This window comes from Vibrio sp. YT-17 (assembly GCF_033337375.1).
Classification (GTDB): Bacteria; Pseudomonadota; Gammaproteobacteria; order Enterobacterales; family Vibrionaceae; genus Vibrio; species Vibrio alginolyticus.
In genome coordinates, this window is record NZ_JAWOQP010000007.1 from 1 (window position 1) to 210,359 (window position 210,359).

At 43.9% G+C, this 210,359-nt stretch carries 176 protein-coding genes, 2 tRNA genes and 5 pseudogenes; 64 read left to right on the plus strand and 119 right to left on the minus strand.

Going from position 1 to position 210,359, the window contains the following annotated elements:
- The 3 genes from R7F67_RS08580 to R7F67_RS08590 form a co-directional block, all read right to left on the minus strand.
- A tRNA-Cys gene (locus R7F67_RS08580) sits at positions 1-74 on the minus strand.
- Between the two features lie 203 nt (positions 75-277).
- Positions 278-1,732: an ATPase RavA stimulator ViaA gene (viaA, locus tag R7F67_RS08585; RefSeq protein WP_054576740.1), complete on the minus strand. Its 1,455-nt coding sequence runs from the start codon at positions 1,730-1,732 to the stop codon at positions 278-280.
- Between the two features lie 9 nt (positions 1,733-1,741).
- Complete coding sequence (locus R7F67_RS08590) at positions 1,742-3,403, minus strand: ATPase RavA domain-containing protein (protein WP_054576741.1); 1,662 nt, start codon at positions 3,401-3,403, stop codon at positions 1,742-1,744.
- 269 nt (positions 3,404-3,672) lie between these two features.
- Between R7F67_RS08590 and R7F67_RS08595 the strand changes: the two genes are divergently transcribed.
- The 5 genes from R7F67_RS08595 to R7F67_RS08615 all read left to right on the plus strand — a co-directional run bounded on the left by R7F67_RS08595 (position 3,673) and on the right by R7F67_RS08615 (position 8,465).
- Positions 3,673-4,188, plus strand: coding sequence for an NUDIX hydrolase (locus R7F67_RS08595; protein ID WP_239945556.1), 516 nt, complete (start codon positions 3,673-3,675; stop codon positions 4,186-4,188).
- A gap of 22 nt (positions 4,189-4,210) precedes the next feature.
- Positions 4,211-5,215, plus strand: coding sequence for a low-specificity L-threonine aldolase (ltaE, locus tag R7F67_RS08600; RefSeq protein WP_005375978.1), 1,005 nt, complete (start codon positions 4,211-4,213; stop codon positions 5,213-5,215).
- Between the two features lie 78 nt (positions 5,216-5,293).
- On the plus strand, positions 5,294-5,614 hold the full coding sequence (locus R7F67_RS08605) for a c-type cytochrome (RefSeq protein WP_239945555.1): 321 nt from the start codon (positions 5,294-5,296) through the stop codon (positions 5,612-5,614).
- Positions 5,615-5,826: 212 nt separating this feature from the next.
- Positions 5,827-7,359, plus strand: a complete 1,533-nt coding sequence (gene yfcC, locus R7F67_RS08610; protein WP_005387492.1) for a putative basic amino acid antiporter YfcC — start codon at positions 5,827-5,829, stop codon at positions 7,357-7,359.
- 110 nt (positions 7,360-7,469) lie between these two features.
- The gene (locus R7F67_RS08615) at positions 7,470-8,465 is read left to right on the plus strand and encodes a succinylglutamate desuccinylase/aspartoacylase family protein (protein WP_053303674.1); all 996 of its coding nucleotides are present in this window, start codon (positions 7,470-7,472) and stop codon (positions 8,463-8,465) included.
- A gap of 204 nt (positions 8,466-8,669) precedes the next feature.
- Here the strand turns inward: R7F67_RS08615 and R7F67_RS08620 are convergent, their stop codons facing one another.
- Complete coding sequence (locus tag R7F67_RS08620) at positions 8,670-9,203, minus strand: lipocalin family protein (protein ID WP_054576742.1); 534 nt, start codon at positions 9,201-9,203, stop codon at positions 8,670-8,672.
- 304 nt (positions 9,204-9,507) lie between these two features.
- Between R7F67_RS08620 and R7F67_RS08625 the strand changes: the two genes are divergently transcribed.
- On the plus strand, positions 9,508-9,888 hold the full coding sequence (locus R7F67_RS08625; protein WP_054576743.1) for a cystatin family protein: 381 nt from the start codon (positions 9,508-9,510) through the stop codon (positions 9,886-9,888).
- Positions 9,889-9,946: 58 nt separating this feature from the next.
- Here the strand turns inward: R7F67_RS08625 and R7F67_RS08630 are convergent, their stop codons facing one another.
- The 22 genes from R7F67_RS08630 to tagH all read right to left on the minus strand — a co-directional run bounded on the left by R7F67_RS08630 (position 9,947) and on the right by tagH (position 38,895).
- Positions 9,947-13,003 (minus strand): AAA family ATPase, encoded by a 3,057-nt coding sequence (locus tag R7F67_RS08630; protein WP_054576744.1) that lies wholly within the window; start codon positions 13,001-13,003, stop codon positions 9,947-9,949.
- A 9-nt stretch (positions 13,004-13,012) separates the two neighbouring features.
- Complete coding sequence (locus R7F67_RS08635) at positions 13,013-14,146, minus strand: exonuclease SbcCD subunit D (protein WP_005375971.1); 1,134 nt, start codon at positions 14,144-14,146, stop codon at positions 13,013-13,015.
- A 358-nt stretch (positions 14,147-14,504) separates the two neighbouring features.
- Complete coding sequence (locus tag R7F67_RS08640) at positions 14,505-15,344, minus strand: hypothetical protein (protein ID WP_017633638.1); 840 nt, start codon at positions 15,342-15,344, stop codon at positions 14,505-14,507.
- Positions 15,345-15,635, minus strand: a complete 291-nt coding sequence (locus R7F67_RS08645; RefSeq protein ID WP_005375969.1) for a PAAR domain-containing protein — start codon at positions 15,633-15,635, stop codon at positions 15,345-15,347.
- Positions 15,636-15,646: 11 nt separating this feature from the next.
- Positions 15,647-17,482 (minus strand): type VI secretion system tip protein TssI/VgrG, encoded by a 1,836-nt coding sequence (gene tssI, locus R7F67_RS08650; RefSeq protein WP_258475817.1) that lies wholly within the window; start codon positions 17,480-17,482, stop codon positions 15,647-15,649.
- Positions 17,483-17,531: 49 nt separating this feature from the next.
- The gene (locus tag R7F67_RS08655; RefSeq protein ID WP_005375967.1) at positions 17,532-18,011 is read right to left on the minus strand and encodes an Hcp family type VI secretion system effector; all 480 of its coding nucleotides are present in this window, start codon (positions 18,009-18,011) and stop codon (positions 17,532-17,534) included.
- A gap of 208 nt (positions 18,012-18,219) precedes the next feature.
- Positions 18,220-20,787, minus strand: a complete 2,568-nt coding sequence (gene tssH / locus R7F67_RS08660) for a type VI secretion system ATPase TssH (RefSeq protein ID WP_054576745.1) — start codon at positions 20,785-20,787, stop codon at positions 18,220-18,222.
- Positions 20,788-20,797: 10 nt separating this feature from the next.
- A complete protein-coding gene (gene tssG / locus R7F67_RS08665) occupies positions 20,798-21,763 on the minus strand; it encodes a type VI secretion system baseplate subunit TssG (protein WP_005375963.1) in 966 nt (321 codons plus the stop codon).
- Positions 21,760-23,583, minus strand: coding sequence for a type VI secretion system baseplate subunit TssF (gene tssF / locus R7F67_RS08670; protein WP_053303679.1), 1,824 nt, complete (start codon positions 23,581-23,583; stop codon positions 21,760-21,762). The genes tssG and tssF overlap by 4 nt, the downstream gene beginning before the upstream one ends.
- Complete coding sequence (tssE, locus tag R7F67_RS08675) at positions 23,580-24,044, minus strand: type VI secretion system baseplate subunit TssE (RefSeq protein ID WP_017635621.1); 465 nt, start codon at positions 24,042-24,044, stop codon at positions 23,580-23,582. Before tssE ends, tssF begins: the two co-directional genes overlap by 4 nt.
- Positions 24,045-24,051: 7 nt before the next feature.
- A complete protein-coding gene (locus tag R7F67_RS08680) occupies positions 24,052-24,846 on the minus strand; it encodes a type VI secretion system accessory protein TagJ (protein WP_017635622.1) in 795 nt (264 codons plus the stop codon).
- 10 nt (positions 24,847-24,856) lie between these two features.
- Positions 24,857-26,368: a type VI secretion system contractile sheath large subunit gene (gene tssC / locus R7F67_RS08685; protein WP_025767712.1), complete on the minus strand. Its 1,512-nt coding sequence runs from the start codon at positions 26,366-26,368 to the stop codon at positions 24,857-24,859.
- A gap of 52 nt (positions 26,369-26,420) precedes the next feature.
- On the minus strand, positions 26,421-27,914 hold the full coding sequence (gene tssC / locus R7F67_RS08690; RefSeq protein ID WP_005375950.1) for a type VI secretion system contractile sheath large subunit: 1,494 nt from the start codon (positions 27,912-27,914) through the stop codon (positions 26,421-26,423).
- Positions 27,914-28,444, minus strand: coding sequence for a type VI secretion system contractile sheath small subunit (gene tssB / locus R7F67_RS08695; protein ID WP_005387524.1), 531 nt, complete (start codon positions 28,442-28,444; stop codon positions 27,914-27,916). The genes tssC (R7F67_RS08690) and tssB overlap by 1 nt, the downstream gene beginning before the upstream one ends.
- Positions 28,445-28,459: 15 nt before the next feature.
- On the minus strand, positions 28,460-29,575 hold the full coding sequence (tssA, locus tag R7F67_RS08700) for a type VI secretion system protein TssA (protein ID WP_017635624.1): 1,116 nt from the start codon (positions 29,573-29,575) through the stop codon (positions 28,460-28,462).
- Entirely contained in the window at positions 29,568-30,362 is a 795-nt protein-coding gene (locus R7F67_RS08705; RefSeq protein WP_054576746.1) for a PP2C family protein-serine/threonine phosphatase, read from the minus strand. The genes tssA and R7F67_RS08705 overlap by 8 nt, the downstream gene beginning before the upstream one ends.
- Before the next feature lie 9 nt (positions 30,363-30,371).
- The gene (tagF, locus tag R7F67_RS08710; RefSeq protein ID WP_033907013.1) at positions 30,372-31,067 is read right to left on the minus strand and encodes a type VI secretion system-associated protein TagF; all 696 of its coding nucleotides are present in this window, start codon (positions 31,065-31,067) and stop codon (positions 30,372-30,374) included.
- On the minus strand, positions 31,049-34,567 hold the full coding sequence (tssM, locus tag R7F67_RS08715) for a type VI secretion system membrane subunit TssM (RefSeq protein WP_054576748.1): 3,519 nt from the start codon (positions 34,565-34,567) through the stop codon (positions 31,049-31,051). Before tssM ends, tagF begins: the two co-directional genes overlap by 19 nt.
- Before the next feature lie 16 nt (positions 34,568-34,583).
- A complete protein-coding gene (gene tssL / locus R7F67_RS08720; protein WP_033907010.1) occupies positions 34,584-35,876 on the minus strand; it encodes a type VI secretion system protein TssL, long form in 1,293 nt (430 codons plus the stop codon).
- A gap of 11 nt (positions 35,877-35,887) precedes the next feature.
- Entirely contained in the window at positions 35,888-37,213 is a 1,326-nt protein-coding gene (gene tssK, locus R7F67_RS08725) for a type VI secretion system baseplate subunit TssK (protein ID WP_158155211.1), read from the minus strand.
- 21 nt (positions 37,214-37,234) lie between these two features.
- Positions 37,235-37,690, minus strand: coding sequence for a type VI secretion system lipoprotein TssJ (gene tssJ / locus R7F67_RS08730; RefSeq protein ID WP_005375933.1), 456 nt, complete (start codon positions 37,688-37,690; stop codon positions 37,235-37,237).
- A gap of 11 nt (positions 37,691-37,701) precedes the next feature.
- The gene (gene tagH, locus R7F67_RS08735; protein ID WP_054576751.1) at positions 37,702-38,895 is read right to left on the minus strand and encodes a type VI secretion system-associated FHA domain protein TagH; all 1,194 of its coding nucleotides are present in this window, start codon (positions 38,893-38,895) and stop codon (positions 37,702-37,704) included.
- 312 nt (positions 38,896-39,207) lie between these two features.
- On the opposite strand from tagH, the gene R7F67_RS08740 reads away from it, so the two are divergent.
- The 3 genes from R7F67_RS08740 to R7F67_RS08750 all read left to right on the plus strand — a co-directional run bounded on the left by R7F67_RS08740 (position 39,208) and on the right by R7F67_RS08750 (position 42,366).
- Positions 39,208-41,358 (plus strand): serine/threonine-protein kinase, encoded by a 2,151-nt coding sequence (locus R7F67_RS08740; protein ID WP_054576752.1) that lies wholly within the window; start codon positions 39,208-39,210, stop codon positions 41,356-41,358.
- A gap of 446 nt (positions 41,359-41,804) precedes the next feature.
- The gene (locus tag R7F67_RS08745) at positions 41,805-42,140 is read left to right on the plus strand and encodes an Hpt domain-containing protein (protein WP_054576753.1); all 336 of its coding nucleotides are present in this window, start codon (positions 41,805-41,807) and stop codon (positions 42,138-42,140) included.
- Between the two features lie 34 nt (positions 42,141-42,174).
- Positions 42,175-42,366: a hypothetical protein gene (locus R7F67_RS08750; RefSeq protein ID WP_025767706.1), complete on the plus strand. Its 192-nt coding sequence runs from the start codon at positions 42,175-42,177 to the stop codon at positions 42,364-42,366.
- A gap of 70 nt (positions 42,367-42,436) precedes the next feature.
- Here the strand turns inward: R7F67_RS08750 and R7F67_RS08755 are convergent, their stop codons facing one another.
- The 4 genes from R7F67_RS08755 to R7F67_RS08770 form a co-directional block, all read right to left on the minus strand.
- Positions 42,437-42,898, minus strand: coding sequence for an ATP-binding protein (locus R7F67_RS08755; RefSeq protein WP_025998580.1), 462 nt, complete (start codon positions 42,896-42,898; stop codon positions 42,437-42,439).
- Positions 42,879-44,108: a PP2C family protein-serine/threonine phosphatase gene (locus tag R7F67_RS08760; protein ID WP_054574313.1), complete on the minus strand. Its 1,230-nt coding sequence runs from the start codon at positions 44,106-44,108 to the stop codon at positions 42,879-42,881. Before R7F67_RS08760 ends, R7F67_RS08755 begins: the two co-directional genes overlap by 20 nt.
- A 29-nt stretch (positions 44,109-44,137) precedes the next feature.
- The gene (locus R7F67_RS08765; protein WP_017820228.1) at positions 44,138-44,398 is read right to left on the minus strand and encodes a hypothetical protein; all 261 of its coding nucleotides are present in this window, start codon (positions 44,396-44,398) and stop codon (positions 44,138-44,140) included.
- Between the two features lie 252 nt (positions 44,399-44,650).
- Positions 44,651-45,265, minus strand: coding sequence for a glutathione S-transferase family protein (locus R7F67_RS08770; RefSeq protein WP_054574314.1), 615 nt, complete (start codon positions 45,263-45,265; stop codon positions 44,651-44,653).
- A 284-nt stretch (positions 45,266-45,549) separates the two neighbouring features.
- Here R7F67_RS08770 and R7F67_RS08775 point away from each other — a divergent pair, with 284 nt between their 5' ends.
- Both R7F67_RS08775 and R7F67_RS08780 read left to right on the plus strand, forming a co-directional pair.
- Entirely contained in the window at positions 45,550-46,125 is a 576-nt protein-coding gene (locus R7F67_RS08775; RefSeq protein ID WP_005375904.1) for a TetR/AcrR family transcriptional regulator, read from the plus strand.
- Between the two features lies 1 nt (position 46,126).
- Positions 46,127-46,531, plus strand: coding sequence for a PPC domain-containing DNA-binding protein (locus R7F67_RS08780; protein ID WP_054574315.1), 405 nt, complete (start codon positions 46,127-46,129; stop codon positions 46,529-46,531).
- 98 nt (positions 46,532-46,629) lie between these two features.
- Here R7F67_RS08780 and nirD read toward each other — a convergent pair whose 3' ends face one another.
- The 11 genes from nirD to R7F67_RS08835 form a co-directional block, all read right to left on the minus strand.
- Entirely contained in the window at positions 46,630-46,965 is a 336-nt protein-coding gene (gene nirD / locus R7F67_RS08785) for a nitrite reductase small subunit NirD (protein ID WP_054576754.1), read from the minus strand.
- Entirely contained in the window at positions 46,966-49,485 is a 2,520-nt protein-coding gene (nirB, locus tag R7F67_RS08790) for a nitrite reductase large subunit NirB (protein WP_318057151.1), read from the minus strand.
- Positions 49,486-49,495: 10 nt separating this feature from the next.
- A complete protein-coding gene (locus R7F67_RS08795; RefSeq protein WP_005450080.1) occupies positions 49,496-50,332 on the minus strand; it encodes an ABC transporter ATP-binding protein in 837 nt (278 codons plus the stop codon).
- An 11-nt stretch (positions 50,333-50,343) separates the two neighbouring features.
- Entirely contained in the window at positions 50,344-51,309 is a 966-nt protein-coding gene (locus R7F67_RS08800; RefSeq protein WP_318057152.1) for an ABC transporter permease, read from the minus strand.
- A gap of 72 nt (positions 51,310-51,381) precedes the next feature.
- The gene (locus R7F67_RS08805; RefSeq protein WP_054576755.1) at positions 51,382-52,746 is read right to left on the minus strand and encodes a CmpA/NrtA family ABC transporter substrate-binding protein; all 1,365 of its coding nucleotides are present in this window, start codon (positions 52,744-52,746) and stop codon (positions 51,382-51,384) included.
- A gap of 265 nt (positions 52,747-53,011) precedes the next feature.
- Positions 53,012-53,593, minus strand: a complete 582-nt coding sequence (locus tag R7F67_RS08810; RefSeq protein WP_054576756.1) for an ANTAR domain-containing response regulator — start codon at positions 53,591-53,593, stop codon at positions 53,012-53,014.
- A 73-nt stretch (positions 53,594-53,666) separates the two neighbouring features.
- Positions 53,667-54,584: a dienelactone hydrolase family protein gene (locus R7F67_RS08815; RefSeq protein ID WP_048625125.1), complete on the minus strand. Its 918-nt coding sequence runs from the start codon at positions 54,582-54,584 to the stop codon at positions 53,667-53,669.
- Positions 54,585-54,754: 170 nt separating this feature from the next.
- A complete protein-coding gene (locus tag R7F67_RS08820; protein WP_258475810.1) occupies positions 54,755-55,708 on the minus strand; it encodes a glycosyl transferase family protein in 954 nt (317 codons plus the stop codon).
- Positions 55,705-56,610, minus strand: coding sequence for a uroporphyrinogen-III C-methyltransferase (cobA, locus tag R7F67_RS08825; protein WP_054576758.1), 906 nt, complete (start codon positions 56,608-56,610; stop codon positions 55,705-55,707). The genes R7F67_RS08820 and cobA overlap by 4 nt, the downstream gene beginning before the upstream one ends.
- Positions 56,611-56,630: 20 nt before the next feature.
- Positions 56,631-59,294 (minus strand): nitrate reductase, encoded by a 2,664-nt coding sequence (locus R7F67_RS08830; RefSeq protein WP_054576759.1) that lies wholly within the window; start codon positions 59,292-59,294, stop codon positions 56,631-56,633.
- Positions 59,295-59,586: 292 nt separating this feature from the next.
- Positions 59,587-60,021 (minus strand): GNAT family N-acetyltransferase, encoded by a 435-nt coding sequence (locus R7F67_RS08835; RefSeq protein WP_017634213.1) that lies wholly within the window; start codon positions 60,019-60,021, stop codon positions 59,587-59,589.
- A 379-nt stretch (positions 60,022-60,400) separates the two neighbouring features.
- On the opposite strand from R7F67_RS08835, the gene R7F67_RS08840 reads away from it, so the two are divergent.
- The 5 genes from R7F67_RS08840 (at position 60,401) to R7F67_RS08860 (ending at position 67,028) form a co-directional block, all read left to right on the plus strand.
- Positions 60,401-61,657, plus strand: coding sequence for an aromatic amino acid transport family protein (locus R7F67_RS08840; protein WP_017820237.1), 1,257 nt, complete (start codon positions 60,401-60,403; stop codon positions 61,655-61,657).
- Positions 61,658-62,267: 610 nt separating this feature from the next.
- The gene (locus R7F67_RS08845; protein WP_318057153.1) at positions 62,268-64,181 is read left to right on the plus strand and encodes a tetratricopeptide repeat-containing diguanylate cyclase; all 1,914 of its coding nucleotides are present in this window, start codon (positions 62,268-62,270) and stop codon (positions 64,179-64,181) included.
- Between the two features lie 10 nt (positions 64,182-64,191).
- Positions 64,192-64,533 (plus strand): hypothetical protein, encoded by a 342-nt coding sequence (locus R7F67_RS08850; protein ID WP_054576760.1) that lies wholly within the window; start codon positions 64,192-64,194, stop codon positions 64,531-64,533.
- A 248-nt stretch (positions 64,534-64,781) separates the two neighbouring features.
- Positions 64,782-66,560 carry a S8 family peptidase gene (locus tag R7F67_RS08855; protein WP_017820240.1) on the plus strand — a complete coding sequence of 593 codons (1,779 nt, stop codon included), beginning with the start codon at positions 64,782-64,784 and terminating at the stop codon, positions 66,558-66,560.
- 12 nt (positions 66,561-66,572) lie between these two features.
- Positions 66,573-67,028, plus strand: a complete 456-nt coding sequence (locus R7F67_RS08860; protein WP_005375850.1) for a hypothetical protein — start codon at positions 66,573-66,575, stop codon at positions 67,026-67,028.
- A 146-nt stretch (positions 67,029-67,174) separates the two neighbouring features.
- Here R7F67_RS08860 and R7F67_RS08865 read toward each other — a convergent pair whose 3' ends face one another.
- The 3 genes from R7F67_RS08865 to R7F67_RS08875 form a co-directional block, all read right to left on the minus strand.
- Entirely contained in the window at positions 67,175-68,104 is a 930-nt protein-coding gene (locus R7F67_RS08865) for an SRPBCC family protein (RefSeq protein ID WP_017820241.1), read from the minus strand.
- A 137-nt stretch (positions 68,105-68,241) separates the two neighbouring features.
- Positions 68,242-69,483 (minus strand): HAMP domain-containing sensor histidine kinase, encoded by a 1,242-nt coding sequence (locus tag R7F67_RS08870; protein ID WP_318057154.1) that lies wholly within the window; start codon positions 69,481-69,483, stop codon positions 68,242-68,244.
- On the minus strand, positions 69,455-70,123 hold the full coding sequence (locus tag R7F67_RS08875) for a response regulator transcription factor (RefSeq protein ID WP_053303698.1): 669 nt from the start codon (positions 70,121-70,123) through the stop codon (positions 69,455-69,457). The genes R7F67_RS08870 and R7F67_RS08875 overlap by 29 nt, the downstream gene beginning before the upstream one ends.
- Positions 70,124-70,212: 89 nt before the next feature.
- Between R7F67_RS08875 and R7F67_RS08880 the strand changes: the two genes are divergently transcribed.
- Positions 70,213-71,412, plus strand: a complete 1,200-nt coding sequence (locus R7F67_RS08880; RefSeq protein ID WP_054576762.1) for a DUF5666 domain-containing protein — start codon at positions 70,213-70,215, stop codon at positions 71,410-71,412.
- 149 nt (positions 71,413-71,561) lie between these two features.
- A complete protein-coding gene (locus R7F67_RS08885; protein ID WP_053307751.1) occupies positions 71,562-71,858 on the plus strand; it encodes a hypothetical protein in 297 nt (98 codons plus the stop codon).
- Positions 71,859-71,953: 95 nt separating this feature from the next.
- On the opposite strand, the gene R7F67_RS08890 is transcribed toward R7F67_RS08885, so the two are convergent.
- Complete coding sequence (locus R7F67_RS08890; RefSeq protein ID WP_054576763.1) at positions 71,954-73,003, minus strand: hypothetical protein; 1,050 nt, start codon at positions 73,001-73,003, stop codon at positions 71,954-71,956.
- Between the two features lie 439 nt (positions 73,004-73,442).
- Between R7F67_RS08890 and R7F67_RS08895 the strand changes: the two genes are divergently transcribed.
- The 4 genes from R7F67_RS08895 (at position 73,443) to R7F67_RS08910 (ending at position 77,147) form a co-directional block, all read left to right on the plus strand.
- Positions 73,443-73,904: a hypothetical protein gene (locus tag R7F67_RS08895; protein WP_005388493.1), complete on the plus strand. Its 462-nt coding sequence runs from the start codon at positions 73,443-73,445 to the stop codon at positions 73,902-73,904.
- A 93-nt stretch (positions 73,905-73,997) separates the two neighbouring features.
- Positions 73,998-74,471 (plus strand): copper chaperone PCu(A)C, encoded by a 474-nt coding sequence (locus tag R7F67_RS08900; protein WP_046875325.1) that lies wholly within the window; start codon positions 73,998-74,000, stop codon positions 74,469-74,471.
- 608 nt (positions 74,472-75,079) lie between these two features.
- On the plus strand, positions 75,080-75,835 hold the full coding sequence (locus tag R7F67_RS08905; RefSeq protein ID WP_017821229.1) for an SDR family NAD(P)-dependent oxidoreductase: 756 nt from the start codon (positions 75,080-75,082) through the stop codon (positions 75,833-75,835).
- A 415-nt stretch (positions 75,836-76,250) separates the two neighbouring features.
- A complete protein-coding gene (locus R7F67_RS08910; protein ID WP_372051950.1) occupies positions 76,251-77,147 on the plus strand; it encodes an NAD(P)-dependent oxidoreductase in 897 nt (298 codons plus the stop codon).
- Between the two features lie 490 nt (positions 77,148-77,637).
- Here R7F67_RS08910 and R7F67_RS08915 read toward each other — a convergent pair whose 3' ends face one another.
- The 4 genes from R7F67_RS08915 to R7F67_RS08930 all read right to left on the minus strand — a co-directional run bounded on the left by R7F67_RS08915 (position 77,638) and on the right by R7F67_RS08930 (position 81,851).
- Complete coding sequence (locus tag R7F67_RS08915; protein ID WP_137282567.1) at positions 77,638-79,395, minus strand: sodium:solute symporter family protein; 1,758 nt, start codon at positions 79,393-79,395, stop codon at positions 77,638-77,640.
- A gap of 451 nt (positions 79,396-79,846) precedes the next feature.
- Positions 79,847-80,470 (minus strand): bifunctional 4-hydroxy-2-oxoglutarate aldolase/2-dehydro-3-deoxy-phosphogluconate aldolase, encoded by a 624-nt coding sequence (locus R7F67_RS08920; protein ID WP_005388506.1) that lies wholly within the window; start codon positions 80,468-80,470, stop codon positions 79,847-79,849.
- Positions 80,471-80,548: 78 nt separating this feature from the next.
- Positions 80,549-81,481, minus strand: coding sequence for a sugar kinase (locus tag R7F67_RS08925; protein ID WP_005437155.1), 933 nt, complete (start codon positions 81,479-81,481; stop codon positions 80,549-80,551).
- A gap of 34 nt (positions 81,482-81,515) precedes the next feature.
- Positions 81,516-81,851 (minus strand): cupin domain-containing protein, encoded by a 336-nt coding sequence (locus R7F67_RS08930; RefSeq protein ID WP_005450851.1) that lies wholly within the window; start codon positions 81,849-81,851, stop codon positions 81,516-81,518.
- 420 nt (positions 81,852-82,271) lie between these two features.
- Here R7F67_RS08930 and R7F67_RS08935 point away from each other — a divergent pair, with 420 nt between their 5' ends.
- From R7F67_RS08935 to R7F67_RS08945, 3 genes are all read left to right on the plus strand, one after another.
- Complete coding sequence (locus R7F67_RS08935) at positions 82,272-84,437, plus strand: heparinase II/III family protein (protein WP_258475801.1); 2,166 nt, start codon at positions 82,272-82,274, stop codon at positions 84,435-84,437.
- 2 nt (positions 84,438-84,439) lie between these two features.
- On the plus strand, positions 84,440-86,620 hold the full coding sequence (locus tag R7F67_RS08940; protein WP_318057155.1) for a heparinase II/III family protein: 2,181 nt from the start codon (positions 84,440-84,442) through the stop codon (positions 86,618-86,620).
- Between the two features lie 322 nt (positions 86,621-86,942).
- Positions 86,943-88,694: a polysaccharide lyase family 7 protein gene (locus R7F67_RS08945; RefSeq protein ID WP_258475799.1), complete on the plus strand. Its 1,752-nt coding sequence runs from the start codon at positions 86,943-86,945 to the stop codon at positions 88,692-88,694.
- 472 nt (positions 88,695-89,166) lie between these two features.
- On the opposite strand, the gene R7F67_RS08950 is transcribed toward R7F67_RS08945, so the two are convergent.
- Positions 89,167-90,732: a polysaccharide lyase family 7 protein gene (locus R7F67_RS08950; protein WP_017821221.1), complete on the minus strand. Its 1,566-nt coding sequence runs from the start codon at positions 90,730-90,732 to the stop codon at positions 89,167-89,169.
- Positions 90,733-90,808: 76 nt separating this feature from the next.
- Positions 90,809-91,582, minus strand: coding sequence for an oligogalacturonate-specific porin KdgM family protein (locus tag R7F67_RS08955; protein WP_017634227.1), 774 nt, complete (start codon positions 91,580-91,582; stop codon positions 90,809-90,811).
- A gap of 571 nt (positions 91,583-92,153) precedes the next feature.
- Here R7F67_RS08955 and R7F67_RS08960 point away from each other — a divergent pair.
- The gene (locus R7F67_RS08960; protein ID WP_033906977.1) at positions 92,154-93,899 is read left to right on the plus strand and encodes a hypothetical protein; all 1,746 of its coding nucleotides are present in this window, start codon (positions 92,154-92,156) and stop codon (positions 93,897-93,899) included.
- Positions 93,900-94,127: 228 nt separating this feature from the next.
- On the opposite strand, the gene R7F67_RS08965 is transcribed toward R7F67_RS08960, so the two are convergent.
- The 3 genes from R7F67_RS08965 to R7F67_RS08975 form a co-directional block, all read right to left on the minus strand.
- Positions 94,128-95,171, minus strand: coding sequence for a polysaccharide lyase family 7 protein (locus tag R7F67_RS08965; protein ID WP_258454209.1), 1,044 nt, complete (start codon positions 95,169-95,171; stop codon positions 94,128-94,130).
- 197 nt (positions 95,172-95,368) lie between these two features.
- Positions 95,369-96,658, minus strand: a complete 1,290-nt coding sequence (locus R7F67_RS08970; RefSeq protein ID WP_238970981.1) for an MATE family efflux transporter — start codon at positions 96,656-96,658, stop codon at positions 95,369-95,371.
- Between the two features lie 189 nt (positions 96,659-96,847).
- The gene (locus R7F67_RS08975; protein WP_213966281.1) at positions 96,848-97,564 is read right to left on the minus strand and encodes a FadR/GntR family transcriptional regulator; all 717 of its coding nucleotides are present in this window, start codon (positions 97,562-97,564) and stop codon (positions 96,848-96,850) included.
- A gap of 560 nt (positions 97,565-98,124) precedes the next feature.
- Here R7F67_RS08975 and R7F67_RS08980 point away from each other — a divergent pair.
- From R7F67_RS08980 to R7F67_RS08995, 4 genes are all read left to right on the plus strand, one after another.
- The gene (locus R7F67_RS08980; protein WP_258454206.1) at positions 98,125-98,844 is read left to right on the plus strand and encodes a FadR/GntR family transcriptional regulator; all 720 of its coding nucleotides are present in this window, start codon (positions 98,125-98,127) and stop codon (positions 98,842-98,844) included.
- A gap of 141 nt (positions 98,845-98,985) precedes the next feature.
- Entirely contained in the window at positions 98,986-100,848 is a 1,863-nt protein-coding gene (locus R7F67_RS08985; protein WP_017634232.1) for a putative nucleotidyltransferase substrate binding domain-containing protein, read from the plus strand.
- Positions 100,848-101,564, plus strand: a complete 717-nt coding sequence (locus R7F67_RS08990) for a 3'-5' exonuclease (RefSeq protein WP_258454204.1) — start codon at positions 100,848-100,850, stop codon at positions 101,562-101,564. Before R7F67_RS08985 ends, R7F67_RS08990 begins: the two co-directional genes overlap by 1 nt.
- 686 nt (positions 101,565-102,250) lie before the next feature.
- Positions 102,251-104,032, plus strand: a complete 1,782-nt coding sequence (locus R7F67_RS08995) for a sodium:solute symporter family transporter (RefSeq protein WP_031781211.1) — start codon at positions 102,251-102,253, stop codon at positions 104,030-104,032.
- A 350-nt stretch (positions 104,033-104,382) separates the two neighbouring features.
- Here R7F67_RS08995 and R7F67_RS09000 read toward each other — a convergent pair whose 3' ends face one another.
- From R7F67_RS09000 to R7F67_RS09010, 3 genes are all read right to left on the minus strand, one after another.
- The gene (locus tag R7F67_RS09000) at positions 104,383-105,009 is read right to left on the minus strand and encodes a hypothetical protein (protein WP_053307764.1); all 627 of its coding nucleotides are present in this window, start codon (positions 105,007-105,009) and stop codon (positions 104,383-104,385) included.
- A 326-nt stretch (positions 105,010-105,335) separates the two neighbouring features.
- Positions 105,336-105,656 (minus strand): DOPA 4,5-dioxygenase family protein, encoded by a 321-nt coding sequence (locus R7F67_RS09005; RefSeq protein WP_053307765.1) that lies wholly within the window; start codon positions 105,654-105,656, stop codon positions 105,336-105,338.
- Between the two features lie 396 nt (positions 105,657-106,052).
- Positions 106,053-106,247, minus strand: a complete 195-nt coding sequence (locus tag R7F67_RS09010; protein ID WP_127891143.1) for a hypothetical protein — start codon at positions 106,245-106,247, stop codon at positions 106,053-106,055.
- A 65-nt stretch (positions 106,248-106,312) separates the two neighbouring features.
- On the opposite strand from R7F67_RS09010, the gene pdhA reads away from it, so the two are divergent.
- The 3 genes from pdhA to R7F67_RS09025 are packed head-to-tail and all read left to right on the plus strand — an operon-like array spanning position 106,313 to position 109,528.
- The gene (gene pdhA, locus R7F67_RS09015; protein WP_025998586.1) at positions 106,313-107,407 is read left to right on the plus strand and encodes a pyruvate dehydrogenase (acetyl-transferring) E1 component subunit alpha; all 1,095 of its coding nucleotides are present in this window, start codon (positions 106,313-106,315) and stop codon (positions 107,405-107,407) included.
- The gene (locus R7F67_RS09020) at positions 107,400-108,383 is read left to right on the plus strand and encodes an alpha-ketoacid dehydrogenase subunit beta (RefSeq protein WP_017634235.1); all 984 of its coding nucleotides are present in this window, start codon (positions 107,400-107,402) and stop codon (positions 108,381-108,383) included. The genes pdhA and R7F67_RS09020 overlap by 8 nt, the downstream gene beginning before the upstream one ends.
- Positions 108,380-109,528, plus strand: a complete 1,149-nt coding sequence (locus tag R7F67_RS09025; protein WP_318057156.1) for a dihydrolipoamide acetyltransferase family protein — start codon at positions 108,380-108,382, stop codon at positions 109,526-109,528. The genes R7F67_RS09020 and R7F67_RS09025 overlap by 4 nt, the downstream gene beginning before the upstream one ends.
- Before the next feature lie 67 nt (positions 109,529-109,595).
- On the opposite strand, the gene R7F67_RS09030 is transcribed toward R7F67_RS09025, so the two are convergent.
- Complete coding sequence (locus R7F67_RS09030; RefSeq protein WP_005375829.1) at positions 109,596-110,561, minus strand: electron transfer flavoprotein subunit alpha/FixB family protein; 966 nt, start codon at positions 110,559-110,561, stop codon at positions 109,596-109,598.
- Between the two features lie 137 nt (positions 110,562-110,698).
- Between R7F67_RS09030 and R7F67_RS09035 the strand changes: the two genes are divergently transcribed.
- The gene (locus R7F67_RS09035) at positions 110,699-112,360 is read left to right on the plus strand and encodes an electron transfer flavoprotein-ubiquinone oxidoreductase (protein WP_206949041.1); all 1,662 of its coding nucleotides are present in this window, start codon (positions 110,699-110,701) and stop codon (positions 112,358-112,360) included.
- A 59-nt stretch (positions 112,361-112,419) separates the two neighbouring features.
- On the opposite strand, the gene R7F67_RS09040 is transcribed toward R7F67_RS09035, so the two are convergent.
- A complete protein-coding gene (locus R7F67_RS09040) occupies positions 112,420-113,304 on the minus strand; it encodes a LysR family transcriptional regulator (protein WP_005388553.1) in 885 nt (294 codons plus the stop codon).
- A gap of 117 nt (positions 113,305-113,421) precedes the next feature.
- On the opposite strand from R7F67_RS09040, the gene R7F67_RS09045 reads away from it, so the two are divergent.
- Complete coding sequence (locus R7F67_RS09045) at positions 113,422-114,093, plus strand: type 1 glutamine amidotransferase domain-containing protein (protein ID WP_005388562.1); 672 nt, start codon at positions 113,422-113,424, stop codon at positions 114,091-114,093.
- Positions 114,094-114,177: 84 nt separating this feature from the next.
- Here the strand turns inward: R7F67_RS09045 and R7F67_RS09050 are convergent, their stop codons facing one another.
- Positions 114,178-114,825 carry a glutathione S-transferase family protein gene (locus R7F67_RS09050; protein WP_042521061.1) on the minus strand — a complete coding sequence of 216 codons (648 nt, stop codon included), beginning with the start codon at positions 114,823-114,825 and terminating at the stop codon, positions 114,178-114,180.
- 118 nt (positions 114,826-114,943) lie between these two features.
- On the opposite strand from R7F67_RS09050, the gene R7F67_RS09055 reads away from it, so the two are divergent.
- Positions 114,944-115,774, plus strand: coding sequence for a LysR family transcriptional regulator (locus R7F67_RS09055; RefSeq protein ID WP_042521063.1), 831 nt, complete (start codon positions 114,944-114,946; stop codon positions 115,772-115,774).
- A 9-nt stretch (positions 115,775-115,783) separates the two neighbouring features.
- Here the strand turns inward: R7F67_RS09055 and R7F67_RS09060 are convergent, their stop codons facing one another.
- The 5 genes from R7F67_RS09060 to artP form a co-directional block, all read right to left on the minus strand.
- Positions 115,784-116,356 (minus strand): protocatechuate 3,4-dioxygenase, encoded by a 573-nt coding sequence (locus R7F67_RS09060; RefSeq protein ID WP_042521065.1) that lies wholly within the window; start codon positions 116,354-116,356, stop codon positions 115,784-115,786.
- Positions 116,357-116,494: 138 nt separating this feature from the next.
- Positions 116,495-117,163: an arginine ABC transporter permease ArtM gene (artM, locus tag R7F67_RS09065; RefSeq protein ID WP_005388569.1), complete on the minus strand. Its 669-nt coding sequence runs from the start codon at positions 117,161-117,163 to the stop codon at positions 116,495-116,497.
- Complete coding sequence (gene artQ / locus R7F67_RS09070) at positions 117,160-117,849, minus strand: arginine ABC transporter permease ArtQ (protein WP_042521067.1); 690 nt, start codon at positions 117,847-117,849, stop codon at positions 117,160-117,162. The genes artM and artQ overlap by 4 nt, the downstream gene beginning before the upstream one ends.
- Before the next feature lies 1 nt (position 117,850).
- Complete coding sequence (locus R7F67_RS09075) at positions 117,851-118,594, minus strand: arginine ABC transporter substrate-binding protein (protein ID WP_047100941.1); 744 nt, start codon at positions 118,592-118,594, stop codon at positions 117,851-117,853.
- Positions 118,595-118,682: 88 nt separating this feature from the next.
- Positions 118,683-119,411 carry an arginine ABC transporter ATP-binding protein ArtP gene (gene artP / locus R7F67_RS09080; protein WP_017634245.1) on the minus strand — a complete coding sequence of 243 codons (729 nt, stop codon included), beginning with the start codon at positions 119,409-119,411 and terminating at the stop codon, positions 118,683-118,685.
- A gap of 425 nt (positions 119,412-119,836) precedes the next feature.
- Here artP and R7F67_RS09085 point away from each other — a divergent pair, with 425 nt between their 5' ends.
- Together R7F67_RS09085 and R7F67_RS09090 are read left to right on the plus strand one after the other, a co-directional pair.
- Positions 119,837-122,071 carry a hypothetical protein gene (locus tag R7F67_RS09085; protein WP_318057157.1) on the plus strand — a complete coding sequence of 745 codons (2,235 nt, stop codon included), beginning with the start codon at positions 119,837-119,839 and terminating at the stop codon, positions 122,069-122,071.
- A 141-nt stretch (positions 122,072-122,212) separates the two neighbouring features.
- Complete coding sequence (locus R7F67_RS09090) at positions 122,213-123,208, plus strand: ABC transporter substrate-binding protein (RefSeq protein ID WP_005375798.1); 996 nt, start codon at positions 122,213-122,215, stop codon at positions 123,206-123,208.
- Positions 123,209-123,290: 82 nt separating this feature from the next.
- On the opposite strand, the gene R7F67_RS09095 is transcribed toward R7F67_RS09090, so the two are convergent.
- From R7F67_RS09095 to R7F67_RS09125, 7 genes are all read right to left on the minus strand, one after another.
- On the minus strand, positions 123,291-123,668 hold the full coding sequence (locus R7F67_RS09095) for a nuclear transport factor 2 family protein (protein WP_025767673.1): 378 nt from the start codon (positions 123,666-123,668) through the stop codon (positions 123,291-123,293).
- A 142-nt stretch (positions 123,669-123,810) separates the two neighbouring features.
- Positions 123,811-124,542, minus strand: a complete 732-nt coding sequence (locus R7F67_RS09100) for a DUF3726 domain-containing protein (RefSeq protein WP_025767672.1) — start codon at positions 124,540-124,542, stop codon at positions 123,811-123,813.
- Positions 124,539-126,275: a hypothetical protein gene (locus R7F67_RS09105; RefSeq protein ID WP_213904517.1), complete on the minus strand. Its 1,737-nt coding sequence runs from the start codon at positions 126,273-126,275 to the stop codon at positions 124,539-124,541. The genes R7F67_RS09100 and R7F67_RS09105 overlap by 4 nt, the downstream gene beginning before the upstream one ends.
- A gap of 101 nt (positions 126,276-126,376) precedes the next feature.
- Positions 126,377-127,978: a BCCT family transporter gene (locus R7F67_RS09110; RefSeq protein WP_005388593.1), complete on the minus strand. Its 1,602-nt coding sequence runs from the start codon at positions 127,976-127,978 to the stop codon at positions 126,377-126,379.
- 109 nt (positions 127,979-128,087) lie between these two features.
- Positions 128,088-129,077, minus strand: coding sequence for a membrane dipeptidase (locus R7F67_RS09115; protein WP_017634252.1), 990 nt, complete (start codon positions 129,075-129,077; stop codon positions 128,088-128,090).
- A gap of 69 nt (positions 129,078-129,146) precedes the next feature.
- On the minus strand, positions 129,147-130,607 hold the full coding sequence (locus tag R7F67_RS09120) for an aldehyde dehydrogenase family protein (protein WP_005375790.1): 1,461 nt from the start codon (positions 130,605-130,607) through the stop codon (positions 129,147-129,149).
- A gap of 73 nt (positions 130,608-130,680) precedes the next feature.
- Entirely contained in the window at positions 130,681-131,079 is a 399-nt protein-coding gene (locus R7F67_RS09125) for a RidA family protein (RefSeq protein ID WP_005375789.1), read from the minus strand.
- A 155-nt stretch (positions 131,080-131,234) separates the two neighbouring features.
- Here R7F67_RS09125 and R7F67_RS09130 point away from each other — a divergent pair, with 155 nt between their 5' ends.
- Positions 131,235-132,125, plus strand: a complete 891-nt coding sequence (locus R7F67_RS09130; protein WP_005375788.1) for a LysR family transcriptional regulator — start codon at positions 131,235-131,237, stop codon at positions 132,123-132,125.
- An 80-nt stretch (positions 132,126-132,205) separates the two neighbouring features.
- Here R7F67_RS09130 and R7F67_RS09135 read toward each other — a convergent pair whose 3' ends face one another.
- From R7F67_RS09135 to R7F67_RS09195, 13 genes are all read right to left on the minus strand, one after another.
- Positions 132,206-133,312 carry an NADH:flavin oxidoreductase gene (locus R7F67_RS09135; RefSeq protein ID WP_258475779.1) on the minus strand — a complete coding sequence of 369 codons (1,107 nt, stop codon included), beginning with the start codon at positions 133,310-133,312 and terminating at the stop codon, positions 132,206-132,208.
- A 672-nt stretch (positions 133,313-133,984) separates the two neighbouring features.
- Positions 133,985-134,899: a heme o synthase gene (cyoE, locus tag R7F67_RS09140; protein ID WP_165401665.1), complete on the minus strand. Its 915-nt coding sequence runs from the start codon at positions 134,897-134,899 to the stop codon at positions 133,985-133,987.
- Positions 134,860-135,171, minus strand: a complete 312-nt coding sequence (gene cyoD / locus R7F67_RS09145; RefSeq protein WP_005375783.1) for a cytochrome o ubiquinol oxidase subunit IV — start codon at positions 135,169-135,171, stop codon at positions 134,860-134,862. The genes cyoE and cyoD overlap by 40 nt, the downstream gene beginning before the upstream one ends.
- Entirely contained in the window at positions 135,171-135,773 is a 603-nt protein-coding gene (cyoC, locus tag R7F67_RS09150; protein ID WP_005375782.1) for a cytochrome o ubiquinol oxidase subunit III, read from the minus strand. Before cyoC ends, cyoD begins: the two co-directional genes overlap by 1 nt.
- Entirely contained in the window at positions 135,763-137,799 is a 2,037-nt protein-coding gene (gene cyoB / locus R7F67_RS09155; RefSeq protein WP_005375781.1) for a cytochrome o ubiquinol oxidase subunit I, read from the minus strand. Before cyoB ends, cyoC begins: the two co-directional genes overlap by 11 nt.
- A 5-nt stretch (positions 137,800-137,804) precedes the next feature.
- Positions 137,805-138,686 (minus strand): ubiquinol oxidase subunit II, encoded by an 882-nt coding sequence (cyoA, locus tag R7F67_RS09160; protein WP_258494893.1) that lies wholly within the window; start codon positions 138,684-138,686, stop codon positions 137,805-137,807.
- 798 nt (positions 138,687-139,484) lie between these two features.
- Complete coding sequence (locus R7F67_RS09165; RefSeq protein ID WP_005375778.1) at positions 139,485-140,243, minus strand: SDR family oxidoreductase; 759 nt, start codon at positions 140,241-140,243, stop codon at positions 139,485-139,487.
- Between the two features lie 110 nt (positions 140,244-140,353).
- Positions 140,354-141,259 carry a 3-hydroxyisobutyrate dehydrogenase gene (gene mmsB, locus R7F67_RS09170; RefSeq protein WP_005375775.1) on the minus strand — a complete coding sequence of 302 codons (906 nt, stop codon included), beginning with the start codon at positions 141,257-141,259 and terminating at the stop codon, positions 140,354-140,356.
- Positions 141,260-141,270: 11 nt separating this feature from the next.
- A complete protein-coding gene (locus tag R7F67_RS09175; RefSeq protein ID WP_064354636.1) occupies positions 141,271-142,410 on the minus strand; it encodes an enoyl-CoA hydratase/isomerase family protein in 1,140 nt (379 codons plus the stop codon).
- An 8-nt stretch (positions 142,411-142,418) separates the two neighbouring features.
- Positions 142,419-143,204 (minus strand): enoyl-CoA hydratase, encoded by a 786-nt coding sequence (locus tag R7F67_RS09180; protein WP_258494892.1) that lies wholly within the window; start codon positions 143,202-143,204, stop codon positions 142,419-142,421.
- A gap of 38 nt (positions 143,205-143,242) precedes the next feature.
- On the minus strand, positions 143,243-144,397 hold the full coding sequence (locus R7F67_RS09185; RefSeq protein WP_318057158.1) for an acyl-CoA dehydrogenase family protein: 1,155 nt from the start codon (positions 144,395-144,397) through the stop codon (positions 143,243-143,245).
- 19 nt (positions 144,398-144,416) lie between these two features.
- A complete protein-coding gene (locus R7F67_RS09190; protein ID WP_258494889.1) occupies positions 144,417-145,910 on the minus strand; it encodes a CoA-acylating methylmalonate-semialdehyde dehydrogenase in 1,494 nt (497 codons plus the stop codon).
- A gap of 23 nt (positions 145,911-145,933) precedes the next feature.
- Positions 145,934-147,145: an acetyl-CoA C-acyltransferase gene (locus R7F67_RS09195; RefSeq protein ID WP_238972450.1), complete on the minus strand. Its 1,212-nt coding sequence runs from the start codon at positions 147,143-147,145 to the stop codon at positions 145,934-145,936.
- A 275-nt stretch (positions 147,146-147,420) separates the two neighbouring features.
- Here R7F67_RS09195 and R7F67_RS09200 point away from each other — a divergent pair, with 275 nt between their 5' ends.
- The 5 genes from R7F67_RS09200 to R7F67_RS09220 all read left to right on the plus strand — a co-directional run bounded on the left by R7F67_RS09200 (position 147,421) and on the right by R7F67_RS09220 (position 152,438).
- A complete protein-coding gene (locus tag R7F67_RS09200; RefSeq protein WP_017821195.1) occupies positions 147,421-147,795 on the plus strand; it encodes a MerR family transcriptional regulator in 375 nt (124 codons plus the stop codon).
- Between the two features lie 66 nt (positions 147,796-147,861).
- Positions 147,862-149,031: an isovaleryl-CoA dehydrogenase gene (locus tag R7F67_RS09205; protein WP_005375766.1), complete on the plus strand. Its 1,170-nt coding sequence runs from the start codon at positions 147,862-147,864 to the stop codon at positions 149,029-149,031.
- Positions 149,032-149,056: 25 nt separating this feature from the next.
- Complete coding sequence (locus R7F67_RS09210) at positions 149,057-150,661, plus strand: carboxyl transferase domain-containing protein (RefSeq protein ID WP_258494888.1); 1,605 nt, start codon at positions 149,057-149,059, stop codon at positions 150,659-150,661.
- A gap of 29 nt (positions 150,662-150,690) precedes the next feature.
- On the plus strand, positions 150,691-151,530 hold the full coding sequence (locus R7F67_RS09215) for an enoyl-CoA hydratase-related protein (protein WP_206969244.1): 840 nt from the start codon (positions 150,691-150,693) through the stop codon (positions 151,528-151,530).
- Complete coding sequence (locus R7F67_RS09220; RefSeq protein WP_258494886.1) at positions 151,530-152,438, plus strand: hydroxymethylglutaryl-CoA lyase; 909 nt, start codon at positions 151,530-151,532, stop codon at positions 152,436-152,438. Before R7F67_RS09215 ends, R7F67_RS09220 begins: the two co-directional genes overlap by 1 nt.
- A gap of 46 nt (positions 152,439-152,484) precedes the next feature.
- Here the strand turns inward: R7F67_RS09220 and R7F67_RS09225 are convergent, their stop codons facing one another.
- The 4 genes and pseudogenes from R7F67_RS09225 to R7F67_RS09235 form a co-directional block, all read right to left on the minus strand.
- Positions 152,485-153,363, minus strand: a complete 879-nt coding sequence (locus R7F67_RS09225; RefSeq protein ID WP_005375761.1) for a DMT family transporter — start codon at positions 153,361-153,363, stop codon at positions 152,485-152,487.
- A 391-nt stretch (positions 153,364-153,754) separates the two neighbouring features.
- Positions 153,755-154,291 carry a methyl-accepting chemotaxis protein gene (locus tag R7F67_RS25150; RefSeq protein WP_372036153.1) on the minus strand — a complete coding sequence of 179 codons (537 nt, stop codon included), beginning with the start codon at positions 154,289-154,291 and terminating at the stop codon, positions 153,755-153,757.
- Positions 154,289-155,068: pseudogene (locus R7F67_RS25155) on the minus strand (PAS domain-containing protein); the annotation flags it as partial. The gene R7F67_RS25150 and the pseudogene R7F67_RS25155, both read right to left, overlap by 3 nt.
- A 417-nt stretch (positions 155,069-155,485) precedes the next feature.
- Positions 155,486-155,656 (minus strand): hypothetical protein, encoded by a 171-nt coding sequence (locus R7F67_RS09235; RefSeq protein WP_258671987.1) that lies wholly within the window; start codon positions 155,654-155,656, stop codon positions 155,486-155,488.
- A gap of 174 nt (positions 155,657-155,830) precedes the next feature.
- Here R7F67_RS09235 and R7F67_RS09240 point away from each other — a divergent pair, with 174 nt between their 5' ends.
- Complete coding sequence (locus R7F67_RS09240; protein ID WP_005375731.1) at positions 155,831-156,271, plus strand: phosphate-starvation-inducible PsiE family protein; 441 nt, start codon at positions 155,831-155,833, stop codon at positions 156,269-156,271.
- 421 nt (positions 156,272-156,692) lie between these two features.
- Here R7F67_RS09240 and R7F67_RS09245 read toward each other — a convergent pair whose 3' ends face one another.
- Both R7F67_RS09245 and R7F67_RS09250 read right to left on the minus strand, forming a co-directional pair.
- Positions 156,693-157,301: a MarC family protein gene (locus R7F67_RS09245; protein ID WP_017635732.1), complete on the minus strand. Its 609-nt coding sequence runs from the start codon at positions 157,299-157,301 to the stop codon at positions 156,693-156,695.
- A 279-nt stretch (positions 157,302-157,580) separates the two neighbouring features.
- Positions 157,581-158,006: a TraR/DksA C4-type zinc finger protein gene (locus R7F67_RS09250; protein ID WP_053303728.1), complete on the minus strand. Its 426-nt coding sequence runs from the start codon at positions 158,004-158,006 to the stop codon at positions 157,581-157,583.
- Between the two features lie 190 nt (positions 158,007-158,196).
- On the opposite strand from R7F67_RS09250, the gene zigA reads away from it, so the two are divergent.
- A complete protein-coding gene (gene zigA / locus R7F67_RS09255) occupies positions 158,197-159,396 on the plus strand; it encodes a zinc metallochaperone GTPase ZigA (RefSeq protein ID WP_005375723.1) in 1,200 nt (399 codons plus the stop codon).
- 147 nt (positions 159,397-159,543) lie between these two features.
- Here zigA and R7F67_RS09260 read toward each other — a convergent pair whose 3' ends face one another.
- Together R7F67_RS09260 and R7F67_RS09265 are read right to left on the minus strand one after the other, a co-directional pair.
- Entirely contained in the window at positions 159,544-160,758 is a 1,215-nt protein-coding gene (locus R7F67_RS09260) for a CobW family GTP-binding protein (RefSeq protein ID WP_085569270.1), read from the minus strand.
- A gap of 523 nt (positions 160,759-161,281) precedes the next feature.
- Positions 161,282-162,541, minus strand: a complete 1,260-nt coding sequence (locus tag R7F67_RS09265) for a peptidoglycan DD-metalloendopeptidase family protein (RefSeq protein ID WP_318057159.1) — start codon at positions 162,539-162,541, stop codon at positions 161,282-161,284.
- A gap of 147 nt (positions 162,542-162,688) precedes the next feature.
- Here R7F67_RS09265 and R7F67_RS09270 point away from each other — a divergent pair, with 147 nt between their 5' ends.
- Positions 162,689-163,561 carry an aspartoacylase gene (locus tag R7F67_RS09270; RefSeq protein ID WP_042521104.1) on the plus strand — a complete coding sequence of 291 codons (873 nt, stop codon included), beginning with the start codon at positions 162,689-162,691 and terminating at the stop codon, positions 163,559-163,561.
- Positions 163,562-163,768: 207 nt separating this feature from the next.
- Here R7F67_RS09270 and R7F67_RS09275 read toward each other — a convergent pair whose 3' ends face one another.
- The 6 genes from R7F67_RS09275 to R7F67_RS09300 form a co-directional block, all read right to left on the minus strand.
- Complete coding sequence (locus R7F67_RS09275; protein WP_258494885.1) at positions 163,769-164,782, minus strand: CobW family GTP-binding protein; 1,014 nt, start codon at positions 164,780-164,782, stop codon at positions 163,769-163,771.
- Complete coding sequence (locus R7F67_RS09280; protein WP_318057160.1) at positions 164,772-165,332, minus strand: carbonate dehydratase; 561 nt, start codon at positions 165,330-165,332, stop codon at positions 164,772-164,774. The genes R7F67_RS09275 and R7F67_RS09280 overlap by 11 nt, the downstream gene beginning before the upstream one ends.
- A 43-nt stretch (positions 165,333-165,375) precedes the next feature.
- Positions 165,376-166,710: a dihydroorotase gene (locus tag R7F67_RS09285; protein WP_258494884.1), complete on the minus strand. Its 1,335-nt coding sequence runs from the start codon at positions 166,708-166,710 to the stop codon at positions 165,376-165,378.
- 82 nt (positions 166,711-166,792) lie between these two features.
- Positions 166,793-167,263, minus strand: coding sequence for a Fur family transcriptional regulator (locus R7F67_RS09290; RefSeq protein ID WP_017821073.1), 471 nt, complete (start codon positions 167,261-167,263; stop codon positions 166,793-166,795).
- 4 nt (positions 167,264-167,267) lie between these two features.
- Complete coding sequence (locus tag R7F67_RS09295; RefSeq protein ID WP_025767648.1) at positions 167,268-167,936, minus strand: DUF1826 domain-containing protein; 669 nt, start codon at positions 167,934-167,936, stop codon at positions 167,268-167,270.
- A 339-nt stretch (positions 167,937-168,275) separates the two neighbouring features.
- Positions 168,276-169,070 (minus strand): AraC family transcriptional regulator, encoded by a 795-nt coding sequence (locus R7F67_RS09300; protein WP_213899591.1) that lies wholly within the window; start codon positions 169,068-169,070, stop codon positions 168,276-168,278.
- Positions 169,071-169,192: 122 nt separating this feature from the next.
- Between R7F67_RS09300 and R7F67_RS09305 the strand changes: the two genes are divergently transcribed.
- Entirely contained in the window at positions 169,193-169,999 is an 807-nt protein-coding gene (locus R7F67_RS09305) for a sulfite exporter TauE/SafE family protein (protein ID WP_033907508.1), read from the plus strand.
- 123 nt (positions 170,000-170,122) lie between these two features.
- Here the strand turns inward: R7F67_RS09305 and R7F67_RS09310 are convergent, their stop codons facing one another.
- The 4 genes from R7F67_RS09310 to R7F67_RS09325 form a co-directional block, all read right to left on the minus strand.
- The gene (locus R7F67_RS09310) at positions 170,123-171,142 is read right to left on the minus strand and encodes a hypothetical protein (protein WP_318057161.1); all 1,020 of its coding nucleotides are present in this window, start codon (positions 171,140-171,142) and stop codon (positions 170,123-170,125) included.
- 398 nt (positions 171,143-171,540) lie between these two features.
- Positions 171,541-171,843: a hypothetical protein gene (locus tag R7F67_RS09315; RefSeq protein WP_005375707.1), complete on the minus strand. Its 303-nt coding sequence runs from the start codon at positions 171,841-171,843 to the stop codon at positions 171,541-171,543.
- 205 nt (positions 171,844-172,048) lie between these two features.
- A complete protein-coding gene (locus R7F67_RS09320) occupies positions 172,049-172,987 on the minus strand; it encodes an alpha/beta hydrolase (protein WP_005375705.1) in 939 nt (312 codons plus the stop codon).
- A gap of 72 nt (positions 172,988-173,059) precedes the next feature.
- Complete coding sequence (locus R7F67_RS09325; RefSeq protein WP_017821078.1) at positions 173,060-173,974, minus strand: alpha/beta hydrolase; 915 nt, start codon at positions 173,972-173,974, stop codon at positions 173,060-173,062.
- Positions 173,975-174,102: 128 nt separating this feature from the next.
- Between R7F67_RS09325 and R7F67_RS09330 the strand changes: the two genes are divergently transcribed.
- A complete protein-coding gene (locus R7F67_RS09330; protein ID WP_053303734.1) occupies positions 174,103-175,032 on the plus strand; it encodes a LysR family transcriptional regulator in 930 nt (309 codons plus the stop codon).
- Between the two features lie 69 nt (positions 175,033-175,101).
- Here the strand turns inward: R7F67_RS09330 and R7F67_RS09335 are convergent, their stop codons facing one another.
- Positions 175,102-176,295: an acetate/propionate family kinase gene (locus R7F67_RS09335; protein WP_053303735.1), complete on the minus strand. Its 1,194-nt coding sequence runs from the start codon at positions 176,293-176,295 to the stop codon at positions 175,102-175,104.
- Positions 176,296-176,658: 363 nt separating this feature from the next.
- On the opposite strand from R7F67_RS09335, the pseudogene R7F67_RS25160 reads away from it, so the two are divergent.
- Together R7F67_RS25160 and R7F67_RS25165 are read left to right on the plus strand one after the other, a co-directional pair.
- Positions 176,659-176,943 (plus strand): annotated as a pseudogene (locus tag R7F67_RS25160) (GGDEF domain-containing protein); the annotation flags it as partial.
- 122 nt (positions 176,944-177,065) lie between these two features.
- A pseudogene (locus R7F67_RS25165) lies at positions 177,066-177,304 on the plus strand (EAL domain-containing protein); the annotation flags it as partial.
- A 72-nt stretch (positions 177,305-177,376) separates the two neighbouring features.
- Here the strand turns inward: R7F67_RS25165 and R7F67_RS09345 are convergent.
- Positions 177,377-179,308 (minus strand): DEAD/DEAH box helicase, encoded by a 1,932-nt coding sequence (locus R7F67_RS09345; RefSeq protein ID WP_005375680.1) that lies wholly within the window; start codon positions 179,306-179,308, stop codon positions 177,377-177,379.
- A 413-nt stretch (positions 179,309-179,721) separates the two neighbouring features.
- Between R7F67_RS09345 and rnb the strand changes: the two genes are divergently transcribed.
- Positions 179,722-181,725, plus strand: a complete 2,004-nt coding sequence (gene rnb / locus R7F67_RS09350) for an exoribonuclease II (RefSeq protein ID WP_005375678.1) — start codon at positions 179,722-179,724, stop codon at positions 181,723-181,725.
- A 71-nt stretch (positions 181,726-181,796) separates the two neighbouring features.
- On the plus strand, positions 181,797-182,606 hold the full coding sequence (locus R7F67_RS09355) for a helix-turn-helix transcriptional regulator (RefSeq protein WP_053307810.1): 810 nt from the start codon (positions 181,797-181,799) through the stop codon (positions 182,604-182,606).
- 33 nt (positions 182,607-182,639) lie between these two features.
- Here R7F67_RS09355 and R7F67_RS09360 read toward each other — a convergent pair whose 3' ends face one another.
- Positions 182,640-182,993 (minus strand): DUF3024 domain-containing protein, encoded by a 354-nt coding sequence (locus R7F67_RS09360; RefSeq protein WP_017635751.1) that lies wholly within the window; start codon positions 182,991-182,993, stop codon positions 182,640-182,642.
- Between the two features lie 266 nt (positions 182,994-183,259).
- Here R7F67_RS09360 and R7F67_RS09365 point away from each other — a divergent pair, with 266 nt between their 5' ends.
- Positions 183,260-184,084: a phosphate ABC transporter substrate-binding protein gene (locus R7F67_RS09365; protein ID WP_064354614.1), complete on the plus strand. Its 825-nt coding sequence runs from the start codon at positions 183,260-183,262 to the stop codon at positions 184,082-184,084.
- A 63-nt stretch (positions 184,085-184,147) separates the two neighbouring features.
- Here R7F67_RS09365 and R7F67_RS09370 read toward each other — a convergent pair whose 3' ends face one another.
- Complete coding sequence (locus tag R7F67_RS09370) at positions 184,148-184,828, minus strand: MaoC family dehydratase (RefSeq protein ID WP_005375670.1); 681 nt, start codon at positions 184,826-184,828, stop codon at positions 184,148-184,150.
- A gap of 329 nt (positions 184,829-185,157) precedes the next feature.
- Here R7F67_RS09370 and R7F67_RS09375 point away from each other — a divergent pair.
- A tRNA-Ser gene (locus R7F67_RS09375) sits at positions 185,158-185,248 on the plus strand.
- A gap of 161 nt (positions 185,249-185,409) precedes the next feature.
- Here the strand turns inward: R7F67_RS09375 and R7F67_RS09380 are convergent.
- Positions 185,410-186,960 (minus strand): PAS domain-containing methyl-accepting chemotaxis protein, encoded by a 1,551-nt coding sequence (locus tag R7F67_RS09380; RefSeq protein WP_025768974.1) that lies wholly within the window; start codon positions 186,958-186,960, stop codon positions 185,410-185,412.
- Positions 186,961-187,245: 285 nt separating this feature from the next.
- Between R7F67_RS09380 and modF the strand changes: the two genes are divergently transcribed.
- Positions 187,246-188,700: a molybdate ABC transporter ATP-binding protein ModF gene (gene modF, locus R7F67_RS09385; protein ID WP_258479284.1), complete on the plus strand. Its 1,455-nt coding sequence runs from the start codon at positions 187,246-187,248 to the stop codon at positions 188,698-188,700.
- On the opposite strand, the gene R7F67_RS09390 is transcribed toward modF, so the two are convergent.
- Positions 188,688-190,160 (minus strand): EAL domain-containing protein, encoded by a 1,473-nt coding sequence (locus R7F67_RS09390; RefSeq protein ID WP_053303738.1) that lies wholly within the window; start codon positions 190,158-190,160, stop codon positions 188,688-188,690. The two genes, modF and R7F67_RS09390, sit on opposite strands and share 13 nt — an antisense overlap.
- 348 nt (positions 190,161-190,508) lie before the next feature.
- On the opposite strand from R7F67_RS09390, the gene R7F67_RS09395 reads away from it, so the two are divergent.
- The 3 genes from R7F67_RS09395 (at position 190,509) to R7F67_RS09405 (ending at position 195,422) form a co-directional block, all read left to right on the plus strand.
- Positions 190,509-191,243, plus strand: coding sequence for an IclR family transcriptional regulator (locus R7F67_RS09395; RefSeq protein WP_005386192.1), 735 nt, complete (start codon positions 190,509-190,511; stop codon positions 191,241-191,243).
- Between the two features lie 6 nt (positions 191,244-191,249).
- The gene (locus R7F67_RS09400; protein ID WP_258479285.1) at positions 191,250-192,089 is read left to right on the plus strand and encodes an arginase family protein; all 840 of its coding nucleotides are present in this window, start codon (positions 191,250-191,252) and stop codon (positions 192,087-192,089) included.
- A 306-nt stretch (positions 192,090-192,395) separates the two neighbouring features.
- Positions 192,396-195,422, plus strand: a complete 3,027-nt coding sequence (locus R7F67_RS09405) for a DUF6701 domain-containing protein (protein ID WP_258479286.1) — start codon at positions 192,396-192,398, stop codon at positions 195,420-195,422.
- Between the two features lie 66 nt (positions 195,423-195,488).
- Here the strand turns inward: R7F67_RS09405 and R7F67_RS09410 are convergent, their stop codons facing one another.
- The 4 genes from R7F67_RS09410 to pcp form a co-directional block, all read right to left on the minus strand.
- Positions 195,489-196,781: a DEAD/DEAH box helicase gene (locus tag R7F67_RS09410; RefSeq protein ID WP_005375652.1), complete on the minus strand. Its 1,293-nt coding sequence runs from the start codon at positions 196,779-196,781 to the stop codon at positions 195,489-195,491.
- Between the two features lie 170 nt (positions 196,782-196,951).
- Positions 196,952-197,938, minus strand: a complete 987-nt coding sequence (locus R7F67_RS09415; RefSeq protein ID WP_017821090.1) for a CobW family GTP-binding protein — start codon at positions 197,936-197,938, stop codon at positions 196,952-196,954.
- A gap of 63 nt (positions 197,939-198,001) precedes the next feature.
- Positions 198,002-198,265 carry a hypothetical protein gene (locus tag R7F67_RS09420; RefSeq protein ID WP_005375648.1) on the minus strand — a complete coding sequence of 88 codons (264 nt, stop codon included), beginning with the start codon at positions 198,263-198,265 and terminating at the stop codon, positions 198,002-198,004.
- A 198-nt stretch (positions 198,266-198,463) separates the two neighbouring features.
- Positions 198,464-199,102 carry a pyroglutamyl-peptidase I gene (gene pcp, locus R7F67_RS09425; RefSeq protein ID WP_017821091.1) on the minus strand — a complete coding sequence of 213 codons (639 nt, stop codon included), beginning with the start codon at positions 199,100-199,102 and terminating at the stop codon, positions 198,464-198,466.
- A 289-nt stretch (positions 199,103-199,391) separates the two neighbouring features.
- Here pcp and R7F67_RS09430 point away from each other — a divergent pair, with 289 nt between their 5' ends.
- From R7F67_RS09430 to trpB, 4 genes and pseudogenes are all read left to right on the plus strand, one after another.
- Entirely contained in the window at positions 199,392-199,640 is a 249-nt protein-coding gene (locus tag R7F67_RS09430; RefSeq protein ID WP_005375646.1) for a hypothetical protein, read from the plus strand.
- A 306-nt stretch (positions 199,641-199,946) separates the two neighbouring features.
- Positions 199,947-200,159, plus strand: coding sequence for a cold-shock protein (locus R7F67_RS09435; RefSeq protein WP_005375644.1), 213 nt, complete (start codon positions 199,947-199,949; stop codon positions 200,157-200,159).
- A gap of 359 nt (positions 200,160-200,518) precedes the next feature.
- Positions 200,519-200,771, plus strand: a pseudogene (locus R7F67_RS09440) (S1 RNA-binding domain-containing protein); the annotation flags it as partial.
- A gap of 454 nt (positions 200,772-201,225) precedes the next feature.
- Positions 201,226-202,449: a tryptophan synthase subunit beta gene (gene trpB, locus R7F67_RS09445; protein ID WP_005375643.1), complete on the plus strand. Its 1,224-nt coding sequence runs from the start codon at positions 201,226-201,228 to the stop codon at positions 202,447-202,449.
- A 131-nt stretch (positions 202,450-202,580) separates the two neighbouring features.
- On the opposite strand, the gene R7F67_RS09450 is transcribed toward trpB, so the two are convergent.
- Positions 202,581-204,038, minus strand: coding sequence for a DUF3360 domain-containing protein (locus R7F67_RS09450; protein ID WP_005375642.1), 1,458 nt, complete (start codon positions 204,036-204,038; stop codon positions 202,581-202,583).
- Between the two features lie 418 nt (positions 204,039-204,456).
- On the opposite strand from R7F67_RS09450, the gene R7F67_RS09455 reads away from it, so the two are divergent.
- The gene (locus tag R7F67_RS09455) at positions 204,457-204,873 is read left to right on the plus strand and encodes a VF530 family DNA-binding protein (RefSeq protein WP_005375544.1); all 417 of its coding nucleotides are present in this window, start codon (positions 204,457-204,459) and stop codon (positions 204,871-204,873) included.
- A 151-nt stretch (positions 204,874-205,024) separates the two neighbouring features.
- On the opposite strand, the gene R7F67_RS09460 is transcribed toward R7F67_RS09455, so the two are convergent.
- From R7F67_RS09460 to R7F67_RS09480, 5 genes and pseudogenes are all read right to left on the minus strand, one after another.
- Entirely contained in the window at positions 205,025-206,275 is a 1,251-nt protein-coding gene (locus R7F67_RS09460) for a DEAD/DEAH box helicase (protein ID WP_005375545.1), read from the minus strand.
- Positions 206,276-206,820: 545 nt separating this feature from the next.
- Positions 206,821-207,465 carry a lysophospholipid acyltransferase family protein gene (locus R7F67_RS09465; protein ID WP_017635764.1) on the minus strand — a complete coding sequence of 215 codons (645 nt, stop codon included), beginning with the start codon at positions 207,463-207,465 and terminating at the stop codon, positions 206,821-206,823.
- 9 nt (positions 207,466-207,474) lie between these two features.
- Positions 207,475-208,407 carry a phosphatidate cytidylyltransferase gene (locus tag R7F67_RS09470; RefSeq protein WP_017635765.1) on the minus strand — a complete coding sequence of 311 codons (933 nt, stop codon included), beginning with the start codon at positions 208,405-208,407 and terminating at the stop codon, positions 207,475-207,477.
- The gene (locus R7F67_RS09475; RefSeq protein WP_080996661.1) at positions 208,400-209,167 is read right to left on the minus strand and encodes a CDP-alcohol phosphatidyltransferase family protein; all 768 of its coding nucleotides are present in this window, start codon (positions 209,165-209,167) and stop codon (positions 208,400-208,402) included. Before R7F67_RS09475 ends, R7F67_RS09470 begins: the two co-directional genes overlap by 8 nt.
- 4 nt (positions 209,168-209,171) lie before the next feature.
- A pseudogene (locus tag R7F67_RS09480) lies at positions 209,172-210,022 on the minus strand (hypothetical protein).
- Positions 210,023-210,359: the final 337 nt, after the last annotated feature.

Genomic DNA, 210,359 nt, shown 5'->3' on the forward strand with positions numbered 1-210,359 from the left:
TGGAGGCGCCTCCCGGAGTCGAACCGAGGTCCACGGATTTGCAATCCGCTGCATAGCCACTCTGCCAAGGCGCCTTTTATTACGCTTCAGGGCTCTACCCCGTTGCGTTGGTGGCTACTTTACGGATTGAGAGAAGATAGTCAAACAAAAATATTTCATTTTCTGTTCGTTTGATTTCTTTTAAGTCAATTCGACCAAATTTCGATCTTATTGGCTTAAAACGAAGCAATATAAATCTCGCTTTCAGTTCGTTTTGTCCCATGAAACATTAAGGCGTTTAATAGTTGCTGACCCTTTTTAGCAATCTTCCCACAACATTAGGGTGATAAGACCAAGTGTGATCAAACATCGACATTAATGCAGGATTTCCGTATTTCGATAAGCTAATCGCGTGAAAACGGTTTTTCTTCGCTTTGAGCGCATCCACTTTGGCCAGTAACTCGTCTTGTTGTTTTGGCGCGATAAAGTCGGAAATGACTACCATGTCTGCGTTTTTATATTTATCACCGCTCATCAAGTCGATAGATTTAATCAAAGTTGGCTCTAAGTCTGTACCACCATGGAAGCTATAAGTTAGAAAGTCCGCCGCCTCGCGCAGACCATCTTGTTTGGTTAGTTCGTAGGTAATGTGTTCCGTAGAAAAAATAATGACATAGCAATCACGTTGCTCCGCTAGTGCGATTTGCATCAGAGCATAAGCCATGGCTTTGGCGCATTGCTCAGGAAAGCCACTCATGGAACCGGACGCGTCCACACAAACAATGAAGGGGCCTTTTTCGATATCTACCGCTTTATGGTCAGGTCGGTGAGCTTTAACTTTACGTAACGTGCGCGATTTGCCTTGTGTACGATAGTTCATGAGCCGTTTATCAACTAAGTGTTTATAGAACACAACTTCAAGTTCAGGATACGCCAAAAACATCGTTTCGTTGGGAAGTAGCTTATTTAGATCATCGCTTTCGTGAATACCGACAATATCATCCGTCGCCTCATCACTTTTCTCTTCGACCAATTGAAGTTCTTCAGTGGGCGCACGATTTAGTTCAGGATCATTTACTTGCCCCGCCATACGACCGAGTTGCTCCGCAATTTCTTGCAAGCCTTGGTGCTTCTTCAGAAACTCAGCATGGCGTTTCATCACCGTTAAGTCTGTTTTACTCAACTTGGCAGATGCCATATCCCACAGGCGCCCTACACTTTCAGCGTCACCCGACTCCGTGACTTTATCCATATTACGCATGGTTTCCATACGTTGATACAGGTCATTCAGCACCTTTTCTTTATTGGCTTCAAGCTCGCTTACTTGCGCTTGTTTTATAGCATCGGTGAGGCTTTGGTACCATTGATCACAAAAGTAATGAGGGAACATAGGGTTATTCATCCCTTTGTTCTTTTCCATCATTCGGCGAGCTTGCATGTAAAACGCAGAGTGCCATTCTAGCTTTTTAATCACATCTTCGATGTTTTCAAAAAACGCCTCTTCATCCCAATGAATAACCTCTTGATATAAAGACAGCTCTTGTTGGAAACGCTCTGTCTCACATACCTTGGTGATCCGTTTTTTGACGCTGCCTCGCCACTTTAACAAGTGACCTTTGACCGAAGATTTAACACATCGGTTTTCTGCCATCATCATGACTTGTGAACGCGCCATCAAATCATTAACTGCGCTATCGATGATGCCGGAGTCGGCCACCATCAGCGCGAGGTTAAGTCCGTCTGCACCTAGCATGTCGTCTCCTTATGAGAAAAACTGATTTAAGTTTTTAAAGCGTTGGATAACTTTTTCACTTTCTGCTTGGATTGATTCAAGTCTCTGACTTACCTGTTGCAGACTCGACTCCATTAGGCGGGGTAGTTCAGGATCAACAAAGCTATGCGGAAGCGCATCATGAAAGTTCGCTTTCACCTTGCGCATATGGTGTTCTGCCTCACTAAGCTGATTTACGGCTTTTTCGCTCTGCGTTAACCACTTTTGGTAAAGCTCTACATCCAAGCCCTCTTGAGTCACTAGGCTAACCAAAATGCCTCGGTTCGCGATATCACGGATAACTAGGTTATTCGCCGCGTCAACATCAAATCGTAAACGGCACATGTTGGTGTTTTGATTGACGTAACCATACACATCACCGCTTCCCTCTTTAATGACTCGATCTAACTCATCTTTGGGTACATAAACCCAGCGGCTATCACCTTTTTCTGATTCTGAAACCGACATGTTGCTTTGCAAGACAACCAATTTAACTAAGTTAACGGCTGCGCCAACTTTGTACATCTTGGCTTTAGAGGTATCAAAGCGCATGGTTTCTTTACGCAAAATACCCGTTGCCGCTTCAGACGTTAACGTCATGCGGTAGGCATCTTCAAGTTCATGTTGAACATCAACCAAAGACTCACGGCAGTACTCAATTTCCTGCTCCGCGTCTTGTTGATCAAATGCATGTTTTAAGGCGAACTCTTGAACCACTTCACGTACCACATCTCGCGATTCAGGACTGTTCCATAAACAATCTTGCAGCAGTAGAAGGTCAAGCGGATTGATTTCATCGCGACCATTAAAAAACGCGCTCGCTTTTAACAACTTCACGGCTTTCTTCCAGCGGCGGTCAGAGACATACATGTCGGTATTGGCCACATCACCAAACTGAGCTTCAACTTTGCTTTCTAACATCGTTTTAAGCTGGAAAAGCTTTTCGAATGCATTGTCGGTTAACGTCAATTTGTCGAGCTGTTGTTGCCATTGATGATATTCTTCATCAGTTATCGCTAGGCCTTCTGGTACTTGTGCCTCTTGCGATGTGCCAACAGTCAACATCGACTTAAAGTTTTGTTTATTCTGAATTCGATTCACAAACACACGCACCAACATGCGGTCGTAGAGGGCATCCAATCCACTATCTTCATCGGGTAATTCATTGGAAGCCGATACCAACAAGCGCATTGGTACACGCTCGATATCGCTGCCATTTTTGAATGTTTTCTCATTAACCACTGTCAGCAATGTATTAAGAATTGCAGGGCCCGCCTTCCAGATTTCATCCAAAAATACGACTTGTGCAGTTGGCAAATACCCTTTAGTTAAGCGAACATAACGGCCGTTGTCTTTTAGCTCTTGGATACTCAGTGGCCCAAACACCTCTTCAGGGGTTGAGAAGCGCGTCATCAGGTATTCGAAGTAACTGCTGTTATCGAACGCTTGGATGAGTCGTTTGGCAATTAAGCTTTTTGCAATACCAGGGGGACCTAAAAGAAAAACACTTTCACCAGCAAGTGCAGCAAGAAGGCAGAGCTTGATCGTATGTTCACGCTCATAAACGCCATCCGTTAACGCTTTCGCCAATTTATTGATGCGTTCTGAGAGAAGCGCTTTTTCGGCATTTGAGGCAAATAAGGTTTGTGTCATACGTTCTCCGGCTGCTGAAGTGGTATTGCGTTAACATTTTTATACGCTTGTTATAACTTTGTTACAAATGTATTTTGTCGAATTCCCCTTATAGCAGATGCTTTTCCCCTTCTTGACGAAGCAATCAAAGTTTCCATTTATGAGACATTGCTCACTTAAAGTGCAAACGCTTTCGTCGTGTTGCTGTATTTTTTGCTTTTGTTTCCCACCATTTGTGGTTAATGTCGAAAAACGTCAAAAATGCGGTAACAGCTAGGGTTCATAACTGCATGAGCAAGATAATTTATAAATGGAAGCAAATTTCTCTGATTGAAGAAGACGTTATGCTTCCTACAGGACAGGCAATTACGCACACCACAATCCATCATCCGGGTGCTGCGGTGATTCTCCCTATTACAGCGGAGGGTCACATTGTCCTTGTCCACCAATTTCGGCCTTCACTTAATAAATGGCTATTGGAACTGCCTGCTGGTACCAGAGAAGGCAACGAAGAGCCACTCTGCTGCGCCAAAAGAGAGTTAGAGGAAGAAACTGGGTTTAGTGCAGAGAAATTCACGTCTCTCGGCCAAGTCACCCCTCTTGCCGGATTTTGTGATGAGATACAGTATCTATTTGTTGCCGAAAAGCTCAACAAAACAAACCGTTACGAGTGCGATGAAGACGAAGTGATTGAGGTCGTCACCTTGTCAATCAAGCAACTCGAAGAAAAGATTGTCGATGGCACGATCACCGATGCCAAAACGATCGCCTGCTTAAGCAAAGCGCGCCTTTGCGGATATATTTAGGACTTTGACCAAGGAGACATTCATGGATTTTCGATCAGATACCGTTACACAGCCCACCCAAGCCATGCGAGAAGCCATGTTTAAGGCCCCCGTTGGGGATGATGTTTATGGTGATGACCCTACGGTCAATGAGCTTGAAAAATTTGCTGCGCAGCTTGCTGGTTTCGAAGCAGCTTTGTTTACCACTTCAGGCACTCAAGCCAATCTGCTCGGTTTAATGGCGCATTGCGAGCGGGGAGATGAATATCTATGTGGGCAACAAGCACATAACTACAAATACGAAGCTGGTGGCGCGGCGGTTTTGGGATCAATTCAACCTCAACCAGTCGAAAATAACCCAGATGGCACGCTACCATTTGATAAACTGGCTGCTGCGATTAAACCAGATGATTGTCACTTTGCTCGCACTAAGCTTCTCAGCTTAGAAAACACAATTAATGGTAAAGTACTACCTCTGTCTTACTTAGCAGAAGCACGTGACTTCGTGAATAAACATAACTTGCAGATGCATCTAGATGGCGCTCGCGTTTTTAATGCAGCCGTTGCACTTGATGTTCCGGTAAAAGAGATCGGTCAGTACTTTGATTCAATGACGATCTGTCTGTCGAAAGGTCTGGCTGCCCCTGTTGGCTCGCTACTGCTTGGTAGCAAAGACTACATCGCAAAAGCACGTCGCTTAAGAAAGATGGTCGGCGGTGGTATGCGTCAAGCGGGTATTCTTGCCGCAGCAGGCAAACTTGCCCTTACCGAACAAGTGGAACAGCTAAAACAAGATCACATCAACGCAAAAACCTTAGCGGAAGGTTTAGCAGAACTGCCTGGTTTTTCAGTCAACCCTGAATTTGTTCAAACGAACATTGTGTTCGCGAAGCTTGATCCTCAAGTGGACATAGTAAGTATCGCTGCGAAACTAAAGGAACAAAACATCACGATAACCCCTGGAAATCCAATTCGTTTTGTAACTCATAAAGATATTTCAGCGAAAGACATCGACACTTTCTTATCAAGTATAAAATCTCTACTTTAATTTGATTTTGATCATTGAGCTTCCCCTAAGGGGAAGCTTTATTGTATCGGCATGATTTTTAGCGAATAGATAGCCTCCATGCTCAGATTTGTACTTCTAATCTCTTTTATTTTCTCTTCCGCTATCCATGCCGAGCCGTTTGGTGATGCTGATAAAGGTAAAATCAAATCACCTAGCTGTGTCTATTGTCACGGTGTTACAGGCATCGCAACGAACAACACCTATCCAAGCCTTGCTGGTCAAAATGCTCAGTACCTTTACAATGCAATGAAGTCTTATCAAGCCGGTGAGCGTAAAGGGCCACTTGCAGAAATGATGGCAGCACAGTTAAAAATGTTAAATGATGAAGACCTTCGTGATGTCGCTGCTTTTTATGCAGAACAGTCGGAAATCAAGTGATTAGATCACTTGTAGATGCACTATGAAAGCTCATGAATCATCCAAACTCAACCCATATTGAAACATTAACCCAACATTTGACCACAAAGCAATCAAATTAACTTCACTTCAAATATTTGATGAATTCATAGTTCAACATAATCATTAATATTGACTTTTTATTCTATTTTATCGATATTTCATGCTTTATTGAATTTAACGTGAAGTAAGTTATGTCTCACACACATGCGCAACCAGCAGACTCGGTTGCTACCCCTAAGTCGTGGCAGATGCCAGATACCCTCATTTTGATCTTCATTGTTGGTATTCTTGCTGCGATTCTTACCTACTTAATTCCTGCTGGTCATTTTGATAGCCAACAGGTGACCTACATGGTCGACGGTGCAGAAAAAACTCGCACAGTTATCGATCCTTCTTCTTTCTCTTATGCAACCGACGAAAACGGTGAATTGGTTTACAACAAGGTTGGCCTGTTTGCTTCTGGTGGTGGCATTGGTTTGATGAACTTCCCTTTCGAAGGGCTAGTTTCTGGCTCTAAATGGGGCAGCGCGATCGGCGTGATTATGTTCATGTTGGTTATCGGCGGTGCTTTCGGCGTTGTAATGCGCACAGGCACAATCGATAACGGTATCCTGCGCCTTATCGATAAGACCAAAGGTAACGAAGCGCTATTCATTCCAGTGCTATTTTTGCTGTTTTCGCTAGGCGGTGCGGTATTTGGTATGGGTGAAGAAGCCGTAGCATTTGCGATTATTATCGCGCCGCTTATGGTTCGCCTTGGTTATGATGGTATCACTACGGTGATGGTCACCTATGTTGCGACTCAAATTGGCTTCGCTACTTCTTGGATGAACCCTTTTTCCGTCGCTATTGCGCAAGGCATTGCGGGTGTACCTGTTTTATCCGGCATGACAGTGCGCATGGGGTTATGGGCTGGCTTTACGTTAATCGGTATCGCTTTCACAATGATCTACGCCGCTCGTGTGAAGTCAAATCCTAAACTTTCTTACAGCCATCGCACAGACCAGTATTTCCGTCAGCAAGAGCTTGGCAATCAAGATTCTCGTTGGAACCTAGGTGACACACTCGTTATCCTTACGGTTATTGCGACCACGGTGTGGGTCGTTTGGGGCGTAGTCGCTAACGCATGGTACATCCCAGAAATCGCTTCTCAATTTTTCACTATGGGCTTTGTTGTCGCGATCATCGGTACGATTTTCCGCCTAAACGGTATGACGCTAAACTGCGCAGCTGATGCATTTAAAGAAGGTGCAGCTATTATGCTTGCACCTGCCCTATTAGTGGGTTGTGCAAAAGGGGTATTGTTGATCCTTGGTGGTGGTACAACTGATGAAGCGAGTGTACTGAACTCAATTCTAAACAGTGCTGGCGGCGTGATCAGTGGGCTTCCTGACGTAGCTGCAGCATGGTTAATGTATGTATTCCAATCTATCTTCAACTTCTTTGTCACTTCAGGCTCAGGACAAGCGGCACTAACGATGCCTCTACTGGCCCCTCTGGCAGACATTGCAGGAGTTACGCGCCAAGTGGCAGTTTTGTCATTCCAACTTGGCGATGGCTTTACTAACGTTATCGTCCCTACTTCGGCATCTCTCATGGCAACGCTTGGTGTCTGCCGTATCGACTGGGGTGACTGGGCAAAATTCTGCTGGCGATTTATTCTATTACTCTTTACCCTATCAAGTATCGTCGTTATCGCAGCTCATATTATGGGTTTTGCGTAAAACGAAACCAATTGGTAATTAAGGCGAGACATGTTCTCGCCTTATTAATATTCATGGTATGACGACGCTAAGGTTTTAGATTAGCTTATGGTTTTGGAGTGGTAACTTTAATGGCAACACAATTTCTCGATGACATGATTCAGGGTCATCAAGTGATTCAATCTCTCAATGTAGCAGACCTAAATTCGGGCGAGCATAAGTTTTGGTTTCGCATCGCAACGAATGCTCTCTCTCAGTGGCAACACCTACCTGTGCTAGTGTTCAAAGGTGAAAAACCTGGCAAGAAGATCATGATTACCGCAGGGGTTCATGGTGATGAGTACAATGGTGTGTTAGCAGCGCAGAAAACTGCTCGAGAGCTCATCGGCACTGAAGTCGCTGGTACTGTCACTATTGTTCCAACCATTAACATGCCAGGTATGCTAAACCACAGCCGCGATTTCTATTCCGCAGACCCTGACGCGTCTCCTGCAAACTTAAACCGCTTTTTTCCTGGTGACCAAAACGGCAATGAGGCCCAACGTTACTTATATGCATTGTGGAATGATTTGCTCAAGCCAAATGCTGATTTAGCCATTGACCTTCACACTCAAACCAGTGGTGCGGCCTATCCACTTTACGTGTTTGCAGATTTCCGAATCGAGCAATCATTAGAAATGGCTCGTCTCATTAATCCTGATGCGATTTTAAATGATCCTGGAGATGCTGGCGTCCTTGAAACGGTTTGGAATAACCATGGTGTCCCAAGCATTACAGTTGAAGTAGGTATGGGGCGATACACCGAGCAAGAACTTATCAGTCGAACTGTAACAGGCATTTTTAATGTGCTGAAAAAGCATAACATTGTTGAAGGTGATATGGACCCTATTACGTCATGCTTGGAAGGAAACGAAATCGTCAGTGTAAAAGCGACACACGGCGGCTTTGTACTGCCTCATGTCAGTTTGATGAATTTTGTCGAGCAAGGCCAACTTCTTGCGATTCAATACGACAGCTTTGGCGCTGAGATTAAACGCTACACCGCCCCAACAAGCGGCACAGTACTTAGCCACAATGTTGAATCTATTCGAGCACCAGGTTCCCTGATCGTTCGTTTGATTAAGTAAACCATAACCGTTTGTTGATAGATCAACCTTTCGACGCTCACTCAAATTTATATAAGCCCCATCACGAGTAATCACAAATGATGGGGCTATATCCATTTTGACCACATTAAGTTACGCGGTAACATACTGTTAAGCGAAATGACAAACTGAGCTCTTAATTAGGAAGCTGCCCCTCTGTCCGCTTTTTCAGCCACGCTGATGAACTTAAAGCTGTCTTTGTTTCTCTTGTTCAACAAAAATGAGCTCGTCGATAGCGAAACCTTTCTCTTTAGCTACGTACTTAAAGCGCTCCACTACTCTCTCATCAACGTTAGGCGTTCTAGACAATAGCCACAAATAGTCGTGGTTGTAACCGGAAACAAACGCATAGTCATAGTTTTCACCTAGCTCAAAAACAATGTAAGAAGAGTATATTGGCCCAAAAAAGGAAACCTTTAAGTGTCCAACCGTTTTATCTTCAACAAAATAAGCTTTGCCTTCAGCTTCTGACCACTGTCGCTCTTCTTCGGAATATCCACGGTTTATCACCTTAACCCCACCATCCTCGCGAACCTGATACTCAGCGGTAACGTTGGATAAGCCTCGCTCAAATGAATGGTCTAGGCGTGCAATTTCGTACCACTTACCTAGATATGGCTCTAAATCGAAATTATTGACGGGTTCCACCCCATCCGGCTTCGAGGTACAACCAAATAAAGTTGCAAGTGACAAAAGTAAAAATATTTTTATCGATTTCATACAACACCTAAATTTTAATTAGTGATTGATTTTACTCTAGAAGATAACAAATCGATCACTAAGCCGCACCATCACCTTCATAGGTACACATCACAATTCTTCATCAATAGCGCACTGAACACCGAAACCTCGTCATCTCAGCAAATCGTTAACAAGATTGCTCTATTTTTGACTTACAAGCTGACCATGCTTGTACATTTTGTCAGCATTTAACCCTATGCATATAGAAACTTTGCACAACATAGACATTCGTAGGCATATCACCCTCCTATAATACGTTGCGTTATAGACAGAGGTTATTGTTATGAAATTAAAAACAGTGTCAGTTTGTGCACTTTTGGTGTTACTTGCAGGTTGTCAGCAGGAAAAGCCGAGCGAAACGACACAATTAACGACCTCAGCAGATGTATGTAATGCACAAGGAAACATGCCAGGTGGGTGGAATGAGTTTAACGCGACCCCTGATGCACAAAAGGCAATGGCCTTTGTTTTAGAGAAAATGGACACAATAGCGTCGTTTAAACAAATACTGAATGTTCACGCGCAAATCGTTAGCGGCGTCAACTATGCTATTGAGTTTGAATTGGATGATGGCTCTGTTTGGAACACGATTGTTTATCGCAACCTCGATGGCGAATATGCGATTACCCAATCGCCAAAAGAAGGCCACTTTTGCGAACAGTAGCGACTTAGTCAGAAAGCCCCAACATTAGGGGCTTTTTGATCTAACAGTAGTCACTGAATTAGACAGCGAAGCGACATTGAGATTTAATCGACACCGTTGAACCAAGTCTTGATGGTTCTACATCAATCCTCTGCGCCATTTGTTCTTTCAACTCAGAAACGTGAGAAATAACACCGATCATGCGCCCAGTCTGTTGCAGGTCCACTAGCGTTTGAATAGCAAGATCTAAAGACTCTGGGTCTAAACTACCGAAGCCCTCATCAATAAATAAAGTGTCTAAACGAATACCGCCACTATAGGATTGCACAACATCCGACAAACCAAGTGCCAGAGCAAGCGCTGCCATAAATGATTCACCGCCGGAAAGTGTCGCAACATCACGCGTTTTTCCTGTGTAGCCATCTTCAACCATTAAATCTAAGCCGCGACCCGCAGCACCTTTGAAGCCCTCTGTTTTTCGAGCAAGAATATAGCGCCCTTTACTCATAAGGCTTAAACGTTGAGAGGCCTGAATCAGCACATCATCCAACAGTACACCAAGAACAAAGCGATGTAGGCTAACCCTGCTGCCTGTTTTACCACTAGCAACGTCGTACAACGTACCAAAGACTTTGTATTCTTCTTCTAACTTACTATTTTTCTCATGCAACACGGCAATATCTTTACGAACCTTTTCAAGACGTTCAAATATTGAGCGTGTGGTATCAAGTTGATTCCTTACTTCAATATATTGCGCCTGCAGAGTGGTTAACCTGTCGTTAAACGACTCTAAATTAGGCCTTTCAAGATCTTTCAATGCATGATTTAAATCATGTAGTGTTTGCTCAAGCTTGGTTTGTGCCTGTTTGAAGCTGTCTATTTCTTGCTGCCAGGCTTGAAGTTCATCATCTCCCACTCGACTACTTAGATAATGGCTTTCATCTTCAAATTTACTCGCCTGTAGTGCCTCATTCCACGCTAATTCTGCTTGGCTAAGTTTTTGCTCTGACTCAGATAACCACTGCTTGTTCGTCGCTAAGTGACTTTCCGCATTTGATTTCTCCAATATCGCTTGCTGCAAAGCGTTTTGCGCCTTTTCTAAGCCTGTGTTCAAACTCAGAATTTGCTCTTTTGTCAGCAAAATTTCACGTTCAAGCAAGTCAGCGGAACTGTATTTTGGGTCAATAAAAGCTTGTAATTGAGCCAATTGTTCTTGGTTCGCTTTAACGGTTGATTCATTTGCCGCCATTTGATTCTGCAGCTCATGAATTTTATTTTCACCCACGACGCAGCGTTGATTAAGCTGTTCAACGTTCCTTTCTAGTTTTTCAATATCAATAGCTTGTAGACGTAGGAGTTGAGCATTAAGCGCTTGCAAATCATTTTGAACCGTCGAGATCTCAGATGTAGCATACTCACCCAACTCCTCTTTCAACTGGTTACACTGATTCTGATACTGACTAATGACAACGTTATGTTGTTCTAGCTGATTGCTTAGTTGGTTCAACAAGGTTTGAGCTTCTCGCTCTTTAGCTCTAGCCGCCTGAACTTGCTCTTTTGTAACGGCTTCTTCAACAAACGTTGCGGGGTTAGGATGCGTTTCGCTACCACACACCGGGCATGCTTCACCTGCTTTTAGTCGCTGCGCTAATACTGCCGCTTGAGCGTTGTGCCACTTAAGCTCTATCGTATCAGCGGCTTGTTGACGCTGCATATAGCGCTGACTGGCTTCGTGTAGTGACTGCTGCTTGCCTACAGTTAGCGCATTGAGTTTAGAGAGCTCTAAAGTAAGATCATGCAGCTTTTGTAGATCCTGTAACAGCCGTTGTTTTTGTTTTATTTCCGCATCGATGCTGCCAATAAGCGCAACATCAACTCGTGCTTTCTCTAGCTCCTTCTGTCCCTGCTGGGCCTGTAACGTTAACTTATCTTTTAGTTCTATGTACTGTTTTAACGTTGCTTCAAATTGTTGTTTTTGTTGATAACCCGCCGTTATTTTACTTTCCAAATTGTCTTTCTCGACCAACTTGTTTTTCATACTTTCAAGTTGATACTGCAGTTGCGTTAACTGCGGGACCTTTGCCGCTGCCTCTTTTGCACTTTGCTGCAAGTTTTCTTGTTCTCTCGCAACGACATTAGCTTTTTCGAGACTCTCTTCCAAAGCTACGATTTTTTGCCTAAGCTCTTGCGTTTGAGCTTTTGCATTTTGTAATGAGATGTAGGGCAACTCTATCTTATTGGCATTTTTAGCGTTTTCTAATTGCTGTTGACGAGCTTTTATCGAATCTGAGTGTTCTAGATGCAGCTTGAGTGCGCTTTCTGCTTGCTCTCGTTTCGAAAACTCTCCATTCAAGGTTTCCGCTTTTTGCAATTCAGATTTAGCAGTATTGAGCTTATCTAACGCTGCTTGCTCATTCTTTTTATCAGACTCTAATTGCTTAGTTACTTGTTCCAGTTGTTGTAATAGTTCTTGTTCAGAACTCGCTTCTGCAACTTGTAAAGCACCTCGAATTTGATTATCAAATTCGCCTTTCGCTTTACTAATTGCACTCGCTTTATCTTTGAGCGCGTACTCAATTTTTTTATATATGTCAGTTTGAAAGAGCTGGCCAAAAATTTCTTCACGCTCTTTAGAGCTAGCAAGCAACAGTTCTCGGAATTTTCCTTGAGGCAACACCATAACTTGACGAAATTGAGTTTCATTCAAGCCAATAATATTGCTAACTTCAGTTTTAACCTGAGTCGTCTTGCTGGTGATAAGCGTTTCAGTCTCACCGAGTTCATAAAGAGCCGCAGTGTGCTTTTTAATCGTCATCCCTTCACCACGGGCCTTGGGCGCTTCCTGCTCAGGGGATCGAACAACTCGGTATTGTTTGCCGTGTAACGAAAATTCGAGAACTACTTCGGTTGGTAAGTCTTGCGCGGATAAGTCACACCGCATCTGAATACCTTGTCGCTCATTACCTGTGGTTTCACCATAAAGGGCGAAGCAAATGGCATCTAAGATCGACGTTTTACCGGAACCTGTAGGACCATTAATCAAAAATAGAGGGTTACTGCCAAGCTTCTCAAAATGAATGATTTCAGTTTTTGCAAACGGACCAAAGGCTTGCATGGTTAGTTTAATTGGTTTCATCTTTGGTCCCTATTGCTGTGATAATTGCTTAATAATGTCAGTAACAGCTTGCTCTTGCTCTTTAGACAACTGGCTATCTTGCGCCTCAATAAAAAAATCTCGGAACATATCAATTTCGCTTCGCGCCAACTTTGCTTGCGCCATTTCCTGCTCTACCCCAATTAACATGCCAGGTTTCTCAAGGTGTAAAACGTTTGGATACACTGAACGAAGTTTTTCCATTGGGTTTAAAATCGCATGTTTATCCATCAAACGAACTAACAAATAATCTTCATTCTTGGGGTCTGTTTTCCCTTGCTCAATAACTTTATCCAGCTCGCCCTCTACAATACGCATTTCATGAGGAGCCGTAAGATCAATATGCTTTGCAGAAACGAATCCTTTCTTGTCCAGTTCAACTAACGTGAAACCTTTTCTCTGGTTCTGTTCACCAAAGCTATACTTCATGAGAGAGCCAGAGTAACGGATATGCTCTGCGCCTTTCTTTTGAGGCTGATGCAAATGACCAAGTGCGACGTAGTCAAAATCTAAGAAGTGTTCATGACTCACGCGATCAGAACCACCAATAGATAATGGTCGTTCAGAGTCTGACTCGATAGCCCCATCAACAAAACAGTGACTCACGAGCACGCGCTTTTGCTTAGAGATAAAGCGCTCTTTAATTTGCTCAACAAGCAATTGATGAGCCTCATCATGAGTGGATACCGAGGCTTTGTAGGCAAACCTGACCTGTTCAGGGTCGTTATAAGGCATACCATAAAACGCGACCTCGTCCGCAGAGTCCGTTTTTATGATGATGGGAGTGAGCATCTCTTCAAAGTTGCTAACAATATGGAGACCTGCATTTTTCATTTGCTCTGAGCCGAAACCTAACCTTTCTGCACCATCATGGTTGCCAGATATCAATATCATTGGTGTTTCTAACTCGGTACAAATGCGTTTCACGACTCGATTTAACAGTTCTATTGCAACCGTTGGTGGCACCGAACGGTCATAGATATCTCCCGCCACTACAACTGCATCGACGGGGTTGCGTTCAATATAGTTAATCAGTTGTTCGAGTACTGCTTGTTGATCTTCGAGTAGTGATACGTTGTGGAATTGTCGACCAAGATGCCAATCTGAGGTGTGGATAAACTTCATTCGAATTCACTTTCCGCCAATTCTATGAGTAGGCTTGCTTCTGTCAGAGTCCATGTACCGTTTATAAAAAGGAATGCGTCACGGGTGGGATCTCGAACAAACCAAAACTCAAGTTATTTTATATCGGTAAGGATATCTTGAGTCGAACAGCTTTTCATGTGGTTTGTGTTCTATGGCTGGCTATTTAATCAGAAAGCGAGAAGAACACTGTAAAAACGCGGTGAGCAAAGCTATTTTGAAAAGCAAGCTGCGCCTAGTCATTGTCCAAACATCATTAAAGGGCCAGTTTCGAGTCAATCCCCCATAACATTTGCATCACTAAAACCTCAGCTACTAGAAGGAAAAGCAATAGCCAGACCTATTCACTACGCCAATTGTATATTACTCCTACCGCATAGCCATCTGACTCGATGTCGGCTTGCAACACGTGAAAGTCTGGGCAGGGGCTGCTTCTTTGAAGCTCATCAATCACTAACGCTTTTAAAACGCCGCCACATGCACCCAATCCGCCAAGTTTGATATCAACAAATTGATACTGAGTTTGATCGGTCACCCACGGAGACAAGAATTGCATTGAGTTTAACCATTGCGGTTCTTCCTCATTAACGGATAAATACAATTGACTGAGTGGATGTTCACAACTTACTCCTAATTGCTTAAACACTTTGTCCACGGCGATGCGTTGTTGTTTGGCATCTAAATCAATTCGAACAACATCAGGCACAAGACCTGAATGTCGAAAAAAACACTTGGTTAAAATGATAGAGCTTTGAGGTTTGACATGCCCTTCTACATCACTCGTAACCTCTATAGCCAGTATCCAAGTCGCTTGCGTTTCATTAACTTCACGATTTATCCGATTTAGTGCCATCAAAAATGCAGCTTGGCCATAAGGATAAAAGTAAATTTCAGTATTGACAGTTTGGTCAACGAAAATAGAAAGCTCGCTTATCAATGCTTTAAGCAAACTTTTGTCCACCGAAGATGGTAAAAGAACACAGAGATTCTCCTTGATATCAGCTTGCTCAAGACTCTCGCGCTCAGAGCGCACGAGGCTTAATATATGCTCATCTATTGATTGAGCAAAGTCAGGGGGTCGGATTTCCTCGGACAATCTAAAAGAATCATCAGCTATCTCGCGAACGGTGTGTGAACGGCCATTAAAGGATAGAAGATGCGTTTGAAATGCGAGTGGCATCTAGCCTCCGATTAAAACCGTAGGCATACCAGATAGAATTTTGCCACCATGAGACGTTGAATCGCCGACTCTCGCGGCTGGTTTACCGTTGATTGTTACGCTAGAAGAACCTGCTGAGATACTATCCGGAGGACCGATACAAATAAGCTTGTCGCCTTGTCTTGCCGCAGGTATCCCGCCAATCGTTACGTTTGGTGAACCAACAACGACGGGACCACCGACATGCGGTATCTTTCCTGTTTTTTTAGGGCAAAGATGAAAGCTGCCCAAAATTGCGGCTGGTTTACCCACTTTAAATCACCTTAGTTCAATGAAATTTGCCCAGCTTTAAGAGCAATAGCTGAGCCGTTAATGGATATTTTATTACCTTTGATATTGATTTCTCCAGAGCTAGACATCTGAATAGAAGCACCACCTACTTTGATCTCGACGTTCTTTCCTGCATTAAAAGACAGTACTTCACCCGTTTCATTCGAAAAGTTTTTACCTACTTTCAAGCTCGCGTTCTGACCAACCTCTTGATTAACATCATTGGTCACTTTTTCGGTTTTACTGTTTTCAACGGCGATATCAACACAGTCTTCAACTAGCATTTGGAACAGTTTTTCAGCATGAAGATAAATGTGCTCTTCACCAGGCTTATCATCGAAGCGCAACTCATTAAAACTGGATGTACCTTTTTGTACAGAGCGTGATTTATAACCACTCTGAGAACTTTGCTCTGGTAAAGCGTAAGGAGGGAGTTGACTACCGTTATATAGTGACCCCGTAACGATTGGTTGATCAGGGTCTCCGTTAACAAACTCGACGATGACCTCTTGTCCGACTCTAGGGTGAAACACCGACCCCCATCCGTTACCTGCAATATTTTGCGCAACACGAATCCAACATGAACTATTTACATCGTATTTACCAACACGGTCCCAGTGAAACTGAACTTTGATACGGCCATGTTTGTCTATGTAAATTTCACCATCTTTGTTCCCCGTAACTACTGCGGTTTGCAAACCTTTCATCTGAGGTTTCGGGTAGTTAACTGAAGGACGCAGGATTGTCTTTGAGTCAACACAACTAAACGAGACTTTGACACCTTGCGCACCGGTCCCACCTTGACCAGTCTGGTTATAAACAGCAGCAGACAAAAAAACAGAAGACAGTACATATTCTTTGCCGACTCGAGATTTATCTTCATGCTTTTTAAACTTGAAGCACTTGCCCACACTGAATGTTCTGCACGTAGCCTCGCCACGACACAAATATGCATTTTGCTGTAGTGCTTCTATTGCATGCGTGTTTCTTAGTGCGTATTGATCATTGCTCTCCATTTCACCCATGTATTCAAAATACTCGCTTCCAGGTACTGTAAAAAAATCACTTTCACCCTTTGCAGTATTTTTAGGATTCGAAGAAGGCTTGAGCATGTTATAGCCTGACTTTTGACTCGCTTTAGTAGTCAGAATTTGCGTTTCATGCCAAGAAGAAATGTGGCTAGATTTCGCCGTACCTGTATCAAAATCGACTAAAAACTCAGTACCCGGCTTATAAAAACTGATGTCATCAAAAATACTGAGCGTATGGGCAGACTTAGTATGTGTAAAACAAAATGATAGCCCCTCCTCCGATAACAGACGTCGAACAAATTCAAGATCTGATTCTTCATATTGTACTTTGTATGTGTATTTAGGATAGGACTTGGTTAACTCAAAACTAAAGGCAACACTATGCTCCGATAGTACTTCAGAGATAATTTCCTTTATATCTTTATGCTGAAATATTCTGCAATTTTTTCGATATTCAGCGAAACGTAATTTAGGCTCTATTAATAATTCTATGTTTTTATAATTTTCGCCTTTATGTGTATTAGAAACCCTTTTCCCTTCTAATCTTGCAGCAGAAACATAACCATGCATATAACGAGGATTTGAAGAAACATCCTCATTATTTTCAAGGGTAATGGTAACTTCCTTACCAATAATTTCGTTTAACTCACTTCGTTGATCATTAAAGTAAGCTTTAGCACGCAATGAAAAAAGTTCTGAGATCTCTTCTCTATACTCAAACGAGTTTAGTATGATGGCATCTTTACCGAATGGCGAAGAAATTCGGATGAAATTGTTATCTTGAGTTGCTCTTTTCATTAAATACTTCTTTCAAAAAAATGCGGAGGAATACTCCCCCGCATGAAAATTACATTTGTTGACCTTTAACACCGCTGTAGCCGTATACCAATGGAGCAGAAGTGTTGTTCTTATCGTCAGTAGGAGTCACTGTCATCATCATTTCTGTGTAAGAAATTGTGATAGTTTCAACTGGACGATCGTCTTGGATAGAAACTGAGTAGTTAGAAATCATCGCATCAGTCAGTTCGATCTTCATGATCTCTTCAACCTTCTCACCCTGCTTAGTAATATGGAAAACCGCTGGTTTACCTTTACCAATCGTCGCTTCTTTAAATAAGTCAGGAGAAGAACGGTCTTGAAGTTTAGTGATAGTCAAATCATATAGACGAGTAGCGCTCGCTTCACGGTCCATCGCTGTACCAGTGTATGATGAGATCTCACGACCTACACTCCAATCTACAGATAGTAGTGTAATCAAATCTTTGTATTGCTCGGCTGTTGCCTCACCCTTAATATCTGCGTATTTAAGATACGTATTAGACTGCATGCTAATCTCCTATAGCATTATTAATTGACATATATCGTAGTAATTTAATTATCTGACGTTTGGTGATAATTAGTGATTAATGTATCAAAAACTTCATTTTAAATACGCCCTGTTATATCTTTAAATAAGATTTAATTTAAGCGTTTTTTATAAAAAATAATAGTTAATATGAACCAACTCCCAATTATTATTGAGAGTGTAAAGGATGTTAAACTATTGAGACATCAAGTCCACTAGTTGTACCTTTAACAATAATTTCATCAAACGTCTTATCATTAAGAATTGCATGCAATATTTCATGAGAAATCTTCGGAAGCAATGTATTTTCTATGGTTGTTTGTACCACACGCGCACCACTCCCAGACTCATTGCTATTGTCTACAATATCATTAATTAGTTCCTCATCAAAAAACAGGTCAGCGTTATAGTGCTTACGAATACGAGTCGTAATTTTATCCAACTTTAATTTTGTTATTTCTATCAATACTTTTCTTGATAGAGGCAAATAAGGTAATACGTTCACACGCCCTAAAAATGCAGGTTTAAAGTCGACCAACAAATCATCGCGTAAAGCATCTTTTAGTGCTGACGGCTCAGGAGATAAATCAGGATCAGAATACAAAGACATCGTCGTTTCGGTCCCTGTGTTCGCGGTCATAATAATAATAGTGTTTTTAAAGTCTATATCTCGACCTTCACCGTCTTTAATTGAGCCTTTATCAAACACCTGATAAAAAATATCTTGAACACCAGGGTGCGCTTTTTCCATTTCATCGAGGAGAATTACACTATAAGGTTTACGTCTAACAGCTTCAGTCAGTACACCTCCTTCTCCATAACCGACATAACCAGGAGGAGAACCTAATAGCAATGAGACTTTATGCTCTTCCTTAAATTCTGACATATTGATAGTCGTGACATTTTCTTCACTACCATACACTTTCTCTGCAATCGCCAAAGCCGATTCGGTTTTACCCACTCCGCTTGGTCCGGTCAGGAGAAATACACCATTTGGTCGTGTCTCATCCGTGAGCTGCGCACTCGCGGTTTTTATCACTTCAGACATGAGCTCTAAAGCGTGATCCTGCCCGACAACTCGCTTACACAAACTTTCTTTCAAACCCAATACTGCTTGGATTTCATCATCCTGAAGTTTACCCAACGGTATACCGGTCCAATCCGAAATAACTTCTGCGATTAGCGCTTCATTTACATGCGAAAAAACTAAGGGCTGTGAGTTAGCGGAGAGGTTATTTTCAAGCTCTTGTAACTTGTCTCTCGCAGTCTCAGAACCCTCCTGGATTATTTGGGTTCTAAGTGACTTAGCTTCACTTACCCATTCTTTTTCTTTTTCCCAAAGTACTTCTAATTCAATAATGTCATTAGATAGCGCATCAATCTCTTTTCGGACACTTTGCAGCTGCACATCAAGAGATGCTCCTAGCCGATTCTCTTGGCTAAGATGCTCATACTCAGCTTGCTTTGCTTTAAGTTTATTTCTTTTCGCATCTAGGCCTCCCGGTGTAGATGACTGACTTAACGCAACTCGAGAGCAGGCCGTATCCAAAACAGAAACCGCTTTATCTGGCAGTTGACGACCATTAATGTATCGAGCTGAGAGTTGGACCGCTGCATTGAGAGCTTGGTTAGTGATATGAACATCGTGGTGTTGTGCCATTACATCAAGTAAGCCTCGTAACATTTCGATCGCGAGTTCAGGGGCAGGCTCATCAACCTTTACGACTTGAAAACGCCTAGTTAAAGCTGCATCTTTTTCAAAATACTTTTTATACTCTGCCCACGTTGTTGCTGCGATCGTTCTGAGTTCACCTCTCGCTAATGCTGGCTTCAGAATATTCGCCGCATCACCTTGGCCCGCTTGCCCACCACCGCCAATTAGGCCATGAGCTTCATCAATAAACAATATAATAGGCTGTGGAGCGTCGTTTACTTCCTTAACAAGGTTCTTAAGCCTGTTTTCAAACTCACCTTTCATGCCTGCGCCGGCTTGCAGTAACGCCAAATCCAGAGACTTAATTGCCACATTTTGCAGAGCGGGAGGTACATCGCCATCAATGATCTTTTGCGCCAAACCTTCAACAACGGCTGTTTTTCCAACACCAGCTTCTCCCGTAAGAATCGGGTTGTTTTGTCGGCGTCTTAATAAAATATCGATCATTAGGCGAATTTCATTATCTCTACCAATCACCGGATCTATTTTACCTTCCCTAGCTTGCTCAGTAAGGTCTGTTGTAAATTGATTCAAGGCGGAATTCGCGTTTGACTGCGCTAAGTCATTCGATCTTGATTGAGGCGCATTACTTTCTTTAAAGTTCAATAAGCGAGATGGTTCTATCTTGTTTAGTTCAGGACTAATCGAACCAGCCATGTTGACTAACGTATCATCAGACAAGTAGGCAAATAAAAGATGGATGCACCCCAACTGTTCTTGATTGAATTCAATGGTTGCAGACAACAAGGCATTTTGCATAACAGTCACCGTATGAGCTGATAGCCCAGGCACCGACTGGCATCCTGTTTTGTATTTTTCTAATGCCTTTTGAATATCGGTTTCAACCTTGATTTTATCGACATCAAATTCGTCAAAAACTTCAGAGTAAATATCGTCAGGATGGCGGATAATCATCATTAACCAGTGAGACATTTCAATACTGTGATGAGTTCGGGAGCTTGCCATAGCAGCTGCCTGTTCAAGCGTTTCCTTAGCCTGAGGAGACAATCTTTCGACCAACGCTGAAAGTGAGAGTGAAGCCATTACATTTCCTTTAAATAGTAATTGTTATAGTTCGATCTTTTGTACGTTCGTGTTTTTTAAGCACAGAACCAATACCTAACTGCCCCTGCTGTTTCGATAAACAAGCTTGTGGTAGCAAACTATGTTTGGTGGTGAGCTGCCACTTCAGTTGTTTATGTTTTCCAATCAACTCATAAGCAGCGTTCTTAATGATTGCTATATTGGGTTGGTTAGGAAGCAATTTACTAACTAGCTGTTTATCTTTTGGCAGAAATTCTATTGTTGTCCCCGCGTTGATGTTCCATGCTTTCGAACCCAAAGACGCTCCTAAACCAAGTTGAGCAAACTGCCCTTCAGGCATAGTTCGGGATGCAAGGCGTGTTTGCTCTTCTTTCGTAAGGTGTAACCATTGTCCTTGAAATTCATGAACTTTTACTTGGCATCCAGATAAACATTCAAGAATACTTTTTAGTCCACCTTTACTTCTCACTGGTGAAGCAAACACACCACCATAGTGCCGGGACAGTGAACTCCCTTTCCCAGTTAATGCCGATTTACAGCTTTCTAACGGCGAACGCGCGCCCTGCGCATGCGCACGAGACTGAACAGTCAGCTGACTCAGTTGCCAACATCGATAATAAAGAGATAATAAGCGATGATTGAAAATATCGTAGAAGTCCACCATAGCCGTATCGCCTTCTTTTTGGCGATGTAAAGCTAATTCACTATAGTGCTGGGGAAGCACACCTTGCTCACCCGTTAGGCCTATTAAATTGGTCTCAATCTCTAACTTGCTGTCATCTATATTTTTCAGTTCACAAAGCTGAGCATTTTCAAAACCTAATGATGGATTAACCTTTAAGTTTAGCTTTTCATGCTTCGGTAACGCATCTGTTCCTATTTGCGCCTCTGCTTGCAGAACTTCGTGTTCAATAAGATGAATCGCTTCAAACAATGGATGTTGCTTTAATTCTCGATAAAATTGTTCCGCGCTCATAGCAACACCTTATCGCCAGTTAATGCGGGCCATAGGTGGAAAGACTTTCCCGTGGACTTAAGTCTTATTTCTAACTGCGTAAAAATGTTAATTTCAGCATATTGCGAGAAGTAAACAGATAAAACACTACCTAAGAGAAAGATCTGCTCTTTGGGTAAAATTTGATCAGAAACCGTCAAAATAATTTTTATACCGTGCGCAAATCCAACTTTGCCTTTCTGACTAATTCTTCCTGTAGTAGGCTCAAACTCTAACTTAGTTAAAGCATCGATTACCGCTTTCGTTTCTGCTGTCCCAGAAAATGCATAGAGATTAAGGGTCTGCTTCAAAGTTGCTAAACCATCTTCCTCGGTAAAATGGTTTAAAGTTAAAAGCTTAGTTAACTGCCATCGTGTGCTTTCATCCATTTCTGGCCGAATAGTTTCTGATAAAGAAACTAAACAACGAACAGATTCGAAATTGTCATTTACCTCCGGTAAAGATACTTGCGGCAGCCCACCTCCAAATGGAAGTTTCTGCGCTAAGTTGCGGTTACAGCACTCAGCTTCCACGTACATTAACCAGTTTTCCCGGCTATCCGGGCTGAACAATTGATGTTTTTTATCAACAAAAGAAATGTAAGTTTCTCTACCTGGCTCATCATACCCACCAGCCCAGTTCTTATCCTCACGTCTCATCAACCAATAAATCTCACTAGTGTTCGTATAATGCGTGTGCTCACCAGCGTGATAACATGGCAAATTGTGGTACGTTTTGTTCCAATTTCTCAACGTTACGTCAGAAATTGAGACAACCTCATTACTTTCAGATTCTTGGTATTGCGGAGACAAGTGGTAATCGTATTCAGTTGGTAGAATACGCTTAGGCTCCATAATACTTTTAAATAAGTTGATTACAGGCACACAACCTACCATTAAGCTTTCTTCGTCCACTTGCTTTGGAAGCCAGTCATCGTTGGTATCAAAGTAAAAATACAGTTCGAATTGCTCTCCAAGATCTAGCTCAGATAATCCAAGTTCGGTGATATCAAAGAACATAAACTTCTCAGGAAAGTGCAAATACTCAACAAGTAATCTTGCTCCTGAAAAGCTTCTTTTACTGTATGACACAACTTTCTCATCTTCTGAAAATCCCACTTCAGAAAGATGTCTTTTGGTTAAAGGACGAACTTCTTTGCCATCCACAACAACAGATAAACCAATTAGGTTTTGAAACAGCATTTGGTAGAGCTTAAAAGTCAATTGAGATTGACCGTTTAAATAGAAGCGCAGCCGTTCTATCCCCATTTCACCAAGAGGAGTCTCTTCATCTTGAGCCGTGAGCTGTACTTTCAAAACTGAATGAGCATTGCTTTCCCATCGTGAGCCAACTGGCTTGAAAGGCGCATTTTTAAAAACGCCAGAGGTCACATCAACAGGATACATTCTGACCGGATAACAAGTTCTAAACTCGCACTCATGATATCCAGGAGCACCGATAACAACTCGCTCGCCTTCTTCTACATCAAAATAAGAGGAAGTGGAGTTAGAACAGCTCATTTTAATGACTGACATTGACGGGATTGGGGCGTGAAAATCCGGATATAACTGTCCCATCAAAGACTCTGTAAACTGAGGGTAACTATTGTCTAAGCTTTGTCTAATCCTTGCTGTTAGAAATGCGCAGCCTTCTAACAATCTTTCTACGTGTGGATCGTCAACCTGTTCCTCACTAATACGAAGTCTCGCAGCGATCTTAGGATACTGCTCACCAAACTCTTGCCCTTTGTGACGCAAATAAGCTAACTCGCGATTATAGTACTTGAGAAACTCTTCACTCATTTTGCTCTACTCAGTTTCATACCTAAATTTACCGGCTCTACTTCAGAATTGAATCGCACTTCATGAATACTGTTATCAATTAAGCAAGTGGCATTTATCTGTAACCTCAATACCCTATCAATAGCGTTTTTCTCGTCCGAAATCTGGACATGAGGGTTCCTTAACCTCGGCTCAAACTCTTTAATTGCATCATGAACGATGTCGCAAAGCTGATTCTGCCCTTCTTGGCTGCTATAGGGCATTGAGGAAAAATCTGGCAGCCCATAGTTCAATATTGAATAACGAACTTCTAGAAGATCATCAGGAATATTTTTCCATCCAATACGACTATTCAGCATCGACTCTAGATCTCTAAGTAAGCTGCTCAACATCTGTTGCTGGCTTGCAGGGAAGTCTTTCTCATCTCGAGTGAGAGGATCACTATCTATCAATTTGTCGAGCAGAGAAACGGTTAACGACATGATATTTCTACGCTATTTGTTTCTGTTCTAATAATGTAGTCAAATCACAGATTGGAAGCGCTGAGTCACCGACTAACCAACATTTTTGACCCAAGCCAACAAAAGATTCTTGCTCACCAATCTGCTTCCAATCCGTTTCTCGACCTAACTTTTGCGCATCGGTCTCTGAGTCAACATATGTCAACGGCATATGGCCTTCGCCTTCACCAAGTCCATCGATATCAAACTCGACAGGTCGCCAAATACTCTCTAACAAAGAAGTAGGTGCTTTAACTTCTAGCGTATGGATGCTCGATATGGGTACAAGAAAATAGTTACCTGCTGTAGAAAACAGTTCAATGTAACCACCTAAACGATCATCAATATCTCTAGCATCTTCGTAGTTTGTGCCGTTTACGTTAAACCCTTTAATAGTGCGATGCTCTTCAATGCGATGCGATAGACGTGACGCTTCTTCGTACTCTTGATTTCCGAGAGCAAGATTAAATCGAACAAGCTCTTTAGTTAATTCCTCATCACCTAATACTTTGGCACTAGCCGCACCATTGATAAAATCCTTTCTAGCTTGAGCTGCTTTCACTAAATGTCGTAGCTGACTTGCACCAGGCAGATACTCAGGAAACAATTTAATCGATTGCATGAGCTGAGCGTCCGCACGCTCGAAGTCCCCATCAATGCAAAGAAGCTCAATGAAGGAACTTCTCAAGCTCGCATCTTTAGGGGTTGCTTTAATTTCATCAATTAATTGCTCTAGAGCGTGTTGCAATAGGCCTTGGGACAAAGCATTTTTCCATTGAGTCATTGTTATTTCCTTACACCATGTGCTCTGGTGATAATTCGGTAATTAATTTAATGCTAGATACCATTTGATCGAGTTGAAAATGCGGTCGCAAATGGATAACTGAGTAATAATGTCCAGGAGTTTCTCTTTTCTCTCGAACTGTAATTTTCGCTTCATTTAGGGGGTATTTAGCTCGAAGCTCATCAGACGCTTCATCTGATGCGGTAGTGTACTGATGTAACCAGCGTTGAAAGTCACGCTCTAGGCTTTCTGCGTCTTGATACCCACCAATTTTGTCACGCCCCATAACCTTGAGATAATGTGCGACTCGCGATACACACAATGTGTATTGCAACATCGATGTCAGTTTTGCATTCGTTGAAATATGCTTTTCTGCGTATTGTTTGGGCTTGTAGAGAGATACATTCGAGGTCATCCCCACCATATCGGTCTCAGGTATTGGAGAAATAGAAATAAAACCGCACTCAGACAATTCTTGTTCTTTTCTCTCAGAGATTTTCAAGTTTAACGGACATCTTTCACGATCATTCTTGCCATTAACACGCATCTTGCTCCTTGTAGGAGCGACGATAATACCCTGACTGTAATCGCCTTGTTTAATCCCTCGCATATGCGTGAACCAACCATGTTCCTGAAATGCTCTAATTGATACGGCAGCAAAACAGTACGCACTACTCCCCCATAGCAAATCTCGGTTGGAGTCGTAGATGTGTTCTTGAAAATTGAATTTATCATTCCGCGAGCCATCACTTTTGTATGGCTGACGGAACAAGACGTTAGGTGCAGTCAAACCAATAAATTTAGCGTCATCGTTGTCTCTCAAACTACGCCACTTTGCATAATCTTCCTGTTCAAATTGGGCCGCTATATCTCTTATCGCAGAGAGTTGAGCGAAACTATCAACACCAAACATCTCTGGCGATGCAGACATGATAAATGGGCTGAATGCTGCAGCTGCAGACTGAGAGATCTTACTCAACACAGACAGATCTCTATCAAAATAATTTTTACTAGGATCACAGCGAAGCTGATAATCTCCAACCACCACACCAAAGGGTTCTCCCCCTGCCATCCCATATTCATTTTGATAGAGCAACTTAAATAGTGCTGATTGGTCAAACTCGATGGCTTTTAAAGCATCTTTACTGATTTCATTCCATGTCGCCGTTAAAACCTTAACTTTTACAGAATCCGATGAACGAGAATCAACCTGTTCACATAAATACCTAACTCCAACCCACCCCCTTTCGAGCTGTTGAAACTCAGGATGATGTAATATTTCATTTAGTTGAGATTCTAATAGCTCATCAATGCGGTTAATTGTGTTCATCACACTATGACGAAAGCTGTCCAAATCTCTTGAACGTGTACCTTCTAGCCAAATTCGAGCTGACGATACAAGATCAGAAGATTCATTGAATCGAGTCAACCACGGGCTATCAAGTTCAGCGTAGCCTCCGGTACTGAACTCATGTTTTAGCTTGCTAGGGTCGCGAAAGTTAAGTGACACTGCTAATTCCATCTAGAACATAAAGATTGGTCATGGCTGGCCTTTCGACCAGCCAATTCGTTTCTTATCCACCTGACTGAGGGATCTTGGCCACAAGTCGCAAAGATGTAGTCAGTTCTTCCATTTGCAACCAAGGTTTCAGCCATGCTACGGCATTGTAAGAACCAGGTGCGCCAGGAATTTCCTTAACCTGAACACGAGCGTCTGCTAGAGGGTATTTCGCTCTGATCTCTTGACCACCGCCTTCAGAAGCATTGACGTAACCTAGGATCCAGCGGTTCAGCCAAGACTCAACGTCTTCTGCTTCCATAAAGCTACCAATTTTATCTCGAGCCATTACTTTCAAATAATGCGCAAAACGAGATGTTGCCATCATATAAGGTAGGCGGGCAGAAATGGCCGCATTGGCCGTTGCTTCAGGGGATTCATGGTTCGCTGGTTTTTGACAGGTTTGCGCACCAAAGAACACTGCATAGTTGGTGTTTTTGTAGTGACAAAGCGGTAAGAAACCAAGCTTACCAAGCTCCGCCTCACGTCTGTCGGTAATACCAATCTCTGTTGGGCACTTCATATCAGGGTCGCCATCATCACTCATGAAGAAATGCGTTGGCAAGTTATCCACTCGACCGCCGCCTTCTGCACCACGGATGGCAGTACAAAATCCATATTTTGAAAATGCGTCGGTTAACTTAACACCAAGAACATACGAAGAGTTCATCCAACAGTAGTCGTTATGTTCAGCGTTAACAGCAATACCTGAAACAGGATCTACTTCGAACTCTTCAAACCCAAACTCTTCGACTGGAGCGGTAGCTTGTCCGTATGGCAAACGAGCAAGGACTTTTGGCATCGTCAGACTAACGAAGCGCGAATCGGCACTCTCGCGGAACGAACGCCATTGGGCGTATTCTAGTGATTCAAATACCTTATCTAGGTCGCGTGGTTTTGACAGCTCAGTCCACTCATCAAAGCCGAATAGTGCTGGTGAAGCCGCGGACAAGAATGGAGAGAAGCCAGAAGCCGCTACATTTGACATTAGGCGTAACGACTCAATATCTTCTGGGTGGTTGGTAAACTCATAGTCTCCAATCAATGCACCATACGGTTCACCACCAGCACTACCAAACTCAGACTCGTAAACCTTTTTAAAGATCTGGCTTTGATCAAACTCAACAGCTTTGCTCAAGTCTTTATGTAGCTCTTTCTTGGTCATGCTCATCATGCGAACTTTCAGAGTAGAGCTAGTCTCTGAATTCATCACTAGATAATTTAAGCCGCGCCAAGAACCTTCGAGTTTCTGTAATTCTGGGTGATGCATTACTTCAGACAACTGATCAGAAATCTGCCTATCGAGCAAATTAATCGCTTCACGAAAAGTTACTGTTAGGTTTTTGTTCCAAGTAACTGTCCCTTTCATTGCTTCTTCAGCGAGCGTTTTAATCAGCTCCTCAGCACGAGAAGCTTCGGTCTGCTTAGTCGCACCAATAGCTTGATCTAAGAATGAAGTTGTCTGTTCATTAACTGTTGGATCTAACTGTTTTTCAGCTTCAGTCGTCATTATTCCGCTCCTTCAGTACTATCTGACTTCGCTTTCTTGTCAAGATCTAACTCGCCTGCAAGTCTTGCCAGATTGTCTGTATTGTTCAAAACATCCTCTAGGATATTTTCAAGCTCTTCTGAGCGGTCAACTTTTGTCATCAAATCACGCAGTTTATTACGCGTTTCCATCAATTGGCGTAGTGGATCAACTTGATTTACGATCGCAGCAGGCTCAAAGTCTTGCATTGATTTAAAGTTTAAATCGACCTCAAACTGTGAATCGTCATTCGCAAGCTTATTCGCAACTTTAAACTTCACCGATGGATTCATTTTTTTGAGTACATCGTCAAAGTTATCTCGATCGATCTGAATAAAACGGCGGTCTTTTAATGGCTTCAACGCTTCTGTGTTTTGACCAGCGAAATCACCCATTACACCTACAACAAAAGGCAGTTCTTTCTTAAGAGTTGTACCTTCAGTTTCAACATCATAGGTAATGTGGACACGAGGCTTCCGTACTCGTGATAGTTTCGAGTGGATACTCGTCATACCATTCTCCCTTTATTAATTTTCATTTTGTTCTGCTATGCCAACCAAACGGAAGTAGCTTTTCTTTGCATCCCCGTCGGAGATAAGTTCCGCCAGTAACTCCGGCAGAGGCATCCCACACCAACGAATAATCTGTTCGATGGAGTAAGAAACTGGTGAGTGAGGTTCACTCTCTCGGAAGAAATCAGCTACTTGCTGCAATTGTCTAATTGCCTGCTCTCGTGATTTCATGTTTGTCGCTAATAATGCATCACAACTTTGTGCACTTAACGGTTGTTCAGAAGAAGATTCATCAAGATCCTCTAGCTCTTCAATCACTGCTTGTGGTTGATTAAAACGATCTCCAAGAAGGTGCTTTAATGCCGAGTGTATTGATTCAAGTCTTTTTGATATATAAGAGCTAGGAGTCACATCACCGACCGCTTCATCTAATCGCTGACTGAATTCATTAAATGATTCCGTAGCGAACTCCAAATCCGTGATTAATTCTCGATAAAACGTATCAGAAGTCGACTTAACCGTAGTTGTAATTTCAGATAGCTCCACAGCCCCAAGCTCGACTCGATTTCGGCGCTTATCTTCGTCTAAGCGCTCAAGCTCTATAGCTTGCTGATATTCCCAATAGGCATAAGCTTGCTCCACGCCTAAGTCAGTCAATGGTATACAAGCAATTGGAAAAATAAGTGTTCCTTCACTATCGATACCATTGAGGCCAATAATCGCCGATATTCTTGTCTCAATACCATCTTCATCAGGCATTGGGTACAGATCATCCCAAAAGTTCTCAATTAAACTGGTTGCGAGTTTGTAGCCAACGCCCATACCACGAAAACCATACAATCGAGTTAGGGCTTCTATAAGCCAGGCAACAAATTCCAAATCTTTAGACTGATTCGTGAGTATTTCTGGGACATCTTCAATAAATACTCGCCATAAATTACTGTGGGTATAGATACTTTCTTCTTCTATAAGAGCATTACGTTCAGCGTTGCGGGCGGCCATACGCTGATCTTTCAACCGATAGTAAGCAGACTGTGGTGATACATCCTCTCTAGGATCAACACCTGTAGGATTTTCTTGAGATATAGGAGCCAACGCTTGTTCATACCAATCAAACATTTCATTACTCATAAGCTCTCCCTCTTAGAAAGACAGGTATTGTTGCGTCTTCTCTAGTTACTGTTTCGCACTCCGTTTGCGCTTGGCGAACTTTGATCAAAGCACAAGTTACGTTATCACTTGCGCCCCGAACCAAAGCCGAATGCATGAGCGCTAATCCAGCTTGGTTGACTGAGTCTGCATACAATGTCCGATGAATTTCATCACTCGTAAGTTCCTTAGAGAGCCCATCGCTACAGAGTAAAAACTGATCGCCGTCAGCCAATTGCCCTGAAACTTGATCAATAGTGACACTTTCGTCGACCCCAACAGCTCTGGTAATAACATTTGCAAGAGGGTGAGATTCGGCATCTTCAAATGCCAATAAGCCCTGATCCACTAAGTCCATGACTTGACTATGATCACGTGTTTTTTGGACAAAATTACCACTTCTAAGCTGGTAAATTCGGCTATCACCCACCCAAAGACAGTGGTAATACCCATCCTGAATAAACAACAAAACAAGTGTTGTTCCCATCGTTTTACCGTCTAAGTGATTTTGTGCGTATTGGTAAATTTCTAAGTTCGCTTCTTGAACCACTCTTCGGATATCATCGATATTAGTACTGGAGACATCCTGCATGTGGCGCGCGACTCTATCCACTAGCATCTGGCTTGCTATATCGCCAGCACTGTGTCCACCCATTCCATCGGCAACCACCCAAATATGCTGTTCTGTCATATCCAACAGAGCATCCTCGTTATAAGGGCGTACTTTTCCTGCGTGCGATTTAGCAAAGGTAAAATAGTTCCAATTCATTCTTCTATCCTACCAATTCCACTTTTTCCAGCCGCCATCAAGCATGGCTGAAAACTGACCAATTGAAGGGAATCCACTAGTAATGAACATGCATGGTTCAACCTTCGTTGAACCTTCAGTCCACCAAAAACATGGTTTACTCAATTTCTCTTTAATGAGGAAATTCAAAAGCGTGTTTTGATCAGTATTGCCGTGATCATGAAAAACTGTAGATATTTGGCTTTGATAAAGAAACTCCAGAGGCCTCACTTCACTTGTCACATTCGCAACGAGGTCATTTTTTTCTTGAGTACTCTTATGCCAAACATCAAAGACAAAGTCGTCCTCAAGTACTGAAAGAGCAAGAGCGGCACTGTCCTCGGTCCAAGCTCTGTCACCCCAATATTGCGCAGCTTCACCTTTTACGGCACGAGCTATAGTAAAGAAAAAGTATCTACCGCATGCATCAACACTAGGAATCATGCTACCAATGTAGGTTGAGTCTTCTAAATAGCTAATATCCAAAGCAAAGTGCCACACAGGAGCCGTTAAAAAGTGCTCATTCCAGCTTTCGCCCAGTTGTTCCCTGCTGACTGCAATAACCGCCTGTTGCCAATCATGCCAACGCTCCGAGAAATCTTGTGATAAACCATCTTTCACAAAGTCCCCTTTTGCAGGCATTTTACCGATATATCCCCAGCCTGATGTTATAAGGTTCGTGGACATCTGAACCTCTCCATTTCATTTGACCAAAACGGATTAATGGCACTAGAAGGAATAAGCTCTAGTTGCACCTTGTTTCCCTTTAAATCAATCATAACTATATTGTCTTTACGCGATTCTGGCCTTGCTTTAAGTGATTGATCCAAAAGCTTGAATATGCCCCACTCACCTTCATAGGTATGCGCAATTTCGCGTTTAGATTCAGGTGGTGTGAACACAATTCGAGTCTGATCTTGACCGGCAGGCCAACTCAACGATTTAGCTCTTGCTGGTCCATGCTTATAAACCAAATCTTGTCCACCCAACTCTAAGACAAATCGAGTAATGTGCTGGTCTAGATAAACAGGCTTCATACCAAACTCTACGCGTAATGAATTATCAGATTCAAAGAAAGACTGCCTGATACGTTGCGCTCTTTGAAAGACCATTAGTGTTTCTGGACGAACTCCAATTTCCTTTTCTAATCGCCAACGACTTTTCGAAGTATCCACAAACGGTTCGAGGTATTCTTGGAAGAATGCGTCAAGCGTGCCCCCATAACCAAAGAATCGCTTAAAGTCTTTCAATCTGACTTCTCTGCTCGCATTGGGCTCGAATGGATATCTGCCAGCAATAGTCCGCTGATAAGGACGCACCACTTGTGTTACCCAAAGTTGATTTAGATGATCCTTCGAACCGCTCTCCGCAAACTTGACCGACTCTTGAGAAAGCTCACCTAGCCATTGATTAAATGGTCTCGGCAAAAGTTCTTTAGCACGAGCAAAGGAAGCTGCGACATCTTGTGTAACGGTTCCATCTAAAATACTTTTGTAGGCAATTTTCTGATTGTTACCAGAGCTTGATAAGTCACTTAAATACGAACGCAAGTTAATCATTGCTTGTTGAATATCATCAAAGTCTTGCTCACCAAGGCGTAAAATCTCTGAGAAATGTGATTCGACTTCTTTACCTGGCAGAGCAACATTGAAACCGTTTTCTTCAGGTAAATACATGTCTAGTCTATCTGCCGTATTTGAAAACTTAACTTTGGCAACTTTACCAGCAACTTCAGAAGCGGCTTTTTGATTTTCTGACAATGATACTTTTGATAGAGCAACCTCTTTTTGGATTGCTCTCAACAAAGATTCGATTGGTCTTTCAACTCCAGATAAAACCCTCGCTTGCTCTGTCGCAAGTTCTAGGCTCGGAGCCTGCTTCAATTGAATATCTTCGATCAACGTTTTCCATTCATTAACATAATCTTGATAGTATCGAGACTGAACGCCTTGGATGGCACTATCTTGATCAATTTCATGAGCCTTAAGATCGTCACCATAAACCCAGTTCTCTTCCATTAGGCTTTTTACTGTACGGTTGATCTGAATCTGAAAAATGCTATGAAAACCATTGTACGTGTAGAAACCCGAAATGCCTTGTGATAGCGGTTTTCCACTAGCTCGCTCGAACTGCTCAAGCCCTTTAGGTCCCAATACATCAGTCAAGCGAAATGAAGGTACATGACTCTTAGAAAATTGTATTTTCATTCGCTGATAAGCACGTTCAGGTAGAGACATTTGAGTCAACACTTCTCGAGCACTCGTCACGGCAGCAGTGTTGTAAGTAAAGCCTTGTCCATCGTTGCCTAATAAATATTGAGTGTGCTGTAGCAAACGTCTTCTTAAGTCTGCGTTTAGCTCACCCGGATATTGACGTTCGAAATAAAAGTTAAACCAAGCCAACACTTCATCTTGTTGATATTTGTCTGGATTGAATAACATCAAATACGTTTTTAACGTTTCGTACAAATACTCACGATGCTGTTGATTGCTCTCCATTTCTGACACCAAGCTATCAAGAAGCAGAGGGGCGTAATATTGGGTCAAAGCATCAGAATATGCATTGTTTGCCGCCTGAGACACTTTGTCTCCCTGATAGAGACCAAACCTCTTTACAGAGTCGGCATCACCGTAGTCGCTTTGCTTTCCGAGAGGAAGCGTCATCAACTTATCTAATGTTTCTACAGCTGAAACAATATCCGCTTCAAAATCTAAACTTTGAGCGCCAATCATTGCATCAATATGGCTCGCTTGTTCATTGGTATCGACAATTAACTGTGAGTTCCACTTATAACTCATCAACCAAAGCGCAGAAGCTCCTAGCAGTAGCATTGTACATCCAATGTAAACACCTCGACGCATCCAACCTGACTGCTTTTGATAGTGACGATTAACTGTTCCTAACAGTTGCTCTTTGAAAATAACCTTGTCAAAAAGATTCTTTACGAAATAACTATGAGAACCAGTCTGACTCTTTGCTAGAGCTAAACGATTTAACCCAAGTCCATTGGTTGATTCATTCATCAGCTTATCGACTGGTAAGCCTTCTTGAACCGAACTCAACATAAACACACCACGAATCAAGGCAGGCTCTTCAAAACTGTTTTGTGCAAAAATTTCAGCTAAAAACTCGTCAAGATTAGCTTGTAGCACTCTTAATTGCTTTGGAAATTCAAAGATAAGCGCGCGTTTATCTAAATCGTCCTCAGTTTCAAGTATTCTAAGCATACGGGCATCAAGGCGCTCCAACATGCCATGAAATTCTTTGTTGAATAGAGAAATAACGCCTCTTTCATCATCCACTTCACGAGGGAACATGAAACCAAATAAATCATCTCGTTCTTCCTTACTTAAATCGGCAAAGAATTCATTGAAACCGGCAACTAAATCCATTTTGGTGAGCAATACGTAAATCGGAAACTGCATGCCTAACTGGTTTTTCAGTTCTTGAAGTCTCGACTTAATTGCTCGAGCATGAAGACTTCGCTCGGTTCGAGTCTGAGACATCACGCTGGCTAAACTTATCGTAACAATCGCACCATTAATTGGTCTTTGCGTTCTATACTTTTTCAACAATCCTAAGAAACCATGCCACGCTTTAGAGTCGACCTTTTCTTGACTGTCTTGTGTCGTATACCGGCCAGCCGTATCTATAAGAACTGCTTTATTTGCAAACCACCAATCACAGTGGCGAGTGCCACCTACACCGGCAATAGAGTCAGAGCCAAGGCTGTCTCCTAATGGAAACTCTAACCCCGACTGCTTTAATACGGTTGTTTTCCCCGTTCCAGGAGGGCCAATCAACACATACCACGGTAAGTCATACAAGCTTCTCTTGCCTTTGTGTGTTTTCGTCACTACTTTGACAGCTTGCTCAATACGCTCGCGCATTAAGTCAATTTCACTTGCTGCTTCTTTATCTGATTGGCTATCAACCTCAAGCAACGTTTGAATACTTTCGTCTTCTTTCACCTTTTGCTTATGCTGCTTGGTAACGTTAAATATCGCCCAAAGCAACACCAACACTAGAATAGTGACTAGCCGTTGAAAGTCACTCTTTAGGGGCTCATATCCCGCTATCGCAATAAGTGGACCAACAACCCAAATGAAAATAGAACAAGCAGCGACACCGATAAGACCGAGAAACCATCTTTGAGTAAATATTCTGCCAATTTCTTTAATACGCATCTCTATCTACCTATTATTAATTCGCGACAAGAAGGTCGATTTCAATCCGGCGGTTAATAGCTCGGTTTTCATCACTACTGTTTTCAACTAATGGTCTTGCATCCCCCAATCCCTCGGGTATCACTCGCCCTTCTAATGCACTATTCGAGATCAGTTGTTCAGACATAGCAGTGGCTCGAGCTAATGATAGGTGCCAGTTCGAGGGATATTTACTCGTGAAAATAGGCCTATCGTCGGTGTGACCAGTAACAATGATCTTGCCTTGGGTCGACTCCAATGTTCTCGCAAGCTTAGAAATAACGGGTTGGATGTAAGCGACAACATCAGCACTACCTGATTCAAATAGATCTTGAGACTTTAACGAAATTCTTACCCTGTCTTGCAGCGGCTCAACATTGATTAGCCCCTTACCGATCTCAGTTGCTAGATACATTGAAATCTTTTCTGCAATTGGCGCTGATTTTGATTCTGACGTTGCATCTTGGTTAAGTTGTTGCGGTTGAATCAAATTGACTAATTGAGAAAAGGTGCGATTGGATGCCTTATTTAGCTCATAGCTAAAATACATATATATGCAGACCAATAATGCCGCCGTTACAGAACATACAACCCAAAGAGGGGCTCTATCAGAAGCCTTTGAGCCATTCAAAATGTGTTGGTCGATACTATTACTTAGCTCCTGAGGGACTCCTCTCCCATAAGACTTAAGAGTAGCAATAACCTGTCTTCTCAATTTCCGGTGCGATTCCAGTCCATTTTTTTCTAAACGGTATTGACCCAGAAACCCGAGAGATAAGCACACATACATTAGTTCAAGCAAATCTAAGTTCGCATCTGGTTTCGCCATGCACTTATCAAGATGCTTAAAAAACGCTTCCCCACCTTGACTGCTAGCATAGAAGGAGCTAAGTAATGAATCGTGACTCCAGAATGAATGCCCACCCCAATTGGTGTTAAGGACAACTTCATCTAGTGAACAGCATAAACAATAACGAGCTGTATCAATGGTATCCAAATCAACGTCATGCTGACGTAATCGGTTCTCATAATCTCTAAGCTTTTGTGCCAATGTCTCTTTTAGAAACAACGGATCGGAATGAGTCGCTGTCGACCGAATTTGACCGATAATAGATAACAGGCCATTCGCCTCTGCTAGTAGAGAGTTATTCCCATAAGCGACCACTGAATCATTGTTCACCAATTCAGGGCTTTTTGAGATAACTACGGTATTATCCACAGACTTTTCTGATTGTGGTTTCGATGCGGGAGCTCTTCCACCCGGTGTTGGTTTTACTATCGTTTGTTCCATACAGAGCGCGCCTATTTATTAATACTCCAAAGCTCAAGTTCAGCATTCGGAAAATGCCCTGATAGGTGAAGCGCAATACCGCCACTATCTTTTAGCCTCATCCAAAATGGCCCTTTCTTGACAACTTCGAAATAGACATAACCCGTTTGGTAAGGAATCTGTCTCGGGACGACACTCAACGGCACTACGTTTATACCGTTGATCTGATTATTAATTAGATCGCGAATCTGTTCTGCGGGGCCAAACTTGAGTTGCGCTGGGACCAGGCGTCTTATTTCATCTGTTGTGGTATCTGCTTTAATTGCTAGCACAAATTGGCATGACTCAAGCAAGCGTTTATCTGGAAGTGGCGTCACTTGAATACCGTACTGGCGAGGCTCCAACGGAAGTTTGGTCGCAGTTTGGTCAAGAACAACACTGAGGTACTGACTGAGTATCTGATTCAACTCGCTATAGACACTTGATACATCTAAGTGATCATACGCAAGCAAACTTGGGACTCTTTTAGTTTTATTAGAAAAAGTGGCTAACTCACCAATGTAACCTTTAAGTGTCGTCGCTAATTCCAGTGGATGTAACCTATCTAACTCACTGAAATGCTTTAACTTAGCCTCATATCGGTTCAGCATTTGGAGCATGATGAAATCAACAGCAGATGCCGATGCAGATTTACCCTTAATCAAGCGCTGCGCAATAACGTCAGCACGCATCTTTGTCATCGCGATAACGTTACGTAGATAAGCTGACATAACTTTGTCGCTAAGGAGGTTGATAAGCGGAGGAACGTACTCATCGTCTAGTATAACTTCCCCTTCAGGAGTTACCTCTTTGATCCTTAAGATAGGTAACTCCACATAACCCGCTAATTTGTCATTACTCGCTTTCAACTCTAGGTTAAGGGCTGCAACTTGGATGGTTTCTTCATCTTGTCCTGTAAGGTTATCTATCACGTCGATATCTTGAAGTACATAACGAGAGACGATCGATTCGCTTACATCCGAAACGTTTTTACCTGTAACACTTGAAAGAGGGAGAGTTATTTTTACTAACGTATTTTCAGTGTTTTTATCAATAAGTAGAGGCGAAACTGAATCGTTGGATATTAACGTATTAACCAACGTCATATCTGGCAAAACAGCTTCAAGATGCTCAAGTTCAATAAGACCATCTTTTAGCGCGTGTTTTTTTACTCGACATTTCCAAACTCCCCAATTGTAAGCCCCACCTAACTGATGTAAGCCCTTGAATTCTTGAGAGGTTGCGCGTTCTTGTTGTTGGAAGTGCTGGGGACGTAAAAACATTCCTTCGCACCAAGCCGTCTTGGAGTATTGCGTCATTTATAATTAGCCAACTAAACGTTATTTAACGACCAAAGACAGATCTTCTAACAATACTTGATATGTGTTGTAACCGGTCTTATCCACTTTAATGACTTGTCGCCAATTTGAGTTTTCAATATCTCGAAACGCTACGACAATGCCTAAATATTCTGTCTTTGGAGACATACTTGCTTGATATGTTTCTTTCTGACCTGGAGTTAATGAAACTTCATATTTATTCACTAAATCAGGTCCTAAGACTTTTTCACTTTCTTCATAAATAGAAAAAAAGTCCTGGCTTTCGAAAATGGTATTTGACGTTAATTCAAATACATACACCACTACAGGAGAAGGCCTGCCGTTTGAATCAGGATTAATGTTATGACTTGCTGCTATTTCTAAATCTGAGTATGGATCAACAACTAGGTTCGCTGCTGAGCACCCAAATAAAGCTATTGAAATTAATAACAAAATATATTGGTAAAACTTTTTCATCACCCTAATTCCTAGCCTTTGTTTTTTAATGCTAATTCATAGTGCTTAGCGAAGTCTTCTAAATAGAACGGAGACTCTTTATTGATAATATCATCGGATAACTTTTCATGAATATCCTCAAACCTCTTCCAACTTTGAGCATATTTTCTAGCTGGAATAACCATATTAATAACCGTGTCTTTCGCTAAAGCATCTGAGTATATAGAAGTAGGTTCAACAAGTGACATAACACTCGAAACCGTACCTTCAACACCTTTCATTAAGGCTTGCTCATGACTTTCGATGTCATTAAATGCTTCTTTAATGGCTGCATTTGGCTTTAAGAAGCTAGCGGTTTGACGGTTATATAAGTTATGAATCGCATCTTCTAAGTTTGCAGAAAACTTTAAAGGGTTATTTTCTGACTTACGAAATGCGGTATGACTAAGTCGATTTGTTTGTTTAAACACTGCTCTGTTATGCAGTGTTTCCATTAAACCAACTAGCATCAAAGAAAATGACTCCCCCAGTTGTTCGAACCATTCCTCTCGGTTATCGCTGGGAATCATCATTGGATCTATACCCACCCCTCTAACAAAAGCCGCAAGTTCACCCCCATTGGTATCAAAGTTGGGAGTCGATAGGTGTTCTGATTGTCGGTTAACTTTCGGTAAAGTTTCAGATACGGTGCTCTGTTTTTCGGGCTTTGGGATATCAATAAAATCATCGACTAAACCAATATCTAGCTGAAAGTCAGAAGGAACACTTTCGTTTAAGAGTTCACTAGCACTAAGGCCTAGGTCAACAAATTCTGCTTCCGATGGACTTGAGACTACTTCAGGGGGTGCGCTAGAAAGACTTTTACTTGTCTCAAGACTGAATACATCTGTATCTGTTTGAATAGAAACTGAAATTTGATAATCCCCTAAGCTAACCATATCGTCATCGCTTAGTGCTATTTCATTTCCTTGACCCACAGGAGTTACAGCATTATTTACAAAAGTACCATTAGTTGAGAGGTCTTTTATCAAGTATTTGTCACCAAACTTAATCAGTTCTCCGTGGGTTCCGGATACCACTCTTTCAGGATCTGGTAGTGTCCAATCACATTGTTCAGACCTACCAAATGTAACCTTGGCATGTTCATCACTTGATTCAAACACGAACTCACTCTCAATCTCTGGAGTAAATTTGTGAAAACTTGTTATGGTTAAAACCAACTTCATGTAAACCTCGCCAAAGACCTGCTAGATATTATTTTTAATTTTATTATTAACTGCTTTCTTATTAACAGTAAGATTAATAAAAATCTTAATACTGCCATTGAAAATCATGCACGGAATAATGAATCATTTTTTTATCAAAGCAATCACGTATTGTTCAACAATTTTAATTATCCAACCAAGTTCAAATTTTTGACACTTAGACTTTCATCAATAAAAAAACGAATGTTAGTTTGGACGAGAAATTCTAACATAATGACTTTTCATTGAGCAGAAAGGTATATATTCCCCCATCATTTATACGGAGTTCTTGTGATGGAAGACAGTAATAAAAACAATTCTATAAATAACGAAGAAAGCGGAGATAAAACTAAAATTGTAAAGACTCAAAAACGAGACAATGCAATTAAATCAACCAAAATCACTAATAATGAAACCTCCGTTAAAAATAAAAATGAAACAAATACAAAACTGTCTCAAAAAGAAAACACTCCGTTAGTTAATAAGAAAAAAAACAATAAAGATGACCCATTAAATAATAACAAAGATGTTATTAACGAAAGCTTAATAGGAACGACCGTTAAAAATCGGTATGAAATTGAGTCGGTTATTGGGCATGGTGGGCTTTGCGATGTTTACTTAGCTAAAGATAAGATTCTTGAATCTTCAGGTTCAGAAACACCCTACGTTGCGTTAAAAATATTACAGAAAGAGTTTGCTTCTCAACCAGAGACTGCACGCATGTTAATACGTGAAGCTCAACAAACTCAAAGGTTAAGCCACCCTAATATCATTAGGGTTTTTGATTTTGGTGTTGATGGCGAAATATACTTTTTAGTTATGGAGTATATTAACGGAGAAACATTAGAGAGTTTAATACAGCGTTCTAGGCCCCATGGGCTGAAGTTTAATGCAACTTTATCAATCCTAAATCAGGTACTCGATGCACTCTCATATGCTCACTCTCTTGGTGTAGTGCACGCCGACCTAAAGCCCGCTAATGTGATTTTAACGTCTGAGGGTAACGTTAAGCTGCTTGATTTTGGTGTATCTAAAACTCATCAATTAAAGCAGGATCAATATGCGGCTAAACGTAAATCCGAAAATGTTGAAACGCTTGGTTATACTCCCAACTATGCATCACTCAACCTGTTATCCGGTAAGGAACCGAACTTAAGCGACGATATGTTTGCTCTATTTTGTATTGCTTACGAGTTATTGAGTTGCAAACACCCTTACGCAAGAACTCCAGTTAATGAAGCTCTCAAACAGAAGATCAAGGTCTCTAAACCAACTAACATGCCCGCATCTAAGTGGCCAATATTTTCAAGCGTATTTTCAACTGGCATCATTCCGAACGAGCTGACCCCTGAGCAGTTGAAACGCAAATTGAATATGCGCTATTGGCCTATCGCTAGCGGCGCGGCAGCGAGTATATTATTAGTTAGCGGCATTGTATTTGGTTATCAGCAGCAACAAGAAACCATCGCCACTTTGGAAACCGTTATTAGCAAGCAAAATGATCAAATTGCCGGACAAGAGTGGCAGCTTGATACGCCAGCAGAAAAAAGTTTGGCACTGATTGATAGTGAAAAAAGCTTACATCCAGTCGTTAAGGCTGGCTTATTACGCTTACACAAGACCTATATTCTCAGCGAGTTTGAATCTGAAATTGATCAGGTTTTGAATTCTGATGCCAACAACTACCCGAATTATGATGAAATTGAGTCCATACTTGATAAAGCAAAAACCTACTACCCTGACTCACATAAAATAGAAGTTCTTGCCTTAGATATTCAGTCAAGCAAGCACTCCACGTTACTTTCGATAGCAAGGCAAATCAACAGTCAACTTGAAAAGTCTCGGTACAGTAAAGAAGACGGCAGTAAATCCATCTATGAGCTCAAGGATGAGTTAAATCAGATTCATCAAGGTTATCCTTTCACGCCAAGTTCGTTATCTAGCGATGTTTTCGGTCAGCACCTCACTGAAGCACTCAAAAAGAAAGACGCAGCTGCACTTGTTGCTCTTATTAAGGTTGGGAACACCTTCTTTTCAAACGTAGAAGAGCATCAAGAGAACTTACAGATAAGTAATGCGATGAAAGATGCAGTGCTGGAAATGAAATTATATGAGACAGCGCTAGATTCCAACAGCCCTCTACCGTTTCCAGAAGATGCCGCTAGAATCCTGTTCCAAGAAGAGTTTGAAAACTTTTATTCTCGCCTAGAAAAGGCAAGGACGACAACTCATCTAGATAACTTGGTGAAGGATGTGGATCTGTTCTCGAAAAACTTTCCTATTGGTTTTCAGGATGTTAACGATTTAAGATTCAAAACTGCTGATAAATACTTACGCTTCTCCGATATATTGCTTAATAAGCGAAGGACTTCAAGCGCAAGACGCGCTATGAAGAAAGCCAACGAGCTTATGAAGCAAATAGAACAGGACTCTAAGCAAAGCTAGTAATACAAAAGGGACGCGAGTCCCTTTTTTGCCGTAGATTACTTGCCAATATGCAACTAGATTGCTAATTTATACTTGTACTTAATGAGGAGAGTTAGCCTTGACTGAAGGAATAGTCAAAGTTGGCGAACGTCTGGCGTCCGTATGTAACGATAGCCTTAAACTAGGACTGCAAGACACTTACCGACTCGGCGTTTTACTTGGAAACATCCCCTTTGCTACTTGTGTTAAAAACACGCGAGTTGAAGTTTTTTCATCCCTACATTTCGACCATTGCCGTTTGGATATAAGTCAAAATATCTTTAACAATGACTTTCTTTTTGTAAGTTTATCTCAAGCGACAAGCAAACTATTTCTGCTCAAATACTGGTTATGCCATTCATACCTTCGGCTAAGCCTTCATTATCCGAAACATTCCTCTACCTCAACGTTTAATAGGGGTATACATGATTAATTTTGATGTTCTCAATACATACATGGATAACGACGTAGATCTGATCGTCACTGTTTTTTCTACATACCTTGAAGATCACACGAATGATATAGAGCGTATAGATGAGCTATATACAAGCAGATGTTGGTCAGAACTCTATCTATTAGCGCATAGTTTAAAGGGCATTCTAGAGAGTTTCGGAGAAGACACCGCGGTCATTGCGTTTCAAAGAATAGAAGAAAAAACCAGAAACGATACAGCGCCAGATAGCTCAGATATAGCTATAGTTACTAAAGAGCTAGCTGCAATTAATCAACAAATCTTCACTTACTTGAAGAATATGCAATAAAGAAATTCAAGGCTTAACTGGGGGAAATATGGCAATGAATAATAGCAATTTCAGGGAGTTGATTGAGTCTCTCAAAGACTTAACACCAACTCAAAAAAGGTACTTACTTAGCCGTACAAAGATGGCGCTAGATGATGAAAGTAATATGTTAAACATCAGTGATATTCTAACACCAGAAGAGTTGGAGGCGTTACTATCACCGGCACCAACAACGAATACAAAATAACAATGATATACAACGCAACCGTCAGATTAACGCTAGGGACCAAGTGAAGCAAATCGACTTTGCTTGGTTGTTAGTTTCTCTCCCTATTCCTTTTCACTACAACAAACGTATTGTTTTCGAAACCTTTTTCCAATGTAAACAGGTCAGATAATTGAGCGACTAACATCAGTCCGCGACCTGAGGAGGACCAACTATCGTCATCCATTAAGTTAGGTGCCTCAATCTGTTTATTTTTATGTTGGATGAACGTCTTTTCATTGATCGGCGCTCCGCAATCAGAGACTCTCAGTTCCACGAAACCGGACACTTGGTCATCCCCAACCCTACACTCCACTTCAATTGGTAGGCCTTCTATTTCACTGTAAGAATGAATATAAGCGTTATTCATGAGTTCAACGACACAAAGCTCCAATGATTGAATTGCATTTAAGGGGATTTGATGACCCATCAAAAACCGAACAACGTCTTTGCTCGCACTTCGTGAGTGAGTAAGGGAGCTCCCGTAAGTTCGTTTAAATTCGCTCTTTGACATTCTTTTCCTTAAAATCGAGCCTCTCACCATGCCATTTTACCTGTAAAAGGCTGGCATCATCATCAAACTCATCTTCGTTATGCCAAGATTGTACTTTTTTAAAGACGTCTCCCACTTGGTCTTCAACTGTCAGCGTGCAAACAGCTTTTATACTCGATGCCAATCGTTGTAGTGAAAACATCTCCTCACCCTGCCTCGCTTCAATCAAACCATCCGAATAAAGCCACAATGCATCGCCCTCATCCAGACTAATTTGGTTACCGATATATTCCATCGGCTGCATTGCACCAACGATAAAGTTATCGTCACCTATCTGTTCCATCGTTTTCGTACTCGTTCGCCAAACTAAGATCCTGGGGTGGCCAGCCGTGCAATAGCTAAGTTGCCCTGATTTTGTGTTAAGAATGGCGTAAGCCATAGTAAAGTAAAGTTGACTGTTTCTAGTTTGCTGATAACGCCGATTTAGCCGTTCAATCACAGATGCAGGCTCACTTACGCAATAGCCGTCATCTCTCAACTCCATCGTGATCGAATCAGGCCCCTGACTTTGAGATAGCGTCTGTTGAATAGAAAAAGCCATCAAAGCTGAAGAAATACCATGACCAGAAACATCAAATACATAAAACGCAACATGTCGTTCATCGAGCTCCAAATACCCCAACATATCACCACCAATCTGGGAGCATGGTTTGTAGACATAGCTAAAATTTACATTCTGAATAGTTGATTCAGCAGGGAGTAGTTGCTCCATCAGATGACTAGCAGACTGTAGGTCTTGGTGAATTGTTTGATAGGCCGCATCTAGCTCTTTATTTCTCTCAACGAGTTTGTTGTGCAGTTCTAAAGTACGAAACCCCGCACGGATTCTGGCCTGAAGTTCCTCTACAGACGTCTTCTTATCTACGAAATCATCTGCGCCAGCATCAATGCCTTTCACGATCGAACTTTGGTCATTTCTAGAAGACAGTAGAACAAAGAAAATGTAACGTTCGCTAACTTTAGATTTTAATTGGCGACACAATTCAATACCATTAATTCCAGGCATCATTAAATCACTCAGCACAAACTGAATATCAGGGCGGTGGGTTAGCACTTCGAGCGCCGCTCGTCCGTCTTCAACAGCAAGCACTTCATAGCCTTGCTTTTCCAATGCACTGCTGATGTAAAGCAGTACTGTTTTACTGTCATCGACCAAAAGAATGGGTTTCATCTTCCGCCTTAATACGGTTGCTTTACTGGCTAACGCAAAACACTAGTCACTGACTGCTCATTTCTAAAACGGCTGTAGTCTTCGGCTAATAATTGGTGTTGATATCGAGTGTAAGACAACGCTTCATTAGAAATTAGTATCTGATGCTCTTTTTCGATTAACTGACTTTGCAGCCTTTCAATCTGTTCATTCTGCTGTGTGTAATTGAGGTACAGTGCGAATAGACCAAAAACCGAAACCATTAACAGGGCGATTAGAATATTATTGATAGTTTTCACTTGAATACTCATGACCTCTCCTTGTCTATTATTAGACTTTCCATGACCTCTCCTTGTCTATTATTAGACTTTCCATGATGAAAGAGAGCGTCTACGGACCAAGAGCTCAAGGCTCTAAAACGCAACGAAGCAAATTGAGGTTGTTTTTCCAATTATAGGCGATAGGAGAAAAAATAAGAAAAATCTGAAAAAATTTGAATATCCTGCTGAGTTAAGAATCGGTAAGGTGGTAGCAGCGAGCTATCATCCACTCGCTGCAATACATTAACTCTGAAATGCAGGTCTAGCTAAAATTTGGTTATACCATCGAGCAATGTTTGGCGACGTCGATAGCACATCAATTTCTAGGCCTTTAATTGCGAAACTGATCAAAATAAAGCCTGTTATATCGACGATAGTAAAATGGTCTACGGCGATAAAATCATTATGTTCAAGGCGCTTGTCTAAGACAGGCAGAAATTCGTAGACGCGTTGTTTTGATTCTTCGCCCCATGCTTCAACGCAACGTTCTCTGTCTCCATAAACTCCGGTCATGTTTCGAAACGCCTGAAATGCCGCATTTAGTCCTTGGAACTCCACCACACGATGCCACATTTCCACCTGAGCACGTTCAAGCTGGTTAGCACCAAACAGCGCCAGATCATTTTCAAACGCTTCATCTAGGTAGCGACAAATCGCCACGCTTTCGCAGATCGCTGTACCATCATCCAGTTCCAGTAAAGGCACTTTGCCGTTCACGCTTTTCGATTTAAACGGTTCAGATAGGTTATCGCCCTCACGAACGTTCAGCGCAATTCGCTCAACCTCGCCACCGATTTCCTTTAGAAAAATGCTAACTCGCTTACAACTTGGAGTCATTGCGGTTTCATAGAGCTTCATTTCACATCCTTTTATCTTTTTCTAACCGATTGGTTAGGATATACTGTAGCCAGTTTATAAACGATCAGTCAAGAACTTCACTATCAAAAATTTTCAAACAGTTGTGGGTCTGTTTGCTGAGCGAGATTTTTGATGCCGTTTGTGAGTTCACATGAATTTGGGGGCTGATACCCAAGAATAGATGGGTATTCATCATATTGGTTCAGTTCGAACGCTAGAGGTTCTCTGTACCATCCCTCCAAAGCAATTTAATTACCCGATAAGCAGACCCAGGCAGGTAATTTATGGCAAGAAAAGCCAACTTCGACCGAGATGAAAAGCTTCTCGTGGCTATGGATGTGTTTTGGCGCAAGGGCTTTGCGAACACGTCTATCTCGGATCTCACCGACGAGTTGAACATCAACCGCTTCAGTCTTTACAACACCTATGGTGACAAGCAACAGCTCTACTACGAAGCGCTCGATACCTACTTGAAAAAGGTCTCGCTACCGTCACTGAATGATTTGGAAAAAGACGACGCGTCTTTACCTGAGTTAGAATCGTTCCTCAAATCCTTTGCTGAGCTGCAGCGCAAACGTAACTGTGGGTGTTTTATCCAAAATGCGTTGATTGAGCACGCTGGCGAAGACGATGATGTGCTGCGTAAAGGGCATTTCTTATTTGACCATCTTATCGACATCATTGCAGATGCGCTGACCAATGCGCAAAAAGAAACCTTAGTGCCGAAAACGCTTAAACCAGAAGAGCTTGCTCGTTTTGTTCTCAACAACATGCAAGGCATGCGCGTACTTGGCAAAGCCAAACGTTATGCCGACTTGGATACGGCGCTTTCCTGCTTGCTGGTATTGATTAGGAAATAACATGTCGATTGAAGTGATAGCAGTACGTCTTACCAAGGGCATGGACTTAAAGCTGATCTTAGCGAAATTGGTCGAGCAGCATGGTATCAAAGCAGGCTCGATTGCCTCATGCGTTGGCTGTGTCTCTCACCTCAACCTTCGTTTGGCAGGTGCAGAGAGTACGTTAACCAAACAAGAACCATTTGAAATCGTCTCTGTGATGGGAACCCTAACGCCTGAGCATCAGCACGTTCATATCTCGGTGTCTGATCGTGAAGGACGAGTTTGGGGTGGGCATTTAATGGAAGGCACGGTTATAGATACCACCGCAGAATTGATCATCCATTCTTACTCAGAACTTGAGTTCACTAGAGCGATGGACGACTCGACTGGCTATACCGAACTACAAGTGAACCCTTCCAAATAATTAAAAGCTCCAGAGCCATACTGTGCTGTCTCTGGAGCTTTATTCGCTTGTCTCTTACGCTAAGAATTTACTCATATCGAGCAAGCTAATTTCGAGGATCATTCTTCGACTAAATAACAAACCTGATCATCGTCGACCGTTACTTGCCACGTTTTTAGACAGTGCGCTTCGTCTTCCAAACACTGCCCACTCTTTAAATTGAAGTGTTGTTTGTATAGCGGTGATGCAACACACATCTCACCATCGATATCACCGACAATCCCTCGACTCATCACATAAGCCTTACCAATTGGGTCCCAATCCTGAACAGCGTAAACACCGTTATCAGGAATGTAGAATAACGCAACATGCTCGCCTTCAATCAATACAGTGGCACCGATGAACGGCATTAAGTCATCAAGCTGGCACAATTTCACTTTGGTTAAAGCTGCCATTTACACCTCCTGTTTCACTGGAATACGCTGACCGCGCACACGTTGGTACGGCAAGACTTTGCTGCCCGACGTGCTGTTCAAAAAAGGACGGAACCGTTGCAATTTTTGAGGATTATCCAACGTACTCTTCCACTCACATTGATAGGTATCTACGACGCGCGCCATTTGTTCATCCAACGAGTCACATAGATTCAGAGAGTCATCCAAAATCACTTGTTTAAGGTAATCTAAGCCTCCTTCCATGTTCTCCATCCACACCGACGTACGTTGCAAGCGATCTGCGGTGCTGACGTAGAACATCAATACTCGGTCAATCATGGTGATCAACTCTGATTTAGATAAGTCGGATGCAAACAAATCAGCGTGTCGTGGTCTCATGCCGCCATTACCACAAACGTATAGATTCCAGCCGTTTTCGGTGGCGATCACCCCAATGTCTTTACTTTGCGCTTCTGCACACTCGCGAGTACAGCCCGATACGGCAAACTTAAGCTTATGGGGCGCTCGCAATCCTTTGTAACGGTTCTCTAACTCAATGGCTAAACCAACCGAATCATCAACACCATAACGACACCAAGTAGAGCCGACGCAAGATTTCACGGTGCGCACCGATTTACCGTAGGCATGCCCTGTTTCAAAACCAGCATCAATTAAGGTTTGCCAGATTTCAGGAAGCTGTTCTAACTGCGCACCAAATAAATCCACGCGCTGACCGCCAGTGATCTTGGTGTACAAATCGTATTGCTGAGCAACTTCGCCTAACACGATAAGTTTGTCTGGTGTGATTTCGCCGCCCGGAACACGAGGCACAATCGAGTAAGAGCCATCTTTTTGTAGGTTTGCCATAAAAGCATCGTTAGAATCTTGCAGAGATTGATGCTGTGGTTCCATGATGTGTTCATTCCACAAAGAAGCAAACACAGATGCCGCTGTAGGCTTACAAATATCACACCCATGCCCTTTGCCATGCAGTGCAATTAAGGTGTCGAAGTCTTTGATTTGTTCCACTTGGCAAATATGGAACATCTCTTGGCGACTGAGCTCAAAGTGCTCACAAAGGTGGTTGTTAACCTCTACCCCCATGGCTGCCAATTGAGTATCCAATACCGACTTCACCATATTGCTACAGCCACCACAGCCAGTACCGGCTTTGGTGTTGGTTTTAAGGTCTGTCAGGTTGGTAGTGCCGGCTTGAATCTCGGCAACTAAGTCGCCTTTTGTGACGTTGTGACAAGAGCAGATGATAGCGCTGTCTGGCATCTCTCCGTCCAGCATTCCGGTATCAAACAGCAGGTTCGCTGCGTGGTCTGGCAGGACTGTTTTGTTCAAATAACACTGCAAAAGCGCGTCGTAGTCGCTGTTGTCACCGACGAGAATCGCACCAAGCAATTGGGTACCACTCGCATCAACCACCAGCTTTTTGTAGATGCCTGCAACCGCATCTTGCAATACCATTTCTTGTGCGCCTTCGGTTTGCATTTGTGCATCGCCGATAGACGCCACATCCACCCCAAGCAGCTTGAGTTTGGTGCTCATGTCTGCGCCTTTAAAACCTTCGCTTGGCATACCAGTCAGGACATCGGCAGTGGTTCTCGCCATGGTGTAACCGGGTGCGACTAAACCAAAGATCTTCTGCTCCCAAAGGGCACATTCGCCAATCGCGTATATGTTCTCATCGCTGGTTTGGCATTGGTTGTTGATCACAATGCCGCCTCGCTCGCCTACTTCTAGTTCAGCTATTCTTGCCAACTCATCTTGAGGACGAATGCCTGCGGAGAAGACAATCACATCCACTTCGAGAGGATCTTTGTCTTTAAACACCATACGATGCTTAGCCGTTTCACCATCGCAGATTCGTTCCGTACCCGTTGAGGTGTGAACGGTTAGCCCCAGCGCTTCAATCTTCTCTTTTAGCACTAAGCCAGCACCATCGTCTAACTGCACGGGCATCAGGCGAGGCGCAAATTCAATAACATGAGTTTCTAACCCCAATAATTTGAGTGCGTTTGCCGCTTCTAAACCCAACAAGCCGCCGCCAATCACTGCGCCTGTTCTTGCGCCTTCACATGCCTTTTTGATTTGTGAAAGATCATCAAGCGTGCGATAGACAAACACGTTGTCTCGGTCTTTACCTTCAATTGGCGGCACAAATGGGTAAGAACCGGTCGCGAGCACAAGTTCGTCGTAACCCAGCACATCTTCACCATCAAGCAGAATGCGCTTTTGCTCTCTGTCGATGCCTGTTACTTGGCTGCCAAGTACGAGTTGGATGCCATGCATGTCGTACCATTCTTGGTTACTCAGCATCAAATCATCATGAGACTTACCCGCAAACAAAGAGGACAACTGTACACGGTCATACGCGATAAAACGCTCTGCACCAATCACGGTAATTCGGTGCTCCAAATGCACGTTTTTCTGCACTAATTGCTCGACGAGGTGTTGCCCGACCATACCGTTGCCTACCACAACGATGTGGCTCAATGCGTTCTTTACTGGAATCGTTAAAGGACTGTTCATCGCTGCCTCCTTATGCCGTTTGCGCTGCAGTTTTGGGTTTGTCTTCTTTCGAAGCAGGAATCTCGACTTTGGATTGCTTCTCGTAAAGGAACTTCAGCACCGCTTGTCGACACTTCTGATACTGCGCATCATCCGCCAGTGCGACACGCTCACGAGGGCGAGGTAGATTCACTTCTAACACTTCACCAATGGTTGCTGCCGGTCCGTTAGTCATCATCACGATTTTGTCAGATAGCAGCACCGCTTCATCCACATCGTGAGTAATCATGATGACGGTGTTGTTTAGCTCGGCTTGGATCTTCATCAGTGCATCCTGTAAGTGCGCACGAGTTAACGCATCCAACGCACCAAATGGTTCATCCATCAGCAAAACCTTCGGTTGAAGTGCCAGTGCTCTCGCAATGCCGACTCGCTGCTTCATACCACCCGAGATTTCGTCCGGCTTTTTGTGCGCGGCATGCTGCATTTGAATCAACTCCAAATAGTGATTCACTTGCTCCTGAATCCACGCTTTGCCCTTTTTGCCGGCAATTTGTTTTACTGCGAGCTCAACGTTTTGATACACGGTTAACCAAGGCAATAATGAATGGTTTTGGAACACCACTGCGCGGTCGGGTCCCGGTCCAGCTACTTCTCGTCCATCGACGATCACGCCGCCGTCTGTTGGCATGTGTAGCCCAGCGACTAAGTTCAATACCGTTGACTTACCACAGCCAGAGTGGCCAATTAGAGACACAAACTCGCCTTTATTGATTTGTAAATCGACGTTCTTAAGCGCGATGAACTCGCCATCTGGCGTTGGGAATCGCATCCCTAAACGCGTTAGATCTAATAATGCTTTTTCCATGATCTTTTCCCTTATCTCAACGCTTGTTGTTTATTCCAAGACAGCCACTTTTGAAGTTGCAACATGCCTCTATCGAGCATCAATCCAATAAAGCCGATTGTGATGACGGCGACCATAATACGACCCAATGATGCCGAGCTGCCGTTTTGGAATTCATCCCAAACGAACTTGCCTAACCCAGGGTTCTGCGCAAGCATCTCTGCCGCAATCAATACCATCCAAGCGATACCTAAAGAGAGACGTAAACCGGTGAAGATCATTGGAATGGCAGAATGTAAAACGATGGTGCGAATGTGCTGCCACCACGAAAGTTGAAGCACTTTACTCACGTTGATTAAGTCTTTATCAACGCTCGTTACACCCACTGCGGTATTAATCAGCGTCGGCCATAAGCTACACAGCGCTACAGTGATCAGAGAGTTAATGAACGACTTAGCAAACATCGGGTCATCACTCACATAAGTGGCACTTACAACCATAGTGACGATAGGCAGCCAAGCTAAAGGTGATACGGGCTTGAGCAGTTGAATGATTGGGTTGAACGCTTGATACAGCCCTTGATTAAGACCAAGCACGATGCCAAGCGGAATCGCGATAACCGTCGCCAGCAAAAAGCCCGCAGTTACGGTCACTAAGCTTGTTATGATTTGGTCGAAGAACGTCGGTTTACCTGTGTAGGGACGAATCTTCACTTCCGCGTCCGGATTCTTGGCTAACTTCGCAGCATTACGTTTTTCCTGACGTTCGATAAACGCTTGTTCCTTTTCTCGCTCTTGCCAATGGTCATCGACAAGGTTGCTGAACTGCTGAAAAGTTTGCACAGGTCCCGGTAGCGTACCTAATGAAGTTTGCACTTCTCTCGCTGCTAAGTGCCACATTGCCAAAAAGATCAGCAAGCCAATGACGGGCAAAAGCACCAGCCGACTTCGGTTCACTACCTGCTTAGCAGGAAACAGGGAAATGACATTACTAGACATACTCACTCCTAAGAAATTTACATCCTTGTTGCCACAAGCGAATTCCCTCGCTTGTGGCGTTTATCGTTATGGTTAAACCTTGTCTTTTCCTTTAAGCCCGATAGAGAACTTCTCTAGATATTTATTTGGCTCGCGACCGTCATAAACGATGTTGTCGATAAAGTGTGTTTGTGGCGCACGGAAACCATCTTCAGCACTAAAATCTGGGAAGTCTTTTTTGCTCAACACACCATCTTCAATCAGTGCTTGAGCTGCTTGTTGGTAGATATCTGGACGGTAAACCTCTTTCGCCACATCCATGTACCAATCATCGGATTTCTCGCTTGAGATTTGTCCCCAGCGACGCATTTGAGTCAGATACCAAATCGCATCGCTGTAATACGGATAAGTGGCGTTGTGACGGAAGAACACGTTGAAGTCTGGCACGTCTCGTTTGTCGCCTTTCTCGTATTCAAATGTGCCGGTCATCGAGTTGGCGATAACTTCGGCATCGGCTCCAACGTATTCGCTTTTTGATAGCATCTTCACTGCTTCTTGGCGGTTGGCATTGTCGTTTTCATCCAACCAATGTGCAGCTCGAATCAAGGCTTTCACTACGCGAATGTGCGTGTTTGGATACTTCTCAGCCCAAGCTTTGGAAACACCAAACACTTTCTCTGGGTTGTTCTTCCAGATTTCGTAGTCGGTCACGACTGGCGTACCAATGCCTTTGAATACGGCTTGCTGGTTCCATGGTTCGCCTACGCAGTACCCTTTGATCGTGCCCGCTTCCATTGTGGCTGGCATTTGTGGTGGCGGTGTAACACTCAAAAGAACGTCAGCATCCAACTGGCCACTGTTATCGCCTGAGTCTGGTGCGTAAAAGCCTGGATGAATCCCACCTGCCGCTAACCAGTATCGCAACTCATAGTTGTGCGTCGATACAGGGAACACCATCCCCATGTTGAACGGTTTGCCTTTATCCAGATAGCTGTCGACCACAGGCTTCAGTGCATCCGCTTTGATTGGGTGAACTGGCTTGCCATCTGGTTGCTTTGGAATGTATTGCTTCATCTTCTCCCAAGTATCATTGGAAACCGTGATTGCGTTGCCGTTCAAATCCATACTGAACGCAGTAATCACTTCTGCTTTTGTGCCAACACCAATCGTTGCGCCCAATGGCTGACCAGCGAGCATGTGCGCGCCAGCAAGCTCACCGTCGATGACTCGGTCTAATAGCACCTTCCAGTTTGCTTGTGCTTCTAAAGTGACGTACAAGCCTTCGTCTTCAAAAAAGCCTTTCTCATAAGCAACCGCCAGCGGTGCCATATCGGTTAACTTAATAAAACCAAACTTCAGGTCTTCAATTTCTGGCTCACCTAACTCTGCCTTTACGCTGACCGTGGTGAATACCGATAACGAAATTGCTGACACTTTCAGCATCGAACTCCATTTCATTGGTTTGCTCCCATAAAAAAAGCGCCACTACTCCGAAGAGCAGTAGCGCCGTTGCTAAGTCTACAATTACCGCCGTTGATAATTGAGATAAGCGATTCAACAATAAACCCAATTCTACTAATCCAATTACTGTGCCAACTTATTTTTCACATTAAATACAATGAATTAGCTTGTTCTACCGTTTCTTATTCCCTGTTATTGCTTGCTGATAGTGCAACACGCACCACGTTAGAAAATGCACCCTAACCCCAAAGTGGTAGAGCAACTAATCCAATACTTCCAAAGTAGTTATCAAATTCTTGGCAACTTGTGCGAGCGTTTGGCTCGATTGCATGGCTGAATTTCTAAGCGCTTTATAAGCCTGATCTTCATCAACGCTGTGCATCTTCATCAGCAGACCCTTGGCTTTTTCCACCAGCTTGCGCTCTTCAATCTTATGGGTTAGCGATTCAATTTCCGATTGCATACTTTCGAATTTCGCTCTCACTAGTGTCGCATGTTCAATCCAAGGCTGAAGCGCAAACTCACTATCGTGCGGCATGAGCACATAGTCCATTTTTTCTGATAACCGATTGATATCATTAGATGATAACTGCTTTAAGACGATAAGAAGTGGTGCCGATTTTCTACGGCAGAAATCGACGATCAAACGTAGTTCCGCGGTTGGTTGCTGCCATCCAACCACAACGCTTGCTGACGGTTCTCGTTGCATTAACGTTTCTAGTTGTGCCAATTGGCAACCCATGATGTTGTCGTAATCTTTGCTCAATAAGCCGGACAATCGAGCCTGCTCTTGGAGGCTATCGCAGCATACTATGATGGGTGTTTTTGACGTTGATTGAGTCATGCACATTCCTTGTTTATATCTCACTCACTAAGAGAGACATAACAAGGAATGTGCCAACTAAAGCTGAAGCATTTTAACTAGAGGCAAGATGTTCTTTGAAGAAGCCGAGTGTACGCTCCCAAGCGAGCGCCGCTTCTTCCGGAGCGTAGCGAGCCGTTGAGTCGTTATGGAAGCCATGGTTGACGTTTTCATACATTAACGCCTGATATTGCGCATCGTTCGCGATCAATTGCTGCTCATAGGCAGGCCATGTGTCGTTGACGCGCTTATCGAGCCCTGCGAAGTGAATCATCAACGGCCCTTTGACCTGCTTTTGAATCTCTTGCGCCGCCGGTGTTCCGTAGAAAGGCACACCTGCATCCAGCTCTTCTGGCATTACCGCTGCAAGCATATTAACGATGTATCCACCGAAACAGAACCCAACCGCGCCTAATTTACCGTTCCCACCCTCGTAGTGTTTAATGAAATTAGCAGCAGCAATAAAATCTTGTTCGATCTTGGCTCTGTCCATCTCTTTCTGCATGGCGCGACCTTCATCATCGTTCCCCGGATAGCCACCGAGTGGATAAAGCGCGTCAGGAGCGAAAGCAATAAAGCCGTCTTTCGCGAGTCGTCTGGCGACATCTTTGATGTATGGGTTTAGACCTCGATTTTCATGAATCACCAACACTGTCGGCGATTTTAAGGTCTTCTTTTGTGGCACAACCAAATAGCCGCGACCTTCTCCATGTCCATTGGGCGAAGCAAAGGTTTCATAGGTTGCTTTGATCTCAGGATCATTAAAGGAAACTTGCTCTGCGAGTGCATAATTTGGAGTCAGAGCATCAACCAGGGCCGTCATACTAAAACCTAAAACAGCGAGGCCACCAAGACGGTTGAGAAACTCTCGACGAGAGATTTTGCCATGTGCGTATTCGTCATACCAATCGAAAGCTTCTTGTGGAATGGGATGTGACGCCTTGTTGTTAGAATTTGAGTGCTTTAGAACCATTATCCTTGTCCTCATTTCTTATCGAAAAGTAAACTCATCAGGCCTCACTGATGTTTGCCCCAATCAGCTGTGAGACACTTCAAGTGATAAATACATCACTGACAAGCTTACACAAACAATAGATAAAGGATTCCGATCCAACAACGTTTCGCGGTTAGCTCGTCACAGGATTAACTGCCACAACAATAGTTTTCCCAATAAGTAAACGCATGTTCAAAGGCGTGTTCCCTATCGTGCACTTGAGCAAAGAGTACAACTGTCATCGTTGCCAAAACCGTATTCGCCATTTGGTTCATGTCATCTTCTGACGTCCCAAACGGACAGTTCGTAGGCATTGGCACCTCAGACAGCATTTGCTCCGTCCAGTAGTGCGATGTCACGCCGCTTGTTTGGCTTAACCATACCGTTTGGCTTACTTTCGGGTTGTATTCTGATTCGCCCGATTGCCCTTTGAATGACACAACAGCGTGAGCGGTTTGACCGATTTCATATTCGACTTCTGCATGAAGTTGTTGGAAACCAGGATGGAAGCTACCACGAATACCAACCGTTGCTTGCCCCGGATTCAATGCTCGAACCACGGTATTAATCGGCGTTCTAAGCCCATAACGATTCTTCCAACCGATCATGGTTTCTGCTTGTGGAGCAAATGCGCTGAGCGGTAGATACACGATGTTTTGTGTTTCTAAGACACGCTTTGCTTCTTCTGCTGATTCCGCTTTCTCGATAGCAAACTTGTCGAGGTAATCTTCTGCGTGTAAACGTCCAGATTGACGGTCGTGATAGCCATGCATCAGCACTTTATGACCATTATCGGCAAGGATCTTCGCTGCTAACAGGAGCCAAGGCTGACCTGCCGCTTCACGTTTGCCTGCGTAACATGGCCAGTCGATGTCTGCACCAATAGCAGGCATGCGGGATTGGAATGCTTTCACAAAGCCAGCGATTTCTTGTTGAGTCTCGTTTTGTACGCGGATCAGCATCAGCAGCATTGCCATTTGATCATCATCGCACTCTCCGTTTAGGTATTCATCCATAACTCGAAACGCTTGGTCAAAGTTCAGTGGTTTTCTACCACGTTCGCCACGACCGACTGTTCTGATACACTCCAAAATGCTGCTCATATTCCCTCGTATTCCGTCACTGACTGTACGGTTTCTATTAGTTGTTCGCGCAGTTTGACAACTTCTCCCATCACAATCAATGCTGGGCTGATGCCTTTAAGTGTAATCGATAACTCATTGAGCTGATTGAGTTGGGTAACATGCACTTGTTGTTGAGGGCTGCAACCATGAGTGATGATCGCGACTGGAAAATCTTCTCTCAAACCAGAGCCTATTAAACTCGTTTGTATTTGCGATGACTTTTCTAACCCCATATAGAAGACTAACGTTTGTCCGCTTTGCATCAGTTGGCTCCACGCTTCAAATGCGCCTGTTACCACTTGCCCCGTCACAAAGGTAACGCTACGAGCAACGCCACGATGAGTCAGCGGAATCAAGCTGTTTGCTGAACATCCAATCGCAGCGGTAATGCCGGGAATGACTTCGTACGCGATTGAGTGTTTGACGAGTGCTAACGCCTCTTCACCTCCACGGCCAAATACAAAAGGATCTCCCCCTTTTAAGCGCACAACTCGCTTTCCTTGTTGAGCGAGCGATACCATCAAGTCACAAATTTCTTCCTGACCAATACTAGGTTGTCCGCATCTTTTGCCCACGTAAATCCAATCGGCTTGTGGCGAAGCCAACTCCAAAATATCTTTGTTAACCAAACGGTCGTACAACAGTACCTCTGCCGACATAATCGCTTTCACAGCCTTTACCGTTAACAAGTCAGGATCGTGCGGCCCTGCTCCGACAATCGAGACAAAACCTTTGTGGTTCGCGTCCAGGTCTAGTGAATGGTCTTCTAAAAGTTGGTTCAGTTTGCTTGCTTGATCATGCTTAGAAAAGCGAGACGAGCGTTCTTGTTTCTGACTCGCTTGTCCTTTCTTAAACCAAGACTTTTGATAAGGCGCTTCCATGTGCTTATCCTCTTTATGACTTACTTTATTTGAATAGCCAAACTTTGCTGGTTCGCTTGCTGTTTGCCCTTTTGATGCTGATGGCTGTCGACCATTTGTTTGATTTGAGAGACGCACGAGCCACAGTTAGTACCGCATTTGAGTTTGTTTTGAAGTTGGGTCACTGACGTGCAGTCTTGTTTCTCCATCGCGTCATGTATTTGTTTATCGGTAACGCGGAAACAACTACAAACCAGTTTGGCACTGCTTTGCGATTGAGTGATGGTAAGCAGTTGCGATAGCTCCATCGGCTTGCCAATCAAGCCGGTAAAGTTGGTGTAGTCGGTTTGAATCGGTTCACTAGACACCACCAAAACAGAGCGAATGATACGCACGTCTCCAACAAGGTCATAGTCCACCGCTAGCCAACCTTGGGCAATATCTATCGTAATTCTGCGGCTCTTTTCCGTTCGACAAAAACTCTGCTTCTTTGGTCGCTTATCATGTGCAAAGCGCCAAATGCCCAAATTGCTTTCTGCTTGAAATGCGCTGTAGATAAATTTACCGGAATCAAACTGTGTACCGATGAACATACCGTAGGTTTTGACCGCGGCGTCTTGCACTTCAACATAAGACGACTTAAATGCAGGCTGCCCTGAAATAGGGTCTTTTGCGCTGTTTACTATCGCATTAACACTACTTTCACCGCCATATCGACCCGCCCAGTGCATTGACATAAACAGCTCCTGAAAACCCAAACCTTCATCAATGGCAACTTTGGCATAAATACCGGTGTTTGAAGCAGGCTGAAACAGCTTGGTGAGCTGTCCTGCTTTTAAGCGATTTTGAGTGGCAGAGAGCGTGTTCATGTACACGGTTGGTTCTAACTCTGAGGCGGCAAGGTGGGCGATATGCCCTGTGCGCGTCATGGTATGCCATTGGTCACGTTGCCTGCCCGTATTGAGCCACCAGCCTTTTGTTCTTTCTAAGCGCGTTGGAGATTCACTGGTCACGACAAAACGCGCTTTTCCATCTGGGTGTGAATAGACGCCATCAGCAAAAGGGCGCTCTCCTCCCCATTGTGTCGGCACCCACTCTTCGTATTCTTGCTCGGTTAAGTTGGCGTATTGAGAAAGATCTAGCTTCAATGGCGAATCTGCATTCATGCCTGTCATCGCGGCATATTCCCTGAATACCGCCCGCTCAGAAGTAAACGCAAAGCCATTTTGTGTCTTTTCCAATGCACACAGAGCTTGCCCAACTTGGCTTATCGCCCACCAATCTGATTTTGCTTCACCGGGAGGCGTTTGAAACTGGCGCTGCCTTGAAAGTCGACGCTCAGAATTGGTCACCATGCCTTGCTTCTCCCCCCAGCCAGCGGCGGGTAGCAATAGGTCCGCGTAATGCGCTACATCCGAATCCGCTGTGATATCGGAAACAATCACAAACGGACAAATCTCTAGTGCACGTTTTACCAATTGGTTATCTGGCAAAGAGACAACAGGATTGGTTGCCATGATCCAGAGAACTTTAATCTCACCACGTTCTACCGCCTCAAACAGTTCAACAGCTTTTAAACCGGGCTGAGTGGCAATTTCTGGTGAATCCCAAAACGCCTGCACTTGCTTTATAGACTTTGCGTCAAAAGCACGATGAACCGCTAACTGGTTTGCCAATCCACCGACTTCTCGCCCACCCATCGCATTGGGCTGACCTGTAATAGAAAACGGCCCACAACCTGACTTGGCAATTTTACCCGTCGCCAAGTGTGCATTAATGATTGCATTGCCTTTGTCGACGCCATTTTCGGCTTGGTTTACCCCTTGGCAAAACAACGTAATTGCGGTTGGGCTTTGCGCAAACCATTGGAAGAATGTCGTGAGTTTTTCTTCTGAAATGCCAATGGAAGACGTCAAATTAGTGACATCGTAACGCAAATCAGAAACTTCTTCTCTAAGTGCATTAAATCCGTCGGTATAAGAATTTATGTATTCAGAATCAATCAATTGTTGTTCAATAAGAAACTTGAGCAGCCCATTGAAGAGTGACACATCACCATCGTTTTTAATCGGTAGATGCAAATCCGCTTGCTGTGCGGTGACCGTTTCACGCGGGTCAATGACCACCAGCTTGAGGTTAGGATTGTTTTCTCTCGCTTGTTGAATACGTCGGAATAAAACAGGGTGCGTCCAAGCGGTATTAGCACCGCAAATGATCAATAGCTCAGTCTTATCAATATCGTCGTAATTGACGGGAACGACATCTTCACCAAATGCTCGTACATGAGCCGCAACCGCCGAAGACATACACAAACGCGAGTTCGTATCGATGTTTGCGCTGCCAACATAGCCTTTCATGAGTTTGTTGGCGACGTAATAGTCTTCCGTTAACAACTGCCCTGACACGTACATCGCGACGGAATCCGGTCCAAACTCCGCTTTCGCTTGATGAATCTTTTCAGCAATCAGATCCGTGGCTTGTTGCCATTGCACCTCTTGCCCTTGAGGTCGTTGCTTGGTGACAAGCTTTGGATACAACAAGCGCGAAGGCATATTCAAACTCTCTGCCAGCGCGACACCCTTCACGCACAGTGATCCCGCATTTGCAGGATGACACGCATCCCCAACGATTCCTTTCGCATTGACCTCGACACCACATCCAACACCACAATAGGGACAAGTGGTTTTTTTGCATCCTTGCGACATAACACCTCCAGTGTGATTCAGCCCAACTTACTAGCAAAAAAAAGCCTCTCCCGAATCGAGAGAGGCAGCAATGCCTTTAACGCTGTTAGTACATTTTCAAAAAGTAATACCCTATACCGCTCTCGCCTGCTATTAAGAGCGGCGCATCGAGTTATCGATGAACGTTTATGTAAAGCAAGTGAGGTGCCAAGATTAAAAACCCTTACCATACAAATGGTTAGCTTAAAACCAATTATAGCAACGTAATGCTACGCACTGATTGTGTGCAAATTTCGGTCATTATCGTGCAGTATTACTTTACTAATTCCATAACTAACCTGGATTCTTCGTCACCAAAATAATGCGCTTCTTCTTCTAACGTTTTAAAGCCAAGGGAGAGGTATAAAGACAATGCAGGTTGGTTCTTAGGATCGACAGTCAATTTCACGCTTGAGCCTAACGTCAACGACGCAATAACGTTTTCTAGGAGGGAACGCGCAATACCTTTACCTCTATGTTGAATATCGACGGCCAATGACATGATCCAATATTGATGTGCATTTGTGCTAGTCGTTAGCAATATATACCCTGCGACCTGCTCTCCCTCTTTTGCTACCAGTAAACTCTCTCCCCAACAATCAAAAGCTTGCCGAAAGAAAAATTGAGGATAGGCGTGTTCTCCAAATAAAGTATTTTCGAGCTTATATATGGCAAATAAGTCCTCTTTTTGCGCAGACAAGATGTCCATTCAATGACTCCTTCTTTAACATGAATGGCAGCAGTATACCTAAATCTCATCTAAATGACGGGACACAAACATCTCAATTAAGTGCTTAAGAAATGTAATATTCTTCCTGAAAATTAGGCCTAACTCACTTAGAACATACATCCGTGATCAAGTTTTAACCGCAAAATCAAAAACCACACAAGATGAAAATTTCAATACATACAACCATTAAATGCATTAAAATTAAGAACTTTATTCTGGTTTATTGAAAAATTCATAGTTGGATAATTTACAACCACCCCAAGTTCACAGCATTATTCACCAAGCTTCGCATGTGATAATAAACACTAAAACCTTTACCATTTTCAGCATTATTATTTTTATAAAAGCGAGTTTTAAAGTGAAAGAATCTCGAAATGCCTTAAATCCTAGTGAAATAAACACAACCACAGCTTGGTCAAAACATGATACACATTGGGTTCTTAGCCTATTTGGAACAGCCGTTGGCGCAGGCATCCTGTTTCTGCCAATTAACCTTGGGATTGGTGGTTTTTGGCCTTTAGTCGCGATGGCAGTACTTGCTTTTCCAATGACCTATCTTGCGCACCGTGGCTTAGCTCGTTTTGTACTATCTTCTAAGATCAAAAACGCAGACTTCACTGATGTAGTGGAAGAGCACTTCGGCGCAAAAGCAGGTCGTTCTATTTCACTGCTGTATTTTCTTTCGATCTTCCCGATCCTGTTGATATATGGGGTTGGAATAACAAACACAGTAGATAGCTTCATGGTAAATCAGGCTGATATGGCTTCTTTACCTAGACCTTTGCTTTCTGGCGTACTAGTGTTTGCACTAATTGCTATTATGATGGCGGGTGAAAAAGTAATGCTACGGGCCTTTGCCATCATGGTGTTCCCACTTGTTGCCATTCTTGCCTTTCTATCATTTTACTTAATACCGAACTGGACCATGCCTGTCATGGATGTGCCAGAAGCGTCAGCTTTTGCTAGCACTATGTGGTTAGCAGTTCCTGTAGTGATTTTCTCGTTTAGTCACGCAGCTGCAATTTCAAGCTTTGCAAATGTACAACGTCGCCATTACGGTAAGCAGGCAGATGCCAAATCCGAAGTTATTCTTCGTCGCACTAGCATCATGCTGATTGCCTTTGTTCTTATTTTTGTATTTTCCTGTGTACTAACACTGTCACCTGAACAATTGGCTCAAGCAAAAGAACAAAACGTATCCGTATTGTCTTACTTAGCGAACGCAACCGATAATCCATTTATTGCAACACTTGGTCCTTTAGTAGCGTTTGTTGCTATCACTTCATCTTTCCTTGGGCATTTTTTAGGTGCGCGTGAAAGCTTAAATGGTTTAATTAACAAGCATTTTAACCTATCTGAGAAGCGTGTTGATCGTATCAGCGTGGCAGCACTGTTCTTCTCAATCTGGGCGGCCGCGATCATGAACCCAAGTATTCTTGGTATGATGGAAGCATTGTCAGGGCCTGTTATTGCAATGATCTTATTTATTATGCCAATGTTAGCGGTGTATAAAATCGAGGCGATGAAACAATATCGAGGAAATGTCTCTACTTACTTTGTTCTAGCAGCAGGCATTGTGGCGGTAAGTGCATTGATTTTTAGCTTCTTCAGCTAATAACTAAAGACTAGCTTGGATTTTCAGGGGAATACCTTACACAAGGTTAAGGTGATTCCCTGAATTTTCTTACTCTTTAAAAGGTAATCATCGTTACCCTTGACTCTTAAATAAGAGCGAAAACACCCGCAATCATAAGTACTGAAGCGATGCAGGTACGGCCGATAATGCCGAAGTGCGAAGGTTGAATCATTTCATTATGCATAGTTAATCTCCTATTTATTATAAAAGCCATTTTTTATTGGCTTAATAACACTATGTCTAATATCCAGTTTTTTAACAACCCATACAAACATTAAATATTTATGACAGAAACGTAATTTTTTACACTTCGCCCTGATTTTGAGCGATGAATCCGCGGCTTAAATCATTAGATTGAGTCCACCGAATATGCTCGCCTACCTGTCATAGTTACCTTATCTATACCATCGCCTAATCATTGCATAAGTTTTCAATAGATTTTGTTTTATAAATCATAATATTATAGAGCTCCTTCTCGTATCTCACTCCCAAAACACTTTGCCACTGGGAATCCATCCGCACTTAACCAACAAGAAATGGTAGACTTAACTGGTATTCGGTTAAGAGATCACATTTTATTAATACGCTCATGCACTTCTCAATTAAAAAACTGGCTTGCGCACTTTGTACTGCACTTGGACTTTTCTTGCATCCCACCAACGTACTGGCGAGTACCGAAAAGCAAGCTTATCTGGAAGAACACATTTCAGCAGAAAGCAAGCCCATGTTAAAACTCTACTTTCGCTCGATGGGTAAGCCGCGATCAATTCAAAAAGATGAGTTAAATGCGCCACAGAATGCATCAGCGGAGTCTCTTGCTCTGTATTACTTTGCACGAAAGTACCTTAAGCGTTACGAAGGCGTTCCATTACCGAAAGATATGCCCGATTTAATCGAATTCGGTAAAAAGCACCATTTGGAATGGGTCGTCGCTGAAGCACAGCTCAATAAGGCTGTAACAATGATTGAGCAAGACGATAACTGGAACGCAGAATTGTTACTCCATGACGTTGTTTCTACAGCCCGTGATCTTGGTTATCTAGCATTAGAAGGCCGTGCTTACCGCTGGTTAGGCAATCTAGAAGTATCTCGAAATCAACTACGCAGTGGCCTAAAATATTATCGCAATGCCTATGAGTTATTAGAAAAAACAGTATTTGAAATACAAGTCGCGATGACACTGAACAACATTGGGACGGTCTACATCGACGCATCAGATTGGGCTCGGGCCAACAGTTACCTAACGCAAGCTCTCGACACTTACCTAGAGAGCGAATATCAATACGATAATAGCTTTTTTATGGGGGTTATCTACGCAAACCTTAGCATCGTTCACTCGAGCCTCGGAGATAACAAAAAAGCGGAATATTATTTCAATGAAGCCATTCGACTTTCAATGCAAACGGGGTCGGACACAGTCAAGCACCACTCTTTATCCAGCTTTTCACAAATGTTGAGCTCGGTAGGAAAAATTGATGATGCATTAATGGTCGCACAACGTTGCGTAGACCTGCCCATTCCAAAAAATCTAGAAATGCTAAAAACGTCTTGTTACGAGGCATTTGCAGAGGCTTACCTCGCAAACAAACAATACGATAAAGCTATTACAACAGCGCTTAACGTTCTAGAACAAACCAAATCAACCAGTGAATTAGAGCTGCGTCAGCGTATTGATATGCTTTCGGTACTGATAAACGCTCATCAAATTCTTAATGACTATGAAGCGGCTTTTCATTATTTAACCCAATTAAGAGAGCTAGAGGCTGAGTTTTCTCATCATATTCATGGTGAAGAGATGATTAACATTAAGTTTGACCTCGAAGCTAAGTTAGCCCAGAAAGAACTCAAATTGCTAGAAACAAAAAATGCGCTACAAGCCTCTGAACTGCGTTCACAGCGCTATCGAGAAATGTTCTACTTTATCGCTATTGCGGCAATTGGAGTCGTTGGTTTTCGTTACGTACTGCGCGTTAGACGTATTAATAAAGCACTCACTCAAGAAAATACTACCGATCCATTAACTCAACTGCATAACCGTCGCTATCTTCACATTTGGTTGGACAAAATGGCTCGTAGAAGCCCAGATAGAACATTTGCCTTAGCCGTTTTAGATGTCGATCATTTTAAAACCTTTAATGATCAATATGGACACGATATTGGCGATAAAATGCTGACTCATATTGCCACGCTATTTAATGAATCCACTCGCTCTGGTGACCTACTCATTCGTTGGGGTGGAGAAGAGTTTGTCCTATTATTCGAAGTACAGCGAGCTGAAGATTGCGCTAAGTTTTTGGAGCGATTGAGATATACTGTTGAAAACACGCCATTGGTGGTTGACTCTAAACCATTAAACGCGACAATTTCCCTTGGAGCAGTGGACAAACTGTCGGCACAAATAATTAAACAAGAATGGGATCAATGGTTTTTCTTGGCAGACCAAGCTTTGTATGATGCGAAGCAAGCTGGTAGAAACCAGTTCGTCATTCATCCTACATCATAAAAAAGCACACATGAAAAAAAATCTAATCATTATTACTTTTGCGCCTCTATTTCTTATGGCGTGCAGTAATCAGCAAGCATCTCAACTGGGAATGCGCAGCAGCAGTGTCAACGTATATGCCCAGCAAATGAGTAACACTCAACTATGTGAAACTCTCTACTACAGCCGTGCAACTAACCAAACCAAAGTGGCGATTGGTGCTGAGTTCAATCGACGTGGATTAAACAAAAAGTGGTGTGATAAAGAATTCGATAAGTTGTTCATTAAAAAGTGGATTGATAACGTGCTGCCTGAGGAAAAAGCCGAACCTAAGAAACCAATCGCAACTATTCAACCCGCTTCAACTAAATAACCCCCCTCTTGAAGCAGACGGTACACTCGTATTTTCTGCTTTTCACTTTTCATGCATGCTCGATGCGACATATAAAAACCTCATAGTTTCAGTAAATTAACAAAGACTTATGTTGTCCATCGAACTTTTAATGTAAACAAGTTGTAAATGGTTTTCGTCCTTATTCTTTGTCGTTAGCTTTGTTTGTTCCTGTTAGCGGAATATGAAACAGGAACTAAAAAATTCCAAACAAAGACATGAGGTCAAAAATGGAAATACGCATTAATCGCCTATTTGCTGCTATGTTGGCAGTAGGCATTGCACCTGCCGTCTCGGCGTTTGATCCACTCTATTCTGAACAATGGCACTTAGACAACACGGGGCAAACTGCGTTTGCGGCTAATCCTGCTGTTGCTGGGAACGACTTAAACACTAAGCTCACTCAGGCAATGGGGATTGCAGGTGTTGGTGTGAAAGTTGCCGTTATTGATTCTGGAGTGCAGATCGATCACCCCGACCTTGCAGGTAATATAGTTACAGGTAGCAGAAACTTCGTCGAAGACTCTTCATTCCCACCAAGTTATCCGGTTGATACTAATGGTCATGGCACTGCTGTAGCCGGTTTGATTAGCGCCGTCGGCAACAACGGTGAAGGCGGACGCGGTGTCGCTTCTCTCTCTTCCCTCATCGGTTTTAACTGGTTAGCCAACCAGACATTAGAAGGCTGGTTAATCTCCCATGGCATGGACCCAGCAACACGTGATGTTCGCGTATTTAACCAAAGTTACGGTTTCAGCCCTATAAACCCGATTACTTTTGATGAAAGCGACCCTCAACTAAAACTTGAAATGGACGTGATGAAAAACGTCAGCGAGAGTAACGCCTGGGGTCGAGGTGCTGTATTTGTAAAGTCAGCAGGTAATGGTTACCGTTATTTCAATGCAGGACGATTCTTCGTATTGCCAAGTAACTTCTTTGCTGGTGGAGACAATCAAGGCTTACCGATGCACAACTCTGCTCAGTCTTATGATAACGCCAATTACTTCAATTTAGTCACTAGTGCACTACGAGCGGATGGTACGCGAGCGAGTTACTCATCGGTGGGTTCGAACGTGTGGGTTGCAGCACCAGCAGGTGAATATGGGCAAGATTTCCCTGCTATGGTCACCACTGATTTAATGGGTTGTGAAGAAGGGCAAAATACCAGTGATGGCCTTGGCATTAATGGGTTACACGGCGGAACGGAGCTCGATCCGAACTGTAACTATACCAGTACGATGAACGGAACCTCATCGGCTGCGCCGAACACATCGGGTGCCATCGCGGCAATCATGTCAACCAACCACGCACTTTCTGCTCGTGATGTACGTGCTTTACTAGCGGAGACAGCAAAAGTAACGGATAAAGCGCATCCAGGCGTACAGCTTGAATTTACTAACCATAAAGGTGAACAGGTTAGCTACGAGGCAATTGCCCCTTGGCAAAAAAACGCAGCAGGCGTAGATTTCCATACTTTTTATGGCTTCGGCGCTGTAGATTTAGATGAAGCGATGCAACGTGCTCGCATGACGAATCGCGTTTTGCCAACTCAAGTCATTACGCCATGGGTTAATAACGCTACAGAAGTAAGTGTACCCGATGCAAGTCTAGTTGGTGGTTCTTCAAGTATCGCCATTGCCGATGAGCTGACAGTAGAATCCGTTCAAGTGACATTGACACTGGACCACGCTCGTCTGCCCGACTTAGCTATCGAGCTCATTTCGCCATCAGGGACTCGTTCCGTTTTGCAAACACCGCGCAATGGTCTTGTTGGTCAATCTCTTGATTCATCGATTACTGGCTACAAAGATCAATTAATGTTGTCTAACCAATTTTATGGCGAAGATGCAAAAGGCGAATGGACGTTGCGAGCAATAGATACGAACGGCGATGAAGTCTATTCTTACATTGCATATTTCAACTCTTCCACCATCTATGACGTTCCGATGGCAAACAACGCTCAGCCCGGTGTTATTAAGAACTGGTCAATGCGCATATTTGGACACTAAGGAGTCAATAACATGAAATACAAATCATTTTCTATGCTGGCTCTCGTTATCATGACGTCGAGTGTATACGCTGAGCAACAGCTCTCTCAACAGCCTGCACCAGAACTGTTTGTGCCATCAGAAGCGGTTGAGATTAATGGCCAAGATTATCGAAAAGTGCAAACTGGCACTATTAGAACCCTATCTGAAGACGTAAAACTTCAAGCGGGTGATGAGGTGTTTAAGAATGCGTTTAGTAACGTATCCAAAGCCACTGGACTGGTTTATATCACCGTAAACAATCCTAACGAAGCGAAAGCAGTCGCCAAAGAGTTAAAATTAGAAGTTATCTTCGCAGAAGGGGAATCAGCGGTGTTAAAAGCATCTCAAGATCAAGATCTGCTAAGTATTAGCGACTACCTAAACGCAGACAGCCGGGTAAAAGCGTCTAAAATTGAACTAAACAGCGGTAAATACCGTGCACAATAATTCTCTAACAAGAGAAGTTGGCCTGTAAAACCATGCCTCAGCGATTGCTGAGGCATTTTTATGGGTAGGAACAGATACGCTATTATTCTTTAGTAACATTTCGCATAACTAGTATGATACCTAAACACCCTACTCGCTTGCGCCTGTCATTTCTTAAACAAAATAATTTCCGTTCTTAGCTCTTCTTCCGTGGTTTCCTTCGGACTATTCAGGTAGCGTTCGATTCCTAAAGGACTGGTTTTGACTTTCATGCCACTCTGACGAACCAAGTTCATCGCTAAAGCCCATGCATTTCCCAAAAACTGATATTCACCTCGGTGTTCGACGACAAATGTTTCACTCTCAGGAATGGTACCAGTAACCGCCCCTTGAGGCGCTGGTACTGAGTTATGAAGAGGAAAGCAAGTGATAAACTCGAATGTACCTTTCTGCATATCCATCGACTGGTAATAACAAAACAATTCACCATTCACGGATAGGGTTTCGTCACTAATTAACTGTTCTAGTTGCTGAACATGCTTCTCAATTACCGAACCTAATTCCTGCAAGCTAGCCACACCCTTGATCCCAATGTAATGAATTTGAGGCAACGTTCGGTTACCTATTTCGACTAAGTCTGAATGCACTCTTCCGGTTTCAAGCTTACTTTTGAGCATGCGTAACCCACGTTGATAATCCATCTCTATCATCGACTTAAACATACTTTTCAGAAAGAACAGATACCAAGGGACGCGAGATTGCATTTGCCATTCGACTAAACAGCCATTTTGTGACGGCGTCACGATTAGAGTCACCTTTCCATGGCTCTTGATTGGGCGAAAGAAATGTAGCTCCATATCTAATCGATGCTCTTGAGTACTTTCCAGTACAATCGCGCCAGTCCCAATACGCTGACCATTCCATTGATAACCAGCTCCAACGTGGCCCTGATTATCACTGAATGTCAGCTCGCAGCTTGGTTCAAGAATGATCCATGGCGACCAGCTGGGCCAGTTATTGAAGTTCTTGAGATAGCCAATAATTTCACTTTGATTCTTATTAATTTCAATACTTCGGCTGACCTGATAAGAGAGCATAACGGTTCCTCGAGTTTCCGCTTCACTAACTTCAGTCTAATTCAAATTCCAGTTTTTTCTTGTTTGACTGCGGGTTAGATGCGTACGACAAGAAAAATCCAGAGCGTTAATTCTCACTTGAATCAATACGCGCAAAGCTAAGAGCAGAACTCCACTTTTGCACTAAATCGAACACCATCATCGTCCAGTACTAACGCCCACCCCATCCGTTCACATATTCGTTGTACGATAACAAGCCCACAACCATAACCAGCGTTGTACGTCTCGTTGCCATCGTGACGGTTTAGGATCTTAAGCGCATGACCTTTCAACTCAATTTCAATATCTCCCACACTATAGCTAAAGGCGTTTTTAATCAGATTGTTGATAACAATGGTCACAAAACTCTCTGGTGCATTCACGACACCACTATGTTGTTCGTGCAAAGCGTAATTCGAATCTTGCTTGGCAAATAAAGGAGCCAGCTCTTCCAGTTGTTTTTGTAAACGAGTAAGAAGCTGATGCTCTCCGTAATGCTGAGGCTCTATTTTCTCTTTACCAAGTAAGAGAAACGCTTCTGTCAGTACACGCATCTCGTCACAAGCTGACTGCATCCTCGTGATGGCTTTTTGCGCAACTCGAGGTTGATCAGGAAGACGCGTCAGAATGTCTGTTGAGCCTTTAATCACCATGATTGGCGTTCTCAACTCATGCGATGCAAAACGGCTAAATTCTTGTTCTCGTTTGAAGTAGCCCGCGATATCGTTCTTATTATCCAGCAAAGTCTGCTCTATCTGGCGTGTTTCGCTGAACTTAGTTTCAACTTGGAAAGCGGGTTGATCCGGTGACATTTGGCTAATTTTGTCTTCAATTTGCGCTAATGGCCGAGACAATATTCGCACCATGTAAATGCCATACCCAACCATGACAAATGAAAACAAACCACCGAGCAGCAGCGTAAACTGATGCAGCGAGCTTTCGTATTCGTCCAAGTAATCATCTGAGTCATCTTGAAATACAATGTACATAAGCCCCTTCCCTGAGGGATGGTTCAATACAACAAAGTGTTTATCTTCTTCACCAAGCAGGTATTCATAAAAACCAGGTGAAGTAAAAGAGAGCAACCAATCCGGTGTCGGAGCTTCACTCCAATATGAGTTGAACTCCAATACGTTTGGCAATGGCGCATCCCAGCCCTGTTTCTCGAAATTCTCACTATAAAGCGCAGCTTCAGTATCGAGCCAGTGATGTAAACTCAGCACTTCCAGTTTGTTTTCTGCCACATAAATCAGCGACCAAAAAAGAGTAAACATCACAAACGTCATGACCCCAAAACCCCAACGGATCTTGCGATAAATGCTTGGATATTCGTTATGCTTTAAGTCGGTAACCTTGTCCATGAATAGTCTCTAATCGTGATTCTTCAAAACCTTTGTCTAGCGCGGTTCTTAAACCGTAAATATGGCTACGAAGTGCATCACTTCCGGGTGGTTCGTCTCCCCACACACTATCGATCACTTCTGTGCGCGAGACCGCTGCTGGAGCACGTTGGAGGAGCAATTTTAAAATTTTAGTTTGAATTCGACTCAGCTTAATTTCTTTGTCTTTTCTCGTTACTTTTCCTGTCCGCGCATCTAAACAAATATCTGCAAATTTGAGCGCTCCGATATCTTGTCTTGGACCACGATTAGCCAAAGCATGAACACGCAAACTGAGCTCTTCCATCGCAAATGGCTTCATTAAATAATCATCTCCCCCCGCTTTAAAAGCCGCGATTTTGTCATCTAGCGTATCTTTTGCCGTTAGGAAGAGAATTGGCGTTCCACATAACTTATCTTGTCGAAGCTTCTGTACCGTACTGATGCCATCGAGCTTCGGCATCATGATATCCATGATGATTACATCGTAATGATTTTCCTCGATTAACTTAATCGCAGCCTCTCCATGAAACGCACAATCGATAATCATGCCTTCGAGCTCAAGATAGTCTGCAATCGTCTCCGAGACGTTATGGTTGTCATCTACAATTAAAATTTTCATAAAATCACATTTCTTCACGATCTCTTCACGATATGCCCAATAAGATACAGGCAATTTCCTAAACTCGCTCGTAAATTGAGGTTAATACAATGAAAAAACTCGCTCTTATTTCTGTAGTAGGTTTGGCATTGTCTGGTTGTGGTGGTTCAGGTGGTGGCAGCAATAGCGATAGCACACCAACTCAACCAGCAGTGAAACCAAGTGTAGCGATTGGCTCTGTTGAAGCGGTCAACGCTGAAGAAAGCACGTTAACCGTCAATGGACATACGTATCGTGTGTCTGAGGTGGTTTATGACGACACACAAGTGCAATTGGCCGATGTAAAACCAAAAATGGTGGTTCGCGTGGGGTCAGATATTCGGCAAGCTTCGGACAATGGCGTCCGAGTCACACTTGAACCAACCATTACTGGACGTGTTACAGCAATTGATTATGTGAAGAAAACATTTACGGTAAACGGCGTAGATCTGCAGTTTGACGGTTTAAGTGATGATATAGAGATCAACGACTGGGTGATGGTGTCATCCTTGCCGACTGCGGATGCGGGTTATCGAGTGTTGTCTGTGGTCGAAATCGACGTAGATAACGATTACCCAGCCCTTGGAAGCTACTACGAACTGGAAGGTCGCATTACTAATACCGATGAAAATGCTGGCACGTTTGAGCTTGGTACAAATATAACCGTATCTTACGACAACATTAGCCAACTTAGCATCGGCCAATGGGTGGAAGTAGAAGGTGAAATGCAAAACGGCATCTTCATGGCAAATGAGGTAGAAGTTGAAGGCTACGACGTCATAGGCAATGACAGCGATGTGGAAGGCATCGTCACATGGGTTGCAAATGACTACAGTGAGTTCTCACTAAACTACCGAGGTGCATTCTTCATCGATAACGCAACACGATTTGAAGATGGCAGCAAAGCGAACCTAAAACAAGGCCAAGAAGTGGAAGTAACGTCTGTCATGAAAAATGGCAAACGCATCGCTACCGTTATTGAGTTTGAGCAACCAGACTTTGACGATAACAACCAATGGCAAGGTAAAGAATTTGAATGTGAAGGATACGTATCAAACTACGATGCTGAAGCAAGAACATTTGAAATCGAGCGTTGCGAAAACGACGCAGATCAATTGCTAAACAACACGACCGTTGTGATTGATGCACAAACACGCTTCCAAGGCATTGAAGAACTTAACCTAAATGGTGCTCGTGTCGAAGTCGAAGGTGTGATCATTAACGACCAAAATATTGCCCGTGAAGTGGAGTTAGACGTTTACGACAACTAATCCCTTCTACGCTTAAGAAAAAGTGTCACTTCGGTGGCACTTTTTCTTTTCACCTTACTTTGCTTCCCAAGCTCAAACCAACAAATTCTCAGTCAAAGCCTTTTCTCTCCGTTACACTTTACCTATGTTTCACAACATTGGTGACGACTATGAAAAAACGCAACCTCATTTTGTTAATCTTGTTTTTTGGTTCAGCCACGAGCTTAGCTAGCGTTATGGATCCTGACTGCGATGCAGAAAAGGCAGCTAAAGCCGCTGCGACAAAAGCCGTGGTTGGTGTTGGGGGTCGCTGTACGCCTAAAGAGGCACTGAAAGATACCGCAGTTGATGCAGGAAAAGACAAATTACCAGATGAAGGGATGGCGGGTAAAGCTGTTGATGCAATGACACCGGAAAAAGAGAAGAAAACGATGAAAGACGTAACCAAAAAGCTCAATAAAGATTGATACGCTTTCTTGTAGTTAACTTTAATAGCGAAACTCCCCCCTCCCAAAAAAAGAGCGCCGATTGACGCTCTTTCCGAACTCTAATAGATAACCAATTATGCGGTTTCTGCTTCACCTATCCAATGATAATGGTGGTTGGCTTTTTTTCCCACTAAACCGAGCTCTGCCAATTCTTCAAATACCTTGTCTACCTCTTCCGCAGACAGCCTAAACTGTTTAGCAACGGCTTTTTTGGTGCACGTAATTTGATGCGTTTTAAGTGCATCGCTAACTTGCTCTAACAAGGTTTTCGGTTCCTTTGGTTCTTCTGGCTCCGGCGCAGCTGGTATTTCTTGCTCTTCTTCCTCTTTTATATGAGGAAGATAACCCGCAGGCGCTGGGTCTATATCGCGAACTGTTTTCAATATCATGTCCTCATTTCTGCGATAGAAATATCGGAACCGTTGCTCTTCACCAATCAAGCCAACAAAAAATGCAGCAAAGAAGTCCAAAAGAATCGAAAGAAATACAACCAAGCCAAGCTGAGCTTGCTGAGAGGTGGTACCAAATGCGTTGGCTAGGCTATCAATCAAACCAATCACTGAGCCTTGCGTAACCGGCGGTAAACTATCACGCTCCATAGCCAAGCGTTGCTGCTCTTCACGTAAGGTTTTGTTTTGATCCTGAATGCGAGTTACACCAGTCGCGATACGCTCCATCTCGATGTATTTCTGCGCTGCCATATTGTTGAGCTCAATCTGCTTATCGATTGCCGCAATCTGACGATTAAACGCTTCCACTTTCGCCTGCTCTACCGAAATATGACTTTGTGCACTATTGGTTGCACTATTAATGCCACCAATACTACCGCCAATGGAAATCGCAGCTAAGACTAAATAAAACACGAGAGCGGTTGCTGCTCCTGTGTAGTTGCGATGGGCTCGGCGCTCACCGTATTCATACCAAGCGTAAAATTTACCCGCTTCAAAAATGATCGCTAAACCACCAAATAAGGTTTGCATCATCGGATTTTCGTCGATAGACAAAAACAGCAATAGAGAAAAAATAGTCGATGCTAAAATCGCAGCACCGGTGAATGCATATACACTCACCATGGCAAATCGACCTTTAGGGTATCGATATCCAATCTGTTGTTCGTATTTCATTTGAGAAATTTCTTAAGATTAATCGCCCCTCCGACTAAGTAGGACGGACGTTTCTGGCATGTACAAAGGAGCGCAGAATACCGTATCCTTTATTAAATTACTGTCATAATTCCGTTAATGGAAAACAAGTGAAGATTCGGTGTGCATTTTGAATCGATATCAGCCAAATCTAGCACGTAAAAACACCACCACGACACCCACTAACCGAAGCTTCAGTGGCATATAAGAGAGATTAATTCGGTATCTTCAAAAGCGACTAGGCAAGACTGACAAGTTGAATTGGAGGTTGTGAATGTCAGCCGAATCAAGACATTAAAGCGTTAAAAATAGACAATAAAACAAATAATGCACACTTGCATCACCTTTTAGTAAACTGATAATTACATTGTTTGGTTAATTTGTTAGTATCCCGCGCCGAAGAAGATAAGCACTCAATTGTATGGAAAACACTCTAATACAGCACAAACACCATCGCTTGCACGCTATTGCGGTTATTATCGCGGTGTTGTTTCAGTTGTATTTAGCGTCCACAGCCGCTCTTAACCCTACACAAGTTCACAGCACAACTTGGCTCAACAAAGTCCAAAGTGAAAAGGTTTTACTGTGTACCGCAGATGGTTTCAAATGGGTGGATATCAATACGTTGATTGAGGCTAACGCTCAATCTTCTTCTAAGCTCATCCAAGATCTTAACTTACACGACGGCTTCCAGTTTGAATGCCCGCTTCTTCAAGCTGTTCAATTCTTTCTTTTAGTTGCGATTGGGCTTTACCTGACAACCATCCATTGGCTGCGCCGAGTAAAGTATGCACTGACGACTTATCACTTTTCAAAATGCGATAAGCTCGTTTACAAACACATCGCGCCTAAGCACTCTCCGCCGAGTGTTTTTCCTGCCTAACAGGCATCTAATCATTGACAACTTTATTCAAAAATAACGATGACTCTGTTTGTTGTCCATTCAGAGAAGCTATTAATTCAAAAGGAAAAACACATGCTTAAATCATTAAAAACCGCCGCTATCGCGCTTATTGCTGTCATCGCTAGCCCACTGAGTTTAGCGCACGATTATGAAGCAGGAAAAATTCATATCGACCATCCATGGAGCCGCGAAGCGCCACCAAACGCACCTGTTATCGGTGGTTTTTTTCAATTAACCAACCACGGTGACAGTGAAGATGCATTGATCGCAGCAGAAAGCCCAATCGCAGGGCATGTCGAAATTCACACGCATAAGAAAGAAGATGGTGTGATGAAAATGATTAAGATTGACGAAGTGCGCGTTCCAGCCAATGACTCAGTGTTGTTTAAGCCAGGCAGCTTCCATTTAATGATTTTCAATCCAACACAAGCGCTCAAAGAAGGCGACCGCTTCCCTATGACGTTAACATTCAAAAACGCGGGTAAAGTGGAAGTAGAAATGGCGGTTGAAAAACAAGGTCACATGGAAAAACACATGCACCATTAATGACGTAAACAAAAGTGCCCGCTGATTTAGCGGGCATTTTTATCTCAGCTTAGTCAAAATCATTATTCCGGTAGATCCTAACTCGACTCTTCAGAATAATGGTGATGAATAACGCTCGGCGAAACGGGGTCACATATCATAACAGCGTGCTCGGGCAAGAGATTCTAAATCACGCTCGTCCCTCACTATTCAGAATGACCTTGAAAGACTTAAGATCCTAAAAAGGTTCCCTACCCGCTTAAAACTCAACCTCTCGACAAAGTTCTCCAACCATCACTTGGCAAGCCTAAATGAAATCATAAGTTTGGCAACAAAGACCCACGGTTAATCAGCTTTCTTTCTACTAGAAACAAACCTCAGCCCAACGAGCTAAGCCCGCAGCTATAAGCTCAATTGTTTATGCATCCCAATTATCCTGACTAAATACAAACCATACACGACCGTAAAAGTCGATATATACCACTGGATGAGTCAGCATCTCAAGAAAGTACGTGATCGACTTCTCATTGTTGGTGTTTCTCTGTTTATTAAACTCATTTGTATTACAATAATACTCTATGTTAAATAAAAAATCCTTTCCAACTCTACAAACATGAGAGAACACCATTATGTCTACTAAAATTGCATTTATTTCTGGTGCTACTGGCGGTATCGGCTTCCAAGTGGCAAAGCGTCTTGGTCAGGATGGATACACGGTCATTCTAAACGGCATTGAAGATGAAAAAGGTTCGGAGTGTGTCTCCAAACTACATAACGCAGGAATTGAGGCTGAATACTACGGTTTTGACGTTACAGATGAACATGCCGTCGATGAAAACATCAATGCTATTGGTGAAAAATACGGCAAAATCGATGTTGTCGTTAATAACGCAGGTGGTCTTGGTGGTCGTAGTCCTATTGAAGGTATGGAAACTGATTTTTTCCGTAAAGTCATGGCTTTAAACCTCGATAGTGCATTCTTCGTATCACGCGCAGCGATTCCATTTCTAAGAAAGTCTGATAATGCATCAATTATCAACTTCACTTCAAACGCTGCTTGGAATGCAGGTGGTCCAGGTGCAGGTATTTACGGTACATCAAAAGCCGCCGTTCATACATTAACTCGCGCTTTAGCTAAAGAGTTAGCTCCGGCTGGAATTCGTGTCAATGCAGTATCTCCTGGCACTATCGATACACCATTCCATGCTCAAATCAAAGCAACCAAGCCTGAAGTATTTGCTTCTTGGGCAGACAGTATTATGCTTGGACGCCTAGGCCAGCCAGAGGAAGTCGCCTCTGCTATCTCTTTTCTGGTAAGTAAAGATGCATCATTCATTACCGCAGAAACACTGCAAATTGGTGGTGGTCAAGCTTTAGGCATTTAGTACCAATAAGTCTTTTTACCTATCAGTAAGTGCGCTTTAGTACTGATTTGATAACGGCCGCAGTATGTTTGTACTGCGGCTTATCCTTATACCACCTCTCCTTTAACCCCATCTGTAACGTTTCACCCATTTTTTGGTATGGACAGTATTCCTCTAGCTGAAACAAAATCACTTGTATTACAATAAATTTTATTTTTACGTTATTTAAGCCTCCTAAAGGATTTGTTCACGATAAAATGGAAGCGTGATGAATCCGCTTTTCTTATATACACTGATGAATAAAACCCCCACAAACCTTACTTACATCTCACTTTTAGAAAAAATTCATCCCAAGCCCGCTATGCTCATAATTTTCAATTGCAAAAGCCACAATAGTCATTATGATTACCGACAAGCAATATAATCATACAATAGTATTTTTGGAGTTAAAATGACTAAACCTATCATTGGTTTCATCGGCCTAGGCTTGATGGGCGGAAACATGGTTGAAAACCTACAGAAACGTGGTTACGAAGTTGCTGTAATGGACCTCAATAAAGATGCTGTTGACGCAGTACTAGCTCGTGGAAACGCTTCTGAAGCTTCTTCAGGTAAAGAGCTAGCAGAGAAAAGTGATATCGTGATGCTGTGCCTAACAACATCTGAAGTTGTCGAAAAAGTTGTTTACGGAGACACTGGTGTTCTAGCTGGCATGTCAGAAGGTAAAACACTCATCGACTTCGGTACATCTATTCCAGCTTCAACGAAGAAGATTGGCGCTGACCTTGCTAAGAAAGGGGCTGGTATGATTGATGCGCCTCTAGGTCGTACACCTGCCCACGCAAAAGATGGTTTACTGAACATCATGGCCGCAGGCGACGTCGAAACATTCAATAAGGTTAAGCCCGTACTGGACGATCAAGGTGAAAACGTATTCCACCTTGGCGCACTAGGCTCTGGTCACGTAACTAAGCTTGTGAATAACTTTATGGGTATGACAACCGTAGCAACCATGTCTCAGGCATTTGCTGTTGCTAAACGTGCTGGTGTTGATGGTCAACAATTATTCGACATCATGTCTGCAGGACCATCAAACTCACCATTTATGCAATTCTGTAAGTTTTACGCCGTAGATGGCGAAGAAAAACTAGGCTTCTCTGTCGCAAACGCAAACAAAGACCTCGGTTACTTCCTTGCTCTATGCGAAGAGCTTGGTACAACTTCCCTAATTGCAGAGGGCACTTCTAAGAGTCTACAAGCGGCAGTTGATAAAGGCCTTGGTCAAAATGACGTTCCAGTCATCTTCGACTACTTTGCAGAGCTAGAAGCTTAGTCACACTCAGTTGCAACTATAAGCCCAGCAACCAATGTGGCTGGGCTTTTTTGTTTTTCCTCTTCCCCAGACGCTCATCACTCCTTGATACCCTAGCCACTCCTTTAAAGTTTTGCAGGGCAGCCTCTTCCAATTCTCTTATATATTTTCCACTCACACTTCAAAACCTCTCTCCTATTTCTGGCGTACGCCTCATTAAAGCTACGTCTGATTTAATGCTTTTTCTTTGCTAAGAAGGCACACATATTTATTTAAATAGACAAAGCATCAGGTTTGGGGTGTAAAGTGTAAACACGGCATGCAAAGAAAGTTAGATTGCTTTTTCGCTTTAGGCTGACGACTCTAATGTGAATATAGTCGCACCTTATTGGGAGTTCCCCAATACAACGAATAACAACAAACGATGCGCCACGCTTTCTCAGTCAGCTTGATCAAAAAATCCCACGGCTTTAACACCGCGGGATTTTTCATTGAGAGTCTTTAACTTTGGTTAGCTTTTCGCGTTAGCTAACTTTGGGCTTTTAGGCCCTCGGGCTGCGTTCACCAATAGAACACCCACCGAGAGAACAATCGCACCACACAAGATAAACAGTAGTCGACCAGATGGTTCATTTGGAATTAGAGCCATAGCTAGGATACCGAAGCCCGCTACGCTGATAAGCTTACCAAGCATGCCGCGCTGTTTTGTATCTAGGTTCTGCTGCTCTTCGCTGTCAGCCACAAGTGGCGTATTCCAGTTCTCGAACAATTGCTCCACTTCTTTCTCACGTTCAGGTGATAGACCTTTGTAGAAGCGCGTTGTCAGCAAGAAGAAACCACCGGTGAAGATAACGTGTGCCGCTAAGCTCAAGCCAACTTTCAGATCTGCCCACTCACGTCCTGTAAACGCTTGCTCTAGACCGAATAGGCGCTCTACATCTTCTGCTTGTAGTGAGATACCGAAGATGTAAGAAACAAAGCCACCAACAACCAGTGTTGCCCAACCAGCCCAATCCGGCGTCTTACGAATCCACATACCAAGTAGTACAGGAATCAGCATTGGGAAGCCAATTAATGCACCGACGTTCAGTACGATATCGAACAGGCTCAAGTGACGTAGTGAGTTAATGAATAGACCGATACCAATGATGATGAAGCCCATCACGATAGTCGTTGCTTTACTCACGATAACCAGTTCTTTTTGCGACGCTTGTGGACGCACAATCGGGCTGTAGAAGTTCATCACAAAGATGCCCGCGTTACGGTTAAGACCAGAGTCCATTGAAGACATGGTCGCCGCAAACATTGCTGACATCAGAAGACCCACCATACCTGCTGGCATTACGTTTTGTACGAATGCTAGGTATGCTGCATCACCACCTACTGAGCCGTATTGCTCTGCGAAATCAGGCATAAATGCCGCAACGTACCAAGGTGGTAGGAACCAGATGATAGGACCAACAATCATCAGCACACATGCAAGACCTGCAGCTTTACGTGCGTTTTCACTGTCTTTTGCACATAAGTAGCGGTAAGCGTTGATGCTGTTGTTCATGACACCGAACTGTTTAACAAAGATGAAGACAACCCAAAGGATAAAGATACTGAAGTAGTTCAGGTTGTTACCCAGCATGAAGTCGCCGTGGAAGTTCGACACGATGTTGCCAATACCGCCACCATGGAAGTATGCCGCCACCGCACAAGTGATCGTCACTGCCATGATAACCAGCATCTGCATAAAGTCAGATGCAACAACCGCCCAAGAGCCGCCTGTTACCGCCATTAGCATTAGCACTAAGCCCGTAACGATGATGGTCGCTTCCATAGGAATGTTGAAGACCGCTGCCACGAAAATCGCAAGACCATTCAACCAAATACCGGCCGAGATCAAGCTGTCTGGCATACCAGCCCAAGTGAAGAACTGCTCTGAAGTCTTACCAAAACGTTGACGAATTGCTTCAATCGCCGTCACTACACGTAGTTGGCGGAACTTTGGAGCAAAATAGAGGTAGTTCATAAAGTAGCCAAATGCGTTGGCTAAGAATAGGATTACAACAACGAAACCGTCGTTGAACGCGCGTCCTGCGGCACCTGTAAACGTCCATGCTGAAAATTGCGTCATGAAGGCGGTAGCACCTACCATCCACCATAACATCTTACCGCCCCCTCGGAAGTAGTCACTGGTCGAGGTAGTGAACTTACGGAACATCCAACCAATTGCAACTAAGAAGAAGAAGTAGGCAAGAACAACAAGAGTATCAATAGTCATTTTTTCAGCCTTTCAAGTTTGATCATTTTCTAACGTCTAGACTACTCTCCTCACAACTCTATTTGTACTACAATAAGTTTTAATTGTGATCTAAAGCATAAGTTATTCAACGAAAAAAAATACGTAAAACCCCTTAATTTCTTAGACCAATGGCTTTCTAGGAGATAATTGCCATTCAGAACACCTCAATATATTGTAATACAAATTGTCTAATTGAAATTTATTAGAGTATGGAATATTTTTCTTCTTCGCGCTTTGTCTGAAGATCAAAAATGCGCGGCATTTCTTTAAAGGAAACGTAATGAGATGTTTCGAAAAAATTTGATAGAAAGTAGGATTTATATGAATGCGATTCTTAACTCTCGCCTCTTTCAAACTTTCAAACACAAAAAAGCGAGCACTGAGGCTCGCTTTTCATTCTTTCGCTAGTTTTATCGGGGTGTTACGACACTTATGCTACGTGAGCTACTGCGTCGCGAACCAGTGTACCCAGTTCATCCCACTTACCTTCATCGATAAGTTTTGTTGGCACCATCCAAGTACCGCCACATGCCAGTACTGAAGGGATAGACAAGTATTCGTCTACGTTACCTAGGCTCACGCCACCTGTTGGCATGAATTTCACTGGGTAAACCGCCGTTAATGCTTTAAGCATACCAACGCCGCCAGATGGCTCAGCAGGGAAGAACTTAAGTGTACGCAAACCCATTTCCATCGCTTGCTCAACTAGGCTTGGGTTGTTTACGCCAGGTACGATAGCCACGCCTTTGTCTAGGCAGTATTGAACCGTGCGAGGGTTAAAGCCAGGGCTTACGATAAAGTCCACACCAGCTTCGATTGCTTGGTCAACTTGCTCGTTAGTTAGGATAGTACCAGCACCGATCAACATTTCTGGGAACTCAGCGCGCATAGCACGAATCGCTTCTGCAGCACACTCTGTGCGGAACGTGATTTCAGCGCAAGGCATACCGTTTTCAACCAAAGTGCGGCCTAGAGGAATCGCATCTTCTGCTTTGTTGATGGCAATAACAGGAATTACTTTTAGGTTTGCTAATTGTTCGTTTAATGTCGTCATAAGAGTGTACTCGTCGTCGTTAACTTGAGTTCAATAAATCACTGCGGAGCGCCGATTACTCAGCGATCCGCAAAAGAATTACAAAGGAAGATCTGGCATCACTTCACGTGGAATGATGGCACCTTTATGTTGAATTACCGCGCCAGCCATACAGTGGCCAGAGTAAGCCGATTCCGCTGCATTGCCGCCAGTCAAACGCTTCGCCAAGAAGCCCGCACTGAAAGAATCACCAGCCGCTGTTGTATCAATCACGTTGTCGACTTTGTTTGGCGCCACGTATTGTGCTTCGCCATTCGCCACAACCAAGCAATCTTTGCTACCACGTTTGATGATGATTTCATCCACGCCCAGTGCAGAGGTTCTCTCGATACACTGTTCTAGATGCTCGTCACCGTAAAGCATTTGCTCATCTTCAAATGTGAGCAGTGCGATATCTGTGTGCTTAAGGATCTTAAGGTACCAAGACATGGCATTCTCGCGGCTTTCCCACAATTTAGGACGGTAGTTGTTATCGAAAATAACCTTACCACCTTGTGCCTTGAAGCGCTCAAGGAAGCCAAACAGTTGCGTCTTACCTTCTTCAGTAAGGATCGCTAATGTAATACCGCTCAAGTAAACCGCATCGTACGAGTAAAGTTTGTCGACTAATAGCGGAGACTCGTTTTGCTCGAATAGGAACTTAGCGGCCGCTTCGTTACGCCAGTAGTGGAAGTAACGTTCGCCAGTTTCATCGGTTTCGATGTAGTAGATACCTGGTTGCTTTTCTTTAACGGAAAGAACCAGACTAGTATCGATGCCCTCTTCTTGCCATGCTGATAGCATTTCTTGGCTAAAAGGATCGTTACCCAGAGCCGTTACATAGCTGGTTTTAATATCGTGAGCTTTGGTCAAACGAGATAAATACAGTGCGGTATTCAACGTATCACCACCGAATGACTGCTTTAGCTGACCTTCCTTTTTCTGTAGCTCAACCATACATTCGCCAATGACCGCGATGTTTAATGATTTCATGTTGTCACCTTAGCAACTGAGGTTGCGCTATAGATTATTTTAAGAAATCTTCACGTGCTGGGTTGAAGATGTCTAGAAGAATGCTGTCTTGCTCTAGTGCAACCGCACCGTGCATCATGTGCTTACGAGCAAAGTATGCGTCGCCTTCTTTTAGTACTTTCTTCTCGCCCTCGATTTCCGCTTCAAAGCTGCCACGTACTACGTAACCGATTTGATCGTGGATTTCGTGAGTATGCGGAGCGCCAATCGCGCCTTTATCAAAACATAGGTGAACCGCCATTAGGTCATCTGTGTAAGCAACAATTTTACGTTTGATACCGCCGCCTAGCTCTTCCCACGGGTTCTCATCTAATACAAAGAAAGAATTCATCGTCATACTCCTAAAAAGTCTCTATTAAAGCGAACCCTACGGCACTTCATTCTTAACCATGCTTTATTAAAAGGTCCTCTTAAAAAAGCGTCGTATTGATAAAAGTGAAACGCGAAGCGAAAGGGTCTGCTGTCGAATTGGTAACGAGCATATCCGATCCACCTTAATTGTCATACAATATATCTAAAAATATGTGATATTCATCAAACGGTGCTCGTTAAAGCATTCCACTTAACGATTGATAACGCCGAAACATCAGTCACAACTAGGATTATCACAACAATACAAATCAATGGGTTAGCTAAATTCGCGTGATTTCACTCTCCCTTTTTGCCACAAAAACTACACCCAAACTTAATATTGTATTACTTTATAGAAAGTTTAAGAAAACAACACACTTCATCTGAGGGTGGTAAAGAAATGACTACACAACCGATTTTGTTGACTGAAGCAGAAGTCGAACTACTAAGAAAGGAAGTCGGAAAGCCGAGCTTAATGGGCAAATCCATTGAAGCGAATCGCAAGGAACTTGAAGCCTTCATGCGTCTGCCTCTAGACGTACCAGGTCACGGCGAAGCGGGCGGCTACGAGCACAACCGCCACAAACAAAACTATACCTACATGAACTTAGCGGGTCGTTTGTTCTTGATCACTCAAGAAGAAAAGTACGCGCAGTTCGTTAAAGATCTTCTCGCTATTTACGCAGAGAAGTACCTCACCTTTGATTTCCACGTACAGAAAAACACTAACCCAACAGGTCGTCTTTTCCACCAGATCCTTAATGAACACTGTTGGTTAATGTTTACTAGCCTTGCTTACTCTTGCGTCGCATCAGTGATGACAGAGGAAGAGCGCACAGCCGTTGTTGAGCGCATTTTCGAACCAATGCTAGACATGTTCACAGTGAAATACGCGCACGATTTCGACCGTATTCACAACCACGGTATCTGGGCAGTTGCGGCTGTTGGTATTTGTGGCCTAGCTATTGGCAAACCTGAATATCTAGAGATGTCGGTATACGGTCAAGACCGTGATGATACCGGTGGCTTCCTAGCGCAAATCTCACAACTGTTCGCCCCTTCTGGTTACTACATGGAAGGTCCGTACTACCATCGTTATGCGATTCGTCCAACTTGTGTATTTGCAGAAGTAGTACACCGTCACATGCCTGAAGTAGATATCTACAACTACAAAGACAAAGTGATTGGCAACACAGTACAAGCGATGCTAGCAACGGCTTACCCGAACGGTGAGTTCCCTGCCCTAAACGACGCGTCTCGTACCATGAGCATTACCGACATGGGCGTTCAAGTTGCAGTGAGCGTTTACAGCAAGCACTACGGTATGGATGACAACATCCTAGGTATGGCGAAGATTCAAAATGCCGTTTGGATGCACCCATGTGGTCTTGAGCTTTCGCAAGCCTACGATAAAGCCATCGCAGACCGTGAAATCGGCATGCCTTTCTGGCCAAGTGTGGAACTAAACGAAGGTCCAACCGGTAACAACGGTGCACAAGGCTTTATCCGTATGCAGGATAAAACCGGTGATGTGTCACAGCTTGTGATGAACTACGGTCAACACGGCATGGGACATGGTAACTTCGATACGCTTGGCATTACCTTCTTCAACCGTGGTCAAGAAGTGCTGCGTGAATACGGCTTCTGTCGCTGGGTAAACGTTGAGCCTAAATTCGGCGGTCGTTACCTAGACGAAAACAAATCCTACGCACGTCAAACTATCGCGCATAACGCGGTAACGATTGATGAGCAATGTCAGAATGGTTTCGATGTAGACCGCGCTGATTCAGTGCACGGTTTGCCTCACTTCTTCAAAGTAGAAGGCACTGAAATCAACGGTATGAGCGCGTTTGCGAACGACCATTACCCGAATACAGACATGCAGCGCAGTGTGTTCATGCTTAACCTCGATGAGCTTGAAGCACCGCTACTGCTAGACCTTTACCGCATCGAAGGTGAAGGCGAACATCAGTACGACTACTCTCATCAATACGATGGTCAAATCGTACGTACTAACTTTGATTACCAAACCTTTGGTGAACTGAGCACGCTTGGCGATGACTTCGGTTACCAACACCTTTGGAAAGTAGCAAGCGGCAAAGTGCAAGATACGGCGCTGGTTAGCTGGCTACAAAACAACACCTACTACTCTTGGTTAGGCACAAGCAGCAGCGCGAAACAAAACGGTGATAATGAAGTAATCTTCACTCGCACTGGCGCCAATGACCCAAGCTTTAACCTACGTAGCGAACCGGCATTCATTCTACGCAGCAAGGGCGAATCGACGCTATTTGCTTCTGTGCTAGAAACACACGGCTACTTCAACGAAGAGTTTGAGCAGTCTGTGAATGCACGTGGTCAGGTGAAAGATATCCGCGTCGTGGGTTACAACGCCGTTGGCAGCATCGTAGAAATCACGACTGAAAAATCACTAGTTACTGTGATGATCAGCAATGTGCTAGGCGCTGACGACCAAACCCCACACCAAGTAGAAATGAACGGTAAAACCTACAGCTGGAATGGCTTCTACTCTCTAGAAGTGAACGCACTCGGGCAGGAGAAATAATAATGAGCTACCAAACCCAGTCTTACCAACCGCTATTAATGAACTTTGAAGAAGCGGCAGAACTAAGCAAAGCACTTGGCACGGATAGCCTATTAGGAAATGCATTAGCACGTGACATCAAACAAACTGACGCTTACATGGCCGAGGTCGGTATTGAAGTTCCAGGTCACGGCGAAGGCGGCGGTTACGAGCACAACCGCCACAAGCAAAACTACATCCACATTGATCTAGCGGGTCGCCTATTCCTTATCACTGGCGAGCAGAAGTACCGCGATTACATCGTGGACATGCTAACGGCTTATGCGAAGGTTTACCCGACGCTAGAAAGCAACACCAGCCGTGACTCTAACCCTCCGGGTAAGATCTTCCACCAAACTCTTAACGAGAACATGTGGATGCTATACGCGTCTTGTGCGTACAGCTGCGTTTACCACACGTTGGAAGAAGAGCAAAAAACACTGATTGAAAACGACCTGTTCAAACAAATGATTGAGCTGTTCGTAGTTACTTACGGTCACGACTTCGACATCGTACACAACCACGGTCTGTGGGCAGTAGCAGCAGTAGGTATCTGTGGTTACGCAATTAACGACCAAGAAGCGGTAGACAAAGCGCTTTACGGCTTGAAACTGGACAAAGTGAGCGGCGGCTTCCTAGCTCAGTTAGACCAGTTGTTCTCGCCAGACGGCTACTACATGGAAGGTCCTTATTACCACCGTTTCTCGCTACGTCCAATCTACCTATTCGCAGAAGCGATTGAGCGTCGTCAGCCTGAGCTTGGTATTTACGAATTTAACGACTCGGTCATCAAGACCACGTCTTATGCCGTATTTAAGACGGCATTCCCAGATGGTACTTTGCCAGCGTTGAACGATTCATCGAAGACGATTTCGATCAACGATGAAGGCGTAATCATGGCTACGTCAGTATGTTTCCACCGTTACGAGCAATCTGAAACGCTACTTGGTATGGCAGACCACCAGCAAGACGTTTGGGTTCATATCTCAGGTAAAACATTGTCTGACGCAGTTGCAGCCGCAGATAACATCAAACCGTTCAACTGGGGTAGCCTATTCGTAACAGACGGTCCAGAGGGCGAAAAAGGCGGCGTAAGCATTCTTCGTCACCGTGACGAGCAAGACGACGACCCCAATACCGCAGATACAATGGCGCTTATCTGGTTTGGTCAACACGGCAGCGATCACCAGTACCACTCAGCGCTAGACCACGGTCACTACGATGGTCTGCACCTGAGCGTATTTAACCGCGGTCATGAAGTGCTGCACGATTACGGCTTTGGTCGCTGGGTAAACGTTGAGCCTAAATTTGGCGGTCGTTACATCCCAGAGAACAAGTCTTACTGTAAGCAGACGGTCGCACACAACACAGTAACGGTTGACCAAAAGACACAAAACAACTTCGACACAGCGCTAGCAGAAACCAAGTTCGGTTCTAAGCACTTCTTCAAAGCTGATGACGAAAAACTGCAAGGCATGAGCGGTCGCATCTCTGGTTATTACAACGGCGTAGACATGCAGCGCAGCATCATTCTTGCTGAGTTGCCAGAATTCGAAAAACCGCTTGTGATTGATGTTTACCGCATCGAAGCAGATCAAGAACACCAATACGACCTGCCAGTGCACTACTCTGGTCAAATCATCCGTACGGATTTTGAATACGATGTAGAAAGCACGCTGCGTCCAATGGGCGAAGACAACGGTTACGAGCATCTATGGAATGTGGGTTCAGGCCAAGTTCAAGGCAGCTCACTGGTAAGCTGGTTGCACGACAACAGCTACTACTCGCTAATCACAAGCGCAACAAACGGCGGCAAAGTGTTCTTCACTCGCACTGGCGCAAATGATCCAGACTTCAACTTGAAGAGCGAACCAGCACTGATCCTACGTCAATCTGGTCAAAACCACGTGTTTGCTTCTGTGTTAGAGACACACGGTTACTTCAACGAGTCTATCGAAGCATCGGTTGGCGCTCGTGGTCTAGTAGAGTCAGTAACCGTCGTTGGCAACAACGAAGTGGGTACCGTGATTCGTCTGCAAACCACCACAGGCAACGCTTACTACTTCGCTATCTGCAACCTAGACGAAGACAAGCAAAACGCGGCACATCGCGTTGAGTTCGACGGTGTGACTTACACTTGGGAAGGCGCATTCGCACAAATTTAATCTTTAGATAGTCACTAAAAATTAATGTAAAAATCGGGAACTAATTCAAAGCCGGACGTCATGTTCGGCTTTTTTTGATTGTTTACATGACTCTACATGAGCTTATCAATTAGCGTTTAATCATAGTAAAACCGTTAATAACTCTTAGGAAAAACAGACATAACTTAACCTTACGCCTTATCAAAGACACCACTTATAGATATAGAACTCTTCTGAGATTTAATTAACACTTTTACTATTTAACTTATGACTAAACTACTCCCCAACAACACTAAAATGATATTGTATTACAAATATTAGATGGTGTAAGAGACGTACTACTGTGTTTATAAAATCAACTAAATTGCTTCTAATAAGCTTCTCTGGGCTTGGATTAATAGGGTGTGGAGGAAATACCTCCCCTACAAGCCAAGATGATAAACCAAATATTCCACACCAAGAGCATGTAGCACCATACTCAATAGCAAAATTTCAAAACATATTGAGTAATTCAGATTTACAAGTATCAGATCCCAATGGGGAGGAGGGAAACAAAAACAGTGACGTCAAAAATGGAGCATTCTCGGATTATAAGAGTGACCACTTTTACGCAGAAAATGATTCCAATTACCTTGTCTTTAAAATGTCGAACTACAAAATGCGCTCAGAAGTTCGTGAGCGAGAAAACTTTAACATTTCAGAACAAGGCGTCTTTAGAACTTTGTATGCAGATGTTCGATTACCAGAGATTAACCTTGCAATGGCTAGCTCCCCTGCAAACCACGATGAAGTCACTTTCCTGCAAATTCATAACAAAGGCACAGATACTTCTGGTATAGGTGCTATCCCACACCCTTTGTTACGAATCGTTTGGGAACAAGAACGAAACAGTATCACTGGTCATTACTGGGCGGTAGTAAAGAACAATGCCATAGATTGCAGTCTATCTTCTAGCGCATCAGATTGTTATGCAACATCATACAATCGTTATGATTTAGGAAAAGCCGATCTCAACGCATTCACGCGATTCGAAGTAAAAATCGGAGAAAACACATTAACCATTAAAGTGAACGATGAGCAAAAGGTAAATGTAGATGTATCCTACTGGCAGCACCTCCTGAGCTACTTTAAAGCCGGAGTTTATAACCAGTTTGAAAACGGTGAAGCAAAGGTACAATTTAAGCAGTTAGGACTAACCAAAACTGACCATACTGATTCAATAGCTTGGAATATTGACGATTGGAAATTAACCATTCCTGCAAGCAAAAATGATTGGTATGGTTTTGGCGGTGACAGCGCGGCTGAATTAGAGCCTGAGCGTTGTAATTCAAGTAAAGATCTTCTGTCTAACGAAGAGAGCGTTTACCAACGCGAGATTGATTTATCATACTTCAATGTTATTGACGGTAGCATGCATTTCCGCGCCGATATGGGTTACGGCACGTCAACGGCCAACTCCAGTTACATCCGTTCAGAATTGCGAGAGCTCTACATCAGTACTAACTCCCCGGATTGCAGCACCAGCGATGAAGAGACAAGTTGGTATATTGAAGATAGTCGCACCGGTGCAACTTCTCATACGCTAAACGCAACACTAAGAATCAACGAATACCCTAAAATCGACGGTCAATTACCAAAAGTCGTGGTAGGCCAGATACATGGTTGGAAAATCAGCCAAGCACTCGTGAAGCTACTTTGGGAAGGTGACAATAAGCCAGTCCGAGTTATTCTGAACGATAACTACAAACTTGATAACAACAAAGACTGTACTGATTGCAACGCATTCAGCGTTAAGCTTGGTACCTACGCGGTAAACGAAGACTGGCAATATACGATCCGTGCCGATAAGGAAGGACTGTTTTTAGCCACCTACGATGCAGATGGCAGTAATATGGTCTCGCACACACTGAAGTGGGGAGAAGCATACTCAGACACCGCTAACAACAAGTCCTATACTCTGACTGAAAGATGGGCGTCGCCTGATATTGCGTTTTACTTCAAAGCCGGAATTTACCCTCAGTTTAAACCTGATAATGCATATCGAGGAGAAATCTTTGATGTGAGCTTTAGTGCTTTGAGCACTCTTCATCAATAGTCATTTCAATCTCTTAGCAATAGGCTTGCTACTTTGCTCTAAAGCAACGAACAAAGCTCATACCGCCGCCACGGGAAATTTATTTTCTCGTGGCCTCTTCTTTTAGAACACCACAATTCAACTCGCTTCACGCATAGTGTTTCCTTCTACGATAAATATATAAGTCAACCTCCACTTAGGCAGCTTAAAAACAGCTTCTATAGTTTCATGAGATATTTATCTACCCTAACGCTGAGCTATTTTAAATTTAACCAATTAAACTACTCTAATATACATTCGCACTTAAAAATAAACATTGTCAGAAGATAAAAGCAATCAATAATTATTACCTATCTATGGTGATAAATTTTTAAATTAATTTATCTATGTCAATTAAAATAATATTTGAGCTGTTTTATTCTTCTATAGAAAGAAAAAGCCCTCTGCTACAAAGCCGAGGGCAAAGGACTTCAATCAACTAAAAGTGATAGAACTAGCCTTGGTACTTACCAAAAGATTGTTTTAATTTATAGAAAGTAGCTTGTGCGTAATCATCTGGATTACCGTACATATTCTGGTTATAGACACCGGCTTTAAAGTACATATATCTGCCACCTTCGTCATAGCCACTGTCACTCATATCTACGACTTGAACAACATCATCTTTACCATCACGTTTTACCGTAACTGTCATTGTGTTGCCTTTCACATCAATGATGTAGCTAAATTTTTCACCTAGCGCGATGCCATCGTCACCGATTTCACCAGTCATATCACCCACTAAGCTGTAGTAATCCTCTGTTCCAGTTTTGGTTTTTTCGTGAGCAAAGTAAACTGTACCTGTTGGTTGGTCTGGTAGCTTACGATAATAAAGACGAATTGGCTCATCATCTTTGTCATGAATCTGGCCGATAATAAAGCGGCCAACTTCATGCGACTGACCAGTTGTGGTTGCGTGGTCAATCTTCAGAGTAGCTTCAAGCGTACCGTCTACACCACCCGCTTCTTTTTGATCTTCAACTGGTGCAGAACTGAATACCCAGTTATTAGGATTTACACCCTTTGTGCTGTAAGACTTATCACCAGCACGAAGCATGGTACGTAACTCAGTTCGCGCGTATTTAGTGTTTTCAGAAGTTCGAGCGCCTTTCACATAGCTCTTGAATACCATTCCGCCATCATCTGCTGTGTAGAATATATCAGAGTGTTGGAAGCCGTTAGCCAAGTCCCACTCATCAATATCATCAGCACGACCATCTTTGTCATGGTCGAAAGGTGTCGTCAGTTTCCAACGTGTTAAGTCAAAGTTTTCACCCGGTGCATTTGTAGCGAGTGGCTCTTTCGGTAACGTAGGGTAAGGCATTGCTTTAGAAAGATCACACGTCACAGTCGTTTCACAAGGACGGACGATTGGTGCTCCAAAGTCGCCTTTACGATTCTTTTTGAGTAAATCCTTTTGTGCCTTTTGCTCCGCTTTCATTTGCGCAATCATAGCCGCTTCAGCGTTAACGACATCATCAGTAATGATGTGACTTGCCGGACAGGCATTAATTCCGCAATTAACTGCCGCTAACTCAGTAACTGAGTTCCATTGGTTTTTGCTATTACCGTGGCCAACGTAACGAACATAGCGTGCTTTTACTGCAGGCTCAAACTGGAAGCGCTCTAAGCCAAGTGCGCGACCAGAGCTTTGCGCACCCTCAATAACCGTCACCCAGTTTTCACCATCAGTACTAAACTGAACATCAAATTTGCTGACGCGTTCGTTACCTTTGCTGAACGAGGCTTGAATTGCGTCGAACTCATAAACCGAGCCGTAATCCAACATCGCCCACTCACCATCACCATTTGCTGACCAGCGTGTCATAATATCTTGGTCAAACAACTGCTCTGGAACATTACCATCATGACTACTCGCCGTTATCGTAACGGGAGTCAGAATATCAGCACCAGTTTCTTGGTTGTTTGGAAATGGATCTACCATGGTCGCCGTACTATTACAGCCCACAGCAAGTAAAATAGAAGAAGCTAACAAGCTTTTGAAGAAAATATGCTTCATGTAATCTAACACCTACAAATTAAAAATGAATTAACAGCTCTTTTGCTGTAACAACAATTAGGCAATAACACTCGGGTTAAAAGCTGTATTTAAGGCCAAGGCGTGTTCTCAATTGGCGGTCATCCGTGGTTGAACCATCCTTACCTTTGACATTCCACAATTCAAAGTAAGGACGGAAATCTCCCATTTGGTAACCAACAATTAAGCCAGCATCCCACTCAGAATCTTTCCAATCAGATAAACGCACTTCGTCATAGTTTTTGTTGTAGTTGATCTCATAGCTCAGCTTGACGTTATCAAGGTACTCGTTATCAAACTGACGCATATCGTAAGAGCCTGTCAGTGTCCACTTACCTTGTTCAACTGTTTTCCCAGCAACGCTTACCGAAGTACCATCCGTTAGTGTTTTGTTACCTGCACCATCTGAATAAACTTGAAATTCGTGTCGGTAACGTAAAGCGGTACTTAAGCCAAAAGAGGATTTGTAACCAACACGAACTTGTGGTTTATAAGTGGTTTTTTCGTCATCATCGCCAAAAGTAATAGGCATCCCTGGTTGGATAAACCATTGTTTATTTATTTGGTAGCGAACTCCCCAATCAAACTCAGAATCACCAGCAACGAGTTGATCCCAAAAATGCGAGTTGTCGTAACTATGGAATTTTTGTTCAACACCAAAGTTCAGTTTGGTCTGATCGTTAATTTTAGAACTACCACTAATTTTGATACGTTGGGCATAAGTTTCACTCTCATGCTTATATTCTGCGCGATAGTCTAAAGTTGCTGCGGAAACCGCTCCCGCCATTAATGTGGAAGCAACGAATAGGGACATTGTTGTAACTGCTTTCATGATTATATCTCTCTGTATATATTTTTTGGGATACCACTTAAATCCCTGGATTTGATTCAACACTATTGAATTAATGTATGACAAATACTAGTTAATTCATCATGAGAGTTCTGTGATATTAATCATGTAAGTGCCCCTCAACTAACAATTTGTATTATTATATATTCAAAAGTGTTAGCTATGTCTGATTCTAAAACGACCTTTGTAGACATCGCTTACAGAGAAATGTTTTAACTCGTTTCATATGATAAAGAAGAAGATTAAAAAAACATAAAAAACAATAAATTCAATGACTTAAAGTCAAAAATCTTGACATGAAATCAAAATTCCCTTGCTAAATCACCTTTAGTTTTTGCTGTTCCTCTATAAAGAAAGCTGTCAACCTCATAAAGGTTCAGCTCTTATTGATGTTGATATTCAACTATTTTGTGTGACTTATTCATCACTTCAGTGAGCAATCATTGTATCTAGTGTGAGTCGGATCATTCTATTGATAAAACCATCTAGATGACAGAAATTATTTGTCTAACAATATTACATAAATAAAAACACATAGAAGTGAGTACCTACCATGCAAGTAACAAAAATTGCAGCAGCAATTGCTATTTCCACAGGTTTGTTAACCGGATGTAACACTGATTTAAGGGATGCACCATCGGCTCCCCCACCAACAGAAACTGAGTCTGAGTTGAGCCAAGGTATGTGGGATATTTCAACACCAGCCACTGTGGCGAAATCCGATGATGAGCACGACCTGCCAAACGTCTATGTCTTTGAAGACGGTACGCAAAAGTATTATAACGATGATGATAACTTCGGTACTTACACAATCTACACTTCAACTTATACCGAAGATAAAGATACAGAGACGCTTACATTCAACCTTTATGACGAGAGCGATCTAGGTAACCCTACCGAGTTAACAGGGACTTATGAAGTTTCAAACGGCATGTTAACCATCTCAGGAACAAATGACGGAAACTTCACCGGTAACGATGAATCAGAAAACGATGCGGTGAAAGATGCAGTTGCAGCGGCAAATAATGACGCTGGCGATAACAACGTCGTACAAATTTTGGATACCAATAAAGGTGGAACAGAAGAAGACACCGGTGAGTTACGAATCAAGCTGTCTGATTCAACGAGTGTTTCAGAAATTTCAACAGGCCGACTAACTGTAGATCTAACTTACCAGCATCATGAAGAAACAGAACAGGAAGCCGACGGTTCTGGTGACAATGCTTACATCTCATTTTATGCAGCAAAAACCTCGAATTCCAACTTGCATGGCGAAGTGGCATTTGAAAACGGCAAAATCAAATACCGCGATGCAAGTGGAAACTTGACGGAAACAGGCGACACGTTTGAGTTAGGTGAAAACCTCGCGATAGAAGTCAGTTGGATAGAAAACTTCTTCTCTTTTTCGGTTAACGGTAAACAAATAGGTGAAATGTTACCTGTCGCTGATGGCACCGCTGTAACCTATGTATCACTGAGACTAGGTGATAATGGCAACACTACAAACTTTGAATTAAATGCAGACAACTTGAAGATTTACTCTAGTGATTCGGGCTCTGAAGTGTTGGTTCTAGAAGAGGATTTTGACAACTACATTCCAGGCTTAGACCTCGCGACAATTTACAACAGTGCATCAAGCGAAGCGGTTGTCATTTCAGACGGAAGTTCTAATCCTGATAAACCGTCAGAAGACGTGAGTGAAAACTTTGACTCATACCCAGTAGGAACAAATATCAGTTCAGCAAACTCTAGTTGGAAAGAATACAATACGGTTGCTGATGACTCCTCCACCTTGACGTCCGTGGCTGTAGTAAGTGATGACGTATCAAAGAGCGGCGCTAACTCTCTGCTAATATCCGACACAGATACGACCAACAAACCATACGTTACGCGCGAGTTTTCAAACGGAGCAACATCAAACGGTAGCGTGTCATTCGATGTTTACATTCCGTCAGACAACGAAAAAACTACATACATTAATGTTGGCTCAGGTAAAAACAACTCAGATCGTTACTACGAATTGAGAATTTCGGGCAGTGGTAAAGTTGAAGCCGAAGCAGGATCAGATGACGTAGAAATAGGCACTATTACGACTGACGCTTGGAACTCAATGTCCCTAGCTTGGGATGGTGATGAGATTAACGTTTCTATTAATGGAAAAACGGTTGATGCGCCAAGTCAGTCCGAAACAGGCTTAGACGCAACGAATACACCATCACAACTGACTATTTATGTAGGGGACACAAGTGGTGCTTCAACAAAAGCATATTTCGATAACATCGATTCAAAGCAACTCTAGTGTTATTTTGTAGCACTTGATACTAGGCCAGGCTTTCGAGCCTGGCTTTATTTTTTTACCTCTTCAGAAGAACAAAATTCAACACAATACTCTAAATTCAAGCCAGTCCCAGTGATTGCTTGCTCTATCTTGTTTCTTACCTTTTAAAGAATTCCACTGAAAACAATAGCCTCATCAAATCGATGAGGCTTAAGTAGAAATCGAGTAGCTCTTAGTTTTCTATTAGTTTCAATTTTGATTTAGCTTGAGCTTAGAAAATGTCACGCTGTTATAGTCACCGTTTTTCTTGTCGACTGTAAAATCACCGGTGCCCGCACATCCTGTACCCCACACAGGGTGAGACTCACTGACGCTACATTGACCATAAGCTCCTGCTTTAAAATAGAACATGTCTTCTGCGTAGCCATGCTCAAAGTCCTTACTATCAATCCCCTTACTGAGATCTATGGAATAAGTCACTGTCTCGTGGCGTTCTGTTTCAAACGTCAAGTTCATCATAGTTCCTTGAACTTCTATCTTGTAGCTGAACTCTTCACCAAGAGCGATACCTGCTTGGCCTGGTTCTTCAAGGTTATCCCAAGTATTTCCCCATACTGGATATGCAATATCAATACGATTTGGATCTTCCTTCGCTAGGTTACGCTCGTAGTTCCAAAATACAGAGCCCATTTTGTGTTCTGGGAATTTTTTATAGAAGATTTTAATGGGTTCATTTCCATGTCCATAACCTTTACCCTCTTTTATTTTTGCATCAATTTTTTTCGCGTGGATTTGACCGACAACAACAGAATGAGCAGGCCCTTTCTCTGGAAATTTGGCGTGTTCAGAAACATGGTTCACTTTCAAGGTCGCTTCCAACGTTCCACCTACACGACTGTGTTTAGCAGCCTGAGGGTGGCTCGATAAAGCCCAATGGTTTGCTAAATCATCGGTTTGAATAGAAAAGTCAGCGCCACGAGGCATTTCACGTAGTTCAGAGCGTGCATTCTTCGAGTTTTTTGTCGTTACCGCTTTATTCTGCACTTCAAACACCAAGTTGCCTTCTTCGTTCAAGAAGAAGAAATCTTTGTGTGAATAACTCAGCATCGCCACACCCTCGATTTCGTCCACTTTTCCGTCTTCATTGATATCGGAAGGAATAGTGATCTTCCAGTTTCGCATATCAAATTTATCGGCAGGGACTGGATAATCAACGCCATTATTTAAATCAGAAGCGATAGCAAGAGTTGGTAAGGTAACAGCCATTGCGGCTACGAGTAGATTGAGTTTCATGTTCAAACCTTATTATATGTAATATTGTCATACATATAATAAGGTTTGCAAAGGAATGATTCGAGGAAAGAAGTTATGATGTGCTCTATTGATCACAATTTATAAACTCGATAAACGCCAAAATGATAAGCTAGACATACTCCTCTTTAGTCCATAGCATCTACGAATATTTTCGACCTAATCCAATAGTCATAGGATCAATCGTACATTAGCTTGTCTGCCTTATTAATATCGAAACCTTTCAGAGACTTACGTGCTAAATGCCTAAATGGCCATGCCTTAACAATTTCTTCAAACGGCATGATTGCAAACACCCAAAACACTGAAAGGTCCAAGTATAAAATCATCAAAGCACATAACGGTATTGAGATTACCCACTGACCGGTAAAGTTAATCTTAAACACCTCCGTTGTTTTACCTAACGCTCTCAAAATATGACCATGAACGGTGTTATAGCCACGTACTATCGGTAGCAGTATGTAAAGTGGAGCAATCGCGGATAACGCTTTGTAAGTACTCGGGTCTAAGTCGGGATACAAATCAGGAAGAACGAAACTAAGTGCAAAAAAGAAAAATGCTGAAACGAACGAGATCATCACGGCCATATCAATACTAATATCGACATTGTTACGCAGCTCATCCATTTTTCTTGAGCCAATTGCTTGGCTAATCGTGATTGCCGATGAATGCGCCCAAGCAGTAATGAACTGAGTACCCACTTTGATCCAAGGCATCACGATAGTCATAGCGACATAAGCATTTAAGGTCAGTTGCGAGTACAGCAACATGTATATCGTTGCGCCAGTTTGTAACATTGTGACGTTCGCCGCGACGGGGAAAATCTCTTTAAAATGCTTATGTATATTGCTTTTCAATGACGCATCAAGCTTCTTAATAGACAAGATGATAGAATCATCAAGCTTAATACACATGGTCAAATATAACAGCCGAATACTAATAGCAACCAAACTACCCGCCGCGGCGCCTTGAACGCCAATACCTTCAAAATTAGTCAGGCCGTGAATCAGAACATAAGACATCGCCACGTTGACTGGCAATTCAATCAAATAGCCTTTAAATGGAACTTTGGTCCGTCCAAGCGCATTGAACACCGCAATCATAACCTGAGTAATGGCATTGAATATGACGATGAACTTAGCAATTGCAAGGTAGCATTTTGTCTCAGCATAGAGATCAACGTTATCCGTCAACTTACTGATTAACGCTTCATCAAAGACAGTAATCAACAGCCAGAATAAGGATGCGACTAGAACGTTGATAACTAAAGCTGCCCAGAAACCTTTATTTAACGATAGATAATGACCAGAGCCTACGGCACGGCTAAGTACCAATTGAGACCCATTTGCTAGAGCCATTTGGATACCTAAAACAAAAGAAACTATTGTTGTAGCAATCCCCATAGCAGCAAGTGAAACTTCACCTAATGGCGTAACAAGCAGCGTATCAATCATAAGCATTGATTGCATCAACAAAGCATTAAGAGCAAGCGGCCAAGCAAGAGATAAGTTTTTCTTTATATATGGTTGGGAAAACATTAGTAAACCTTTGTAATGAGGTTAAACGTTTAAACTAAAGAGCTCTGTCGTTAGGCAAAGTTCATGACAAAAAGAAACGACAGAAAACTCTTTTTAGTCAATAAAAATGTACGCAAGCTCTTATCTATTCACGGCGTCGGAAAGCCTCTGATTCTCATCATTTAACAGCGTTTGAGAGGCTAAACGAGCTTGAAATGAGTTTCCGACCATAATTGCATCATAAATTGCACGGTGCTCATTAAGGCAGAACCTCCCTCCTTCAACTGACTTGTCAATAAACACCTTAAATATGGTCGAAAGTATATTGCTGAAGGGAACGTAGAATTGATTATCGGTACAAAGGAATATCGTTTGATGAAACAAATGATCGTTAGCAATCCACTCATCATAATCGTGACATCGTGCTGCCATCGTCATTCTTTGAAATACAATTGACAACAGCTTTCTTTGCTCAGCATTGGCATTTTGGGCTGCCAGCGCACACGCCTCTGGTTCTATGGCTTTACGCAATCCTAAAAACTGAGATAGAAACGGCTTAGTATCTTCTAAATCTTGGATCCACTCTAAGAGTTGAGGATCAAGAAAGTGCCAATAGTTTCTTGGTAGTACCGTAGTTCCAACTTTTGGTTTAGAGATAATTAAGCCTTTAGCAGACAGCAACTTCGTCGACTCTCGTAGTGCTGTCCGACTAACACCAAACAACTTACACAGTTCTATTTCACTCGGGAGCTTCTCATTTTGACTTAATTCTCCTGACAATATTTTGCGAGAAATCTGTCTTGCTACTTGTACATGTATCTTGTGATTTGAATTCCCGAGAAGTGAAAACTCTGCCATCTATATTCCTCATTGCCAGCAGCCTAAACGACTTGTTTAGCTAATAATTAGAAAAGGCCAAATGAAACACGCTTTGAAGGCGGAGACTTTCTGTGTAAATGTAAAGCACTGTTATTTAGCGTCTAAAATCTAACGATCTTATGAATATGATTTTTACTCGCGAGGTATATTGGCCAAACTCAATATTGAATGGTCGAGTAGTAACATCATGCACACCGATCTTTAGTATATAATAATACAATATCACTTTATTTAACAAGAAACCTGACCTTCTATTCAAATTGTGTGCTGTGTATTGAAAATCAGTGAGTACAATAAGTAGGCGCGACTAGAGTTAACTAACATATTGAGCTAACAAATAAATAAGGAATGATGTAAGAATCGGTGGCCTCATCTGTTATACGCTAAGTATCATAATCATGAAGGCTTCATAAAGCAGTCGGAGATTCAAAATGGATTTGTGAAGACAACTGTTATTACGTAAACATCTTCTTGGTGAGCTACACTTTGGATGATATAGTCCAAGCTTAAATAATACAATTTTAACGATAAGTGATTTTATGTCTGGTGAATTTCATTCTATCTCCGGTTCCAAGCGCAGCTTACATGTACAAGTAGCTCGCGAAATTGCTCGTAGCATTTTGTCAGGCAAGATCCCTCAAGGGTCCATTCTTCCAGGAGAAATGTCCCTGTGTGAACAGTTTGGTATCAGTCGCACAGCTTTGCGTGAAGCCGTAAAACTTTTAACATCAAAAGGTTTACTCGAGTCACGTCCAAAAGTTGGTACTCGAGTCATCAACCGAGCGTACTGGAACTTTTTAGACCCACAATTAATTGAATGGATGGACGGTCTAACAGAGATAGATCAGTTCTGTCATCAATTTTTGGGGTTACGACGCGCGATAGAGCCTGAAGCTTGTGCACTCGCAGCGAAAAATGCCACTGCGGAACAGCGAATTCAGCTATCAGAAGTATTCCAAGATATGTTGGAAGTCGCTAAAGCAGACGAACTGGACAAAGCGCGCTGGATGGATGTAGATATTCGTTTCCATAGCATTATTTTTAACTCAACCGGAAACGACTTTTTCTTACCGTTTGGGCATGTTCTGACTACAATGTTCATTAACTTTATTGCTCACTCATCTGAGGAAGGCAATACGTGCATCGAAGAACATCGTGAGATTTATGAAGCAATAATGGCAGGCAATGCTGAAAAAGCACGTCAAGCTTCGGCTAACCACTTGTTGGAGTCAAAACATCGCTTACCCGAAGCCAGTTAAGCTTGGGCTTGGGCGATCTAATAACTAGGCAAAAGCACGCATCTCGCGTGCTTTTTTAATTTCGTTTCCTCCAATTCTTTATGGCACACCATCAATATTTTGATATATAGTAATACAAATGTATTTTGAGAATGTTGTGTTATGACCGACTCGCTACTGCCAAATATCATACAGTTTATCAGCCAGATTGATCCGTTTGACAAGGTACCTAAAGGTGCACTTCGCGAGCTTGCTTCATCTGTTAAGATCACTTATTTAAGCAAGGGGGATGTTGTTGATCAGTATTCTTCTAAGAACGAAAAGTCACTTTATATTATTAGAACTGGCTCTATCGAACAGCGTAAATCTGATGGCATATTGAGAGCTAAACTTGGTCCGGAAGATTTGTTTGGCTTCACTTTTCTTGGTAACGAAGTCGAAAGCGGAAAAGAATACAAAGCAATTGCAATCGAAAATTCATTAGTTTATGTAATTCCAAATGCTGCGCTGAAAAAGTTGTGCACTTCTCATCCTGAATGTGCTGAACATTTTGCATCACAAGCTCAGGTACGGCTAAAGTCAGCATTAGATGTCGTGTGGTCTAACAAAGAAAAAGGGTTGTTTATTCGGCGTGTAGAGGAAGTTGCTAGTGGTCGAGTTGCAATTGTAACCGCTGAGCAATCCATTCAGTCAGTCGCCAACGAGATGATCGATAAGTGCTCTCCCTGCGCTGTCGTTTATCGTGATAATAAAATAGTTGGACTGATTACCGACCGAGATATGACAAAGCGAGTCATCGCCAAAGGATTAAGCATCTCAACACCAGTCGTCGAAGTCATGTCGCCTGATCCTAAAACAATTCATCCTGACGATTTAGTTCTGCACGCAGCCTCCATTATGATGCAGCACAACATAAGAAATTTACCCCTAGTCAGAGACAATAACGTCGTTGGCGTTTTGACAACAACGCACTTGGTTCAAAACCATCGAGTCCAAGCAATATTTTTAATTGAAAAGATCAAATATGCTGGCAGTGTCAAAGCGTTGTCTAGTTTTACGTCTGAGCGCCAAGCTATTTTTGAAGCATTAGTCGAAGGACGGGTTTCACCAGAAATCATTGGTAAAGTGATGACCATGATTATGGATGCGTACACTCGTAGGTTAATACAAATAGCCATTGATAAGTTGGGAACACCTCCCTGTGACTTCTCTTGGATTGTGGCAGGCTCTCATGCTCGCCAAGAAGTACATATGCTGTCAGATCAAGATAGCGCCATCGTATTAGATGATTCGGCAACAGATAACGACCGTATCTACTTCAAACATTTAGCAATGATAGTAAGTAATGGCCTGAATAAATGTAACTATCCATTGTGTCCAGGGAAGTTTATGGCAGCGACCCCTAAATGGTGCCAGCCTCTCTCTGTTTGGAAAAAGTACTATAAGAAATGGGTGGCAAATCCTGAATACGAGCGCCTCCTCAATATCAGTGTCTTTTTAGAAATCCGAACCGTTTATGGAAACAAAGACTTTGAACAGATACTTCGCGATGAGCTTCACTCTAACATCAACGCTAATAGAGAATTCCTTACGATGTTAGTTAACGATGCGGTGAAAACAAACCCACCGCTAGGAATATTCAATAGCCTAGTATTACAAAAATCGGGAGAGAACAAGAAAACGCTCGACGTAAAAAAATACGCGATTAATCTAATCATTGATCTTGCAAGGATTTATGGTCTTGCAGTTGAATGTGACCTCACTGCAACTGATGAGCGTTTTAAAGCAGCTAACGAAAAAGGGCTGCTCAGCCATGACGCGTACAAAAATATAATAAACGCATATCAATTCATCTTGTCGTTTCGATTTGCCCATCAATTAGAAGCACTAAAAAGTGGAGATGAGCCAAATAACCACATTGACCCCAATACGTTCGGTAGTTTTGAACGTCAACATTTAAAAGACGCGTTCCGCATCATTGCAGATCTACAAGAAGTCGCCAAACTCCGTTTTGGGAGCCGATAATGAAGCGCTTACTTGAGTACTTTCATCCATTGACACGAAAAAATCGTCAGAGACAAAAGCACTATAAAAAGAAGCACATCCCTCTTTATCTTAAAAAGCTGCTACGCTCGCCAAATCTGGACGTAAATCAACGAGCTTTTGACACTGAGTTCATCGTTCTTGATCTTGAAACAACTGGCTTAGACAGTGAGGAAGAAGTCATTCTTTCCATGGGCTGGGTAGAGATTCGACAAGGCCATATTGACTTAGCAACAAGCCAACACCTTTATGTACATAGCGACTCAAAAATTAAGCCCGAAACCATAGTTGTTAACCATATTACCCAACAAATGCTGACTGATGGAATCTCTATTCATGAAGCAATGCGGACATTCTTTAAAGCAGCAGAAAACAAAGTTATTGTTGCGCACGGATGTATAGTCGAAACTAGCTTTATTAATCAATATTTACAGCGAGTTTTCAACATAAAGGAGTTGCCGCTCATTTGGATAGACACCTTGCGAATAGAAAAAAGGTTACAAAGAGCTATCAATGCTTCCGATGAATCAGATGTGACTCTAGCAGCGACAAGGGAACGTTACGGGTTACCCGCTTACAACGGCCATAATGCACTTGCAGATGCAATTGCAGCTGCAGAGTTACTATTAGTTCAACAAACCCGTATCGCACCTCAGACAAAAGCGACAGTCGGGACCCTTTACCGGCTTAGCCTGTAATCACCCAGATCACAGACCTATTTGCTAAACATGTTCTCTGTCACAATTTGGTATCATCAGCATTTACCTTAATTAATAATACAATATTATTAATGAAGGTGACGTTAGCAAAATGCAGCGAATAGCCATTGTCACTTGCCAACATCAGAGCGAGTGTAAACTGATTAGTTGCTCCATATCATAACTACATTTTAGAGAGCTTAGCATTGCATGTGCGCAATGATTGTCGAAGATCTAGCAGCGTTACATAAACAACCGAATTCAGGTGATGTCCCCTCGAACGTCATCTGCAGTGGTTAGTAATCATGTAAAGCCGCTGTTGCGAACTTCAGCCGACAGCTCGCGGTACTAGTACCGTTTGGCCCATGCAGTACAGGCTTGCATGGGCTTTTTTTTAACAATCCTACATCAATCGATGTTAAATCCCTCTGGCAGATATGCATAAATCCGCGTCCATTCTTATTAGAGGACTTAAGATTCTTTATAAGTATATTCATAGAACCCATACCTAAACTCGACACTTTTAGCAGCTTCAGAGAAAAGCAATATCTGACACCGATCACTTGTATGATTAATTAAAGGGTTTATTACGCCTTACTGGTCACGGTTTTGAGTTATTGTACTACAAATAAGAGGAGCGAACGTTACTATTACTTAGGACAATAAACTACTTCAAAGGTCTAAAGATGGAACTCAATACTCTCATTGTGGGCATCTATTTTCTATTCTTAATCGCAATAGGTTGGATGTTCAGAACTTTTACTAGTACTACAAGCGACTACTTCCGAGGTGGCGGCAACATGCTTTGGTGGATGGTTGGAGCAACGGCGTTTATGACTCAATTCTCTGCTTGGACATTTACTGGCGCCGCTGGTAAAGCCTACAATGACGGTTTTGCTGTCGCTATTATTTTCCTTGCAAACGCGTTTGGTTACTTCATGAACTTCGCTTACTTTGCACCGAAATTTCGTCAGTTACGCGTCGTAACTGTCATAGAAGCCATTCGTATGCGTTTTGGTACAACAAACGAACAAGTATTTACTTGGTCTTCGATGCCAAACAGTGTTGTCTCTGCAGGTGTATGGCTTAACGCCCTCGCTATTATAGCTTCAGGTATTTTTGGTTTTGATATGACAGCAACCATCTGGATTACCGGTTTAGTTGTACTTGCGATGTCGGTAACTGGCGGCTCTTGGGCGGTTATCGCCTCCGATTTCATGCAAATGGTCATCATCATGGCGGTAACGATCACATGTGCAGCCGTTGCTATTGTTCAAGGTGGTGGAGTTACTGAAATTATCTCTAACTTCCCAGTCGCAGAAAGTGGCAGCTTTGTTGCAGGTAACAACCTGAACTACTTAAGCATCTTTAGTATTTGGGCGTTCTTTATCTTCGTTAAGCAGTTCTCTATTACAAACAATATGTTGAACTCTTACCGTTACCTAGCTGCAAAAGACTCTAAAAATGCAAAAAAAGCAGCTTTGCTAGCATGTGTATTGATGTTGGGTGGAGTTTTCATTTGGTTCATGCCTTCTTGGTATATTGCAGGCCAAGGTGTTGATTTAGCGGCAGCTTATCCAGATGCTGGTAACAAAGCAGGCGACTTCGCGTACCTATACTTCGTTCAAGAATACATGCCAGCAGGTATGGTTGGACTTCTGGTCGCTGCAATGTTTGCTGCTACGATGTCCTCTATGGACTCTGGTCTTAACCGCAATTCAGGTATTTTCGTAAAGAACTTTTATGAACCGATCGTTCGTAAAGGCCAAGCATCAGAGAAAGAGCTAGTCGCAGTTTCTAAAGCAACATCGGCGGTATTTGGCGTTGCAATTATTCTAATCGCGCAGTTTATAAACTCTCTAAAAGGTCTGAGTCTATTCGACACTATGATGTACGTTGGTGCGCTCATCGGGTTCCCAATGACAATTCCAGCGTTTTTAGGCTTCTTTATCAAGAAAACTCCAGACTGGGCCGGTTGGGGAACTCTAGTCGTGGGTGGCATCGTTTCCTACCTTGTTGGGTTTGTTATCACAGCTGATATGGTGTCATCGGCGTTTGGCCTTGAGGAGTTGACTAGCCGAGAATGGTCTGATGTGAAAGTAGCAATAGGTCTAATCGGACACATGACGCTAACTGGTGGCTTCTTCATGTTGTCGACTCTATTCTACAAGCCTCTAACTGACAAACGCCAAGCAGATGTCGATAAGTTCTTTGAAAACCTATCAACGCCTCTTGTAGCGGAATCAGTGGCACAGAGAAAACTCGATAACAAGCAACGTCAAATGCTGGGTAAACTTATCGCGGTCGCAGGTATAGGTGTCATGTTTATGGCTCTGCTACCTAACCCAGTATGGGGGCGCTTAGTGTTTATTCTATGTGGTGCCATCGTCGGAGGTGTTGGTCTACTACTTGTAAAAGCTGTGGATTCAAGCGCTGAACAAGCCTCTGAACCTGTGACAGAAAGTTAAATCTCTTATTCTAATAAACGCGGCTATTCTTTGGCCGCGTTTTTTAATTCTAAGTTCCCAGTACGAACACTTCACCCTTTTACGAAGACATATCATCTTGTCTAGGGTTATCGAATTGCAGCTTTATTTTGTCATTCGATAAGGCTAAACCAGAACGTGATAATCTGATCGAGTTAAAAGTGCAGCCTACCTTGCTTAAGTAAACGCCCCAAAGCCATCCAAATATCTGATGAAGTAAAGATCTCGGCTCGTATACTTTGTTACCGCTTCGTGATTTAGACTCGCTAGTCCTTTACATCACCACCTAGTCTACAAGCCAAACTATTCCCGCTGAACAAACCATCTCGGGATTACTTAGGTACACTATTTTCTCTTTTTGCAGATGGCACAACAACCGCTACCAATAAAGCTAACAACAGGAACACGGGGCTAAGCATTAATCCATGCCAGATTGAATACCCATCATGGAACAGCCAGAATATACCAAGCGTCAGTAGGTACGAAAAGTAGCTGCAAAACACCAAGCTAATCGCGACAAAGCGCTTTTGATTAATAATAAGAATCCGCACTAGATACTGGCTAAGAATACCAGAGCAGCGCATGGCAAGTTGCCAATTAATGATAAAGAAAGCAAGCGCAATAAACCCAGCTACGACCAGTGCATCATGCGTGCTTAAAATGAAGTAGCTACCAAATCGGCTTATGATGACCGGATAATCGCCTTCGTATATCGTTGACCAAGATATTGCGTTCGCTGCTGCTACGTAATTGGCAAAATAAGCAATGGCGTAGAAAGTCGTTTGAGAACTGAACGGCTGAAATACGTCTGTACAAAACCCTCGCCATTCTTCTTTGTTGGCGGTAGGCCCAACCCAGTCACGTTTTTTTTGAGCGGTACGCCCGGCAAACGCAGGCTCGTTGCGAAACAACAGCCAAAATATATAGAGTGCAAGTATAACCAAGAGTATCGAAAACATACCCTTCCCCCTCAGAAATTATCGGCGCCACTGCCAATGGCGTTGGGGTCGTAAACTGCACTTCCCTGCTATACCTATTTGATTTATCAAAGACTTAATATTTTATTACCACCAAAATTCATTTAATGGCATGCTAAACAGCGATATTTTCACGCTTTGTGCGTGAAGTTCGAAAGCCTACTTTTAGGTTTAGCACAAAAATAGCTACAGCAAAGCGTAAGATAGGGATTCCGCACCCATCAATGAAGATGAGGCGTTAAGCAGAAGCTGCGACCGCAATGAGAAGAGAAGGATTCAAAGCGGTCATGCATGGGCGAGAGGAGCAACTATTTCTCTAACTTTTCTTCAAATACACCAATCTCTCTGCCCAACCAAATCGCGCGTTCTGTGTGATCGAGCAACTCTTCTTCGCTTACTGGGTGAATAAGCACAGAAAAATCGCCTCGAATCGTATCAAGCCACGCCAAGAACTCTTCACTCAATGATTCTAGGTGAATTTCAAACATCGGCATCTTGTGTGGGCCAACTAACCTTCCAACTAATGGAAACACACGCAGCACATCTTGACGCTCTTGACGGATGATATCGTTCAAGGCTTGCGCTTTATCTTGTTCTCTTAGGGGAAAATAAACATGAGCGTGGTACATAACTTCTCCATAATCACTTCCGCTTGAGCACCACCTACTTTGGATAAGCTCAAGGACTGCCGAGGGTATACATTTGTAATGCCGTCACCCTACCTTGATTCCACTCAGTTGGGAAGAAGTTATGCATTCTCATAAGGTCGAGGCTTCGAGCACAACAAAAATTTGCAATTCATCATATAGCAACTGTTTGAGTTGATTCATTAATAATGACTCACTTTGTCAAATTTTACAGCCAAATTTTGTTGCAAATATGTTTCATTAACCAGTAATTAAATTCGAGTTTAAAAATACCACCAACAAAATAGCAGCATATTACTCTGCAAAATCAGGGTGTAAGCAAAACTTTACTACTGAGCGAAAGTCAAAATGAAGCATAATTTAACAATTTGTTTACACTTATTGTATCTGGCTATACCACGATTTAGTTAGAGGGTTAGATACAGAAAAGCCTTTCTCTGTATCTTGCGGTGAAATAGTCGCAGCGATGTTATCGACAAATAGTTTAAGGGACGAACAGATGCCTACCGCTATCGAAAGCACACGCAACCTTAGGTATGGCCTTTGCGCTGATATCAGAGTTTGAGTACCCATACAAACTCTGGTTTTGTATGAACAGCTGCAGTCCAAAAGACCCGCAGCGTCAAAAGGAGCTTGAGATGAACGTTCAGGCATTACCCATGCATCGGTTTATCGACCATCGTGGGGACCTAGTCGGCCAACTACCCAACTGGGCTGACACTGAAACATTGGTCGGGTTTTACCGAGATATGGTATTAACTCGCACTTACGACAACAAAGCAGTTGCCTTGCAACGCACCGGTAAGCTAGGGACCTATCCCTCACACTTAGGCGCGGAAGCCATAGGCATTGCGGTCGGCAGAGCACTTAAAGCCGATGATGTGTTTGTTCCTTACTACCGCGATATGCCTGCGATGTGGTGTCGTGGCATTGGCATGGAAAAGAACCTTCAATACTGGGGTGGCGATGAGCGCGGGAGTGATTTTGCTCCTGAAGGCAGTCCGGTTCCTAGCCGAGACCTTCCCTACTGTGTACCCATAGCGACGCAATGTACGCATGCTGTCGGGGTGGCTTCCGCGCTAAAAATTCAAGGTAACCATGAAGCTGCGCTAGTGATGTGCGGCGATGGTGGTACATCCAAAGGGGACTTTCTTGAGTCAATAAACTGCGCAGGTACTTGGAATATTCCACTTGTTTTCGTCGTAAACAATAACCAGTGGGCAATTTCAGTTCCGCGTAGTCTCCAATGTGCCGCCGATTTCTTATCAGAAAAAGCGCAAGGTGCAGGTATACCGGGTATTACTGTCGATGGTAACGATGTCGTCGCCGTTTATGATGCAACTAAAACCGCCCTTGAGAGAGCAAGAAAAGGGAAAGGTGCAACACTCATCGAAGCGGTGAGTTACCGACTGAGTGACCACACTACGGCCGATGATGCGACTCGTTATCGTAAAGAAGATGATGTTCAAACTGCATGGCAATACGAACCTATCGCACGTCTTAAAACGTACCTCCTTAATCAAGGCGCTTGGAGCGACGAACAAGAACAGCAATGGCTAGATTACTGTAAAGAGCAAGTAGAGTTAGCTGTTGAACGCTATCTGAGCTTACCGCCACAAGCACCAGAAACCGGTTTCGATTATTTGTATGAATCGCTACCTCAAGAACTTCATGCACAAAGAGATGAGCTCATCAACAAGGCAATGAGAATGCAGGGAGGCAGACATGGCTGAGCTAACGTTGGTTGAAGCAGTAAACCTTGCCCTGCACCACGAAATGCAACAAGACCCCAATGTTGTCGTATTAGGTGAAGACGTGGGCGATAATGGTGGTGTATTTCGTGCCACTGTTGGACTCAAGCAAGAGTTTGGTCTTAAACGAGTCATCGATACGCCACTCGCTGAAGCCTTAATCGGCGGGGTTGCGGTCGGTATGGCAACGCAAGGATTACGACCTGTCGCCGAATTTCAATTTCAAGGTTTCGTTTTTCCTGCGATGGAGCACTTAATGTGCCACGCGGCTCGAATGCGTAACAGAACTCGCGGTCGGCTCACTTGTCCCGCGGTTTTTCGTGCGCCATTTGGCGGCGGTATCCACGCTCCGGAGCACCACTCAGAAAGCGTGGAAGCGCTATTTGCTCACACTGCTGGATTTAAAGTGGTGATTCCTTCTTCTCCACAACGCGCATACGGCTTACTTCTCGCTGCAATTAGAAGCAATGATCCCGTCATGTTCTTCGAACCGAAGCGCATATATCGCACCGTTAAATCTGAAGTCGTTGATAACGGCGAAGCACTCCCACTCGACACCTGCTTCACCTTGCGTAAGGGGCGAGATATCACGCTCGTTACTTGGGGCGCATGCGTCGTAGAGTCACTTCAGGCCGCACAAACCTTGTCTAGTCAGGGAATTGAAGTCGAGGTGATTGATTTGGCGAGTATTAAGCCAATTGATACCGCGACGATTTTCAGCTCACTAGAAAAAACTGGACGTTTACTCGTTGTTCATGAAGCGAGTAAAACTTGTGGTGTGGGCTCTGAGCTATTAGCTCGAACCGCTGAACATGCCATGTGCTTACTTAAAGCCCCACCTAAACGAGTAACTGGAATGGACACCATTATGCCTTATTACCGTAACGAAGATTATTTCATGGTTCAGGAAGAAGACATTGTGACCGCGGCGCGCGAACTCGTGGAGGATTGGAAATGAAGACGTTTAATTTACCCGATCTCGGTGAAGGTCTCGCTGAGTCAGAAATTGTCAAATGGCACGTTAATGTCGGAGACATGGTTAAATTAGATCAAGTGATCTTAACCGTAGAGACAGCAAAAGCGACGGTAGACGTCCCTGCCCCCTACTCGGGCCGTGTGGTCAGCCGTCATGGTGAGGAAGGTGAAATCGTCAATATTGGTGCATTACTGCTAGAGATTGATGAAACAGGTGCCGGGAGAGAAGTAACGGCAGAGAAAAAAGTCACTGCTGACGCCGCAACCGTCGTCGGTAGCGTTTCTCACCAAGCGCATCATGTTAACGTTGATGATTTCTGGATTGGTGGCAACCACAACACGACAGAAAGTAACCTCGTTACCGCCCTGCCTTCGGCTCGCTTGTTGGCACAAAAACTTGGGGTAGATCTTAACCTCGTGTCAGGTAGTGGCCCGAACGGACTTATCGTTGATGCCGATATTTACGACGAAGCCGGAAAACAGCGTCCAGGCACCGAAGTTTTGAAAGGTGCTCGACGTACCATGGTATCGTCTATGACCGAATCGCACGAACATGTTGCTGCCGTAACTATTACGGAAGAAGCGTTGTTGGAAGATTGGCTGCCAAACGAAGATATCAGTATCCGCCTTGTTCAAGCGATTGTTCATGCGTGTCAAGAAGAGCCTGCTTTAAACGCTTGGTTTGATGCCGAAACCATGACACGCTGTGTACACACAACGGTCAATGTAGGAATTGCAGTAGATAGCCGTCATGGATTGTACGTACCAGTCTTGCGCCACGCAGATGAATACGAGCCACAAGATGTTCGTCGTTGGCTCGATCAAACCGTTGAAGGGATCAGAGAGAGAAAAATCGGTCGTGAGCAATTGCAGCACGCGACGATTACGCTTTCCAACTTCGGCGCGATTGCCGGTATTTACGCAACACCTGTCGTCACACCGCCACAAGTCGCTATTGTAGGCGCGGGCCGAATACTCGACCGAGTTGTGATAAGAAATGGTCAAGCAATTTCGGTGAAAGCAATGCCGCTATCCGTAACGTTTGATCATCGCGCTTGTACTGGTGGTGAAGCTGCAAGGTTTACGAAAGTACTTGCAGAGCACCTGCAACGTCCGAGCGAAAAGTAACTTATAAAAATCAAATGATAAAGGCTTCCAGTCCGGAAGCCTTTTGTTTTAGGAAGCAAGACTATATCTACAGCTTCTCTAACAGCTCAGGCATTACCACAAACAAATCGCCGACCAATCCATAATCAGCAATGTCAAAAATAGGCGCATCCGGATCGCTATTAATTGCAACAATCACCTTGGAATCTTTCATTCCCGCCAAATGCTGGATCGCGCCAGAAATTCCGACGGCAATGTATAACTCCGGTGCAACAATTTTGCCGGTTTGCCCAACTTGATGGTCATTAGACACATAGCCCGCATCGACCGCCGCTCGTGACGCCCCTACCGCTCCACCTAGCTTGTCAGCCAATTGTTCTACTAAAACAAACTTCTCTTTACTCCCGAATGCACGACCACCCGACACTACTACTCTAGCCGCTGGCAATTCTGGTCGCTCACTTTCTGGCGTTTGTTGCGAAACAAACTCACTAAGTTTATTGATAATCACCGTGTCGACTTGAGTAAGCTTAGGGACAACTGGCGTGTCAGATAGCTCTGCGGCATCAAAAGCCGTACTTCTTATGGTCATCACTTTATAGGGATCATTCGACGTGACTCTCGCCAATGCATTTCCAGCATAAATTGGACGAATCACCGTATCGATAGACTCGATTGTCATCACGTCAGAAAGTTGACCAACATTAAGCAACGCCGCCACACGAGGCATCACATTCTTACCAAATGTACTGGCAGGAGAAAGAATGTGTGAGTAGTTTTTGGCTACTTGTGAGATCAAAGGTGCGATATTTTCCGCTAATCCATGTTCATATCCCTTCGCATCAACCCAGATAATTTCTGCAACACCTTGAACACAATTCAACTCATCCAAAACTGATTGGCACTGATAACCAATAAGCAACACAGAAACAGGAAGCGATTTATCATCATCCTTAATCTCAAATGCCGCTTTAATTGCACACAGCGTCCCTACAGCCAACGATTGGTTGTCATGCTCTGCGAGCACAAGTGTTGCTAATGGTCGGTCTTCCATGGTCATGCCTCATATAACACGTCAGATCCATTACTTGAGCTTAGTCCACTTCACGTTAACGTCAACTGAGCTATAGTTTTCTGTATAGAAACCAAAGCCTGTCACGCAGATGACGATAATAGAAAGGAAGCATAAAGATGGAACGAGAATGCATGGAGTTTGATGTCGTGATCGTGGGGGCCGGACCTGCAGGCTTAAGCGCCGCTTGTCGGCTAGCTCAACTCAACCAAGACAGTGAAGGTGACGCACTTTCAATTTGCGTTGTAGAAAAAGGCTCAGAAGTGGGCGCACATATTTTATCTGGCGCTGTTTTTGAAACTAGTGCCTTAGATGAGCTTTTCCCCAATTGGAAAGAAATGGACGCCCCGCTAGCAGCCTCAGTTCAACGAGATGATTTCCTTTATCTTACTACTGAACAAAACCATATTCGCGTTCCCCACTTCCTTACACCGCGTCCAATGATAAATGGCGAGAATAATTACGTAATTAGCCTTGCCAACCTTTGCCGTTGGCTCGCTAACCAAGCAGAAAATCTTGGGGTGGAAGTTTTTCCGGGCTTTGCCGCTGCAAGCATCAATTATGATCAGACTGGCGCCGTGACAAGCATTAACACGAGCGATATGGGACTAGATAAGAACGGCCAGGCCAAACCTAACTTTGAACCAGGTATCGAGCTAAGGGCAAAATACACCCTTTTTGCTGAAGGTTGTCGCGGACATCTGGGTAAAGAACTTATTCAAAGGTTCGACCTAGACGCAGGAAAGCAACCACAGCACTACGCGCTTGGCCTAAAAGAGATATGGGAGTTACCCACTGACAGTAAGGATGTATCTGGCAGTGTTATCCACTCCGCTGGCTGGCCCTTGAGTGAAACAAATACCACAGGCGGCGGTTTTCTCTATCACATGGAGAACAACCAAATCGCCGTCGGGCTTATTGTCGACTTGAATTACAGCAATCCTTACTTGAGTCCGTTTGACGAATTTCAACGCTTTAAGCACCATCCTGCTATTGAAACACATTTGAAAGGTGCTCAGCGCATCGCTTACGGCGCAAGAGCCATTGCGAAAGGTGGGCTTTCCTCTCTGCCGAGACAGCAATTCCCTGGCGGTTTATTGATTGGTTGTGATGCGGGGACTTTGAACGTCGCAAAAATTAAAGGCAGCCACACAGCAATGAAATCCGGAATCATTGCAGCAGAAGCGGTACATACGGCCCGACAAACTGGAGCTTCTGAGCCAGACTACCAGTCGTTGTTTGAATCATCATGGTTGTATGACGAACTCGCCGAAACGCGTAACTTTGGCGCGAACATTCATAAGTTGGGCAGCATACTTGGCGGTGCTCTTTCGACTTTTGAACACAACCTGTGGCAACCACTGGTTAAGAAGCCGTTACCTTGGTCTATCAAGGACTATTCGCACGATCATGAGCAGTTAAAACCTAAACAAGAGTGCCACCCAATTGCATACCCAAAACCAGATGGTGAAATCAGTTTTGATAAGCCTTCGTCGGTATTTTTGTCGGGAACACAGCACGAAGAGAATCAACCTTGTCACCTTGTTCTGACTTACCCTCACATTCCAATTGATGTGAATTTAGGTATGTATGACGAACCGAGTCAGCGCTATTGCCCCGCTGGGGTTTACGAAGTGGTGGAAGTGGACAATAAGTTGAAGTTTCAGATAAATGCCGCCAACTGCGTGCATTGCAAAACCTGTGACATCAAAGATCCTTCGCAAAACATCACGTGGAAAGCACCAGAAGGTGGCGGTGGACCGAGCTATCAAAACATGTAGATACGTTAGTATGTTGACGATCTAACAAATGGATAAACAAACCGATTGGCAGAGCCTCATTACTCCTGCCAATCGGCAAAATGATCAAGCAAGAAGTCGATAGCCAATCGCGCTCGTAGTGGTAGAAAGTGACGATTCTGATAAACAATCCAGCTGCTGTTGCCACTTCCCCAATAGGGCTCTAGGATTGGCACCAAACGACCAGACGAAATAGCATCGTTGAAACTGCTCTTCGGTAAGTACGCCACACCTAATCCTTCTGCACAGGCTTGCAAGACCGTGTGTGCGTTATTGCTCTTCCATCTGCCCTGCACTTTTACGCCATCTAAAGGCTTGCCATCTTTTTCAAACAACCAAACGTCTTTGTTGGCAATAATGCAGCTATGACGCTTGAGTTGCTCGGGGTGCGTTGGCAAACCATGTTCATCGAGATAACGCTGACTGGCTGCCGCTGCCATGGGACGATCCACCAGCTTTCTCGCAACCAAGCCTGAATCACTCAACCTACCGTAACGAATGGCAAAATCGAAACCATCTTCAATAAAGTTGACCATGCTGGTGTTGAAGTTGATTTCTACCGTGAGATTAGGATGTTGCTTGGCAAACGCCATCAAGGCAGGCGCTACATGGTTTTCAGAAAACGCACCAGCGGCACTCACACGTAACGTACCACTCAATTGAGTTTGCTGCGTGGTGAGTTGCTCATTGGCTTGCTGAAGCCCAATCACCAACTCTTTACACTGTTGATAATACGCTTGCCCCGCTTCCGTTAGACTCACCATTCTTGTCGAACGTGCTAACAAAGCGACACCTAATCGCTCTTCTAGTCTTGTGACTTGGCGACTGACGTGACTGGTACTGCAACCTAACTGTTTTGCCGCTGCAGAAAACCCTAAGCTCTCAGCAACCGTAACAAACTCATTGATGCCTTCAAAACTGTCCATACTTACCTTTGCTATATAGCAATAATGTTTTGCCAATTAATCGTATTATCACTTATTTGATTAGCAATTAGTATGAAGGTGTTCAACAAATACACGTAAGCCAAAAAGGAAACCATCATGAAGAAAGTACTCATCATTGTGACGAACCATGCGACCCTAGGTGAAACTGACCAAGCAAACGGAACTTACGCGCCAGAGCTCACTCATGCCCTTAGCGAACTGCTGGGTGCAGGCTTCGATTACGACATTGCCTCTATCAAAGGCGGGCAAGCACCACTGTACGGAACCGACATCGAAGGCGACGCAGTGAACGAGAAAATTTTGGCGGATGATGATTTCCAGAACCGCATCAACAACACGATTCCAGTGTCACAAATCAACGGTGACAACTACGATGCGATCTTCTATCCGGGTGGTTTTGGTCTTCTTTCAGACCTAGCGAGCAACGAAGATTTTGCCAAGATTTCCGCAAAACACTATGAAGATGGCGGTATTGTGGCAGCAGTTTGTCATGGTCCGGGCGCTCTTCTTCCTATCACGCTTAGCAATGGCGAAAAGCTGCTTGCGTCTAAATCAGTAACAGGTTTCACTCGCGAAGAAGAGATCGACTTCGGCACCATCAACGATATCCCATTCCTATTGGAAGAATCTCTTGCACGCAGCGCAGCGCGCTACTCTAAAGTGCAACCATGGCAAGAGTTTGTAATTGTGGATGATCGTGTCATCACAGGTCAAAACCCAACGAGCGCACACGGCGTAGGCAGAGCGATTGTTGAACACCTAGCTTAAACGCACCGGAAACTACAACTATCCTAGAAGAGGAAAGCGTGCTTTGTCATGCTTTCCCTTGCTACAGGCGATCGCAAGATGCGCTTATACTTCTTCCCCTGCCTCGTCCTCTTCTACGATATCCGTTTCTTGGCTCGCCTCTTCCAACCATTGCTGTAAAGATTCACTTGCTAGCACCTTCTGTTGGTAAGCTTTGGCACCTTCGGATAACTCGATACCGTAAGTTTGGAAACGCAATACCACAGGTGCATACATAGCATCCGCTATCGACCATTCTCCAAATAGCCAACCGTTTGGATGCAGTTCTGCTTGCTCTGCCCAAATAGCGTCAATGCGAGCAATATCTTTACGTGCTCCCTCCGTTAGATCGACTTTTCTGCGTGCGCGGATGTTCATTGGGAGTTCGCTTCTTAAGTTAAAGAAACCCGAATGCATTTCTGATGCGATGGCGCGTGCTTTAGCCCGTTCCGCAGACTTACTTGGCCATGCTTTGCCTTGTAAGTATTGCTCGTTAACGTATTCCAAAATAGCTAATGAATCCCACACGGTTGCGTCATCATCCACTAAGGTAGGGACTTTCACGGTTGGTGTAATACCTTCCAAGGTCTTATAAAAATCTTCCGTGAATAATTTGAGCTTGGTGACTTCGACATCCAGTTTGAATTGAGAAAAGATCAGCCATGCGCGCAGTGACCAGCTTGAGTAGTTTTGGTTAGCAATAAACAGTTTCATGACGCCTCCATGCGGTTTGTGTTTTGAGTACCCATTCACAATATCTGATTGTATTTAAGGGGACTAACGGATAGTTTTGATGGAACACTTCAACAAAAACGATGGATGAGTTTTAGATATGGATATCGATGCGTTACGCAGCTTTCTGGCTTTTGTCGAAACGGGAAGTTTCACTCGTGCAGCCAAGCAGATCAATCGCACCCAATCCGCATTCAGTGCGCAAATGCGTAAGCTAGAAGACGAACTCAGCGTCAGTTTGTTTGAAAAAGAAGGTCGCAATCTTGTCTTAAGTGAAGCGGGATTAGCACTACGCTCTCACGCAGAGCAATTGGTTAGCTTGCACAATCAAGCACTGAAACAAGTGAGGCGCTATGAAAACAAGCGCCCTCTTCGCTTAGGTTGCCCAGAGGATTACAACGACAATATCTTGCCTAAAGTCATCCGCGTATTACAGCAATCTGAGCCCACATGTTCAATTCAAGTCTTCAGTGAGCCAAGCATCACCTTGAGAGAGAAACTAGATGAAGGAAAGCTAGACGCCGCTATTGTGACAAGAGCACCGGATAGTGAAGAAGGTTATTGGCTAGCGAGCGACAAAGGCGTGTGGATTGCTCATCCTGATTTTGACATTGAGAACGCCCAACCTCTCCCTCTCGCCCTATTCCAAACCGACTGTAAATACCATGCGGCAGCAGTAGACGGATTAACCAAACGTGGCACTCCTTATCAACTACTGGCATGTTGCAATACGGCTTCTGCACAACGAGCAATTGTACGTTCAGGCATGGCTATCGGTGCGATGGGCAGTATTAGCGTTAGCGAGGATCTTAAGATCTTAGACGATATGCCATCGCTACCTTCCGTGGATATCGTTTTGGTCACGGGCGTCGAGCCTCATCCGATACTGGATAAAGAATGCTTGGCGCAATTGGTTGAGTTAATGGCTTAACCGGATTAGCTAGCCAATCACAAAGTTAAATTGGCCAGTTAATCGCCCGTCGGTTCGTATGGTTTCAAACTGTAGATAATCTCGGGCTTTGCCACCCCACCATTCATCACCAGTATTGCCTTTTAAGTACAACTGAGTGGTCAGAAGCTCTTGGTTATCCCGCCACAACTTAACGTGAATGTGCGGTGGACGAGAGGCATAAGGCACGGGGTACAAAGTCTGGAATAAGTAGCGACCATCCGATTGAGTTTCTACCGCGCCAAAACCTGCAAAGTGAGCATCAAACTTATCATTATTTGGCTGCTTAGGATGATCGTAAATCCCCTGCCCATCGCATTGCCAGATTTCTACTTTGATACCCGAGACAGGGTTTCCCGATGTATCTACGACTTTACCTTGCAACACGATAGCTTCACCGACCAAACCTTCTGTTTGCAGAATCAAGTTTTGACGAAGAGGAATGTTCACTACTGGATAAAATGGCCCTTCAGTTTGTGCTGGCGTTGGCCGCATTGGTGTTTTCGCTTTTAAAGAGGGTACGAACAACAATGTCCACAGCGCTAAAAAGTGTCTTCTTTCCATGGTGCCACCAATGCAATTACGTTGAATTAAGTTTGGTGGAACTTGAGGGATTTGCCATAACGAATATAAAAAATGCCCCTGCAAGAGAGTCATTTGCAGAGGCACTGTGAAACTAAGTGATGAGTGTTGATTGAAGGTTTATGCGGCTTCGAACGCCAATGCTTTCTTCTCTACCTGACGGAAAATGAGAGTCAGCACACCATTTACCGTTAAATAAAATGCGCCTGCAATACCAAATACCGTCAACGTGTCGTAGGTTTGTGCGTTAATGCGTTGCGCGTAGCCCATCAGATCCATGATCGTAATCGTGCTTGCTAGTGACGTACCTTTGAAGACCAAAATCACTTCGTTCGAGTAAGCCGGAACCGCACGACGAATAGCGTATGGCAGCAGCACTTTTAGTGTTGCGGTTTTGTTCATACCTAATGCACGACACGCTTGCCATTGACCAGAAGGAATCGCGTTAAACGCTCCTTTGAACAACTGAGTGCTGTATGCAGCGGTATTGAGTGCTAGCGCTAACATCGCACAGAACCAAGGTTGGCTTAACCATGTCCAGAATACACTTTCTCTTACGGCATCAAACTGACCCGGACCGTAGTACACCAAGAAGATCTGTACCAGCAAAGGCGTACCTGTGAACAAGGTGATGATGCCACGACTTACCCAATGCAAACCCGGAGTACGTAGGATCAGAGTCAGCGTCATCATCAGAGCTAAAAGACAGCCCACAACCAAGGAAGCGGCGGTCAATTGGAGGCTAGTGCCTAAGCCATCCAGCATTTGCCAAACGTGTTGTTCGTTCATGCGGTCGCCTCCTGTCCCATGCTCATGCCTTGAATTGAGAACTTCTTATCAATCAGTTTGACGGCACGTTGTGTAATCAAAGTAATGCCTAGGTAAATCACCGCAGCGGTTGCGTACCATGTAAACGCTTCATGCGTCGCTGCAGATGTTAGCTGCGCTTGTTTCAACAAATCCGTCACGCCGATCAGTGATACAAGCGCGGTGTCTTTCAGCAGAACTAACCATTGGTTAGTTAAACCTGGTAGTGCGTGTCTTACTGCTTGTGGTAAAACAATGCGAACGAAAGCGTGTGCTTGACTGATGCCGAGTGCACTTGCTGCTTCTCTCTGCCCTCTTCCAACGGCTTTTAATGCGCCACGTAGAGTTTGAGAAGCGTAGGAAGCGAAGATCAATGACAACGCCACCACGCCAGACAAGAACGGGCTAACTTCAATAAAGTCGCCGGTGATTAAAAACAGAACCTGTGTCGAACCAAAATAGATGAACAACACGACAAGGATTTCTGGCAAGCCACGTACAATCGTCACAAACGCCGTCATTGGCCATTTAACGAAAACGCGGCGAGACATTTCACCACTGGCGAATACCACTGCCAGAATCAAACCGACTAAGAGGCTTGTGAAGGCTAGCTGGACAGTCATCCAACTAGCTTGAACAAGCGATAAAGAGTAACCCGTTAGTGCCATATTACTTACCGAAGTATTTGTTGTAGATTACGTCGTATTCGCCGTTTGCTTTCACTGTTTTCAGTGCTGTGTTCAGCTTGTTCACTAGCTCGTCGTTACCTTTATTTACTGCGATACCGAAACCGTTACCGAAGTATTTAGGGTTAGTGATGTGCTCACCCACGTAAGCTAGGTTGTCTTCTTTCTTGAACCATTCTGCTACGACTGCTGTGTCACCGAATACAGAATCAATACGGCCATTCTTCATATCGATGAATGCGTCTTGGTAGCTTGAGTAAGGAACCGCTGTTACGCCAGGCATTTGCTCAATCAGGTAGCTTTGGTGTGTTGAACCGTTTTGAACACCAACACGCTTACCTTCTAGTGCTTTTTGATCGGCCACTTTTTCTTTGATAGAAACAAACGCTGCTGAGTTGTCATAGTATGCATTCGTGAAATTCACTTGCTCCAAACGCGCCTCAGTAATGTCCATTGCAGAGATTGCCGCATCGTAGCGCTTGAATTTTAATGCTGGGATCAGGCTGTCAAAAGATTGGTTGTGGAAGGTGCATTTTGCTTCGATTTCTTTACATAGTGCATTCGCCAGATCCACATCAAAACCTTGGATTTGGTTGTTTTCATCCATGTATTCGAACGGTGCGTACGTCGCTTCCATCGCGAATTTGATCTCTTCTTGTGCTGCTGCGTTTGCTGCCATAGTTGCAGAAGAAAGGCCGATTAGTGAAGCTAGTAGAATCTTTTTCATTGCAATACTCCGTGTGTACTTAGTGGGCTGACACTCGCAATGACAGCCGAGCTTATCTGTTAAATAGACTGAACTTTAAAAACGTGATTTAGTGATTTAAGTAGTCAGCAAACTGGGCGGTTTGCGGGTTAGAAAACGAATCATTTGTGCCGTGCTCAACGATGTGTCCTTTTTCTAAATACAGTACGTGGCTAGCGATTTTCTTGGCGAAATCCACTTCGTGCGTCACAACTACTTGTGTAATTCCGGTTTCGCTTAAATCTTTAATAATCTTAACGACTTGGTTAGTAATTTCCGGATCAAGCGCAGCGGTCGGTTCATCAAAAAGCAAGACTTCCGGTTTCATCATCAATGCACGAGCAATCGCCACACGTTGTTGCTGACCACCAGAAAGTTGCATCGGCCATGCATCCGCTTTGTCTGCCAAATGCAGCGTCGCAAGAATTTGCATTGCCTGCTTCTTCGCTTCTTCTTTATCCATGCCAGCGACTTTTACCGGAGCCTCAATCAGGTTCTCCATCACTGTCATATGCGGCCATAGGTTGTACTGTTGGAACACCATGCCCACTTTACGACGAAGCGCTAAACCTTGCTTCTCTTTGATTTCAGTTGAAAAGTCGAATGCGTCATTAGCGATGTTTAACTGGCCGTTATCCGCTCCTTCAAGAAGGTTAAGAACACGTAGTAGAGAGCTCTTCCCTGCACCACTCGGACCGAGTAACACCAGTGTTTCGCCGCTTTCACACTTAAAGCTGACATCGTGAAGCACTTGTGTCTCACCGTAGGATTTATTGATTCCGCTTACCTGAATAGTCATGCTGACATACCGCATTAATTGTCACTTGGCATTTATATTACTCAAAAGGATTTTTTATGCAATAAAAATGTATAAAAATTAATTTCGTTAAATTTTTGTATGATAAGCAATCAATACAACAGAGAATATGACTGGTTTAATCAGTTGGTTTTAACTGAAATTGTTGATGAAAATCCAACAATATGATGGCAATCGAAACAAGGTTAAAATTCTGGTTACTTTTGTGCTTGTGTAGATGGAATTTTGAGTCTTTGAACGTACTACACCCGACGCAGACCTTCTCATTTTTGCCGGGCTTCCCCCCTCGATTTCCGGTAAAGCCTTCTATCGGCGGGTTCCTGATTAGGACTTTGTGAATGGACTATAATTTCTCTTTGTATTCTGGCCCTTAATTCGAGTCATCTAAGTATGAGTGAGATAACCCCATGTTGAAGTCGCATTGTTTTTCTCTCATTGCACTTGCTTCTCTGAGCTTACTTTCTATACCCAGCGTTTGGAGTAGAACATCAATCGTGTTACCTGGATTGCATGAACAGGGTATTGATCTTCAAGATAAGCCTATATCTGCTGCCACTGCACTTGAATGGGAGTTGGATAATGCCGATATCGTGTTTGGAGCTTACAAAGATAAGAGTGATAACGAGCGTGTAAAAGCGCTTGGTTACATGTACAACCAAAAGCTGGAACTTAACTCAGGTTGGCTGGAAAACGATATACGTAACCAAGCAGAACTGAATGGAATTGACTACGAAGATTTCTTTCTCCACTTTTCTGAAGACACTATCCTAGCTGAAGTCGACTCAAGCCATGGTGAAAATACCTTACTCAATCGAAAACCGATGATCGTTGGCTATACCGCCAGCGCTGACCACGCCGGCTTTTGGCTATATCAACCACCGCCATGGGATGCTGATGTATTTGGCCAGGCGAATAATGGTGGAGCCCTCTATGTCTATCACTCAGAGAAGTTCGACCGCTTAGCCTTTACGTTCTCTCAGTTTGCTCAAGGCGGCAGCTTCACGATTGAATACCCTTCTGCTATCGACTCGTTTGGTCGGGTAACAGAATGGAAACGCTTCGCGATTAAAAAAGACAAAACTGAGAACATGACTAAAAACCAAACAGTAAACTGGTCTGTTCCTTCGGATTGGGTTCGCGCTACAACGCATGATGGTAGCGGAAAAACTTATGGTGGCGGTCAGTACTTTGGCTCCACCTTTTTACGCGACGGCGGCCGCCTTTACTTTGCGAAAATTACTTGGCATGACGGCAACATAGAAAACCGCCCACGTCTCGAAAACATTCAACTCAAAAATAGCTTCCCTGCCGTCAATATCTCAGGAGCACCAACGGAGACACCGGAAGGTCAAACCATTCAACGCCGGCGTAAAATTCGTGGCTTCGACAAATCTGCAGATCGAAACCAAGACAATTATCTTTCTTGGAATGAATACAAAAACCGTTCGAATAAGAATGCAACGGCCCGATTTCGTTGGGAGTCACGGGTTATTCCATTTGGTCGTATGTGGAATCAAACCTCTTCTTGGGCATTGACCAATCTCGGTAATCCCGTTTTTACCAATACAATGCGCCACTATTACCAAGCTGAATGGGCGAAACAAGGTTTAAATGGTGCGTACAACGACGATACGAATAAGTTACTCGGTGCAAATCAGTTCTACATATATTCCGGAGGCACAGTGGATGAACTTGGTTTGGTGGCGGGTAGCCAAGCTGCTGACGATGCTTACAAAGCGCAATTCTCGGCGTTCTTGAATAAACTGGCAACGCTGGATGAAGATGCGTTAATTGGCCTCAACATAGGTACGGCAAACTTATTCGGTCGTAATGGGCAAAACCACTTGGTTAACGCTGGCTCCTTGTACTTGCGCGAGCACTACCTTTTCCCTGCTACCGGCTTTAGTGGCTATGCTGGCTTGGCTAAATTTTGGGATAACTCTGCACTCGCCAAAGCGGGTCAGAAAGTGATTTATCAAGCGACCACGCGTTATGGTCGAGTTCAATACTTTGGCAACACTGAGGATAACTGGAAACAGGACCAATACTCTGCACTAGCGGTGTTCTACTTAAACTATCACCCTGAGCGCATTTACTTTAATCAGTGGAACAATGGCTACTTATATGGAAGTAATAACACAACAAGTGACAACTTCTGGAAGGCAGGCGTACCAAAGAATATTGCTTATCAACCTAGCTCCTTGCTTGCCGTTGATTTGGGAGAGCCTGCCAATCAAATACCAGAGGGATATCAGGCGACTCCGCTAATGATGTCCACCAGCACGCCCTATTCCGCCGATTACACGGTGATTGGAGATGCTTCTATGAGCAAAGTGGCTCACCCTGACTTGCCTAATGGCGCTATCGATTTGTTACCAACCCATACGTACTTTGCGTATCACTCAGACGATGCGGTAGTGATGCATGGCCCTACAGAGATGGTGTTAGCCCGCGAATTCACCAAAGGCCGAGTGCTGTATCGGACTGATTTCTTTGGCAAAAATATCGATTACTTCTCCTCACCGAAGATAACTATCGCACTTCCAGAGCCTATGCGACCTGTAGATCAAGACGGTAACATCGGCGACTATGTTTCTCATATTGAGATTGGCGGCTACGAAGGAGTGTTCTTGCTGTATTAACTCCCTTTCAACACGCCTCACCAAACGCTTCATAAATCGCCGTTTTTATGCTTAACGTCACTGAAAAAAACTTGTTCACTGAATCTTTATAAACCGATGTATATACTGAAGTAAATGACAACGACAAGGAAATTCAGTCACATGAAGACGACACCTTCAATGCTCTCTGTTCTGCTGCTATCAGCATTATCTACTCATGCAAATGCGGACGAATGCGGAAAAATAACCATCGCAGACATGAATTGGAATTCGGCCAGCTTAATGGCGCACATCGACCAATTTGTCTTAAATGAAGGCTACCAGTGCGATGCGGAATTGATCCCTGGTGATAGCGTTCCTACAGGCACCTCTATGATTGAAAAGGGACAGCCTGACGTTGCGCCAGAGTTATGGACAAACGGTATTAAAGAAGCACTTGATAAAGGGATTGCGGATAAACGCTTGCGCATCGCTAGTGAATCGCTTGTCAATGGTGGTGAAGAAGGGTTTTGGGTTCCCGCCTATCTGGTAAAACAGTATCCAGAACTCGCGACAATAGAAGGCGTCATCAAGCACGCCAAACTATTTGAACACCCAGAGGATGATGACAAGTTCGCGTTTTATAGCTGCCCTGCTGGTTGGACATGCCAAATCACCTCCGGTCACTTGTTTAATGCATTAGGGTTAAGTGAGCACGGCTTTGAGATGGTTGACCCAGGATCTGGCGCAGCATTAGCTGGCACCATCGCCAAAGCCTATGATCGCAAAATGCCTTGGTTTGGTTACTACTGGTCACCGACCCCCGTATTGGGCAAGTATGATATGGTCAAAGTGGATTTTGGTAGCGGAACAGATTTAGAAGAGTATCGCAACTGTACCACTCAGCCTGATTGCGCTTCACCAAAAGTAACAATGTACCCACCTTCTCCAGTTCGCACAGTAACAACTGAGGCGTTTGCGAGCAAAGAACCCCAAGCATTCGCGTACTTGCAGAAACGCGGATTTACCAACGAGCAAATGAGTGAAATGCTGGCCTGGATGGAAGATAACTACGCGGACGGTGAAGAAGCGATGTTTTACTTCTTTAATACCTACCCTGACTTGTGGAAAGGCTGGGTATCTGAAGACGTCGCGGTGAGAATCGAAAAAGCGCTTTGATGATTAATACTTAAAGTGCCACAAATCATTTAACCTCCCATACCGTTTGAATAAACGGCATGGGAGACTCGTCAACGACTCGTTAATACATGGTGTGACCATTCAATGTTTCTTTAGGAATCTCTTGCAGAGCGTCCCAATGTTCGACGATCTTCCCATTGTGATCAAAACGAAAGAAATCCATTGTCACGTATTCAATATCATTAGGCCATGTTTGGTGAGTGTGTAGTGCCACCAAGTTCCCTTCAGCAATGGCTCGCACAAACGTAATGTCTTTATTGGGATACTCATTTTGTATCCGCTCAAAATACTCGATAAAAGCCTCGGGGCCATTTCCAACTAATGGATTGTGCTGAATGTACTCATCGCCAACATAGTCTTCAACCGCTTTTCTTGGATTACCTCGATAGGCGGTTTCGTAAAACGCAATGGCATTTCTTTTATTCTCTTGCAGATCCATTTTTCTTACCTGTGTTGCTCCATCTTGCGGATAACGGTAATCATAGTCTTTGAACTTCAGAAGTGATCAAACTTCGCGCACAAAAAAGGCCGCTAAAGAGCAGCCTTCATCACTTCTACTTGGAATCATCGCCTTTCATCGCTTAAACCACACCGCCAGCACCGAGCATAGAACGCTCACTGTTCTCCACCAGCAACGCGGTTGCGGTTTGTTTCAGTGTTTCCCATTCTTGGTCTTCGACAAAGATACCATTTTGCCAAGAAGCTTGTTGCGTGCGGCTTAACTCATCACCTTCAATGTGGGTGGTATACCCTTGTGCACTTTTCTCGATATCGAAATCGTTCACGGAGAGCTCGATAACCATACTATGCAAATCCGTATCATGCCCATCAAACTGATCCGAGAAAAAGACTTCTGGCGCGATTCGTCCACGGTTTAACACATAAAGCGTTCGCTTGGGACTAGAGCCATTGACCCATTGTGCACGGCACGCAATGCCTTTTGCAGAGAGCTTCAACAACTCACTAAAACCTAGCCAACGGTTATGACACTGTTTCAACGTAATGGTAATCGACTTACGGTTGATCATTTTCTCGAGCGCGAAATCCAACACCGCGGGTAAATGACACGCTACACTCCCGTTGTGCAGTTCTACCTCTATGCTTGACGGCGTACTGTTGGTCACCGATACGGCGCAGTCTGAATCTAACCCAAGAAACAGACTGGCGTTATTAAAATGACGAACTCCATGTAAGCCAACCATTTGCAAGTCCGCCACCATGTTCGCAATGACATCCGCCTCACCACAGTGACGGCGCATGCCAAGAAATGCCTTATTAACCGCGGCCACCAATTCGTTGTGAGAGACGATCATAATGCAAATCCTCCGTTGATTTTTTGATTGTCACTTTGCACAATTTCGTCACGCGGCGGCATGCTAGGGAAAATCCATGTGTCTGCCAGTTTAGGATCGTGAATTTCATCTAACAGCGGCGCGCCCTGGAAGAAGGTTACTCGAACCCAACGATCCGAGCGCGGATCAAACTTAGTCGCGCCAAAGATCGCCAATTTACAGCGCAGTAAGTGCATTGGTAACGCATCTTTACGCAGCACATTCATTTGAATATCCCCCATCGCACGGTTGCCTAGCGTCCATACGCGACGTGTGATCGAACGATAAGCCGGTTTTTGCAATAGAAACTCTGCTACGGACATTTCTACATCACAGTCAAGCAAGGCCTGGTACAAGCGATTCACTTGTCTGCCGATATCAAGCGGCAGTTCTTTTTCTTCTCCAGCCTCTTCCCCGCGAACACCAAGCCTTGGCTCTTCTTTATCTTGTGAGCGATACCAGAACCAGTAGTTGTTCTCGGCTAGTGAGTAATCCGCATCAATCGCCCAGCGGTACTTGCTTTGCAACACTTCCAGTAAATCTTGGATCTTTTTCCCGCCCGGAATAGATAACGTTTCATCCGTATTCATTTGGCTAGCAAATTCATCCACTAAAGATGGGTAGAGTTCGATCAAGCAAGAGGTGAGGATTTCTTGGGCTTCCACACTCATTGTTTTCTTATGCTCGACCAAACTCGCCCAGTTCGGATGTAATGCCATTAACGTTGTTAGCTCCGATAGCAGTTGTTTGATGTCTGCTATCGCTTGATGATTGAGCCTGTCTTGATGTTCATTGATGGTGATGACTTGCTCTAAATGACGCTGTGCTTTTTGCAGCAATCCTTGCAAAGGAGCATGGAACGACGCTTCACATGGCATCGCAAAGACTCGCGCTACCGCACGTTCGCGAGAGGTCATCCATTGGTCAACGATGCACGGGTGATTAATCAAGTATGGAGCCATGCCTAAGCCAGTCGCATTGCCGACACCAAGGTAGCGCTGCAAGCCACGATGCAAAGCCACCGCGTTGTCGCCACCTTGCTGAAGTGCCAGATAGTGCACCCAATCTAGGCTGAATTCACGCAACATATATACGGCACACATTTGCGCACTAAAAGACTGGCTGAAATCTGAGTTGTTCTCTAACAGTTTGAAATCGGCGATACCAAACTTTCCGTTACCATAAACAGCTGTGGTACGCAGGATATAACCCACTTCAGCTAACTCTTTCGGCTCAGGCTGCTCGCCTTGAGAAAGCGCGCTAACAATGTGCTCAAACACGCGCACACTTTTGTTTGCGCGAGCAAGAACAAGTACGTTGTTTGGATTACGTCCCGCTTCTTGCAGCGGTACATTTTCTCGCAATCTTTCCAACAAAGTAACATCAACATCGCCTTGAACCAGTGCAAATGTGACGTCCCACTTTTCAGCAATTACGCGATCATTACGCTCGTCGTCGGCAATTTCATCACAGAATACCACCAAATGATAAACGTGCTCTGGCGTGGTCAATTTGTAAATCACATGACCATAACCACGAGGACAAAGCTGCCACTCATGCTTGGTTACTTGCCAGTTTTGGCTTGCCATATTACGAATCAGACTGCGAACAAAGCTGATTCGGTTTTGGTGCATTGCGCCAAGCCTTTCGGCTGCCATGACAATCGCTGCATCGCGCATAGTTGCTTCCGTATAAGTAGAACGATGTGCATCCATTTTGCTCACCACCTATTTGTTATTGTAAGAATACTAGGGTTTGTGCGGATGCAGGAGGAAAACACCCGCACAAGCTCCACGTTGTTTGAATTAGATAATTGTTATAGCCCTTGCTCTTTCGCCATTTTGATTGCGATTTGCGGCGCATTCCAAAGTGACGGTAACAGAATCAACGAAACCGGAACCGCGGTAATCACAATGAAAGATTGCAGTGCAGAGATGCCACCAGAGCCAAGAGAAATCAGGATTAGTGCCGTCACACCCATCATTACGCCCCAAAAGGTACGGATGATCGCATTCGGCTCCGTTTCACCACTGATCACGACACTGATTGTGTAGGTCATTGAGTCGCCCGTCGTGACGATGAAGATCGTGGTTAAAATCAGAAATAGAATTGAAGTCAGCATTGGCATTGGTAGTTGCTGAGTCACCGCAAGCAAAGCACCTGGCAGGTTAAAGCCTTCGAACGCCGCACTCACGCTACCCGGTTCAGCAATTTCAAACGCAAGACCTGAGCCGCCCACAATCGTGAACCAAAAACAGGTGGTTAACGGAGCCACAATACTGATGGTGGAAATGACTTGTCGGATAGTTCGACCACGGGAAATACGCGCAATAAAAATTGCCATCATCGGACCATAACCAAGGAACCAGCCCCAGAAAAATACTGTCCACCAGCTTAGCCAACCTTCATCACCACGGTAGGTCGCCATTGGGATAAAGTTATCCAGCATGCTCCCTACACCTTGAATGTATCCGTTAAAGATAAAATTCGTAGGGCCAAAAAACAGGATGTAAACCATCAATGCCATTGCCAGAATCACGTTGTAACGACTAAGCAGTTGCATGCCTCGGCTTAATCCACTGAGTGCTGACAAGGTGTAAAGCGCAATCGCAAACAAGATGATGATAAGCTGAGTGGTAAAGCCATCAGGAATATCAAACAGCGCATTTAACGCGTAGCTAACCTGCAAGCCTAGAAACCCAATGGGCCCGATGGTGCCCGCGGCTACCGCGATAATGCAGCACGCGTCAATCAATGCACCGAGTTGGCCTTTAAGTGCTCGTTCGCCCAAGACTGGGTAAAGCAAAATACGTGGTTTTAGTGGTAAACCTTTGTCGTAATGTAGGTGCATCACCACGATGGAAGTTAAGCTACCTACAATCGCCCAAGCTAGAAAGCCCCAGTGCATAAAGGATTGTGACAACGCATTCACCGCACCTTGCTGCGGGTTATCTTGCGCGCCGTACAAAGGGGGTGGGCTAACATAGTGTGCGATAGGCTCAGCCGCGGCCCAGAAAACACCACCACCAGCCAATAAGGTACAGAAAATAATCGCCATCCAGCGGAAAGAGTCCATTTCTGGTTTTGCAATCCCGCCCAACATCACCTTGCCTGTTCGCCCTGCAGCCAAGCCAAGACCAATAAGAAAAGTGAGAAGCAGCAGTAACTGCCAGTATGGACCAAATACCTGAACTGCCCAGCCAAAGCCAGCGTTAACGATCGTAGATAACAGCTCGCCGTCATAAAGTGCAATAGCAACGAACAACGCGATGAAACCACCGCTATACCAAAAGGCCGGGTTATTCAGTCCTAATTTGTCCGTCGTGTTTTCTGTTGTTGATGTGTTGTGTTTTGCTTTCGACTTGCCCGATGACACGCTCATCGTGGAAGCTTTCATGCTATTGGTTAAATCAGACATACTCTGGCTCCAGAGGTTCTTTGCAGCAGCCAAAGACTGGCTACAAATGTGAGTTTTACGCCTGCCGTATTGTTATTATGTGGGCAGGCGGTTCCTACTTTGGGGAATGCTATGAAAAAGGCTCTAATCCTTCTTTAAGGAAGTTGAACCAGTTTTCACCCAATATTTTTCCAGCCTCAGATTCACTGAATCCGTGACCCATTAATCCGTTGTAGATGTTCTCCATCCCTGCGCTGCCGCAGAACCATGGCAGCGCATCTGGCCATCCCGAGTTACTTGCTGAACCTTCGCCGTAATCCATCGCTTTTGACCAACGCCCGTTGCGCATCCATTCCAATACTTGTTGCGGTTGGTTTAAGCACAGATCACTACCGATGCCTAAATGGTCGACGCCAAACATGTCTGCGGTTTTCGCAACCATCTGGCAGAAATCATCCAACGTGCACTGGCTGCCATTTGGCAAATGGAACGGATATAAACTGAATCCAATCAAACCACCGCGCTCCGTCAGTGCTTTGATCACGGTGTTAGACTTGTTGCGCAGTGCGTCATGCGCAAACGTCGGGTTAGCATGGCTGATACAAATTGGACGCGAAGAAAGATCGATGGCTTCCAACGTCGAACGCTCTGCACTGTGGGACATATCAATGATCATCCCGACTCGGTTCATCTCTTCAATCGCTTGCTTACCAAAGCGAGTTACGCCGGAATCGTTTTGTTCGTAACAACCTGTCGCCAGTAAGCTTTGGTTGTTGTAGGTCAGTTGCATGATCAGCAGACCTTGGCGGCGCATCACTTCAATCAGACCAATTTCATCATCGATAGGTGAGCAATTTTGCGCGCCGAAGAAGATGCCGACTTTGCCTTCTGCTTTGGCTTTTTCTACATCTGCCATTGAATAAATAGGCATGATGAGGTCCGCATTTTGCTCGAAGCGCAAGTTCCATTCAGCAAAACGCGTTAAGGTTTCGCGCGCAGTTTCGTGGTAGACGATGGTGGCATGAACGGCGGTAATGCCACTCGCCTTAAGCGTTTGGAAATACTCTCGATCCCAATTGCAGTACTGCAATCCGTCAATCACAATCCGTTGTTGGTACATAACCACTCCTTAAACAATTTCTTAGCCTTTCAGTGCGGGTAACTGACACCATCAGCTACCCTGCTGTTCTTAGTAAGGGCGCTGATAAGCGGTTTTCACCACGGTGTAGAACTCTTTGGCGTACTGCCCTTGCTCACGAGGGCCAAAGCTAGATTCTTTACGGCCACCAAATGGGACGTGATAATCTGTACCCGCAGTTGGCAAGTTAACCATGACGCAGCCCGTTTGGACTTGCTGTTTGAAGATCGCGCTATTGCGCAGACTTTGCGTGATAATGCCGCCTGTCAGGCCAAAGCGCGTATCGTTCGCGACCGCAATCGCCTCATCCAGATCAGAAACGCGAATCACGCTCGCCATTGGCGCAAAGACTTCTTCTTGGTTCACTTCCCAGCCATTCTGTGTATTTAAAAACAGAGTTGGTGACATGTAGTAACCGTCATGCTCTAGGCTCAGACGCTCACCACCGAAAGCCAGCTCCGCGCCTGCTTGGCGTGCGTTTTCGATCCACTCAAAGTTCGCATTCAGCTGGTTACCATCAACCACAGGGCCCATGAACACGCCCTCTTCCAGTGCGTGACCCACTTTAAGTTCGCTCATGCGTTGGATTAGCGCTTCAACATACGCGTCGTGAATTCCGTCCATAACCACAAGACGAGAAGACGCGGTGCACTTTTGACCTGCACCCGAGAATGAGCCTGCGATTGTCGCTTCAACGGCAATTTGAATGTCTGCATCATCTGCCACTACGAGCGCATTTTTGCTACCCATCTCTAGCTGACAACGCACAAAATTTGGTGCCGTTGCCGCTGCAACTTTACGGCCTGTGTCCACAGAACCAGTGAAGCTCACGCCGTTCACATCCTTCGAATTGATAAGGGTATTACCGACTTGCGAACCGCTACCCAAAACGAGGTTAAACGTGCCGGCAGGTAAACCTTGGCGATGGATAATCTCTGTCAGCGCAACGGCACTTGCTGGGGTTAGGTTGGCAGGCTTCCAGACGACGCTGTTGCCAAACGCAAGTGCTGGCGCGATTTTCCAAGCCGCTGTTGCTGTTGGAAAGTTCCAAGGAGAGATAATGGCGATAACGCCGACGGCTTCACGAGTAACTTCAACGGAGACACCTGGACGGACGGAAGCAGCGTTATCGCCAATTTGACGCAGAACCTCAGCAGCAAAGTATTGGAAGAATTGACCAGCACGGTATATCTCACCTCGACCTTCAGCAAATGGCTTACCTTCTTCACGCGAAAGTAAGGTGCCCAATTCGTCACATCGTGCAATGAGCTCATCACCAATCGCTTGTAGCACTGCTTGCTTGCGCTCGATTGGTGTTTTTTCCCACTCTGGCTGCGCTGATTTAGCCGCTTGAATCGCTTGCTCTACTTGCGACACACTCGCTTGTGCGAAATCGCCAATGTTTTCGCTGATATCAGAAGGGTTAATATTGGCGATGGTGTCCATGCCCGATTGCCACTCACCCGCTATATAGAGGGATTTTTCTGCTTGAACATTGTTAATAAAAGTCATGGTTCTTTCCTTGTTCTTCCGATTTGTGATGGCAAGCCACCCACTCACTGATCTCTAATTGTTCTTATTGGATTTATTCTGGTTGGCTTGCCGACGCATAGACGACAAACTCCACCAACATCTCTTCTCGCGCTAACCCTGCAACCACCATGGCGGCGCGATTTGGGTACGGTGCTTCAAAATATTCCGCGTACACTTGGTTAACGGTCTTTAAGTATTCTCTGTCAGTCACATAAATCAGGACCTGCAACACCGAGTCCAAAGACTCCCCTGCACACTCCAGGGTGTGAATGAGATTGTTAAAGGTTTGACGTGTTTGTGCTTCGATACCGCCTTCCACAACCGCGCCTGTGTCATCAATAGGAATTTGAGCCGTATACAGGGTTCCGTTGTTGACTATCGCCCATTCAAGCGGCGCTTTAGAAGCAAATAGACTGGTTTTAACTGGGTGTTTTTTAGTAGGAGTATTCACGTGCCTTTCAACCTTTGTAACAGCTTTGTTTCAATATGGTTAAATGATGCACATTGACAGGCGATAAATCTAACGGTAAATTTTTGACATTTGATAAATTAAACTTATCACCCTGTTTAAAATAACGTAAATAAAGGGATTAGGAGGCATTAGGGATGAGTATTAAGCTTCAACAATTAATGCATTTTGTGATGGTAGTCGAGGAAGGAGGCTTTCGAGCCGCTTCACATCGTGCAAATCGTTCTCAGGCGGCACTGTCAACATCGATAAAAGAGCTTGAAAAAATTCTAGGGCAAACGCTGTTTGAACCCGGAAACAAAACCAAATTGACCCCGTTTGGTGAAATTTGTCTTCCCAAAGTGGTTCAGTTTCTCAATATCTACAGTGCACTAGACAACGATCTCAAAGCAGCCGCTGCCGGACAGCAAGGGAGAGTGCGAATTGCTAGCGTTCCTTCTGTTGCAGCGAAGCTCATTCCTAGCGTGTTGGGCGCCTTTTGCGAACAGTATCCAAATGTAGAAGTAAGCTTGATAGACGATAATGCCGCTGGCGTCGAGGCTCGCCTACTCTCCGGTGAGGTCGACTTAGCGCTCGGTAACCCCTCTCACCTCGATGAGGGCGGCATTGACTTTACGCCGCTGTTAGCCGATCCAATAGGCGTGGTGTGTTTAAAGGACAACCCTATTGCGAGTCATCCAGAAGGAATCGAGTGGCAAACTTTGTTGGAACAACCCTTTATCCGTAACGGCACTTGTACACTTCTCGATCCAACCCCAGCAAGAGCTCTGAGTCAGCAAGCGCTCTATTCGGTCGAAAATATTACTTCGCTGTTTTCTGTCTTAGAACTTGGGATTGGTGTCACGACCCTACCGAAGCTTGCTTTCCCAACCAATGAAACACGCTTGGTTTGGATTCCGCTTATCGATCCACCACTTGAAAGGCAAATTGGTATATTTACGTTAACCGATCGCACGATCTCGCCTCAAGCTAAAGCATTTCACGATCTTTGTGTGCATTATTTAAACTATCAAAAAGAAGATAAATAATGGTTCGATTAACATGCGGATAATTGAAAGCCTCCATATTCAGAGTGGAGGCTAATTTGTATTTGTGTATTCGCTTCGTTCTATTTTTTGCGACGATTTCGGTTCTTATACACCACGCAAAAGTTACCACGCTTGGTACGACACTTTGAGCAACGTTCACAATCTACTGGTGCGCGATTGCCTTCTTTCCAACGTTTGATCAACTGTGGCTCAGCCAATAAAGGGCGTGACACAGCAAAAAATTGGATATCTGTGTTTTCTGCAATTTTCTCAATCGCATCAATGTCGCTCAGCCCGCCGACAGTAATCACCGGTATGCTAACGTCCTGACTGATCACGTGACCATATTCGTGAAAGTAACCTTCTTCTTGTAGTATGTAACCATCGAACGTTTGACCAACAAGTTCGTTTGCTTTGCCGTGAACATTGCCAGATACGATGATCGCATCAACGCCTACTTCTTCAAGTTTCTTACAGACGACGCGAGTTTCATCGAACGTTAAACCGCCGTCAAAGAACTCAGTTGCCGTCAGTTTAACGAGGATGGGAAATTCGCTTCCAACCAGCTTTCTGGTTTCAGAATAAATTTCTAAAAGAAAGCGCATGCGATTTTCTAAGCCATCACCATATTCGTCTTCGCGACGATTATAGTACGGGCTTAAAAACTGGTTAATTAAATAAGTGTGCGCCGCATGAATCTCTACGCCGTCAAAACCAGCGTCTTGAGCACGTTTGCTCGCCAATGCGAATGCCTTTACGATGTAGTCGATTTCGTCCTTTGTCATCGCTTTGCCTTGCGTATTTGTACCACGCTCAGGCACGTCACTCGGAGCGAAGATGACACGCTCACCGACGTTATGGGTGGTTTTGGTGCCACCGTAAGCAATTTGCATCACGATTTTAGAATCTTGTTGATGTACTAGCTCTGTTAGCTTTTTGTATTCTTCAATAAAAGAGTCGTTGTAGATCCCCATCATACCTGCGTTGGGTTTCTCTTCTTCAACGATATTGGCATAACCCGTGACAATAAGCCCAACCTCCCCTTTCGCAAGCGTTTCGTAAATATCGTAAAGCTTTGCCGTCATGTGACCATCTTCGGTCGCCATGTTCTCCCACGTTGCGCTTCTCACAAAACGGTTCTTTAGGGTCATGTTGCCAATGCGGGCTTCGGAAAACAAAATGCTCAAAACCAGTCCTCTTAAAGTTGTCTTTATGTTTTATCTTTTCGCAAGTAAACAAGAACGAAAAAGGAACAGCGATACACGATGTATGGCTGTTCCTTCTCTGAATCCTTGAGACCTGCAAACTACAGGCGCACCTTAATGCCTCGGAGACGACAAAACTTTAATCTGGGTTAATGTTTAGTGAGTTTTTAGATTATGTAAAAAGATGATTCTTAATCGTGTTCATTTCACTGGAGCTAAGATGCTTCCTCACCTACTTTCAGTCGTAAAACTTTTGTATTTCGCTAGCTGGTGATTCAACTCAAACATTCACATTGTTAGTTTGTATGCTGCTATGGGAACTAGCACTCCCCCCAAATGTTTACATTACAAACTATCGATATTGAATTCTCATATGGTAAGTAGAGTTATTGCGCTGTTTATACTTTTTAGCTTAATCGTCGCTATCTCTTGACATTATTACGAGTCAGCGGAAACGCGCGATCTACTATGTTTTACACACTGGTTGTTTTTGCTTTTAGATATGAATACGTGATAGTGAAGCTAGAGGAGGAACAGGAAAAACAGGGAAAATAAAGGACAATAGAAAGTTAAATGACCTTACTTCTAGGTAAGGTCATTCATGCATTCAGCAGCAAAAGATATTGGCGCTTAGCAAACGCTTAGGTTTGGTTGTTACAGAGCTAGAGGAATCAACTCGACGCCAAGCACACCACTAATCCCCATCACCACTAGCAGTGAGACTTTAAACACCGACTTTGACCAAGCGATGTAGTTGTTGTCATCAATGCTGCGAAAGGTCACTTTCGTCCACATAAAGCAAACAACCGCTGCAACTGCTAAGTATTCATACCCTGCTTCACCTAGTAAAAATAACCCCAACGATACTGCTCCAAACGCTACGACATACGCTTTCATGTGTCGATGCGCTTTATGAATGCCTTCTTTAAGTGGCAATACGGGAATCCCGGCTTCTCGGTAGTCTTGCATGCGGAACATGGCAATGGCATACGAGTGCGGCATTTGCCAGAGACAGAACATGGTAAAGAGTAAAATCGCTTCCAAGCTAATGAAGTTTGTTACCGCTAAGTAACCCACCAATGGCGGAACTGCGCCTGAGATACTTCCCACTAAGGTTCCATACACCGAGTTACGTTTGTACCACATCGTGTAAAAGAACACGTAATACACGTAGCCAAGCAACACGACGACAGCGGATAGTGGGTTCACTCGGATAAATAACAGTGCGGTTCCTACCAGCAATAAAGCAAGTGCATAAACAAACGCAATATCGATATTGATGTTGCCTTTCACTGTTTCACGATTTCGTGTACGTGCCATCTTCTGGTCGATATCACGATCGAAAATATTATTCACCACACAACCTGAAGCGATGACTAACCCAACACCAACTAACGTCGTAACGAACAGCATTAGACTGGCTGGTTCTGTTTTTGCGGCGAGGAAGAACCCCGCCGCAACAGAAATCAGGTTGCCGAAAATAATGCCCGGTTTAGTGATAGACAAATAACTTTTCAGCATACCTTGACCTACAACTTCATGTTGACGTTCATGTTGTAGATGATCCATACCGAGCCAGCGATAAGGATAAGTACAACAATGGCGGTAAACATCAGTGATACAAGGTTCCAACGTCCGTCGGATGTTTTTGTTTCCATGTGCAAGAAGTATTTAAAGTGAACAAATATCTGCACTAATGCACATCCAAATAGAATCGCATAGGTCGTTGTATCTGGTAATGATTTCGTCCAAACAAAGTAGAACGGAATTACCGTCAGAATCAGTGAGGCAATAAAGCCTTTCACGTAATCTGACGAACTGGTTTCTACATGTTGATCCATTACATTACCCCCAGTAAGTAAACGATGGTAAAGACACAAATCCAAACGATATCTAGAAAGTGCCAGAATAGGCTTAAGCAGTTAAAGCGCATTGCCATATTGTCGTTCAGACCTTTCGTCGACAGTTGATGATACGCTACCGCTAACCAAATCAGACCAAAGGTTACGTGCAGGCCGTGCGTACCAACCAACGTAAAGAATGCCGACAGGAATGCACTTGTTTGTGGCCCATAGCCTTCTTCAATCAGGTGATGGAACTCATAGACCTCCATACAGATAAAGCCAAGACCAAGCGCGAACGTGACTAACATCCAGCGTTTGAGACCAGCAACGTTGTTGCGCTTCATCGCGATAATGCCAAAACCAAATGTGATACTGCTAAACAGCAGCAGCATGGTTTCGACAAACACGAATGGGAGTTCGAAAATGTCTTTACCTGTTGGGCCCGCAATTGAATTGCTCGACAGCACAGCGTAAGTCGCGAACAAGGTCGCAAACAATACACAGTCACTCATCAGGTAAACCCAGAAGCCAAATAGCTTGTTGCCATTCGTGTCATGGTGGTGATCATGGTCGTGATGTGCTGCGATATTAGTTTGCATACGTCACCTCCAGATCATCTTTACTTTCGCTGTCTTTCACTGAGTTTTTCTTCGCTTCTTCAAGCTGAGCTCGACGTTCAGCCTCAATTGCTTTGATCTCTTCAACTTCCACGTAGTAATCCACATCATCGTTATAGCTATGCTGAATACACGTCACGATAATACCGACCAAACTTGCCGCCGCTAGCCACCAGATGTACCAAATCATGCCGAAGCCAAATAGGAGCGACCAAGCCGACACGTAGATGCCTGTTGCCGTGTTTTTTGGCATATGAATACGTTCGTATTCCACTTCTTTAGTTGGATCGAACTCGCCACTTTGTTTCTGGTACCAGAAGGCATCCAGCACATCACCTTTTGGTAGGTGCGCAAAGTTGTAGAACGGCGGTGGAGACGATGTTGCCCACTCAAGAGTACGACCACCCCACGGGTCACCAGTTAGATCACGATTTTGCTCGCGGTCACGGATACTCACGTAAATTTGGATGAACTGAGACAATACGCCCAGCGCAATCACAACCGTACCTGCTGCGGCAATCGACAACAGTGGGAAGTATTCTGGGTTGATGTCTTGGCTTAAACGACGAGTCATCCCCATGAAGCCCAGCGCGTAAAGCGGTAAGAACGCCATTAAGAAACCAATAATCCAAAGATAGAACGCGCGTTTGCCCCAAGTTTCATTCATGGTGAAACCGGTCGCTTTCGGGAACCAGTAAGTGATCGCAGCGAAACATCCAAACACCACACCACCGATGATAACATTGTGGAAGTGAGCGATAAGGAATACTGAGTTATGCAGAACGAAATCTGCGCCCGGAACAGCCATTAGTACGCCCGTCATACCACCAACAGTAAAGGTGATAAGGAAGCCCACCGTCCACATCATTGGCGTCGTAAAGCGGATGCGGCCTTTGTACATCGTGAATAGCCAGTTGAAGATCTTCACCCCTGTTGGGATAGAAATGATCATCGTGGCAATACCGAAGAAGGCATTTACGTTCGCGCCAGACCCCATCGTAAAGAAGTGGTGTAGCCAAACGACAAAGGCAAGAATCGTGATAACTACGGTAGCCCAAACTAGCGATGTGTAACCGAACAACTTTTTACGTGAGAAGGTTGCGGTGACTTCTGAGAACACACCAAAAATTGGCAAGATCAAGATGTACACTTCTGGGTGACCCCAAGCCCAAATCAGGTTGACGTACATCATTACGTTGCCGCCAAGATCATTGGTAAAGAAGTGCATGCCTAGGTATCTATCCAGCGTAAGCAGAGCGATAGTCACCGTTAGGATTGGGAATGAAATGATGATCAAAATGTTTGCACACAGAGACGCCCAAGTGAAAACTGGCATCTTCATCATTGGCATAGACGGTGTACGCATACGCAAAATGGTCGCGAAGAAGTTCACGCCTGTTAACGTCGTACCAACACCTGATATCTGCAGCGCCCAAATCCAATAGTCGACCCCGACTCCTGGGCTAGCCTCAATACCTGAAAGCGGCGGATACGCCAACCAGCCGGTACGACCAAATTCACCTAAGCCGAGAGACATGTTTGTTAGGATGACACCTACAACAAACAGCCAGAAGCTCAAGTTATTCAGATACGGGAAAGCTACGTCACGCGCACCAATCTGCAATGGCACGATGATGTTCATCAGACCAATGACCAATGGCATCGCTACGAAGAAGATCATGATCACGCCATGGGCAGTAAAAATTTGATCGTAGTGATGCGGTGGTAAGTAACCTGCTTCACCCGCAGAAGAAAGGAGTTGCTGACTACGCATCATGACTGCGTCAGCAAAACCACGAACAAGCATCACCATCGCTACTGCGATGTACATGAAGCCAAGTTTTTTATGGTCTACTGAAGTAAACCATTCATTCCACAAATATTGCCACTTTCCGGCTTTGGTCACCGCGTAAACTACGGCTAAACCAACCAGCGCCACAACCGCTAGGGTGATGACAATAATAGGTTCGTGGAATGGAACTGAATCAAGAGTTAATCTTCCAAACATTACGATTATCCTTGGTTTTCAGGCAAACAGTTCATTGAACCAGGATGCTGAGTCACAACGTCGGTGAACAAGAACGGAGGAACGCTAGAGAACAAAGTGACTGGCTCTGCGATACTTGGCGCTGCGAGTGAGCTGTATTGCTCCCAATCTTCAATACGATCAGGGCTCGCCTTCACTTTCTGCACCCAATTTAGGAACGCAGCACGATCAGACATTGCTGAAGCTGTGAACTTCATTTGCGAAAAGCCTTCGCCGCTGTAGTTCGATGCAAAACCCTTGTAGTCACCTTCGTGGTTCGCTATGAGGTTGAGCTTGGTTACCATGCCTGGCATCGCGTAGATCTGTGTACCTAAGCGAGGGATGAAAAACGCGTTCATGATGTTGTCCGAAGTCAGTTTGAACTGCACTGGCACGTCTTTCGGGAACGCCACATAGTTCACCGTCGCAATGTTTTCTTCTGGATAGATGAACAACCATTTCCAATCGAGTGACACCACTTCGATGGTCATTGGTTTAACATTACTTTCCAAAGGTTTGGATGGCTCTAGTTCATGAGTCGAACGCCATGTGATCGTCGCAAGAATCGCAATGATGATGATTGGAATTGTCCATACCACCACTTCGATTTTGGTTGAGTGTGACCACTCGGGTGCGTACTCTTCTTCAGTGTTAGAGGCGCGGTATCGGTAAGCGAAGTAAATCGTCATTAAAATCACAGGGATTACAACGATCAACATCAGCAAAAGAGCAGTAATAATTAACTCTTTTTCTTGCACACCAATGGCACCTTTGGGGTCAAGTAAAGCTGAATTACATCCTGAGAGCATAAGTATGACGGACGCCAAACTTCCCCTCGACAAGATGCGTTTATATCTTGAGGCTTCCATTAACTTTCTCGATGGTTGTCTGGTTTCAAAGCAGATGCCAATCAAAGTAAATAAGAGCTCACACATAGCGCAGAGGTAATGTATGAGAACAAGAAGAAACTTCGATAAGTAGTTATTCTACTTACAATTTTTCAACTTCGTCATCAAGCATTTAACCAGCTAGAATGAACCGTTATTTACTACGATACGATTGGTACCAAGCCAAGAACCAGTTGTTATAGTCATTAGAATGTTTATGTGTTGAGCATGAGTAACGTCGGGCTCAGAGCGAAACAAAACGGAATTGAGTGGAGATCAAAACCACACTCTTAGTGTGAGTTTATTGTTACACTTTGAAACACTATGTTACATTTGGCGCATTATGAGGAGTAAAAAGTTAAAGCTCATTAGCCACAACTGGAAACTAACCTTCCATTAATGGAAGTTACACACTTTAAATCGAATATTAACCTCAACACGAATTTCTCGTGCTTCAACAATTAATTATTTAAAAACAAATAGTTGAAACTTAAAATTGATGAGACTGACTATCAACTTCATTTGCGCAGATAGCCTTAATGAGAAGCGGAAACTAAAAAACCAAAAGTGTGATCAGCATCAAATTAATGATTTCACTTAATATTTGAGTGGTATTTACATCTCTTTATTGGATTGTGAGAAATCATTCCCAAGGTAAATCCAAACATAAGTTGTAAATACATTTGGGTTGCGCAGAATTAGCACTCCACAACATAGAAAATGTTGAAATGGAAAGAGACTTATTATTCAGGTCTATCAGAGCCTTATTTCAGTGATCACTTACATACGAATGCCGCCATCCACTTCTAAAACCCTGCCAGTAAAGTAATCACTCTCAATAATGTATTTTACTGCATGCGCGATTTCGCTTGTTTCGCCCATCCTGCCAACTGGGATCATCTTTTCTAATCGCTCTATGGCTTCTGGTTTCATTTGCTCTGCCATCGCGGTATGAACTACACCTGGTGCAACCGCCGCCGCGCGAATACCGTATCTTGCGAGCTCACGAGCCCATGTTGTCGCCATGGTCGCGACCGCCGCTTTTGACGCAGAATAATTGGTTTGTCCGATATTCCCTGCTCTCGCAACACTAGAAATATTGATGATAACGCCTTGGGAGCCACTCTCAATCATCTTGACGGCAGCTTCACGCCCACACAAAAATGTTCCTGTCACGTTAACGTTCATGACCAAATTGAATTGATCCAAAGACATCTTACTGATCACGCCATCTTTTGCTTTTACAAGTAACCCATCTCTTAATACGCCAGCGTTATTGACTAACCCATTGAGTTGACCAAAATCTTGGATAATCGCTTCAAACGTGGTTTCAACGTCGATTTCGTTGGTGACATCCACTTGATATGTCAACGCTTTCGCACTCAGCATTCGACACTGCTCTTGTGTTTCCATTAAGCCACTGGCGTTTACATCCAACAACGCTAAATCAGCGCCAGCTTGAGCAAGGGTAATGGCCATCATTTGCCCAAGCCCCTGCCCTGCTCCTGTAATGGCAATAACACTACTTTTTATGTCCATATTGGTGCACTCCATAGCTCGTAATGTTCTCTATCTCAACCAGTCTAAGTTGGCCGAAATGATGCGCGTTTTACGTCACCATCTCGGGCTGGTTTGTCACAAAACTCGGTCTAGCCTTTCTTACTCTTGTATAACTCAAATAAGCTTGAGAAATCGAGTTCGCCGTGGCCGCTCGCGTTGTGGAAAGAATATAAGTTGCGCGCTAACGACCCCATCGGAACCGAAGAATGTGTTTGTAACGCCGCATCTAACCCCAAGCCGAGATCTTTTAGCATGAGTTTGCTCATAAAGCCCGGTTGGTAATCGTGACTGGCTGGCGCACTGTCCATCACGCCTGGGCAAGGATTGTAAAGCTCCAATGCCCAATTTCGGCCAGAGCTTTGCAGCATGATGTTTGATAGCACTTTTGGATCGAGTCCATGATCGATACCTAGGTTTAATGCCTCGCACGTACCAGACATTAAAATGCCGAGCATAAGGTTGTTACAGATTTTTGCCATTTGACCATCGCCTGCTTTGCCAGCATGGAAAACATTTTTTCCCATATACTGCAAAATCGCATTGGCTTTAGAAAACGCTTGATCCGAACCACCAACAATAAAGGTTAATGTCGCCGCTTTCGCGCCAGCAACGCCCCCCGAAACGGGCGCGTCGACAAACAACACGCGTTTATTTGCCGCTTCATTGGCGACTAATCGCGCAGAGTCCGGATCAATGGTTGAACAATCAATCATCAAGGTACTTGGCGAGACAAGATTGAGGACACCTACGCCACCGTGTAAGTCACCAAGATACACGGAACGAACGTGAGACCCTGCTGGTAGCATCGTGATGACTGTGCTAGCACCATCTACTACCTCTTCGATAGAGCTCGCCACCACCGCACCAAAAGGTACTAGTTGCTTTGCGGCTTCGCTATCGACATCGAATACTTGCACGTTAAATCCAGACGCGAGTAAGTTTTGCGCCATAGGATGCCCCATCCTTCCTAAACCGATAAATGCGATGGTACTCATGATCATTCTCCTTATTGACCTAGTGTTTGTTCACCCAAATTAGCAAGCGGATGCTCGTTATCTGACCAAAGCGAGGTAAACAAAGTATCGATAACATCTTCATCGACTTCACTGACACTGTTAAATATCCAGCTCGGCTCGCCATCCCGGTCAATGAGCCGAGAACGGACGCCCTCTTTAAACTCACCTAATAAGGCACTGCGAACCGACAAACTCAACTCTAAACGGAAGCAATCTGCAAGCGGTAAGCTGTGGTACTCTTTCACTTGTCTAAAGCAAATATGCGCGGTGATCGGACTGCCCGATGCGAACGTTTGTTTCGCGTTTTCTATCCACTGACTGTTCCCGTCGATAGCCATGATTCGCTGTGCTATCGTATTAAGATCAAAGCCTTTGCACGCTTCCTCTATCTGATCTAAGTATGGACAAATTTGCGTGGTTGGTTTGCTATCAATAACTTGTTCTTCCATTAACTGTAGTAGTGCAGTTACCAACTCTTTCGCATCTTCTTTGCCCCACTGGAGCCGCTTCAGCTCATCCAGTAAGGTGGGATACTGCTCTTCCAACAGTAACCAATCGGCCAAACCAATAGTGACAGCGTCACTTGAATTAACCATTGAACCTGTCAATCCGAGGAATAAACCCACTTGCGGATCTATCTGGCTTAAAAACCACGTACCTCCCACATCAGGATACAGTCCAATATTGATTTCTGGCATAGCAAGGCGTGATGTTGTTGTCACAACTTTATGGCTGGTTCCCATAAAAAGCCCCATCCCACCGCCCATGACAATACCTTCTCCCCAACCGATAATGGGTTTGTTGTAAGTGTGAATGAGATAGTCACACTCATACTCCAACGAGAAATAGTCCGTACAGAACTCTACGATTTTTTCTTTACTCTCGTTATGCATGACGTGATACATAGCTCGAACATCACCACCAGCACAGAATGCTTTTTCTCCAGCGCCAGTGAGTACCACACAAGTCACATGCGGATCGTCTTGCCACTTGATAAGCTGATCGTTAAGTTGGACTAACATGTCATACGTCAATGCATTCAATGAAGCGGTGTTGTCTAACGTTGCGATACCAATGCGGTGCACGCCATCTAAGCACTCTATTTCACTGATGGTTACCATCCCTGCCATGTGGCCTCCTATCGGTTTTTCCATTGCGGTGGGCGTTTTTCTAAAAAGGCGCGAACACCCTCGACTTGATCTTCCGTATCAAAAAGATTCAGAAACAACTCTCGCTCTTTCATTAAGCCGTGCTGAAGTGGCGCAGAGCGCATATTTTGAATGAGCGCCTTACATGCGGCGACAGAAGATGGCGACTGGTTCGAAACAGATTCAGCAAGCTCTAGCGCTTTACTTAAAGCTTCGCCTTTGGGAACCAACTCCTCAACTAGGCCTAGTTCTTTTGCTTTGTCAGCGCTGACTTGCTCTCCACATAAAATGATGCGCTTTGCCCAGCCTTCCCCCACTAACGCTGTGAGGTTTTGGGTACCACCAGCACAGGGCAAAAGTCCGACTTTGGCTTCAGGTAAAGCAAGTACCGCTTGCTCTTCAACGACTCGAATGTCACAAGCTAATGCCACTTCTAACCCTCCGCCCATGGCGTAACCATTAATGGCGGCAATGGAAACACCACGGAATTCAGAGAGCGTTTCAAACGCTTCACCAAAGCATCGCGCCATGTCTAATGCAACCGCTTTGTCACCATCAGAAAATAGCTTGAGATCCGCACCAGCAGAGAAAAACTTGTCTCCACTGCCAGTTAAAACCAATGAATAGACCTGCTTATCATCGTTAAGTGTGAGTATCAGCGACTTCAGTGCCTTGAGGCTCTCTGCTGTCCACGTATTGGCTGGCGGGTTGTTCATTGTCACCACCGCAACGTGATTAGTGATCGTATGTTGAATGGCTGCTTGGGTTAATGGCATATCTGAATCCTTTCTCAATGAGCAAATACCATACTTTGCTAAAGCAAAGCCGACTCCTCAGAGAGCAAACGACGTGCGATGATTAAACGCATAATTTCGTTCGTTCCCTCCAGAATTTGATGCACACGCACATCTCTGAAATGACGCTCCATTGGATACTCTTTGATGTAACCATAGCCACCATAAAGCTGCAGCGCGTGGTCGCAAACCTGAAAGCCCACATCGGTTGCGAACCGTTTTGCCATCGCGCAATAAGCCGTAGCATCAGGGTCATTTCGGTCGAGCTTGCTGGCGGCATAGCGCACTAACTGCCGTGCAGCCACGAGCTCTGTCGCCATGTCTGCTAATTTGAATTGTAAGGCTTGAAACTGCGCAAGCGGTTTGCCGAACTGCTTACGCTCCTGAATATACTGTGTCGCCTGTTCAAGGGCCTGTTGAGCCGTACCGACGGAACAGGTCGCAATATTTATACGCCCTCCATCAAGCCCTTTCATCGCAAAGACAAAACCTTGCCCTTCTTCGCCCAGTAAATGGCTAGCTGGAATAACGACATTTTCAAAAGTAACCGCTCGTGTTGGTTGGCTGTTCCAGCCCATTTTGGGTTCTTTGCGCCCATAGCTGATACCATCTGCGTGAGCAGGAACAACAAATGCAGACACGCCTTTGGCACCCTCATCTCCGGTTCGCGCCATCACGACCAAAACATCTGTCTCTCCTGCGCCAGAGATAAAGGTTTTGCCACCATTCAGCACGTAAGTATCACCTTTTTTGCTCGCGGTTGTGGCCAACGAAGCGGCATCCGACCCCGCACTAGGCTCGGTTAAGCAATATGAACCCAACCACTCGCCAGAGACCAGCTTAGGGCAATATTTAGCTCTCACTTCTTCGTTCGAGAAACTCGCGATCATCCAACTCACCATATTGTGGATAGTCATGAAAGCGGTCGTCGACGTACAGCCCATTGAGAGTTGTTCAAAGATAATTGACGCATCCAAACGGCTTAACCCTAAGCCGCCATGTTCTTCTGGTGTGTAGAGACTGAGAAACCCCAGTTCCCCCGCCTCTCTCAATACGTCTTTGGGGAAGATCTGCTTTTCATCCCACTCCGCCGCCATCGGTGCTAAACGCTCATCGGCAAATTGTTGAGCGGTATCGGCAAATGCACGTTGATCTTCATTAAGTTCAAAGTCCATAAAAGCTCCTTTTATTCACTCAGCGCAGTTGGATGGTCAGATTGAGCCCCGTTGGAATATCGTCATCAAACCAACGCGCCGTCACCGTTTTGGTCTCGGTATAAAAACGCACTGCTTGTTTACCATACGCATGTAAATCACCATAGAAACTGCCTCTCCAACCAGTAAAGGAGAAAAATGGTAAAGGGACTGGAATTGGCACATTAATCCCCACTTGACCGACTTGAATGTCATGCTGATATTTTCTCGCAGCAGCGCCATTAGCGGTAAATATAGAAGTTCCGTTGCCGTAAGGGTTGCGATTCACCAACTCAATGGCCTCTTGCAACGTTTCGACTTCCATACAAACTAAAACAGGGCCAAATATCTCTTGCGTGTAAATCGACATGTTCGCTGTTACACCGCTAAACAAGGTTGGGCCAATCCAGTTTCCATCGGGAAAGCCGTCCACTTCACACTGACTGCCATCGAGTTCACACACTGCGCCTTGTTGTTTGCCATCTTCAATTAGGTCCAATACGCGTTGTTTGGCTTGCTCACTGATCAGTGGGCCATAAGCGGCCTGCTCATCATCCCACGGTCCTGGGTGTACTTTCGCCATCGCCAGTTTAAGGTCTGCAATCCATTGTTTTGAATCGCCGACAAATACCGCAACAGAAATCGCCATACAGCGTTGCCCCGCAGCCCCAAAGGAGGATCCGATTAGGTTATTCACCACTTGATCTTTGTTTGCATCAGGCATGATCACCATGTGATTCTTTGCACCAGCAAAAGCTTGAACCCGTTTAAAATGTTTAGTCCCTGTGGTGTAGATATAACGGGCAACGGGAACCGAGCCAACAAATGACACCGCTCGAATATCAGGATGAGCCAGAAGAAAGTCGACTTGCTCTTTGCGGCCATGAACGATCTGCAACACTCCTTTCGGCGCGCCAGCTTGCTCAAATAGTTCAGCTAAACGAATAGAGGTCAACGGCACTTGTTCGGAGGGTTTAAGCACAAATGTATTGCCCGCAGCGATAGCGATTGGGAACATCCACAACGGAATCATGGCAGGAAAGTTAAATGGCGTAATGCCGCAACACACACCTAGGGGCTGAATCATTGAGTAACTATCAATATCCGTGGCAACGTTTTCGACGGTTTCGCCCATCATGTTGCTGGCAATATTTGCAGCCTGCTCAACAACCTCTATGCCTCGCCACACATCGCCTTTAGCATCCGCTAAAATCTTACCCGTTTCATGAGAAAGCAGTGTGGCAAGCTCATCATGATGCTCTTTGAGCAAGTGCTGATAACGCAGCATGACTCTGGCACGCTCGGATACTGCCACTTCCTTCCAGGATTGGAATGTCTCTTTCGCATTATCAATGGCGGCTTCCATCTCGTGCTCTGTGGAACATGGAACGTACGCAATGACATCATTAGTGGCGGGATTGGTTACCTCAACCCAATCCGATGTTTGAGATTCACGAAACTCGCCACCAATAAACAAGGGAACGAAACGAGTCATCATTTACTCCTTTCTGATTTCAATTAAAGCGGTATTTCAATGCCTATCGCCGTGGCTTCTCCACCACCGATACAAAGTGACGCAACACCCCGCATCACTTTTTTGGCTTCGAGATCACCATTGGTGCCTAGCGCTTGTAGCTGACGCAAACTGTGAATCAATGTCACCAGAATTCGTGCGCCACTAGCCCCTATCGGATGCCCAAGCGCACAAGCTCCACCTTTAATATTTACTTTGCTCGTATCAAGCCCAAGTTCCGCCACCGCTATTTGTGTCACGACCACAAAGGCTTCATTGATTTCCCACAGGTCCACTTCATAAATTGACCAATCTAGCTGGAACAGCAGTTGCTCAATTGCGTAGACGGGTGCCAAAGTAAATTCTGAAGGTTTTCTGGCATGTGTAGAGTGCGCCTTGATGATCGCAAGTGGTTTAAGCCCCTGATGACGCGCAGTGTCTTCATCCATAAGCACAAGAGCCGCCGCGCCATCTGAAATGGCACTCGAATTAGCAGCGGTCACCGTACCTTTTTCATCGAATGCAGGTTTGAGTTGAGGAATTTTACCAAGGTCAATCGAGCGAGGGTGCTCATCGTAGTCCAGCACCGCTTGTTCTGACTTGGTATTGAGTGAAACCGGCGAAAGTTCATCGGCAAACAAGCCTCGCTCTTGAGCTTCCAACGCACGTTTTGCCGACATCACGGCCCATTCATCCATTTGCTCTCTGGTGAACTTAAGCCTGTCAGCGACTTGCTGAGCATAAACACCCATTAAGTGCCCTTCGTAAGCATCTTGTAGCCCATCGAGAAACATGTGGTCATACGTAGACTGGTGCCCCATGCGCATTCCCTTTCTCGCCTCCCTCAGCAAATACGGCGCATTGGTCATACTTTCCATACCACCAGCAATGGCTGAGCGAATCGTTCCAGCTTTAATGAGATCGTGCGCTAACATGACGCTCTTCATGCCAGAGCCACACACTTTGTTAATGGTGGTGCACCCTACGCCCAAAGGAAGATGTGCCCCCATAGATGCTTGCCTAGCAGGAGCTTGTCCACACCCTGCTGGAAGCACACATCCCATGAACACTTCATCCACCGAAGTCACATTCACTTCGTGCATTGCCGCCTTGATCGCCAGTGCGCCTAATTGAGGAGCAGAGTAAGTTTGCAACTTGCCTTGAAAGCGCCCAATTGGCGTTCTTTTCGCGCTGACAATCCAGATGTCTTTTCCCATGATTCGCATTCCCTTAAGGTATATGTGAACACTTGGCAGACTGATGACACCCTACATAGAATTACTCACCAAGCGCCACACCAGCCTTTATCGCCTTTTTCACTAACAAACTTTCATTCCGCGATTTCTTGACGTTTACGTAAGCATAGCACTAGCCTTTACAATGAGATGAAAAAACACACCAAGCAGACGTTTATATTTCAAAGTTGATGTTCGGCCTTCCCATTTAAGGTTCGATTTCCAGAGACTGGATTTTTATTCGAGGTAAGTATGTTATGGAAAAATACAAGATCAGTGACCTCGCCAAGGAGTTTGATATTACTACTCGCAGTATCCGGTTTTATGAAGACGTGGGTCTGATTGAACCAGAGCGAAAAGGCAATATGCGCGTTTATCAACGCAGGGATAGAATTCGCCTCAAACTGATTTTAAGAGGGAAACGACTCGGTTTTTCGTTGGCAGAAATTCGTGAACTTTTCGAGCTCTACGACATGCAACAAACCGAAGGACAGTTGTTGAAAATGCTCAATATCATTGAAGAGAAACAAGCCGTCCTACAGCAACAACTCAACGACATCAGCGTCGTTATGGCAGAGTTGAATGCCGCTAAGGAGCGTTGTATTCAAACACTCAAAAGCAAGCAGACATAAACGCTATACTCAATTAGCAACACCGCTACAGGCTTTTCCACCTTACCTCTGATACCGGGAGACGTTATGAAAAGCACCTATACCCCACTCAATTTCGGACTTGGTGATACCATCGATATGCTCCGAGAACACGTTAATGCCTTTGCTACGGAGCATATTGCGCCCATCGCCGCTGAGATAGACCGCGATAACCAGTTCCCGAATCATTTATGGCCTTTGTTGGGAGAAATGGGGTTGCTTGGTGTGACCGTCGATGAAGAGCTTGGTGGTGCAGGCATGGGATACCTCGCTCATGTTGTTGCCATGGAAGAAATCAGCCGTGCCTCTGCGTCTGTCGCTTTAAGCTACGGAGCTCATTCTAACCTGTGCGTCAACCAAATCTTTCGTAACGGCACACCTTCTCAACGCGAAAAGTACCTTCCAAAACTCATTGATGGTACGCACGTTGGCGCCCTAGCGATGAGTGAGCCCAATGCCGGTTCAGACGTGATAAGCATGCAACTGAAAGCGGAAAACAAGGGCGACCATTTTGTACTGAATGGCAACAAAATGTGGATAACAAACGGGCCCGATGCTGACGTAGTGGTGCTTTACGCTAAAACGGATGTCAGCGCAGGTTCACGTGGCATTACCGCATTCATTATTGAACGTAACTTCGCAGGTTTCACTCATGCTCAAAAGCTGGACAAGCTAGGCATGAGAGGCTCGAATACTTGCGAACTTGTATTTAACCATTGCGTAGTGCCAAAAGAGAATATTCTTGGCGAGTTGAATCAAGGCGTCGAGGTGTTAATGAGTGGGCTGGATTACGAGCGCGTCGTCCTCGCTGCCGGACCACTCGGGATAATGCAAGCTTGCATGGACATTGTGGTCCCGTACGTACATGAACGAGAGCAGTTTGGAAAACCCATTGGCGAGTTTCAGTTAGTTCAGGGCAAGATCGCCGATATGTACTCTCGAATGAGTGCAGCAAAAGCGTATGTATATACCGTCGCAGCGGCTTGTGATCGAGGTAACGCAACACGCAAAGACGCCGCTGGCGCGATTTTGTACAGTGCAGAACTCGCCACACAAATGGCACTCGATGCAATACAACTGCTCGGTGGGAATGGCTACATCAATGAATACCCTGCTGGTCGTTTGCTACGTGATGCAAAGCTTTATGAAATCGGCGCGGGTACCTCAGAGATTCGCCGCATGTTAATAGGCCGAGAGCTGTTCGAAGAATCTCGCTAACGGAACATACGACAAGGAAGTCATTATGGCCATTATCAAAAGTAAAACTAAGCCAACTGACGAGTTATTTCTTTCCAATAAAGCTGCGATGGAAACGTTGGTCACTCAACTTAATCAACACATCGAGACCATCAAACAGGGCGGCGGTGAAAAAGCCATTCAGCACCAGAGGCAAAAAGGAAAACTCCCCGCACGAGAACGCATCGCGCGCTTGCTTGATGACAACACTGACTTTCTTGAAATCAGCCAGTTTGCCGCCTGGCAAGTGTATGACGAAGCGATCCCCTGCGCTGGTGTTATCGCCGGCATTGGTATCATAGAGGGGATTCAATGCATGGTCATCGCCAACGATGCTTCGGTAAAAGGCGGAACCTACTACCCACTCACGGTAAAAAAACACCTTAGAGCGCAAGAGATTGCCCAACGTTGCCAACTCCCCTGCGTGTATTTGGTGGACTCCGGTGGCGCAAATCTCCCTCATCAGTCCGACGTCTTCCCCGACAAAGAACACTTTGGTCGCATTTTCTTTAACCAAGCGAGAATGTCAGCGAAAGGCATCCCCCAAGTTGCTGTTGTGATGGGGCTTTGCACTGCTGGGGGCGCGTACGTTCCTGCCATGGCGGATGTCTCCATTATGGTTAAAGAGCAAGGCACCATTTTTTTGGCGGGACCACCTTTGGTGAAAGCAGCCACTGGCGAAGTCGTGACGGGTGAAGAGCTCGGCGGTGCAGACGTGCATTGTCGGAAATCTGGTGTCGCAGATTATTACGCTGAAAATGATGAACATGCCCTAATGCTTGCGAGAGAAGCCATTGCCAATGCCAATAGAACAAGACCTGTTAAGCCAGAAAGCACCGTACTTCCTCCCCGCTACGACGCAGAAGAAATCTACGGAATCGTGAATGCCAACTTACGACTGTCATTCGACGTTCGAGAAATTATTGCCCGCATCGTCGATGATTCTGATTTCGACGAATTCAAAGCCTTGTATGGCAGGACGCTAGTGTGTGGCTTCGCTCGTATTCAAGGACACTTGATTGGTATTGTGGCAAACAACGGTATCTTGTTTTCTGAATCGGCACAAAAAGGCGCGCACTTTATTGAGCTGTGCGCCAAACGGAAAGCACCGCTTCTCTTTCTCCAAAACATTACCGGCTTTATGGTCGGAAAAAAGGTTGAAGAAGAAGGCATCGCAAAACATGGCGCCAAGTTAGTGATGGCCGTCGCTTGTGCTGACGTGCCGAAGTTTACCGTGATCATCGGTGGATCGTACGGCGCTGGTAATTACGGCATGTGCGGCCGAGCGTATGATCCAACCATGATGTGGATGTGGCCGAACGCGCGTATTTCTGTGATGGGCGGAGAACAAGCAGCAGGCGTTTTAACACAAGTTCGAAAAGACGCGAAGGAACGTCAGGGGGAAGCGTGGTCAGAGCAAGAAGAGCACATTTTTAGAGAATCGATCATAGACTTGTATGAAACACAAGGACATCCCTATTTTGCGAGTGCTCGGCTATGGGATGACGGAATTATTGACCCTAAAAAAACGCGTCAGGTGTTGAGTCAAGCGTTAACGGCAGCATTAAATGCCCCCATTCCTGATAGCGAGTTTGGCGTCTTCAGAATGTAAACATCCAAAGATGAATTAAGGAAGTTAGTATGCAGGAAATGCAACCAAGCATTATTCCCAACGCCCAAAGGCAAGATGATGTTCTTTGGCATGTCGATGATAATGGCGTAGCGACCATTACCCTAAACAGAACAGCTAAACACAATGCTTTTGACGCTTGTACGATCGACTTGCTGATCCACCGCCTAGATTATCTCGCTTTACGAACGGATGTGCGGTGCTTGGTATTAAGAAGTAACGGCAAGCACTTTTCATCCGGGGCCGATTTGAATTGGATGCAGTCGATGGCCGACAGCACGAGGCAAGATAACTTCGTTGATGCCCAAAACTTGGCAAGACTCATGGAAACATTAGATTCGTTCCCTCAACCCACCATCGCAGTTGTTCAAGGTTCCGCTTATGGTGGTGCTTTAGGGTTGATTTGTTGTAGTGATATCGCCATCGCAAGCCAAAGTGCCAAATTTTGCTTAAGTGAAGTTAAGCTTGGTTTAGTTCCAGCGACCATTGCGCCTTACGTCATGCGCGCGATGGGGAATAGACAAGCTAGACGCTATATCTTAAGTGGTGAAGTCATTTCAGCCGAAGATGCCGAACGGTTTGGTATTGTGCACGAAGTGAAAGAAGCCAAACAGCTTGAAAATGCGGTCGATAGTGTAATCAAGACGTTGCTACTTAATAGCCCAGATGCGATGCGTAAAGCGAAAACTCTCTGCCATCAATGTCATCAAAACCCCATCGATCAACAACTGATTCACTATACTAGCAAGCTCATTGCGGACATTAGAGTATCACCCCAAGGTCAAGATGGGCTGCAAGCGTTTCTTGAAAAACGAAGCCCAAGTTGGGTAACCAAATCACAGGACAAGTAATGCTGCCTTCCAAAGTAAATATTGTCGAAGTAGGTCCACGAGATGGATTGCAAAATGAATCTCCTGTTGCGACCCAGACTAAAATCCGGTTGATCAACTTACTCTCTGATACTGGGCTAACGCATATTGAGGCGGGCTCTTTTGTTTCGCCCAAATGGGTGCCACAAATGGCGGACTCAACAGAGGTCATGAAAGCAATAACAAGGCGAAATCATGTTACTTATTCTGTCCTGACACCAAACCTAAAAGGCTTCGAACAAGCCTTGGAGGCTGGTGCCAATCAGGTCGCAATTTTCACTTCATCATCAGAAGGATTCTGCCAACACAATATCAATTGCTCGATTGCAGAAAGTTTAACTCGCTTCGAGCCTGTAATGCGATTAGCCACCAAACACAACATCCCTGTTCGAGGTTATCTATCCTGCGTTGCAGATTGCCCTTACGACGGTCCAACAGCCCCTAAACAGGTGGCGAGCGTGACCAAATCGCTCATCGATTTAGGGTGCTATGAAGTATCTCTAGGCGATACAATCGGCACAGGCACGCCAAATCGAATTGCTGCTATGCTGGAAGCCGTCATGTTGGTTGCACCTCTTCCCCAGCTTGCTGTCCATTTCCACGATACATGGGGACAAGCTCTCACCAACATTCATCAAGCCTTGAGTATGGGCATCAATACCATCGACAGCAGTGTCGCTGGGCTGGGTGGATGTCCATACGCTCATGGCGCATCAGGAAATGTCGCAACGGAGGATGTACTATATTTATGCCAAGGGTTAGGAATAGAAACGGGGATCGACTTAGAGCTACTGGCTAAAGCTGGCTGGATGATCAGCGAAGAGCTGGGTCGGCAGCCTACATCAAAAGTGTCATTAGCATTGCGTAACCGCGTATTATCACTTTCGTAGAAGGCCATCCGGCACCTCAAATTCTCCCAACCCAAGTTAATTTGCTCTACTTTCGAGTTGGGAAGCGAAACCGCCCGCCAGTACGATAAATAATTAGAGAAAATAAGATAAGCACACAACCTACTAGTTTATTTGCCGTTAGCACTTCGCCATACCACAGCACGCTCAGAATAACCGTCCAAACTGGTTCTAATATCATAATTAGAGCAGCGTTACCTGCCTGAACAAATTTTTGCCCCATGGTTTGCATTACGTAACGCAAGCTCGTCGCTAATAAGGTACTCAACGCAAACCACCACCAAATAGAGGAGTCCACCTCTGCCGGGAAAGATTCCATAAAAAATGAAACCAACAAACCTAAACAACCTGCTGAAAAAAGTTGCACGCAAGTAAGCAGCAGCACAGGTAGTTTTTGAGAGTATTTGCTGTTCACATTAAAATGAAGCGCCAAAACCAGTGCTGCACCAAGAAACCACAATTGACTGGCCGATTGTTTCCAGCCACCAACTAAAGAAAGACAAGCAAGACCTAATACAGCGATAGGCAAAGAAAGCCAGAAAATTCGTTGTGGTCGTTGACGAAACATAACCCATGCAACAATCGGCACAAACAGCATGGAAAGGCTCATGATAAATGCGCCTTCCCCAAGAGTATCACTGATAGAAATAGCGTAAATCCATGTCATAACGGCACTGCCTAACAGGAGCCCGACACCACCAGCAGAAAGCACATCTTTTAAGTTTGCTTTCAGCAAAGGTCGGTAACATAGAGGCAGTAAGCAGAGCGAAGCGATAGTAAATCGCGCCCCAATAAAGCCAAAAGGTGGTAAACCCTGTATTGTTTCCTTAGAGAATATCCAGCCAAGTGCAGCGATCATCGTCGTCGCAACCAGAATAACCGTCGCTTTGCGTTCTGAGTTAAACATAAGTACTCACAAAATATGGAACACACAATAGCGCAGCAAGAGAGTTTTACTGCGCTATTGTGTAAATTTGAAAGGGGTTTGTGTCGAGCGAAAAAGTGAAAGCCCGATCCTCTCCTGTATTGTTGTCACGCAGATTGAAGTTCTGCTGCTAGATACATTAAATGCAGGCAAAGTCTTAAGGCAAGCCTTTTCGCATACTAAATTACTTTAGCATTCTATACAGCAAGCAAACTGGCTAAAACCTGTACCGGGTGTCGAACTACCTCCCCTTCAAAACGCTTAACTTGACTGCGGCAGGAGTAGTATTGCGACTTCAGCGCTCCTCAATACAGGTTGAATAAGGCGAATTGCTTTTTACCCATCGCCCCTACAATGAAAACTTATTGATTAACTACAACGAGCGGTTAAATTGCTCCACGGCCTCTACAACACGGCTAGCGCCATCTTGTATTTCATTCATCACATTGCCTGCTTTTTCAGAGAGCTCTAGCGTATCTAGTGCTTCTTTTTGGCATTTAGCGATCAGCTTAACTGCGTTATCTGTTCGCTGTAGGTTTTCACTGACCATTGTGACAATTTCATCGGTGGTTGCATTGGTTCTTGTAGCAAGCTGTCTGACTTCATCAGCAACAACGGCAAAACCTCTACCATGCTCACCCGCACGAGCCGCTTCTATCGCCGCATTTAACGCCAATAAGTTAGTTTGGTCAGCGATACCACTGATGCTATTTACCAACTCGCTAATACGCGATGAGTGCGCTTTAAGCTCGTCAATCGCGGTGTTCGCTTGCTGCATTTGCTCGGAAAGTATCTGCATCTTTTCTAACGTTGAGCCTATAACCTCTTGCCCTTGCAGGGTTTGTGTTCCAGTTTCTTGGGAGATTTCGTTCGCCAATTGCGCAGCCTGGGCCATTTTCTGTTCCTGCATCACCTGCTGGGTAATATCTGTCGCGAACTTAACGACCTTGTAGAGCTCTCCTCTGTCGTTATGGATAGGGTTATATGAAGCCTCTAGCCACACCTCTTCACCATAACGGTTAACTCGTTTGAATCGCTCTGATGAAAATTGCCCTTTTGCTAAACGTTGCCAAAACTCACGGTAAGCTTGAGAGCTCGACTCTTCCTGATCACAAAACATGCGATGATGCTTCCCTAGAATCTGATCAAGCGTATAACCCATTGTGTTTAGGAAATTATCGTTGGCTTTTAAAACATGGCCATCTAATGTGAACTCAATCACCGCCATAGAACGACTTAATGCATTTAGCATGTCCTCTTGCTCACGGGATGATTTGATCGTTCGCGTAAGTTCAGAAGCAAAAACAAAAAAGCTTTCTACTTCTCTGCGCTCATTTAAAACAGGCTGGATAATCGTTCTTAACCAGGCTTCCTCACCATTACCTTTCTGTACTTGCAATGCCCCATTCCAGAACACTTTATCTTGGACGGCTTTCTTCATTCGATGAAAGTGGTCTGTATTGCGCGAATTTGACGGTACCAATTCAGTAATTGATTTCTTTAAGATCTCATCATCATGTAAGAAAAGTTCTTGCTGTAGTTTGGTATTTGCAGAAGTAATGAGGCCTTTACTATCCAATGTTAAGCGGATCATCTCTTCATCTAAACTGGTTTGGATTTGCTGCAGGATTTGCAACTCCTGCTTTAATCGTTGATTTTCTTGTTGAAGCGACTTATTAAAAAACATGACTTTCTCTCATTTGACCGACCTTCGGATTAGTCAAAGGTTTATTATTTGTATACCGAATAAACTGCAAGCGGCAAAATCGTTTGGTTGCATATTCAAACGCGATTTCTATTTCTTATCAAAGGACCCCGCTGGGAATACGGCGATTTTTTCTCCAGTGTAACCTAAGCGCAGTATACTGAAATTTCTTCAGCACCCAAGTTGTTTATATATTTATCAATATTAAAGCTCTTTATCGCCAATTTGAGGTTTGTATTTGTGGATATACTTATTATATGGAGAAGTGGTGTGTTCAGATCAATAAGCCTTTTCATTTAAAAAAAGGGCCTTGACTTAGTTCCAATAATTTTCGCCGTTTTACCGCTTTTCCACCCGACTTTTGAGCGATTACCCACTCCTTATTCGCTTGTATTTCTATTAATAGCGCACGGAGGAACCAGCAACAAGCGCATCGATTTGCCCAGTATCAATACGTTGTGGTATCCGCTCATTCAGTTTGCCGTGAAGGTGATGAATCACCACCTCACCAGTCGACTCGTCACGATCAGAAATGAGGTAATGAGGTAATGAGGTAATAACGCATGACACCAGAGATTACATTATGTGTCCAACATTGTGCCCACTCCTAAGTTTCATAACTTCCTTCCCTCGGACGCTTCTATCTCTCACCACAGCAACTATGCTTTAAACGACATGTATTCAATTGTCTAGCTTCAACATATGAAGGTTAAGTGAACATAAACAAGCGAAGGAAACAGGGCCATGGAAGTCGATAAAAATGATAAGTTAACAAAAAAATTACAGATAGTGATTCATTGGTCTGTAAGAGTATTGTCGATAGTTATGTTGTTTGTAATCGTCATGGGTGTGATAGATGTTGCATGGACGATATATCAAAAACTTATCACGCCACCTAAACTCATTCTGACGATTTCAGATATGCTAGCCACTTTTGGTGCTTTTATGGCCGTTTTAATTGCTATTGAAATTTTCATCAATATAACTATTTACCTGAGAGAAAATGTTATTCATGTAAAAATCGTCATGGCCACCGCGCTGATGGCAATCTCCCGAAAGGTCATTATTATAGACTTTGAAACCTTGTCTCCAATGTACCTGATTGGAATTGCGGCTGTAGTTCTTAGTATGAGTCTTGGTTACTGGCTGATCCATAAACTGCCCAATAAGAGCCATACTGAATAAACTTCTCAGCCTCCCAAATTTTCAGATACTCTCAAGGCATGAAAAAGTCTTGTCTTAGCACGTTGGAAGCTAATAAATTCCTCCATGCTAGGCTCTATATACTGCGAGACTACAAGAGTATAGAGTAGTGCCTAGGCGGAGAAATTATCGATATTGTTTTCTAGCAGCTAATCTTTGAGTATTGGCACAGCTCAATGGGGGCAAGTGTTGCTCCAGTTCCCCCATCTGATATATACCCTCAACATCTATGCATTTTACTTTCAACTTTTCCGTGGTCCTCTTAAACAAGGTCGTCACGAGTAGCCTGAAGGATTACATCCGGCTAGAAGTAACAGCCAGAAAAGTGATTGTCAGGTGGTCGGTCATCTCGCCGTAAAATTAGCTCTTAACGTATACCTTCAGCTCAGTTTGCGAAAAAGCCTTAAAGGTCAAAGTAACTTTCAATCCCATTCAGAGTGTTGGTCGTGGCCACAGCGGCTAATATCAACCCCATGATCCGACTTACAGCACTAGCTCCTGTATTCCCAATAATCCTGTGTATGCCGCTGGCCATTAATAGCAAGATATAAACAACCAATAGTACCAGCAGCATCATAGCCACGGTCTGGACTTGCTCCCAAATATTAAACCGCACGTTCTCTGTGAGTAAAACGGCGGCTAATATTGCGCCAGGGCTAGCAATTGATGGAATGGCTAGAGGAAAAACTGCTGTATCATGATGACTATTGAGCGTTCTGATTTCTTCTGCTGGTTTACTCTCACCAAATATCATAGTCAAAGCAAACAAGAACAATACGATACCGCCCGAGATTTGAAACGCAGACAAGGGAATACGCATTGCTGTAAGTATGATTTCACCAGCAACAACAAAAAACAGTAGGATAGCAGCGGAGAATAGAGTCGCAAACAGAGCGACCTTACGCTTTGCCACTTCTTCATAGCTTTTTGTGGCTGCGATAAAAACGGGCACAGTACCTATGGGATCGATGACAGCAAAGAAAAAGATAAAAGTTGCCACAAAGTCAATCATGCTACTTCTCCAGTACCAATTTAGCTTTAAGGATAGAAGATCAGCTTGAAGTAGCAGAGAAAATGTTTGACGCTAACATAGCGAGAGCTCATTCAGAAAAACAAAAATGGTGCGTTATTTACAATACAGAACTTACTTCTATCCTATCGATAACTATTAATATCTCAAAGGTAATGACTACCATACCTAACGGTAGTCGCCATCGCTTTAGACTTCTCAGAGAACATCAAAAAAAACAAGTGAACGAGAAGAATATCGACGTCATAAGATAGTGAGGCTTTAGTGTTTATACCAGTGCTCTTTTGACTCCATTTGAGCTTTTACTTCTGCACTATATTCAGCGGTAGGTCGCGCCAATAACCTTGGAATGCCGATAGGTTCTCCGGACTCTAAACAGTAGCCATACTCCCCTGCGCGCAAGCGAGCCAACGATTGTTGAATCTTAGGTAACAGCTTTTGCTCTCTGTCTATGATTCTTAACGCGATTGCAGATTGCTCCTCACTGGACGCCCTATCGCTTTCGTCACTGAATTCCATTGGCGCAATCATCTCTTCTTTCGCACGTTCAATATGCGCTAACGTCGATTCATAAAGCTCAAATAATCGGTTTTCAAAAAACGCGAGCTGAGCTTCATTCATATAATCCGCCTCGGGCGCTGCAAGAATTTCTTCTTCTGTCATGACATGCTTTTTCTCTTCGTTCATAGAACCTCCACACCGAGATAAGAGTTCGATCTCTAAATTCCGGACATCTGAACCTGTGCAACTAAACGACAAATAAAGCCGCCAATAAGGTGCAGTGCTCGACACACTCACAAACTGCTTGATGCCAGAGTTAAGATCACCGACTATATTAATTGTTATATTATAACATTACACTATAAAGAGCATGAGCATGAACACCCAGAAACTCCCTGTTACGGTTTTGTCCGGCTTTCTAGGCGCAGGAAAAACAACCGTTTTAAGTCATATTCTTAACAATAGACAAGGCAGAAAAGTCGCGGTCATCGTCAACGACATGAGCGAAGTCAACATCGATGCAGCGACCGTTCAGAATGAAGTTTCTCTCAACCACAGTGAAGAAAAGTTGGTTGAAATGAGTAACGGTTGCATCTGTTGTACCCTGCGTGAAGATCTGCTTGAAGAAGTCACTAAACTCGCGCAAGAAGGCAGATTCGATTACTTAGTTATCGAGTCCACTGGCATCGCCGAGCCACTTCCCGTTGCAGAGACTTTTACGTTTGCTGATGAAAACGGGCTATCACTTTCAGACGTTGCACGTTTAGACACCATGGTTACGGTGGTTGATGCGATTAACTTTCTGCGTGATTACGATGAAGCTAAGTTCTTAACAGAGACAGCCGAATCATTAGGTGAAGACGATGAACGCAGCGTTGCTGACTTACTCGTTGATCAAGTAGAGTTCGCTGACGTTATCTTGATAAGTAAAACCGACCTTGCTGAGAAATCAGAAATCGAAAGGCTTCTTGCGATTCTTAAAACTCTTAATACATCGGCCACTATTCTTCCTATCTCGAATGGTGAAGTAGAACTTGATGCGGTACTCGACACACAAAGCTTCAGTTTTGAAAAGGCACAACAAGCCCCAGGTTGGTTGAAGGAAATGCGAGGCGAGCACATACCGGAAACCGAAGAATACGGCATTTCCAGCTTTGCCTATCATGCGAGACGCCCTTTCCATCCAGAGAAGTTTTACGACTTCCTCCACAATGCGAAAGATTACGGCAAACTGATTCGTTCCAAGGGTTACTTTTGGCTAGCAACCAGACCAGAGTTTGTCGGTCAATGGAGCCAAGCGGGAGGCATCGCACGTTATGGTGTTGCGGGTATGTTTTGGAAAGCGATTCCGAAGGAGGAATGGCCGACGGATCAAGATTACCTAGATGCTATAAACGACATTTGGCAAGAACCATACGGCGATATGCGACAAGAATTGGTGTTTATTGGTCAGGGATTAGAGCAAGAGAAATTGATTGCTCGTCTTAACGAATGCTTGTTAACAGAAGATGAGATGGAGCAAGGGCTCGACTATTGGTTATCTCTGGAAGACCCTTTCCCTGAATGGGAACAGTAAACGACTGAGATACAAAAAGCCTCCCACCATTCGGGAGGCTTTTTCGTTACACAGAGCCAATTTTGGTATACCGAGCCAATTCAGTAAGTCCGTTCTCGAAACAACCCGAGATTCAAACATGTAGCGAGGGAATCCTCACCAGTGCATTCAAACCGTCTTCTTCTGGCTCAACTTAGCTATTTTCTTTGGCCAAGGATCTTCAAATGTTGCCCCTTGTTGCCATTGCTCCAGTTCCGCATCCGTTAAAAAGCAGTTTTCCAGCGCATCAATAAACACATCGACTTCGTTTTCTTGCCCAATCACCGTTAAGCGACAACGACGATCACCAAAGCGGCTTTCAACGCTGTCTATCTTATCTTGCAGGATTTGACGATGTTCCTCAGTGAAGTTTTGCGATTCGTCATTGATTACCGAAGCGCGCCAAAAGCCTGTAATTTCAAGCCCCACATTGCCGCTTGCTTGGCTCCAAAGCAGTGAAACATCGTCTCGAGTTGGAAACCAAAAGAACCCCTTACTGCGGAACACACCTTTAGTTAAATACTGGTGGCAGGTACTCCACAAACGCGCAGGATGAAAAGGTCGATCATCTTTGATCACTTTGGCGACAAGGCTTTGTTCGTCTTTATCAGAGAGATTCAACGGCTCATTCACCGTCTCACGAAGTTCTGCGATTAACTGCTCAACAAGGAAGAAATTGTAGTCTTGCTCACCTTTCAACATGCGGATATCCAAGTTTCCCCATGACGTTTTGATTATCTCGGTGTAAACATTAAGCGGATGAATCCCCTGCGCGATGTTGCGAACGGTATTGTCATCCACTTTGTCCGTCTTGGTGAGCATGACACGGTTTGAGAACATAATTTGCTCTACCAACAAGTTTTCAACGCCGCGAACACCCTGCTGTACGTTCTCTTGCCACTTCGGAATTAAGGCAGAGCCTTGTCGATAGTCATCTCGCAACCAAGTCGCATCCACCAACGTAATCACGTCTTTGAGTGCGAATGGTGCGTTGTTTTTAAAATACTCAACCAAAGGCAAAGGATGACTACTGCCCGACGTTTCAATCACAATCCATTCTGGCCATTTTTCTGCGCAGAGCTTTTTAAGGGCTTTATCGAGCTGCTTTACACCACTCGGGCTGCTGATGCTGTCTCCACTGATCGTGACAAAGTTGCCCTGCTCTTCACTCACCGCATCGGTATTTAAGATAAGCACGCCATCAACGTCTAACTCACTCATGTCATTCACAATAACGGAAAGATCAATCCCAGAAGAATCGGCTTGTTGAAGAATGTTGCGTAAAAAAGTGGTTTTCCCTGACCCGAGAAACCCATGCAAAATAGTGACTGGAATTGATGGCATACCTTTGACCTACAAACTCTGAATAAACACATGTTATAACATAACAATTTGATGAGTTATAGAAGGAATCCAATTGCTGTCTTAGACCCAAAGCTTAAGAATCGGTAAAGACCACAGAGACTGATTTTTCAGAACTCGCCTTCGTTTCTCAGCACGTTTCATCACCAGCAAAGGTCTGACTATTGATAAAAACAATAAGTGGTTACAAAACGACCATTGCTTTGTTTATAAAATTGGAGAAAGATGACAATACAGCGATTTATAGGAGGTGGTGTTATGACTTTAGTTCTTACCGTTCTTATTTTCCTAAGTTGTATTGCGATGCTCGCAATTGGTGTGATGTTTTCACGTAGGCCGATCAAAGGCGGAGATTGTTGCAAAGCGTCCGATGTTGCGGATGTGGACGCACGTAAAAGAAAAAATCGCAGTCATTATTCTTCTAGGAACACATATTGAGACTCACCTATTGCTCCAACCTCATAACACAAAATAGCATAACTGAGCCCTAACAAATTGTCGGGACTCAGTTTTTCGTTTCTACTAGATAATCAAACTCTGATACTCGCGCCAAAAATGAAGGTTTCTGGATGTTAGGAAGCGACTTCGCGATAGGTAAGTCGGCTTTCATTGCATCAACCGGACGATTACGAACTAAAACTTCAAAATGTAAATGTGGTCCGGTTGAACGACCAGTATTCCCAGAGAGGGCTATTTTTTGCCCACGCTTTATAACTTGACCTTTTTTAACCAAGATTTTATTCAAGTGTAGGTAACGAGTTTTGTACACACTGTTATGTTCAATCACTAAATAATTACCGGCATAAGGGTGCTTGCGGACCGCAATTACTTTTCCATCCCCAGTAGAATAAACTGGTGCACCGATTGGTGTCGCGAAATCCGTTCCGTTATGCGGGGTGACTCTTCCCGTCACTGGGTGTTTACGCTTAGGGTTAAACCCAGAGGTGATTCGGCGGTATGCCCTATCGACAGGATAACGGTTAAACGCTCGCTCCAAACTGTTACCAGCTCTATCATAGAACCGTCCATCCTCGGCTAGAAATGCAGCGACTTCGCCCTTCGCTAAGTTAAAAGAAATAGCCTTAATCTCACTATTGCCAGTTTTGTGTTCACCTAAATATTGCTGTTTCACTAATATATCGAAACGGTCACCGGCTCTAAGAGATCGCGCAAAATCAATCTTATCTTTCATCACCTGCGTAATATTTGCGACGTGGCCTGATGTCAATCCAACTCGATGTGCCGAGACTGAAAAACTCCCTTTGATTTCTCCCGAAAATAAGGTTTCACGCCATTCCCCTGAAATTTCCTGAAATTCGTAAGAGAAGGAGCCATCGTTTTCTTTAGTGTAGATAGCCTTCTCTACAAGGCTCATATGATAAATTAGTTGACTCAATTGCCCCATGTCATCCATCACTAATTCAAGCTCTTCTCCGGGCTTAATCATATCTAGCTGGAGGTGATCAAGATCAACTGAGAGAATTTGCTGCAAAATACCGTAAGGGAGACCCAATTGAGCGAAGATACCACTGAGCGTATCTCCCACTTTAACTATGTAGTGTATTTGTTTAGGTTTAGGCAACGGAGTCAAACTGACATCTGAGGGAGTCACTATCTTTAAAGATGGAGGTGGTGACGAATCACTGCTTTGATTCAGTTGAGTGCTGTGACTATCTTGATTTGGCTCATCCTCTGTAGGTAGAAGCAAAGCGACCGAAAAACAAAACACAGCAACGATTAAAACAATAAATTTAAACTGACTCATGAGAAACTAAGTATCAATAACAACGATTGTTATGTTATAACATATCTAGGATTATTTTTACTCAGTTTAGTAAACGTTTATCCAGTTCACTGGATTGGCTAAGAGAAGACCAGTCATTCAACCCATTCTCTTTGAGAAGGCTCAATAATGAACACATTCAATTCAGCACTTATCGTTGCAGGAACACACGGAAACGAACTTTCTGGTATTTATTTACATAAACTAATCAAAGAAAAACGTTACTCTGTCAATAGATCAACCTTTTCAGCCTGCTCGATCATCGCAAACTCCGAAGCAGTAAAACACAACGTTCGATACATCGATACAGACTTAAATCGCGAGTTCTCAGCAATGAATAGCAATCATTGTCCTGATTTGCATGAAAGCAAGATTGCACATCAATTTATCGAGAAATATGCAAACCAAGAAAAACTGTTGATTGTTGACCTGCACAATACAACAAGCAATATGGGAGCGACGTTGATTTTGCTTTCTAACGATGTGTTTTATCGGAAACTGGGCGCGTACGTCAAACAACGAATGCCATCAGCACATGTCCTTTTCGAAGAGCGAAAAGAATGGCAAGAGCAACCTTACCTTTGCACTGCTGGGCAATATGGAATAATGATTGAGGTCGGGGCGCAAGCACATGGTGCGCTAGAGTACAGTACGTTGGAGTTGATGAAACAGATGCTTACCGCAGTATTGGACTATGTTGAAAAGCACAACCTCAACCAAATAGGCTTACTGAGCGATTATGAGGCGTTTTTTTACACCGAAGAAATCAGGGTTCCACTTGATCAAGAGGGTATGCGGCAAGCACTAGTACACCCTACTATTTGTGGCAGAGATTTTGAGGCGGTCAAACCAGGAGCACCTTTATTAGCGACTTTCGCTGGTTATGATATCCATTGGAATGGCAAAGGGGAAATTTACCCGCACTTTATCAATGAGAGCGCCTACAGTACCGCAAATATAGCAATGGCCCTCGCTAAAAAAAGACGTGTTTCTTCCGTGTAACTTAAAGCAAGTAATTAGGCCACGTGTAACGTGGATACCTCACCCCATGAATAAAACTGTGCCTGAACCGCATAGGCAGAAAATACGGGTACTAACCCCACCCTAATACGGCAGCATAAGTGCCCTAAGCGCAGCTTTAAAAGAAACCCCACTAGAATTTTAAGGAGGTAAGACATTATGGTTAAAAGGAGAGTTTTCTCTTTTCTATCATGATGCCTTCTCCAAACATCGAAATAATCTATCTTCAAATTGGTCATCTAGACCGGAAGAGATCCGTTCTAGGCGGCTTTCTGAACACTCGTCTAGTTCAAACTCTGTGAGTCCATCTGATGTTAGATTGTAACCAAAAATACCGTTTCCCGTGATAAAAACCGCTTTCATTCGTTCGACCTTGAGGTCGAGCAGCAATAATCTCAGCTTTTGATGATCGAACACGTTTTCAGCGGAGATACGCCAACCGATACTGTAGAAACCTTCCCCCTGATTGGTTGCTTTTAGAATGCCGCTCTCAGGCATAGGCAACTCAGGAACAAGTGACTTTTTCTCTCTTTCACGATAAAGAACAGAGGGCGTTTTTTGCACGTCAATACGAGTCGCTCCCTCACATTCATGAAAAGGGATAGCGCCATGTTCAGCGAAAATCACTTTTGTTTCCCGCAGACCGAGCTTTGCTATATAAGCCGTCAGCTTTTGCTCATCTTCATCTTGATAGAGATCGCGCTTATTACCTACCACTGTATCTGCGATAGTGATTTGCTGGTTAAACGTTTCATGCTCAGTGTACTTAGGATCCGATAGTTTACGTGCATCGACTAAAGTAATGTTTTTTTGCAAAGCGAGAATTTGACGATAATACTCGGTCGATAGCACTTGCAGTACTTCTTTAGGATGACCAAGGCCTGTAGGTTCAATCAACAATCGATCTGGCCTTGCTTCAGACAATAATTGATTTAAGGCGATTTGCATCGGAAGACCTGCTGCACAGCACATACATCCCCCGGGGACCTCTCGAATAAACACTTGGTCTTGTTGTTTTTTTTGGCCTTGTAACAAGCTGCCATCAATACCAACTTCGCCAAATTCATTGACCAATACAGCCCAACGTTCATGACTCGGTTTATGGGTCAATAAGTGCATTATTGCCGATGTTTTCCCCACCCCGAGAAAGCCAGTGATGATGTTAGTCGGCACTCGCGAAATCAGTGGCTTATTACAGTTCATTGGCAATTCTCCGGTAGACTTGGACTAGTTCATGGTTGGCAGAAACGACGGATTCGGAAAAAGCTGAATATTCTGGCGGCACTTTAGAGATACTCTCTAAATCAAAACCGACACCAATATTGGTCATCGGTGGTACATGGAAATAAGCGGGTAAATCGAGGCCATCGACGACACAGTTATGACGAATAACACACCTCTCACCGATGACGCTATTGAACACGACGGAGTTGAAGCCAATGAAAACATCATCACAAACCTGGCAAGGACCATGAATAATCGAACGATGAGCAATGGATGAGCGCTCACCAATGGTCACCGCAGCCCCTGCCTTAGAGTGAATTACGACACCATCTTGGATATTGGTGTCACGTTTGATGACGATAGCTTCCATGTCTCCATGGTTATTAACTTCGTCAGCTCGAATAACAGCATAGGGTCCAATAAAAACGTTATCCTCAATAATGACTTTGCCACAGATAATAGCGGTTGGATCGATAAAGGCTGTTGAGGACACCTGTGGCATATGGCCCGTTGGGTTTCTTCTTAACATAATGCTTCCAGTTTGTTTATGGCTCTTTTTTACGGTCAGCGACTTAACGATTGAAGGATAAACGCATCGCTCCAGCTGGTTTATCGATGACTTTGTTATTGGCATAAACTAGCGCGCCATTGACCCAAGTCTTTTGAATTTGAGCTGAAAATTCATGTCCAGCAAAAGGCGACCAACCACAATGATATAAACTGTTTTCGTTGCTAACTCGTGTTGGGGTATGAGCATCAACCAACACCAAATCGGCGTAGTAACCTTCACGGATAAAACCTCGGCCTTGAATGCCATAGCGAATGGCCGGGTTGTGCGCAGTTTTTTCGACTACTTGAGTCAAACTCATATGACCTAAACGGACATGCTCGAAGAGAGTAAGTAACGCATGCTGAACTAACGGCAGTCCGGCTGGAGCCTGCTCGTAAGGCACTTGTTTTTCTTGCCAATTGTGAGGAGCGTGGTCTGTTGCAATGATATCTATTTGCCCCGTATTTAACGCTTTTAACAACGCATCGCGGTCACTAGGAAACTTGATTGAAGGATTACATTTGATCAAGTTACCAAGAGCGCCATAATCTTTGTTGCTGAACCAAAGATGGTGAACACAAGCCTCCGCGGTGATTGATTTGTCTCGAATGTCTCCCTCGTCAAAAAGTGCTAGCTCCTTCGCCGTTGTGATGTGCAGCACATGTAGTTGGCTGTGATACTTTTTGGCAAGTTCTACCGCATAAGAAGATGAAGCGTAACAGGCCTCTTCGTCACGCAAAATGGGATGGTCTTCGATAGTGAAATCTGACTTCTTAAGTCTTTGCTTTTGCTGGTTTTGTTTAATAACAGTCCCACTTTCACAATGAGTAACAATGAGTACTGGAGAGTCACGAAAAATTGACTCTAACGCTTGCGGAGCTTCGACTAACAAATTTCCTGTTGATGCCCCCATAAATACTTTCACACCACAATGTTGTTTGGGGTTAAGTTGTTTAATCTGTTCAAGATTGTCTTCGGTTGCACCGAGGTAGAAAGAATAATTCGCAAACGAGCTTTCTTTAGCGAGAGCGAACTTGCGCTCTAACGAGTCAATAGTCGTTGTAGCAGGACTAACATTGGGCATTTCCATGTAGCTTGTAATACCGCCGGCTACCGCTGCCCGCGACTCGCTTGCAATTGTGCCTTTATGTGTCAGCCCAGGTTCTCGGAAATGCACTTGATCGTCAATCATGCCTGGCAGTAAATAAGCCCCTTTAGCATCAATTACAATATCTTCGTGTTGTACGGATATATTAGTAGCAATCTTGTCAATTCTTTGATCAACAATACGTAAATCTGTTTCGGTAATGGCTCCTTCGTTGACCACCCGAGCGTTTTTAATCAATGTTGCTGACATAATTCATTCTTTTAGATAATTTATAAATGTGGCCAATACTCGGTCACCTTGTGAAGCTATAAGGGGAGATCGTGTGTCCGCCTCATAGCGGGCGGTTTGCGCATTCATCGCAAACACAGGAAATCTCAAATTGTGGGCTAAGAACGGTGAAGCCTTCTTGTATGGCTTTCGCACATACGCTAGAAATAACATTGGCTTCAACCGCTATTTCACTAACCTTTCCACACTGAGAGCAAATCAAAAACTGTGGAACGCCATGCTCCTGATCGCACGCGATTTGAGAACAAACGACGTATTTACTAGATGTATTGAGCTTATGGACAAAGTGCTCTGCTTCAAGGAAATCGAGTATTCGATAAACCGACATCGCTTGAATGTTTTGAGAAAAGTTGTGATTGCAGTAGTCAACTAGTTCGTAGGCAGAAAGCGGCTTCTCCGCATATAGCAGTGAGGTCAGTATCAATTTCCGTTTAGTAGTGAGTTGTTTACCTCGCAGCAGGCAGATTTTCTCTACCTGCTTCATGACGTCATCTACCGTTTTGAGCTTTCTCATATCTCTAGATGAAATCCAATGTGAGTAGTAAGCGACGTTCATTATCTGCAACATGTGGAGAGCGATGTATAAGTCCAGTGGCTTCATTGCCTTCCCAACCACTTCCTTTGAGCAGGGCAACATCGCCAGGCTGCATTCGTCGTATGGCACTTTCAGAGTCGTATAAGCCCGATAGGTGATCAGGTTGACCAAGACTACCGGCACCGAGTTTAGTGCGATCAATGGTATCGTTGGTTAACCATTCGGTCGCTCGGCCGGTATAAGTTATGACAAGTCTGCAAGGCACACGATCAAAGTGAAATTTCGGGCACATCGGGCTGTCTAGGCGAGTTAGTCTCAAACCTGCTTCTTTAACCTCAAACAAACAGCAGAACATATCGACGATTAAAGCAACATCTTCACTCAGCGCATCAGCACACGCATAGCCCTCTAACTTGCTTCGTACCCATTGTGCAGCATCATCTGGCGTGACACTTTGTACCAGTGCCAATCTAGGCTCCTGAGCCAGCATCAGATTAATGTCCTTCGTCAACTCTTTCGAGAGCGTTCGCTGCCATATGGCAATATTGTGCTCTGGTTTGTAGATGTCGCTAAGTATGTTCGCTGATGTCGATATCGCCAACGATGATGTTGTTTGGACACGAAGCGGGTTCTCAACTACATCAATGCTCATATATCTTCCTCCCAAGCGTTAAAAAGGTCAGGTAAAGGTTTTAATAACGTTGATTTTCTAGGGCTATGAGACCTAGTAATCGTTACGATTTCGCTCTAGTTCACGGACATATTGACACAGTCCCACCCCATGTAGAGTCAAGTCAGATAGCGCTTGTGAAGAAATCAACGTTTACTCTCTCTCAATAGGAGACTACTGGTTGTGAGATCAATTCTTTAAACAACAAATTGTAGAGCCCTAAACAAGGAAATGTTATAACATAACAATTAATCTTTTCAATCTTTACCTTTTTTGATTAAAGATAATTAGGGGAACATCATGAGCATGCGAGCACGGAAATTATATTCCGCGATTAGAAAAGTAACGCGTGGGTGAATCGCCATAGACCCGACGAAACATCGCAATAAAGTTACTGGGCGTCGAATAACCTAAAGCATGTGCAATATCTCCCACCGATTCCCCTCGAGCTATCATTTCTAATGAATGTATTAGCAGTACTTGTTGCCGCCATTCACTAAAACTCATGTTTAACTCACTTCGAATCAATCGTCTTAACGTCCGAGATGAGACTGCCCCGATACAGGCCCAATGCTCCACTGAATGTTTGCTGTTTGGGTCTATTAAAATCGCTTGAGTAACTTTTTGCAGTCTCGGATCACTGGGCAGTGGGATGTAGAGTGACTCATGAGGGCTATTGACGATTTCATCGGATATTACGGCAAGAATACGTAAAGACTGTATGGATAGATCGTCTGTTTTACTCCATATCGATGCTCTAACCGATAGGGCTTTCAACACATCGCTAAGTTGGATCACACAAGGTCTCATTGGAAACCGCTCACAACTCTCTGGAGTAAACAGTAATGAACGACCTTTCAGAGAACCACAAAAATAAACACTGTGTATCGCACCCGGGGGGATCCAACCAGCTCGGTGAGGTGGTAGTATCCACGTTCCTTCATCGGTTTTGACCTGAATTAGCCCTTCATCTATACACAGTAACTGGCCTCGATGATGACTGTGCCAATTATGTGGCCGTTGATCCAAATGGTTGAAGTCGCTCCTTTCATGCTGCCACTCCTTAACGATCAGTGCGGCGCCATTTTTCCATTCGCTGTAATCAGAGTTTGTCACTTTATTTACTCAATTCCATTTTGGCCATTATTCATTATTTTCTGTCCTCTTAACGTTACCATAGCAAGTTAGCGTTCGAGTAACATTTTAGCAACGATCATTTTATCGAAGGCAGAACCATCATGAACGAACCTATCTTTATTATCTATTACATTACAGCAGGCTTGGGCATTGGCTTTCTCGCTGGACTCGTTGGTGTGGGTGGTGGTGGAATGGCCGTCCCTATTTTTGCGTTTCTATTTTCACTACAGGGAATAGCTGATACGGAAGTAGTGCATCTTGCGTTAGGGACATCAATGGCTTCGATGATTATTACAACATTGGGCAGCATGCGCGCTCACTACAAAAAAGAGAATGTAGACTCGACAATGGTAGTAAAAATGTTGAGCGGAGTTCTAGTCGGAACATTTTGCGCCACATTCGTAGCATCGTATCTACAAGGAGTCTATCTGGCAGGCTTTTTCAGCGTATTCATGTTGTATGTTGCTTATAAGATGTTTCTCAACACTGAAAATGAGTACAACCCTAACCCACATGGGGCTATCGGTAATATCACTGTAGGCTCGGTGATTGGCTCTGTATCAGCACTTGTCTCTATAAGCGGTGCGGGGTTGATCATCCCCTATCTTGTCCAGCAAAATTTTGAGGTAAAACGTGCTATTGGTACCTCTGCTGCGATAGGTTTCCCTATCGCGCTGTCAGGAAGCCTCGGTTACATGTTAAACGGATGGGGAAACACAGATTGGAACAACTTAGTATTAGGATACATATACCTTCCTGCAATGCTCAGCTTCTCCATTAGTAGCTACTTAACTACTAGCCTCGGCGTGCGTTGTGCAGAGTATTTCCCAAATAAAGTTCTTAAGAAAATCGTTGGTATTTTGTGTGTTCTTCTAAGTTTCAAAATGTTGGTACAAGTACTTAGTTAGAGCAAATAACACGGTCACTAGTAGGCCTTGCACTATGGTGAAAGGATAAGCCTGCAAAAACTTACTTCTCGCTTTGCTGGTCCAAGCACACAATGTGTAAGAAAGCTCCTCATTGTTGCACTCTTATGACTTTGTTAACCTGGCCAGAATTACATCCAAAATGTGCTGATGATTGTCCTTTCTGGAAACCTCGTCACGCTCCTGGCAAAGTGCTTCCTCCCCTTCTGATGCGAGAATTTTAATGCCACGCTCAGTACATTCTGCGAACGCACTAAACTGACTCGCACTAGGAATCTCTTGAAACGTCACATTGGGAAGATCAACAAGTGAATCGGCTGGTGTCAGTGCGGGATGTAGCCGATCAGAAAGCGTCACCACGGTGATAGCATTGTTCATCAAGGCCAGAGTTTCAGGGACAAAAGTTTTCGTTAGCTCAGGGTTGATAACGACGACCGATTTCAGTTTGTTTTCAGACTGAAATCGGGGGAATTTTTGATCCGGGATGCTGGTAATATCAACGTTATTTTCACGTAACCAATGACAGTCTACATTGGTGGCGTTGTGACACGATGTTCGATATTTCTCCGGGCTTATTTGAGCTCCGGAGAGCATCAGCATAGATGTGCCGCCCAGAAAAAAGCCGACCCCCTGCACTTCATCAGTATCTACGCCTCCGGACAGTATCCCGGCCGAACTTAATTCGTTCAGTCCAAGCACCAAATCACTGGTTCTGAATGTGATTTCATCAACAGCCATTTCTGCATTGATTTCGTTCGGTGCAGGAGGCTTTGGTACCACAACGACATAACCTTGTTGCGCCAGGCTCGAGGCTATCCAACCACTGTGGGAAAACGCTGACCGTGTTCCGCCCTGCGACAAAAGCACAACGGGAAATTTTCCACTTGCTAAAGGGGCATCTAACTGCGTTTCGACTGATTTAAAAATGTTCCCCCTACCAAACGAGAAGTTGTTTTTTTCGTTCGTTGTGGGATACCAATAATAGACTTCCACAGGCTTGTCTCTGTCTTCACTGAATCCCGTTTTGATTGTTAGCGCAGAATGGTATTTCGGCTCATTCGTACTGGCGCTGGCACTGACACACAATGTAGCGAGTAGAAAAGACATTATTATTTTGGTTTTCATTTTTCCCTCAGCCGGCAAACACATTCTTCTGCACGGAATCTGAAGATAACGAGCAGAAGAATATCCATATATTTTGCGAAACATAGCAATTAAGCTATTCATAGTCGAGGTAACCCAAAGAAAATGATAGACCGCTCCAGCTAGAGCCTTTCTTTTCAATAATTTTCTGCGGATATCCACCATGCAGAAGTTTGTACTTTACTCATTGTAAACGACTAATCATTGCCTCTTAAGGCAACATTAGAAAACCAACCGTATTCACAATCCATAACTCCATAACTCATAGTTACACCGATGTATATCTAAGTGAGCCGAAGCTTCATTGCCCATCCAGTGCCCTTTGCATTTTTATAGCAAGGTAGCCAAGCACCATTTTATTACGGACCATTGCTGCGCGGCTAATGCTTTTGTTTTGTATCGTAACTGATTTGCTTACTGACGTTCTTTAGTTGCACTCCTACCTTATTAAATGCCTTTTGAATAGTTGTGGAAACATGCTGGCGGCCCTCTCCTTCAAAAAAATTAGCTCGATCTTGCTTCGTTTCGAATACGCAGACTATTTCTAAACTTTGTGGAAAAGAAGAGAATTTGACGGTATGAGTCACCCAAAGAAAGCCATCGTAGCCTTTTAGCGTATCTTCACAAACTTCGGTCAACACTTCTCTAATTAGATTCTCGACCTTCTTATCTGATTTGCGCATGAATTAAACTGCCTTCCTATCTAACGCCTTTAATTAGGTTTCAGTGTACATTGTCTTAAACAGTATTTGGCAGTGGTATTTAGTCAATAGCCTGTAGATGAAGTTATTCGCACGAAGATTTACCGACCTACTCGCTTCGAACTACATCTTACGCTGTTAAAAATAAGCGCTTTGCAACTCTACAAAACGCTTCTAACTTATTAGATTATTTTAAGTGTGTTTCAAGGAATGCAGAAACCTTGTCCATTGCAATGCCGACTGCTTCTGGATGGTCATACAGTTCATAGTGAGACCAGTTTTCCAAATTAACCAGCTGTCGGTCTTTTGATTGAACAGAGCGGCCATAAATTTCCTGCCCATCACGATAAGCACCAAACGCCCCGACTTTTTGCCCTACCACGGCCATAACAGGCTGAGTCAATAACGTTTCGGCAAATGCAAAGGCATCCCAGCTCAGTGTTTTCTGTGCATGTGAAAACAGCATACGAGTTGCACCACCTTCGGTTTGTCCACGTGATGTTTTGTAGTATTCAGTAGCTTCGAACACGTCTCGTTCTGTTAATCCATTTTCTTTTGCAAATTCAATATTTGGAGGAAGAAGTTCATCGATTTTCAGCTCTGAGCCGCGAGCTTCGGCTGTTCTCTGTGCAGCCATAGCTTCAAGATTGGCGATAGGGTCGTACATACTAAAGCCTTCACGGAACAAGCGGCCTAAGTTAACAGGCGTAATACCTACGACAGCTTTCAAGCGCTTTTCGGTTAGGGCTGAATTGATCATGTAACCACCACCGCCGCAGATACCGAGTCCACCAATTCTATTCTCATCGACATAAGGTAAAGTCACTGCATAGTCGATAACGCGACTGATATCTTCAACACGTTGACTTGGGTCTTCTACGTAGCGAGGCAATCCCCCCGATTCTCCTTGGAAGCTCGCGTCAAATGCGATCACGACGTAACCTAACTCAGCAAGGGCTTTACCATAGACAGCGCTGGATGTTTGTTCTTTACAACTACCAAAAGGATGAACACTTATCATTGTTGGGTAGCGTTTCGATTCATTGAAGCCTTCTGGAAATAAAATTAATGCAGACATATCCCAAGCCATATCAGCATTTCTAAAAGTGATTTTTTGCATATTCATAATCAATACCTTAAGAGTAAAAAGCCTTGAGAGCAGAAAGGCTCGAAGCAATTGAGCCTTTCATCGGGAATATTAAAGAGTGCGTTGGAAGAAAGATGCGAGTTGGGATACTGCGTCATCGACGTATTCGGCAACATCATAAAGCGACATATGGTTTGCACCATCAATGGCATACAAGGTTTTATCTGAACTCGCTGCACGTTCTATCAGGTCATCACTCATCCATTTGCTGCCTGCGTCACTACCAACGACAGCAAGAATTGGCTGAGTTAGGAATGCTTCCGCTTTGTGGTACGCATCGTAAGTAATGATCTGGTTTAAGTTACGAGTTAGAGCAAAACCCGGCGCATTTGGATGTTCACAACGTGGTGTGTGGTAATACTCCCAAGCTTCGCGTAGCTCTGCATTTGAGGCATCTTCTTCACGCATCGGAGCTAGAGGAATAGTCGCGAATTCTGTACCATTCGTGTCGGTTGTGCGAGCATTCGAACCAAATTCTAAGTAACCAACAGCGTCAGCATCGTTAACCGAATTATCCCAACCATTACGGAACATTTGGCCAATGTTTACGGCACTAACCATACCCAGTGCTTTGATTCGACGATCATTGATCGCTGCATTTGCACTATAGCCCGCACCAGCACAAATCCCCATTGCGCCAATTTTATCGTTATCGACGTACTCTAACGTTGTCAGATAGTCGACGACTGCGCTCACGTCTTCAGTACTCGTGTAAGGGTTTTCCATTTGGCGAGGCTCACCTGTACTTTCACCTTGATACGAACGGTCAAACGCAATGGCAATTATGCCGCTTTTTGCAAGTTTACTCGCATATAGGCCTGCGGTTTGCTCTTTTACGCCACCACCTGGGTGTGAAACAACAACCGCCGCATATTGTTTACTTGCATCAAAATCTGTAGGGAAGTTGATAACCGCTGAAATCTCAATACCTTGACCATTGAGATTTTTGAAAGTGACTTTAGACATAGCGACATTCTCCATTAGAGGTTAACTGTTCATCTCAGGCTGACCTAAGCTTCGAGGTAATATTAGTCAACACACTGTTTCGGATAAATATCGTTTTATCTACATGACTGTTTAGTTATACTTAACAAATGAGAATAGAACCTTCTTTAATTTCATCACTGACGTGGTTTGCACATATTGCTCGCCATCGCAGTTTCACTAAAGCAGCCTTAGAAATGGGGGTAACCCGTGCTGCCTTATCACAACACCTAAAAGCGTTAGAACAACAGCTACAAGTTCGGTTAATTAATCGAACCACCAGAAGTATGTCGCTGACGGAAGAAGGCCAACGTCTGCTTGATATTTTGCAACCTTCATTGGTGAACATTGAGCAGGTCGTTAACGAATTGAACGACTCTCATCTTGAGCCTTCGGGATTAATCCGTATCAGTGTATCAAGAACCGCTGCTCGGCTGCTTATTGAGCCCTATCTAGGTGAGTTCCTCTCTCGTTATCCTAAAATACGCCTAGAGCTAATCATGGATGATGGGTTTTCTAACATCGTCGCAGAAGGCGTTGACGCTGGCATTCGCTTAGGATTAAGCTTAGATGAACATATGGTTGCGATCCCTATTACTCCGCCGTTAACAACGGCAATAGTGGGCTCTCCTGAATACTTTAGGCAAAATGGACTACCTCAAACTCCTGAGGATTTAGAAGGTCACAATTGCCTTGCTTATCGTTTTACCTCTAGCGGAACAATTGATCATTGGTCCCTAACCTCTCCAGATGTTGCAAAGCGCACCCTAGTTTTCGAGCCTAAAGGCAATGCTATTTTTAATGATGACTATAGTATGTTACAAGCTGCAATACAGGGTGTGGGTTTAGTGAAACATATTGATTTATGGGTGGAAAAGCACATAGATGAGGGAAGATTGACCCGAGTTCTGACACCTTGGTGCAAAGAGTTTCCAGGGTTTTATTTATATATACCTTCACGAGAGCATATGCCGAAAAAAATCCGCGTCTTGATGGATTTTTTAATCGAAAAGCGCGAAGCTCTGAAGCTCAAAGAGTAATTGCCAAATTGCTTTAAATAAAAAAAGCGAGCACGAGGCTCGCTTTTAACTTTCTGTTTTCGTTATATATTACAATAGCTCAACCGATTGTTTGGCTATCACAAATTCCTCGTTAGTAGGAATAACAAGAGCTTTGGCACCTAACAACTCAGATGTTGCAATAACACCTGCGTTACCAAATCTTGCATCTTCGTTACCTTTCTCATCTTCAACAAAACCTAACAGTTTTAGGTTTTTCAAGATTTCACGACGAATTGGTAGTGAGTTTTCACCAATACCACCAGTGAAGATGATGCCGTCTAATGAATCCAGAGCCGCTAGGTAGGAAGTAATGTATTTCGCAACGCGGTAAGTGAAGATCTCAAATGCCAACTTCGCACGTGAATTCCCCGCTTCCATTGCTTCTAGTACGCCACGAGCATCACTTGTCACACCAGATACACCTAAGAAACCTGACTTCTTGTTCATCATCTCGAACACTTCGTCTTTTTCCCAGCCTTTACGGAAAAGGAACTCGATAACACTTGGATCAAGGTCACCACAGCGAGTGCCCATCATTAGGCCAGCTAACGGTGTCAAACCCATACTTGTATCAACACATTCGCCATTTTTAACCGCACTCACTGATGCACCGTTACCTAAGTGCACAGTGATAAAGCTGCTTTCTTCAACCGGCTTATCTAGCATTTTCGCTGCTTCACGGCTTACGTAGTAGTGGCTTGTACCGTGAGCACCGTAACGACGCACTTTATGCTCTTCGTAAAGCTCGTAAGGAAGTGCGTACATAAAGGCTTTGGCTGGCATTGTTTGGTGGAAAGCAGTGTCAAATACAGCAAATTGAGGCAGTGAAGGGAACGCCGCCATTGCCGCTCTCATGCCTTCAGCGTTCGCTTTGTTATGAAGTGGTGCAAGTTCAGCAAGGCGCTCTACTTCTTGAATAACTGTTTCATCAACTTTCACAGTTCCTTTAAAGGTTTCACCGCCTGCGACAATGCGATGGCCTACAGCGACAAATTTTGAGCTCAAACCTAGAGTATCGAGTAGTTTTACCACTCGCTCAACAGCGTACTGATGATGGTTGCCACCAGCTGGAATTGCTTCAACGGTTTTTTCTCCCTGATATTTCCAACTGATTTCAGCTTCAGGTAGGCCAAAACACTCACCAATACCTGATACCAAAGCTTCACCGCTTTCAGAATCAATAACAGCAAATTTTAATGAAGAGCTACCAGAGTTGATCACCAGTACAAACGAATTAGACATGAAATAGTTATCCTGTTGTAGAGCAGAGGTTGTAATAGCGCTTGTGCGCTGCGTACTTCTTGTTTGCCCCTCTATTATTCAATAATTTTTTAATCTTTCAATAATCTTTTAGTAAAACCGATTTGATTGAACAAATTTTGTTGATCTGTAGCAAGTTTTGATTTTATTTGAAGACTAAAAAATATCACTTGTTAAACATAGTTTATGAACAGGTCAATTTGTACAAAGTCAGGCATATAAAACAAGTTGTTTATTGGGTTAACAAAAATAACAAACCAATCAATAAATCGGGGTAATAATGTGCTCACTATTGCGTTTCTACTAGTGATCTTAGGTTTGATTTTGCTCTGCTGGGGATGGCAGATGACAAAAAACATCTGCTCGAAAACTGACGTAACCGGGTGGACTTACCTATTATTGTTAATCAGCTGTTTCATTTTTGCTTATGCCGTTTTTTTTGCACGCCATCATGCAAAAACCTATTGCTTCTCTCTTAGAAACGGGCGTTTCTCTTATAATTTTTGGCGGCATACCTTTGTCGTGCTGGTGATTAAGTGAAGCAACGATTCGATGTTAGATCTTCTGACCGTTGCTGAAAGAGAGAAGCGCAATGCCGTTCATGACGCTCTTACTGGGCTCCCTAATCGTTAATACTGCTTTGAGTCTATCGAAGACATAACACAACCTGAAGGCCAATGACTGATTCAAATTATGAGATAACCTCAAAAACGTCGAAAGATTGATAATACGTTTCAAGGTAAGCTGGTTAATTTCTTTTCACAACAAGCCGCACTGAAGGCTCCCGCTCTATCGTTGAGAACACGATTGCGCTAGCACATGGATTAGGGTATTCGGTCGTAGCAGAAGGCGTTCAAGACATGGACACACTGCATTTTTTGAGAAGTCGAGGCTGTGACATCATTCAGGGTTACTTGTTCTGCCCTTAGACGAAGTAATAAGTTGGGTAAACAAACACGATGAAAAGCAAAACCGTATTAGACGCGCATAAAAAAGCCGAGCACTTTGCTCGGCTTTCAATTCTTTTTGTAGCAACTTAAACCGTCGCTTTAATCACTCGTGATTATGCGTCTGTACGACGGCCACGACCGTGACCACGTTCACCACGATGTGCACCACGGTGATCACCACCACGGTTGCGATCGAAACGACGTTCGCCACCTTCACGATTGCCATCGCGGTTGCCGTCACGGTTACCACGGAAGCCACCTTCGCGACGGCCGCCTTCACGACGATCACCACCACGGTTGCCGCCTTCGCGGTTGCCACGGTAACCACCGCCATCACGACGACCACCATCGCGACGACCACCGTCACGGCGACCACCACGAGACTCGCGGAAATCATCGAAATCACATACTACAGCACCAACATCTTGTTGACGGATACGTAGTTTGCTTAGCTTGTTCGCCGCGTCTGAAGTCATTGCTTTAGGTAGCTGTACGAATGTGTGACCTTGAGCTAGCTTGATCGCACCGATAGAACCTTTACCTAGACCTAGTTCGTTTGCTAGAGCGCCAACGATGTCTTTAACTTGAACGCCTTGCTCACGACCAACTTGAAGCTGGTAAGTATCCCAGTCTTGGTTGTTGAAGTTACGACCGCCGTCGCGACCACCTTCACGACGCTCTTTACGACGTTGCTTGTCACGCTCAATTGCTTCAACCATTGGGTCTTCGCCAATGTAGAACAGAGGACGTTTGCCTTGCTGACGCTTAAGAAGCATAGCAGCAAGTGTTGCTGGGTCGATGTCTAGAGAAGTTTGTAGTTTCTCTACCAACTCAGCAAATTTGTCTAGTGCTTTGTGCTCTTTCTCTGCTTCAAGCTCAGCGCCTAGCTTAGCTAGACGAGCTTCAGCAACTTGGTCACGTAGAGGAAGTTGGATTTCTTCCATAGATGACTTAGTTACACGCTCGATAGTGCGAAGCATACGAATTTGGTTAGTGCGAACTAGAAGGATCGCTTTACCCTTACGTCCAGCACGGCCAGTACGACCGATACGGTGGATGTATGACTCAACATCAAATGGGATGTCGTAGTTGAATACGTGCGTAATACGTGGAACGTCAAGACCACGAGCTACAACATCAGTTGCAACTAGGATGTCAATAACACCTTGTTTGATGTGATCAACAGTACGCTCACGTAGAGACTGAGGAATGTCACCGTGCAGTGCAGCTGCTTTGAAGCCACGTGCAGATAGCCAGTCAGCCAGACGCTCAGTATCTTGACGAGTACGTACGAATACGATTGACGCGTCAGTTTCTTCAGTTTCAAGAAGACGAGACATTGCTTCATCTTTCTCTACACCTTTCACTACCCAGAACTGTTGTTGAACTTTGTCTACAGTGTGGTTTTTACCAGCAACGTCAACCGTTACAGGGTCACGAAGGAAACGTTCAACGATCTTCTTCAGCATTGGAGGCATAGTTGCAGAAAACAGAACGCGTTGTGCTGACTCTGGAGCGTGCTCCATGATCGCAGTTACGTCATCTACGAAACCCATGTTTAGCATTTCGTCTGCTTCATCAAGAACGAAAGTACTAACTTCGTCTAGGTGTAGACGTTCGCGATTGATAAGATCTTGAACACGGCCTGGAGTACCGACAACTACATGAGCGCCACTTTTAAGAGCACGCATTTGGTCGACAATAGATGCGCCACCGTAAATCTCTAGAACTTTCAAACCTTTGATATTTTTACCAAGGTTTTTCATTTCCGCTGCAACCTGAATTGCCAGCTCACGAGTCGGAGCAAGTACAATCGCTTGCGGTTTGCGTTGGTTTAGATCGAGTTTGTTGAGAAGAGGCAGAGAGAACGCTGCTGTTTTACCTGTACCTGTTTGAGCTTTACCCAGCGCGTCAGCACCTTCCAATAGGTGTGGGATTGCCGCAGCCTGAATTGGAGTTGGTGACACGAAACCCATTCCGTCTAGAGCAGAAAGGATAGAATCATTCAGAGATAAATCACTGAATTGAATAACAGAATCTTGCATTGGGATCCTACTTAATTAAACAAAAAAACAGTCCCATATGCTCTTCCAATTCGATACTGATCCATCCAGATACTGATTCCATTCAGACGGGAACACAGCACAGTACACAACCGCGATAAGCCATTAGGGACGACTAAGGGAGGCGGATTATTCCTTAAAAGCATAAAAAAATCCAGAAAAAATTGAATTACATCACAATTTATTCTCAACAATGGTATTTTTAGCATATTTTTCCACCAACCCTACCATTCCCCGTAGATTCGCGTAACTCACAGATGAGAATTTCATCAATATTTAAGCCAATTTCTCGTGGTTAAATTGGCAAAATTCACGGCGAAATTACGCTCCACAGGTAGTAATAATAGCTCGCAATGATTATAGTGTGCCCAACTCCATAGGTAATTTAAGAAAAGATGTTTCAAGATAACCCACTACTCGCTCAGCTTAAGCAGCAAATCCAAGAAAACCTGCCTAAAAAAGAAGGCTCAATAAAAGCCACAGATAAAGGCTTTGGCTTTTTGGAAGTGGACAGTAAGACGAGCTTCTTCATCCCGCCTGCGTACATGAAAAAGTGCATGCACGGTGACAAAGTCATCGCCATTATCCGCACCGAAAATGAACGCGAAGTTGCAGAGCCACAAGAGCTGCTGGAACAAGCCGTGACTCGCTTTATTGGTCGAGTAAAAATGTTCAAAGGCAAGCTCAACGTAGCACCTGATCACCCACAGCTTAAAAAGCTATCTCTTAAAGCGAAACTAAAGAAAGGTCTAAAACCTGACGAGTTCGCCGAAGGTGATTGGGTTGTCGCACATCTTATTCGCCACCCTCTAAAAGGCGATAACTCTTTCTTCGTAGAAATTTCTGAAAAAATCACTGACGCGAATGATAAAATTGCGCCTTGGTGGGTAACGCTTGCTCAAAACGATCTACCAAACTCTGAGCCAGCAGGCATCGATAACTGGGAACTAAAAGACGACGCGGAGCTAGAACGCGTAGACATGACTCATGTTCCATTCGTCACTATCGACGGTGAATCGACTAAAGATATGGACGATGCGCTGTACGCGAAGAAAACCGTATCTGGCGATTTCGAACTCACCATCGCTATTGCGGACCCAACCGCTTACATCACACCTGAAGATGAAATGGATAAAGTAGCGCGTGAGCGTGGCTATACTATTTATCTTCCAGGCCGCAACATCCCGATGCTACCTCGCGATTTAGCGGACAACCTATGTTCTCTGATTGAAGGTGAAACCCGCCCTGCTATTTGCTGTACCGTAATGGTAAGTAAAGATGGTGTGATTGGCGACGATATTAAATTCTTCGCGGCAAACATCAAATCACATGCACGCCTAGCATACGATCACGTGTCTGATTGGTTAGAAAACGGCAGCTCTGAAGCATGGCAGCCATCTGAAGAGATCGCGACCATCGTTCGTGATCTTTATGAGTTCTCTCTTGCTCGCGCTGAATGGCGTGAGAAAAACGCAGTGGTCTTCCCTGATCGTCCTGACTACCGTTTTGAGCTCAGTGAAGATAACGATGTAATTGCTATCCACGCAGACATGCGCCGCAGTGCAAACCGTCTTGTTGAAGAATCCATGATTACCGCAAACATCTGTGCAGGTCGTACATTACGCGATAAATTTGAAACAGGTGTCTTCAATACGCATGCAGGTATCAAGAACGAGAAGATTGAAGAAGTGGTTCAACTTGTCAATCCAGAAGGCCAGTTGGAGTTCACAGCGGAGTCTATTGCTACACTAGAAGGCTTTGCTGCGTTGCGCCGCTGGTTGGCAGCTCAAGAAACGTCTTATCTAGATAACCGTATTCGTAAGTTCCAAGCATACAGTGAAGTGGGTAATCAGCCTCTGCCTCATTACGCAATGGGTTTAGACATCTATGCAACTTGGACATCACCAATTCGTAAATACGGTGATATGATCAACCACCGTATGTTGAAGGCCGTCATCCTTGGTAAAGAACCCGTACAAAAACCAGATGACCAAGTAGGCGAAGAGCTAGCTCTACATCGTAAACATCATAAAATCGCTGAGCGAAATGTCTCAGATTGGCTATATGCACGCACGCTTGCTGATGAGCCGAGCAAGAAAACTTGTTTCACAGGTGAGATTTTCGATATTAATCGTGCAGGCGCACGTGTCCGACTTCTCGAAAATGGCGCAGCAGCCTTTATTCCTGGTGCACTAATTCTTGATAATAAAGAAAGAATTGAGTGCAATGGCGACAACGGTACCATCTCTATCGATAAAGAGGTCGTATACAAACTTGGGGATACATTGGAAATTGTCCTTACGGACGTAAACCAAGAAAACCGCAGTTTAGTTGCAAAGCCAACCCAGGTATTCGCTGAACAACCAGCAGCACAAACAGAACAGACTGTAAGTGAATAATACCGAATGAAGTTAAAAGGCGCTCTATTGAGCGCCTTTTTTATTTGTTATGTAAAACGATAAGAACGAGTATGCCGAACATTGAGATCATTCGCTTTAATCACTTCACTGCGCGCAAAAGTGAGCGTTACACTGCAACACATAATGGGTTATATATTGTTGAAGAAGGTGCCCTATTAGTTCATCAACCTAATGGTGAGCAATTTGAACTTAAAGCCGGAGATTTCACACTCTATAACTCCGCAGATCTGAGCAGTGCAGAAGCCGTCTCTAGTGACGGAGGCTTTAAAGCATTGGCTTTAGTCTTCAACCCAAATATATTCTGTGACTTTAAGAAAGCGCACCCGATGCTACGTTCCAAAACGGAAGAAAGGCGCTTCTATCCTTTTTCAACGCAATCCAGTAGCGAAGTAGCACAATTGAAGGACATGTTGGTTAAGTTAGCGAGTCGCAACGCTCCAGACTACACACAAAGCCATATCGCAATGGCATTGCTGTCGTTGATGGTTGAGGTAGAGCCAAACATCCTATCTATCATAGATGATGCAAGTAGCCTGAGCGACTCTCAAAAAGCCATTAAGTACATTGAGGGTAATATTGAAAAAGACATCACGCTAGAAGGCTTAGCGGCTCATATGAGCATGTCCATCGCGACCTTAAAACGTCGCCTCGCCGCAGATGATCTTTCGTTTTCTCAGATATTAAAGGTGAAACGGATAAACTTCGCAGCAACCCAACTGCGCAAGTCAGAAAAATCAATAACAGAAATAGCGTTTGAGTCTGGTTTTAAAAGTGCAGCGCATTTCAGTACAGCATTTAAATCCGTTTACAACATGACCCCCAAAGACTTTAGAAACCAAGTCGTTAAGCCTAAAGTATAAATCATGTCGGCATTCGCATCCGTTGGGCTCACCCTATTCCCAAAAACACGCTTGAGGATCACGCTCCAATTCGTTGAGTAAGTCCTCAAGCATTCGGCTAAATGGAAGTGGCTTATAAGGCACCCACCTTAACAGCTCGTTGTGATATGTGGGAACATAGAAATACCAAAGTTGGTTGTCCTCATCAAACATGATCTTCGCGACGGGAGAAGTATACTCGCTATGCTGGGAGTCGAGGAGAAAATGCGCCCGATGAAGCTCAACGCCATTTTCTACTAGCTCATAGAGGCACTTGCCCTGTTCGACAGGCAAGTTAGCATTACGCGCAGAGCAGAGCGATTGAACTGATTTGTATAAACGACTTGTCGCCATTTGGGACACTGACATCAACGTTCTCCCGATGGATGATAGTTAGAGCTGTCGATCCTAGTATATAACCTTTACATCATCACCGATGGTAGTTATCTACCTAACTCAAGTATAAGATAGCTATATTATCATTTACCCAGATTATCATCTCAATCCACTTGGAAACGCTAGCTCCATCACCTCTTGACTAGAAACAATTCCCCTGTTTAGCGCTAACAGTTCACAAAAGTGTAACCTGAACGCAATATCATAAACTCTGCTTTATCCCGTATATGGAGTTTAATATGTTACGTTTTACTGTGGCGACGTTATTGGCCATAGCAGTCTCCCTCCCTACCATTGCAAAAGAAATCAACATCTCGGGTTCAACGTCGGTTGCTCGTGTGATGGATGTACTTGCTGAGGAATACAACAAAACACACCCAGACGATTACGTTGCTGTTCAGGGCATTGGTTCGAGTGCTGGTATCACCATGGTCAATAAAGGAGTAGCCGAAATAGGCATGAGCTCTCGCTATCTGACTGAAAGCGAAAAAGGTGAAGATCTCAATGTATACCCTATCGCTTATGATGGCCTCGCTGTTGTTGTAAACCGTACCAACTCTGTAGAAAACCTTTCTCAGCAACAACTATTTGATATTTACAAAGGTAAAATTAAGAATTGGAAAGAGGTCGGGGGCGCAGATCAGCCTATCGCGGTGGTTACTAGAGAAGCGTCTTCAGGTTCACGTTACAGCTTCGAAAGCTTGCTGGGACTGACCAAAATCGTTAATGATCGCCTTGTCTCGGATATCAGCCCAAACAACTTGGTTGTAAACAGCAACAGCATGGTAAAAACCATTGTTAACCATAACACTCGCGCCATTGGTTTTATCTCTGTAGGGTCAGTAGATCGCTCGATCAAGGCGATTCAGTTAGATGGTATTGACCCAACCTCGACAAACATTAGCAATCATAAGTACAAGTTGGCGCGACCATTCCTAGTGCTATACAAAGTAGATAAGATTAGCGATGCAGGTAAAGGTTTTATCGCTTTCCTTCGTTCAGAGCAGGGACAAAAAGCGATTGCAGGTTACGGTTATACGCCAGTAAAAAACTTTAATCAGTAAAAATGAAAAAGAGAGCACCTTGATGCTCTCTTTTACTATGTCGTGTTCTATCCGGTTTCGGAATTAGAAATGCAGTTGAATTACAGAGACCACAACCGCACCAGGTCGACGAATACCTTCAATTTCCACTTTAATTTCGCGCTCAATCTCCAAACCTTTTTTGATTGGCGTTACTTTTGTTAACGTGCTGACTGCACGAACATTATTGCCTGCTTTGACAGGGTAAGGGAAACGGACTTGGTTTAAACCCAAGTTAACTACCATTTTAGCTGTTGGGAACATTGGCTTGTCTGGATCGACTGAATCCGTCAGTTTAGGCAGCAATGCTAATGTTAAAAAGCCATGAGCGATAGTTGTCTTAAATGGAGATTCAGTTGAAGCACGCTCTGGATCAGTATGAATCCATTGCATGTCTTCCGTTACCGCACCAAATTGGTTAATACGTTCTTGAGACACATGAACCCAATCACCAGTGTGAATAACTTCGCCAATTTTTTCACTTAACTCGTCATAAAGCTTTTGAGCCTCAGGTGCCATTACGATCGGTGCAGGTTGAGGTGCAACTTCTTCGTTGACGGCTGGCTGCTGGTGATCACGAACTTTTGAGAAAAGAAAGCTATTTTGAGCTTTCCCCAAAAAGTCACTCCAATAATCGCGTAACGTTGGAGACATCCAATTCATAAACTCGGATTGATGAGCAGAAATCGCATCAACTTTGTCTTTAAATAGATTTGTGACCTTCATAAACACCCTTAAGAATTCTAAGCACAACTGGCTATACCAGTTAATTTTGAATTAGTTCACAAAGTCTTGCAAATACTTTCGGGCGAACACATGTACCCTAAAAGCATGTTATGTCTTATATATCAGCAAGATAACAATAAAACACCATTTTATTGACGTGCGCCAATATAAAGTAAAAACTCTATAAATTGGTACTTTTTGTCCCTTTTTCACTCCGTTTTCAAACTGTCCAACATCACATCAGTGATCATAAAACAAGCAAACAGTACTTCTATTATAATTCAGCACTTTACAAGTCGGACTATGCTCCTTATTATACCGCCCACAACGGAGAGATGGCTGAGTGGTTGAAAGCACCGGTCTTGAAAACCGGCATACGTTAATAGCGTATCTAGGGTTCAAATCCCTATCTCTCCGCCACTTATTTAGAGAGCTCGCATTTATTGCGAGCTCTCGTCGTTTTAGCTCTTACAAAAACGAGATTTAGAAATCCTCGCTCGTAAGCGAATCCAGCACTTCACTATATTCCAGTTAAAAGCCCGCTAATGTTTAGCGGGCTTTTAACTTCGATTTTCTAAAGTTTAAGCAAACTTCTTAATCATTTCAGACAGGTCATTGGTGCAATTTTGCACTTTGGTGTTCATATGATTCGTTTCAGTCATCAGTTCATACGATTCACTGTACTTTAAATTAAGCGACTGGATGTTTTCATTTATTTCATCCGTTACATAAACCTGCTCTTCTATCGCGACCGCAATTTGTTGGTTTCGTTCGACGACGTCCTGAACAAGGGACTCCAGTTGTTGAATGCTATCCAAAGCAGTACCTAGCAATGTTACCGTTCCGGTCGACATTTCATTACCTTTCTCTAACGCAGAAACCGCTGATTTGCTCCCATTTTGAATCCCTTCAATGGCCGATTTAATCTCTGTTGTCGATTCCTGAGTTCTTTTAGCTAAGGTTCTCACTTCATCTGCTACAACGGCAAACCCTCTGCCTTGTTCGCCTGCCCTCGCGGCTTCAATTGCAGCGTTCAACGCTAATAAATTAGTTTGTTCGGCAATACCATTGATGACTTCAACAACGGTTCCAATTTGCTCGGTTTGTTGGTTCAAACGTATGACCACTTTAGATATTTCGCCGAGCTCACCCACCAGCTCTAGTACCGATTGGTTAACATTATCGATAACGCTACGGCTGTCTATCATCGTATTTTGCGCTTCTAACGTAGCCTCGGCGGTCGCTTGAGCATTATTTGATATCTCAGATGAAGAGGCTTGCATCTCGTTGACCGCTGTTGCGACCGAGTCAATCTCCACTTTCTGTGCGCTTAAGTTCTCCGTCACTTGCTGGCTATTTGTCGCAGCACTGTTAGCACTTGCGCGCGTTTTTTCGCAAGAGTCTTTTACAGACACGCCAACGCGCCCCAATAGCGCATTGGCAAATTGCTTACGCATCTTCATACCCAGCTCAATCTCAGCCAGATCGTTGATTCTTCCGCAATAAATATATTCCATGAGTGGATTGTTGAAGTCTTGCCTAGCCTGTTTAGCGAGCTTCTCAACTGGTCTGGTTAATACATAAATAGAGAAAACGGAAAGTAACGCAACAACGCCAAACGCTATCACTGGTGATTGATTCATTTGTAGAATGAGTAAGCCAAGAAGGTTTGAAATTAAAAGGAAGAAGGCCGATCTCATCCACAAACGTGTACGAGGAAGATACATTTTCCACGGCTTACGATTATTTCGAAGCTTCGAATACGCTTTTTCCGCTCGCTGGATGTGTATACGCTCAGGTTTAAATCTCACTGATTGGTATTCCACAACTTCACCATTAGATTTTATAGGAGAAGCAAACGCGTCAACCCAATAATAGCCGCCGTTTTTACGTCGATTTTTGACCATTCCCATCCAGTGTTTGCCAGTTTTCAGGTGAGTCCATAAATCTTTAAAAGCCTGTTTTGGCATATCAGGATGACGCACAACATTGTGGGGTTTACCGATAAGCTCCCCTTCATCAAACCCCGCGACTTCATTAAAGTTTTCACTGGCATATTTGATGTAACTGGAGGTATCGGTAATGGAAACTAGGCTGTAACTCGAAGGGTAATCGTATTCCGTTTCACTCATAAACATGTGTCCTTACATTGATTAATTAACAAACGGCAAATATGAATTTATCAGCATAACATATACACGCATAATGATAGGTTGATTCAAAAATAAAACAAAATTATTGACAAGTTTACTTGTTACTTAATGACTCTAGTCGCATTTTTATCCTCTAATACAAGGCTTCGTTAATATGCACAAGACTGAGCACTGTTCAAAATTAATACACAAAAGCGCTTCCGTACTGAGTTCGTAAATTGTTATAAGTAATCCACTAAAACGAAAACAGGGAAGACAAACACAATGACTATTCACTTTCGTCAGCTTGCAGCTAAGAGAAACACGACACACTTGTTTATTGACGATTGGAAAATTAACACTCAGCAGTCTTGGGGGATATTCAGCGCGGATGGAGATATTGGCTCTCTGCTTGGAGACCTTATTTGTGATGAAATGTCACCAAATAGTGGGGAAATTGAGCTAAATGGGCTGTCCGTTGCGCAAGTGTCGTTATCAGAGCAACAGCGATTACTGGAAAGAGAATTAGAAAAGGATGATACGGATTTTCTTGATCGTATCGACCAAGGGAGCACTGTTTATTCATTAATCCTAGAGCAGAGCCAAGACACCAACTTAACTGAACAGCTAATTAATGATCTCGACCTAAGTCATCTTAAAGATAGTGGCTTCCGCGTTCTCTCTACCGGAGAAACCAGAAGAGTAATGCTCGCCCGAGCTTTAGCCACACAACCTGACTTAGTATTACTCGATAATCCATTTACTGGCTTAGATATTGCGCACCGAGCTGCTCTCGCTCGCTATTTACACTCGCTTTCTCAAAATGTGCAACTACTCGTAACCTTCTCTCGCGAATCTGACATGCCTGAGTGGATCAATAGCATCGCGCTTTTCAGTGCAGGAAAGCTTGATAGTACAATGGATAAGTCCAGTTGGGATAATCATCCAATCATTGGACAAATAAAATCTCAGTCAGAGCAACAGAGTGAAGAAATGATAAGCTTGATACGTCAGCATCAGCACTCGACGCCATTCAACAACCCAATATTTGAACTAAAGAATGGGGCTGTCGAATACACCGATAAGAAGATTTTTACTGACTTGAACTGGCGCATAGACAAGGGCCAACATTGGCAGGTCAAAGGTCCAAATGGTTGTGGAAAGAGTACCTTACTTGGATTGATCTTTGGCGATCATCCGCAATGCTACAGCAATGACATTGATATTTTTGGTAAAAAGCGTGGTACTGGCGAGACAATCTGGGAAATTAAGCAGCATATCGGCATGGTGTCTTCAGCGCTACACCTCCAATATCGAGTCAATTGCAGCGCATTAGAAGTCATTTTGTCAGGATTTTACGATTCGATTGGGTTGTATAACCAGCCAACTCGCAAAGAGATGAATATTGCAAACGAGTGGCTCGATATCTTACATATGAGCCAGTACAAAAAAACCTCATTCAAGCAATTAGAGTACGGTCAGCAGCGACTATTACTGATTGCAAGAGCCATCGTGAAACAACCCACATTATTGATTTTGGACGAGCCGTATCAAGGGTTAGATTTTTTGGGTAGACGGTTAGTTAAGAACACACTTGAACTCATCGCTAGAGAGAATTTAAGCCAACTATTGTATGTGTCTCACTACCAAGAAGACCGCTTAGATAGCATCAAAAATGAGTTAGAGTTTGTGTTTGATGAAAATGCTCAGTGTTATAGAGCTAACGTCTACCAATCATAATGATTTCGCTGCGCAAGCTGCTCATAAGGTAATGGTTTGGAGTACAGGTATCCCTGATGATATCTCACACCCATCTGCTTTAAGTGTTCAGCTTGCGCTATGGTTTCCACGCCTTCAGCGATCAATTGTACTTGTAACTCTTCCGCGAAATGAACCATCGCTTTTAAGACAGAAGCACTAAGGCTAGGAATACCAATGGTTTCGACAAAGCACTTATCGATTTTTAAGTAATCTATGCGCATGTGCTGTAAAAATGCTAACGAGGTTTGGCCAGTTCCAAAATCATCGATCAGCACATCAATACCATGCACTCGCAGTGCTGCAATGCATTTTCTCGCCTCTGAATCAATGAGCTGACGCTCCGTTATCTCTACCCCTAATGAGACTTTGTTTCGGCTCAACTGTCTGTCGAGCAATTGAATTTTTCTGATCGCGTTTGGTCCGACTAAATAACCAGGCGGCACGTTAATACCAAGGTGGACAGGCTGATCAAAGCCTAATTTACTGAAGTCCTCTGCCGCTTTATCCAGAACGAAATCAGTAAGTAAAAAAACCAATCCACTTTGCTCTGCCGCAGGGACAAACTCATCCGGAGAAATGAACCCCTTACTTTGATGCTCCCATCGCACTAGCGCTTCAAACCCGAATAACTGGCCGGTATCAACGTTAACTTGCGGTTGGTAATACAGGGTCAACTCTCCTCTTTTTATCGCTCTTTTAAGATCCAGTATCAAATTGCGATGAGGATCAATAAACTTATTCAACGCATACAAGCAAAGGTAGATCACGAAAATAATTGGAATTGAGTACAAAAAATAGGAAAGTGTTCTCTGTTTGACGAAAAGATCGCTGGCTTCGCTCAAAGCTTCATACTCAAACATTTGCGACGATTTGATACCGATAGGATTACTTCCCGCTCTTAATGCTCCTTCAGGTGAAACTTGCTCATGAATAAACAGCGCAGAACGTTTTAGGCGTAAATCGTTGTTAAACCCTATTGTCGCATTAAAGTAGTCATGATCGATAATCGTTACGGCTTGATAACCGCGCTCTCCTTCCGTTACCACTAGCAAAAACTGATCGTACAAGCTATCAACACTACCAAGCGCTAGCGTTTGTCCCTTGGGAAAGGTGATGTGCTCAGCTAACGGTTTAGAGATACTTCCCAATTTCGAAGAACAAGTAATGACTCCCTCTTTCACAATGAGCATTTCTTCAATATCTCGTTCAAACATTAAGCTTTGCTGGAGCTCTTCACATCGCTCAGGGTGTAGCAGCGCCGTGCGGTTTTCTGTCTCTATTTGGAATAAAATTTCATCTGCAATTTGCACATTTTTTTCTAATAAATGATTGAGATTGTTTTGCACGCTTTCACGAGCTAAATACAAAACCTCTCCAATAACCAAGGGAATAGGCAGAAGAAAAATGATGGCTTTTTTAAAAATCGCCTTATTCAGCATATAAAAGTAACCTTTTATAAAACCGATTTACTGAGATGGTACCTCGATTCCGATACCCGCTAGCAACTCACGTTTTTTAACATTATTTGTTTGGATTAACTCAGTATGCGAAACGCTGAGTAATACCGCAAACTAAACAATGTCTTAATCACTCCTGTTCCAATTTAGTATCAAGCGCCTCAAACCTGAGACTTTAATTCGACACCATGTTATGTCTATCGGTAGTTGCGAAAGTCTTTACCTGTCTGTTTCTCATCATGTAAGAATTACCCATTAAAATTATTTTTCTTTTCTCAGTGATTAAGAATTATATTTGTCGTAACTCCTACAACACGTTACAACACTCTCATGACGACAAACAAAGCTAATGCTAACCAGGTAAACGAAAAATCACTGCAGTTGTTAATGCAAGTTGCAGTTAGTCCGTTCCCAGTTTCTGCGAAAACGCTAAGCGAGCAATTGAACGTTCCTTTAAGCAGCCTTTACCGACACTTAAAACTGCTTAAAGAGTGGAACTTGATCGAAGAAAGCGTTCACGACAAGACATTTGTCGTTGGTCCGGCGGCATTATTACTCATGCACAGCTATGAGACCGCGCAACATGGGCTCGACATGGTCGAAACCATACTGGCTAGGTTGGTACAACAAACCGGGGAAATGGCCGCTTATATGGTACCAGCGGGTTATCGTGCGCTTTGTGTCAGACAGAAAGAAAGTATGCAGGCGCTGCGTTGCAGCTTCGTCCAGGGTCAAAGTCAACCTCTGCTGCGCGGTGCCTCATCTAAAGTGATGCTCGCTTTTATGCCTCAAAGTCGATGCGAGAAAATCTTGAGATATTTTAATCAAGATCACCGACGCGACGAGTGGGAAAAAGAGCTCACAACCATCCGTAAACACGGATATGCCGTCAGTACTTCTGAGATTGACCCGGGTGTTTCAGGTATTAGCGCACCGGTAATGAAAGGAAGCAAACTGATTGGCGCAGTCTCAGTGATGGCTCCGGCCCACCGAGTCGAAAAGGATAAGCAGCGCATTATTTTACATGTACTGCAAGCGGCAAGGGCACTACCACCAGAAAGGTAATTCATCATGTTAAGCTTTTTCAAACGCTATAAACTCCATCACACCGTGAAACAGCCGCAGCATTACCCTTTTTCTTTTATGACAGTGTGTGAGTATTTGCCACCCATGTCTAAGGGCGCGTTTGAATTAGCTGATCAAAGTTTGGAAAATGCTAGTGATTGGCTTTACCAACAACATGATCATGAAACCGCTGAAAACTATGGGCACTTCAACCACGACAAACTGGAGAATGGCGAGTTTCAGGAAGCGTTAAGTCTTTCGCTTTCTCGTCACTCAATTCCGGTTTTAGTCACTAACTGTACCGAGGCAATCTTGTCCATGTTACCTGTGGTCGTATCCTATCGAGACGAAGTGGGTGTCGTAAATATCGGGCATAACATGAACTTGAAACCGACACTTGAGCCACGCTTAGGCTCGGCATTCCATTTTGCTCTTTCTCGCTATCAAAACGTGCGATTATTTTTTGCTGGTGTTAGCGAACAAGATACAAAGCAAGAAACGTGGGAATACGCGGAGGATCAAGGTTGTGACTGGGTAACCGATAAAGAGTTTTCTTTTCGTCATCGCAATAATGTTAAGCAACAGATCGGCAATTACCTAGACCACTGCGACCAAATAATCATTAGTATCGACCTTGGATCTCTAAAAACCAAAAACAGCCTTGATGGCGCGTCAGAAATTGATATCCAAATGGTTCTACGCACGATTAGGCAATGTTTGGTTGCAGGTAAAGTGAGAGCAATTCAGCTCGTTGGCGATCGAGATTGCCTGGTCTATTCGAGACAAACGAAAGCCATACTAGAAGAGTTATATCAGATGGCTCCACTCATCGTTCACGCTGCCTAGCGTTATAAACATTCAGAATCAGGATCGCGTCCTTCCTGATTCTGAACCAACATGCTTACTTATTATCCTTAACTAACAAATAGTTACACATATAAATCGACACACATCACACTTGCCTCTTGAACTAACCTGACACTTACGTTGTAATAAGGCCGCTAAACTTTGGTATGACATACGAAATAAAAAACAACCAAAGTTCAATAACTAAGCGGCTTCAAAACAAAAAGTACCGCAGCTATTCCAATTTCAGTGAGCATTTGCTCACGCTCGCTTGATGCCATCTTGTTCCACTCATTAGGACATTTGATGATGCGTCTTTGCAGTATTTTCACTGCGGTTCTTTTTTTACCGCTAACCTCACACGCCACCACTTATGACGTAAAAGATCTATCTGAGTTAGGTCAACTTTGCTCACACAAGAGTTTTAGTATCGAAAGCGATGGCACGACTTATCGCTGTACAGGGAAACTAGTCCTACCCGCTGGTGATAAAATTGTCTCCTCATTACCGGACAAAGAGATAACGTTAAAAGCAGATTATGGAATTGTGTTAGAGGGGAACAATACGATTGGTGAACCCAATAAGCGTATCTCTCTCCACGCACTCGCTACCGGATTAACGGTTAACAATGAGAAAGCATCAAGCATTGACGATTACCAAAACAAGCACACTGTTATCTATGGTGATCTTCTATCGGCTTATCCAACAAAGCTGCATAACGTTCTCATCGATGGGGATATAGAGCTAACAGGTGAGGCCCTTCATATTAATGGTGAGTACAACACCATTATTGGTGACATTTTGACTCACAGCACGACCAATATATTTAATACAAACATCTGTGGTAAGGTCGAATCACAAGGCGAAACACTACACCTAAAAACAAACCATCCTTTACAAGACCATTTTGTCGTCGGTGATGTTTCTGCGCACAAATCTGTGATTATAAAAGATATGTCGATCTATGGTACGGCTGAATCTGTAGGATCGTCAGCTACATTAAGTGGCTCATTCTATAGTTCCACCGCAGCAATTAAATACTTCCAAACATTGAACTTCAACAACGCTCCAAATCAGCCTAGTCAAGTTTGTGGTGAAATCCAACAAACGCCAGGAAGTGCACAAACGAAAGCACAAGACAACAAATACACGCAATACTGTGGATTGGGCGAGGCTGATTGTCACTACTCTTCCCAAGTCTGTCGAATCACCCCTCAAGATGTTCCGAATTGCAGCATGCAGCCTCCATCAGAGAACGACTTCGACCTCAGCGTCACACCATCGGACGACATGGCACTGATGTGCGGCGACGATCTTCCGCAATTTACAGCAATGACAACCAATAATGGAGAAGTTGTAAGCGCAGAAGTCAGTGCAGCCCTATCACACCCTGACTTGTTCACTTTAGAGGTGATCAAAGGTCAGCAGACATTAAAAGCAAACCAATTTATGTCTGACGACAATGGTGAGCTCGTTGTTCGAATGGTCCCGAACGATATTGATACCATCGCGTTAGGTACTAACTACACGCTGACTTTCACTATGGCAGAAGACACCAGCAAGCATCAAACGGTTAGCTTTATGTTTACGCCATTTATGTTTGAGGCCTACTCAAAGACGAAAAGCGCCACTTTAAATGAAATACGCGTTATTGCAGGTAAACCAGAAAACGTGCATACGCGATTGCTTGCTTGTGCTTCCACCGGCGAACCTGTAGTCGCAAGCAACTACAATGGTACTCCTAAGGTTTTTCATCCATTGGTTCAACCATTAGGAGGAAGTGAAGGAAACTTTAGCTATTCAGCGGAATTTAAAGACGGCTTGTCTGAACATGGTCTTGTCACGAACGAGTCCGGCATATTTGAAGTGACATTGTCCGATCATTTTGAATGTGAGGGATTTGAAGAGTGCCCTGAAGAAGGCAAAGTGGAAGTGAAAGGGACATTTAATGTGCACTCGCGACCATGGACATTCGCTATCTGTGACAACCAACGTGCTTTGCCTTCTGGCACCTCTGAACAAGGAGATGGGTTTATTGCCGCCGGAGAACTTTTCTCTCTAACAGTGAAGCCGATCATTTGGCAAACTGACGGCTCTGTAAGTGGTTCTGTTGAATCAGCACGTTATTGTGATGCCTCTATCACCCGTAATTTTATGCTTGATGACGCTCCAGCAGCATCGGTTGTCTTGTCGAGTGAGCAACATACGCCATCAGAGACAGCGAACCAAACCTCAAAATTGCTAAAAAGTAGTGACTCACTGGCTCAGGCGCATAATTCAGCCAAGAATGATCAATTCGTCTTTAATGGATTATATTGGGAAGAAGTCGGGAGCTTGAGAGTAAAAGCAAACCTAGAAAGTAAATATCTAGGTATGACTGTTAACGAAAGCTATCGTTACATCGGTCGTTTTTACCCAAAATATTTTCAAGTGCAAGACCAAGAATGGCACTACCCACATGGCCAAACTTTTGCTTACATGAATCAACCTTTTGAGAAAGTCACTTACGATGTTGTCGCACTCAATGCGAATAAGGAAAACGTGAAGAACTACGTCCACTTTTCATCTAACCTTCAACAACATTTCGACTTAGGCGAGCTAAGCTCATACTCCGATCGGTTTTTGCCGCCTAAGCCTAAGAAGGTAGACTGGAAACTACTGGGTAGCGCGAGTGTTGGAACGTTTGTGATCGAGAAGCCCTCGACCAATGCGACTTGTAACAATAGCCCATGTTGGAAAAAGAACACGACAGATAAACAATACCCTGATGGCCCATTTAATAAAGGGACTAACAGTGACAGCAGCCAAATAGGTTTAGTCACGACTAAAGCCGTTGATGAGGTAAACTTCTTCGACGATAGCGAAGTGCTCACAAAACAACCAGACATTCGATTCGGTCGTTTGAACTTTCAAGATGTAGGTGGCAACCAAGGCATGGTGATCAAAGTGCCACTTGATGTGGAAATTTGGCAAAACGGTCGATTTACGACTAACTTCGATGACAGCTCAACAACGGCGAGTGGTGAATATTACTTCAGCACGCCAATTTGGTCTCATGCGCTAGCAAACAACGCCCTGCTTTCTGGCGTTGGAACGATGAGTATTGGCAGAATGACCGATATCGTTGCAAGCCAAATTGACTCAGCACGCGAGCAAATACAATTCCACCTGGATTTAGACGGCTCAGGTAATCGCATCCCTTGGCTGAAATACGATTGGGATAACACGACAAGTGAAGAGGAAAATCCACCTGTTACAGTTACGTTTGGTGTTCACCGAGGAAACGATCGCATTATTTATCGTGGTGAGCCAAATATGCTTGGCCTAAATTAACGCGAAACGACAAAACAAAAAAAGCCCCTATATTGAGGGGCTCTTTTCATCTAAAACGGATGTAATTTACTTTGCGCCACGACGCGCTTTCAGGCGCTTCACCATAGCAAGACGACGCTCTGCCGACCCTTGGTCTGTTGCCGACTGGTTCGGGTTATTACGACGACCTTGACGATTCTTAAACGCTGGTTTTGAGTGCAGCTTTTCAATGTAAGATTCACGCTGTTTTGGTTCATAGCCTGCAAGCTCAATACGGCGAATTCGCTGCTGGATTAGATTTTCAACCTGAACAACCGTGAGCTCTTCATCTCGGTTTACAAATGAAACGGCATGACCTTGTTTACCTGCACGGCCTGTACGACCAATTCGGTGAACGTAATCTTCCGCTAGGAAAGGCATGTCATAGTTCACAACGTGAGGTAAATCTTCAATATCTAGACCTCGAGCAGCGACATCGGTAGCCACCATGACACGTGCTTTACCGGACTTGAACTCTTCTAACGCACGACGACGAGCACTTTGAGCACGGTCACCATGACAAACCACCGCTTTGATACCATCAAGTTTCAGCTCTTTTACTACTTCGTTTGCGGTCTCTTTGTAGTTCACAAATACCAACACTTGTTTCCAGTTCTTACGACCAATCAGCTCCGAAAGCAGTTCCGTTTTTCGCTCTTGATCAACTGGATATAACACGTGAGCAACTGTCTGTGCTGTCGTATTCGCTCGCTCAACTTCAATACGCTTAGGCTTACGCAGGATATCTTTTGCTAACAGATTTAGTTGGCTCGAAGTCGTTGCTGAAAACATCATAATTTGCGGATCAGTATCCACATCTAGCATGATCTTACGTACTGCGTGAATAAAGCCCATGTCCAAGATACGGTCTGCTTCATCAAACACTAAAAACTCTAAGTGTGCGACCGAGACATTACCTTGTTCAATGTGCTCTTCCAATCGACCTGGTGTAGCCACTAGGATATCTACACCGTTTTCTAATGCCGTTACTTGAGAAGACATTTTACGGCCACCGAAAATCGCAGCCACCGACAGGTTCGTGTACTTCGTGTAAGCTTTGATGTTGTCAGCAATTTGTTCAGCAAGCTCACGAGTTGGAGCCAAGATAAGTGCGCGAGCAGTCTTACGAGAAGCGCTACGGTTACTGTCTAGCAACTGCTGAATCATAGGCAGAGAAAACGCAGCCGTTTTACCAGTACCTGTTTGTGCTGTAGCGAAAATATCATGGCCTTTGCGAGCCATTGGAATCGCCTTCTGTTGAATTGGCGTTAACTTTTCATAACCGCATTCTGCCAGTGCTTTAACCACTTCTGGCGCAAAACCTTGAGATGAAAATGACATTGAGCGTATTCCTTAAACAAACCACTAAAAATAGCTTTAAAAATTTAGCCGTGCACTATACCCGAATTTGAGTGATTTATCTCACTTTTCTCATTGAAATCCTACAAAAGAAAAAACGGTGAGCACAGATATATTAGTGGTTCACCGTTTTCGTTTAACCTTTGCGCGATTTAATGTTTGATGCCAGATAACTGAAGGAGAATTCGCTCAAGCTCATCCCATGGCAACAGCTGAGAATCTATCACTTCTAATCGTGATTCAAAGCCTTCTAAGCTGATTTCATTCACCGACACGACTCGGTTGGCAACATTAAACGCGTAACAACCTTGATCCGTATTGACCACTGCTTTAACACGCTCTGCGGTCAAGTCCGAAAGCATAGAGAAAAGCTTTTCAAAATCAAACTTATACTCTGCCCCAAACAACCACCCACAACTAAAATAACCCTGCCCTTTGTTCTCTTTGCGCACAAAGGCTTCACCAGGCGCCAATTGGAATTGAGGCTCTTGATGAGCGTGGTCATGATGATGTGACTCGATATGGGAAGAAGCGCTGCCGTAAACCCGCTCAATATCCAAGACTTCTATCGGCAACTCACCGTCATGAATAAGCTTACTGAATACTTTTGAAGGGGATTGGTCCGTCACCCAGTCATTAAACACATCAAGGTCGTGGCTGGAACATAGGTCAACCTTACTACCAATAACCACATCTGCACTGTCTAACTGGTCCACGAAGTTTTGGTTAGAAAGATACTTTTCATCACTTAAGTTACGCGGATCAACCAAGGCAATCGTCGCTTTAAGATCAACGTAAGGTTCATACTGCTGTGAGGTAAGCGTCGCGATAACCTGTTTTGGATGACCAAGGCCTGTCGGCTCAATCAATAAACGGTCCGGTTTTTGACGCAATAATGCGGTGATACCTACCGACATCGGCACACCCGCAGTGCAGCACATACAACCACCCGGCACTTCTTTAATCAGCGCGCCTTGGTCGGTCATCAATGCACCGTCGATGCCAATCTCACCAAATTCATTGACCAAAACCGCCCAGTTTTCTTTTTCCGGTTTGTTCTTCAGTAGATTTAAAATCGTGGTCGTTTTACCGACACCCAAAAATCCGGTCAGTATGTTGGTTGGTACTCGATTTGACATGCTTATCTCCGACACGTTAGTGCATTAATGCTCCAGCAAAGTATACGGAGAATGTGACTCGCTTCAACGCTTTTTATCGCACGCATCAAGCTCATTGCGTGATGCGTTGGAACACATTTTTCGAGCTTGTTTGGGTTGACTTATCAACTCTGAACGCTTCATATCAGACAGGTATCTACTGGTATAAATAACGCAAGTAAAAAACGCGATAATAGCGACTACGATGGGAAGAACTCCGAGCGTGTTTTCGAATTTAAGCGCAGCAATAGCCAACGCGAAAACAACGACAGAGATAAGTGCGATTGACTTACTTTTGTTGCTTTTCATAATAACTCGCCTTTCGTAAAGTTAGCCCCCTAACACCTCCTGTACTAGAGGAATGTCAGTTTGAACAACATCCAACCTGACTATTCAATGCTACTCCTTTCGCTACTTGTGAAATTTGACAAAGCTAACATTTACTACAACATCAAACGACGAGCTTATTATTATCTTTCATATACTTACTGGATTTTAAAACACTTACTAGCAAATCGACCCGCCGCTGACCAATATGTCGTTTTCATTGGCAATACAAACTTGCGCCACCAGCCTTAGCCCTTCGACTATCATCTCCAGAGACATAGAAGGCTGACTGCCATCTGCTGCTTGTTCTGGCAATAATGGAATATGAACAAACCCGTGACGAATCGGATTGTCTTTCAAGTAATGTTGGATGCCATAAAAAAGGTGGTTACATACAAATGTTCCAGCACTGTTGGAAATCTGGCTAGGTATACCCTGCGTTTGCAATGTTTGCACAACACGCTTTATCGGTAGTGTCGAGAAGTAAGCATCAGGACCATCAGCCACCACGGGTTCATCAATCGGTTGATGACCAGCGTTATCTGGAATACGAAAATCATCGACATTGATTGCGACACGCTCTGGGGTTATCGCGCTACGCCCGGCCGCTTGCCCTACAGTAATCACACAGTCTGGCTGGTGCGCTTCTATTGCTTCAATAACGACTTTCACCGAGTCATATCGAACTACGGGGACTGGGCAAGTAACTATCACACCTCCTTTTATGGCCGCGGCCTCTAATTGCTTGACCGCTTCTAAGGCGGGGTTAATGGCGTCACCACCAAAAGGTTCAAAACCGGTAATCAGGACTTTCTTCATAACAGCCTTTAGGAAAAGAGTTTCACAAATTATTGCACTCCCCTTCACCCCATCCAATAGCAAAAGTATTGATGAGATAAACCAGACAACATTATGTGACTCATGTCTAACCAGAGAGTGTTTTCTGCCTCATTGAATCTAGGCAAGTTCCGGACTATCGAGACTAACTTATTGATGATTAGTGGCAGGGCAAGGTTCTCTCATTACATGACGCACGTAGAAGCTTGGTTTCCACGCTTAACTTAGGTAGAGTACGCGACCGCAATGCAATTCGAAGAGATTGAATACAATGAATATTGATAACCATGTAATCGAAACGATTGAAGAGTTAGAGGCATTTCTGCATTTAGTAGAAAGCGGCGCTCTTGGCCTTGAAGGTGTCACTGGCGTTGCGCTAGCCACCTCTAATACCGATGGTCGTCCATTTGTTGCCGTATTAGGAGAAAAGCACCAATTGCTCCTTGGCCGCTGGGTTTCGCAGCACGTATATGACAATGGTAAAGACATCGTTCGTAACGGCCCAACCAGAAAACACTAAGCGCTCGACGCCACCTATAACATCACGCCGTCTTATACACCAAGCGTATGCTTTGAAAGCAATGCGCTTGGTGTACTCAAAAAATAAAAAAGAAAAGGCTAGCCTTTATTAATTTTGTCGGTATACTGCACATCAGCTCTTACGGAAAGAGCTATTAATGTAATTAAAGATCAAAGTTTCTCTCAGTTCCACATCGAATTCCTCGTTTACGTTCCTGCGACAAAATAGTTATCTCTAAAATCATATAGTAGCACTTGATATTAGCTAAAAATTCAATATTTAAAACAATCAAATATAGAGGTATCTATGTCTAATAAATTAACTGGTTCAGTAAAATGGTTCAACGAAACTAAAGGTTTTGGTTTTATTTCTCAAGACAATGGCGGTGATGACGTATTCGTTCACTTCCGTTCTATTGTTTCTGAAGGCTTCAAAACTCTTACTGAAGGCCAAAAAGTATCGTTCGTTGTTGAACAAGGTAACAAAGGTTTACAAGCAGCTGAAGTAACTGCACTGTAATTCTTTGTGTGGCATCAATGTTGTTGGTGCCACAATCCCCTTCCACTTGTTACTGCCCTTACTATTCTCTATCTAAGTTTATATAGCCAAATCACTTACCTCTCCCACACCATCATTAATCACTTTCAATAAAGTCACTTTGGTATACATCTTTAGGTAATCACACAACCTACCTTGCAATTCCAGTTTGGAATTAAATTAATCTCATTCATATCTGAATCACTTCGCCTCATGCTTTGCTCATAAAAATAAAGTTTATAAAATAAAAGCGATTGGCGAATATAAGAGAAAAAATGAAATTAAATATATCTGCTCAATCAATAAATTCTAATAACTACGAGCACATAATCCCTAGCTGAGAGGTTGAGTCAGCACTGAAATGTCATTACATGAAGCCATTTATCGGACAACACTTCATAGGGACAGCGTGTGGAGTCACACACTTCGGGGTATTTGTTGAGTTAGAGGAACCGAACCGAAGGTCTCATTCCTTTATCAAGTTTCCAAAATGGTGAGTTCGAATTTGATGCAGTCAAACAAAAAATTTCCAGCCAGAGCGCCACGTTTACTTTAGGGACCAAAGTGCACGTGTTGGTTAAAGACGCCGATTAGAGACAAAGAAAGATCATGTCCAACTTAAAAGACGCGGAACACGCGGTAGGTTAGCCTGTTTTAGGTTACTTTCTAATCCATTAATCAAAAATAAAAAATAAGCTTTTAATACCGCAATTAACTTGTGACATTTCGCTGACATCGACTCATTCTAAAACCCTAATATCTGACAAAGGAAACGAATCTAATTTTTGTTTCCAGACACCATCGCAGAGTGTATTTCCAGCATTCTGTTTGCCTCGAGAGGTTCTTATGACAGCCTAGGATCTCTCGAGGCTTTTTTGCATCTATTCAAACCACCTGATTCTACATCACAACTATTATCCCCTACACAAGCTGTACTTTTTAACTAGTGCACTAGATCGCGAACTCTGATTTAAGCAACTGATCACACAACCACTTCTAAATTTTGGGTATAAAAGTATCAATACTTTCGTTAACTAGGATGTAAATAATGAAAAACTCGTTTGATCTCACTATGCCCAACGAAGAAGGATACTTTGGTGAATACGGTGGTAGCTTTGTTCCACCTGAGCTTGAACAAATCATGCATGACATCAACGCAGCTTATGAGGAATGCAGCAAAGATCCTGAATTTAAAGCGGAACTCGCTCGCCTGTATAAGCACTTTGTTGGACGACCTAGCCCAATCTTCCATGCGGAAAACTTGTCTAAAAAATACGGAGCAGACATCTACCTAAAGCGCGAAGACTTAAACCATACAGGCGCACATAAAATTAACCACTGCTTAGGGGAAGCCATTCTCGCTAAAAAGATGGGTAAGAAGAAACTAATTGCAGAAACTGGCGCAGGGCAACACGGTGTTGCGCTTGCTACAGCCGCGGCATTGGTTGGTTTGAAATGCGATATTTACATGGGTGAAGTTGATATCGCCAAAGAACATCCGAATGTCGTCCGCATGAGAATCCTTGGTGCTAATGTCATTCCTGCCACTCATGGGCGCAAAACCCTCAAAGAAGCGGTAGATTCTGCATTCGAAGCTTATCTGAAAGATCCTGATACACAGCTTTATGCGATAGGCTCTGTCGTTGGCCCTCACCCATTCCCTAAAATGGTACGAGATTTCCAATCAATTATCGGTAACGAAGCACGAGTTCAATTCAAAGAAATGACCGGCAAGTTACCCAATAATCTCGTCGCATGCGTTGGAGGTGGTTCTAACGCGATGGGGCTATTTACTGCTTTCTTAGAGGATGAACAAGTCGCCATTCACGGCGTTGAACCTGCGGGCCGCTCTTTGCAAAAGGTTGGCGAGCATGCTGCAACACTCACACTCGGTGAGCCAGGTATCATGCACGGATTTAAGTCTTACATGCTTAAAGATGCGCAAGGCGAACCTCAGGAAGTGTACTCTGTAGCAAGTGGCTTGGATTACCCATCGGTTGGGCCTCAGCATAGTTACTTAAAAGACATTGGCCGTGTCAATTACGGCTCAATCAGTGATGACGAAGCGATTGATGCCTTCTTTGAGCTGTCTCGTGAAGAGGGAATAATCCCTGCTATTGAATCCTCACACGCTGTCGCTTACGCAATTAAACTCGCACAGCAAGGAGAAACCGGCTCGATTTTGATCAACTTATCAGGCCGTGGTGACAAAGACATTGATTTTGTCGTTGAACACTACGGCGCAAAATACGGCATTGAATCACTCATATAGCCTAACTCCGTAGCCTAACCCTACATGCAAAAAGCTACCTGGTACTAGGTAGCTTTTTGTTTTTGTCTACTATTTTAAGAAGCAAGTCCCTTTACTCACTGCTCTCACTATACCTTTAGAGCATAATTCGATTAACCGATAAGAGCTGGAATGCCTGGAAGCTGACCAACAATAGCAAGGGAGCCTGCACAAACGATAAACGCAGTGCCAGGAATCAGATATTTATCTTTGCGCGATAGTTCGTTAGCACGCTCATGGTCGCCGATAAGCCCGAGGTTATCCAACAGCATCGTGATTGCCCAACCGAAGACTGGATTAACGAATGCACAGGCAAAAATACAGATACCTGCACTGAGTGAATCTTTATGCTTATGGATCATCTGCATACCCGCTTCAAGGAGTGGTAAGAATACACCCACAATCAAAGCAACGCGCAGAACAGGTTCCCACATTGCTAGATCCATTGGGTAGCCAATTACCGCCGCCGCAATACACATGAAACCCGTCAACAGAGCGCCACCTGGAATAGGACGCTTGGCAATTGCGGCAGGAATCATGTACGTTCCCCAAGAAGAAGCTAGGTTTCCGCCCCCTAAGAGTGAACCAACCCCCTGACGAACAGATGCTCCGACCATCGTGTCGTCGACATCCATGAGTACACCTTTCGCTTCTTTTGGGTAGTTAAGTTCTTGAAACACACGATGGCCGAGATAATCAGGGGACCACATAGCGACTGCCAGTAGAGCAAATGGAGTCACGGCAATAAAGTGCTCTAGGGTTGGCCAGCCTAGCTGCCAGCCTGTATCTTCACCCCACCAGTAGAATGGACTGAAATTAGGCAGGCCCGGTTCTGTGGTAAAGGCAAACTCAGCGCCCATCAAATAAGCAACAATACCCGCGAGTGCAGAGCACAATGGGATAGCGAGCCAACGTTTATTGATCTTGGCTAAGTAAGCGTAAACCATAACGGTTAGGCCTATGACCACAAACGAAATGTAACCTTGGTCCGTACTTGCAGCCCACGCTTCCGTCTTATTAATTTGCCCGAGCAACCCAACGGCACCAAGGTAGATCAACAACCCTCCTCGAACCCCGATACCAGTCAGAGTCATGAGTTTAGAGCCACCTTTGGTTAAGGCGAGAATTAACCCAAAAACACATACCATCAAACCTAGCGCGAGAGGGTGCCCTCCTGCAGCTGCAATCATAGGAATCAGCGGTATCATTGGGCCATGGGTTCCCGCTAAGTTTGCATTCGGGTTTAGGATGGCAGAAAACAGGATGACGAACAGGGCTCCAGCGATAAGTAATTCGTAACGCACGTTTTCTGCAATGAATTCCGGAGATAAACCAAACTGAGCAGCAAAAGCGGAAACCATGGCAGTGACCATAACCACTTTACCAATGGTTGCTGCTAATGCCGGTACCCAGTCTTCGATTTCAATACTGTAATCACGTGAGGGCAAATGAATTCCCCAGCGACGGAAACTCATGACGGTTAAATCATGATTTAGAAAGTCTTCTCGGTTTTCAAATTCATGCGGTTTTTTGCGCACATCCCTGTAAAAAGTCTTACTTTTGTCAGACATTGAGTCATCCTTTTATGTTTCAACGTTGAACTACGTCAACTAGAGTTTCGCTTGGTAGACAGGCCTTCGACCAATACGAGACAACACCCACATCAAACTTCTAGGCCATACTAAGAAAGCGGCATGAACCAATTTTGATTTTGATCTTATTAAGCATGTGTTGCTATGGGTAGGAATATTAGACATTAGTAAAAGAACAACAAAAATCTCACTTATTACACAATAATTTAACATCGAGCTAGGACGCTTGAACTTTTATGAGTCATTTTTGAGCAGAGAGCCAAGTAGAACGGCTAATTCCGATTTATACTTTCAAGGTAGAGAGCACTGTGCTCGCATCCATCGCAAAGTAACTATCGATATCTCTACATTGTATACTTTGTTAAACTCCGCCCTTTAATGAGTAAGGCCCTTAAAAATGATGACTGACGAAGAGAGAATCGAGCTGCAACAGAACAATCCACTGCACGGATTAAAGCTAGAGACTATGTTGCAAGAGTTAGTGGATTTTTACGGCTGGGACATTCTAGATACAGCAATGCGTTTTAATTGCTTTAACACTAAGCCTTCGATTGCAAGTAGCGTGAAGTATTTAAAGAAAACCGAATGGGCGAGAGAAAAATTAGAAAACTTTTACCTTTATCGCTTTAAGCGCATGCCACGCGCGAGCGAAGAAGAATACAACTTACCACCAAGAGCTCGTACCTTCCCTCATGGCCTTGAACCTAAAGAGCCAATGCCGCTAACCGTTGACTCTATTCTTAAGTCACAAGCCAAAGCAGCGTCTGCATTTAAAAAGCGTTCACCTCGCGGACGCCCTGCTCGTCGCCAATAACACTATCTTGAAAAGCAATAGAGCCCTACTGGTAGCTCCAGCAGGGCTCTATTGTTCTTTAAAGGAATGGCTAGAAGCGAAGACTCAAGCTAGTGAGCATTCCTTTTCTCTAACAACTCCCGTAAGTAAACTCACATGTAGTTTACGTTTTCTATTGATTACGCTTTTTCTTCTTTTTACCCGTACCTGCCGGCTTTGCTCGCGGCTTCATTGGTAAAAAGTAGGCTTCACTCTGATCGTCTTCCACTTCAAAACCGACTACCTGCTCGCGTTCAAGTTGGAACTTATTTTTCTTTTCTATCACTTTGAAATGGTGGTAGTCGTCGTAATCGATAAGAGATAACCCTAAACCTACTTCACCAGCACGACCACTACGACCGATTCGATGCATATAATCAGCAGGGCTACGCGGAAGATCGAAGTTAATCACCACTGGAAGTTTTTCTATATCAAGGCCGCGTGCTGCGATATCGGTGGCAATAAGAACTTGAATCTCGCCAGACTTAAAACCGTCAAGGACACGAGTACGAGCGCCCTGCCCTTTATCACCATGGAAAACTTCAGCGGTAATACCGCGTTTTGACAACTTTTGAGCTAAATGATTACAGGCATTCTTAGCATTCACAAAAATCAGAGTCTGTCGCCACTGATGCTGTTTGATTAAGTGCGCGAGTACCGCCGTCTTCTCACCTTTATTTACACTAAACACGCGCTGCACCAAAGTGCTGGCTTCTGCGCTCTGCAACTGAACTTCAACAGGGTCGCGGAGCAACTGCTGAGCCAACGTCGTCACTTTATCAGGGAAAGTTGCAGAAAATAACAGCGTCTGTTTCTTCTCTGGGAGTAACGCAAGAATCTTATTCAGTTCTTCGGTAAATCCGAGGCTCAACATACGGTCGGCTTCGTCAAGAACAAGCGTTTTTACTTGGTCCAACTTAATCGCGTTACTGGATACCAGATCAAGTAATCGACCCGGCGTTGCAACAATGATGTCACAGCCACCACGAAGCGCCAGCATTTGTGGGTTCACCGATACACCACCAAATACGGCAACCGTTTTGATCTTATCTCTGAGATGGTATGAGTAAGATTTGACGTTATATGCCACCTGTGATGCCAACTCACGAGTTGGTACTAAAATCAGGTGGGAAACGAAGTTGCCACGGCGATTGTTTGATTCGTCTTGCTGAACAATTTTTTGCAAGATTGGCAGCGAAAAAGCAGCGGTTTTACCAGACCCCGTATTGGCACCACCAATAATATCTTTCCCTTCAAGGATATCAGGAATAGAACGGGATTGAATGGGCGTCGGTTGGCTGTATTCCAACGCTTCTAGTCGCTCGACTAATGTTGGAATCAGGCCAAGATCGGCAAATGTCGCTTGCTGTGTTTTATCTGTCATTACAAAGAGTGGCTCAGTGCTAGTAAAGGCCGTGTATCTTATGCTATTTCGCGTCTGGATGTTAGAGATAATGGCCCAAACAGAAGATTGGTGAAAGAAGCACTATAGGGTTCAGGAACTTCCTTTCACTAACATGAGTTAATGGTTTCGATAACCAATACTCTACGACCAAGATGGTAGCGTTCGCGACAAGCAAAGGGAAAAGGAGCCAGGCATTCTGACTCCTGTAAAACAAAACACATTGTATTTTGGGGAAAGAGATTACAAAGGCAGGCCACATCCGAATCAAAGGCTTAACCACACTATTTAAGCTCTGCGGTTTTAAGAACTTAATATAGCTTGAGAAAATACTATAGCTTGCAGGTGGGCAAAGTTACTTAGAACTTCTACTTAAATTAGTAATGTACGAGTAACTTCAAGTATAGAAAATTACTTAATTCAGTGTCCAAAATTGCTGGTTCGGATCTAGTAAGACAAACGGATTCCCTAAGTTTTTGGGGCTCTTGCTTTAAACGATAATGGAGTACTGTCGAGCTAGAACGTATCTACTCTTCGTGGTTAGTCACAATACATGCTTGTGCAAGCTGTTGATATTCAACTTGCATGGTTATTAGAAAGTCATCTGCATTTTCAAACCTCGCGATTGGCACTCCCAATACAACATCACAGTTAAAAGGAACAAGCATCGCTGTTCCTTTAGGGAGCGCTCGACCTAATCCGCGCATCACCACCGGAATGACAGGACAAGTTTTATGTTCATTAACTAAGTGATAAATCCCTTTCTTTAACCCGCTCATAGTTTCAGGTTCACCGCGACTACCTTCAGGAAAGATAATCAAGATATCTCCTTGATTAAGTGCCTTATGGCACTCATCAAATACAGTATGCCGCTCGCTTTTACTCGGTGAACGATGGATGGGAATAATGCCCAAAATATTGAGTGATAACCATGCTGATACTTTGTTTTTGAGAAAGTAATCGGCTGCTGCCACAGGACGCACCTTATGTACCATACTGATAGGAAAGAGTGCCAGTAATACCAAAGTATCGAGATGACTATTGTGGTTAGCCGCGACCACCATAGGACCATTGCTTGGCAGATTTTGCCGATTAATGATGTTGAGCCCCAAACCAACAAACACCAGTGGTTTCACAAACAGCAAGACGAACAAAACTTTTAAAATTTTCATATCGTCTTCTTAGTAGTAGAGGTAATAAATATAGTGGAAGAATAAGGGGGCGGTGAACATCAGGCTATCAATACGATCTAAAATGCCGCCATGGCCGGGGATAAACTGGCTGGTATCCTTAATTTGTAAGTCACGTTTAACCGATGAAATTACCAAATCGCCAATAAAGCCACTCAAGGCGATAATCATCCCTGCAACTAAACCTTGAACTGAAGTTAATGGTGTCAGGTAAGGTGCCACAAAATAGCTAGTGATGATGATGGTTGCCGCACCACCAATAAAGCCTTCCCATGTTTTGTTTGGACTGACTTTCGGTACGATTTTGTGTTTACCGAAGCTCTTACCCCATACGTATTGACAAACATCACTAAACTGAGTGAATACCAATAAGAACAGTAGCATTCCCATTGAACCGGTCTCTGGATTCTTGCTGGGCAATACCAATAAATATGCCATATGACTAACACAAAATACCGTCAGCATTAGCGCCCAGTGAATGATACCTGCTGAGCGAATGAAACCTTTGGTATCACCAATCAGCACCGCGACCATTGGAAGATAGAGGAAGGTGAAGACAGGAATAAAGATGATATACATGCCATACCAACCGATTGATAACCAGTAGTATTGAAACGGGATCGAAAGGTAAGCCCAGAAGATCACACGTCGATCTGTCATGCGCGTTGGTACTACAGAGAGAAACTCTTTCAGCGCCATAAAACTCAAAAAGGCGACAGAAATCAGCGTGTATTGAGTGGGCAGATAGAGCACAACAAAGACGATTCCGATCATCCACCACCAAGAACGAATGCGAAGTTTAAGCTCGTGGTAATCCTTATTAAGATTATGGCGTGACAAATACAGGTAAACCAAAGTGCCAATCACTAGTACGAGTGTGATGGCGGCCATCATGTATAACGAATGCGTAGGGATATTAATCATGGTTAGTTTCACCTACCGCCTTATCGATTGTCTCGTTGGCTGTTAGAGACTTAGAATGCTTGGCCTGATGATTTTTTTCATGGTTCAATAATAAGTTAGCGAGTTCTTTTTTAGCATTAAAAATACATACCAAACGACGCCAACAAGTTACAGCACAGCCAATTACCATGATTGCAAGCGATATGTCCATCAAATAAATGCCAAGTGATAACGTAAACCAATGGTTAATCGCCATTACTAAAAGAGTTACTGTGAGTAGGGCCATTCGATGCTGCTTAGCCATTGGTCCTCGAAAGTCGGCCGAGCAGTCCATGCTAACACCCAAAACGCGAATGTAAGCTGAGAGTACCGCTAATAGTGCCGCAATCCAAGCTAGAGGCATAGAAAATGCTGAATGAGCAACGAAACCAGCAGCGATAATCAACAGCGGATCGGCAATACGGTCTGGAACATCGTTAAACAACTCACCAGCAGGGGTTTTCTTCCCACCTTCTACAGCGACCATTCCGTCAAATAGATTGCACAATAACCGCATTTGAACCATCAGAGCGAACAGCACTAACCAAATTGGCGTAGGCCAGAAGCGATAACTAGCTGCAAAAGCAAGGCCAATAGCGGCAAAGAGGATGCTCATCAGTGAGATTTGGTTAGGGGTAATGTTTTTTTGGCTCAGCCAAATAGCAATTCGTTTGATAACTGAGATTTTACGCACTGCAAGAGGGCGTCGATTAGACTCGTTTTTGGATTCCATGCAGTCCATGTCCTTAAATAAGTTTTGTCGCTGTTACAGCAATTGCACATATAATTATCGGTTGACCTAAGAAAGCAGCAGCAAACAACGCGGCCTCACCATGTGCGCTCTGGAGTATAAATTTGAACATGTCAGAGCGAACATTCCCAAACCAATACACTAGGTGGTAATCATCTTTAAACACTAGGTCACTGGCAGCAATACTCGCCGATACAACAAACGTTAAAGCTCCTGCACCTTTAAAGTTTGCAACCCTAGATTTCGGGCTAAAACCCGGTTGCATTGCTTTAAATGAGTTAAGCGAGTATTTTTTCCGTTCATGTTGATACGAGCGCCATTCACAAACGCATGTTTGAGTGCTTTCCCGTTCTGATCTGTCCCATTGAATGCGACAATGATTTTTCCTCTGCTCTCAACAAGATCCGCCTTAATGTTCATATCCCCGAATTGCTTAGCAATAGACGCGGCGTCAAACATCGGCTCTGTGTGGTTGAACCATGATTTTGCTGCATTAATACTCGCAACCAGAATCGAGCCAAACGTTATGCAATATCTTGTGCGCATCTTCTAAATCAGTAATAAGTATATGTTGATGATTTTTAGTCATTTCATCTTCAAGTGAACACTGTTGCCCGGTAGAATCGCTCAGAATTTGAGGCGTTTTTAAACCTTGAGAGATTTGACCTAATCCAGCCTCTTGTCTATCTCTAAGAACCCTCTCTCTAATTTCTGTCCTTCGCTTTTCATCGCTCGCGGTATACCTCAACTCTTCCCTCTTCCTGCGCTCTCGACGTTGGCGAGCTACTCGTTCTCTAGTTGTTTCTTGTCTTTCTTTTTGGGCTACGGAGCGGATTCATATCTCATGGGAGTCGGTTTTACTGATAAATAAAAAGGATAATAACAATATTTTCAGTTATTTATCATCCTCAAAAAGATTACCTGATGATTTAACCAGTTAAATAGACAATTTGACAGACCAAACAGGCACAATGAAGGCTCAATAGTGTTGGGTTACATTCTATCGGATAACTTTTCGTAGGGTAAAATGAACGACACAGATCTTCTAGAGTGTTTGGTCTAGCGAGTTTTGGGGCACTTTTGCGTTAGAAGTTGCCCACGGTAAAATTTCTGGACAAATGTATGGTACGCCCCGTTTTGCAAGTGAAAAATCCAAATAACGGCGTTGGTTTGCGCTAATGTA

Excerpts from the sequence above, each read along its gene's own strand:
- R7F67_RS08745 (WP_054576753.1), top strand. The coding sequence starts at position 41,805 with ATGATTAATTTTGATGTTCTCAATACATACATGGATAACGACGTAGAT.
- R7F67_RS09275 (WP_258494885.1), bottom strand. The coding sequence starts at position 164,782 with ATGAACTGTAATAAGCCACTGATTTCGCGAGTGCCGACTAACATCATC.
- R7F67_RS08855 (WP_017820240.1), top strand. The coding sequence starts at position 64,782 with ATGGAAATACGCATTAATCGCCTATTTGCTGCTATGTTGGCAGTAGGC.
- R7F67_RS09460 (WP_005375545.1), bottom strand. The coding sequence starts at position 206,275 with ATGACAGATAAAACACAGCAAGCGACATTTGCCGATCTTGGCCTGATT.
- tssF (WP_053303679.1), bottom strand. The coding sequence starts at position 23,583 with ATGAGTGAAGAGTTTCTCAAGTACTATAATCGCGAGTTAGCTTATTTG.
- R7F67_RS08905 (WP_017821229.1), top strand. The coding sequence starts at position 75,080 with ATGTCTACTAAAATTGCATTTATTTCTGGTGCTACTGGCGGTATCGGC.
- R7F67_RS08765 (WP_017820228.1), bottom strand. The coding sequence starts at position 44,398 with ATGAGTATTCAAGTGAAAACTATCAATAATATTCTAATCGCCCTGTTA.
- R7F67_RS09320 (WP_005375705.1), bottom strand. The coding sequence starts at position 172,987 with ATGAATATGCAAAAAATCACTTTTAGAAATGCTGATATGGCTTGGGAT.
- R7F67_RS08900 (WP_046875325.1), top strand. The coding sequence starts at position 73,998 with ATGCTTAAATCATTAAAAACCGCCGCTATCGCGCTTATTGCTGTCATC.
- R7F67_RS08975 (WP_213966281.1), bottom strand. The coding sequence starts at position 97,564 with ATGGCAGAGTTTTCACTTCTCGGGAATTCAAATCACAAGATACATGTA.
- R7F67_RS08890 (WP_054576763.1), bottom strand. The coding sequence starts at position 73,003 with ATGAAATACGAACAACAGATTGGATATCGATACCCTAAAGGTCGATTT.
- R7F67_RS09450 (WP_005375642.1), bottom strand. The coding sequence starts at position 204,038 with ATGTCTGACAAAAGTAAGACTTTTTACAGGGATGTGCGCAAAAAACCG.
- R7F67_RS09115 (WP_017634252.1), bottom strand. The coding sequence starts at position 129,077 with ATGTACCAACAACGGATTGTGATTGACGGATTGCAGTACTGCAATTGG.
- cyoD (WP_005375783.1), bottom strand. The coding sequence starts at position 135,171 with ATGGATCAACATGTAGAAACCAGTTCGTCAGATTACGTGAAAGGCTTT.
- R7F67_RS08680 (WP_017635622.1), bottom strand. The coding sequence starts at position 24,846 with ATGACTCAATGGAAAAATGCTTTGTCCCAAGGCCTATTGCAACACGCT.
- tssJ (WP_005375933.1), bottom strand. The coding sequence starts at position 37,690 with ATGAAAAAGTTTTACCAATATATTTTGTTATTAATTTCAATAGCTTTA.
- tssE (WP_017635621.1), bottom strand. The coding sequence starts at position 24,044 with ATGTCGTTAACCGTTTCTCTGCTCGACAAATTGATAGATAGTGATCCT.
- R7F67_RS09435 (WP_005375644.1), top strand. The coding sequence starts at position 199,947 with ATGTCTAATAAATTAACTGGTTCAGTAAAATGGTTCAACGAAACTAAA.
- R7F67_RS09085 (WP_318057157.1), top strand. The coding sequence starts at position 119,837 with ATGTTGAAGTCGCATTGTTTTTCTCTCATTGCACTTGCTTCTCTGAGC.
- R7F67_RS08590 (WP_054576741.1), bottom strand. The coding sequence starts at position 3,403 with ATGACACAAACCTTATTTGCCTCAAATGCCGAAAAAGCGCTTCTCTCA.
- pcp (WP_017821091.1), bottom strand. The coding sequence starts at position 199,102 with ATGAAGAAAGTCCTGATTACCGGTTTTGAACCTTTTGGTGGTGACGCC.
- R7F67_RS08615 (WP_053303674.1), top strand. The coding sequence starts at position 7,470 with ATGGCAACACAATTTCTCGATGACATGATTCAGGGTCATCAAGTGATT.
- R7F67_RS09050 (WP_042521061.1), bottom strand. The coding sequence starts at position 114,825 with ATGAAACTGTTTATTGCTAACCAAAACTACTCAAGCTGGTCACTGCGC.
- R7F67_RS08940 (WP_318057155.1), top strand. The coding sequence starts at position 84,440 with ATGAGCTACCAAACCCAGTCTTACCAACCGCTATTAATGAACTTTGAA.
- R7F67_RS08980 (WP_258454206.1), top strand. The coding sequence starts at position 98,125 with ATGTCTGGTGAATTTCATTCTATCTCCGGTTCCAAGCGCAGCTTACAT.
- R7F67_RS08895 (WP_005388493.1), top strand. The coding sequence starts at position 73,443 with ATGGAAAACACTCTAATACAGCACAAACACCATCGCTTGCACGCTATT.
- tssL (WP_033907010.1), bottom strand. The coding sequence starts at position 35,876 with ATGGAACAAACGATAGTAAAACCAACACCGGGTGGAAGAGCTCCCGCA.
- R7F67_RS25150 (WP_372036153.1), bottom strand. The coding sequence starts at position 154,291 with ATGCAGGAACAGAAAATGGCCCAGGCTGCGCAATTGGCGAACGAAATC.
- R7F67_RS09210 (WP_258494888.1), top strand. The coding sequence starts at position 149,057 with ATGGCCATTATCAAAAGTAAAACTAAGCCAACTGACGAGTTATTTCTT.
- tssC (WP_005375950.1), bottom strand. The coding sequence starts at position 27,914 with ATGACGACTGAAGCTGAAAAACAGTTAGATCCAACAGTTAATGAACAG.
- R7F67_RS09315 (WP_005375707.1), bottom strand. The coding sequence starts at position 171,843 with ATGCGCAAATCAGATAAGAAGGTCGAGAATCTAATTAGAGAAGTGTTG.
- R7F67_RS09005 (WP_053307765.1), bottom strand. The coding sequence starts at position 105,656 with ATGTACCACGCTCATGTTTATTTTCCCCTAAGAGAACAAGATAAAGCG.
- R7F67_RS09330 (WP_053303734.1), top strand. The coding sequence starts at position 174,103 with ATGAGAATAGAACCTTCTTTAATTTCATCACTGACGTGGTTTGCACAT.
- R7F67_RS09280 (WP_318057160.1), bottom strand. The coding sequence starts at position 165,332 with ATGTTAAGAAGAAACCCAACGGGCCATATGCCACAGGTGTCCTCAACA.
- R7F67_RS08780 (WP_054574315.1), top strand. The coding sequence starts at position 46,127 with ATGTCGATTGAAGTGATAGCAGTACGTCTTACCAAGGGCATGGACTTA.
- R7F67_RS08920 (WP_005388506.1), bottom strand. The coding sequence starts at position 80,470 with ATGACGACATTAAACGAACAATTAGCAAACCTAAAAGTAATTCCTGTT.
- R7F67_RS09430 (WP_005375646.1), top strand. The coding sequence starts at position 199,392 with ATGAATATTGATAACCATGTAATCGAAACGATTGAAGAGTTAGAGGCA.
- R7F67_RS08915 (WP_137282567.1), bottom strand. The coding sequence starts at position 79,395 with ATGACTATTGATACTCTTGTTGTTCTTGCCTACTTCTTCTTCTTAGTT.
- R7F67_RS09090 (WP_005375798.1), top strand. The coding sequence starts at position 122,213 with ATGAAGACGACACCTTCAATGCTCTCTGTTCTGCTGCTATCAGCATTA.
- R7F67_RS09110 (WP_005388593.1), bottom strand. The coding sequence starts at position 127,978 with ATGTCTGATTTAACCAATAGCATGAAAGCTTCCACGATGAGCGTGTCA.
- R7F67_RS08620 (WP_054576742.1), bottom strand. The coding sequence starts at position 9,203 with ATGAAATCGATAAAAATATTTTTACTTTTGTCACTTGCAACTTTATTT.
- R7F67_RS08865 (WP_017820241.1), bottom strand. The coding sequence starts at position 68,104 with ATGCTCTCTTATCAGGTCAGCCGAAGTATTGAAATTAATAAGAATCAA.
- tssB (WP_005387524.1), bottom strand. The coding sequence starts at position 28,444 with ATGACGAGTATCCACTCGAAACTATCACGAGTACGGAAGCCTCGTGTC.
- R7F67_RS08740 (WP_054576752.1), top strand. The coding sequence starts at position 39,208 with ATGGAAGACAGTAATAAAAACAATTCTATAAATAACGAAGAAAGCGGA.
- R7F67_RS08845 (WP_318057153.1), top strand. The coding sequence starts at position 62,268 with ATGCACTTCTCAATTAAAAAACTGGCTTGCGCACTTTGTACTGCACTT.
- R7F67_RS09025 (WP_318057156.1), top strand. The coding sequence starts at position 108,380 with ATGAAGACGTTTAATTTACCCGATCTCGGTGAAGGTCTCGCTGAGTCA.
- nirD (WP_054576754.1), bottom strand. The coding sequence starts at position 46,965 with ATGGCAGCTTTAACCAAAGTGAAATTGTGCCAGCTTGATGACTTAATG.
- R7F67_RS09355 (WP_053307810.1), top strand. The coding sequence starts at position 181,797 with ATGCCGAACATTGAGATCATTCGCTTTAATCACTTCACTGCGCGCAAA.
- modF (WP_258479284.1), top strand. The coding sequence starts at position 187,246 with ATGACTATTCACTTTCGTCAGCTTGCAGCTAAGAGAAACACGACACAC.
- R7F67_RS08880 (WP_054576762.1), top strand. The coding sequence starts at position 70,213 with ATGAAAAAACTCGCTCTTATTTCTGTAGTAGGTTTGGCATTGTCTGGT.
- R7F67_RS08630 (WP_054576744.1), bottom strand. The coding sequence starts at position 13,003 with ATGAAACCAATTAAACTAACCATGCAAGCCTTTGGTCCGTTTGCAAAA.
- tssK (WP_158155211.1), bottom strand. The coding sequence starts at position 37,213 with ATGACGCAATACTCCAAGACGGCTTGGTGCGAAGGAATGTTTTTACGT.
- zigA (WP_005375723.1), top strand. The coding sequence starts at position 158,197 with ATGAACACCCAGAAACTCCCTGTTACGGTTTTGTCCGGCTTTCTAGGC.
- R7F67_RS08835 (WP_017634213.1), bottom strand. The coding sequence starts at position 60,021 with ATGGACATCTTGTCTGCGCAAAAAGAGGACTTATTTGCCATATATAAG.
- R7F67_RS09455 (WP_005375544.1), top strand. The coding sequence starts at position 204,457 with ATGATGACTGACGAAGAGAGAATCGAGCTGCAACAGAACAATCCACTG.
- R7F67_RS09165 (WP_005375778.1), bottom strand. The coding sequence starts at position 140,243 with ATGGACATAAAAAGTAGTGTTATTGCCATTACAGGAGCAGGGCAGGGG.
- R7F67_RS09250 (WP_053303728.1), bottom strand. The coding sequence starts at position 158,006 with ATGAACGAAGAGAAAAAGCATGTCATGACAGAAGAAGAAATTCTTGCA.
- R7F67_RS09310 (WP_318057161.1), bottom strand. The coding sequence starts at position 171,142 with ATGAAAACCAAAATAATAATGTCTTTTCTACTCGCTACATTGTGTGTC.
- R7F67_RS08705 (WP_054576746.1), bottom strand. The coding sequence starts at position 30,362 with ATGAATTGGAACTATTTTACCTTTGCTAAATCGCACGCAGGAAAAGTA.
- tagF (WP_033907013.1), bottom strand. The coding sequence starts at position 31,067 with ATGTCCACGAACCTTATAACATCAGGCTGGGGATATATCGGTAAAATG.
- R7F67_RS09075 (WP_047100941.1), bottom strand. The coding sequence starts at position 118,594 with ATGAAAAAGATTCTACTAGCTTCACTAATCGGCCTTTCTTCTGCAACT.
- R7F67_RS09205 (WP_005375766.1), top strand. The coding sequence starts at position 147,862 with ATGAAAAGCACCTATACCCCACTCAATTTCGGACTTGGTGATACCATC.
- nirB (WP_318057151.1), bottom strand. The coding sequence starts at position 49,485 with ATGAACAGTCCTTTAACGATTCCAGTAAAGAACGCATTGAGCCACATC.
- R7F67_RS09295 (WP_025767648.1), bottom strand. The coding sequence starts at position 167,936 with ATGAGCATTGATGTAGTTGAGAACCCGCTTCGTGTCCAAACAACATCA.
- artQ (WP_042521067.1), bottom strand. The coding sequence starts at position 117,849 with ATGGCACTAACGGGTTACTCTTTATCGCTTGTTCAAGCTAGTTGGATG.
- R7F67_RS09290 (WP_017821073.1), bottom strand. The coding sequence starts at position 167,263 with ATGAGAAAGCTCAAAACGGTAGATGACGTCATGAAGCAGGTAGAGAAA.
- R7F67_RS08815 (WP_048625125.1), bottom strand. The coding sequence starts at position 54,584 with ATGGTTCTAAAGCACTCAAATTCTAACAACAAGGCGTCACATCCCATT.
- R7F67_RS09195 (WP_238972450.1), bottom strand. The coding sequence starts at position 147,145 with ATGGGAAAAGACATCTGGATTGTCAGCGCGAAAAGAACGCCAATTGGG.
- R7F67_RS09010 (WP_127891143.1), bottom strand. The coding sequence starts at position 106,247 with ATGGGTACTCAAACTCTGATATCAGCGCAAAGGCCATACCTAAGGTTG.
- R7F67_RS09030 (WP_005375829.1), bottom strand. The coding sequence starts at position 110,561 with ATGGAAGACCGACCATTAGCAACACTTGTGCTCGCAGAGCATGACAAC.
- R7F67_RS09100 (WP_025767672.1), bottom strand. The coding sequence starts at position 124,542 with ATGATCGTCTCTCACAACGAATTGGTGGCCGCGGTTAATAAGGCATTT.
- R7F67_RS09185 (WP_318057158.1), bottom strand. The coding sequence starts at position 144,397 with ATGGACTTTGAACTTAATGAAGATCAACGTGCATTTGCCGATACCGCT.
- R7F67_RS09245 (WP_017635732.1), bottom strand. The coding sequence starts at position 157,301 with ATGATTGACTTTGTGGCAACTTTTATCTTTTTCTTTGCTGTCATCGAT.
- cobA (WP_054576758.1), bottom strand. The coding sequence starts at position 56,610 with ATGGAAGCGCCTTATCAAAAGTCTTGGTTTAAGAAAGGACAAGCGAGT.
- R7F67_RS09175 (WP_064354636.1), bottom strand. The coding sequence starts at position 142,410 with ATGGCAGGGATGGTAACCATCAGTGAAATAGAGTGCTTAGATGGCGTG.
- tagH (WP_054576751.1), bottom strand. The coding sequence starts at position 38,895 with ATGAAGTTGGTTTTAACCATAACAAGTTTTCACAAATTTACTCCAGAG.
- R7F67_RS08655 (WP_005375967.1), bottom strand. The coding sequence starts at position 18,011 with ATGCAGTCTAATACGTATCTTAAATACGCAGATATTAAGGGTGAGGCA.
- R7F67_RS09335 (WP_053303735.1), bottom strand. The coding sequence starts at position 176,295 with ATGTCTAATTCGTTTGTACTGGTGATCAACTCTGGTAGCTCTTCATTA.
- R7F67_RS08625 (WP_054576743.1), top strand. The coding sequence starts at position 9,508 with ATGAAATTAAAAACAGTGTCAGTTTGTGCACTTTTGGTGTTACTTGCA.
- R7F67_RS09215 (WP_206969244.1), top strand. The coding sequence starts at position 150,691 with ATGCAGGAAATGCAACCAAGCATTATTCCCAACGCCCAAAGGCAAGAT.
- rnb (WP_005375678.1), top strand. The coding sequence starts at position 179,722 with ATGTTTCAAGATAACCCACTACTCGCTCAGCTTAAGCAGCAAATCCAA.
- viaA (WP_054576740.1), bottom strand. The coding sequence starts at position 1,732 with ATGCTAGGTGCAGACGGACTTAACCTCGCGCTGATGGTGGCCGACTCC.
- R7F67_RS08850 (WP_054576760.1), top strand. The coding sequence starts at position 64,192 with ATGAAAAAAAATCTAATCATTATTACTTTTGCGCCTCTATTTCTTATG.
- R7F67_RS08605 (WP_239945555.1), top strand. The coding sequence starts at position 5,294 with ATGCTCAGATTTGTACTTCTAATCTCTTTTATTTTCTCTTCCGCTATC.
- R7F67_RS09370 (WP_005375670.1), bottom strand. The coding sequence starts at position 184,828 with ATGAAGGTCACAAATCTATTTAAAGACAAAGTTGATGCGATTTCTGCT.
- R7F67_RS09020 (WP_017634235.1), top strand. The coding sequence starts at position 107,400 with ATGGCTGAGCTAACGTTGGTTGAAGCAGTAAACCTTGCCCTGCACCAC.
- tssC (WP_025767712.1), bottom strand. The coding sequence starts at position 26,368 with ATGGAATTAGCAGTGTCACTTAACTTTCGCGACCCTAGCAAGCTAAAA.
- R7F67_RS09405 (WP_258479286.1), top strand. The coding sequence starts at position 192,396 with ATGATGCGTCTTTGCAGTATTTTCACTGCGGTTCTTTTTTTACCGCTA.
- ltaE (WP_005375978.1), top strand. The coding sequence starts at position 4,211 with ATGGATTTTCGATCAGATACCGTTACACAGCCCACCCAAGCCATGCGA.
- R7F67_RS09475 (WP_080996661.1), bottom strand. The coding sequence starts at position 209,167 with ATGGACTGCATGGAATCCAAAAACGAGTCTAATCGACGCCCTCTTGCA.
- tssM (WP_054576748.1), bottom strand. The coding sequence starts at position 34,567 with ATGCGTATTAAAGAAATTGGCAGAATATTTACTCAAAGATGGTTTCTC.
- R7F67_RS08930 (WP_005450851.1), bottom strand. The coding sequence starts at position 81,851 with ATGAATTCTTTCTTTGTATTAGATGAGAACCCGTGGGAAGAGCTAGGC.
- cyoB (WP_005375781.1), bottom strand. The coding sequence starts at position 137,799 with ATGTTTGGAAGATTAACTCTTGATTCAGTTCCATTCCACGAACCTATT.
- trpB (WP_005375643.1), top strand. The coding sequence starts at position 201,226 with ATGAAAAACTCGTTTGATCTCACTATGCCCAACGAAGAAGGATACTTT.
- R7F67_RS09095 (WP_025767673.1), bottom strand. The coding sequence starts at position 123,668 with ATGGATCTGCAAGAGAATAAAAGAAATGCCATTGCGTTTTACGAAACC.
- R7F67_RS08885 (WP_053307751.1), top strand. The coding sequence starts at position 71,562 with ATGAAAAAACGCAACCTCATTTTGTTAATCTTGTTTTTTGGTTCAGCC.
- cyoE (WP_165401665.1), bottom strand. The coding sequence starts at position 134,899 with ATGGATCATCTACAACATGAACGTCAACATGAAGTTGTAGGTCAAGGT.
- R7F67_RS09225 (WP_005375761.1), bottom strand. The coding sequence starts at position 153,363 with ATGTTTAACTCAGAACGCAAAGCGACGGTTATTCTGGTTGCGACGACG.
- R7F67_RS08795 (WP_005450080.1), bottom strand. The coding sequence starts at position 50,332 with ATGGAAAAAGCATTATTAGATCTAACGCGTTTAGGGATGCGATTCCCA.
- R7F67_RS08925 (WP_005437155.1), bottom strand. The coding sequence starts at position 81,481 with ATGAAATCATTAAACATCGCGGTCATTGGCGAATGTATGGTTGAGCTA.
- R7F67_RS08970 (WP_238970981.1), bottom strand. The coding sequence starts at position 96,658 with ATGCAATCAATGCTTATGATTGATACGCTGCTTGTTACGCCATTAGGT.
- R7F67_RS09410 (WP_005375652.1), bottom strand. The coding sequence starts at position 196,781 with ATGTCATTTTCATCTCAAGGTTTTGCGCCAGAAGTGGTTAAAGCACTG.
- R7F67_RS08955 (WP_017634227.1), bottom strand. The coding sequence starts at position 91,582 with ATGAAAGCAGTTACAACAATGTCCCTATTCGTTGCTTCCACATTAATG.
- R7F67_RS08875 (WP_053303698.1), bottom strand. The coding sequence starts at position 70,123 with ATGAAAATTTTAATTGTAGATGACAACCATAACGTCTCGGAGACGATT.
- R7F67_RS08965 (WP_258454209.1), bottom strand. The coding sequence starts at position 95,171 with ATGAAACTCAATCTACTCGTAGCCGCAATGGCTGTTACCTTACCAACT.
- R7F67_RS08775 (WP_005375904.1), top strand. The coding sequence starts at position 45,550 with ATGGCAAGAAAAGCCAACTTCGACCGAGATGAAAAGCTTCTCGTGGCT.
- R7F67_RS09220 (WP_258494886.1), top strand. The coding sequence starts at position 151,530 with ATGCTGCCTTCCAAAGTAAATATTGTCGAAGTAGGTCCACGAGATGGA.
- R7F67_RS09060 (WP_042521065.1), bottom strand. The coding sequence starts at position 116,356 with ATGGAAAGAAGACACTTTTTAGCGCTGTGGACATTGTTGTTCGTACCC.
- R7F67_RS08800 (WP_318057152.1), bottom strand. The coding sequence starts at position 51,309 with ATGTCTAGTAATGTCATTTCCCTGTTTCCTGCTAAGCAGGTAGTGAAC.
- R7F67_RS09055 (WP_042521063.1), top strand. The coding sequence starts at position 114,944 with ATGGATATCGATGCGTTACGCAGCTTTCTGGCTTTTGTCGAAACGGGA.
- R7F67_RS08760 (WP_054574313.1), bottom strand. The coding sequence starts at position 44,108 with ATGAAACCCATTCTTTTGGTCGATGACAGTAAAACAGTACTGCTTTAC.
- R7F67_RS09345 (WP_005375680.1), bottom strand. The coding sequence starts at position 179,308 with ATGCAAGATTCTGTTATTCAATTCAGTGATTTATCTCTGAATGATTCT.
- R7F67_RS09045 (WP_005388562.1), top strand. The coding sequence starts at position 113,422 with ATGAAGAAAGTACTCATCATTGTGACGAACCATGCGACCCTAGGTGAA.
- R7F67_RS08995 (WP_031781211.1), top strand. The coding sequence starts at position 102,251 with ATGGAACTCAATACTCTCATTGTGGGCATCTATTTTCTATTCTTAATC.
- R7F67_RS09130 (WP_005375788.1), top strand. The coding sequence starts at position 131,235 with ATGAGTATTAAGCTTCAACAATTAATGCATTTTGTGATGGTAGTCGAG.
- R7F67_RS09400 (WP_258479285.1), top strand. The coding sequence starts at position 191,250 with ATGTTAAGCTTTTTCAAACGCTATAAACTCCATCACACCGTGAAACAG.
- R7F67_RS09360 (WP_017635751.1), bottom strand. The coding sequence starts at position 182,993 with ATGTCAGTGTCCCAAATGGCGACAAGTCGTTTATACAAATCAGTTCAA.
- R7F67_RS08635 (WP_005375971.1), bottom strand. The coding sequence starts at position 14,146 with ATGAAGTTTATCCACACCTCAGATTGGCATCTTGGTCGACAATTCCAC.
- R7F67_RS09000 (WP_053307764.1), bottom strand. The coding sequence starts at position 105,009 with ATGTTTTCGATACTCTTGGTTATACTTGCACTCTATATATTTTGGCTG.
- R7F67_RS08595 (WP_239945556.1), top strand. The coding sequence starts at position 3,673 with ATGAGCAAGATAATTTATAAATGGAAGCAAATTTCTCTGATTGAAGAA.
- R7F67_RS09285 (WP_258494884.1), bottom strand. The coding sequence starts at position 166,710 with ATGTCAGCAACATTGATTAAAAACGCTCGGGTGGTCAACGAAGGAGCC.
- R7F67_RS08830 (WP_054576759.1), bottom strand. The coding sequence starts at position 59,294 with ATGTCGCAAGGATGCAAAAAAACCACTTGTCCCTATTGTGGTGTTGGA.
- R7F67_RS09395 (WP_005386192.1), top strand. The coding sequence starts at position 190,509 with ATGACGACAAACAAAGCTAATGCTAACCAGGTAAACGAAAAATCACTG.
- R7F67_RS08750 (WP_025767706.1), top strand. The coding sequence starts at position 42,175 with ATGAATAATAGCAATTTCAGGGAGTTGATTGAGTCTCTCAAAGACTTA.
- tssH (WP_054576745.1), bottom strand. The coding sequence starts at position 20,787 with ATGGCTTCACTCTCACTTTCAGCGTTGGTCGAAAGATTGTCTCCTCAG.
- R7F67_RS09465 (WP_017635764.1), bottom strand. The coding sequence starts at position 207,465 with ATGAAAATTTTAAAAGTTTTGTTCGTCTTGCTGTTTGTGAAACCACTG.
- artP (WP_017634245.1), bottom strand. The coding sequence starts at position 119,411 with ATGACTATTCAGGTAAGCGGAATCAATAAATCCTACGGTGAGACACAA.
- R7F67_RS09325 (WP_017821078.1), bottom strand. The coding sequence starts at position 173,974 with ATGTCTAAAGTCACTTTCAAAAATCTCAATGGTCAAGGTATTGAGATT.
- R7F67_RS09270 (WP_042521104.1), top strand. The coding sequence starts at position 162,689 with ATGAACACATTCAATTCAGCACTTATCGTTGCAGGAACACACGGAAAC.
- R7F67_RS09035 (WP_206949041.1), top strand. The coding sequence starts at position 110,699 with ATGGAACGAGAATGCATGGAGTTTGATGTCGTGATCGTGGGGGCCGGA.
- R7F67_RS08950 (WP_017821221.1), bottom strand. The coding sequence starts at position 90,732 with ATGAAGCATATTTTCTTCAAAAGCTTGTTAGCTTCTTCTATTTTACTT.
- R7F67_RS09040 (WP_005388553.1), bottom strand. The coding sequence starts at position 113,304 with ATGGACAGTTTTGAAGGCATCAATGAGTTTGTTACGGTTGCTGAGAGC.
- R7F67_RS09420 (WP_005375648.1), bottom strand. The coding sequence starts at position 198,265 with ATGAAAAGCAACAAAAGTAAGTCAATCGCACTTATCTCTGTCGTTGTT.
- R7F67_RS09180 (WP_258494892.1), bottom strand. The coding sequence starts at position 143,204 with ATGCCATTAACCCAAGCAGCCATTCAACATACGATCACTAATCACGTT.
- R7F67_RS09240 (WP_005375731.1), top strand. The coding sequence starts at position 155,831 with ATGGAAGTCGATAAAAATGATAAGTTAACAAAAAAATTACAGATAGTG.
- R7F67_RS09305 (WP_033907508.1), top strand. The coding sequence starts at position 169,193 with ATGAACGAACCTATCTTTATTATCTATTACATTACAGCAGGCTTGGGC.
- tssA (WP_017635624.1), bottom strand. The coding sequence starts at position 29,575 with ATGAGTAATGAAATGTTTGATTGGTATGAACAAGCGTTGGCTCCTATA.
- yfcC (WP_005387492.1), top strand. The coding sequence starts at position 5,827 with ATGTCTCACACACATGCGCAACCAGCAGACTCGGTTGCTACCCCTAAG.
- R7F67_RS09190 (WP_258494889.1), bottom strand. The coding sequence starts at position 145,910 with ATGACTCGTTTCGTTCCCTTGTTTATTGGTGGCGAGTTTCGTGAATCT.
- R7F67_RS09380 (WP_025768974.1), bottom strand. The coding sequence starts at position 186,960 with ATGAGTGAAACGGAATACGATTACCCTTCGAGTTACAGCCTAGTTTCC.
- tssG (WP_005375963.1), bottom strand. The coding sequence starts at position 21,763 with ATGAGCGCGGAACAATTTTATCGAGAATTAAAGCAACATCCATTGTTT.
- R7F67_RS08770 (WP_054574314.1), bottom strand. The coding sequence starts at position 45,265 with ATGAAGCTCTATGAAACCGCAATGACTCCAAGTTGTAAGCGAGTTAGC.
- tssI (WP_258475817.1), bottom strand. The coding sequence starts at position 17,482 with ATGAAAAGAGCAACTCAAGATAACAATTTCATCCGAATTTCTTCGCCA.
- mmsB (WP_005375775.1), bottom strand. The coding sequence starts at position 141,259 with ATGAGTACCATCGCATTTATCGGTTTAGGAAGGATGGGGCATCCTATG.
- R7F67_RS08820 (WP_258475810.1), bottom strand. The coding sequence starts at position 55,708 with ATGAGCAGCATTTTGGAGTGTATCAGAACAGTCGGTCGTGGCGAACGT.
- R7F67_RS08870 (WP_318057154.1), bottom strand. The coding sequence starts at position 69,483 with ATGGACAAGGTTACCGACTTAAAGCATAACGAATATCCAAGCATTTAT.
- cyoC (WP_005375782.1), bottom strand. The coding sequence starts at position 135,773 with ATGCAAACTAATATCGCAGCACATCACGACCATGATCACCACCATGAC.
- R7F67_RS08960 (WP_033906977.1), top strand. The coding sequence starts at position 92,154 with ATGCAAGTAACAAAAATTGCAGCAGCAATTGCTATTTCCACAGGTTTG.
- pdhA (WP_025998586.1), top strand. The coding sequence starts at position 106,313 with ATGAACGTTCAGGCATTACCCATGCATCGGTTTATCGACCATCGTGGG.
- R7F67_RS09260 (WP_085569270.1), bottom strand. The coding sequence starts at position 160,758 with ATGCCATCAATTCCAGTCACTATTTTGCATGGGTTTCTCGGGTCAGGG.
- R7F67_RS08935 (WP_258475801.1), top strand. The coding sequence starts at position 82,272 with ATGACTACACAACCGATTTTGTTGACTGAAGCAGAAGTCGAACTACTA.
- R7F67_RS08805 (WP_054576755.1), bottom strand. The coding sequence starts at position 52,746 with ATGAAATGGAGTTCGATGCTGAAAGTGTCAGCAATTTCGTTATCGGTA.
- R7F67_RS09120 (WP_005375790.1), bottom strand. The coding sequence starts at position 130,607 with ATGACTTTTATTAACAATGTTCAAGCAGAAAAATCCCTCTATATAGCG.
- R7F67_RS08990 (WP_258454204.1), top strand. The coding sequence starts at position 100,848 with ATGAAGCGCTTACTTGAGTACTTTCATCCATTGACACGAAAAAATCGT.
- R7F67_RS08860 (WP_005375850.1), top strand. The coding sequence starts at position 66,573 with ATGAAATACAAATCATTTTCTATGCTGGCTCTCGTTATCATGACGTCG.
- cyoA (WP_258494893.1), bottom strand. The coding sequence starts at position 138,686 with ATGGAAGCCTCAAGATATAAACGCATCTTGTCGAGGGGAAGTTTGGCG.
- R7F67_RS09390 (WP_053303738.1), bottom strand. The coding sequence starts at position 190,160 with ATGCTGAATAAGGCGATTTTTAAAAAAGCCATCATTTTTCTTCTGCCT.
- R7F67_RS08985 (WP_017634232.1), top strand. The coding sequence starts at position 98,986 with ATGACCGACTCGCTACTGCCAAATATCATACAGTTTATCAGCCAGATT.
- R7F67_RS08810 (WP_054576756.1), bottom strand. The coding sequence starts at position 53,593 with ATGACTCAATCAACGTCAAAAACACCCATCATAGTATGCTGCGATAGC.
- R7F67_RS09415 (WP_017821090.1), bottom strand. The coding sequence starts at position 197,938 with ATGTCAAATCGAGTACCAACCAACATACTGACCGGATTTTTGGGTGTC.
- R7F67_RS08755 (WP_025998580.1), bottom strand. The coding sequence starts at position 42,898 with ATGTCAAAGAGCGAATTTAAACGAACTTACGGGAGCTCCCTTACTCAC.
- R7F67_RS08640 (WP_017633638.1), bottom strand. The coding sequence starts at position 15,344 with ATGCCACTCGCATTTCAAACGCATCTTCTATCCTTTAATGGCCGTTCA.
- R7F67_RS09105 (WP_213904517.1), bottom strand. The coding sequence starts at position 126,275 with ATGGATGCACATCGTTCTACTTATACGGAAGCAACTATGCGCGATGCA.
- R7F67_RS09470 (WP_017635765.1), bottom strand. The coding sequence starts at position 208,407 with ATGATTAATATCCCTACGCATTCGTTATACATGATGGCCGCCATCACA.
- R7F67_RS09200 (WP_017821195.1), top strand. The coding sequence starts at position 147,421 with ATGGAAAAATACAAGATCAGTGACCTCGCCAAGGAGTTTGATATTACT.
- artM (WP_005388569.1), bottom strand. The coding sequence starts at position 117,163 with ATGAACGAACAACACGTTTGGCAAATGCTGGATGGCTTAGGCACTAGC.
- R7F67_RS09365 (WP_064354614.1), top strand. The coding sequence starts at position 183,260 with ATGTTACGTTTTACTGTGGCGACGTTATTGGCCATAGCAGTCTCCCTC.
- R7F67_RS09265 (WP_318057159.1), bottom strand. The coding sequence starts at position 162,541 with ATGAGTCAGTTTAAATTTATTGTTTTAATCGTTGCTGTGTTTTGTTTT.